The organism is Spirosoma aerolatum (assembly GCF_002056795.1).
GTDB lineage: Bacteria > Bacteroidota > Bacteroidia > Cytophagales > Spirosomataceae > Spirosoma > Spirosoma aerolatum.
Genome location: NZ_CP020104.1, coordinates 7,165,689 through 7,396,374, shown reverse-complemented (window position 1 = coordinate 7,396,374; position 230,686 = coordinate 7,165,689). Strand labels below are relative to the sequence as shown.

At 47.6% G+C, this 230,686-nt stretch carries 190 protein-coding genes, 1 tRNA gene, 1 pseudogene and 1 riboswitch (1 of these 193 running past the window's edge); of the genes and pseudogenes, 106 read left to right on the top strand and 86 right to left on the bottom strand.

The annotated features are described in order from the left end of the window. On the top strand, positions 1–994 hold the 3' portion of the coding sequence (locus B5M13_RS30865; protein ID WP_170061217.1) for a D-arabinono-1,4-lactone oxidase. 350 nt of this gene lie to the left of the window's left edge; only the last 994 of its 1,344 coding nucleotides appear in the window; its start codon lies beyond the left edge, outside the window; it ends in the stop codon at positions 992–994. Between the two features lie 84 nt (positions 995–1,078). Here B5M13_RS30865 and B5M13_RS30860 read toward each other — a convergent pair whose 3' ends face one another. Continuing rightward, positions 1,079–1,804: an MIP/aquaporin family protein gene (locus tag B5M13_RS30860; protein ID WP_080059308.1), complete on the bottom strand. Its 726-nt coding sequence runs from the start codon at positions 1,802–1,804 to the stop codon at positions 1,079–1,081. A 234-nt stretch (positions 1,805–2,038) separates the two neighbouring features. Between B5M13_RS30860 and B5M13_RS30855 the strand changes: the two genes are divergently transcribed. The 19 genes from B5M13_RS30855 (at position 2,039) to purB (ending at position 25,683) form a co-directional block, all read left to right on the top strand. Continuing rightward, complete coding sequence (locus tag B5M13_RS30855; RefSeq protein ID WP_080059307.1) at positions 2,039–3,010, top strand: zinc-dependent alcohol dehydrogenase family protein; 972 nt, start codon at positions 2,039–2,041, stop codon at positions 3,008–3,010. 225 nt (positions 3,011–3,235) lie between these two features. Further along, positions 3,236–3,946, top strand: a complete 711-nt coding sequence (locus B5M13_RS30850) for a MotA/TolQ/ExbB proton channel family protein (RefSeq protein WP_080059306.1) — start codon at positions 3,236–3,238, stop codon at positions 3,944–3,946. 65 nt (positions 3,947–4,011) lie between these two features. After that, complete coding sequence (locus B5M13_RS30845; protein ID WP_080059305.1) at positions 4,012–4,404, top strand: ExbD/TolR family protein; 393 nt, start codon at positions 4,012–4,014, stop codon at positions 4,402–4,404. 122 nt (positions 4,405–4,526) lie between these two features. Beyond that, positions 4,527–6,107, top strand: a complete 1,581-nt coding sequence (locus B5M13_RS30840) for an FAD-dependent oxidoreductase (RefSeq protein ID WP_080060152.1) — start codon at positions 4,527–4,529, stop codon at positions 6,105–6,107. Between the two features lie 56 nt (positions 6,108–6,163). After that, positions 6,164–6,985 (top strand): 3'-5' exonuclease, encoded by an 822-nt coding sequence (locus tag B5M13_RS30835; protein ID WP_080059304.1) that lies wholly within the window; start codon positions 6,164–6,166, stop codon positions 6,983–6,985. Positions 6,986–7,129: 144 nt separating this feature from the next. After that, entirely contained in the window at positions 7,130–7,474 is a 345-nt protein-coding gene (gene nuoK, locus B5M13_RS30830; RefSeq protein ID WP_020597411.1) for an NADH-quinone oxidoreductase subunit NuoK, read from the top strand. 109 nt (positions 7,475–7,583) lie between these two features. Further along, entirely contained in the window at positions 7,584–9,494 is a 1,911-nt protein-coding gene (gene nuoL, locus B5M13_RS30825) for an NADH-quinone oxidoreductase subunit L (RefSeq protein ID WP_080059303.1), read from the top strand. 53 nt (positions 9,495–9,547) lie between these two features. Next, positions 9,548–11,026 (top strand): complex I subunit 4 family protein, encoded by a 1,479-nt coding sequence (locus B5M13_RS30820; protein WP_080059302.1) that lies wholly within the window; start codon positions 9,548–9,550, stop codon positions 11,024–11,026. An 81-nt stretch (positions 11,027–11,107) separates the two neighbouring features. After that, on the top strand, positions 11,108–12,514 hold the full coding sequence (locus tag B5M13_RS30815; protein WP_080059301.1) for an NADH-quinone oxidoreductase subunit N: 1,407 nt from the start codon (positions 11,108–11,110) through the stop codon (positions 12,512–12,514). Between the two features lie 192 nt (positions 12,515–12,706). Next, positions 12,707–13,219, top strand: a complete 513-nt coding sequence (locus B5M13_RS30810; RefSeq protein ID WP_080059300.1) for a GtrA family protein — start codon at positions 12,707–12,709, stop codon at positions 13,217–13,219. Positions 13,220–13,363: 144 nt separating this feature from the next. Further along, positions 13,364–13,555, top strand: coding sequence for a hypothetical protein (locus B5M13_RS30805; protein ID WP_020597416.1), 192 nt, complete (start codon positions 13,364–13,366; stop codon positions 13,553–13,555). A gap of 62 nt (positions 13,556–13,617) precedes the next feature. Then, positions 13,618–14,241: a SprT family zinc-dependent metalloprotease gene (locus B5M13_RS30800; RefSeq protein ID WP_245859582.1), complete on the top strand. Its 624-nt coding sequence runs from the start codon at positions 13,618–13,620 to the stop codon at positions 14,239–14,241. 42 nt (positions 14,242–14,283) lie between these two features. Then, positions 14,284–17,706, top strand: a complete 3,423-nt coding sequence (gene porU / locus B5M13_RS30795) for a type IX secretion system sortase PorU (protein WP_245859581.1) — start codon at positions 14,284–14,286, stop codon at positions 17,704–17,706. A gap of 116 nt (positions 17,707–17,822) precedes the next feature. After that, the gene (porV, locus tag B5M13_RS30790) at positions 17,823–19,016 is read left to right on the top strand and encodes a type IX secretion system outer membrane channel protein PorV (protein WP_080059298.1); all 1,194 of its coding nucleotides are present in this window, start codon (positions 17,823–17,825) and stop codon (positions 19,014–19,016) included. 94 nt (positions 19,017–19,110) lie between these two features. Further along, positions 19,111–20,391, top strand: coding sequence for a M16 family metallopeptidase (locus tag B5M13_RS30785; RefSeq protein WP_080059297.1), 1,281 nt, complete (start codon positions 19,111–19,113; stop codon positions 20,389–20,391). Between the two features lie 162 nt (positions 20,392–20,553). Next, complete coding sequence (gene plsY, locus B5M13_RS30780) at positions 20,554–21,204, top strand: glycerol-3-phosphate 1-O-acyltransferase PlsY (protein WP_080059296.1); 651 nt, start codon at positions 20,554–20,556, stop codon at positions 21,202–21,204. A 152-nt stretch (positions 21,205–21,356) separates the two neighbouring features. After that, positions 21,357–22,718: a dipeptidase gene (locus B5M13_RS30775; RefSeq protein ID WP_080059295.1), complete on the top strand. Its 1,362-nt coding sequence runs from the start codon at positions 21,357–21,359 to the stop codon at positions 22,716–22,718. Between the two features lie 48 nt (positions 22,719–22,766). Next, positions 22,767–24,251 carry a DUF1207 domain-containing protein gene (locus B5M13_RS30770; protein ID WP_080059294.1) on the top strand — a complete coding sequence of 495 codons (1,485 nt, stop codon included), beginning with the start codon at positions 22,767–22,769 and terminating at the stop codon, positions 24,249–24,251. Positions 24,252–24,342: 91 nt separating this feature from the next. Then, positions 24,343–25,683, top strand: a complete 1,341-nt coding sequence (gene purB, locus B5M13_RS30765) for an adenylosuccinate lyase (protein WP_080059293.1) — start codon at positions 24,343–24,345, stop codon at positions 25,681–25,683. A gap of 73 nt (positions 25,684–25,756) precedes the next feature. Here purB and proC read toward each other — a convergent pair whose 3' ends face one another. The 3 genes from proC to gatB all read right to left on the bottom strand — a co-directional run bounded on the left by proC (position 25,757) and on the right by gatB (position 29,271). After that, positions 25,757–26,560, bottom strand: a complete 804-nt coding sequence (gene proC / locus B5M13_RS30760) for a pyrroline-5-carboxylate reductase (protein WP_080059292.1) — start codon at positions 26,558–26,560, stop codon at positions 25,757–25,759. A gap of 90 nt (positions 26,561–26,650) precedes the next feature. Continuing rightward, complete coding sequence (locus tag B5M13_RS30755; RefSeq protein WP_080059291.1) at positions 26,651–27,784, bottom strand: TlpA disulfide reductase family protein; 1,134 nt, start codon at positions 27,782–27,784, stop codon at positions 26,651–26,653. Beyond that, on the bottom strand, positions 27,781–29,271 hold the full coding sequence (gene gatB / locus B5M13_RS30750) for an Asp-tRNA(Asn)/Glu-tRNA(Gln) amidotransferase subunit GatB (protein WP_080059290.1): 1,491 nt from the start codon (positions 29,269–29,271) through the stop codon (positions 27,781–27,783). Before gatB ends, B5M13_RS30755 begins: the two co-directional genes overlap by 4 nt. Before the next feature lie 184 nt (positions 29,272–29,455). On the opposite strand from gatB, the gene B5M13_RS30745 reads away from it, so the two are divergent. Continuing rightward, entirely contained in the window at positions 29,456–30,343 is an 888-nt protein-coding gene (locus tag B5M13_RS30745; RefSeq protein ID WP_080059289.1) for a cupin-like domain-containing protein, read from the top strand. A gap of 29 nt (positions 30,344–30,372) precedes the next feature. On the opposite strand, the gene B5M13_RS30740 is transcribed toward B5M13_RS30745, so the two are convergent. From B5M13_RS30740 to B5M13_RS30725, 4 genes are all read right to left on the bottom strand, one after another. After that, positions 30,373–31,209, bottom strand: a complete 837-nt coding sequence (locus tag B5M13_RS30740; protein WP_080059288.1) for a phytoene/squalene synthase family protein — start codon at positions 31,207–31,209, stop codon at positions 30,373–30,375. Between the two features lie 126 nt (positions 31,210–31,335). Next, positions 31,336–32,808 carry a phytoene desaturase family protein gene (locus tag B5M13_RS30735; RefSeq protein ID WP_080059287.1) on the bottom strand — a complete coding sequence of 491 codons (1,473 nt, stop codon included), beginning with the start codon at positions 32,806–32,808 and terminating at the stop codon, positions 31,336–31,338. A 329-nt stretch (positions 32,809–33,137) separates the two neighbouring features. After that, positions 33,138–33,653: an RNA polymerase sigma factor gene (locus B5M13_RS30730; protein WP_080059286.1), complete on the bottom strand. Its 516-nt coding sequence runs from the start codon at positions 33,651–33,653 to the stop codon at positions 33,138–33,140. A gap of 274 nt (positions 33,654–33,927) precedes the next feature. Next, positions 33,928–34,896, bottom strand: coding sequence for a KpsF/GutQ family sugar-phosphate isomerase (locus B5M13_RS30725; RefSeq protein WP_080060150.1), 969 nt, complete (start codon positions 34,894–34,896; stop codon positions 33,928–33,930). 107 nt (positions 34,897–35,003) lie between these two features. On the opposite strand from B5M13_RS30725, the gene recQ reads away from it, so the two are divergent. The 3 genes from recQ (at position 35,004) to B5M13_RS30710 (ending at position 39,891) form a co-directional block, all read left to right on the top strand. After that, on the top strand, positions 35,004–37,214 hold the full coding sequence (recQ, locus tag B5M13_RS30720; protein WP_080059285.1) for a DNA helicase RecQ: 2,211 nt from the start codon (positions 35,004–35,006) through the stop codon (positions 37,212–37,214). 105 nt (positions 37,215–37,319) lie between these two features. Next, positions 37,320–38,606, top strand: a complete 1,287-nt coding sequence (purD, locus tag B5M13_RS30715) for a phosphoribosylamine--glycine ligase (RefSeq protein ID WP_080059284.1) — start codon at positions 37,320–37,322, stop codon at positions 38,604–38,606. Positions 38,607–38,700: 94 nt separating this feature from the next. Further along, a complete protein-coding gene (locus B5M13_RS30710) occupies positions 38,701–39,891 on the top strand; it encodes a PSP1 domain-containing protein (protein ID WP_245859579.1) in 1,191 nt (396 codons plus the stop codon). Between the two features lie 54 nt (positions 39,892–39,945). Here the strand turns inward: B5M13_RS30710 and B5M13_RS30705 are convergent, their stop codons facing one another. The 3 genes from B5M13_RS30705 to B5M13_RS30695 all read right to left on the bottom strand — a co-directional run bounded on the left by B5M13_RS30705 (position 39,946) and on the right by B5M13_RS30695 (position 43,218). Further along, on the bottom strand, positions 39,946–40,905 hold the full coding sequence (locus B5M13_RS30705) for a hypothetical protein (protein ID WP_080060148.1): 960 nt from the start codon (positions 40,903–40,905) through the stop codon (positions 39,946–39,948). A gap of 12 nt (positions 40,906–40,917) precedes the next feature. Continuing rightward, on the bottom strand, positions 40,918–42,762 hold the full coding sequence (locus B5M13_RS34330) for a M56 family metallopeptidase (protein ID WP_245859578.1): 1,845 nt from the start codon (positions 42,760–42,762) through the stop codon (positions 40,918–40,920). Positions 42,763–42,858: 96 nt separating this feature from the next. Then, positions 42,859–43,218: a BlaI/MecI/CopY family transcriptional regulator gene (locus B5M13_RS30695; protein ID WP_020597440.1), complete on the bottom strand. Its 360-nt coding sequence runs from the start codon at positions 43,216–43,218 to the stop codon at positions 42,859–42,861. A gap of 107 nt (positions 43,219–43,325) precedes the next feature. Here B5M13_RS30695 and B5M13_RS30690 point away from each other — a divergent pair, with 107 nt between their 5' ends. The 3 genes from B5M13_RS30690 to B5M13_RS30680 all read left to right on the top strand — a co-directional run bounded on the left by B5M13_RS30690 (position 43,326) and on the right by B5M13_RS30680 (position 46,524). After that, entirely contained in the window at positions 43,326–43,808 is a 483-nt protein-coding gene (locus B5M13_RS30690; protein ID WP_080059283.1) for a gliding motility lipoprotein GldH, read from the top strand. 69 nt (positions 43,809–43,877) lie between these two features. Continuing rightward, positions 43,878–44,516: a phosphatase PAP2 family protein gene (locus B5M13_RS30685; protein ID WP_080059282.1), complete on the top strand. Its 639-nt coding sequence runs from the start codon at positions 43,878–43,880 to the stop codon at positions 44,514–44,516. A gap of 115 nt (positions 44,517–44,631) precedes the next feature. Beyond that, the gene (locus tag B5M13_RS30680) at positions 44,632–46,524 is read left to right on the top strand and encodes an amidophosphoribosyltransferase (protein ID WP_080059281.1); all 1,893 of its coding nucleotides are present in this window, start codon (positions 44,632–44,634) and stop codon (positions 46,522–46,524) included. 76 nt (positions 46,525–46,600) lie between these two features. Here the strand turns inward: B5M13_RS30680 and B5M13_RS30675 are convergent, their stop codons facing one another. Beyond that, a complete protein-coding gene (locus tag B5M13_RS30675) occupies positions 46,601–48,022 on the bottom strand; it encodes a vanadium-dependent haloperoxidase (protein WP_245859576.1) in 1,422 nt (473 codons plus the stop codon). A gap of 179 nt (positions 48,023–48,201) precedes the next feature. Between B5M13_RS30675 and dnaG the strand changes: the two genes are divergently transcribed. Next, positions 48,202–50,283, top strand: a complete 2,082-nt coding sequence (gene dnaG / locus B5M13_RS30670; RefSeq protein ID WP_080059280.1) for a DNA primase — start codon at positions 48,202–48,204, stop codon at positions 50,281–50,283. Positions 50,284–50,359: 76 nt separating this feature from the next. Here the strand turns inward: dnaG and B5M13_RS30665 are convergent, their stop codons facing one another. Continuing rightward, a complete protein-coding gene (locus B5M13_RS30665; RefSeq protein WP_080059279.1) occupies positions 50,360–50,755 on the bottom strand; it encodes a hypothetical protein in 396 nt (131 codons plus the stop codon). A 316-nt stretch (positions 50,756–51,071) separates the two neighbouring features. Between B5M13_RS30665 and B5M13_RS30660 the strand changes: the two genes are divergently transcribed. Further along, on the top strand, positions 51,072–51,767 hold the full coding sequence (locus B5M13_RS30660; protein ID WP_080059278.1) for a helix-turn-helix transcriptional regulator: 696 nt from the start codon (positions 51,072–51,074) through the stop codon (positions 51,765–51,767). Positions 51,768–51,777: 10 nt separating this feature from the next. Here the strand turns inward: B5M13_RS30660 and B5M13_RS30655 are convergent, their stop codons facing one another. The 6 genes from B5M13_RS30655 to B5M13_RS30630 form a co-directional block, all read right to left on the bottom strand. Further along, positions 51,778–52,476 (bottom strand): LytTR family DNA-binding domain-containing protein, encoded by a 699-nt coding sequence (locus B5M13_RS30655; protein WP_245859575.1) that lies wholly within the window; start codon positions 52,474–52,476, stop codon positions 51,778–51,780. 515 nt (positions 52,477–52,991) lie between these two features. Continuing rightward, positions 52,992–53,579: a hypothetical protein gene (locus tag B5M13_RS30650; RefSeq protein ID WP_080059277.1), complete on the bottom strand. Its 588-nt coding sequence runs from the start codon at positions 53,577–53,579 to the stop codon at positions 52,992–52,994. A 295-nt stretch (positions 53,580–53,874) separates the two neighbouring features. Continuing rightward, entirely contained in the window at positions 53,875–54,372 is a 498-nt protein-coding gene (locus B5M13_RS30645; RefSeq protein ID WP_080059276.1) for a carboxypeptidase-like regulatory domain-containing protein, read from the bottom strand. A gap of 72 nt (positions 54,373–54,444) precedes the next feature. Then, positions 54,445–57,318, bottom strand: a complete 2,874-nt coding sequence (locus B5M13_RS30640; protein WP_155297359.1) for a hypothetical protein — start codon at positions 57,316–57,318, stop codon at positions 54,445–54,447. Positions 57,319–57,483: 165 nt separating this feature from the next. Further along, complete coding sequence (locus B5M13_RS30635; RefSeq protein WP_080059274.1) at positions 57,484–57,819, bottom strand: response regulator transcription factor; 336 nt, start codon at positions 57,817–57,819, stop codon at positions 57,484–57,486. A gap of 532 nt (positions 57,820–58,351) precedes the next feature. After that, positions 58,352–59,356 (bottom strand): LytTR family DNA-binding domain-containing protein, encoded by a 1,005-nt coding sequence (locus tag B5M13_RS30630; protein ID WP_080059273.1) that lies wholly within the window; start codon positions 59,354–59,356, stop codon positions 58,352–58,354. 352 nt (positions 59,357–59,708) lie between these two features. Here B5M13_RS30630 and B5M13_RS30625 point away from each other — a divergent pair, with 352 nt between their 5' ends. After that, positions 59,709–60,821 carry a lysophospholipid acyltransferase family protein gene (locus tag B5M13_RS30625; protein ID WP_080059272.1) on the top strand — a complete coding sequence of 371 codons (1,113 nt, stop codon included), beginning with the start codon at positions 59,709–59,711 and terminating at the stop codon, positions 60,819–60,821. Positions 60,822–60,921: 100 nt separating this feature from the next. Here the strand turns inward: B5M13_RS30625 and B5M13_RS30620 are convergent, their stop codons facing one another. The 3 genes from B5M13_RS30620 to B5M13_RS30610 all read right to left on the bottom strand — a co-directional run bounded on the left by B5M13_RS30620 (position 60,922) and on the right by B5M13_RS30610 (position 64,131). Continuing rightward, complete coding sequence (locus B5M13_RS30620; RefSeq protein ID WP_179950469.1) at positions 60,922–62,484, bottom strand: Rne/Rng family ribonuclease; 1,563 nt, start codon at positions 62,482–62,484, stop codon at positions 60,922–60,924. A 422-nt stretch (positions 62,485–62,906) separates the two neighbouring features. After that, positions 62,907–63,758 carry a tetratricopeptide repeat protein gene (locus B5M13_RS30615; RefSeq protein WP_080060145.1) on the bottom strand — a complete coding sequence of 284 codons (852 nt, stop codon included), beginning with the start codon at positions 63,756–63,758 and terminating at the stop codon, positions 62,907–62,909. Between the two features lie 70 nt (positions 63,759–63,828). Next, entirely contained in the window at positions 63,829–64,131 is a 303-nt protein-coding gene (locus B5M13_RS30610; protein WP_080059271.1) for an HU family DNA-binding protein, read from the bottom strand. Positions 64,132–64,271: 140 nt separating this feature from the next. On the opposite strand from B5M13_RS30610, the gene mutY reads away from it, so the two are divergent. From mutY to gldE, 3 genes are all read left to right on the top strand, one after another. Beyond that, complete coding sequence (gene mutY, locus B5M13_RS30605; RefSeq protein ID WP_080059270.1) at positions 64,272–65,390, top strand: A/G-specific adenine glycosylase; 1,119 nt, start codon at positions 64,272–64,274, stop codon at positions 65,388–65,390. A gap of 75 nt (positions 65,391–65,465) precedes the next feature. After that, a complete protein-coding gene (locus tag B5M13_RS30600) occupies positions 65,466–65,990 on the top strand; it encodes a single-stranded DNA-binding protein (RefSeq protein ID WP_080059269.1) in 525 nt (174 codons plus the stop codon). Positions 65,991–66,032: 42 nt separating this feature from the next. Continuing rightward, positions 66,033–67,373, top strand: coding sequence for a gliding motility-associated protein GldE (gene gldE / locus B5M13_RS30595; RefSeq protein ID WP_080059268.1), 1,341 nt, complete (start codon positions 66,033–66,035; stop codon positions 67,371–67,373). 51 nt (positions 67,374–67,424) lie between these two features. On the opposite strand, the gene B5M13_RS30590 is transcribed toward gldE, so the two are convergent. Continuing rightward, the gene (locus B5M13_RS30590; protein WP_080059267.1) at positions 67,425–68,522 is read right to left on the bottom strand and encodes an LBF_2804 family protein; all 1,098 of its coding nucleotides are present in this window, start codon (positions 68,520–68,522) and stop codon (positions 67,425–67,427) included. A 176-nt stretch (positions 68,523–68,698) separates the two neighbouring features. Here B5M13_RS30590 and B5M13_RS30585 point away from each other — a divergent pair, with 176 nt between their 5' ends. Further along, positions 68,699–69,817, top strand: coding sequence for a DUF3500 domain-containing protein (locus B5M13_RS30585; RefSeq protein WP_080059266.1), 1,119 nt, complete (start codon positions 68,699–68,701; stop codon positions 69,815–69,817). A gap of 155 nt (positions 69,818–69,972) precedes the next feature. Further along, positions 69,973–71,577 (top strand): S8 family peptidase, encoded by a 1,605-nt coding sequence (locus tag B5M13_RS30580; RefSeq protein ID WP_179950468.1) that lies wholly within the window; start codon positions 69,973–69,975, stop codon positions 71,575–71,577. Between the two features lie 101 nt (positions 71,578–71,678). Here the strand turns inward: B5M13_RS30580 and B5M13_RS30575 are convergent, their stop codons facing one another. Together B5M13_RS30575 and B5M13_RS30570 are read right to left on the bottom strand one after the other, a co-directional pair. Further along, complete coding sequence (locus B5M13_RS30575; protein WP_245859573.1) at positions 71,679–74,561, bottom strand: S8 family serine peptidase; 2,883 nt, start codon at positions 74,559–74,561, stop codon at positions 71,679–71,681. Next, on the bottom strand, positions 74,562–78,620 hold the full coding sequence (locus B5M13_RS30570; RefSeq protein ID WP_080059265.1) for a S8 family serine peptidase: 4,059 nt from the start codon (positions 78,618–78,620) through the stop codon (positions 74,562–74,564). It lies immediately after the preceding gene. A gap of 195 nt (positions 78,621–78,815) precedes the next feature. Here B5M13_RS30570 and B5M13_RS30565 point away from each other — a divergent pair, with 195 nt between their 5' ends. Together B5M13_RS30565 and B5M13_RS30560 are read left to right on the top strand one after the other, a co-directional pair. Next, positions 78,816–79,529, top strand: coding sequence for a hypothetical protein (locus B5M13_RS30565; RefSeq protein WP_080059264.1), 714 nt, complete (start codon positions 78,816–78,818; stop codon positions 79,527–79,529). Positions 79,530–79,595: 66 nt separating this feature from the next. Continuing rightward, positions 79,596–80,168, top strand: coding sequence for a hypothetical protein (locus B5M13_RS30560; protein WP_155297358.1), 573 nt, complete (start codon positions 79,596–79,598; stop codon positions 80,166–80,168). Between the two features lie 70 nt (positions 80,169–80,238). Here B5M13_RS30560 and B5M13_RS30555 read toward each other — a convergent pair whose 3' ends face one another. Continuing rightward, positions 80,239–80,715, bottom strand: a complete 477-nt coding sequence (locus tag B5M13_RS30555) for an RES family NAD+ phosphorylase (RefSeq protein WP_080059262.1) — start codon at positions 80,713–80,715, stop codon at positions 80,239–80,241. A gap of 18 nt (positions 80,716–80,733) precedes the next feature. Further along, complete coding sequence (locus B5M13_RS30550) at positions 80,734–81,300, bottom strand: hypothetical protein (protein ID WP_080059261.1); 567 nt, start codon at positions 81,298–81,300, stop codon at positions 80,734–80,736. Positions 81,301–81,475: 175 nt separating this feature from the next. On the opposite strand from B5M13_RS30550, the gene B5M13_RS30545 reads away from it, so the two are divergent. The 3 genes from B5M13_RS30545 to B5M13_RS30535 all read left to right on the top strand — a co-directional run bounded on the left by B5M13_RS30545 (position 81,476) and on the right by B5M13_RS30535 (position 85,328). Continuing rightward, on the top strand, positions 81,476–82,924 hold the full coding sequence (locus B5M13_RS30545) for a DUF1800 domain-containing protein (RefSeq protein WP_080059260.1): 1,449 nt from the start codon (positions 81,476–81,478) through the stop codon (positions 82,922–82,924). An 87-nt stretch (positions 82,925–83,011) separates the two neighbouring features. Continuing rightward, complete coding sequence (locus B5M13_RS30540) at positions 83,012–84,223, top strand: DUF1501 domain-containing protein (RefSeq protein ID WP_080059259.1); 1,212 nt, start codon at positions 83,012–83,014, stop codon at positions 84,221–84,223. Positions 84,224–84,383: 160 nt separating this feature from the next. Beyond that, complete coding sequence (locus B5M13_RS30535; RefSeq protein WP_080059258.1) at positions 84,384–85,328, top strand: sugar phosphate isomerase/epimerase family protein; 945 nt, start codon at positions 84,384–84,386, stop codon at positions 85,326–85,328. Here B5M13_RS30535 and B5M13_RS30530 read toward each other — a convergent pair whose 3' ends face one another. The 3 genes from B5M13_RS30530 to B5M13_RS30520 all read right to left on the bottom strand — a co-directional run bounded on the left by B5M13_RS30530 (position 85,329) and on the right by B5M13_RS30520 (position 87,106). Next, complete coding sequence (locus B5M13_RS30530; RefSeq protein WP_080059257.1) at positions 85,329–86,099, bottom strand: SDR family oxidoreductase; 771 nt, start codon at positions 86,097–86,099, stop codon at positions 85,329–85,331. It abuts the gene before it with no gap. Between the two features lie 99 nt (positions 86,100–86,198). Next, positions 86,199–86,735, bottom strand: coding sequence for a hypothetical protein (locus B5M13_RS30525; protein WP_080059256.1), 537 nt, complete (start codon positions 86,733–86,735; stop codon positions 86,199–86,201). A 17-nt stretch (positions 86,736–86,752) separates the two neighbouring features. Further along, positions 86,753–87,106 carry a PadR family transcriptional regulator gene (locus B5M13_RS30520; protein ID WP_080059255.1) on the bottom strand — a complete coding sequence of 118 codons (354 nt, stop codon included), beginning with the start codon at positions 87,104–87,106 and terminating at the stop codon, positions 86,753–86,755. A 192-nt stretch (positions 87,107–87,298) separates the two neighbouring features. On the opposite strand from B5M13_RS30520, the gene B5M13_RS30515 reads away from it, so the two are divergent. From B5M13_RS30515 to B5M13_RS30495, 5 genes are all read left to right on the top strand, one after another. Then, positions 87,299–88,642, top strand: coding sequence for a M16 family metallopeptidase (locus B5M13_RS30515; protein ID WP_080060142.1), 1,344 nt, complete (start codon positions 87,299–87,301; stop codon positions 88,640–88,642). 6 nt (positions 88,643–88,648) lie between these two features. Beyond that, a complete protein-coding gene (locus B5M13_RS30510) occupies positions 88,649–90,025 on the top strand; it encodes a M16 family metallopeptidase (RefSeq protein WP_080059254.1) in 1,377 nt (458 codons plus the stop codon). 105 nt (positions 90,026–90,130) lie between these two features. Then, positions 90,131–90,341, top strand: a riboswitch (cobalamin riboswitch). A gap of 60 nt (positions 90,342–90,401) precedes the next feature. Continuing rightward, entirely contained in the window at positions 90,402–92,354 is a 1,953-nt protein-coding gene (locus B5M13_RS30505) for a TonB-dependent receptor plug domain-containing protein (RefSeq protein WP_245859571.1), read from the top strand. After that, positions 92,351–93,409 carry a YncE family protein gene (locus tag B5M13_RS30500; protein ID WP_080059252.1) on the top strand — a complete coding sequence of 353 codons (1,059 nt, stop codon included), beginning with the start codon at positions 92,351–92,353 and terminating at the stop codon, positions 93,407–93,409. The genes B5M13_RS30505 and B5M13_RS30500 overlap by 4 nt, the downstream gene beginning before the upstream one ends. Next, positions 93,406–94,119, top strand: a complete 714-nt coding sequence (locus B5M13_RS30495) for a Dph6-related ATP pyrophosphatase (protein WP_080059251.1) — start codon at positions 93,406–93,408, stop codon at positions 94,117–94,119. Before B5M13_RS30500 ends, B5M13_RS30495 begins: the two co-directional genes overlap by 4 nt. A gap of 58 nt (positions 94,120–94,177) precedes the next feature. On the opposite strand, the gene B5M13_RS30490 is transcribed toward B5M13_RS30495, so the two are convergent. The 3 genes from B5M13_RS30490 to B5M13_RS33650 all read right to left on the bottom strand — a co-directional run bounded on the left by B5M13_RS30490 (position 94,178) and on the right by B5M13_RS33650 (position 95,904). Then, positions 94,178–94,729, bottom strand: a complete 552-nt coding sequence (locus B5M13_RS30490) for an RNA polymerase sigma factor (RefSeq protein WP_080059250.1) — start codon at positions 94,727–94,729, stop codon at positions 94,178–94,180. A gap of 155 nt (positions 94,730–94,884) precedes the next feature. Next, the gene (locus B5M13_RS30485; RefSeq protein WP_080059249.1) at positions 94,885–95,157 is read right to left on the bottom strand and encodes a hypothetical protein; all 273 of its coding nucleotides are present in this window, start codon (positions 95,155–95,157) and stop codon (positions 94,885–94,887) included. Between the two features lie 609 nt (positions 95,158–95,766). Beyond that, entirely contained in the window at positions 95,767–95,904 is a 138-nt protein-coding gene (locus tag B5M13_RS33650) for a hypothetical protein (RefSeq protein WP_155297357.1), read from the bottom strand. Positions 95,905–96,170: 266 nt separating this feature from the next. Between B5M13_RS33650 and B5M13_RS30480 the strand changes: the two genes are divergently transcribed. Continuing rightward, entirely contained in the window at positions 96,171–96,719 is a 549-nt protein-coding gene (locus B5M13_RS30480) for an RNA polymerase sigma factor (RefSeq protein ID WP_080059248.1), read from the top strand. Here the strand turns inward: B5M13_RS30480 and B5M13_RS30475 are convergent. From B5M13_RS30475 to B5M13_RS30465, 3 genes are all read right to left on the bottom strand, one after another. After that, positions 96,711–98,183 carry a nicotinate-nucleotide adenylyltransferase gene (locus B5M13_RS30475; RefSeq protein ID WP_080059247.1) on the bottom strand — a complete coding sequence of 491 codons (1,473 nt, stop codon included), beginning with the start codon at positions 98,181–98,183 and terminating at the stop codon, positions 96,711–96,713. The genes B5M13_RS30480 and B5M13_RS30475 overlap by 9 nt on opposite strands. A gap of 181 nt (positions 98,184–98,364) precedes the next feature. After that, complete coding sequence (locus tag B5M13_RS30470; protein ID WP_080059246.1) at positions 98,365–99,813, bottom strand: S41 family peptidase; 1,449 nt, start codon at positions 99,811–99,813, stop codon at positions 98,365–98,367. A gap of 186 nt (positions 99,814–99,999) precedes the next feature. After that, positions 100,000–100,353 (bottom strand): YraN family protein, encoded by a 354-nt coding sequence (locus B5M13_RS30465; protein ID WP_080060141.1) that lies wholly within the window; start codon positions 100,351–100,353, stop codon positions 100,000–100,002. 180 nt (positions 100,354–100,533) lie between these two features. Here B5M13_RS30465 and lipB point away from each other — a divergent pair, with 180 nt between their 5' ends. The 8 genes from lipB (at position 100,534) to B5M13_RS30425 (ending at position 108,097) form a co-directional block, all read left to right on the top strand. Further along, positions 100,534–101,316 carry a lipoyl(octanoyl) transferase LipB gene (gene lipB, locus B5M13_RS30460; protein ID WP_080059245.1) on the top strand — a complete coding sequence of 261 codons (783 nt, stop codon included), beginning with the start codon at positions 100,534–100,536 and terminating at the stop codon, positions 101,314–101,316. A 10-nt stretch (positions 101,317–101,326) separates the two neighbouring features. Further along, positions 101,327–101,731: a hypothetical protein gene (locus B5M13_RS30455; protein WP_080059244.1), complete on the top strand. Its 405-nt coding sequence runs from the start codon at positions 101,327–101,329 to the stop codon at positions 101,729–101,731. Between the two features lie 86 nt (positions 101,732–101,817). Then, complete coding sequence (locus tag B5M13_RS30450; protein ID WP_080059243.1) at positions 101,818–102,555, top strand: ribonuclease H-like domain-containing protein; 738 nt, start codon at positions 101,818–101,820, stop codon at positions 102,553–102,555. 150 nt (positions 102,556–102,705) lie between these two features. Then, positions 102,706–105,156, top strand: a complete 2,451-nt coding sequence (gene rnr, locus B5M13_RS30445; protein ID WP_080059242.1) for a ribonuclease R — start codon at positions 102,706–102,708, stop codon at positions 105,154–105,156. Between the two features lie 86 nt (positions 105,157–105,242). Beyond that, positions 105,243–105,314 (top strand) — tRNA-Arg (locus B5M13_RS30440). 183 nt (positions 105,315–105,497) lie between these two features. Beyond that, positions 105,498–106,802, top strand: a complete 1,305-nt coding sequence (locus B5M13_RS30435) for a site-specific integrase (RefSeq protein WP_080059241.1) — start codon at positions 105,498–105,500, stop codon at positions 106,800–106,802. A 332-nt stretch (positions 106,803–107,134) separates the two neighbouring features. Continuing rightward, on the top strand, positions 107,135–107,449 hold the full coding sequence (locus tag B5M13_RS30430; protein WP_080059240.1) for a helix-turn-helix domain-containing protein: 315 nt from the start codon (positions 107,135–107,137) through the stop codon (positions 107,447–107,449). 243 nt (positions 107,450–107,692) lie between these two features. Then, the gene (locus B5M13_RS30425) at positions 107,693–108,097 is read left to right on the top strand and encodes a helix-turn-helix domain-containing protein (RefSeq protein ID WP_080059239.1); all 405 of its coding nucleotides are present in this window, start codon (positions 107,693–107,695) and stop codon (positions 108,095–108,097) included. A 233-nt stretch (positions 108,098–108,330) separates the two neighbouring features. Here B5M13_RS30425 and B5M13_RS30420 read toward each other — a convergent pair whose 3' ends face one another. Then, positions 108,331–108,705 carry a winged helix-turn-helix transcriptional regulator gene (locus B5M13_RS30420; protein WP_080059238.1) on the bottom strand — a complete coding sequence of 125 codons (375 nt, stop codon included), beginning with the start codon at positions 108,703–108,705 and terminating at the stop codon, positions 108,331–108,333. A gap of 80 nt (positions 108,706–108,785) precedes the next feature. On the opposite strand from B5M13_RS30420, the gene B5M13_RS30415 reads away from it, so the two are divergent. Both B5M13_RS30415 and B5M13_RS34325 read left to right on the top strand, forming a co-directional pair. After that, positions 108,786–109,583: an SDR family oxidoreductase gene (locus B5M13_RS30415; protein ID WP_080059236.1), complete on the top strand. Its 798-nt coding sequence runs from the start codon at positions 108,786–108,788 to the stop codon at positions 109,581–109,583. 360 nt (positions 109,584–109,943) lie between these two features. Further along, the gene (locus B5M13_RS34325) at positions 109,944–110,525 is read left to right on the top strand and encodes a ligand-binding sensor domain-containing protein (protein WP_245859570.1); all 582 of its coding nucleotides are present in this window, start codon (positions 109,944–109,946) and stop codon (positions 110,523–110,525) included. Between the two features lie 937 nt (positions 110,526–111,462). On the opposite strand, the gene B5M13_RS30405 is transcribed toward B5M13_RS34325, so the two are convergent. Continuing rightward, positions 111,463–111,984, bottom strand: a complete 522-nt coding sequence (locus B5M13_RS30405; RefSeq protein WP_080059235.1) for a GreA/GreB family elongation factor — start codon at positions 111,982–111,984, stop codon at positions 111,463–111,465. A gap of 283 nt (positions 111,985–112,267) precedes the next feature. On the opposite strand from B5M13_RS30405, the gene B5M13_RS30400 reads away from it, so the two are divergent. After that, positions 112,268–113,305, top strand: a complete 1,038-nt coding sequence (locus B5M13_RS30400; protein ID WP_080059233.1) for a S66 family peptidase — start codon at positions 112,268–112,270, stop codon at positions 113,303–113,305. A 210-nt stretch (positions 113,306–113,515) separates the two neighbouring features. Here the strand turns inward: B5M13_RS30400 and B5M13_RS30395 are convergent, their stop codons facing one another. Together B5M13_RS30395 and B5M13_RS30390 are read right to left on the bottom strand one after the other, a co-directional pair. Further along, positions 113,516–115,405 (bottom strand): heparinase II/III domain-containing protein, encoded by a 1,890-nt coding sequence (locus tag B5M13_RS30395; RefSeq protein ID WP_080059232.1) that lies wholly within the window; start codon positions 115,403–115,405, stop codon positions 113,516–113,518. Between the two features lie 245 nt (positions 115,406–115,650). Then, entirely contained in the window at positions 115,651–116,082 is a 432-nt protein-coding gene (locus tag B5M13_RS30390) for a PH domain-containing protein (protein ID WP_080059231.1), read from the bottom strand. 260 nt (positions 116,083–116,342) lie between these two features. Between B5M13_RS30390 and B5M13_RS30385 the strand changes: the two genes are divergently transcribed. From B5M13_RS30385 to B5M13_RS30345, 9 genes are all read left to right on the top strand, one after another. Then, positions 116,343–118,298, top strand: a complete 1,956-nt coding sequence (locus tag B5M13_RS30385; protein ID WP_080059230.1) for a response regulator — start codon at positions 116,343–116,345, stop codon at positions 118,296–118,298. 153 nt (positions 118,299–118,451) lie between these two features. Then, positions 118,452–120,524: a 7TM diverse intracellular signaling domain-containing protein gene (locus tag B5M13_RS30380; protein ID WP_080059229.1), complete on the top strand. Its 2,073-nt coding sequence runs from the start codon at positions 118,452–118,454 to the stop codon at positions 120,522–120,524. 24 nt (positions 120,525–120,548) lie between these two features. Next, complete coding sequence (locus B5M13_RS30375) at positions 120,549–122,600, top strand: sensor histidine kinase (protein ID WP_080059228.1); 2,052 nt, start codon at positions 120,549–120,551, stop codon at positions 122,598–122,600. A gap of 25 nt (positions 122,601–122,625) precedes the next feature. Beyond that, positions 122,626–124,695 carry a 7TM diverse intracellular signaling domain-containing protein gene (locus B5M13_RS30370; RefSeq protein WP_080059227.1) on the top strand — a complete coding sequence of 690 codons (2,070 nt, stop codon included), beginning with the start codon at positions 122,626–122,628 and terminating at the stop codon, positions 124,693–124,695. Positions 124,696–124,724: 29 nt separating this feature from the next. After that, positions 124,725–126,779, top strand: a complete 2,055-nt coding sequence (locus B5M13_RS30365; protein WP_080059226.1) for a sensor histidine kinase — start codon at positions 124,725–124,727, stop codon at positions 126,777–126,779. 468 nt (positions 126,780–127,247) lie between these two features. Next, positions 127,248–127,937 carry a hypothetical protein gene (locus tag B5M13_RS30360; protein ID WP_080059225.1) on the top strand — a complete coding sequence of 230 codons (690 nt, stop codon included), beginning with the start codon at positions 127,248–127,250 and terminating at the stop codon, positions 127,935–127,937. Between the two features lie 47 nt (positions 127,938–127,984). Further along, complete coding sequence (locus tag B5M13_RS30355) at positions 127,985–129,166, top strand: acyltransferase family protein (protein ID WP_080059224.1); 1,182 nt, start codon at positions 127,985–127,987, stop codon at positions 129,164–129,166. A gap of 336 nt (positions 129,167–129,502) precedes the next feature. Further along, complete coding sequence (locus B5M13_RS30350; RefSeq protein WP_080059223.1) at positions 129,503–130,204, top strand: LolA-like protein; 702 nt, start codon at positions 129,503–129,505, stop codon at positions 130,202–130,204. Between the two features lie 305 nt (positions 130,205–130,509). Continuing rightward, positions 130,510–132,078 carry a GDSL-type esterase/lipase family protein gene (locus B5M13_RS30345; protein WP_218919468.1) on the top strand — a complete coding sequence of 523 codons (1,569 nt, stop codon included), beginning with the start codon at positions 130,510–130,512 and terminating at the stop codon, positions 132,076–132,078. 109 nt (positions 132,079–132,187) lie between these two features. Here B5M13_RS30345 and B5M13_RS30340 read toward each other — a convergent pair whose 3' ends face one another. The 3 genes from B5M13_RS30340 to B5M13_RS30330 all read right to left on the bottom strand — a co-directional run bounded on the left by B5M13_RS30340 (position 132,188) and on the right by B5M13_RS30330 (position 133,989). Continuing rightward, the gene (locus tag B5M13_RS30340; RefSeq protein ID WP_080059221.1) at positions 132,188–132,754 is read right to left on the bottom strand and encodes a recombinase family protein; all 567 of its coding nucleotides are present in this window, start codon (positions 132,752–132,754) and stop codon (positions 132,188–132,190) included. Positions 132,755–133,101: 347 nt separating this feature from the next. Continuing rightward, positions 133,102–133,566 (bottom strand): RES family NAD+ phosphorylase, encoded by a 465-nt coding sequence (locus B5M13_RS30335; RefSeq protein WP_080059220.1) that lies wholly within the window; start codon positions 133,564–133,566, stop codon positions 133,102–133,104. Positions 133,567–133,575: 9 nt separating this feature from the next. Continuing rightward, positions 133,576–133,989, bottom strand: a complete 414-nt coding sequence (locus B5M13_RS30330) for an antitoxin Xre/MbcA/ParS toxin-binding domain-containing protein (RefSeq protein WP_080059219.1) — start codon at positions 133,987–133,989, stop codon at positions 133,576–133,578. A gap of 361 nt (positions 133,990–134,350) precedes the next feature. Between B5M13_RS30330 and B5M13_RS30325 the strand changes: the two genes are divergently transcribed. Then, positions 134,351–135,205 (top strand): alpha/beta fold hydrolase, encoded by an 855-nt coding sequence (locus B5M13_RS30325; protein ID WP_080059218.1) that lies wholly within the window; start codon positions 134,351–134,353, stop codon positions 135,203–135,205. A gap of 106 nt (positions 135,206–135,311) precedes the next feature. Here B5M13_RS30325 and B5M13_RS30320 read toward each other — a convergent pair whose 3' ends face one another. The 8 genes from B5M13_RS30320 to B5M13_RS34320 all read right to left on the bottom strand — a co-directional run bounded on the left by B5M13_RS30320 (position 135,312) and on the right by B5M13_RS34320 (position 142,998). Next, positions 135,312–135,992 (bottom strand): VOC family protein, encoded by a 681-nt coding sequence (locus B5M13_RS30320; protein WP_080059217.1) that lies wholly within the window; start codon positions 135,990–135,992, stop codon positions 135,312–135,314. A 136-nt stretch (positions 135,993–136,128) separates the two neighbouring features. Continuing rightward, positions 136,129–137,769 (bottom strand): carboxylesterase/lipase family protein, encoded by a 1,641-nt coding sequence (locus tag B5M13_RS30315; RefSeq protein ID WP_080059216.1) that lies wholly within the window; start codon positions 137,767–137,769, stop codon positions 136,129–136,131. Between the two features lie 20 nt (positions 137,770–137,789). Beyond that, complete coding sequence (locus B5M13_RS30310) at positions 137,790–138,545, bottom strand: SDR family NAD(P)-dependent oxidoreductase (RefSeq protein WP_080059215.1); 756 nt, start codon at positions 138,543–138,545, stop codon at positions 137,790–137,792. A gap of 137 nt (positions 138,546–138,682) precedes the next feature. Beyond that, entirely contained in the window at positions 138,683–139,240 is a 558-nt protein-coding gene (locus tag B5M13_RS30305; protein WP_080059214.1) for a helix-turn-helix domain-containing protein, read from the bottom strand. 147 nt (positions 139,241–139,387) lie between these two features. Continuing rightward, positions 139,388–140,137 (bottom strand): IS21-like element helper ATPase IstB, encoded by a 750-nt coding sequence (gene istB, locus B5M13_RS30300; RefSeq protein ID WP_080055049.1) that lies wholly within the window; start codon positions 140,135–140,137, stop codon positions 139,388–139,390. A gap of 18 nt (positions 140,138–140,155) precedes the next feature. Next, complete coding sequence (istA, locus tag B5M13_RS30295; protein WP_080059213.1) at positions 140,156–141,709, bottom strand: IS21 family transposase; 1,554 nt, start codon at positions 141,707–141,709, stop codon at positions 140,156–140,158. 193 nt (positions 141,710–141,902) lie between these two features. Beyond that, on the bottom strand, positions 141,903–142,715 hold the full coding sequence (locus B5M13_RS30290; protein WP_245859568.1) for a transposase: 813 nt from the start codon (positions 142,713–142,715) through the stop codon (positions 141,903–141,905). Between the two features lie 28 nt (positions 142,716–142,743). Continuing rightward, positions 142,744–142,998, bottom strand: coding sequence for a transposase (locus tag B5M13_RS34320; RefSeq protein WP_245859566.1), 255 nt, complete (start codon positions 142,996–142,998; stop codon positions 142,744–142,746). A gap of 245 nt (positions 142,999–143,243) precedes the next feature. Here B5M13_RS34320 and B5M13_RS30285 point away from each other — a divergent pair, with 245 nt between their 5' ends. Next, positions 143,244–144,059, top strand: a complete 816-nt coding sequence (locus B5M13_RS30285) for an IS110 family transposase (RefSeq protein WP_245859565.1) — start codon at positions 143,244–143,246, stop codon at positions 144,057–144,059. A gap of 268 nt (positions 144,060–144,327) precedes the next feature. On the opposite strand, the gene B5M13_RS33645 is transcribed toward B5M13_RS30285, so the two are convergent. From B5M13_RS33645 to B5M13_RS30270, 5 genes are all read right to left on the bottom strand, one after another. Further along, positions 144,328–144,465 carry a hypothetical protein gene (locus B5M13_RS33645; protein ID WP_155297355.1) on the bottom strand — a complete coding sequence of 46 codons (138 nt, stop codon included), beginning with the start codon at positions 144,463–144,465 and terminating at the stop codon, positions 144,328–144,330. Positions 144,466–144,644: 179 nt separating this feature from the next. Beyond that, positions 144,645–146,681 (bottom strand): hypothetical protein, encoded by a 2,037-nt coding sequence (locus B5M13_RS30280; protein ID WP_080059212.1) that lies wholly within the window; start codon positions 146,679–146,681, stop codon positions 144,645–144,647. 191 nt (positions 146,682–146,872) lie between these two features. Next, a complete protein-coding gene (locus B5M13_RS34315) occupies positions 146,873–146,959 on the bottom strand; it encodes a hypothetical protein (protein ID WP_245860110.1) in 87 nt (28 codons plus the stop codon). A gap of 70 nt (positions 146,960–147,029) precedes the next feature. Beyond that, complete coding sequence (gene ccsA / locus B5M13_RS30275) at positions 147,030–147,752, bottom strand: cytochrome c biogenesis protein CcsA (RefSeq protein WP_080059211.1); 723 nt, start codon at positions 147,750–147,752, stop codon at positions 147,030–147,032. A gap of 903 nt (positions 147,753–148,655) precedes the next feature. Beyond that, entirely contained in the window at positions 148,656–149,039 is a 384-nt protein-coding gene (locus B5M13_RS30270) for a winged helix-turn-helix transcriptional regulator (protein ID WP_080059210.1), read from the bottom strand. A gap of 81 nt (positions 149,040–149,120) precedes the next feature. Between B5M13_RS30270 and B5M13_RS30265 the strand changes: the two genes are divergently transcribed. Then, on the top strand, positions 149,121–149,867 hold the full coding sequence (locus tag B5M13_RS30265; protein WP_080059209.1) for an SDR family oxidoreductase: 747 nt from the start codon (positions 149,121–149,123) through the stop codon (positions 149,865–149,867). Here B5M13_RS30265 and B5M13_RS30260 read toward each other — a convergent pair. From B5M13_RS30260 to B5M13_RS30240, 5 genes are all read right to left on the bottom strand, one after another. Next, a complete protein-coding gene (locus B5M13_RS30260; protein WP_317046962.1) occupies positions 149,832–150,311 on the bottom strand; it encodes a carboxypeptidase-like regulatory domain-containing protein in 480 nt (159 codons plus the stop codon). The genes B5M13_RS30265 and B5M13_RS30260 overlap by 36 nt on opposite strands. Before the next feature lie 62 nt (positions 150,312–150,373). Then, positions 150,374–151,195: a DUF4198 domain-containing protein gene (locus B5M13_RS30255; RefSeq protein ID WP_080059207.1), complete on the bottom strand. Its 822-nt coding sequence runs from the start codon at positions 151,193–151,195 to the stop codon at positions 150,374–150,376. Positions 151,196–151,486: 291 nt separating this feature from the next. Continuing rightward, positions 151,487–152,389 (bottom strand): hypothetical protein, encoded by a 903-nt coding sequence (locus B5M13_RS30250; protein WP_080059206.1) that lies wholly within the window; start codon positions 152,387–152,389, stop codon positions 151,487–151,489. 10 nt (positions 152,390–152,399) lie between these two features. Beyond that, on the bottom strand, positions 152,400–154,898 hold the full coding sequence (locus tag B5M13_RS30245; protein ID WP_080059205.1) for an Hsp70 family protein: 2,499 nt from the start codon (positions 154,896–154,898) through the stop codon (positions 152,400–152,402). Between the two features lie 11 nt (positions 154,899–154,909). Next, the gene (locus B5M13_RS30240) at positions 154,910–155,212 is read right to left on the bottom strand and encodes a hypothetical protein (RefSeq protein ID WP_080059204.1); all 303 of its coding nucleotides are present in this window, start codon (positions 155,210–155,212) and stop codon (positions 154,910–154,912) included. A gap of 194 nt (positions 155,213–155,406) precedes the next feature. Between B5M13_RS30240 and B5M13_RS30235 the strand changes: the two genes are divergently transcribed. Further along, positions 155,407–156,444, top strand: a complete 1,038-nt coding sequence (locus tag B5M13_RS30235; RefSeq protein WP_080059203.1) for a M48 family metalloprotease — start codon at positions 155,407–155,409, stop codon at positions 156,442–156,444. Positions 156,445–156,909: 465 nt separating this feature from the next. Then, on the top strand, positions 156,910–157,179 hold the full coding sequence (locus B5M13_RS30230) for a hypothetical protein (RefSeq protein ID WP_080059202.1): 270 nt from the start codon (positions 156,910–156,912) through the stop codon (positions 157,177–157,179). Between the two features lie 199 nt (positions 157,180–157,378). Here the strand turns inward: B5M13_RS30230 and B5M13_RS30225 are convergent, their stop codons facing one another. The 4 genes from B5M13_RS30225 to B5M13_RS34485 form a co-directional block, all read right to left on the bottom strand. Next, positions 157,379–158,302, bottom strand: a complete 924-nt coding sequence (locus B5M13_RS30225) for a YihY/virulence factor BrkB family protein (RefSeq protein WP_080059201.1) — start codon at positions 158,300–158,302, stop codon at positions 157,379–157,381. 261 nt (positions 158,303–158,563) lie between these two features. Next, positions 158,564–159,331 carry a LytR/AlgR family response regulator transcription factor gene (locus B5M13_RS30220; protein ID WP_080059200.1) on the bottom strand — a complete coding sequence of 256 codons (768 nt, stop codon included), beginning with the start codon at positions 159,329–159,331 and terminating at the stop codon, positions 158,564–158,566. Then, on the bottom strand, positions 159,328–160,392 hold the full coding sequence (locus B5M13_RS30215) for a sensor histidine kinase (protein WP_080059199.1): 1,065 nt from the start codon (positions 160,390–160,392) through the stop codon (positions 159,328–159,330). The genes B5M13_RS30220 and B5M13_RS30215 overlap by 4 nt, the downstream gene beginning before the upstream one ends. 102 nt (positions 160,393–160,494) lie before the next feature. Further along, complete coding sequence (locus tag B5M13_RS34485; protein ID WP_262508061.1) at positions 160,495–160,617, bottom strand: hypothetical protein; 123 nt, start codon at positions 160,615–160,617, stop codon at positions 160,495–160,497. A 108-nt stretch (positions 160,618–160,725) separates the two neighbouring features. Between B5M13_RS34485 and B5M13_RS30210 the strand changes: the two genes are divergently transcribed. Further along, positions 160,726–163,344, top strand: coding sequence for a TonB-dependent receptor domain-containing protein (locus tag B5M13_RS30210; RefSeq protein WP_080060139.1), 2,619 nt, complete (start codon positions 160,726–160,728; stop codon positions 163,342–163,344). Between the two features lie 179 nt (positions 163,345–163,523). Continuing rightward, the gene (locus B5M13_RS30205) at positions 163,524–164,117 is read left to right on the top strand and encodes a YceI family protein (RefSeq protein WP_179950467.1); all 594 of its coding nucleotides are present in this window, start codon (positions 163,524–163,526) and stop codon (positions 164,115–164,117) included. A gap of 96 nt (positions 164,118–164,213) precedes the next feature. Here B5M13_RS30205 and B5M13_RS30200 read toward each other — a convergent pair whose 3' ends face one another. Then, positions 164,214–164,450, bottom strand: coding sequence for a GlsB/YeaQ/YmgE family stress response membrane protein (locus B5M13_RS30200; RefSeq protein WP_080059198.1), 237 nt, complete (start codon positions 164,448–164,450; stop codon positions 164,214–164,216). A 172-nt stretch (positions 164,451–164,622) separates the two neighbouring features. On the opposite strand from B5M13_RS30200, the gene B5M13_RS30195 reads away from it, so the two are divergent. Both B5M13_RS30195 and B5M13_RS30190 read left to right on the top strand, forming a co-directional pair. Then, positions 164,623–167,730, top strand: a complete 3,108-nt coding sequence (locus B5M13_RS30195) for a PVC-type heme-binding CxxCH protein (RefSeq protein WP_080059197.1) — start codon at positions 164,623–164,625, stop codon at positions 167,728–167,730. Between the two features lie 132 nt (positions 167,731–167,862). After that, the gene (locus B5M13_RS30190) at positions 167,863–168,804 is read left to right on the top strand and encodes a hydroxypyruvate isomerase family protein (protein WP_080060137.1); all 942 of its coding nucleotides are present in this window, start codon (positions 167,863–167,865) and stop codon (positions 168,802–168,804) included. Between the two features lie 105 nt (positions 168,805–168,909). Here the strand turns inward: B5M13_RS30190 and B5M13_RS30185 are convergent, their stop codons facing one another. Next, positions 168,910–169,218 (bottom strand): isoamylase early set domain-containing protein, encoded by a 309-nt coding sequence (locus tag B5M13_RS30185; RefSeq protein ID WP_020597594.1) that lies wholly within the window; start codon positions 169,216–169,218, stop codon positions 168,910–168,912. A gap of 286 nt (positions 169,219–169,504) precedes the next feature. Between B5M13_RS30185 and B5M13_RS30180 the strand changes: the two genes are divergently transcribed. Next, positions 169,505–169,708: a hypothetical protein gene (locus tag B5M13_RS30180; RefSeq protein ID WP_080059196.1), complete on the top strand. Its 204-nt coding sequence runs from the start codon at positions 169,505–169,507 to the stop codon at positions 169,706–169,708. Between the two features lie 62 nt (positions 169,709–169,770). Here the strand turns inward: B5M13_RS30180 and B5M13_RS30175 are convergent, their stop codons facing one another. After that, the gene (locus B5M13_RS30175) at positions 169,771–170,745 is read right to left on the bottom strand and encodes an AAA family ATPase (protein WP_080059195.1); all 975 of its coding nucleotides are present in this window, start codon (positions 170,743–170,745) and stop codon (positions 169,771–169,773) included. 10 nt (positions 170,746–170,755) lie between these two features. Further along, entirely contained in the window at positions 170,756–171,424 is a 669-nt protein-coding gene (gene pnuC / locus B5M13_RS30170) for a nicotinamide riboside transporter PnuC (protein ID WP_080059194.1), read from the bottom strand. Positions 171,425–171,502: 78 nt separating this feature from the next. Here pnuC and B5M13_RS30165 point away from each other — a divergent pair, with 78 nt between their 5' ends. Both B5M13_RS30165 and B5M13_RS30160 read left to right on the top strand, forming a co-directional pair. Next, positions 171,503–172,696, top strand: coding sequence for a Gfo/Idh/MocA family protein (locus tag B5M13_RS30165; RefSeq protein ID WP_080059193.1), 1,194 nt, complete (start codon positions 171,503–171,505; stop codon positions 172,694–172,696). 877 nt (positions 172,697–173,573) lie between these two features. After that, on the top strand, positions 173,574–175,277 hold the full coding sequence (locus B5M13_RS30160) for an AMP-binding protein (protein ID WP_080059192.1): 1,704 nt from the start codon (positions 173,574–173,576) through the stop codon (positions 175,275–175,277). A gap of 48 nt (positions 175,278–175,325) precedes the next feature. Here the strand turns inward: B5M13_RS30160 and B5M13_RS30155 are convergent, their stop codons facing one another. Beyond that, positions 175,326–175,751: a LytR/AlgR family response regulator transcription factor gene (locus B5M13_RS30155; RefSeq protein ID WP_080059191.1), complete on the bottom strand. Its 426-nt coding sequence runs from the start codon at positions 175,749–175,751 to the stop codon at positions 175,326–175,328. Positions 175,752–175,987: 236 nt separating this feature from the next. Here B5M13_RS30155 and cysM point away from each other — a divergent pair, with 236 nt between their 5' ends. The 4 genes from cysM (at position 175,988) to B5M13_RS30135 (ending at position 181,479) form a co-directional block, all read left to right on the top strand. Further along, positions 175,988–176,860: a cysteine synthase CysM gene (cysM, locus tag B5M13_RS30150; RefSeq protein ID WP_080059190.1), complete on the top strand. Its 873-nt coding sequence runs from the start codon at positions 175,988–175,990 to the stop codon at positions 176,858–176,860. A 51-nt stretch (positions 176,861–176,911) separates the two neighbouring features. Further along, positions 176,912–177,961, top strand: a complete 1,050-nt coding sequence (locus B5M13_RS30145) for a quinone-dependent dihydroorotate dehydrogenase (RefSeq protein ID WP_080059189.1) — start codon at positions 176,912–176,914, stop codon at positions 177,959–177,961. Positions 177,962–178,142: 181 nt separating this feature from the next. Next, on the top strand, positions 178,143–180,731 hold the full coding sequence (locus tag B5M13_RS30140) for an FtsK/SpoIIIE family DNA translocase (RefSeq protein WP_080059188.1): 2,589 nt from the start codon (positions 178,143–178,145) through the stop codon (positions 180,729–180,731). 106 nt (positions 180,732–180,837) lie between these two features. Continuing rightward, entirely contained in the window at positions 180,838–181,479 is a 642-nt protein-coding gene (locus B5M13_RS30135; RefSeq protein WP_080059187.1) for a LolA family protein, read from the top strand. A gap of 67 nt (positions 181,480–181,546) precedes the next feature. Here B5M13_RS30135 and upp read toward each other — a convergent pair whose 3' ends face one another. After that, a complete protein-coding gene (upp, locus tag B5M13_RS30130; RefSeq protein WP_080059186.1) occupies positions 181,547–182,194 on the bottom strand; it encodes a uracil phosphoribosyltransferase in 648 nt (215 codons plus the stop codon). A 133-nt stretch (positions 182,195–182,327) separates the two neighbouring features. Here upp and B5M13_RS30125 point away from each other — a divergent pair, with 133 nt between their 5' ends. Then, complete coding sequence (locus tag B5M13_RS30125; protein ID WP_245859564.1) at positions 182,328–184,121, top strand: hypothetical protein; 1,794 nt, start codon at positions 182,328–182,330, stop codon at positions 184,119–184,121. A 148-nt stretch (positions 184,122–184,269) separates the two neighbouring features. Further along, positions 184,270–184,842, top strand: coding sequence for a D-sedoheptulose 7-phosphate isomerase (gene lpcA / locus B5M13_RS30120; RefSeq protein ID WP_080059184.1), 573 nt, complete (start codon positions 184,270–184,272; stop codon positions 184,840–184,842). A gap of 60 nt (positions 184,843–184,902) precedes the next feature. On the opposite strand, the gene B5M13_RS30115 is transcribed toward lpcA, so the two are convergent. The 3 genes from B5M13_RS30115 to B5M13_RS30105 all read right to left on the bottom strand — a co-directional run bounded on the left by B5M13_RS30115 (position 184,903) and on the right by B5M13_RS30105 (position 186,825). Further along, positions 184,903–185,730, bottom strand: coding sequence for a TPM domain-containing protein (locus B5M13_RS30115; RefSeq protein WP_155297427.1), 828 nt, complete (start codon positions 185,728–185,730; stop codon positions 184,903–184,905). Between the two features lie 7 nt (positions 185,731–185,737). Then, positions 185,738–186,172 carry a TPM domain-containing protein gene (locus tag B5M13_RS30110; RefSeq protein WP_080059182.1) on the bottom strand — a complete coding sequence of 145 codons (435 nt, stop codon included), beginning with the start codon at positions 186,170–186,172 and terminating at the stop codon, positions 185,738–185,740. A gap of 71 nt (positions 186,173–186,243) precedes the next feature. Then, positions 186,244–186,825 (bottom strand): LemA family protein, encoded by a 582-nt coding sequence (locus B5M13_RS30105; protein WP_080060136.1) that lies wholly within the window; start codon positions 186,823–186,825, stop codon positions 186,244–186,246. A 206-nt stretch (positions 186,826–187,031) separates the two neighbouring features. Between B5M13_RS30105 and B5M13_RS30100 the strand changes: the two genes are divergently transcribed. After that, on the top strand, positions 187,032–187,820 hold the full coding sequence (locus B5M13_RS30100; RefSeq protein WP_080059181.1) for an SDR family oxidoreductase: 789 nt from the start codon (positions 187,032–187,034) through the stop codon (positions 187,818–187,820). 83 nt (positions 187,821–187,903) lie between these two features. On the opposite strand, the gene B5M13_RS30095 is transcribed toward B5M13_RS30100, so the two are convergent. The 4 genes from B5M13_RS30095 to B5M13_RS30080 form a co-directional block, all read right to left on the bottom strand. Next, on the bottom strand, positions 187,904–188,563 hold the full coding sequence (locus B5M13_RS30095; protein ID WP_020597575.1) for a response regulator transcription factor: 660 nt from the start codon (positions 188,561–188,563) through the stop codon (positions 187,904–187,906). 63 nt (positions 188,564–188,626) lie between these two features. Beyond that, positions 188,627–189,439: a sensor histidine kinase gene (locus tag B5M13_RS30090; RefSeq protein ID WP_080059180.1), complete on the bottom strand. Its 813-nt coding sequence runs from the start codon at positions 189,437–189,439 to the stop codon at positions 188,627–188,629. Positions 189,440–189,589: 150 nt separating this feature from the next. Beyond that, on the bottom strand, positions 189,590–190,261 hold the full coding sequence (locus B5M13_RS30085; protein ID WP_080059179.1) for a hypothetical protein: 672 nt from the start codon (positions 190,259–190,261) through the stop codon (positions 189,590–189,592). Between the two features lie 12 nt (positions 190,262–190,273). After that, positions 190,274–190,681 carry a hypothetical protein gene (locus tag B5M13_RS30080; RefSeq protein WP_080059178.1) on the bottom strand — a complete coding sequence of 136 codons (408 nt, stop codon included), beginning with the start codon at positions 190,679–190,681 and terminating at the stop codon, positions 190,274–190,276. 427 nt (positions 190,682–191,108) lie between these two features. Between B5M13_RS30080 and B5M13_RS30070 the strand changes: the two genes are divergently transcribed. Next, positions 191,109–191,678 carry an acyl-CoA thioesterase gene (locus B5M13_RS30070; protein WP_080059176.1) on the top strand — a complete coding sequence of 190 codons (570 nt, stop codon included), beginning with the start codon at positions 191,109–191,111 and terminating at the stop codon, positions 191,676–191,678. Between the two features lie 10 nt (positions 191,679–191,688). On the opposite strand, the gene B5M13_RS30065 is transcribed toward B5M13_RS30070, so the two are convergent. The 5 genes from B5M13_RS30065 to denD form a co-directional block, all read right to left on the bottom strand. Beyond that, positions 191,689–192,717, bottom strand: coding sequence for a methionine synthase (locus B5M13_RS30065; RefSeq protein ID WP_080059175.1), 1,029 nt, complete (start codon positions 192,715–192,717; stop codon positions 191,689–191,691). A gap of 60 nt (positions 192,718–192,777) precedes the next feature. Next, the gene (locus tag B5M13_RS30060) at positions 192,778–194,196 is read right to left on the bottom strand and encodes a Gfo/Idh/MocA family protein (RefSeq protein ID WP_080059174.1); all 1,419 of its coding nucleotides are present in this window, start codon (positions 194,194–194,196) and stop codon (positions 192,778–192,780) included. A 66-nt stretch (positions 194,197–194,262) separates the two neighbouring features. After that, entirely contained in the window at positions 194,263–194,769 is a 507-nt protein-coding gene (locus B5M13_RS30055; RefSeq protein WP_080059173.1) for a GNAT family N-acetyltransferase, read from the bottom strand. Positions 194,770–194,781: 12 nt separating this feature from the next. Continuing rightward, positions 194,782–195,564, bottom strand: coding sequence for an SDR family NAD(P)-dependent oxidoreductase (locus tag B5M13_RS30050; protein WP_080059172.1), 783 nt, complete (start codon positions 195,562–195,564; stop codon positions 194,782–194,784). Between the two features lie 112 nt (positions 195,565–195,676). After that, positions 195,677–196,624, bottom strand: a complete 948-nt coding sequence (gene denD, locus B5M13_RS30045; protein ID WP_080059171.1) for a D-erythronate dehydrogenase — start codon at positions 196,622–196,624, stop codon at positions 195,677–195,679. A gap of 107 nt (positions 196,625–196,731) precedes the next feature. Between denD and B5M13_RS30040 the strand changes: the two genes are divergently transcribed. From B5M13_RS30040 to B5M13_RS34300, 6 genes and pseudogenes are all read left to right on the top strand, one after another. Continuing rightward, positions 196,732–198,147 carry a four-carbon acid sugar kinase family protein gene (locus B5M13_RS30040; RefSeq protein ID WP_080059170.1) on the top strand — a complete coding sequence of 472 codons (1,416 nt, stop codon included), beginning with the start codon at positions 196,732–196,734 and terminating at the stop codon, positions 198,145–198,147. A 163-nt stretch (positions 198,148–198,310) separates the two neighbouring features. Next, positions 198,311–198,568 (top strand): hypothetical protein, encoded by a 258-nt coding sequence (locus tag B5M13_RS30035; protein ID WP_155297354.1) that lies wholly within the window; start codon positions 198,311–198,313, stop codon positions 198,566–198,568. Positions 198,569–198,917: 349 nt separating this feature from the next. Next, positions 198,918–200,306 carry an FAD-binding oxidoreductase gene (locus B5M13_RS30030; RefSeq protein ID WP_080059168.1) on the top strand — a complete coding sequence of 463 codons (1,389 nt, stop codon included), beginning with the start codon at positions 198,918–198,920 and terminating at the stop codon, positions 200,304–200,306. Continuing rightward, positions 200,281–200,406, top strand: a pseudogene (locus B5M13_RS34555) (hypothetical protein); the annotation flags it as partial. The gene B5M13_RS30030 and the pseudogene B5M13_RS34555, both read left to right, overlap by 26 nt. An 87-nt stretch (positions 200,407–200,493) precedes the next feature. Further along, complete coding sequence (locus B5M13_RS34305; protein ID WP_245859563.1) at positions 200,494–200,910, top strand: family 20 glycosylhydrolase; 417 nt, start codon at positions 200,494–200,496, stop codon at positions 200,908–200,910. A gap of 12 nt (positions 200,911–200,922) precedes the next feature. After that, positions 200,923–201,288 (top strand): hypothetical protein, encoded by a 366-nt coding sequence (locus B5M13_RS34300; protein WP_245859562.1) that lies wholly within the window; start codon positions 200,923–200,925, stop codon positions 201,286–201,288. Between the two features lie 54 nt (positions 201,289–201,342). Here the strand turns inward: B5M13_RS34300 and B5M13_RS30020 are convergent, their stop codons facing one another. Continuing rightward, entirely contained in the window at positions 201,343–202,983 is a 1,641-nt protein-coding gene (locus B5M13_RS30020; RefSeq protein ID WP_080059167.1) for a glycoside hydrolase family 32 protein, read from the bottom strand. A 95-nt stretch (positions 202,984–203,078) separates the two neighbouring features. On the opposite strand from B5M13_RS30020, the gene B5M13_RS30015 reads away from it, so the two are divergent. The 8 genes from B5M13_RS30015 to B5M13_RS29975 all read left to right on the top strand — a co-directional run bounded on the left by B5M13_RS30015 (position 203,079) and on the right by B5M13_RS29975 (position 216,182). After that, positions 203,079–203,648 (top strand): DJ-1/PfpI family protein, encoded by a 570-nt coding sequence (locus B5M13_RS30015; protein WP_080059166.1) that lies wholly within the window; start codon positions 203,079–203,081, stop codon positions 203,646–203,648. 188 nt (positions 203,649–203,836) lie between these two features. Next, complete coding sequence (locus B5M13_RS30010; RefSeq protein WP_245859561.1) at positions 203,837–204,982, top strand: sensor histidine kinase; 1,146 nt, start codon at positions 203,837–203,839, stop codon at positions 204,980–204,982. Further along, a complete protein-coding gene (locus B5M13_RS30005; RefSeq protein WP_080059164.1) occupies positions 204,982–205,686 on the top strand; it encodes a LytR/AlgR family response regulator transcription factor in 705 nt (234 codons plus the stop codon). The genes B5M13_RS30010 and B5M13_RS30005 overlap by 1 nt, the downstream gene beginning before the upstream one ends. A 390-nt stretch (positions 205,687–206,076) precedes the next feature. Then, entirely contained in the window at positions 206,077–207,234 is a 1,158-nt protein-coding gene (locus B5M13_RS30000; RefSeq protein WP_080059163.1) for a DUF3500 domain-containing protein, read from the top strand. A 76-nt stretch (positions 207,235–207,310) separates the two neighbouring features. Beyond that, on the top strand, positions 207,311–208,663 hold the full coding sequence (locus B5M13_RS29995) for a HupE/UreJ family protein (protein WP_080059162.1): 1,353 nt from the start codon (positions 207,311–207,313) through the stop codon (positions 208,661–208,663). A 12-nt stretch (positions 208,664–208,675) separates the two neighbouring features. Continuing rightward, entirely contained in the window at positions 208,676–210,943 is a 2,268-nt protein-coding gene (locus tag B5M13_RS29990; protein WP_080060135.1) for a TonB-dependent receptor, read from the top strand. An 80-nt stretch (positions 210,944–211,023) separates the two neighbouring features. After that, positions 211,024–211,581, top strand: coding sequence for a hypothetical protein (locus B5M13_RS29985; protein ID WP_080059161.1), 558 nt, complete (start codon positions 211,024–211,026; stop codon positions 211,579–211,581). Between the two features lie 623 nt (positions 211,582–212,204). Beyond that, a complete protein-coding gene (locus B5M13_RS29975) occupies positions 212,205–216,182 on the top strand; it encodes a beta strand repeat-containing protein (RefSeq protein WP_080059160.1) in 3,978 nt (1,325 codons plus the stop codon). Positions 216,183–216,506: 324 nt separating this feature from the next. On the opposite strand, the gene B5M13_RS29970 is transcribed toward B5M13_RS29975, so the two are convergent. Both B5M13_RS29970 and B5M13_RS29965 read right to left on the bottom strand, forming a co-directional pair. Further along, positions 216,507–217,541 (bottom strand): WD40/YVTN/BNR-like repeat-containing protein, encoded by a 1,035-nt coding sequence (locus B5M13_RS29970; RefSeq protein ID WP_080059159.1) that lies wholly within the window; start codon positions 217,539–217,541, stop codon positions 216,507–216,509. Next, positions 217,531–218,340 carry a Rossmann-like and DUF2520 domain-containing protein gene (locus B5M13_RS29965; protein WP_080059158.1) on the bottom strand — a complete coding sequence of 270 codons (810 nt, stop codon included), beginning with the start codon at positions 218,338–218,340 and terminating at the stop codon, positions 217,531–217,533. Before B5M13_RS29965 ends, B5M13_RS29970 begins: the two co-directional genes overlap by 11 nt. A gap of 317 nt (positions 218,341–218,657) precedes the next feature. Here B5M13_RS29965 and sov point away from each other — a divergent pair, with 317 nt between their 5' ends. From sov to B5M13_RS29935, 6 genes are all read left to right on the top strand, one after another. Then, positions 218,658–226,292, top strand: coding sequence for a T9SS outer membrane translocon Sov/SprA (gene sov, locus B5M13_RS29960; protein ID WP_080060134.1), 7,635 nt, complete (start codon positions 218,658–218,660; stop codon positions 226,290–226,292). 261 nt (positions 226,293–226,553) lie between these two features. After that, positions 226,554–227,609 carry an aldo/keto reductase gene (locus tag B5M13_RS29955; RefSeq protein ID WP_080059157.1) on the top strand — a complete coding sequence of 352 codons (1,056 nt, stop codon included), beginning with the start codon at positions 226,554–226,556 and terminating at the stop codon, positions 227,607–227,609. A gap of 128 nt (positions 227,610–227,737) precedes the next feature. Next, positions 227,738–228,121, top strand: coding sequence for a glycine cleavage system protein GcvH (gene gcvH, locus B5M13_RS29950; protein ID WP_080059156.1), 384 nt, complete (start codon positions 227,738–227,740; stop codon positions 228,119–228,121). 100 nt (positions 228,122–228,221) lie between these two features. Further along, on the top strand, positions 228,222–229,556 hold the full coding sequence (locus tag B5M13_RS29945; RefSeq protein WP_080059155.1) for a dihydroorotase: 1,335 nt from the start codon (positions 228,222–228,224) through the stop codon (positions 229,554–229,556). Then, on the top strand, positions 229,553–230,104 hold the full coding sequence (locus tag B5M13_RS29940; protein ID WP_080059154.1) for a DUF4199 domain-containing protein: 552 nt from the start codon (positions 229,553–229,555) through the stop codon (positions 230,102–230,104). Before B5M13_RS29945 ends, B5M13_RS29940 begins: the two co-directional genes overlap by 4 nt. 26 nt (positions 230,105–230,130) lie before the next feature. After that, positions 230,131–230,649, top strand: a complete 519-nt coding sequence (locus B5M13_RS29935; protein WP_080059153.1) for a DUF4199 domain-containing protein — start codon at positions 230,131–230,133, stop codon at positions 230,647–230,649. Positions 230,650–230,686 lie beyond the last annotated feature (37 nt).

Sequence of the window (230,686 nt, the reverse complement as noted above, 5' to 3'; positions counted from 1 at the left end):
GGATAAAAAAGGCTTTGCGCTTCATAATCTGGCCTCATTGCCACATATATCCATAGCAGGTGCCTGTGCTACAGCTACGCATGGCTCCGGAGTGAAAAATGGCAATCTGTCTACGGCTGTTGCCGCTATGGAAATCGTTACGGCCAAGGGAGAAATTCGTACACTTTCACGATCCAAAGATGGCGACGCTTTCAAAGCCGCCGTGGTGCATCTGGGTGGATTAGGCGCTGTTACGAAAATTACCCTCGATGTTCAGCCAACGTTCCAGATGCGGCAGGATGTGTATGAAAACCTTCCGCTGACACAGCTTCAGGAACATTTTGAAGCCATCATGTCGAGTGGTTATAGTGTAAGTCTATTTACCGACTGGCAGAAAAAACGTGTCAACGAGGTTTGGATTAAACGCAAAATTGAAGCAGGAAAAACGCTGGATGCCAAACCGGAATTCTATGGTGCCAAGCGAGCCACGAAGAATCTGCACCCCATTGCCGAACTGTCGGCCGTTAACTGTACCGAGCAGATGGGCGTTCCAGGCCCCTGGTATGAGCGGCTACCACACTTCCGAATGGGCTTTACGCCGAGCAGTGGTAAAGAGTTACAATCCGAATATTTTATAGACAGGAAAAATGCCGTTGAGGCCATCCTGGCGGTTGAACGATTAAACAAGTTTGTCAGTCCTCATCTGATGATCACCGAGTTGCGAACCATCGATGCCGATAACCTCTGGTTGAGCCCCTGCTATAAACGTCCGAGTCTGGCCATTCACTTTACCTGGAAGCAGGACTGGCCTTCGGTCAGAAAGGTGCTGCCTATGATTGAAAAAGAGCTGGCACCATTTAACACACGACCACATTGGGGCAAACTATTTACCATTGCGCCTAAACAATTACAGTCTCGCTACGAGAAGATGCCGGAATTCAAGAAAATGCTGATCGACTACGACCCCCAAGGCAAATTCCGCAACGCCTTTCTGGATACGAATATCTTTGGATAATGAACAATGGCAAATGTAGAATGAATAATGGGAACTAGCTTGCCACTATTCATTCTACATTTGCCATTGTTCATTACGTTTACGTTACAAGGCGAATGCTCGAATCAACAAGCCACCCACAATAGCGCCAACAATTGGTCCCACAACAGGTATCCAGGCGTAGCCCCAGTCGGACGAACCTTTACCCGAAATCGGTAGGATGGCATGGGCCAGCCGTGGGCCTAAATCACGGGCGGGATTGATTGCATACCCCGTTGTACCACCAAGCGAAAGGCCAATGCTCCAGACCAGAATGCCTACCAAATAAGGTCCTACACCTATAGCCAGTTCGCCAAGATTTTTTGACGAAATACCCGCTAGACCCAGAATAAGAACGAGGGTACCTAAGGCTTCGCTTAGGAAATTAGCGCCCGTTGATCGAATGGCTGGCCCGGTCGAAAAGCAAGCCAGTTTAGCGCCAGGGTCGGGTGTGGCTGCCCAATGAGGAAGATAATGCAGCCAGACAAGCGTAGTGCCCAGAAAAGCGCCGATCATTTGGGCGATAATGTAGGGAACTAGATGACTGAAATCGTTTGTAGCGACAGCAAACGCTACCGTTACGGCCGGGTTCAGGTGAGCATCGATGCTACCAAACGCTTTGGCAACGAAAACGCCCATCGTAACGGCAAAGGCCCAGCCTGCTGTAATCACTATCCAACCAGCCGATTCGCCTTTGGTTTGTTTTAAGACCACATTGGCTACAACACCGTTGCCCAGCAACAGCAATACCGTTGTGCCAATTAATTCACCTAGAAATGGAGAGGTGTGCATTGGGGAGAGAATAGTCGTCAACCAACAGTTGTCAATGACCAGAAAGTACACGATACACGATTACCTACTGACTATCGATTGACAACCATTGGGTGATGACTTGATTTCGAGGTTTAGGAATAGTTTATGCAAATTAAATTATATTTTTGGCCGGAATCCAAATTCGAGGCAGAAAACTCCCCGGATTATCGGTTACTCAACAAAGTTTTTAAACTTTAACCCGCTCATTAGCGAATGAAACGTGTTGTCTTTGATCAGATTGGAAAACCTTTTGACATTCTTAAAACTGCTGATACACCTCTGCCGGAACCTAGCCCCAATGAGGTTCGGATAAAAGTTATTGCGGCACCAATCAATCCGTCAGACATCATGTTCGTACAGAACCTGTATGGAATTCGCCCAAAACTGCCATCAGGAGCCGGGTTTGAAGGAGTGGGTGTTGTCGATGCGCTGGGCGAGGGCGTTCAGATGCGCACCGGTATGCGGGTGAGTTTCACAAGTATAGGGACTTGGGCCGACTATGCGATTGCGCACCATCGAAGTTTAATTCCGGTGCCCGATGCCATGTCGGACGATGTAGCGGCTCAGTTATTTGTAAATCCGTTTACGGCCTACGCTATGGTTCAGGATTCGAAAGTACCGGAAGGGGGCTGGCTGATGCTTACGGCAGCCGGATCGGCATTTGGCAAAATGGTTATTCAGTTGTGCAAAATGCGGGGCATCAAAACCATTGGTACTGTTCGGCGCGACGATCTGAACCAGGAATTGAAAGCGCTTGGCCTTACAGAAGTGGTTAATGTCGAAACAGAGAGTCTGACAGACCGCGTAAAAGAGATTACCGAAGGCGCTGGCGTAACCTGTGTGCTCGATGCCGTTGGCGGACATACCGCAAGTGAAGCCCTGAAATGCCTTGGTAAAGGGGGAACTATGTTGATATACGGTGTATTAAGTCTCCAAGACCCTCAGATCAACGCGGGGTTAATGATATTCAGAGGATTAACCGTCAAAGGGTTCTGGCTAACAGACTGGATGCATCGGGTCGATAGCCAAACCCGGCAGGAGGTAGCCCAACAAGTGATTAGCCTGCTGGCATCCGGTCAGATCCAATTACCCGTGGAAGCCTCCTATTCTTTGGATCAAATCATCGAAGCCATTGATCATGCTGAACGACATGGACGATGGGGCAAAATTCTGGTAAAGCCCTGACGGTTTAGTCTATACGCTAATTGGCGATACATTTTGTCGTACACATTTGCCGCTGGACAACAAGTATTTGCTAAGTAAAATCTGCATTTGGGCTGTATTTGTTAACATCGGACAGGATGTCCGTGTTACTTCGTTATCTTTGAAACAATATCCGGTAAAACCTGCACGTTTGTTCCTGTAACGACTCTGTTGGTCTTACCTCATCCATTTACCCGACTCGTTCGTATGCTTTTGCTTCAGGTTCCGGCTGTCGACACTACAGCCGCTTCGCTGTCTGCCACAGCGGCTACCCAAACCCAATCGCTCCAGTTATTTGACCTGGTAGCCAAAGGGGGTTGGGTTATGATTCCCATCGCACTATTATTTTTTGCTGCGCTTTACCTGATTTTTGAGCGCTACTTCGTTATTCGATCCCAATCGAAAACCGACGCCAACTTTATCGACAACATCCGCGATATGGTGGCGCAGGGTAACATTCGGTCGGCCGAATCATTTGCCAAAAATCAGCGCACAGCTATGGGCCGGGTGTTCGAAAAGGCAATCGGTCGGATTGGTTCGCCTATCCGGGAAATCGAAAGCACCATCGAAACCGTTGGTCAGATCGAATTGTCGCGACTGGAGCGGAATATGGGCTATCTCGGAATTATTGCCGGTATTGCGCCGATGATGGGTTTTATCGGTACGATTTCGGGGATTATCCGCATTTTTTACGACATCTCGCTGTCCGATAATATTAGTGTCGGGATTATTGCGGGTGGTCTGTATGAGAAAATGATCACTTCAGGCGCCGGTCTGATTGTCGGGGTTATTGCCTACACAGGCTATCACCTGCTCAATATGATGATCGAACGGTTTACCCTCGCGCTCGAAATCAATGCGTTTGAATTTATCGAGGTGCTTCAGAAACCGACCAACGAACCTGCGCGTGTACGGTAACAAATGAATAGGGAGAAATGGCTAGCATAGTGTCCATTTTTCATTGTTCATTATCCATTGCAATTATGAAACTCCGTCGAAAAAATAAATTTGCTGCCGAAGTGGCGACATCGTCGCTGAACGACATCATGTTTTTCCTGCTGTTGTTCTTCCTCATCATTTCTACGGTGGCCAATCCCAACGTTATTAAACTTATGCTGCCCAAAGCGTCATCATCGCAGCAATTGAGCAAAAAGCAGGTGACGTTGTCGGTCGATGACAAGAAACAATACTTTATTGACAAGAAACCCGTCGATCCGGCAAATCTGGAAAATGAACTGAAAACGATTATGGCCGGTATTGCTGAACCAACCGTTGTCGTACGTTTTGACAAAAGTCTGACGGTTCAGGATTTGGTCGATGTACTACAAACGGGAGCCAAACTCAATATCAAAATGGTCATGGCGACCTCGAAATAGAGCCCTATTCAGGCTATTTTTGGCCTTACTCTCTTATGCTAAGCCGATGCCGTTGCCGCATCGGCTTTTTTTGTTCAATCAAATTGGCCTACTTTCCGGTTATTCCAGTAAACAAATCGATTATGATAGCCGACTACACCGAAGCTCCTGTTTGTCATGTAAATGACCTCATTGATGGCGAGTTAAAACAAGTTCGCGTGGGCGATACTGATGTGCTGCTGGCCCGTGCCGACGGACAGTTTTATGCCCTACATCCCCAGTGTACACACTATCATGGGCCACTGGTTGAGGGCGTTCTGAATGGGCATCGACTGATTTGTCCGTGGCATAATGCCTGCTTCGATGTGCGGGATGGCCATCGGCTCGAAGCCCCTGCCCTGAATGGCTTGCCTACCCATGAGGTTCGTATCGAGCAGGATCAGGTGTTTGTACGCGTAACAACGAATAAAGAAAGCCTGGAAAATCCGATGGCTACACCCGATGAAGCCAATACAGAAACTTGTGTGATCGTTGGGGGAGGAGGGGCGGCTGCCTTTGCAGCCGAAGCCATGCGGGAAGGTGGTTTTACCGGCAAAATCATCATGCTAACCGAAAGCGATCGGATTCCCTACGATCGCCCGAACTGCTCAAAAGAATACTTGCAGGATGCGGCTCCTGATGAGTGGATGCCTCTTCGGACCGAAGAGTTTTACCGCGATTATGGAATCGAAATTCGCACTAGCCAGCGCGTTACAGCGCTGGACCCGGTTGAAAAGCGGATTGAGTTGGCTTCTGGCGAAACCCTCATCTACGACAAGGTACTCGTTTGTCCGGGGGGGCAACCCAATGCATTACCCGGTTTGAATCCTGATCTTAAAGGCGTTTATACGCTACGCAGCCTGCACGACAGCCAGCATTTGCGCGATTTAGGTAAACAGGGCAAGCGGGTGGTCATTGTTGGCAGTTCGTTTATTGGGCTTGAAGGGGCCATGAGCTTGCGAAAACTAGGCAGTGAAGTTGATGTAGTAGGGCCAGAACCTGTTCCATTCAGCAAAATTCTGGGTGAAAAGATTGGCCGGGTTGTTCAGGGCTGGCACGAAGAAGCCGGAATACGATTTCATCTGGGTCGCAAGGTGGCCCATCTGGAAGGAGACGATACGGTTCAGGCCGTTGTACTTGACAACGGTGAACGCTTGCCTGCTGATGTGGTTTTACTCGGATTAGGGGTCAAACCTCGAACCGATTTTTTAGTCGGTGTGCCGCTCGAAACGGATGGGGGAATCAGTACGGATGGAAATTTGAATAGCTTGGAAGGTCTGTATGCTGCTGGCGACATTGTTCACTACCCGACTGCCGACGGTTCGCAACGGATTGAACACTGGCGGGTGGCCTGTCAGCAGGGGCATGTAGCCGGGTTGAATATGGCCGGTCAACAAACGCCTTACCTGTCAGCCCCTTTTTTCTGGACCGATCAGCAGGGCCATCAACTAGGGTACGTTGGTCATACAACCGCTATTGACGACATACTTTACAATGGCGACCCCGAAAAGGATGATTCCTTTTTGGCATTATATATTCAGAAAAATCAGATCAAAGCCGCCGTCGGACTTCAGCGCGATCGGGACATTATTGCCATTCGCGAGTTGATGGAGGCTGGCCGGATGCCATCAGTCGATGAGGTTCGGAAAGGGATTGACTGGGTTACAACATTGAAAAAAGCCTGATTCCGCCGAAACCTGTTTACCTTTGCAGCCTGACCGGGTGAAATTCTGGTTTGGTTATGACGCATCAACTTATACTCAAAAAGCCCCTCGCCTTTTTCGATCTCGAAACCACTGGCATAAACATTGCCAAGGATCGCATTATTGACATCTGTATCATGAAAGCGATGCCAGGTGGTGAGGTGGTCAGTAAAACCCAACGGGTTCATCCGGGCATGCCCATTCCGCTTGAGTCAAGTATGATTCACGGGATTTACGACGACGATGTGAAAGATGCTCCCCCTTTTAAAACCGTTGCCCGAACACTGGCTCAGTTTCTGGAAGGGTGTGATCTGGCTGGTTTCAATAGCAATCGCTTTGATGTGCCGTTGTTGGTCGAAGAATTTTTGCGGGCAAATGTCGACTTCGATGTAAAAAATCGTCGACTGGTTGATGCACAGCGTATTTTTCACTTGATGGAGCCGCGGAATCTATCGGCTGCGTACAAGTTCTATTGTGATAAAGAACTGGTTGGCGCACATGGAGCCGAAGCCGATACGCTGGCGAGTCTGGAAGTCTTAAATGCACAAGTGCAGCGCTATCATGGGATGGTTGCCCGGACCGATGGTGGACGGGACGTTGTGTTCGACAATGATATAGATATGCTCCACAGCCTGACAGCCAATACCAATGTTGATCTGGCCGGTCGGATGGTTCTCAATGAGAAAGGCGAGGAAGTTTTCAACTTTGGCAAGCACAAAGGATTGCCGGTTATAGAGGTTTTGAAAAAAGAACCCTCGTTCTACGATTGGATGCTGAAGGGGGAGTTTCCACTGGATACCAAACGTCGATTGACTGAAATTAGACTTCGAATGTTCAGCCATGTAAATGGCAAAAGGTGAAACCTAATGAACTACGTGTAGTAGTGGAGTCGGTAAAACGTAGGGCTTTGGTACCTGGCTTCACTGCGTTGACTTATTTAGGCTACTGCACTACATAAACGAATAATCTTTACATTTGCGGTACTTTCTATTAACCGGCAAGCCATGCAACCCACGCAGGACGTCCTCATTCCGGAAGTCATTCAGCAAATACCGCTTACGTATTATCTGATTCTCAGTACTGCCCTCTTCGTGATCGGCATCATTGGTGTACTGACCCGGCGTAACGCGATCATTATCTTTATGTCCATTGAGTTGATGCTCAATGCGGTCAATCTGCTCCTTATTGCCTTTTCGTCCTATCGATCCGATTCGGCCGGGCAGGTATTTGTCTTTTTCATTATGGCTGTTGCGGCTGCCGAAGTATCGGTAGGGCTGGCTATTATTGTCATGATTTACCGCAACACCCGCTCTATCGACGTGGGCTTGCTTAATAAATTGAAATGGTAAAAAAGAGTTGTCAGTTGGTAGGCCATTGCTGTTCATGTTATTTTAATCTATTGACTGATTGCTTTAGCAGACCGTAACTATTGACTGACGATTATCGACCTATCGACTAATGAAAATAGAATTACTCTGTGCGTTAATTCCGCTCTTTCCGCTTATTGGCTTTCTAATTAATGGACTTGGCTTTCGCCGAGTGCCAACGGGCCTGGTCGGAGTCATTGCTACTGCCGCTGTACTGGCTTCTTTTTTTATTTCCGTTTCGTTGTTTCTTGGCTTTCAGGCCGAAGCTGGTCCACAAATCGCTACGCTCTTCGATTGGATTAGTGTGGGAGATCTGCATATCAATTTCTCGTTCCAGATTGATCAGTTGTCGTTGTTGATGCTGTTGGTAGTAACGGGCGTGGGTACGTTGATTCACCTGTACAGCATTGGTTACATGCACCACGATGAAGGGTTTGGCAAGTTCATGGCGTTCCTGAACCTGTTCATTTTCTTTATGCTGCTGCTGGTGATGGGCTCCAACTACGTCATCATGTTTATCGGTTGGGAAGGTGTAGGGTTGTGCTCCTATTTGCTCATCGGTTTCTGGAACAAGAACACCAATTACAACAATGCCGCCCGCAAAGCCTTCGTCATGAACCGCATTGGCGATCTGGGTTTTCTGCTCGGCATATTCTTAATCATTAATACCTTCGGTACGGTCGAATACCTGGATATTTTCAAACAGGCAACCAGCCTCGGGATAGGTGACAAAACTATTCTGGCAATTACGCTGCTTCTGTTTGTTGGAGCTATGGGTAAGTCGGCACAGATTCCGCTCTACACCTGGCTACCCGACGCTATGGCGGGCCCTACGCCCGTATCCGCCCTGATTCACGCAGCGACGATGGTGACGGCTGGTATCTATATGGTTGTTCGGTCGAATGTGCTGTATACGTTGTCTCCATTAACACTCGAAATTATTGGTGGTATTGCTGTGGCAACGGCACTGCTGGCGGCATCGATTGGCCTGTTGCAGAACGATATTAAGAAAGTGTTGGCCTATTCAACGGTCTCGCAATTGGGCTATATGTTCCTAGGGCTGAGTGCAACGGCGTATACGGCGGGGATGTTCCATGTGATTACCCACGCTTTCTTTAAAGCCCTGTTGTTCCTCGGTGCGGGTAGCGTTATTCACGCTATGTCGGATGAACAGGACATTCGGAAAATGGGGGGGCTGCGGAAAGCATTACCCATTACGTTTATTACCTTTTTGCTGGGTACCTGGGCTATTTCGGGTATACCACCACTGGCGGGTTTCTTCTCGAAAGATGAAATTCTGGCCCATGTGTACGAGCATAGTAAACTACTGTGGGGATTAGGCGTTCTGGGCTCTGGTCTTACGTCGTTTTACATGTTCCGGCTACTGTTCCTGACATTCTTTGGTGAATTCCGGGGCACGGAAGAGCAAAAGCATCACCTGCACGAATCCCCATTTACCATGACCCTACCGCTGATGATTCTAGCTGTTTTGTCAGTTGTTGGTGGAGCGCTCAACTTACCTGGTGGCGGTTGGCTGAGTCATTTCATGGAGCCGCTGTTCGAAGGGTCTCGTCAGGTCAATCCCGAAGCGTTTGCCGAAGGAGCCATCGACCACGGCACCGAATATATGCTGATGGGCATTTCGTCGGCTGTCGCTATCCTGTCGCTCATTATCGCTTATGTCATGTACATTAGCCGAGGAGCGGTTCCGGCACCTGATTCGGCCGATCGTTCTCTGCCTGAGCAGGTTGTGTATAATAAATATTATGTCGACGAGCTATACGAAACAATCATCGTACGACCTATTCGTGGGCTTGGCGATGCTTTATATAGTTTTGGTGAAGGGTTGGTCGATGGCATCGTGAATGGCGTGGCCTGGCTGGTCCGGCAGGGGTCTGCTCAATTGCGGTTATTGCAGAATGGCTCCATCGGATTCTATGTGTTGGCTATGGTCGTCAGCATTGTGCTCATCTTCGCCTTTCGGTTTTTCATTCGGTTTTAACTAATACGGTGGAATAGTTCGCCAATCGAACATCGTACCTTGTAAATCAGTATATGCTTACATTATTCCTGATTTTTTACCCCGTTGTAGCGGCTACGCTGATTCTGATAATCGGGGGAGAGCGGATAAAACAGGTCGCCCTGGTCGCTGCATTGATTGAGTTAGCCATTGCCGGGACGGCTTTAGTTAGCTTCAAGCCCGATGCAACCTCGCAATTTGGTTTCGACTATGCCTGGATTGGCTCGTTGGGCATTCGTTTCAGTGGGGGGATCGACGGTATCAGTATCTTGCTGGTATTGCTGACCGGCTTACTTGTTCCATTCATTATCCTTTCTACCTTCAATCGATCCTATAAGCAACCTGCTACTTTTTATGCGCTGATGCTGTACATGCAGGCAGCGCTGATGGGGGTATTTACGGCCCGTGACGGATTTTTGTTCTACCTGTTCTTTGAAGCCGCACTGATTCCCATCTATTTCCTCGCAGCTATGTGGGGCGGAGAAAATCGGATTCCGGTTACCTTCAAGTTTTTTGTTTATACCATTTTCGGAAGCCTGTTCATGCTGGTCGCACTGGTTTATCTCTATTACCAGACGCCCGCTACTTTGACGGCTCCTCATTCGGCGGCTATCGCTGATTTTTACAAGCTAAAGCTGACTCCCGAGGCTCAAAACTGGCTGTTCTGGGCGTTTTTTATTGCCTTTGCCATTAAGATGCCGGTGTTCCCATTCCACACATGGCAACCCGACACATACGTAGAATCGCCCACACCCGCTACCATGCTGCTGGCTGGTATTATGCTAAAAATGGGCGTTTATGGCCTTATTCGGTTTATTCTACCGATTGTTCCATTGGGGGTTGAAGCGTGGGGCAAAACGGCTATCATTCTCTCGGTGATTGGTATCGTTTATGGGTCAATCATTGCCATTCGCCAGCGCGATATGAAGCGGTTGATTGCTTACTCGTCTTTTTCGCACGTTGGCCTGATGGCGGCTGGTGTATTCTCGCAAACCGAAACAGGTATGCAGGGGGCATTGGTACAAATGCTTTCTCACGGAATCAATGTAGTCGGTATGTTCTTCGTGGCCGATGTAATTTTCTCGCGTACCAATACCCGCCAGCTCGATCAGCTCGGTGGTATTACGCAGTCGACCCCTAAGCTGACTGTCTTTTTCATGATTATGCTGCTAGGCAGCGTAGCGCTTCCGCTGACCAACGGTTTTGTTGGCGAGTTCCTGCTGCTGCATGGCGTCTTTACGTATAACCATTATCTGGGTCTGGCGGCTGGCTTTACCATCATTTTTGGTGCGGTATACATGCTGCGCTTATTCCAGAAAAGTATGTTTGGCCCTACCACATCACGCACCGACACCTTTGCCGATCTGACCAGTTCCGAAAGTTGGGTATTTATTCCGCTGGTTGTTATGGTATTCTGGATTGGGGTTTATCCCAACACATTTTTGAAATTAACCGAACCTGCCGTTGCTAATCTGATGAAATACATTGGTACGACAGCGGTATCTATGAAATAAAGCGGTCTGTTGGTAGTAGTAGCCATAGAGTGGCTAGCCTTCTTGCCAACAACCATTGATTATCGACTAATTACTGAAGGTATGCTTCCCATCGTTTTGTTATCGGTTTTTGGTATTGGGTTGTTGTTTCTAGGCTTTATGAAGTCGAGAGCCATACTACTGCCCGCCACCTTATTGTTTCTGGTTGTTGCACTGGCCGTTAATTTCATAGACTGGAATAAGTCCTATCTGTATTTTAACGACATGCTGCGCACCAATAACCTGGCGATGGTTTTTACGGCCATCATACTTCTATCGGCCTTTATGGTCGTAGCGTTGTCGAGCAATTTTCTGAACGACGAATCGGCACAACCCGCTGAATATTATGCTATTATTTTATTTTCGTTGGTAGGTGCCATTATGATGGTAGGATTTGAGAACCTGATCATGCTTTTCGTTGGGGTCGAAATCCTGTCCATATCCATGTACGTTCTGACTGGGAGTGATAAACGGAACCTGCGTTCGAACGAAGCGGCCATGAAGTATTTTCTGATGGGGTCCTTTGCAACCGGTATTATGTTGTTCGGAATGGCATTGCTGTATGGTGCTACTGGTTCGTTTACCATCGCAGGCATTGCGTCGTATGCGGCTCATCCACAGGTAGGCCTTTCATTATTGCTATATGTTGGCCTGTTGATGCTCCTGATTGGGCTGTTATTCAAAGTATCGGCGGCACCCTTTCATTTCTGGACTCCCGATGTTTACGATGGTGCTCCTACCATTTTCACCGCTTTCATGTCGACGGTAGTAAAAACAGCGGGTTTTGCTGCCCTGTTTCGGCTATTATCATTTTCATTTGGCGGAGTTTATACCTTCTGGTGGACGATTCTAGCCATTATCACGGCCATTACGCTGGTTGCTGGCAACATCACCGCTGTTTATCAGAATAGCTTTAAACGGATGATGGCTTACTCCAGCATCTCACATGCGGGTTATCTACTGATAGGGCTGGCCTCATTAGGGACGAATACAAAACAGGCTATTGTCTTTTATTCGCTGGCTTATTCCGTTGCCACCATTGCTGCGTTTGGCGTATTGCTTCTGGTTGCCCAGCAAAGAAGTACACAGACGATTACCAGCGAAGGGGTGGCTACTGAAAATTTTGATTCGTTCAATGGGTTAGCACGCCAAAACCCGCTGTTAGGACTAGCCATGACCGTTTCAATGCTTTCGCTGGCCGGAATCCCATTGACTGCTGGCTTCTGGGGGAAATTCTATATGTTTTCAACAGCTGTAGAGCGAGGACAAATCTGGCTATTGGTTGTAGCTGTATTGATGTCGGCGGTTGGTATTTACTATTATTTCCGGGTAATCATTGCGATGTATTTCCGGGATGGAGGAAATGATCCTATCCAGGTCGCTCCTTTTTATCGATATGTACTGGTAGCCGCTACTATTTTGACATTAGGACTGGGTATTGCTCCGGGTTTGCTGGAAGGCCTATTTTAAGTACCTAGTTGAGGAAGCAATAACAACATTTTTGAAGGTATGGGATTTGTCACTGTCCCAGAACTAGTCATAATTTTTATATTTATTGAATGACCGTAGCCTAAGTAACCTATCGCCAGAACATACACGTTAGCATTTGAGTTAGTATTTTTGGGTTTGATAACGAATTAATTCTAGCTAATTCAGTATACTTTGTCCGGTCAACTTGTGAACGTGAGCAGCATCGAACAGCCAAAACCTAAAGAATATAAGGACTTTTTCTCGTTCTTTCTGACGGCTTTGCTGGGTGCGTCAATTAATTTCATCAGTCGGATTTTCTATCGGCAATTCTTTGATTTTGACGTAAGTGTTTTCTGCGGGTATCTGACGGCTACAGTATTGACCTTTATTCCGACGAAGAAATATGCATTTTCGGCAGGGAAAACAGGTAACACAGGACGGGAAGCAATCAAGTTTTTAGCCATTGCCTTATTGGCGCTTTTCGTACAAGTATATGTCTCTAAATATGTGTTGGATTGGATTGCTACCCCTCTATTGCCAGACCCGGGCCAAAAAATATGGCGTGAAACGGGGTCGCATGTAGTAGGTATGGGTATGAGCTTCCTGGCTAATTATTTTGGGCATAAGCTCCTGACGTTCCGCAGTACGGGTATGTACGACAAGATTCGGTCGCGATCATCGAAGGAAAAAGAAGAACAGCTTTAAGCGGTATCTCTGATAAATTCAATTCCGAATATAACTTTTTGGGTACAAAGTCCAGATTATCATAAATTTATTGAGAGGCATATTGGATTTACTGTAAAAAAACTATATTTGCCACCGGAAACCTAAAATAGCATTTTCAGTCAAATGAAAAAAGTATTCGCTCTATTGTTCGTTGGCAGCATGCTGACCTTCGCTGCTTGCCAAAGCAAACCTAAGACGGAAGAAACCACCACTGATTCGACCGCTACGATGTCGACCGACACCACCACGATGGCTACGGATTCGGCTTCTACGATGGCTACGGACTCAGCTGCTGCTGACACTACGAAGAAATAAGTTTCTTCTCCACAGCATGCGAAAAAGCCTTATTTTTATAAGGCTTTTTTGTTTTTTATACCTTGACGGACGTATTTTCCACCTATGTGCCATCGGGAGCTGTCGAGTACTGCCACCAACTCTGGCAATCGTACCAATTCGGTTTTCGAATAGTAAAACCTCGTCGAACGCGGCTAGGCGATTTTCGGGTTCTACCCCACAATCAAACGCAAATCACGGTCAATACGAATCTAAATCCGTATGCGTTTCTGATTACGTATGTGCATGAAGTAGCTCATGCCGATGTCCATCATCAATATTGTTTGCAGCGAAGAATCAGACGGGTAAAACCACACGGACGAGCTTGGCAAACGGCTTTTCAGCGATTGATGCATCCTTTACTTACAGAAACCATCTTCCCCCCAATTGTATTGGAGCCGCTGAAGCAATACATGTCGAATCCAGGCGCTACGACCTATACGAATCCGCATCTTATGCTGGCCTTGCGTCAATTCGATAAACCGATAAACGAGGCTTTGCCCGCTAACCGGGTGTTGCTTCGGGATGTATCAGAAGGAAACTCATTTCGATTGGCACAAAAGACCTATGTCCGAGGTACGTTACGACGTACTCGTGTCGTTTGTAAAGAGATCGCATCCGGTAAATCCTACGCCATTCTGGCCCATGCATGGGTTGAAGTGAATTGATGTAAAATGAATAATGAACAATGTATAATGAGTAATGAACCTATGCAGCGCCAGCTTCGATGGGTGTATTGGCTATCCATACTCATTATTCATTTTACATTATCCATTATTCATTATAAAGCCCAGTCGCAATCGGTATTACGGGAGGGTATTTGGGTAAAGATTGCAGTCACTGAGTCGGGCGTTTATCGACTAAGCCAGTCGCAACTAACGAAGATTAATCCTGCCTTTTCGACGGCCGACCCCCGAAAGTTGCGATTATATGGGAATGGAGGGGCTGTTCTACCGCAATCGAATGCTATAACCAGACCCACTGATCTTACTGAAAATGCAATTCAGGTAATCGGGGAGGCTGATGGACGGTTCGATGCGGAAGATGCAGTACTTTTTTTCGGGCAAAGTCCACATGTAGTTCGGTACGATTCAGTAAGCCAGCGATTTACACATCAAATCAATCCCTATTCCGACACTACCTTTTATTTTCTGACAATTGGTACTTCTGCTGGACTGCGAATTACTGAGCGACCGGCAGGGGCGGTAGGAGGGGCATCTACTGTAACTACGTTCAACGATTATCAATTTCACGAGCAGGATATGGCAAAGGTGCCTGCTGTTCGTTCAGGACGTGAGTGGTTGGGTGAATATCTCACTACCGATACAACAAAGGTCGTTTCGTTTGATGTGCCGGGCCTTATGGCCAACACATCTATCCGGCTGACAGCTTCAGTAGTGGCTGGAGCTACCGTGGCTACGCAATTTCGGGTGCAACTAAACGATCAACAGGTTGGAACAATGCCAATGGCTTCGATTTCAGGGTATGAGTATGATTATCAGGGAATCGCACGAACCGATACCTTTCTGACCAGACTTACCACAGGAGACAGTCCTATTCGATTGGCAGTAACCTTCCGAAAAAATGGCTTGTATTCGGCACAGGGCTATTTGAATTATCTGGGCGTACAAACCCAACGGGAATTACGGCAATTTGATCGGCCAACGTGGGTGCGTCGATCTCCCGCTGGGCAGTACAAAGTCAGGCAGGCCAGTAGTAGTCTGCGTATCTGGGATATTACTAATACGCTGTTTCCCGTATCGCAGGCATATGAGTTGTCGGCTAGTCAGGAAGCGGGTTGGGGAGCCACCAAACGAAGTGATTATTTTCTTTTTACGGATACTCAACTGCTTTCACCTGCTTTATTGACAGTGGTTGCCAATCAGGATCTACGTAGCCAGGATACCCCCGATTTGCTCATTGTGACGCCAGCATCCTGGAAAACGCAGGCTGATCGATTGGCCCAATTTCGACGTGATCATGATCAGTTGTCGGTGATTGTTGTAACGACACAGCAGGTGTATAACGAATTTGGGTCTGGTTTACCCGATCCTACGGCCATTCGGGATATGGCCCGCTACTTCTACCAGAAACAACCTACTAAACTCCGCTACTTACTACTTTTTGGTGATGCTACCTACGATTATCGGAACATAGCTGGCCAGGTTAGTGCGTCGCAGTTGGCCAATATGGTGCCAGTGTATGAAAGTCGTGAATCGCTTCATCCGGTATTAAGCTATTCATCCGACGATTATTTCGGCTTTATGGATGTCAATGAGGGTGAATGGCCCGAGAACGATCAGGGTGATTATCGGATGGATATTGGCGTAGGTCGTCTTCCTGTAAAATCTGTAGATGAAGCTCAAACAGTTGTTGATAAGCTCATTCGTTATGGCTCAGACCCGTCCATCACGGGCGATTGGCAAACAAAAGTAATGTTCGTAGCCGACGATGGCGACTATAATATTCATCAGCAGGATGCCGATCAAATGGCTAAAATCGTAGAGAGAACGTCCCCAGCCTACCGCCCCGAACGAATATTTTTAGATGATTTTGTGCAGGAAAATACATCCGGTGGACAGAAAGCTCCACTGGTAAATCAGGTTATCGATCAGGCCGTTACGGATGGACGATTGATTATCAACTATAGCGGGCATGGGGGAGTTGTAGGCTTGGCCGATGAGCAGATCGTAACGCTTCAGGATATTCTTGCATGGCGAAATAGTCGCTTGCCGTTATTTGTTACAGCTACCTGTCAGTTTGGGCGATACGATGATCCAAGTGTTACCTCGGGTGCCGAATTAACTCTATTAAGCCGGACGGGTGGCGGAATTGGGTTGCTGACAACAACGCGGCCTGTGTATGCCAATACGAATCTGCTGCTGAACGAAGCCTTCTACAATGCCGTTTTTACGCCCATCAATGGCCAGATGCCCCGGCTTGGCGATGTGATGGAGCTAACGAAGAATAATAGTTTGACGGGGCCGGTCAATCGGAATTTTGCATTGCTGGGCGATCCCTCCATGCGACTAGCCTATCCGCAGGCTCAGGCTGTACTCACGCAGGTAAATGGTAAGGCTATTTCGGCAAACCGAATTGATACACTTCATGCCTTACAAACGGTTGAGCTAACGGGGCAAATTCAGCAGGCGGGCCAGCGAATGACTACGTTTACAGGCTCCGTCCGCCTATCGTTGTACGATAAAGCGGCCACTCACACTACACTTGGATCTGAAGTTGGCGCTCCCAAAATGACGTACCAAGCCTTTAGCAATCCAATTTTTACAGGGCAAATCCCCGTTCAACAAGGCCAGTTTACTGCCCGCTTTACTATACCCAAAGATATTGACTATACGGTTGGGAAAGGAAAACTGTATATCTACGCCATTCGAACTGATAGCCTGCTTGATGCGGTCGGAAGTTATGATAGTCTGCGCATCGGTGGCAGTGTATTTGCTGATAGTATCGATACGCAACCACCCTCGATGACGCTTGCTGTGGTTGGTGGAACACCGGATGGTGAACGTGTACGTATTGCTGGCCCAGACGTAACCCTACGTATACTGCTTAAAGATAATCGGGGAATAAATATTGCCCGGTCGGGTTTGGGACATGAGCTAACGGCACAATTGGCATCGCAGCCAGCGGTTATTTTGAACGACAATTATGTGGCAAACAGTGCAGATGGTCGACAGGGTGAAGCACGCTATACATTCCGCAGTTTGTCGGCCGGTAAATATACAGTTCGGGTTAAAGCCTGGGATATTAACAATAATTCAAGTGAGGGCACGTTGACCATAATAGTTTCTGACCGTCCTGGATTAGCTTTGCGAGCGTTTCGGGTGAGTCCAAACCCGATGACTGAACTGGCAACATTAACGGCCGAGCTAAATAGGTCAGGTGAACCATTGGATTGGGTGCTGAGTATATACGACCTTTCCAGTCGGTTGCTGAGCCAGAAAACAGGGCAGTGTACAAACTGTGAGGCCGCTTTAAACGTGGGATCATGGAACGGTCGGACAGATGCCGGTCAGTTGATGCCAAATGGATTATATATCGTCAGGCTTGACATTCGCTCAGCGGTAGATGAAACAACGGCCATTGGTACCAGTCGAATTGTAATAACGAAATGAATTAACGCACTTAAAATCACGCATTTTTTCTAATCCAAGGATTCATTGTAATTTTGACCGCACAGCCCTATCGCATTTACCACAATCAGTGGCTGTCGTTGACCAACACTCTTTGTATGAAGCGCACTTTTTTCCGTGTTATACTCGGCGTCTGTATTTCTTCCCCTCTCGTCGTATCTGCTCAAAATAATCTTAACGGCCAGCCTCTCAATGTTCCAACCTCTTCTGTCCCGTTTCTGAACTTTACGCCTGACGCTCGTTCGGGAGCGTTGGGGGATGCCGGGGTTGCATTAGGTGATCCTGACGCTAACTCGGTGTTCTGGAATCCATCGAAACTGGTTTTTGCCAAGGAGAGTAAGGGATTAGCACTTTCATATACGCCCTGGTTACGGAACCTTATCGGTGATATGTATTACACCTATCTGAGCGGTTACTCAAAAGTGGGCAGAAATACGGCTATATCGGGGTCATTGCTTTACTTCGATCTCGGAACGGTCGATTTTACAACCGCCAATGGGGTAGCAGCCGGAACGTTCAACTCGCGGGAATATGCTATTACGGCCTCTGTTTCTCAACGACTATCCGAAACGTTTTCATTGGCGGCTAGTGTAAAATATTTGAATTCTAACCTGGCAGCAGGCAGCAGCAATCCTGGCCTGAAGCCAGGCTCTACAGCCGCTGCCGAAATCAGTGCTTATTATCATGACGAAGCGCGTGATAACGCAACCGGTAAAGGTGTAGGCTGGGCATTTGGTGGGATGATATCTAACCTGGGAGGCCGACTCAATTACGGTGGTACGCAGAGCTATTTTATTCCGACAAACCTTCGTTTAGGAACCTGCCTGACCCTGTTTGCCGACCAATACAATAAGTTTAACTTTGTACTGGATGCCAATAAGCTGATGGTCCCAACGCCAAACTATCAAACCATTAATGGTACATCGGTTAATGTAAATGCCAACAAAAATTATTTCGATTCCATCTTTGGGTCGTTTGCTGATGCACCGGGTGGATTTAGCGAAGAATTGAAAGAAATTACTTTGTCGACAGGGATTGAGTACTGGTACAATGATCAGTTTGCAGCACGGGTCGGCTATTTCAATGAATCGAATGAGAAAGGAGGGCGGAAATACGTAACAACAGGTATTGGCCTTCGGCTTCAACAGCGCTTTGGCGTCGATTTTTCGTACCTGATTCCGGTTAAACAAGGTAGCCCGCTGGCCGATACATTCCGCATTTCGCTGGTTTTCAACTTCGCTAAAGGAACTGGTATCGGTGGTGACGACGAAGCCTTAAACGACGAAAATTAAAGAGTGAAAGAGGGAACGAGTGAATGAGTGAGAAAAGCGAACGAAAGCTTATTTCACTCATTCACTCGTTCCCTCTTTCACTCTTTCCTTTTATATGACACTCGATAGAACACAATCTCCTGCCTTTCAGGCTATTCATGAAGTACATTTGCCTTCAGTTCAATCGCATCGCTTGGACAATGGTATTCCGCTGCATCTAATTTCAGTAGTTCAGCAACCCGTCCTTCGACTGGAGTGCGTTTTTGAGGCTGGAACCTGGTATGAGCATGTGCCAGGAAGTGCATTTTTTTCTGTAAAGATGCTTGCTGAAGGGACAGCAGCGCGCTCATCAGCTCAAATTAGTGAATACATTGATCGATATGGGGCCTTTCTGGAACTGAATAGTGGACCTGATCGAGCGAGTATTGTCATTTACTGTCTCACCAAGTTCCTTCCGAATGTTTTACCCTTATTACGGGAAATGCTCGATGAGCCAACCTTCCCGCAAAAAGAGCTGGAAGACTTACGAAATATCACGCTGCAAAATCTGCGGGTCAATTTTGAAAAGAACGCCTATCTGGCTGGTATTCTGCTTCGTGAAAAACTGTTTGGAGCCGATCACCCGTATGGGCGTAGCCAGCGCCCTGCTGCTATCGAACAGTTGAGTCGTGAACAGGTGGTAGCATTCTATGAACGAGTCATTCAAAATCGACCGTTCCAGATCATTCTGGCTGGACAGGCTACAGAAACCGAAGTACTACTTATCAACCAGGTATTAGGCCAGTCGCTTATCCGAACGGATAGTTTACCTCCTTTTGCCGATAAACCATCAGAGTCTGCCGAGCAGGTGGTGCTGGCAGAAAAGCCAGATAGTATACAATCGTCCATACGGATAGGGCGTCGGCTGTTTACACGTTCCCATCCCGATTTTTTCCGAATGCTCGTAACAAACGAAGTGCTGGGAGGCTACTTTGGCTCGCGACTAATGAAGAATATCCGGGAAGAGAAAGGCTTTACGTATGGTATTTCATCAAATATGCCGTCATTCCGGCACGATGGGTATTTTATGATCGGTACCGATGTTAATAAAGAAAATACACAGCAGACATTAGACGAGATTCAAAAAGAAATTCATACGTTGCAGACAGAGCTGGTTTCAGACGATGAACTTGACGTTGTAAAAAATTATATGGCTGGTGAATTTGTTGGTTCGCTCAACACACCATTTGAAATTGCCGACCGCTACAAAGTGATTTTACTGGATGGTATGCCTGCCGATTTCCTGACAACGTATATTTCACAAATTCGATCTGTTACCTCTTTGGATATTATGGAAACTTCTATGAAATATTTAGATATGAATAATCTAAAAGAGATAGTTGTTGGAGGTAAATAGGGGTTATTTGTAACTTATTCGCAGCATGCCCCTGGTTTGTAGCTGAAAAAAATTGGCCGTTTAGTAACAATCCCTTAATTTTGGGGTTACATTCCTTTACAGAACCTGCTGTTTTTGGCGGACAGTTTCTTTATCCAATAAGTACCTACTTTAGTTGAATTGATGAATGTTCTGTTAATTTGCCTTACCACCGTAGTAGCTTATTTGTTAGGCTCAATCCCAACCGCAGTCTGGTATGGTCAGGGATTTTTTGGAATTGATATTCGAAAATTCGGAAGCGGTAATGCGGGAGCTACCAATACGTTTCGGGTACTAGGAAAACGAGCCGGTACTATTGTGATGCTGGTGGATGTGCTAAAAGGATACACAGCCGCTATTCTGTCTACCCTGCTATGGTATGCCGATGTAATCACCGAAACTGAAATCCTTACCTTCAAGATTGTTTTTGGGCTGGTTGCCGTAATCGGGCACTTATATCCGGTTTTTGCCAATTTTAAAGGCGGTAAAGGCGTGGCTACCTTGCTCGGGATGGTGCTGGCAACGCACCCCGAAATGGCGCTGGTGTGCATCGGAATTTTCCTGCTTGTGGTGATTGCCTCGCAATACGTGTCGCTTGGCTCTATCATGGCTGCCTTAGCGTTCCCTGTATTGCTGCTCCTACAGATCTTTGGTCAGAAAGAAAATCCGCTGCTGATTGTATTCGGCTTTGTGATTTTTCTACTGGTCGTTTTTACCCATCAGAAAAACATTGGTCGCCTGCTTCGGGGCGAAGAAAACCGAACCGTTCTGATCCGTTTTCGCAAAAAGCAGTAAGCCTTTTTTCTATACACTCAGTTTTGCCCCGTGGTTGCGCGAAAAGTGCGTAACTTCGGGGCAAAATTTTTTGGATGTATGATATATGATATAGGAAGTTTGATGTATTAATGGCTGAGCTATATCATACATCATACATCATACATCCAGATATGACTACCTACCTTGAAGCCAACAAACAGCGGTTCCTGGACGAATTGTTTGATTTACTGCGCATTCCATCGGTTTCGGCCGACTCTGCATTTAAAGCAGATGTACGTCGGGCGGCTGAATTTGTGAGAGATAAGCTAACGGCTGCCGGCCTTGATAAGGCGACCTTGTATGAGACTCCAGGCCATCCAATCGTCTATGCCGAAAAAATAGTGGACCCTAATAAGCCAACGGTTTTGGTCTATGGTCATTACGATGTGCAGCCTGCCGATCCCTACGAACTTTGGGAGTCTCCTCCGTTTGAACCAACCATCCGTAACGAACGCGTGTATGCACGGGGAGCCTGCGACGATAAAGGGCAGTTTTACATGCATATCAAAGCGGTCGAAGCAATGGTAGCAACCGACGGCTTACCCTGTAATGTGAAAGTGATGATCGAAGGCGAAGAAGAAGTCGGCTCCGATCACCTGGGTATGTTTGTAACCCAAAACCGTGAGCTGCTAAAAGCCGATGTGATTCTGATTTCGGATACCAGCATTATATCAAACGAAACGCCTTCGCTGGAGATGGGCCTACGTGGTCTGTCCTATGTAGAAGTTCAGGTTACGGGGGCCAACCGCGACCTGCATTCGGGTGTATATGGAGGTGCCGTAGCAAATCCGATCAATGTACTGGCCCGAATGATTGCGTCGCTTCATGATGAAAACGGACGGATCACGATTCCCGGTTTCTACGATAAGGTTGAAGACCTGAGCGATGAAGAGCGGACTGAACTGGCGAAAGCACCGTTTGATCTGGAAGAGTATAAGCGTGATTTGGGGATCAAAGATGTAATGGGCGAAACAGGCTATTCGACCAACGAACGTACATCAATTCGGCCTACGCTGGATGTGAATGGTATCTGGGGGGGCTATATTGGCGAAGGAGCCAAAACAGTTCTGCCGTCCAAAGCATCGGCTAAAATCAGTATGCGTTTAGTACCTAATCAGACGCCTGATGAAATTACAGACTTGTTTACCCGGCATTTTCTGTCCATTGCTCCTCCGGGGGTTACGGTCACAGTAACCCCCCATCATGGAGGAATGCCTTATGTTACGCCTGTTGATTCCGTTGAATTTGAAGCAGCCAGTAAAGCGTTTGAGGATGCCTGGGGTAAAAAACCGATTCCAACCAGAGGGGGTGGTAGCATACCTATTACGGCGTTATTTGAGAAAGAGCTTGGTATCAAATCGATTCTGATGGGTTTTGGTCTGGATGCCGATGCACTGCACTCCCCCAATGAGAGTTATGGCCTGTTTAATTTCTACAAAGGCATCGAAACCATTCCTTATTTTTATAAGCATTACGCAGCCCTGAAGCAGTAATCAGTTGTGCATCGCAAACACTCCAAGCCTAATCCTGTCTTGTCTTACATGAAAAAAACGCTGTTGGCTCTTTCAATAAGTTTCATTGCCGCCAACTGGGCTTTGGCTCAGCAGGCTCCCACGTCGCAGCCGACTCGTGTCCTAACCCCCGCCGAGCAACGGCAGAAAGAAAAAATAGAGCGAGAAATTCAGCGGGAACGGCAAATTCGGGCTGAGTGGTTGCAGAAACAGCGTGAATACGAAGCTAAACAGGCTGAGAAAGAACGGCAGAAACAGGCCAAAAAAGCCGCGAAAGAAAACCCACCCCAGGAAACGGTCAAGCCAGTCCCGGCTGCGGTAACTCCACCCACTGTGCCATCAGTAGCTCCCCCTGTTGTTAGTCAACCTGCCGAAACACCACCGGTAGTGACTGAGCCATCGCGAAAAGAGCTGAGGGAAAAGCGCAAGCAGGAGGAGCAGGAGGCTAAGGCTGCAAAAGCCGCACAGGACAAAGCCGACCGGGAAGCGAAAGCGGCAAAAGCTGCGCAGGAAAAGGCTGAACGTGATGCCAAAAAAGCTGCTGAATCGAGTTCGGCGTCCCCTCGTTCGTTTGCGCCACCAGCACCAGTCGCTCCGGTTGCGACTGAACCCGTAGCTGCGCCACAAATCGAAAAGGCGCAGCGTCCAAGACGGGAACGTAAAGCCGCTCCGGTTAAACCTGACTCTGTAGCCGCTGCACCTGCTAGTTCGGTAGCGCCATCGGTTGTCCGGACCAATAAAGAATTTTTGCCGAAAGGTCATTTGTTCGAACCTATTTTGCTGGACCCCCTGGAAGCGCAAACATATGGTAGTGTTTTCCCTGCTTACTGGACTGAAGGTGAAAAATATAAAGGGAGTATAGTGCCTTTTGCGTTTGGTTTTGCCAAGCCCTTTTACCGACATACAAGTGCTCCCGATCGGGCCGAAGAATGGGTACTGGATTTAGCTTCATTTACCCAGTTTGAAGCCTACCATGACGCGGTAGCTAACAAAGCTCGTCGGCGGATAATGAACACGGATTACAAAATCAGTATCATCTATAATATCCGACGGGGCGAGAACAATTACCGAATCCGGGTTTACCATCTATCGTCGCATCTGGGCGATGATTATATTTTTCGGAACCAAATAACGGCCCCTTCGCCCAATGCTGTAAACTACGAATTATTGGATTTTACCTATAGCCGGACGGTAAACAACTGGCGGTTGTATGGTGGGGCGGGTGTTGTACTTCGTAAGACCGAAGAACGGAAGCCTCTAAGCGCCCAATTGGGTGCGTTTTATAAAAAACCATCCACTAGAGCAGCGCGATTGGTAGGTGGTGTCGATGTTAAATTCTGGCAGCAAACTAACTTTCGACCAGGTATTCACGGTGGTATCGGTTTCGAGCTGGGCCGGACTCAAAATAATTTAACGTTTCTTCTGGAGGGATATTCAGGGTTTAGGCCGTATAGCCAGTACGAAGATCAACAAACAGCCTGGATTGGCCTTGGACTATACCTGAACCCGTTTTGATATAGGATATAGGATGTATGCTATAGGATGTAAGGTAAAGCCATTTACATTCTAGCTCATACATCATATTGTATACATCATACATCATTTTATGAGTTTATCTGCATTAACAGCTATTTCACCAGTCGATGGACGGTATCGGTCTCAGGTTGAGACTCTGGCTCCTTATTTTTCCGAGCTTGGCCTGATTCATTACCGGGTACGCATCGAGATCGAATATTTTATAGCACTTTGTGAATGGCCAATTCCTCAATTGTCGGGTGTTGAGTCGGCACAGTTTCCTGCGTTGCGCGCGTTGTATGAGAATTTCTCGGAGGCCGATGCCCTACGGATCAAGGAAATTGAAAAGACAACCAATCATGACGTAAAGGCTGTTGAGTACTTTATTAAAGAAAAACTGAAAGGCTCGCCGGTAGAACCTTATCTCGAATTTGTCCACTTTGGGCTTACGTCACAGGATATCAACAATACAGCTATCCCGCTGTTGTTAAGTGATGCCTGCGAAACCGAAATAAAACCCTTATACCAGCAGGTTTTTGTCCGGCTCCAGGAATTGGCAGAGCAATGGAAAGACGTACCTATGCTGGCGCGTACGCACGGACAACCTGCGTCGCCAACCCGGCTGGGTAAGGAAATCCAGGTTTTCATTGAGCGCATAGAGAAGCAGTTGCACTTACTGTCGAATATCCCTGTGGCAGCTAAATTCGGTGGAGCAACGGGTAATTTCAACGCCCATTTTGTCGCCTATCCACACGAAGACTGGAAGAAATTTGGTGATACCTTTGTCGAGAGCCTAGGTATGGTACGTAGCCAGTTTACAACGCAGATTGAGCATTACGATATGCTGGCGGCTACGCTTGATGCCTACAAACGTCTGAATACAATTCTGGTCGATCTGGATCGCGACATCTGGACGTATGTGTCCATGAATTACTTCAAACAGAAATTGAAGGCAGGTGAAGTTGGCTCATCCGCTATGCCGCATAAGGTCAATCCGATTGATTTTGAAAACTCAGAAGGAAATCTGGGTATTGCTAATGCATTGTTTGAGCACCTGTCGGCCAAATTGCCTATTTCCCGGCTACAGCGCGACCTGACCGATTCGACCGTTTTGCGGAGTATCGGTGTCCCGTTCGCGCATTCGGTTATTGCGTTGAAATCGTTGCTGAAAGGGTTAAATAAACTGGAGTTGAATCAGGCCGCCATTCATGCCGATCTGGAAGATAATTGGGCTGTTGTTGCTGAAGGTATACAAACCGTACTCCGCCGTGAAGGATACCCACAGCCTTATGAGGCCTTGAAAGCCCTAACACGTACGAACGAGAAAATTACCGAGCAGGCGATTCTGCAATTTATTAATGAGCTGAATGTATCCGATGCTGTAAAAGATGAACTTCGAGCCATTACCCCATTTAGTTATACAGGTTTGTAGTGTGGACAGAAGTCCGCTTTTCTGATTTTACATGTGTAATATATTCAGAGAAAGCGAACTTCTGTACTTGTTGCTAGCCTTTCGAAAGTTCGGTGGCCCGGACCTGGGCTGCCTTAATACCAGCAACTAACGTATCGGCCAACGCACCATTCTCAAAGGTTCGTAGAGCGGCTTCGGTAGTGCCACCTTTAGAGGCTACGGCTTTAATGAGGTCATCGAGCGATTTGTCGGCGTTGTTGATCAGGTGATAAGCGCCAAGCATAGTCTGTTTAACCAGTAAGGCGGAAACGGCATCATCGAAACCCATCTGCTTGCCGGCATCGACCATTGCCTTTACCACATAGTAGAAATAGGCCGGGCCGCTACCACTCAGGGCCGTAACGGCATCGAGCATGGCTTCGTCTTCCAGAAAAATGGATCGGCCGGTAGCATTGATCAGATTTTCGACGCGACGAAGGTTCGCCAGATCGACTTCTTTAGCGGCTGTGAATCCTGTAATACCCATACCCAGCATAGCGGGTGTATTAGGCATCGCCCGTACCACCAGCGGATGCCCGAGTTTTTCCTGAATTTGCGCGATTGGAATCCCCGCCATAATCGATAGAATCATCTGATTTGGCTGAATAATGGTCCGGAGAGATTCATGCACACTGTTGAAATCCTGAGGTTTCACGGATAGAATAATCAAATCCGTTTCGCCAACATGTGGTCCGATGGTTTCTACCACAACCCCTGCCTTTTCGGCCTTCAGAGCTTCTGAACGATCCGCACTTTTTTCAATTAAGAGCAGGTTTTCTTTCTTTACCAGATCGTACTGTAAAAACGATTTGGCAAATGCCATACCCATGTTGCCGCAACCAACAATAGCGATTTTCATAATGGAGGGGAAATGACTAAAGGAAGAAAGGGACGAAGAGAGTGAGATTAGCTTTCTCCCCTTCGTCCCTTTCTTCCTTTCTCCTTTCGTTTATTTTACTTGTAACACTTCTTCTAATTTTTGTTCGAGCGCTTCTCCCCGCAGGTTTTTGGCAATGATCTTACCGTCTTTGTCGAGTAGGAAAGTAGCCGGTATGGCCTGCACGCCATACTGCTGGGCAGCTGCCGATTGCCAGAATTTCAGATCCGAAACGTGTGTCCAGGTCAGGTTGTCGTTGCGAATGGCTTTCACCCACTTGTCTTTTGTCTGATCAAGCGAGACGCTGTAAATGGCAAAACCGCGATCCTTAAACTTATTGTACATTCGGACCACGTTGGGATTTTCGGCGCGGCAGGGGCCACACCACGACGCCCAAAAGTCGATCAGTACGTATTTGCCGCGCAGAGACGAGAGGGGAACTGGATTTCCGGTAGTATCGCTCAGCGCAATTTCAGGGGCAGAGGCACCAATCGACACGCCTTTAATCCGGGCAACTCGGCCAATCAGTGATTTAGCATGCGGGCTATTCGGGTTCTCTTTCTCGAATTTCTGGGCCAGTTGGTCGTAAACAGCGAAATCGGTATCGATATTGATGAAATTCAGCGCAAATAGCGATACCAGCGAGGTACCCATTTCGGGCAACATGGCTTTTACTTTGTTCACTACATCCTGCTCGGCGGTCTGGTATTCCTGCTCAATCTGAGCAATCCGTTTATTATCTTTCTTTTCCGTAGCAGCCGCAACCTGTTTGTTCCACGTCTGTACTTTGGCTTCCATATCAGTACGGAGCGTATTCAGCTTCTCGTAATACTCCATGTTTTTGGAACCTGTAACGGTAGCCTTTCCCATCTGGCCGGTTTTCTGGTCCATTCGGAAGCCATCGGCTGTTACTCTCAGGGTTTCGCCCCCTTCAACCAACAGGGCCATTTTTTGTCCACCCCCTACATTAAGAATAAATACTTCTCCACCATCGGCTACTTTGCCATTAATGGTGAAGGTATTATCGGTTCCAACTTTTGTGGAGTCGATTTTACGCGTAGGTTGGGAATTCGCTTCCAGGTAGACGTAACTGCCCGGTGTTGCTTTGGCGATTTTTCCGGTTACGGTAAACGACTTTGTGGTTTGTGCGTTGGTTGTCAGGCTTAGGGCCATAAGGCTCGCCAGGCAGTATACTAAATGTTTCATTTTTTTTGTAGGGTCTTCGCTAACAACTCATTCACTAATTTGGGGTCGGCCGATCCTTTCGATTTTTTCATAACCTCACCGACAAATAAGCCCATTAAATTCTTTTTGCCTTTGTGAAACTGTTCTACTTTATCGGGCCAGGCAGCCAGTACTTCTTCTACCAACGTTTGTAATGCATCGGTATTGCGATTCTGAATCAGTCCGTTGGCCCGGGCCAATTCTTCTGGCGATGCATCGGGCTGGGCTAGTAACAGACCAAACACTTGTTGGGCCGCTGTCTGACTAATCGTTGCGTTGGCTACCAGCTCAATTAAAGCCGCTAATTGACTAGCCGAAACGGGAAACTGACGTTCGCGTAACGTTTTGTCTGTAAGTTGGCCTTTTACGGGCCCCATAATCCAGTTCGATGCGGCTTTATACTGGGTAGTATGCTGACAAACGGCTTCAAAATAGTCGGCCAGTTCTTTAGCATCAGTCAGTATAGCAGCATCGTACTCAGGCAACCCATACGTAGCAGTTAATTTCTGGAACAAAGCTGCTGGCAGCATAGGCATCCGGGCCTGAATGTCGGCCAGCCACTCGTCCGAAATGACCACGGGTGTGAGGTCGGGATCGGGGAAGTAGCGATAGTCATTCATCGTTTCTTTCTCCCGCATAGCGTAGCTGAGGCCCGTAGCTGCATCGAACGTGCGGGTTTCCTGCGTAATTTTTCCGCCCGTTTCTACCAGTTCGACCTGCCGCCGGAACTCACCATCAACAGCCCGCATAACGTTCCGTATGGAGTTCAGGTTTTTCACTTCAACCTTCGTGCCGAGTTTTGTTGAACCCTTCGGGCGAATCGAAACATTTACATCACAGCGGAGCGATCCTTCTTCCATATTGCCATCGCAGATGTCCAGATACCGAACCAGCCGCCGAACTTCGGTCAGGTATTGTCCAGCTTCATCGGCCGTGCGGATACAGGGTTCGGTCACCATCTCAATCAGTGGCGTACCTGCTCGGTTATAATCGAGCTGAGTGGCCCATTCGTCGCCATCGTGGATGCTTTTTCCCGCATCTTCTTCGAGGTGAATATGATGAAGCTGAATGGTTGTTTGGTAGGGTTCTCCCGTTACAGGATCTTTTACTTTTACCAAAATACCACCGCCTACACAGATGGGGCCTTTATCCTGCGATAATTGGTAGCCTTTAGGAAGGTCGGGATAAAAATAATTTTTACGGGCAAAGATGTTTCGGCGTGTGATGTCACTTCCGCAGGCTATACCGATCCGAACAGCGTACTCAATGGCTTTCCGGTTCAGTTTGGGTAACGTGCCTGGATGCGCCAGCGTAATGACACTAATATTCGTATTGGGTTCTGCGCCAAATGAGTTGGCATCGGCTGCAAAAATTTTGCTTTCTGTAAGCAACTGGCAGTGTACTTCCAGTCCGACAACCGCTTCGTATCGGGAAAGAATTTCTGGCGAGAGGGCTGCTTCGGCTACCATAGGTAGATAGTATGATTTTACGCAAAGATAGCTAGAAATCAAACAGAGGGGGTAATGATTGCCAGAGTATCAACTACTAAACGAAACCGCCGAACAATAAATACGCAGGAGGGGAGTTGTCCATGTTGGTAAACTTAAAGTCTAAAGTGTAAAATGACTTTTTGTCTACTGACCAACCCATAAGATGGATACCCAAACAGTTGAACTGGTTCGTGAAGGAGCCCTGGTTGTTGAGAAGAAATATAATTTAAGTTACGAAGAGTTTGCAGAAAAGCATCTTTTCAGCAACTATCCGGTTGTTATTGGCGATGCCTGCGCTGCATGGTCGGCCAAGAATAAGTTTACCCCTGATTTTTTTAAGAAACATTATAGCGATCGAAAGGTAGAGATTAGCGGGAAGAGCTATACCCTGGGCGAATATATCGACTGGATGCTGACCGGCAATGAAGAAAATCCGGCCCCTTACCCGTGTACGCTTCAGATTGAGCGGGATTATCCTGAGCTGTTGCCCGACGTTTTACCTCGCTTTAAATACGCACTGCCCGATCGAATCAACAGTAAGCTGCTACCCAAACGATTTCTGTCGGGGGCGAATACACTGGAAATATTTTTTGGCAGTCCGGGCGCTCAGTTTCCCTACGTGCATTACGATTATATGTGTCTGCATGCCTACATCACGCAACTATATGGAGAAAAAGAGTTTACGGTGATTCCTCCCGATCAGACGCCCTATGTGTATCCCCGGCCCGATAATCTCTGGGTATCGCAGGTAGATGATGTGTGGAATCCAGATCTGGAAAAGTATCCTCTGTTTGCAAAAACTACACCTATAAAATTTGTCGTTGGCCCTGGCGAAACACTGTTTATTCCCTGTGGCTGGTGGCACACGGCCCGTTCGTTAACGCCTACGATCTCGGTAGCGCTCGACTGCCTGAATGGTTCCAACTGGAAAAATTTTATGAATGAGGTCGATATGAATATGCAGCAACGTCGGCCTAAGCTGGCTGGAGCTATTCAGACCTACCTGTCTGTAGTCGGCTCAGTCTTGGGTACGATGGAAAAAATGGCATAAGGAAGCGCTGACAATCCAAAATAACGATATCAGATTACGTTGAGTCGATACTTCAGATACGTTTGGGCTAATAAGGCAATTTTTTGCGGATTAGGCACCCGGATTCGCTCGTTCTGAATCCGGGAAGCTGGGAGCTGTTTAATTTTATTGAATAAGGTCTGGTAATACATATACGCCAGATAAACACCCATTCGTGCACCTCGGGGCAGGTTCATAATCCCGATGTAGGCCTCGTCGAAGTCGCGTTGAATATCACATTCAATGCATTGTTTAACATCCAGATCGAAATTGCTGAAGTCAATACCCGGAAAGTATGTACGTCCCCGCTCCACATAGTCACTTTTCATATCCCGCAGAAAATTTACTTTCTGAAAGGCAGCGCCCAGTTTACAGGCTGGTTCGCGCAGTCGGTTGAATTCAGCCGGGTCTCCTTCGCAAAAAACACGAAGACACATTAAGCCAACGACTTCTGCCGAACCATAAATGTACTGCTGATACCCTTCCGACGTATAATTCTGATGATAGAGGTCCATTTCCATACTTTTCAGGAAGGACTCGATCAGTTCATGCTCGATTTTGTATTGCCTGACCACCAACTGAAACGATTGTAACACAGGGTTCAGACTGATGCCTTCTTCGATGGCTTGGTACGTATCGAATTTGAAACGATCAAGCAGCGTCTTTTTATCGTAGTCATGGAACGTATCCACAATTTCGTCGGCATATCGAACGAATCCATAGATAGCGTAGATCGGAAAATGAAATTTACGATCAAGGGTTTTGATGCCAAGCGTAAATGACGTACTGTAACGTTCCGTAATCAGCTTACTACATTCCAGTGCGGTTTTATTGAACAACGCCATCATAGAGTTTATAGTAGGAAGGGTTTATTGAGTAAATGCCCAAAAAGATACGAATCCTAAGTGTAAAGGGTATATATTCTTAGTAAATTCGATTTTATGTCATTTTGTTTAGTTATTCGGCCTATAAAGTTAAACAAATTCTTTGGCAACTTCATCAGCAACGACTAACCCTGAAATTAATGATGGCGGAACTCCCGGCCCTGGTACGGTAAGTTGACCCGTGTAAAACAGATTATTGATATGTTTATTCTTTAACGAAGGCTTTAAAATGGCCGTTTGCCGAAGTGTATTGGCCAGGCCATAGGCATTACCTCTAAAGGCATGGTAATCATTTTTGAAATCGCTATGGGCATAGCTCCGTTTAAACACGATATGACTACGAATGGCTTCGCCTACATAAGCTTCCAGACGATCCATGATCATGTTGAAATAATGCTCACGCGTTTCTGTATTATCGGTAAGATCAGGAGCTACAGGTATCAGCAGAAACAGGTTTTCAGAGCCTTCAGGCGCTACACTAGGATCGGTTTTTGATGGCGCTGAGGCATAAAACAGTGGTTTGCTCGGCCAGCGTGGCGTTTCATAGATTTCCTGTGCATGTAGTTTGAAATCCTCGTCAAAGAAGAGGTTATGGTGTTGTAAACGGGGAATTCGTTTGTTCACGCCAACATAGAACAACAGCGAAGACGGGGCCATTATACGTTTCTGCCAATAAGTGTCGTCATAATTCCGATATTGTTGTTCAAGAAGTTGCGTATCGACATGATGATAGTCGGCTCCGGCTATAACTACATCTGTTTCAAAAATCCCATTTTCAGTAATTACTCGCTTTGCATTTTTAGCAGCTATCTCAATTGACTTTACGGGCTGATTCAGCAGTAATTTGACCCCTTTTTCTTCGGCCAGGCTAACCATCGCTTTTACTATTTCATACATGCCGCCCATAGGGTACCAGGTACCCAAAGCCATTTCGGCATAGTTCATGAGGCTATACATGGCAGGTGTATTCTCCGGGGTAGCGCCAAGAAAAAGGATCGGAAACTCAATAATCTCGAGCAACCGTGGATGCCTGAAGAATTTGCGGGCGTGGGTAGCAAAGGATTGAAAAACATCCAGCCGCGTTACATCATACAGAAGTTTCAGGCTCAGAAACTCGGTGATAGATCGGCTGGGCTTCCAGACAAATTTATTCATGCCTACTTCATACTTGTAGGAAGCCTGCTTTAAAAACTGGTGAAGTTTCGCCCCACTGCCTGGCTCGATCTGATCAAAAAGCTTTTCCAGATTTGGAATACCGGCGGGTAAATTAATGACCTCAGCAGGGCTAAAAATAACTGAGTAGGAAGGGTCTAACCGAACAAGCTTATAATAATCAGAAGTTTTCTTGCCAAAACGCGAAAAATAGGTGTCAAAAACATCAGGCATCCAGTACCAGCTTGGACCCATGTCGAATGTAAAGCCTTTTGCCTGGAAAACCCGTGCCCGGCCACCTGGCATCTCATTTTTTTCAAGAACTGTAACATCATAGCCTTTATCAGCAAGGCTGGTTGCGGCAGCCAGACCTGCGAATCCGGCTCCAATAACAAGTACGCGTTGGGGCATTAGTCAGAAAATTGTTGATTGAGACAACACTTTGCAATTGAGGAAGCTTTTTTGGTGTGTGAACCTACTCGAAAAATGATGAAAAAGCAGCCAGAGTGATGAATAAATATCGGCTACTACAGAAACAGGAAGGAGGGAAGTATGTTTCCGTAAACCTTTTGGAAAGCATAGAGGAGCTGTACTAACTATTGCAAGTGTCTGATTGCCAGGGGGTAAAAACAAAAAAAGTTGGGCGGATGCCACCCAACTTTTTCGAACCTTCCTCTTTTTTAACCAAAAACTACTCAATCAATATCTCTTAGACGGAGGGTCAGCAAAAAAGTATCACATTACGAATTAAAATATGCGTAAACTTTTAGCTGATCTTTCAATTCTTTCCGGGCAATGTGAATCCGGTTTTTTACCGTACCAATAGGAATATTGAGTTTTGCTGCAATCTCGTGGTATTTAAATCCACGGAAATGCATCATAAATGGGGTTTTATATGTATCGTCAAGTCCATTTACTGCCCGGTTGATATCATCCTGTGCAAACGACGAGTATGCCAGGTTATCGGTGCTGCTCTCCATGGAATTGATATAATGCAGATTGTCAGTTGTATCAATAAACGTGTTCTTACGCACCATGCGCTGATAGTTTGTAATGAATGTGTTTTTCATGATCGTATACAACCAGGCTTTCAGATTGGTACCATCCGTGTATTTATCACGATTGGTAAACGCTTTCAGCAGGGTGTCTTGCAACAGATCGTTTGCATCTTCAACATCTTTTGTTAAACGCAGCGCAAATGGGCGTAAAGATTTAGACACTTTGCCAATATGGTTAGTAAATTCGAGAGCTGTCATGGCTGTTTAGTTTTTCTGTTGAATCACATCTGACCTGTTTAAGACAAAAAAACAACCAGTCTCGTTGGAAGTAGTGGAAAAGCGGCTAACTTCTATGGTAACTTACTGACTTACAAATGTTTAATTTTTGGCAAAATTATTTTTGTAAACAGCGCCAGCGATAATTTGTGGTAGAAAGTGTGGAATAATTCCCCCATTATGTGGAATGGAAGTGTGGATTTTGTTTAAACTTCGTGGAAAATGATTGAACAAGGTTGCTAAATAAGGCGAGCTGTTATACCAAACCCTCTTTTAACAGATCATGTAAATGAATGAACCCATATAACTGTCCAGATTCGGCAACAATAAGTTGTGTAATATCCCGCTCCTGCATCAGTTGTAAAGCGGCCACTGCATAGTCGTCAGGAGCTACGCAAACAGGTTGTTTAGTCATCACATCCTGTGCGCAAAGGTTCCAGAACGAACTATGATCATAAGCCATCCGGCGAATATCGCCATCCGTGACAATACCGATTAAGGAACCGGCCTCATCCACAACAGCAGTGGCCCCCAGACGATTGGCGGAAATCGTAAAGATTACTTCCCGAACTGGTGTGCCGGCTAAAACTTTGGGGCACTGATTGTGTGGAAAAATATCCGCTACTTTTAAATATAATTTTTTGCCTAATGAACCACCAGGATGGTAACGAGCAAAGTCATGCCTGGTAAAGCCGCGTAGTTCTAACAGGCTCACAGCCAGGGCATCGCCTAAAGCCAACGCAACGGTTGTACTCGTTGTTGGAGCCAGATTGAGTGGGTCTGCTTCGCATTCGGCATAAGCATGAAGAACATAATGGGCATGACGAGCCAGATACGATTCCCGGTCACTGACCATCGCAATCAGCCGAACATTAGTCCGTTTTAATAAAGGCAGCAAAACCTTAATTTCGGCTGTATTGCCACTCTTAGAGATAATTAGGACGGCATCATTATCCTGGATCATTCCCAAGTCGCCATGAATGGCATCGGCCGCATGCATAAATAGGGCAGGTGTACCCGTTGAATTCAACGTTGCTACTATTTTCTGGCCGATCAAAGCGCTTTTTCCCACGCCCGTTACAACCAGACGCCCAGTCGTGTTGAGTAACAGATCGACAGTAGCATCGAATTGATCGTCAAGTAAATCGACGATATTACGAATGGCTTCGGCTTCGGCTAGCAATACCGAACGAGCAATTGTGTTAGGATTTTTTATTACTTTCAATGTCAGATTTAGCAATCAGGAAATGTTTGCTGCGTATATTCGCTAACTTTATAAAACAAAGATACAGCAAGCAAAGAGAGTAAAGTAACTTTTGTACGATTTGTAGAATGATGCAGGTTGATGAGTCGATTCATACGACGCTAAAAGAACGACTAAAAGAAATATTCGGGTATAGTCAATTTCGGGGAGAACAAGAGGCCATTATTTATAGCATCCTGTCGGGACGTAATACCTTCGTTATTATGCCTACAGGTGCCGGTAAATCACTGTGTTATCAGCTTCCTGCAATTGTCAGCAATGGTACTGCGGTGGTCATTTCTCCACTTATTGCCCTGATGAAAAACCAGGTCGACCAGCTAAATGCCTTTGGTATCAACGCGCAATTTCTGAATTCGACGCTGTCAAAAGCGGAGATGAACAAGGTTAAAAAGGATACACTGAATGGCTCGCTGAAGTTACTGTACATCGCCCCTGAGTCGCTTACGAAAGAAGAGAATTTGGACTTTTTGAAGAAGGCCAATATTTCCTTCGTGGCTATCGACGAAGCCCACTGCATTTCGGAATGGGGGCACGATTTTCGGCCAGAGTACCGTAAAATTCGGGGTATAGTCGATAACATCGGTAATTTGCCCGTTATTGCGCTGACCGCTACCGCTACGCCTAAAGTACAGCAGGATATCCAGAAAAACCTCCAGATGGAGGATGCCAACCTCTATAAAACGTCGTTCAATCGGAAGAATCTCTACTACGAAATCCGCCCAAAAGTTGATGCTAAAAAGCAACTGATCAAATACATCAAGCAGAATAAAGGCAAGTCGGGTATTGTGTATTGCCTGAGCCGTAAAACGGTTGAAGAAATTGCTGAGCTGCTGAATGTCAATGATATAAAGGCGCTGCCCTATCATGCCGGGCTCGATCCGCAAACCCGGATGAACAACCAGGATGCCTTCCTGAACGAAGACGTGGATGTCGTCTGCGCTACAATTGCTTTCGGTATGGGAATCGACAAGCCCGATGTACGATTTGTCATTCACTACGATGCACCTAAATCGCTCGAAGGGTATTATCAGGAGACAGGCCGGGCGGGTCGCGATGGTCTGGAAGGCAACTGCCTTATGTTCTATAGCTACGACGATATCGTTAAACTGGAAAAGTTTAACAAAGATAAGCCGGTTACGGAACGGGATAATGCTAAGCATTTGCTCACCGAGATGGTATCGTATGCCAATCTAGGGGTGTGCCGACGTCGGCAATTGCTGGGCTATTTTGGTGAGTTTCTGGACAAGGACTGTGGCTTTTGCGATAACTGCATGAAGTCTACCGAGAAGTTTAAAGCGCAGCACGAAGTGGTGTTAGCGCTGCAAACGGTACTCCAGACCGATCAGCGGTTCGATGTGACGCACCTGGCCGATGTACTGACAGCAACCAGCAACCAGTACGTGACCAGTTATGAACACGACAAATTGGCGGTATATGGAAAAGGGCGTGATTTTAATGAAGACTGCAATTTCTGGTGCTCGCTCATCAAACAGATTACCATTTACGGTTATCTAGAAAAGGATGTCGATAACTACGGCGTGCTGAAGCTGACACAGAAAGGACTGAATTACATCGAAGATCCATACCCGGTAACGCTGGCTAAAGATCACGATTACGAGCAGTTGAATACTGAAACCAAAGACGATGACGACCGGGATTCGACACCTGCTGGTGGTGGGGCTGCCTATGATGAAGAATTATTAGGTCTGCTGAAAGCGCTTCGGAAAAAAATTGCCAAAGAAAAGAATTTGCCTCCCTATGTCATCTTCCAGGAAACATCGATGGAGGAAATGGCAACGACTTACCCCACCACGCGCGAAGAAATGGCGCAGATCAACGGGGTTGGAATGGGCAAAGTGCAGAAATTTGGCCGACCTTTTATCGATCTGATTGCCAAATACGTTGAAGAAAATGAAATAGAGACCGCCAAGGATGTAGTCGTTAAGTCAACGGTTAATAAATCAAAAGTCAAAATCTTTATTATTCAGCAGATTGACCGTAAAGTTGACCTGGATGAGATTGCCGAATCCAAATCAATAAGTATGGAAGATCTGATGGAAGAAATTGAGCATATCTGTTATTCAGGTACACGGCTCAATCTCGATTACTATATCAATCAAGTCATGGACGAAGACCGGCAGGACGAAATCTACGACTACTTTATGAACGCCGAAAGCGACAATATTGCGGTTGCTATGCGTGAATTTGGTGGCGATGATTTCACCGAACAAGACCTACGCCTGATGCGTATCAAATTCCTGTCGGAAGTAGCCAATTAAAAAGGAGTCAGGAGTAGGAGCGAGAAGTGAGAATACCTCCGGTAGCGTTTAGCTTGCGCCAGCATTCTCACTTCTCACTTCTCGCTGCTGACTGCTCAACTAAGAATGAATATACTTATACTAGGGTCGGGAGGACGCGAACATGCTTTTGCCTGGAAGTTAGCGCAAAGTCCCTTATGTGATAATTTGTTTGTAGCGCCCGGGAATGCCGGAACCACGCAGATCGCTACGAATATTCCCATTAGCTATAATGATTTTCTGGCCGTTGCCAATACGGTTCGGGATAAGAAAATCGACCTGTTGATTGTTGGGCCGGAAGAACCACTGGTAAAAGGAATTGTTGATTTTTTGCGCCAGCAACCTGATTTGGCTGATTTACGGATTGTGGGGCCTGATGCCGAAGGGGCGCAACTGGAAGGTAGTAAGGATTTCTCCAAGCAGTTTATGCTACGACATGGAATCCCAACGGCCGCATCAAAATCGTTTACTGCCGAAACATTACAGGAAGGGCTAGCCTATCTGGAAAGTCACAGCCTGCCGATTGTTTTAAAGGCGGATGGGTTGGCTGCAGGAAAAGGCGTGATTATTGCAGAATCAGTAGTTGAAGCGCAGACGACCCTGTCCGATATGCTCGATGGCCAGAAGTTTGGCGTTGCGGGTAGTAAGGTCGTGGTTGAGCAGTTTCTGCGAGGTATCGAACTATCGGTGTTTGTGCTGACCGATGGCGAGAACTACAAAATTCTGCCTGAGGCCAAAGATTACAAGCGTATCGGTGAAGCCGATACAGGCCCTAACACGGGTGGCATGGGAGCCGTTTCGCCCGTTGTGTTTGCGAACCAGACCTTCCTGAAAAAGGTTGAAGATAAGGTGGTTAAGCCTACACTATTAGGCCTGCAACAGGAAAATATTCGCTATCAGGGGTTTATTTTTGTTGGGCTGATGAAAGTGAACGGAGAGCCTTTTGTAATTGAGTACAATGCACGCATGGGTGATCCTGAAACCGAGGTGGTTTTACCACGGATTCAAAATGATTTTGTTCAGTTGATGACGGCAACGGCTGATGGTGAACTAGATAAGCTATCGGTGCAGGTATCACCACAAACGGCTGTTACTACGGTGCTAGTGTCAGGTGGTTATCCTGGCGATTACCAGACGGGTAAAACTATTACTGAGTTGGAGCGTTTGGAGGATGTAACGGCCTTTCATGCCGGAACACTGGCGAAAAACGGACAGGTAGTAACAAACGGTGGGCGCGTACTGGCTATTACGGCCCAGGCGAATTCGCTCGAAAATGCTGTCAGGAAATCGCAGGAAGCGGCCCGGATGGTGCAATTTGATGGAAAACAGTACCGGAAAGATATAGGATTAGACCTACTCCGGTACGCTGACTGAGTTTTCTGCTTGCAGTGAATGCGTCTACTGCCAGATAAAAATGGATAGCCTGACTGTAAAGGACTGGAAGCTGAAAACCGTAAACTGAAAATGTATGTCTTGTAAGTCCTGTGCAACCGGCGGGTGTGGAACCCAGCGTGGTGCATCCGACGGTGAGAAAACAGCCACCAAAGGATGCGGCAGCGGAGGGTGTGGCACTGCGGGCTGCAATAAACTGAATTCGTTCGACTGGCTGAGCGATGTAGCCATGCCTGGAAAAAGTCGATACGACGTTGTAGAAGTAAAGTTTAAAGGTGGGCGGAAAGAATATTATCGGAATGTTCATCAGCTTGACCTGACCACGGGCGATTATGTCGTGGCCGAAATGCAATCGGGATTCCATATCGGTGCGGTGTCGCTACAAGGCGAACTAGTACGATTGCAGGTGAAAAAACGGGCCATAAAAATTACCGACGATACCAAAGTTATTCATCGGATTGCCACGCCGAAGGATATGGAACGTCATGAGCAGGCTATTCTGCGAGATCTGCCCGCTCTGTATCGTTCCCGTGAAATTATTCGGGAGCTAAAACTGAATATGAAGTTATCGGACGTTGAGTTTCAGTCCGATAATACGAAGGCAACGTTCTATTACTCGTCGGAGGAGCGAGTTGATTTCCGGGAGTTGATTAAAATGCTCGCCAGTGAGTTCAAAGTACGCATCGAAATGCGGCAAATCAGCCTGCGTCAGGAAGCTGGTCGGCTTGGTGGTATCGGTTCCTGCGGACGTGAACTGTGCTGTTCAACCTGGCTAACGGATTTCAAAAATATTGCTACGTCGGCGGCCCGGTATCAAAACTTGTCGTTGAATCCCGCTAAGTTATCTGGTCAGTGTGGACGTTTGAAGTGCTGCCTGAACTATGAGCTGGATACCTACATGGATGCTCTGCGTGATATTCCAACGATAGAAAAGCCGCTGGAAACGCAAAAAGGGAGGGCTTTCTTGCAAAAAACCGATATTTTCCGTAAGCTGATGTGGTTTGGTTATAGTGCCGAAAGTACCTGGCATGCCCTTCCCATTGCCCGTGTGCTCGATATTGTTGAACTGAATAAAAACGGAATTATCCCCGAGTCATTTGAGGTGCTGACGCCTATCACGGAGAAAGAGCCCGTTACAGCAGCCGCTCTGAATAGCGATCTGCAAAAACTGGATGCCAAATACACGGCTCGATCTGGCAAAAAGAAAAAGAAAAAGACGAAAGGAACTGATAATCAAAAGCCAGCGCCAAACGGCAAAGCATCCTAAAATCAAGAAACCAGCCTATTGAGCTGGTTTCTTGATTTTAGAACAAAACAGCCTCTAGAAATCTCCGGTGTAAAACGGGCTAAAAACATAATAGGTACTATCGCGTTTGGCCCGTTTAGGCGATGTATGAATATTGAGCACAAACCGGGAAAGAGGATTGTCAGGGCGCAGCCACTCCAGGTACGGTCGTTCTTTCGCATACAGGCGAGCCACTTCGCGCACATGGATGGTTTTTACATCGGCTGGCGTAGCGGGTAGGTTGTTAATGAACACATCGACCGACTTGGCATATTCGTCGTAGATACTTAAGTGTTCATTTTTAGTACGCTCGACCAGCGCGTTTTTATTATGGAAGAAAGTGGCTTCCAGTAATTGATTCATGTTGAAAGAATGCGTCTCGCCCAATGGATTTTGGGAAATTACTGCCGCCCGCAACAAACTAAAAAACTGCTCACGTCGGTTGTTGAGTGGAACGCGTTGTGGGCTGGTTTGAATCATAATCTGATACGGTTTTGCTTCCTGATCAGCATCGGCAAAGTGCTCCCATTGGTGAATCACAAATACCTCACTCACAAAATCGGGCGATAGATTTTGAAGTGCTTCGATTGGAACCTCTTTACCATCGATGTAAATTGCCGACGAGTATTTGTAATCTTCGGGCAAGACAAACCGATTGCCTTTGAGCTGAAGAACGACGGGCTTACCTACTACGACTTCAGTACCAAATTTGTCATTAAACAAGGCCATATGGCGGTACCACGTCTGTTTGTCTTCCAGATCGACTACCCGCCCGCGAGTTGGGTTAATGGCAGGTAGCGTTGTTGGAACAAGTAATTGCTCAGATTGGCTTTGTTTGTGCCGACAGGCAAATGCCATAGCTCCCATCAATACTACCCAAATGCCATACCGCCACCAGACAGCAAAGCCCGAACGGTGGCTATTCATCATAAGCACGCGTTCACGAAGTGATGGCCCACTAAATCGATTCGTAAAGGAATATGGATGAACAGGCATAACAACAGGCATTTAAAGCTTGGTGTAGATCAGTATAATACGGTGAGGTTCTTTTTGGTCAGGCAGGTATTTGTCACTTCGAATAATGCTATAGAATTTATCTATTTTAATTGCCTGCAAATCGCTATAGGTAACAGGGCGATTGTTAAGCCAGAATTGGGTTAACTCATTTTTTATAACGCGTAAATACCCTGATTCACTAAAAAACAGACCTGTCTCGTCTTTTAATAAAGCGTTATTTTCTGTCAGACTATTAGCATCATAGCGTTTCGTTATCCAATGGTCTTTTGTTAAGGACAAGCCTTCGGCTATAAGATACTCTATGCGATTTTGTGCTAACAGATTTTGGGCTGCCTGCTCGTCAGCTGTGGCTATTGCTAATAATGATTTTGTAGGATAGTGCGCAGTAGGCATCAGCTCATTTATGCCTTGAATACCAGTCTTATTGATTGAAATCTGGCCGCCAAATGAGTTCATCGGTTTATTATCCTGGACATCATCGGTTGTTCGATGGCTGTGGGCATTACCAGAAGTTAAAGTTGCATCTAAACGGACTAAGTACTTATGCAGCATATCATACTTCATCTCATCAATATCGAGCTGATAGCCATATTTTGCCATTTCCGATTTTAGCTGTACAATGTTGTCGAAAGTTGTTAAGGGGGTTATTATCCAGAATAAGGTATTGTCATGTATTTCAATGTAGCGTGATGCGACTGGAGTACCAATGTTATCGATTGCGTCTGATTCTAAGGCTGTTACTGTCGTAGATTGATGTTCTATCGTTCTTTCTTCGGGCTTCTGTGTACTGGGTTCAATAGCAGAAGTTTCGTTAGTGATTGTCCCGACCGACCTTTCAGGTAAGCTGGCAACTGTTTCAATGGCTTCAGGAATAGGTTTAGGAATGTAGTTATTTAAAGTAGACATGGGTTGCGGATGAGCAAATACCGCAGCGACGGTCAGAGCAGCAATAAAGAAAATAGGGTATTTCAACCAGCTGGCTTTGGAGGATTGTTGCCGGTTGAGCATCAGTATGCGGGATTTGAGTTCCGATCGACTGAAGTGGTTAATGACCCCTGATTGCCCTGAAGCGAGACTAACTTTCAATAGATTATACTGATACGCTTTTGCATCGACTCCTTCTGCCAGTACGCTGCGATCGGCACTAAATTCAAGCGTTTGATGAACGAGGTGGCGAAAAAGGTAAGCTGCCGGATTGAACCAGAAAACGATGCAGGCTAGTTCGGCTCCGATCATGTCTAAGCTATGCCGCTCCCGAACATGCACCCGCTCATGTCGTAAAATTTGATCCAGCTCGTTGTCTGTATGTTGAGCAGGATTGAGAACTACCCAATTGAAAAAGGAAAAAGGTGAGGTTACTTGCTCATTCGTAACCAAAGTAAACTGGTCATATGGCTCATGAACGGATTGATGAATAAGCTTTCGGAGCGATACGACTTGTAGGCCAAATCGGAAGGTCAAAATCAGTACGCCCAGTATGTAAAGCAGCATCAGGGAGAACTGCCAGGACCATGTAAACGGCCTCGGAAGATTCTGAAAAGCCTGATACGTTTTTTGATTTGGAAAGGTAATCGTCACACTCGGATCTGCAGTTGATGCGTTCGGGAGTACTTTCGGGACAATAATCTGGGCTGTTTTATGCATCACCGTCCGTACGCGCTGCGGGCGCCAGTCTGGCAATTCGAGCAGGGGAAGAATCAGCGCACCTGCCAGTCCAACCCATAACGCCAGTCGATTGGCCACGAAAAACGTTTCGCGCCGGAGCAAAACGTAATAAGCAACGCTCACAACGGCCAAAAGACCATTGGCTAGCACGATGTAGCGAAGGGTTTCCATAGTTAAGGCGTCATTTGTTGGCATTGATGGTCATTAAATTGTCATTGACTACTAGCTTCATTGCGCAACGAATGACCACCAAATGACCATTTATGACTATTTTTTTTCGATCATTGCCAGAATTTCCCGCAGCTCATCAGCCGAAATCTTCTCATTTTTAGCAAAGTAGCTGACCAGATTTTTGTACGAATTATCAAAATATTCGTCAACTACTTTTTTCAGAACAAACCGATTCTGATAGGCTTCCTTACTAATAATCGGGTAATATTCATGCGTATTTCCGTAAGCCCGATGGCCTACATAGCCTTTTTCTTCCAGATTACGGACAATAGTTGATACCGTATTGTAGTGGAGAGGAGGGTCCGTAAACTGCGGAACCATGTCTTTTACATACGCTTGCTCCATTTTCCAGAGCACCTGCATCACTTCTTCTTCTTTGGCTGTTAGCTTTTCCATAGAGCAAAGCTAAAACTATTTTTATCGTTTGCAAACTATTTCAATAGTTTTTTGTCATTTGAAAAGCCAGCCAGCCCGTCGTAGTTTTGTGTAATATTTCTGGACGTATGAAGCAATTAAGTTTGGGGCTGCTTATGGTCTTGCTGACCATTGGCTGCAATACGAATGCCGTTTATAAAGAATATACCGACATCGATGAAGGGAAATGGTATATCAAGAACGCACCATCATTCACATTTGAAATTACCGATGCTACAATACCGTACAATATCTATTATAACCTGCGCAACAGCTTGTCGTACGGCTATTATAATTTATATCTGACTCGTTACCTGCGCGATGCCAGTGGCAAGGAAATTGAATCCAGGCTCGATGAATTAATTCTGATGGATCCCAAAACGGGCAAGCCTAACGGCGATGGGCTAGGCGACTTATTCGACCATAAATTTCTGATGAAACGCAACTACCGGTTTCCAAAGCCCGGAAAATATACCATGCAGATTCGTCAATATATGCGTCAGGACCCTCTGCTTAACATCTTGAGCGTAGGTATTACCGTCGAAAAAGCAACTCCCCCGTCATCTCACTAAGCGCTACGTTGGAGGAAGCGTCGATGGGACAGTCCATGCTTCTTACCTGAGCTGGCAAAACGTTAACGAATGCTACTTCATTTTATCCGTAAAAACTGGCTTTTCTTTCTGCCCTATGCGATTTTACTGGTTGTGGTGGGTTTGCTGCAATTGATGTATTCGCAGGAGCAGCTTATGCAATGGGTTAATATCCGCAATAGCTTGCTGGCTGATCGTGTATTCCCATACATTACCTACTTAGGCGATGGTGCTACCTTTGTTATCGTTTGTGTGCTACTGGCCATTTTTAACTGGCGTATTGGCGCAATGGCCTTCGGCAGTTTCCTTTTATCATCACTAACATCAGAGTTTTTAAAGAAAGTTGTATTTAATGGATCGCCCCGGCCGCTAAAATATTTTGAGCATTCAACCTTTCAGTATCACCTTATTGAAGGGCTCGATATTCATAGTTATAACAGTTTTCCGTCGGGTCACACTATCTCGGCTTTTGCGATGTTTAGCCTGTTTTCTTTTCTGTATACCCGCAAAGAGTTGGGCTGGTTTTTCCTGTTTTTAGCTGCTCTGACCGGTTTTTCGCGCATTTATCTATTCCAGCATTTTGTTGAAGATGTCTATGCCGGATCGGTAATCGGTACGGTTTCATCGGTAATTATTTATTTACTTATGCGCCAATGGGTAATGAAAGAACCAAAATTTAACAACAACTAGCGACGCTTTTATATACCTTTGTTTGGTGCTCTGCCGAACCATTGCAGGTGCGGAGCCGTTACTGCTGTAGTACTTCATTACTGACGAGAACCAACGTGCTTCGACACTCTCTCTCATGAGCGACGCCATCAAACATGAGTGCGGAATAGCCCTGATTCGGCTCCGCAAACCCTATCAATATTACATCGACAAGTACGGAACCCCTCTGTACGCAGCCAACAAACTTTATCTGCTGATGGAAAAGCAGGTAAACCGAGGCCAGGATGGAGCCGGTATTGCCAACATCAAACTTGATGTCCCAGCCGGTCACCGTTACATCAGCCGATACCGCTCTGTCGATCAGCGCCCCGTAACGGACATCTTCGAGAAGGTGAACAAAAAGTTCAGAAAGGCACTGAAAGGCAATAAGCACAAGGCCAAAGATGCCAAATGGCTTCAGGAAAACATTGCCTTCACGGGTGAGGTCTGGATGGGGCACCTGCGTTACGGAACCCACGGTGCCAATGAAATCGAGAACTGCCATCCTATGCTTCGTCAAAACAACTGGCGCAGCCGAAATCTGGTCGTAGCGGGGAATTTCAACATGACCAATGTAGACGAGCTGTTCGATAAACTCGTTTCTTTGGGCCAGCATCCGAAAGATAAGGTCGATACCGTTACGGTAATGGAAAAAATCGGACACTTTCTGGATGAAGAAAACCAGCGCGTGTTTGATCGGTTTAAGGGAATTTACGAAAACCCTGACCTTTCCGACATTATTGAAGACAATATGGATCTTCAGCGTGTGTTGCACCGGTCATGTCGTGATTTTGACGGGGGCTATGCCATGGTAGGCATGACGGGCTACGGGGCTGCTTTTGTGGCGCGTGACCCGGCGGGTATTCGCCCGGCCTATTATTACGCCGACGATGAAATTGTCGTTGTAGCGTCGGAAAAGCCAGCGATTAAAGCGGCTTTCAATGCCGAATACAATGCGATTAAGGAGGTCCAGCCTGGGCATGCACTTATCATTGACAAGTATGGTGAGTATGCAGAGCAGCAGTTTGTAGAGCCTATTGAAAAGAAATCATGCAGTTTCGAGCGGATTTATTTCTCGCGAGCTACTGATCCCGATATTTATAATGAGCGGAAGGCACTGGGTAAACTCATGATTCCGCAGATTCTGAAGGAAGTCGATTACGATCTAGAAAATACCGTCTTCTCTTACATTCCAAATACGGCCGAAACAGCGTTCTTTGGCATGGTAGAAGGGTTGGAAGAATACCTCTATAAGCAGCGTAAAAAAGCGATTATGGAAGGTATTCTGTTTGAAGAGGAATTAGACCGGGTCCTATCGTTCCGTCCACGGATTGAAAAGCTGGTTGCCAAAGATGTTAAGCTTCGGACGTTCATTACCGACGACTCGCAGCGCGACGATATGGTGGCGCATGTGTACGATACGACCTTTGAAGTTATCAAAAAGGGGAAAGATAACGTTGTTGTAGTCGATGACTCGATCGTTCGTGGCACTACGCTCGAAAAAAGTATCCTCCGAATGCTGGATCGGCTCGGGCCTAAAAAAATCATTATTGTTTCGTCGGCCCCCCAGATTCGTTTCCCCGACTGCTACGGCATCGATATGTCGAAGTTCAGGGAATTTATAGCGTTCCGGGCCGCGCTTGAACTCCTCCGGGATCGTGGGCAGGATTATTTACTCGATGAAGTATACGCTCAATGTGTTGCCGCTATTGAATCGGGTAATGCTACACAGCAAAACTATGTGAAGGCCATTTTTGATCCGTTTACCCATGAAGAGATCTCGAAGAAAGTGGCGCAGATCGTTACTCCCGACGATTTAAAGGCTGAAGTAGCAGTCGTTTATCAAACCGTTGAGAACCTGCACAAAGCTTGTCCCAATCATTCGGGCGACTGGTATTTTACGGGTAATTACCCAACTCCCGGTGGAAATAATGTCGTCAACAAAGCCTTCGTTAACTTTATGGAAGGCAAGTTGGTAAGAGCTTATTAGAACGAGAAAATTGAGTAAAAAAGGTGGTAACGGAAAGGGATACAATGCTAGACCTTTCCGTTACCACCTTTTTTTATTAGCTTTTGGACTTAGCCCAAGCCAGTGCATTCACATTGGCACCGATCTTTTTGCCTTCGGTCAGCCCGGTTTCGTTATCCTGATGCGTGTGAATGTTGCCATAGAAGCGCGAATCGGCCGATTCCTGAGCGGCCTGTACAAATGAAGTAAAGGATCGCGCTTTAAAATCAACATTTCGCTGAGCATCTTTCACTCTTCCTACGTGCGAATCATCCGTAAAGGCAAAGTTATCTCCATAAAGGGCAGTTAGTACAGTAGCCGAAGCCGATGATTGAGTTGCATGGCCTGAAGGATAACCCGGAAAAGGTGGTGCAGGCCAGAAAGGAATCCATTTAGGGTCAATTGTAAGGCGTACGTAGGTATAGGGACGTAAATTATTGTAGATGTATTTGCAGCGCCAGCACAAGATAAATGCATCGGCTACTGAAATTCCTGTTCGGGCAAAAGTTTCGGCTGCTTTCCCCAGGTCTGCTTTTGCTGTAGTTACGGCAATGCGGGCAATGCTGTACGAGTGTCCGGGAGGGGTGAAGGTTTCGGCCGGATTATCGGCCCACCAGACAGCTATTTCTTTTTCTGTCTGAGTTAAAGTCTGCGATTTCTTATAGACATCCATATACTGTCCGAATATAGCTGACTTAACGTCTGTCGAGTAAGCGAGTGGTTTGGGCATAGGTAAGGCGTTGTTGGCCTTCACAAACGTCCGAACCTGACCCCAATAGGGTTGCATTGGAATCTTCTGTCCGTTCTCGGTAGGTTGCCACAGACCTGGCCCGGTTGGCACCACATAGCTTGCCGGAAAATTGCGGGTGTATCCTTCGTGGCCACCATCCGTTTTCGACCAGTCAAAAATGGCATCGGCAATTTTCTTTCCAAACTCGATCGATCGTTGATTAACAGCCTCATCCGTATCCTTGTTCGCATTCAGGTTGACGGTTTCCAGGGAATCAATCAGGGCTTTATTGGCGGCACTGGTAGTAGGGTATAAGCTACGTAGGATGGCCGCTTCGGCGGCATTGGCACTTAAGGCCCAGTTATAGGTTTTTCCTGACTCAACCTGTGGTAGTGCTGTAAGCCCCTGGAGTTGGCCTACTAACGATTTTCGGGTAGCAATACCCGGTACAACCGCTTCATACATGGTAACGCCAGCATAACCGTATGCACGTGAAGCAACCGGGGGCGTAAAGCCAGCCGTCGTTTTGGTTAATTTCAACTGCAAAGCAGCCCAGGCTGTGGCTACATCATTCTTATATTCGGTTGCAGGTTTTCCCGCTCCTATCGTTGGTTGTACGTCGTCGGTAGGTTGTTTCCGGCAGGCCTGCAATAAAGCGATTAACAGTACTATTGTTAGAATATTCTGATAGCTACGTCTGATCGATCGGGTCGAAGATTTGTAACATTTCGAACGGAGACCTGTGTTCATGGGATTGACGGAGTAAAGGTGTCCTTACATCAACTAGTCATTTAATTATCAATCAGGATACTTACAAAAACATTGCCAAACTTGCCTGCCGATCAAGGGAGTAGTATTTGGAAATCGAAAGTGAACGAACTCCAGTTTCGTTGTACATTTGATATACTGATAAAAACCAAGCCTACTCAATGCGCATTCCCGAAGAAACAGTAGAACGAATTCGCCAGTCTGTCGATATTCTGGAAGTAATCAACGACTTTGTTTCCCTGAAGAAGCGCGGGAGCAATTATATCGCCTGCTGCCCTTTTCATAATGAGAAAACGCCGTCGTTTAACGTAAACCCTAGCCGACAGATCTACAAATGCTTTGGTTGCGGAAAGGCTGGCGATGCGGTTCGGTTTGTAATGGACATTGAAAATATTGGCTATGGTGAGGCCCTTCGTTATCTGGCTAAAAAGTATGGCATTGAAATCGAAGAGCAGGAGCAAACGCCCGAAGACTTACTGCGCCAGAATGAGCGTGAAAGTCTCCTGATCGTCCTCAACTTTGCCAAGACATTTTTTCAGGAAACACTTCTTAATTCCGACGAAGGGAAGAGCATAGGGCTCAGTTACTTTCGTGAGCGGGGCTTTTCTAACCCTACCATCGAAGCCTTTGAGTTAGGCTATACGCTCGACCAGTGGGATGTACTGTTGCAGGAGGGGCAGCGACGAGGGTATAGCCTAGATTTACTCGAAAAGGCTGGGCTCATTTTGAGTAAAGAAGGGACTGTTGGTAAAGATCGTAAGATATTTGATCGCTTTCGGGGAAGAGTCATGTTTCCGATTCATAACGTATCGGGGCGTGTCATTGCGTTTGGTGCCCGAATCCTGAAAACGGATAAGAATCAACCAAAGTACCTCAACTCGCCCGAAACAGCTGTTTATCATAAAAGTCAGGTATTGTATGGTATCTATCAGGCCAAACAAACTATTCGACAGGAAGATGTCTGTTATCTGACAGAGGGTTATACAGACGTAATCTCGCTGTATCAGGCCGGAATTAAAAATGTTGTTGCCTCCTCTGGTACGTCGCTCACTACGGAGCAAATCCGACTAATTGCCCGTTTTACGCCGAACGTAACGATTCTGTATGATGGCGATGCCGCCGGTATTAAAGCGGCTCTGCGCGGGCTTGATATGGTGCTGGAAGAAGGCCTCAACCTCAGACTGCTGCTATTACCCGATGGCGAAGACCCGGATAGCTATGTGCACAAAGTCGGTGCAGAAGCGTTCAAGGCATACATTCAAACTCACTCGCAGGATTTTATCGATTTTAAAGCGAGTCGCTGGTTAACGGAAGCGGGCGATAATCCACTGAAGCGAGCCGAAGGGATTTCAGATGTATGCGCAAGTATCACTAAAATTCCAGATCCGCTCAAACGGCAAACACTTTCGCAACGTGTGGCGCAGGTTTTCCATGTAAGCGAACAGTCGGTTATCTCCGAAATAAACCGATTACTGAGAAAGCAGCAGGAACAGCATAAGAAAGATCACGAACGACAACAGCAGCGTAGCTCATCGAATAAACCATCTGCTAATTCAAGTAATACTTTAACTGCAAGTGAGCCTTCGGTGGATGACATCAATGCGTTATTGGATGGATTTAGCGAAGAAGCTCCCGAAATGGCTGGTTTTGTTGAGACAGCTCCGCCTGAATCGGCTCCATCGGCTAATTTTTCAAAAGCCGTTAGAACACCCATATCGTATCAGGAGGAAGAATGTATTCGGTTGTTGATGAATTATGGGGCTCGGGAGTTGGAGCCTGGCATTTCACTTTGCCAGTATATGCTTGATGAACTTCATGAAATAGAGTTTCAGACAGCTCCTTATAATCTAATGCTGGCACTGTTTCGGGAAGCCTATAGTCGAGGGGAGATCTTAACCGCCAATGACTTCCTTAATCGCAAGATAACGGATGAGACTGATTTACAGAACCGCGCTATCCATCTAACGACCCCACGGTATGAAATTAGTGAGGGGTGGTTAAAACATGAGATTTTTGTGCCCTCGGAGGAGGAAATAGGCATTTTGGCTGACGCTGCCTATCGAAATATTCTTCGAATCAAGAAAATGATGGCTGAGAAACGAATGGGCGAGTTACAACAGTTAATGCGGGAGTCTCGTAATAAAACACCCGAGGAAGCAGATCAGATTCTACTGGAGTTTATGCACTACAAGCGCATTGATATGCAGATTTCAGGGCTACTGGGCACAGTAATTTCCGGTTAAGCGGTACTATCGCGTAAAAGCCCTGGCTATAAAGTTATAACCAGGGCTTACCTTTATCATTAGGAGAGGGTGAACGCTATGCCTGGGCGACCGTCATGGCGCCAATTACACCGATTAACTCGGCGTCGATTTTACGATTTAATTCACGCAAAAGATTTGCATGAGTATGCAGTTGGCCGGGCTTGGAAGGAAGCGCCGAGCGGCCTGACTTTGACATGGGAGCCATATCGAACAACAAGGTCATGAGTACATCGCTCATTTGTTCACGCAATTCGATCAACTTTCGCAAACGAGTTCGGCTCACCGTCGATTGGCGCGAGGACGAAGCCTGTAATGAATGAATAACCTGGTTCAGCTTAGCATACCGACGATGAAAAGCATCTGTTGCGCTTGCCCATTCCATAACCAGTTTTTGAATTTCCTCAGCCGACGCTTCGTAGCCGAAAAATTTTGTTGCTTCCTCCTGATTCATCACCCTTGCTTGAAAATTTCTGTTTGTGCGATTGACTGAATCAAAAGTATGTCTGTTCCCTTGCTGTAAGCAAATGGTCATGCGTGAAATCACCCATTTTGAGTATGAAATCACCCATAAAGTGCGAAATCACCCTGAATTTCGCGTGAAATGAGGCTAAAGGCGGCTGAAATCACGGTAGGTTATGCGTGAAATCACTGTTAACAATTAAGCTTTAGTGGACACTTTCGTCTGAAAATGGACTATTTAGTTTATATGGTGTTACCATTATTGAAGAATTGGTGTTACCTTCATGCACCCATATATGTAATCGATCATGAACCAATCAACTGGTGTCCAGGAGGGCACTAAAAACTTTGCTATTCGCAGGCGAGACTTCTCTATTCTCGTCGCCCAATCGGAGTTATTCAACTGCGAGGTCTTAAGTCAGCTTTTACGGGAACAAGGGTATAATGTCGTCGGCCGGGCGGTCGAGATGGAAGATACCCTACAGCAGATTCGCGTCAAACGCCCCAAGTGCGTTATTGTCGAATCAGAAATTTCAGGACAGGGTAGTCTGGATATCGTAGAGCAAACCCGAAGCGCCAATCAGCAAACCCGATTTATTTTATACACCCGTAAGCCCGATCTGCGTACCATCGCCTATGCTATGCAAAAGGGCTTTTTTGGCTTCCTTTATGCCTCCGACGGCCTGGATGAACTCTATCGCTGCTTCCAGACGGTTAGTAATGGCGGTTGCTACTATAGCAACGGTTTTATGGATTTGTTGCGGAATTTCGGCGTTAATGTCATTTCCGACGATACGCGCGAGGAGCTAAATCGGTTGACCGACCGCGAACGCGAAGTATTGCGTATGATTGCAAACGGGGATACCTGCGTTGATATTGCTGAACGATTAAATATTAGCTATCGGACAGCAGTAAACCACAAGGCGCATATCGCCCGGAAGCTAAACCTGAAAAGCTGTCGGGAGTTACCCCGCTATGGTATATCTGTAAAAAACTATCTGTGAGTTAGATAGGTTATCTTACTTCAAGTAATTCTTTATTTTCTTTCTGCAACCACTCACGAAGCTCCTGCATCCTCATGCGTGGAATCACTATATCCTGACTTGTTGGGGTATTGAGTCCGACAATGTATTTGCCATTTTCCCAATGAGCATAGCTTTGTATTGCCTGTCGATTGACAATGTAGTCCCGCTTGATCCGGAAAAACTGGCCAGGGTCTAGTTCGGCTTCGAGTTCATTCAGGGTTTTACTGATAAGGTAGCGACCTTTAGCTAGTTCGGCGTAATACAATCGCTCCTCGATGGTGAAGAAATAAACATCTTTGACTGGAAAGTCCAATTCACCTTGTGCATTTCGGCCTTTTAGGGAGGTTAAATAAGGAGATGATGCAGTGGAATAAGATTTGAAAGTTGCAAGGGGCCACGAAGCTTGTCCTCTTTGGAAAGCCTCTGTTGCTTTAAGTTTCGCTATTTGCTTCTGTTGATAAAGATAATCTTTCAGAAGCGAAATGTTAATAGCTATATAGCCAATTAATAAGAGAGGTACTAAATATTGAAAGTATATTTTCCAACTATAAGTATATATAATGTATCCCTCCCAATACGCTTGCCAAGAATAAATAGGCCCTGCTTCTAGAAAAATAACGTACGGTTTGGGTAATTGGATTAAAGACGAAGAATGATAGACAGATGACAGGTAAGAAACATAATTCATATCGTATTATAGATTTTAAAGTATTATTGACAGCATGTAGATTAAACAAATGATGGGATCGATTTATCAAATAGAAGAAAATCAAAACAGTACAAACCTCTGGGAGTAGCATGACTTTTAGGACTAAATATGTATAGGTTACCCACCCTCCAAGACGTTCAACCTGGATAATCTTGTGTTTATAGCCAAAATACCAAGAAATAATTTCAAAGAAAAGATAAATTACTGTTAGTAAAATTATACTGTTCAACGGCTTTTTCAGGAAAGCCCGTGTAATTCGAATTTCTTTCATGGCGCTAACTGGGTTTAGTTAAGTAGCCAATATAGGGTGATTTAGTGATTTGCTAATACGTACTACTGAAATTATTTCATTGTGATCAGAACTAGTAGATAACTATCCTTTCCGGGAAAGCGCATAGCTAAGGACCATTAGCCAAACGATCATTTCTAAACAGAAATGATCGTTTGGCTAATGGGGTAACTTGTAGAATTTATTTTTCGGATAAAGAATTGAACTACCCCAAAGGAGAGATTTTATAACTGCCATCTTTATTAAAACGGATAATAACTGCTCCTCCGCCCCCAGTCACCCATCTATGATTCCCTTCTTTTCGCTTTTCATTATCCGGCAGCACAGAACTTGTCCATCTTGTTTTTATGGTTGGACGAATGAATACTCGATCCCCAATAATTTGCTCTAAACATCGATTTAGAGATGCTTTATCTCCTGATGTTTTTAATACTCGTCCTGTTGAGTCAGCATCGTAAATCAAAATTATTTCCCCCTGAAAATCAGAAAAACGAGTAGGTGGGTTATCCTTATAACTGTCGTCGATCTGGGCAAACAAAAGCCAACACAGTTGATTCTGACTATTTTTATATTCATATAGATTAATAATTCCTTTATCATATGTTGTGTTAAAGGATTGATTATGAAGGCAGTCTTGTATATATTGAAATAGAATTTTCTTTTTGACTGGATCAGTAGCAAGCTTCACCTCCTTAATTTCATTACAAGGGGGTGGATAGCCTTCTTGAGCATATACCCAAAAAGAAAAAAAAGACATCAAAAAGGTAATTTTAAGGATTTGTTGGAGCTTCATTATCTTTCGTATTTTAAAGTATTGTTTATATATATTTATAAGATTATGGAGATTTAGTTTTATGAATGTTAGTATTCTATACTTAGAAGCTGTTTAAACTTTTCTTCTGTCAGAAAGACACGGTACTTATTTGACCCTTCTTTACCCCTAAATCCTCTCCAAGTGATCAGTCAAGTAGGTAGCCGTATAATTGATCTGGCTACTTAGCAGAAACTGCCCGTAAAGTTGTGCAGTGACTTTCAGGCTATTTTTGATCTCAATTTACCACTTTTGCGTAAGCCCTAAATTTATTAACTTATTCTAATGGAATTTTATCAATTAATAGCCAAAAGTTTATATTAATAGTTTCGCCTGCTTTAACTTTTATTGTTTTAGTTGTTAATCTATGATATGGATAGCACAATCCTGTCACTTTATAGTTGCCAGGTAAGACTTTAAAGGAAAAAAGCCCGTTAGTATCTGCATTTATTATTTTATGTTTAACTTCGACAGCAGCTATCTTCAGGGATTCGCCCGTTTCTTTGTCAAAAATTTGACCTTTTATAAAACAGAACGAGGTATTATTTTTTCTCTTTACCAGAGTATATCTCCCAATAGTTTTATCTTGAACATTCTTTAAAAGAGTAAACGTTAATTCTCTGTTTTCAAGTTTGCTATTAAGCAGTCTAGAATAGAAATTGCTATCACTTTTCTTATATCTATAAAAAAAGTATTGGTTAATTCTATAGATATATAAGCAACTCATGATTGCTACTAATAGTACTTTTGCAGAAAAAAAATGGGTTAATGTCATAATTGTAAAAATCTTATAACAACTATTGTTGATGGTATATAATTGTATATACCATCAACAATAGTTGTTATGTTAAGGGCAACCTGTTTTAGTCCCAACTTGAGTGAAAGGCGAACCGTCGGTTTTATTGCCAGTAAGCTCGATTCGAATCACATCTTTAGTTGCAGCTTGTGTAATACTTGATTGACTTTTAAAGGCGTTAGTATTTTCTAAACCTCCCCAAGCAAGCTTGAAATAGTAATCGTCACTTATCACATACCCTTTGCTTTCTCCATAAAATTTCAATTCGGATGCAATATCGCTAATAAACGATTGTACCATTTCATCATGGTGAATTTGATTTAAATCTGGCCTTTTCACTCCCATCCACGCAACGACCATATCTGGATAATCTGCGTTAGCCATTAGTGGGTCTGATGCAAAATAAGTAACTAAATAAGCATGTACTGATTCGTGAAGAATTGTTCTTGCAATAGATAAATCAGTAGCATCAGCAAATTTATTTGTATCGAAAGTCGTGGTGACAGAACGGTTTACTCTATCGTATGATTTAGTTTCTGCATTTGAATTTGCGCCTAATCTACCGTCCTTTAATATCCAATTATAATCCTTTTCTGTTCCAGAAAATTTCTTAATTATATCTGAAATTTGAGAGCCAGAAAGAAGAGAATATAAAACTATCTTCATACAAGGTTTTAATTGTGAGCTATTAATACTATCAGCTTTACTTGGCTCATTAGTTTGCTCTCCTGCTCCACTATTATTATTATCTGCATCGCTCACTGGGGTGCCGATATCCGAAATTTCCGGGAACGTTGGCGTATCCAAACTCCAATCATCACCACCCCAATGTTGTACGTCAATATCTTCCCAATGACTGGCTGTTACAGTTACTTCTGGTAAAGTATTATCATCTGAGGGAGTTGGACTACCCCCACCTCCGCCTACTCCTGCACAATTCTCGGTACCCGCAATAGTTAGGTCGCTAGGTACTATCGAACGAGCAAACCCATTTGAAGAGAGAGAGGGCTGAGGAGAAAAATGGCCTACTGCCACTGACTCAGAAAGTCTGTGAGAAGTACGTTCCAAGCTTACCTGATCAAACCAGACAGGGTTTTTACTGGCATTTTCTAGCCGTAAGGCTACGAACCCATCCTGAAGCGCATCTCCTTTCAGAATCAATAGCTCCCAATCCTGCCCGACAGCTTTGGAAATATGCACGGACTGGCGACGAACAAAGTTACCCCGCTTGTCATAGAAAGCCAATTCCATACCTGCTTTGGGCAATCGATCAGCGACTAAAAACTTGACCAAAGGGATCGCCAGAACAGTACTTAATCCAAGCATTGGGACGGTCTGTCTGGATTTAGAAAGAGGATGGTCTGTAGCCCCAGCAGGCTGATTAGCTAAGGTAATTCCGGCCACGATGCCACCGGCCACCGCTGTAGCTAGCTGGGGAGTCAAGTTCCGTTTCGTTACAGTTGGCGCGTAGGCAAAGGCAGTTACCGATAGTTCGTTACCCTGACGCACAGGAACCAACTTGCTGGTTATGGAACCTGGCTGACCTGAACGGCTAGCCCTCAGTTGAAGGGAGCTAATGCCTGAACGTCCCTTCGGCGTTGACTCAGTATCGACATAGCCAGTGCGGCCCGCTACCTGATTGCCACAGGAAGGGAATCCCCCTAATCCGCTATTGGGGCAGGTTTGAGTTGTTTTAGGGCTACCTGGAATGTGGGTACGAGTGCCTGCATAGCGAACACCGATGGTTAAGGGCACACCTGTTTTGTACTTGCCTGGAAATATATAATTAAAGACAAAGGCATTGAACCCTGATATGCCAAAGGCGTTGGCCACATCCTGCCGACTGACGACAGCCAGCACATTGGAAGCGGCTAGATGCCCATTGATATACACATCCACTTTGGTGGATTGATTCGGTGTATTCTTATTCAAAACCCAACCACTAATACTGTTACAATCAGCCCAATCCATATTTCCAGCCAGGTTACTAGGCGCTGGAGGCAGTGTTGAGGGAGTAGTTGGGTTAGTCGTAGTCGGTGGAGTTGTGGTAGAGTTATGAGGGTTATTCTCGGCAAAACAACTAGCAGTGCTGTTTGACATTAGACCCGTGGCTGTTAACCAATGTTGCGGTCTGAAATTACTACCATCCTGATAGGCAGCATATAATACCCCATTGTAGTAATGAGCATACATACGTTCCGTATTGAAGGTGAACAGGTACTGTCCTTCCGTATAAGTGCAGTTGCTATTTTGAGGTGGATTAGTCGTCGGTGGGGTTGTGGTAGAAGTATGGGGGTCGTTTTCAGCAAAACAACTGGCGGTGCTGGAGGTCATCATACCCGTAGCTGTCAACCAATGCTGGGGTTTAAAATTACTTCCATCTTTATATCCAGCATATAATGCCCCATTGTAATAGTGGGCATACACCGATTCGCCCCAACTGGTGGTGAATAGAAACTGCCCTTCGGTGTAGGCGCAACCGCTAGAAGGTGTAGAAGGCTGGCTGCCACCCGAACATCCATTGACCGTTTTGGGCGAAGCGCCCAACTCGCTGGCTACCCCGCAGATTCGCACCGAAACGGAGTGGTTCTGTCCGTTTTTCCAGGGGGCGTTTGCAGGAAAGCTGAAGGAAAATCCGTGGTAGCGAGCGGCCGTGGAGCCGAAGGCGGCTACCAAGTCCTGTCGGTCGCCGTTGGCCTGAATGCCGGAATAGGTTTTCACGCCGTCGATGTAGATGTCAACGGTGATGGTCTGGTTGAGGTTGGCCCTATCGAATGCCCAGCCTCCGACGCCATTGCAATTGGCATAATCGAGGGCGCCTTGTGGATTGCCCACTGAGCACTGTGCCCAGCTCGTTTGCATTGAGATCAGAAAGATCAGCATTGCGAATCCGTTATATACTAAAGGTTGGTAACGCTTTTTCATGCGGTTATTGATGGAGCTTTGCTCCAAAGAATACCACTTTGCCTACTCTTTTTCAGGCTTTTCGGCTTCTGCCTTTGTTGCGCGTCAACAAGACAAAGGTGAAAAGTGGGAGGCTGTAGCACATGATAAGCGTCTGCTATTTTGGATAGTAAGGTTCTACCTTTTTTATAGCTGTGTGAGTATATTATGATACCGTTGGGAAAATTGCAACAGGCTGAATGCGCCCTGCAAGCCTAGTTTTTGCGAAATCTGAGCACGCTGGTTATTGACCGTATGTGGGCTGGTAAAGAGGTGTTCAGCTATCTGGCGCGTAGTTAATCCATTGGCGATTAGGTGCAGTACCTCAAGTTCACGCTGAGTAAGCGTACTCAACGCCAGCAATACGGGGGTAGGTACATTGGCTATCTCTTTTATGTCAGACACTTCGAGGGCGGTCACTACCAGCGAAGCCAATGGCGATAAAGCTAATTTGGTTGTAAGGGTATTCGATTGGTTAGTCATAGCTCAATACGTGATGAATACGATAGATGGCGCAATTGAATGGCTGAAAGTAGGCGGAGATGGGCGATGAAATCAACCTGAATTGTATGAAATCACCATTTCACCGGATGAAATCACTAAAAAAACGACGTTAAGGTATAGACTAGCGTTGAATCAGACACAAGCCAGCGATTAAGGAGTTAAGGGTCTTTATAGCCTGGATAACTATTCAGGTTTTGATGCTTAAACTAAGGGCGGTCACTGGTAGGCTTGCCTACACTTATTATATAGTTGATTTCGCGCATGAAATGAGTGATTTCAGGCGATAGGTATTTTGTTTATTAAACGGACTACTAATCTTTGTTCAGGGGAGCCGAAGTAGTATATACAGTAATAGGTGGATGTGGCTAGTGTCAGGCTTGAGGAGCGAAGATTACTTTGTTTCGTCTTATCAGTTAAGACGCATTAATATGCTTCCTTCGTCGGCATGACAAAAGCGATATCCCAAAATTAAAGGCTGAGTTGTAGAGGTAATTGTGAAGAGAATACTGCCTTACAGGGCGTTTGCGTGTTCGGGTTTACCGGCTGGGTCGCGGCCTTGCAGCCACTCGCGGAACTCCTGCATGCGTACACGCGGTACGATGATTTCGTGGTGGCCTGGGTTATTCAACGTAACAATGTATTTGCCGTTTTCCCAATAGGAGTAGTGCAAAACGGCTTGTCGGTTCACAATATAATCGCGTTTGATGCGGAAAAACTGGGAAGGGTCCAATTCCGCTTCCAATTCATTGATGGTCTTATTGACCATATACCGTTCTTTGATCGTTTCGGCATAATAAGCACGTTCTTCCACCGTGAAGTAGTACGCTTCGTTGACAGGGAAATCGAATTCTCCCTGATTACCCTTGCCTTTGAGATAGCTTAGGTATTTCGAAGGTACTGTGGGTTTTGGTAAGAACGTTTCGGATAGCTCCAGGTACTTCTGAGCAGCTTCTGCCGCATCGGCTTCTGCCTTCTCTTGAGCCTCCTTTCGCTGGTTAAGATAATCCCTAAGTAGAGAAATATTAATAGCTATGTAGCCTATAATAATAACTGGAGCTAAGTATTTAAAATAAGTTGACCAAGTGTAAGTATAAAGAATATAATCATTCCAATATTTTGCTAGTGTATAGTTGGGATATTGTTCAAAAAAGTAACGAATAGTTTGGGTAAACGGATTAAAAACCCAAAATGCTACTAGCAATATAGGTAAACAGCGTAATTCATAGCGGCTGATAGATGGCCAGGAGTTTTCTATGGAAGTTATGTGTCTAATTCTGTGGTAAATATTTGTAAGAGCTATTACAATCAATAATGTGCAAAGCTCAGGTATGAATAGAGAACTAACAAGGACGCCGATATAATGAAATGCTCCCCCTGCTTTATCAACTAACTTATGTTTTGAATTAGAGGCAATAGACCAACCCACAGCTTCAATTAATGCTACAATGCTTAGTAGTATTATGACGCTGTTAAACGGCTTCTTTAAAAAAGCTCGGGTAATTTGAATCTCCTTCATGCGGGCCTCTTACACAAAAGTCGGACTAATATACTGGTAAATTTTAACTAATTGCAATCAATAATCATGACTTTTTTGTCATTGAAGGGCCTTTAAGGGTCCAGTAGCTTTGTATCATCAAATCAAGCAACAGCTTAATCAATAATACAAGCTACAAATAGTCATGAAAAAACAATTCGTTATCAAGCCAGCTCAAGCAGTTAAAAATGTAGTTAAGCCAATCTCTAAGTCTGAGTCAGGCAATCTTTTAAAGTTTTTAGCTGAAGGTTCTCCCTGCTGCTCGGGATGGGAGGTTACGTTTAATGGATTAGTTAGCTCCAAACCCGTTTTCTCGCTTTAATTTCTTACCAAAATGCGTACCACACGTCAACTTTACAAGCAGGAGTTGGAGCGTTGTCGCGCCCACTTCGAGCAGATCGACCTGGAGAAAGAACGGGGGTATTTGATGAAATACACTACTTTTTCGGCCAATGTCGAGAACCTGCTGCCTGCCATTCCCCGTCAGGAACATGATACGTTGTTCCGCGAGCTATTGTTGCAGCAGATGTTCACATCCTTCGATCAGCAGTGCCTTACGGCTGGTGATCTGGTAAAGTTGCGTGGAGCAGATCATCTGCTCGAAAAAGAGTATAGTCCCCGGATTTACTGCACCTATCATCTCGGTTCGTACCGGATGCTGACCAGTGTGCTGTTTCGTAAGGGAGTCGATTGTGTGCTGCTGGTTGGTAGTAACATGAATCGCAGTCAGGGGGACGGAATGGCCGAGCATATTGAGGGGTTACGACAAAAACATGGCCTTACTAATGTGTTTCGGGTGGTTGAAGCCGGAAGTCCTACGGCTGGGCTTACGGTGCTACGGGAATTAAAAGCAGGTCGGTCGCTGATTGTGTACGTCGATGGGAGCCCCGAAACGGGTCCTAAACCCGGCGAAGAATCCCAATTTCTTTCTGTACGCTTTGGACATCGTCGGATGCTCACCCGGAAAGGAGTTGGTTACCTGTCGCACGCTGCGGGCGTACCAATCGTACCTGTCGTTAGCTATCGTCGGTCCGATATGGCCAATGTGCTACACTGCCTGAAGTCGATCAAGCCGATTCCACAGAGTGATCGGGAGTTATACTGCCAGGAAGCTATGCAACAATTGTACGATGCGTTCTGGCCGTTTCTGAAGCAGTATCCAGGCCAGTGGGAAGGCTGGAACTATGTGCACCTGTTTTTAGAGCCGGAAAAAACAAAGAAGACGTATATGGGTTACCGGAAGCAGGTTGCTTTCAATGAAAACCGCTATACGCTATGCGATCTGGAAGAGGCACCTATTCTGTACGACCGCCGATTATATCAGACCTATGAGATTACGGAAGATTTACGGGACTTGCTCCTAAATCTTTCAGAGGTAGAGTCGGTTGAGGACCTCTTAGGTCAGGAAATGTTCAGTGAATTAATGGAGATGGAAGTGCTGCACTAGGCCACGTCTACTATCAACTATAAACGCCGAGGGATTACCAGATAGTCTGGTAATCCCTCGGCGTTATTCTGGTAAAATGTAGTAAAATTTTACTACATTTTTAGGCATTATTACTGAGTTCGATTTCTTCTCCCTGCTTGTTAAAGAACTTAAAGTTAACAATTCCTAACGAACTGTCCTTAATTACTTTAACCCATGTTTTATATTTCATATACCATTGCACTTGTTTGGAGTAAATACCCTTAGTGTAATAGGCATATAAAAGCGGATTCAAAGAAATCGAAATGCCCCGTTCATTTTGCTTGGTCAGGATATAATCGAGGTTGTTTTCAATTACATCCGTCACTAATACGCTGGCCTGAATGGTTCCTGTACCGCCACAGGTTGGGCAAACTTCCCGCGTCACAATATTCATTTCGGGCCGAACACGCTGACGGGTAATCTGCATCAGCCCGAATTTGGTAAGTGGCAGAATCGTGAACTTCGAGCGCTCGGGTTTCATTTCGTCGCGCATGATATCCTGCAGAAGCTTTTTGTTTTCTGCTTTCTTCATGTCGATGAAGTCGATGACAATAATGCCACCCATATCGCGCAGCCGAAGCTGGCGGGCAATTTCCTTAGCTGCCTCCCGATTCACACTAATAGCGGTGGCCTCCTGGTCTTCTTCGGAGTTCGATTTATTGCCGCTGTTAACGTCAATTACGTGGAGCGCTTCGGTGTGCTCAATAATTAGGTATCCACCACCTGGCAAGCTTACCGATCGGCCAAACAGCGATTTAAGCTGTTTTTCTAGTCCTAATGCCTCAAAAATTTTCGTTTTGCCTGTATAAAGCTTAACGATTTTTTCTTTCTCGGGGGCTATGGTGTGAATATAATCCCTGATCTCGTCGTACGATTCACGCGTATCGACGGTAATACTTTCGAACGATTCGTTGAGCATATCCCGCAGAATCGACGAAGCCCGGTTCATTTCGCCTAGTACCCGATCGCGTGGTTTGGCGTCACTCAATGACCTGATGGCCTGGTCCCACTTGGCTAATGAGTTTTGTAGATCGCGGTCGAGTTCCTCTACGTCTTTGTCCTGAGCTACTGTTCGAACAATAACGCCGAAATTTTGCGGTTTTAATGACGACATGAGCCGCATCAGCCGCGACCGTTCGGCACGGTCGGTAATTTTTTTGGAAAGGTTTACGCCATCTGAGAATGGCACCAGCACTAAATAGCGGCCGGCAATTGAGATATCGCAGGAAAGGCGTGGACCTTTGGTTGAGATAGGTTCTTTAACTACCTGAACCAGGATGGGAGCGTTTTTCGTCAGTACCTTATCGATTTTCCCAATTTTCTCGATAGGTGGCTCAAGCTTCATACCACTGAGCCGCCCGGTTGTGACGCGCTTGGCGATTACATCTTTGACCAGTTTGTTGAGCGAATTGACATTCGGCCCCAGATCCTGATAGTGCAGGAAACCATCTTTTTCATGGCCAACATCGACAAAGGCCGCGTTGAGGCCGGAGGATAATTTCTTGACTGTTCCTAAGTAAAGATCGCCAACGGTGAAGCTGCTGTCTAACTCTTCTTCGTGATACTCCAGCAGTCTCTTGTTTTGCAAGAGCGCAATCCGATCACCTTTCTGAGTAGAACTGATAACTAATTCATTACTCACAAGATGAATAAACGGTTAGAAAATGGCTGAGTAAAAAAATAGAAGCCACGTTCGGGCTTTACAGACCGGCCGAGGCTTCTATAAAATGAGCATTACGTTTACGGTTTACGGTTTATGGTTGGCTATGTGGCTATAAGTTATAGCGTCAACCAACCGTAAACCGTAAACCGTAAACCGTAACCTATTTTTTCTTATGCCGATTCTTTCTAAGCCGTTTCTTCCGTTTGTGAGTAGCAATCTTGTGCCGTTTCCGTTTCTTACCGCAAGGCATAATCGATAAAAGTTTTTAATGGTTGAAAATTCGTGTCGGCCAGACCACTCGGTTTAGCCCTTAAAATCAATGTATAATGAAAAATGAATAATATAGAATGAGCTGATCGGGGTTATCCTCGATCCATTGTACAGTATTCATTGTACATTCTTTATTTTAGCCGTTCCTCATATTCCTGAACAGCTGCCAGAATCTGCGGGTCTTTCTCCTGCTTCTTCACTTGAGCCAGTACTTGTCTGGCTTCGGCCTTCTGACCCGCTTCGGCTAAACTTACGCCCAAATAAAACTGCGCTTTCCGGCTGGCAGGGTTTGTAACCAGAATTTGCCGGAACCGTTCAATGGCCCGCTCATACTGATTTGACCGCATGGCCAGTAAACCTAAATTAAACAGAGCCAGTTCATTCGTTGGATCCTGTTTGATAACTTCCCGCAGCAGCATAATTCCCTGCATGGGCGTGTCGGTATTGACATAAGTCATAGCCATATTGGCTTTTGCCGACAGTAAATTTGGGTTCTTGGCGAGTGCCTGCCCGTAGTAATCACGGGTTTTCTGCCCCAGAAGTGCCGTTTTCTTTTCGTCAACAGCAAAGCTGTAGGCTTCAAAAAAAGCATCACCAGCTCGTAGCAGATTGCGCTCACTGGGAACCGATTTAACTAGTTCTTCAGCATAATAGGCCGCACTATCGTAGCGGGTAATTTCGTGCAAAAGAGTAATCAATTTTTCGCCAATGGCTTCTTTCTGCCCAGAGTTTGCTTTAGTAAACTCTGTTTCCAGTGCAGTCAGCTGTTTTTGCTGCTCGGTCGATAATGGTTTTTCATGTACAGATGCACCATTGCCGGATGCTGTGGGTGATTCAGTCTTCGATGGATTGGTAGCAGGTGCTTGCATGGCACGACCACCAAGCTGCTTGTTATCATTTCGTACGACTACTTTCGGTAAGGAGTATAATCCTACCGTGAGGGCCGAAGCCAATACGATAACAAGCAGCACGGATTTATTCATCATGGATGGTCGTCACGGGCAAATGCCTGGACTGGATTTTCCAGCCCTTCTGCCGTCGAAGCTACGTTGATCACTCAGCGGTTACTTTTGCTTTTTCGCTGGTTTTTACTTGTTCAACAAAAACCTTGGCGGGTTTGAAGCTCGGAATGAAGTGCTCATCAATTACCATAGCGGTATTTTTCGAGATATTCCGGGCTACCTTCTTAGCGCGCTTCTTATTGATAAAGCTGCCGAACCCTCTCACATAAATGTTCTCTCCCTCGGCCAATGAGTCCTTAACTACTGAAAAGAAGGTTTCCAATGTGTTTGTTACTTCTGCCTTATCAATGCCAGTCTTATCGGCGATCTCGGCAATTACATCTGCTTTCGTCACGACTTCTTAAACTTTAACGTTTTCTGTGTTGTTGAAAATTCGGGTCTCAAAAATGGGAGCACAAAGGTAGGGCTTTCCTATAAATTTAAAAAGTCTGGCCTTCCATTTTTCCTCCTAACGTTCTATTTTTCTGTTTTATTTTGGATTGGCAATCAGACATTAACAAAACCGAAGTCACCTTCGCGCCTGTATTGGAGAGGTGGTATGAGGTTCATAAACGCGACCTGCCATGGCGGCACACGCGAGATCCGTATCGTATCTGGCTATCGGAAATAATCCTTCAGCAAACCCGTGTAGCGCAGGGAAAACCCTACTACGAACGCTTTGTGAAAGCCTATCCGACGATAGCTGATATGGCTCGGGCCGACGAGCGTGAACTGCTTCGGTTATGGCAGGGACTGGGGTATTATTCCCGTGCCCGCAACTTGCATCAGACTGCTCGTTATGTAACTCTTCAATTGGAGGGAAAGTTTCCTTCTACTTACCATGAACTACTGAAAATGAAGGGTATAGGAGCCTATACAGCGGCTGCTGTGGCTTCATTTGCCTTTGGCGAGCGGGTGCCGGTTGTAGATGGGAATGTGTACCGGGTACTGGCTCGTGTATTTGGCATAACAGATGAGATTACAACAACGACAGCAAAAAAAACATTTGCCGCTCTAGCTAGTCGGCTGATCCAGTCGGCTACTGATCCAGCTACTTATAATCAGGCCATTATGGAGTTTGGGGCTATTCACTGCACACCCGTAGCCCCCGATTGCCTACTTTGTCCACTCCAGCAAGTCTGTGTGGCCTACCAGACAGGTCGTCAGCATCTACTGCCCGTAAAAGCAAAGAAAGCGCCTGTGCGGGAACGCTTCTTTTCGTATCTGGTTTTCCGTCACCAAGGAAAGTTTGCCATGCGGGAGCGGACAACCCGTGATATTTGGCAGAATCTCTACGATTTCTACCTATTGGAAACCAGCGAATTGGTTTCTCAACGTATTTTAGGGGATAATCAGGAATCTTTCTGGCCGCAATTATCGTTACCTGAACCAATCCTTGACGCAGTAATGAAAGAGATTTTGGTTACTCCGCCGGTCGAGGCTATGCAATTGTTATCTCATCAGCGAATACGTGCCCAATTTTACCTGATTGAGTTACCAGATGACGCTATTTCCCTTTTGCCCAATGATTTACATTGGTTTAGTGAAGAAGCTATAAGTCAACTACCAAAGCCGGTATTGGTTACAAACTATTTGAAAGATCTGTTTGGATAAGTCGGTATAATTTGGTATCTTTATTCTTCTTAAACGCCACATAAGTTAATTCGTAACACCAACAATACAAACAGCATGGCAAGTCTTAATAAGATGATAATAATCGGTAACCTGGGTGCCGATCCTGAAGTGCGATACCTGGATGGCGGAGCCGTGGTAGCTACCTTCAATGTCGCCACTACCGAGAAATTTACCAACCGAAATGGAGAAAAAGTAGAGCAGACAGAGTGGTTTCGGATTGAATTATGGAATGAACAGGCCAAAGTGGCTGAAAAATACTTAAAGAAAGGAAATTCGGTTTATGTAGAAGGGCGGCTGCGGACAGAAACCTGGACGGATAAAGAAGGAAAAGAGCGGACATCGCTGCGTGTTCGGGCCAATACCATGCAGTTGCTGGGTAGCCCCAACAGTGATCGTTCGGACGAGGTGCCTTATGAAGCGCCCCGCCAACAGGTTGCACCTGCTCAGCCCGCGAGTGCCCCTCGTCCGCAGGCTGCGCCAGCGCCCCGTCAGCAACCCGCCGGAACACCTGAACGCCGACGAGAGCCGGAGCCTGTGCCTTTTGAGAGCAACAGTGGTGATGATGACCTTCCTTTCTAACCACCATATAGCCGCTCTATTGTTGAACGAGAACTGATATACATGGATCCTGGTGACCCACTTCCTCGACAGGTGCTCCCAGCCGTAGATGGCTGGAGCACCTATTTTGATTTATACGCCCCTTACACGGCTTTAATTTTACTGCTGCTCACGCTGGCCGGTCTGGTATCAGCGTCCGAAGCCGCCTTCTTCTCGCTATCGCCCGATGACCGTGCTCAGTGCCGGGAGAGCGCTAAAGGGCCAGATCAACGAATTGCCCAGCTTTTGGAACGTCCTAAGCGTTTGCTGGCTTCGCTGGTCATTTTTAATAACCTACTCAATATTGCCATTGTCGTTATTGTTACCTACCTGACATGGGAGTTTTTACAGGGGGTAGCTAATGCCGATTGGATATTGATTGGAGTAGCCCTGACTACAACTGTTGCTATTGTCTTATTTGGGGAGATCGTTCCAAAAGTGTATGCCAGTCAAAACAACTTAAGTGTGGCTCGCCAGACGGCTGCTTTAGCGCAGATTGGCCTGATGGTTTTTCGGCCATTGGCTATGATGCTGGTCAATCTGAGCAATCAGGTCGACAAACGGATTCAGCGACGCGGGTACAAACTATCTGTCGAAGAACTGAGCCAGGCGGTTGAACTGACCGGGGTCAATGCAACCGTCGAAGAAAAAGAAATCCTTAAAGGGATTGTCAACTTCAGCAATCTGACAGCCCGGCAGGTGATGCGAACCCGGCTCGATATTTCGGCTGTAAAGGACCAATTGCTATTCAGTGAACTGATGGCGCAAATCAACGCATCTGGTTACTCCAGAGTGCCCGTTTATGGTGAGTCGCTGGATGAAATAGAAGGAATTCTCTATATCAAGGATTTGCTACCGCACATTCATGAATCGGACGACTTCCGATGGCAATCCTTATTACGTCCGGCCTATTTCATTCCCGAAAATAAAAAAGTAGATGATTTACTCCAGGACTTCCAGAAGCGTCGGGTTCATATTGCCATTGTCGTCGATGAGTACGGCGGCACTCGTGGCTTAGTTACCCTCGAAGATATTATCGAAGAAATCTTTGGCGACATTAATGACGAGTTCGATGAGGAAACGCCCGTAGGCTACCGGCGCGAAGATCCGCAGACAGTTGTATTCGAAGGAAAAATGCCTTTGACCGATGTATGCCGAATCCTGAATGTGGATGCCACTACGTTTGAAGACGTACAAGGGGATAGTGAATCGCTGGGAGGGTTATTACTCGAACTGTTTCATCGATTACCAAAAGCAGGTGATGAGACCAGATACGATGGATTTGTATTCCAGGTGCTTTCGGCTGATGATAAACGGATTAATGAGGTTCGTGTACGAAAAAATAATGTGGTTGCTCAGGAATAATGGCCATAGGTTTATGAATAGGAGGAATGGCCTTTGTCAATCGTAAAGTAACTAAACCCACAAACCACGGCCCTGATTATAATCCACACTCATTTGCCGGACTTCTTTGACAGAATAGGTCATAAAGCCAAGTTGTCGAAGCTGATGAAGACGCCCTTTTTCAAGTCGTGATAGCCTTCCATCAATTAACGCTCCAAACACCATGAGCCGCTCCAGACTACGGCGTACTGCGATGGGCGTTTTAGGAGCCTGTTCAGTAAATGTACCGGCAATGGCTGTCCCAGCCTGAAGCTCAAATCGGTCTTTCAATGTTTCAGTGAGCAGAAAATGGGCATAGTTGTAAGGGCGGTCTAGAATGGAAAGGTATTGAAGCGCATCCATAATCAGTGGACGAAACTGATCATTTTTACCCCACTCTTCATACAGCTCGTGTACGAATTCGCGGATGGTAATAGGGGCCATCACACGTACCTGAGCTTCGTGTAATACCTGTCGGGATGACCAGACATTCCATAGGGCGTAAACTGGCACCCCAATCAGATCCGAAGCCGGTTGTCCAATAAAAGGCTGGGCAATAAACCGTACGATCAGAGCTGTTAGAGACGCTTTGATTATATTTAGTAAGAAGAAAAGGGTTAATCCCCAACGGGGCATGGTCAGATAAGGGTCAATACCGAAGCGTAGAAAACCCGGTTGCGATTTGTTGACAGCGGCTGTGGCCAGTGCCTGCAAATGACGTTCGTATTGCGCATCATGCGCACGGGGAAACTGACAGACTTCCATGATGGTCTTGGTTCCCCAGCCATTTATTGCCAGCAATAGATTAATTTCCAGATATACCAGTAGCAGCGTGTATAGTGTCGTAATCAGCGGTAATTCATAGGCATTCCCAAACAGCCCAATCGGTGTATTGCTGAATAGATCAGGCCAAGTGTATTGGGGCAAATGCAACAATAAGCCACCAAACAACCCTAGCAGCGCTGCCATGGTTAAGGTTGTGAGTTTTGCACGTCGAATAATCCGATATTCGAGCGGATTGAACACAAAAGGCTCGTCGCTTGGATGCGGTATATCAAGTGCCTGCCGCAAATAGCGTAAAGACAGGTGGTCGAATGGACCCGTACTGTTGTTCGGAGGCCGGGTGGACATGATCGTATTTTGTAACAGTGAGTTATGCGTTTAACAAGCAAAATACCCAGGTTGTTGGAAAACAATGGGATATAATTAAACGACTTTAACAGAACAGTTAAACTTCCGGCAACAGCCAATAGGTAAATGCGATCTTAAACCCCCTTTACAATCTATTCGATAAATGCCCTTCTCCTATGAAACATGTATTTTTTCTCGTTGGCTGCCTATTGGTCGGGCATCTGCGCGTATCGGGCCAGGTTGCTCCCTCGCCCAGCACACTGCCTGTGCAACAACGAACAAAAGACGAGATGACAAATGCTGCCAGAACGTTTCTGGCAACGCTCACGCCCGAGCAGAAGCAAAAAGCTACCTTTACTTTTGGTGATGAAGAGCGATTTAACTGGCATTTTGTGCCCAGAACCCGAAAGGGATTGCCGCTGAAAGAAATGACGGCCGAACAGCGAAAGGCGGCTATGGATTTGCTCAAAACAGGGTTGAGTGTGCAGGGCTATGAGAAAGTGACGTCCATTATAGACATGGAAAATGTTCTCCGCGTTATCGATAATCGACCGCCCAATGATACCTATCGCGATCCGGAAAATTACTCGTTTACTGTGTTCGGCGATCCTTCCAGCAAAGACCCCTGGGGTTGGCGTATCGAAGGGCATCACCTGTCGTTGAATTTTTCGAGTGCTGATGGGAAGGCTTTAGCCTACACGCCAACCTTTTTTGGTAGTAACCCTGGTGTTTTGCGATACGATCCCCAAATGGCCGATAAACGCATGTCGGACCCACGGGTGAAGGAGCTGCCTCAGAAAGGCAGAGAGATTCTGAAGCAGGAAACTGAACGGGCATTTGCTTTGCTGAAAACACTTTCCGATGACCAGCGGAAACAGGCAGTCCTCGACCCAGTGGCTTACCCGGAAATTGTGACTAGCAACAAGCGGAAAGCATCATTGGAAAAAATGGAGGGGCTGACGTATGCCGACATGAATGCCCAGCAGAAAAAACTGTTTAAAGATTTATTGCAGGCCTATCTGGCGGCTTATCGGATTACGCTGGCCAAGCAGCAGATGGATAAGCTGGAGAAAGCTGGATTGGATAATCTACGGTTTGCCTGGGCCGGTGATCTGACACCCGAGCTGGGGGCTGGTAAAGGTTGGTACTATCGCATTCATGGCCCAACCATTCTGATCGAATACGACAATACACAAACGAACGCTAATCACATCCATACGGTGGTTCGGGACCTGACCAACGATTGGGGCGAAGACCTACTGGGTGAGCATTATCAGAATACCAGTCATAAGTAGTCTGTTGAATAAATAGTATAAATAATGGCCTTTGGAATACATTGTTTTTCCGAAGGCCATTATTTATACTGTCGACCTAATAATCATTTAACAACTTTTAAGCCTTTTTATAGGGTACTTCTTCGTAATTTGTGAAGATTATTTGTTATCAATTCATGAAGAAACTCCTTATTAGCGCGTCGGCTTGTCTGTTTACAGTGGCAGCCCTGGCGCAGCAAACGCAGTGGTATCTGCAAGATAAAACCGATAATACGGCCGGAATTAGCGTGGAGCGTACCTATCGCGAACTTCTGAAGGATCGTAAACCTACGCCTGTCGTTGTGGCTGTTATCGATGGTGGGATCGATACAACGCATGAAGACCTTCGCCGGATACTATGGGTGAATCCAAAAGAGATTGCCGGTAATGGAAAGGACGATGACAAAAATGGCTATGTAGATGACCTACACGGCTGGAACTTCATTGGTGGTAAAGACGGGCGCAATGTCAGCTATGAGACGGCTGAAGTGACCCGATTATATGTCCAGTTAAAGCCCAAATATGAAGGCAAAGACCGGAAAAGCCTGAAACCTGATGAGCAGAAAGAGTATGATCAGTACGTGAAGGCGAAGGAGGAAGTTGAAAAGAACCAAACGAAGTATAAAGCGGAGTATCAGGGTATCAGCCAATTCTATAGCCAGTACTCGTCGGCGGTCGATAACCTCAAAAAAATGCTGCATGTAACGAAGCTCGACACAATGACCCTTCGGAAGGCTGCCGATACGCTAAGCGATGCGGCCATGAAACGCCCTGTGTTGGGTGTACTTCGGTTGTTGCGTCAGCAGGGGGCTCCTGATGCCGATGTTGTACTGGAAGAGCTTGAAAAATACAATGAGCAGTTAAAGTCGCGGGCCGAATACAACTATAATCCAGATTTCGATGCACGCTCAATTGTTGGCGATAACCCGAATGACCTGAATCAGCGCGATTACGGAAACAATGATATTGCTGGTCCCCGTCCTGACCACGGTACGCACGTTGCGGGTATCATCGCAGGCGATCGTACAAACAATCTGGGGATTATGGGCGTCGCCGATGCGGTACGAATCATGGGGGTTCGGGCCGTACCTGATGGCGATGAGCGCGATAAAGATGTGGCCAATGCCATTCGGTATGCTGTTGATAATGGTGCCCAGATTATCAACATGAGTTTTGGCAAAGATTATTCGCCCCAGCGCAAAGCGGTTGAGGATGCTGAACGGTATGCGCTTTCGAAAGGAGTGCTTCTGGTTCATGCAGCTGGAAACGATGGAAAAGACATCGATACGGCGGCCAATTACCCTGCTCCCCGCTTTATGGATGGAACCGCTATTCCGAACGTGATTACGGTAGGTGCCAGTGCTCAGCCAAATAACGCTGAGCTGATTGCCAGCTTCTCGAACTACGGAAAGCAGAATGTCGATGTCTTTGCACCGGGGAAAGATATTTACTCGACCGTACCGGGTAGCAAATACGAGAACAATAGCGGAACCAGTATGGCATCGCCCGTAGTGGCGGGTGTGGCGGCTGTGTTGAAAGCCTATTTTCCCAAGCTAACCTACGCCGATATTAAACGCATTATTCTGCAATCGGCAACTCCGTACACCACCAAAGTAACCCGGCCTGAATCTAGTGATCTGGTTGCCTTCAACACGCTGTCGAAAACCGGTGGTATTGTGAACCTGTATGAGGCTGTAAAACTGGCGCTTGCTCAGGAAGCCGCATCGGGCAAAGGCAAATAATCGAGAAACTTCTTGAATAAAAATGGGCAATGGTCAGTATATCAGGCCATTGCTCATTTCATTTTAGGGAGTTTATACAGGTAGTTAACGTCGTAAAAAGCTTATTTCTTAATAAATCGACTGGTTTGAGAGGTAAGGCCATCCGTTAATTGAAGGATGTATAATCCGGGGGGTAAATCGCCAACCGAAATGGCCCCTTCAAACTGACCGTTATGGGCGGTTAGGGATACTTGGTGGTGCTGGAAAACACCATGCAGGTCAAATATGCCAATTTGGACCTGTTTTGACGCTGGGTTCACGTAACGAATCGACAAAGTCGTTTCGGCGGGGTTTGGGTAAATCATAAATAGGTTAGTTGGGTCGGGGTTAGTAGCAGTAAGGAGAGCGGTTGTTCGAACCGAGCGAACGGTTGACCAGCCTACACAGGAGCGTTGTGTCACCTGCACTTTATATACACCCGCCTGAGCAACGGCAAGACGATACTCACGGGCATTGGCAATGGCCTGATCGTTTCGATACCATTGGTACTGATATGAGGTATCGATAGGGGCTTTTAGCGTGACTGTAGCCCCTTGGGGCAGGTATAAGTCAGTTTCTTCAGGTAATAAGGTAAGGCTATTGACCGACGATGACAGAAGGACTGTTGCGTTGGAAACAGCCTGACAACCATTTTGCGTGACCCGTACCTGGTAGCGCCCAGGCTGGTCTGCACTAAGCGTGCTGGAATGAGCGCTGTTAATGGTTGAACCATCCCGTAGCCAGTCGAAAGTGGCTCCTGTGAGCGTTCCTCCTTTGATAGGGACAACGGTCAATTGGACCTGATTGTTGGTACTGCAAAGTAGCTGATTTCCCGATGGGGTAAGATTGATTTCTGCGTTCCGAAGGGTAATCGTTACGGGTTGTGAGGTAGCTGAACAGCCGTTTTCAGCTGTAATACGGAGTTTATACGAACCCGCCTGCGTGGCCTGATAGGTAGATTTAGTGGCGCCAGTCAGGAGCGTGTCGTTCCGAAACCACTTGTACTGCGTAGTGGTAGAAGCCGTATCCGACTGTAAAAGCAGTGTAGTACCGGGGCAGATGGTGGTATCCTGCGTTGGCACAATGCGAGCTGTTAACTGACAGTTTATTCGGTAGAGACCACTGACAATAATCGAGTAAGGCTGGCTGGAGTAAGTCATCTTACCTTTATGCGAAACCGTGATGGTATACGTTTTGCCAGGTACCGGATTGGCAATGTATACTTGCTCTATATTGTCGCGGATATTATCGCCCCGAGTGGCAGCCAGAGCAGGTTGGGCCGGATTTAGGACAAAGGGCAGCATCGTTTGCTGGCCGTCGCTGATTCGCAGATCAAGGTCATTGACCAACTTGGGCGTTCGACTGTTCACTGAAGCAGACGTAATACTGGTTGCAGTACTTTCCGGGTCAGTCCAGGATAAGGTAACGATGAGCGGCTCATTGCCCTGAGCTACAATCGATTTCGTGAAGGTACTGCCCGGTGTCAGGCTTTGTTCCAGGAAAAGATGTGCCCGATTTTCATTCAGGACCAGTCGTGCAGCCGCTTCGGTATTGAGTAGGCCCCAACCCTGGCGGTAATCGGGACCGGCCTCCGGGTTTGGTCGGTCGGCTGTATGAAGAACCAGCCCCTTCAGCGTAGCAGCCCGCATAAATTGCCCACCCGATAGGGCACCAGCGGCACGCTGACGTGCATATAATTCCTGTAGTAGGAACAAGGAACCCGATACATTGGCCGAGGCCATTGATGTGCCGCTATAGGTGCCATACGCGTTTACACTGCTGCCTACTGACGAGAATACGCTCGTGCCAATGCCAAGTAAGTCGGGTTTAATTCGGCCATCGTCGGTAGGTCCCCAGCCACTGTACGAAGCAGACCCAGCCAGCACGGGCACATTCTGGCTAGTGTAGGTCACATTGGCTGCTCCAACCGTCAGAACATTTTTAGCGGTTGCATCGGCTGGAATCACATCGTACGTATCGTTTCGACTCCGGGCAACTGTACTCTGAACATCCGTATTTTTCAGGTAATAGGTTGTACCATCGGGAGGGCCTGTTTCCGCCCGTTTGTTATCGGCCGAACGAACCATCAGGAAAAAGGGATTATTATAAGCCAGTTTATCCAGGTCCTGAGTCTTCATCGAATAGAATCCGAACAGGTAATCTTCTGTCGCGTTGATGGATGGAGTGCCCCACCATTCCCACTTAAGGTCCGGATTTGTTCCTGGTCTTGAGTCGTTATATACCCAGCCTGCTACGGGGCCATAAGCATGGTTGGAGATGAGCAGATTGGGGGCTGCAGTAGTCAGTTCGCTGATGTCATCGGTATAATCCCATACGGATAATTGAGAACCGAAAGCCATCCCCTTTGCACTGGCATTGATGCCCTGAGCTACCAATGTACCTGCCAGATGGGTGGTGTGATCGTTGACCGATGCACCATTGTCTTTCTGGATAATCTTGGCGTTTCCATAGGGCGTCCCCGTAAATTCCTGATGTGTGTTGAGCACCCGACCGCCATCCCATAGACCCAGCCGGCCTTCCATTAGCGTCGAATTTCCCGACAAGGCAATCGGTAACGAACCACCCCCCTGTAGAGCCTGCGTCCGGGTGCCCTGAGCCGCTTCGACATTATGAAGCGAATAATAAACAGGTTGCCCCAACGGGTCAATTTCCTGAAGGGTAAGAACTCGTTGATTGGAATAATTTTTGCGGATAGGCCAGTGATACCGACGGGCAAATTGACGTGTTTTTTGGCGGTTCTTTTCGTATCGTTTAAGTAAATCGGTTTGCCAGTTCGTTATACTGTTTTGTTGAGAATGTTGTGCCCAGGCGGGGCTGGTGGTAGCCCCTGATAACAACGCCAGACATAGGTACAGCAACAGGACAAAAACCCTGAAATTGATATGCTGTGCCTTATAAGATGTAACTGACGTGTGCCTGTAGAGCCGTTCCAGATGTCGTTGCAATTAGTGTTTGCGAATCCGTTTTACCTGAACGCTTTGCGTTCGGTCGTCTTCAACAACCACAAAAAACGTACCGTCTGGCAGGTCACTCACATCGACTACCGCTGAATAACTTTTTCCATCTTTTTGTAGAGTAGCCCTCCGAACAATTCGTCCCTGCAAATCGGTGAGTTGAAAGGTAGGAAGTTGAGGGAGCGAAGCAACCGTCCAGGAGATGGTCAGCTCCTTATTGGCTGGGTTTGGGTATACACTCAACCTTTCTTCGGTGCTGGCTGGCTCTGTAGCCAGAATGGTAATCACTACTTCGCTGGATGTAGCTACACCACAACCATTCACATTTCCCTGAACTGCATACCGCCCCGACTTAATCGCCGTGTAATTGGGGGACGTAGCACCACTGATCGGAACGCCATCCAGCAGCCATTGAATAGTGGAAACCGCATTGGAGGTAAGCGTAATCCCATTAGCCGTTACGGCCGGAGTTTGTGGTGTATTGACCGCAACAGTTGTAGCCGATGAACTGACTGGCAGGCAGGTGTTGGCTACCCGTACGCTATAATTGCCAGCCGTATTGGCCTGAAAAGTACTGCTCGTGGCGCCAGAAATGAGTTGGCCATTTCGATACCACTGATAGGTCAGTCCGGTTGCGTTCGTTGTCTGCAAGGTTAGGCTGGTTCCCTGACAAATGCTGGTTGAACCCGATGGACTGATGGAAGCGGTTGGATACGTGCCCGTCGAAATACCAACGGGTGTCCGTTGTGGGTTCGGACAGTCCAGCGACCTGACTTTCAGGTTGTAGAAATAATACCAGGACGTTGTCAGTGTATCGGTTGAAGTACCGCTATTGAACAAGGCACCTTTTAGGGTAACGATAGGCTGGCCATTCTGCACTTTGAGCTGATAAGGAACGCCAGACACTCCGCTATTGCTCCGAAAGATAGACGCCCCTCCTGAATAAGAAATCGTGATCTTGTAGTCGCCGGCTGCGGGGATGCGCAGATTTAATGGATAGACAGCGCCCGGATCGTTGGGGTCGTCCAATAAATTCCCATTGCTGGTGGTTGCCGTTAAACTTTGGTCGCGGGTAGGGGTAACGTCCAGTGTAACGCTGGAAACGGTGGTGTTGTCGTACTTAGTGACCGTAAATGTAAGCTGGCCCGCATCGCCGATATAGAGCCGGGCACTTTCGATAAGCAACGGAACCGTGGTGGAAATAAGTGGAGACGGGGTATAGGCACCGTAGTAGGTTCCACCACCAAATACAGATTTAGTAGCCGGGCCAATCGTCCCCGAAAAATCGTTGAGAGCCGCGTAGAACTGCCCTGCCGATGGCACTCGTTGTGCAAACGTCTGATTCCCCGCAGCCAGTAGGTTGCCACCTGTGGGCGTATCGTACCAGAAAGCCGTACCCTCGCCTGTATTTCGGAGTGAAATCAACGTATCAGAACCGCAGCGGGTGGCTGTGAAGATTCCATTTGTTGGCGTATTGCCTGTCGTTCGGGTTTCGACGATGCTGTTATTGGCTGTATTTTGGTCGGAGTTTAGACCCGTGCTGATTGTAAATCGATACGTCTGTCCAGCTAGCAGCGATGTACTGGCTGGTTTATTCAGGGTTAAAATACCATCCCGAAAAGCCGAAAGTTTGGGTAGTGTTCCGGTCAGTGTCGTTACGTCGGTATTATTGGCATCCGTAATTTTTACCGTGACGGGCACGTTGGTCTGGTCGACAGAACCGTAATTGTGCAAGCGGACCGTTATGGCCAGATCGGACGTGGTCAGACCACAGAAATTGGCATCGGGCGAAATCAGGGCCGTAGCGCCAACGTCGTTTAATGTCTGGATGATGGTTAGGGTATAATCCTGGGTTTCGCCATTGCCGTAGGTGCTGCAAGCCACCACATTGGCAGGGTTATCGGTTTCGGTTGCCACAATTCGTAAGCGAATCGTCTGGCTGTTCTGAACGCTTCCTGGAATGGTTACGGTGGTTGAAAACTGATCGGAATTCGGCAAAACACCCGACGTCGCGATAGTTTCGCCTGCATCGTCGAAACTGCCGTTCTGGTTCCAGTCGGCAAACGCTTTTACTACCACGTTTTTGACGCTTCCGCACGTACCCAGCGACACAATTAGTGGGATCGGCTGGTTGGCTTGAGCGCTTGTGCTCACCTGCGAAAAATCGGTGTAAGACGTACAGCCATCGGCTCCGGCCTGATTGATGCTCCCGAACTGGACCCGGCTGATTTTGGTATCGGCCGTTGAGGCTGGTTTCGATTCGCAATATACTTTCCCGCCGATGCCGCTCACCAGCAGGGCGTAATCCTGTTTGCTTCCACTCAGCATGCCTTTTTGCGAAATAATTAGCGTGTAAGTCTTTCCCGGAATGGTATTGGTTAGTAATACCTGCTCGATGTTGTCGCGGATGTTATCGCCATGAGTAGCGGCATTGGCTGGATTTTCGGGGTCTAATATCCAGGGTTGCCAGGTTGTGGTGCCATCACTGATACGAATATCGAGGTCGTTGACCAGTTTGGGAGTTCGATTGTTCAGCGAGGCAGAGACAGCAGCAGCCGGGTCGTTCCAGCAGATGGTCGCAACGAGTTGTCCCCGACCCGATGCAACCACCTGAATGGTGTCGCGTTGCCCCTGATTGAGTGTTCGTTCACTAAGCAGGTGGGTCTGGTCGGTGTTGCCAATAACCTGGGCCGCTTTCTCCATATTCAGAAGCCCCCAGCCGTACCGATAATCAGGGCCGGGCGATGGACCGGCTTCGCTGGCCGTATGCAGCACTAGCCCCCGGAGGGTAGACGACCACATGAATTTACCCGCATTGAGCTGGTTGTAATATTCCTGAAGGAGCAATAGTGAACCTGAGACGTTTGGCGTTGCCATCGACGTACCACTCAGGCTCACGTACGCACTATCGCTACTGGAATTGGCTGATAACAGGTTTACTCCGATGCCTACAATATCGGGCTTGATCCGACCGTCATCGGTAGGCCCCCAGCTACTAAAATCAGCGAGTTTAACGTCTGATGCCTGATTGTATCCATAAGCCAGATCGTTCACGGCTCCCACTGTCAGGATATTTTTCGCTACGCCGTTTGTTGAAATCTGGTCATAGCCCGTTTGACGGTCGCGGGTTACGGTGCTGAGTTTATTACCGTGATTGACCAGGTAGTATGACTGTCCTCCACCCGGATACCCATCGGCTCCATGATCGTTCCCAGCCGATTTTACGATCAGGTAATACGGGGCTGCATTAGCAATCTGATCCCAATTGCGGGCGCGTGAGTCATAAAGACCGAATTTATAATCGAAAACCTGACTGACACTCGTATCGCCATACCATTGCCATTGGGTCGAACCCGTCAGATCAGGATTATACTGGTAGCCTGCCAACGAGCCATAGGAGTGATTGGAAATCAATAGGTTTGGTGACGCGGCAGTCATTTCCGATATATCGCTCGAATAATCCCAGGCTTGTAGTTTGGCCCCAAATGCCATACCTCGCGCCAGGGGATTTACCCCCGCACCGATCATTGTGGTGGCTACGTGGGTAGGGTGTTCTTCATCATCGATAGTGGTGCTGGCTTTGTCGTTTTGGGTAACACGGCCTTTCAGTTCGACGTGACTGCTCAGAACAGCACCACCATCCCAGATACCCAGCTTGTTTTGTACCGACGCACTGCTTCCCGACAGGTTCAACCCCAGACTCCCTCCCGAATACAGCGACGATGTTTTAGTGCTATTGGCCGCCTGTGCATTGCCTACAAGGGTAGTACCCTGGTAGAGTAAATTTCCAAAGTCATCGATGCCGACCAGCTCAACAATACGCCCATTGGAACGTACCTCCCGCAATGGTCTTCCCAGTTGTTTGGCCAATGAAACCGCTCGATTGTAACTGGCATCGTGAGCTTGCTGAATCAGTTGCCGAAGCTGCGTGATCTGCTGTCGTTGCGCCGACGAATAGGGTATAGACTGAGCCGAAACAACGGATTGAATCCCTGCCAGTAAAAGAGCCGAAAGTAGCCTGTATGGGTGAGACCGTAGAATGTGAAGCATATGGAAAATGGGTCGCCTACAGATCAAGAACGAAAGCGTATGTATAGATACGAGAAAAGAGTGACTAATGTTGCGGCTGGCTTCGAGTAATGAAATTAATTTACATTAACCCGTTAAGCTGATTAATCGTTGTTAGGACTTCCCCTGTGACGGAATACTTGGAGAACGGTCTAACTGGGCTATAAGTAAAGCCGTATGAACTTTTCAAAAATATTATTAGGCTGTTTAGTCCTCCTAAATGGCGGCATAAAAATCAAACAAATCTCTCACTTGCCGCCCCTTTGTATTACCGGTGAGTTTCGATTTGGGGATTTGAACCTACCGTATCCGGCGACAGTGGGACAAATTGCCAATGCATATCACATGCGTTTTGAAAGCGGGACATTTGTAAAAGATACCATGCTTTTTCAGAAACATATCGGACGACCTATTCACTTATATTTAAATCATGCAGGTATGCAGCATAAGTTCGATAGTAATCCCAATGAAACCCCCCAGTCTAACTATGAGCAATCCATTTTAGAATACCGTTTTTTTATATGGGAAAAAGTTTGCTCATTCGATAGCCTTCGTTCAATGATTGAAAAAGAGGCTGGAAAAACATTTCGTGCATTCCCTGCCGCTTCCTATTCGAGTCCTTATTCGCCCTGGCAGCCACTTTTGAAAGGGAGAACGGTATTTGTTTATACGTTGCGCATAAGCGAATGTATGGTCGTTAATCTAACTAATATCCATCAGGCTATTCCAGAGGGTATACCTAACGCCAAAACAGACCCATTTACCTCTGTCGAGTTTATTCTTTACAAAACGGATAAAGAGATTGAGCAAATGTATGAACCGTTTGAGGTTCGGAATAAGGATTTGATAAGGCGCAGAGATTCATTAATCAATTCGTTCAGGAAGAACTAATGTTTGATATTAGTCTGAATAACAGATAAAAAGCCTGGCCTCCGTATCTATAAATAACAAAACTTTATGAAAGGTCTTCTCCTCTCTTGCCTCATATTTATTACGTTGACTGCGTTCGCTCAGCAGAATGGGCCATTTTCCTTTTCGTCTACCGTTGAGTCTACGATAGGAACAACATCCCCCATGGAGTTTATTGGCGAGCAGTTCTATAAGCGGGCTACCGGGTTGGATACATGCTGTGTTTTTGCAATTGGCTCGGCTAAATTTACAGTGCACGATAAGAAAATAGATAATATTTCCATATCCGTCGGTATTCCCAACTACTTAAGCCCTATACTGCAAGAATCCATACAAGCGTCCGCATCGTTTTGGGAACTAAAAAAACCTTATAAAGTGGTTACCATCATACTGCCAATTTTAATTTACCCCGCTAAAATCTGTTCTGCCGAAAACTATCAGGATAGTATTCTATCTTCTTCAGCTAATATGTTAATCTATCACGATGAGCATAAAATTAATGACGTAAAGCGCTATAATTATCGGCATTTGGCCAAAGGAGCTGAAACCGGAACCATTCTTCCGCCTTTACTGATCAAAGGACAAACTATAGATGTTTATCCTGCAAGGCGTCGTAATTAGTCTAGGGTATAGCTAATGTAAAACCAGCCACATCGGTAAGGTGTGGCTGGTTTGTTTTTGCCTGACGTGATTACGAATCCGAACTCGTCCATAGGCGCTTGTCCAGTGCAATATCCATCTCGCCGGTTATTGTGATTGTTTGGTAAAGTGGATGTTGAGGGTGCAGCAAGACGTTGTACGACAAATCCATCACGGCCGAAGGGACACCTAAACCGAAGTCGACAGGATGTTGGAGCCACTCCCTGAGAACTTGCTGGGTGATAGGTAACGCTGTTGGGTGCGCCCAATCGGCGGGTAAAAAATCGGGTTGAATCCAGCGGACTTCACCATCGGGTATGTCGAGCGTAAAGAGCCGTAGGCGGGGCAGTTGGTCATAGCTTACTCGTGGAAAATGAACCATTGTTTCCAGCAAAGCCAGCGCGGGCGATGTAGACGTGTACAGAATGCCAACGCCGGGTGGATTCCAGCGTCCACCTGCTATTTCTGCGCCGATAACCGATAAGGGGTCATGCCAATAGGGCTCTTTTAAAATACGATAAACCTTCACGCAGCCTGATGAGTACTGTTAGCTAAACACACCCGCTTCGATACGAGTAAACACATTATCGACCAGCTTACAACCTGTAACAGTATCCAGCAGTGATAATGGGGTTGGATAAGGACGGGCTGCCGACGCTTCGGGCTGAGAGCGGGGTAAAGACTGAGTATGTCTTTGGGCCGACAAGTCAGGTGGCCCCTGTTTCGTACCCATCTCGGCAATCGGTTTGGGTGTATATGGGCTTTGGGGCGGTGCAAATCCAACTTCGGGTGTAGCGAGTTCGGCCAGAGGAGTTCGTAGCCAGGTAGTAAATACCGCTTGTTGATGATCAAAGACGTCAAGCCCATGAGTAAACAGCTTTTCTAACAACAACAGTCGTTCGGAAAGCTGGACCGACAAATCGCCCTGATGCTGATTGTACAGATTCCGTTCGGTAATGCCTAAAACACCCGCGATCTCTTTCTTGGTTAAGCCACCCATAGCTGCTATTTGATCAATTCGAGTACGCGGTAGCCGTAGGCGAGCCTGTAGAATAAGATCACTGGTAGAGAAGCCCCAGCCCGATGAGGAATGATGAGCAATGTTTATAGCCATCCTATGAGGAATTTTTTCACTAATATAACTGAATTTTTTCAAGTTTGATTCTATAGACTCTGCTTGGGTAATGTAGTATTCTCCATGCGTTGCCACATTAACACAATTTTAACAACTTGATGTTAAACCTTTGGTTTTCTGTGTAATCATACAGGCTCAACTGTTTTGCGTACGGATGGAACTATTCACAAAAAGCAGCCAGGATATGGCCCGGCTACGATACCTCTACAGTCGGGCCGGGTTTGGCGCTACGCCAGCCGAGTTGGCGGAAGCGTCGCATAAATCGTTGCGTAAGGCGGTTCGACAATTGTTTAAGGACAGCGAGGCCATAACCGATTTACAGGTGGTGACACCGGATCAGAACGAGACAAAAAAGCAACTCAAGGGCATGTTTCAGAATGGGCAGCTCGACCGGAATATGCTCAAGGAACGGATTCGGGAAAATGCCGAAAAAGTGCGTGACCTGAATCTGCAATGGCTCGACCATATGGCCACGGGTAAAGCCGCCCTGCGTGAGAAAATGGCGCTGTTCTGGCATGGTCACTTCGCCTGTCGTACACAAGGGCGCAATCCGCTGTTTATGCAGCAGTATGCCAACGTAGTCCGCCAGAATGCGCTCGGTCGGTTTGGCGATTTGCTGATGGCCGTTTCGAAATCTCCGGCGATGCTTCAGTTTCTGAATAACCAGCAAAACCGCAAGAATGCCCCCAACGAAAACTTTGCCCGTGAGGTGATGGAGTTGTTTACGCTGGGGCGGGGTAATTACTCGGAACACGATATCAAAGAAGCCGCCAGAGCGTTAACGGGCTGGCAATTTACGCCCGAGGGCCAGTTTATTTTCCGCCAGCAGGTGCACGATGATGGAGAGAAAACCATCTTCGGCAAAACGGGTAACTTCAACGGCGACGATGTGATTGCGATGTTGCTGGAAAACAGGCAGACGGCCCGATTCATTACGGCTAAACTGTACCGATTCTTTGTCAACGAGACGGAAGACGCCAGACGGATCGATGAGCTAGCCGACCAATTCTACAAAAGTGGGTACGACATTGCCGGACTGATGGAGACGATCTTCAATGCCGACTGGTTCTACGACGTTAAAAACATGGGGGCGCATATCAAATCGCCGGTCGAGTTGTTGGCTGGTATTCGTCACACATTAGGTGTACAGTTTGAGCAACCGCAATCGCAGGTGTTTGTACAGCGAACGCTGGGCCAGATTCTGTTTTATCCGCCCAACGTAGCAGGCTGGCCCGGTGGTAAAAACTGGATCGATTCGTCGAGCCTGTTGTTCCGAATGCAATTGCCTGGTTTCATACTAAAATCGGCCGAAGTTACTGTTCAGCCCAAAGATGAGGGCGATATAAATGCGCAGCAGTTGGCGCGTAAGGGAGGAAACCGTTTTCAAACGAAGGTCGACTGGGCCAGCTTTGAATCGGCCTTTGCCAAAACCCCCGACGCCGACCTGACCGATGCCATTGCGAGCACCTTGCTGCCCTTTCCGCTTCGTCCCGAACAACGCAGCGTAGTCGAACACCCGATCAAACCCAGTCAGTCGCGTTCTGAACGCATTCATACCCTCACCGCAGCGCTCATGAGCCTGCCGGAGTATCAGCTAACCTAATGGCGCAATAGTGAATGAGTGAAAGAGCGAAAAATAGCTTGAGTAAGTTTTCGCTCTTTCACTCATTCACTATTGCGCTCTTTAACTATGAACCGTCGAAACTTTCTTAAACAATCGGCTTTTACGACAGCGGGAACGATGTTGATTCCGCATTTTCTGAAGGCCTATGAAGCCCAGATGTTGGGTCAGCGACTCGCATCGAACGGTAAAATTCTGGTAGTGGTACAGCTTTCGGGCGGAAACGATGGCCTGAACACGGTAGTACCTTACCGCAATGATATTTACTACCGTGAACGGCCAACCATTGCCATTCGCCCCGAAAAAGTGCTGACGCTGAACGATGAAATCGGTCTGCACCCATCCATGACGCCGTTGAAGGCGCTCTACGATGAGGGGCTGGTGACGGTGATCAACAATGTAGGTTACCCCAACCCGGATCGATCCCATTTTCGGTCGATGGACATTTGGCAGACGGCCAGCGATTCCGACAAGTATTTGCGAACTGGCTGGGTAGGGCGGTATCTGGATGCAGCCTGTGCCGGGAAAGCGCAGCAGCCGTTCCGCACGATTGAGGTGGATGATACGCTAAGTCTGGCGATGAAAGGGGCCGAATTGAATGGATTGGCCGTTTTAGATCCCAAAAAGCTCTACAGTCAGACGCGAAGTGGGTTAGTGACCGGGCTCAATAAAGAGCATAAGGCCAACACTCAGGAACCCGAATCGGTCGCGTATCTGTATAAAACCCTGGCCGAAACGGTATCATCGGCCGAATATGTTTATGATAAAGCTAAAGTTTATACCACTACGGCATCCTACCCAACAACTGAACTGGGCAATCGACTTAAGGTTGTATCGCAATTGATTCAGTCGGATGTGGCAACGAGTGTATATTATGTGTCGATCAGTGGTTTCGATACGCATATCAACCAGCCGGGGCAGCAGGAGCGACTATTGGGCCAGTATGCCGAAGCTGTGGCGGCCTTCATGAATGACTTGAAAGCTACTAATAGGCAGAACGATGTGCTGTTGATGACGTTTTCGGAGTTCGGACGTCGGGTAAAGCAAAATGCCAGTAACGGTACCGACCACGGTACGGCCAACAATGTATTCCTGATCGGGGGCGGATTGCCCTCCAAACGTGTCCTGAACGAAGCGCCTAATCTGAACAAACTGGATGAGGGCGACCTACGCTATTCCATCGATTTTCGCCAAATCTACGCCACTCTTCTCCGCGACTATCTGGGTGCCGACGATGTGGCTATTCTCGGCCGCAAGTTCGATGGTGTCAAGATTGTCTGAAGCTACGTAGAGTAAAGAGCGAAAGAGTGAAAGAGTGAATTATTGGCGCTGGCTCTTTTTCGCTCATTCACTCTTTCGCTCTTTACTTTGCGTAGCAGTAGGTTTGGGCCGTTTTCGCATTTAGTAGGCAGTGCTAAACCGCCTGAATGCTCTATTGTTCATGACCCAATCTGTTTCCCGTCGCCAAACCTTAGCCGCTCTGACCGCTACCGTTGGGGCCACCCTTGCGCCAAAATCATCCGACGTACTGGCTGCGCCGACCGCCCAATCGCCATTTACGCTATGCCTGAACATGAGTACCATCCGAGGGCACAAGCTCGGGTTTGTGAAAGAGCTGGAAGTTGCTTCCAAAGCGGGCTTTCGTTCGGTCGAAATATGGATTGAAACCTTACAGTCCTATTTGAAAGGTGGTGCCAGTGCGGCCGATGCCCGCAAAGTGCTGAGCGATACAGGAATAAAGGTCGAGAATGCGATTGGCTTTGCGCCCTGGATCGTCGATAACGATGCTGACCGCGCCAAAGGGCTTGACCAGATGAAGCGCGAAATGGAAATGCTGGCCGAAGTCGGTTGTATGCGCGTAGCGACGCCACCCATCGGCGCGCAAACGCCCAACAGTCCTAAAATCGACCTGTATAAAGCTGCCGAGCGCTATCGGGCTATTCTCGAATTGAGCGATAAAACGAAGGTCATTCCGCAACTTGAACTGTGGGGCTTTTCGCCAAACCTGAGTCACCTGGGCGAAGTGATGTTCGTCGCCATCGAAAGTGGGCACCCGTCGGCTCGTGTACTGCTTGATATTTACCACCTCTACAAAGGCGGTTCAGGGAATACTATGCTGCCCCTGGTTGGGAAGTCAGCCATCGAGGTATTTCACGTCAATGATTACACCGCCGACTTTACCCGCGAAAAAATCACCGATGCCGACCGCGTATTCCCCGGCGACGGCATAGCGCCCATCAAAGAAACGCTCCGGTTAATCAAGCGCCCGGATAAGCCTATCGTGCTATCACTGGAAGTGTTCAACAAAGCCTACTACGCCCAGGAAGCACAAACCGTAGCCAATACAGCCATGGCGAAAATGAAAGCGATGGTGGCAGGGGTGTAATTAATACGCCCATGCCATCAAGCCACCATCGACTGATATAGTTTGGCCCGTTACGTAACCCGATGCGGGCATACTCAGAAACGAAACTACCGATGCCACTTCTTCTGGTTCACCAATTCGGCTCATCGGTGTTCGTTTCAGTATACCGTTCAGTTTCTCGGGATTCGTCAATACGGGCGTGGCTAACGGTGTTTTGATATACCAGGGCGCTACCGCATTGACCCGAATGCCATCCGGTGCCCATTCGACCGCCAGATTACGAGTTAGTTGCAAAAGGGCCGCTTTGCTCATTCCATACAGGGAACCACTACTAGTATGCGCCAGACCCGATACCGACGAGATAAAAACAACTTTCCCATTGCCCGACGCTTTCAGCAGCGGATAAGCTGCCTGCGTAAGTTCATAGGCTGAGCGAAGGTTTGTATTCAGGATATGGTCGTACTCGGCTGGACTGTATTCGGCGGTGGGTTTGCGAATATTGGTTCCGGCATTGTTGACCAGAATATCCAGGCCTCCCCAGCTAGCGTGAACTTTTTCGATAACCTGTGAAGCCGTATCGGGCTGGCTGACATCGATTGCCAGGCCATCTACTGTATAGCCTTGTTGCCGATACCCGATTAGTTGTTGCTGGAGTAAGTCAGGATTACGGGCCACGATGAAAACCGAAGCGCCCAAGTCGAGAAACTGCCGGACGATTGCTTCGCCAATCCCTTTAGTGCCACCTGTTACGAGCGCACGCTGGCCTTTGAGCGACCAAATAGGTTGAGTCATATACGTTTGAATTTGAAGACTGTAGGTTGATGTTAGCCGACGTGCATGCTGTGGTATTGGCCAACTTCAGACCTCAAACTACAGACTTCAAACCGTAAATTACAACTCGTCTTCGCCATCGGGTACGGTTTGCCAGCGTTCCTGTTTCAGAAAATACAGAACGACAGCTACAGAAACAGCACCTACTCCAACCAGCCAGACCATCCCCCACGGACTCCAGTACGACCAGGTTTTCTGACTGATCAGATGCAGAAACGCAATCATCATCAGCCCAAGCCCTAAAGCACCAAACAATGCATAGACCAGCGTTCGGTTATAGGATTGCCGCATGGCATAAGCGCCGTACGATTTATTTCGGAACTGAAACAGGATATCATCCAGGGTGGCTTCGGCGAGTTGGGCGTCGGCCAGTGTTAGTTCACGCTGGTAGAGCTTGCGGAGTTTTTGAACCGATTCGGCGTTGGCCTCCATCAGTGTTTTGTGCATGGCTGCTTCAAAGGGAAGGCCAATCCACATATAGTGCTCAACTTCACAAATTAGATGATCCAGTAACTCAGTAAACAGTTCGCCGGTAAGGCCACTTTGAAGTAGATAGGTATAAAGGCGGTCAATTTGCTGGGGTGTTAGCTTTTCCATAAACGTAACAGGCTAAATCAATGGCCATAGGCTATTGATGGAGGGGTTTGAAATAGTTGCTGCATATAGTCGACGAAACGTTCAAACTCAGATATTTTCTGAAGGGCTACCTCATTGCCACTGTCGGTCAGCGAATAATACTTCCGCAGCCGCCCTTCCACTTCTATGGATTCAGTTATCAACAGCCCTTCCTGCTCCAGTTTGTGCAATACGGGGTACAGCGCACCAAATGTTAGGGTAAGTTCCCCTTTGGTACGCTCTTTTACGGCCTGTGTGATCTGATAGCCGTACATCTTATCCTTTTCGGAAAGGAGTTTTAGTACAATAGTCTTTAATGTTCCTCGTAGAAATTCACTACTGACGGGTTCCATATACCTGCTGCAAATAGCCTTGATTAGTGTTACGAATATATATAAGAAAATTAAATATACAAGTAAAAGGTATTATTTTTTGACAGTATTAATATGATTTGAATTTTTTAAAATCATGTCAATCCTGTCAGAAGACCTTTGGTGCTCCCCGGTTTCGCTGTTATTTTTAGCCTTTTCCAAGCTAATTTTCTCATGAACAAACGAACCGGGCTGTTGGCTGGCCTGATACTGTCGACTAGTGTCGTGCTGGCCCAGAATAAGCCCAAACCGGAGGACGTTCAGACGTTCACGCTTAAAAACGGCATGAAATTCATGGTCCTGGAAGACCATTCGATTCCCAATGCCAACTTCTACACCTTCTGGCGAGTGGGTTCCCGTAATGAAGTGCATGGTATCACGGGCCTGTCGCATTTCTTTGAACACATGATGTTCAACGGGGCAAAAAAATACGGTCCTAAGCAGTTCGACCGGGTTATGGAAGCCAATGGCGGCTCCAACAATGCCTATACCACCGAAAATACGACCGTGTATACCGACTGGTTTCAGAGTGGTGCCCTCGAAACGATTTTTGATCTGGAATCGGATCGGATTCGGGATTTAGCCATCGACCCGAAGATGGTGGAGAGCGAGCGAGGAGTTGTACTGTCGGAGCGGAGTACGGGGTTAGAGAATAGTAACTATCGGGTTATCAGTGAGCTGGTGCAGTCGGTAGCGTTTGTGGAGCATCCGTATATGTTTCCTGTCATTGGCTTCGAGTCGGATATAAAAAAATGGACGCAGGCTGATCTGGAAAAGTATTTTAAAACATACTATTCGCCCAACAATGCAGTGGCCGTGGTGGTGGGCGATGTGACAGCAGCTCAGGTGAAAAAGCTGGCCGAGCAATACATTGAGCCGATTCCGGCCCAAAAGTTGCCGGATAGCCTTCGGACAGTGGAGCCACCTCAGAACGGAGAACGTCGGGCTACAACCTACAAAGACATTGCTACCCCCAATATTCTGCTAGCCTACCATACGCCGGCTACCCGTCATCCTGATTATTACGCGCTCGATCTGCTCAGCGGGGTACTCAGTTCAGGAAATTCGTCCCGGCTGGTGAAGTCGCTTGTCCTCGATTCAACCATTGCGTCGCGGGTGTTTTCCAATATGGATCAATCGTTCGACCCAAGTCTGTTTTCGATCTATGCAATTGCTGCCAGCGGTATTTCGGCCGAACAACTGGAGCGGTCGGTATTGCATCAGATCGATAAGGTCGTCAATGAAGGGATTACGGATGTAGAATTGCAAAAGCTCAAGAACCAGAAGCTGATGGAGTTTTATCATACGATGGAAAGCATTAACGGAAAGGCCAATTCGCTGGGAACCTACGAGTTGTATTTCGGGGATTACAAGAAATTATACGAAGCCCCCTCACTGTACGAGAAAGTAACGAAAGAAGATGTCCAGCGTGTTGCCAAAACCTATCTCACCGCCCGGAATCGAACGGTAGGCTATTTACTACCTGAGCCCAAAACGAATCCGTCGAAAAACAATTAAGCCACAATGAGAAATTTATCGTTTGTATTTCTTGCCATACTGGTAGCAGGTACGTCGTGGGCACAGACGTTCAAGGTGCCGCCTTACCAGAAATTCAAGCTCAAAAATGGGCTGACTGTGTACCTGATGGAGCAGCATGAAGTTCCGTTGATCAATGTATCGGCGGTGTTCGATGCGGGCGCCGTGCAGGACGGTAATCGATATGGGTTATCGAATATGACGGCCGAAGCGCTCCTGTTCGGTAGTTCCAAATACACCAAAGCTCAACTGGAAGAAAAAGCCGAGTATGTAGGGGCCAATATTGATACCTATGCCGGGAAAGAGGTGGCTAAGTTGTCGGCATCGTTCGCCGTAAAAGATCAGGATTTGCTGTTCGATATCCTTCAGGATGTGATTACCAAACCAACCTTCGATCAGGCGGAGTTCGACAAGTACAAACAGCGTCAACTGCTTCAACTGACGCAACAGAAAGAAAGTCCACGCGGGGTTATCAATTCCTATTTCAACCGATTTGTGTACGAAGGGCATCCGTATGCGAACCCGATTACCGGAACGCCAACGGCAGTTTCGGTAATCTCAGCAACCGATGCCCGGCAGTTTTATCTGAAAAACTACACCACCGACCGAGCGGCTATTGCTGTGGTGGGCGATTTCGACACGCCTGCTATGAAAAAGCGTATCACCGATTTGTTCGGTAGCTGGAAAACGGCTGCGGCTACATCACCCAGGCTAACTGAACCGACGGTTGCTTTTGATAAAAGCCGGGTGTTGCTGGTCAATAAGGACGATGCCCGCGAAACTACATTTTTGATTGGCGGCAAAGGAGTTACCCAAAATAACCCCGATTTTATTCCGGTTACGGTGGTGAATACCATTCTGGGTGGGCGGTTTACCTCCTGGCTCAACGATGCCCTTCGGGTTAATTCGGGGCTTACCTATGGAGCTGGCAGTCGATTTGCGACCTTTCGGAACAGTGGCACCTTTGCCATTTCGACCTTTACCAAGGTAAGTACCACTACACAGGCTATCGATATGGCTCTGATGGTGCTGGATAGCCTACACAAGACGGGGATTGACGAAAAAACGCTTTCGTCCGCTAAAAACTACGTCAAAGCTGACTTTCCTCCCCGGTACGAATCGGCATCTGAGCTGGCCAATCTGCTGACGGATATGTTCAGTCTGGGCTTCGACGAATCGTTTATTAACAACTTCCAGAAGAATGTGGATGGACTGACCGTGGCCAAAACCCGTCAGATTATCGATCAATATTTTCCAAAAACTAACCTTCAGTTTGTGTTGGTTGGCAAAGCCGACATCATCCGCGATAAGGTGAAAAAGTACGGAGCCGTTACCGAAAAAGAAATCAAAGCCGACGGTTTTTAAGGTAACGGGGGTGGTAACCCGCGCAGTACAGATACATCGGGTATTTCTATCTTACTCTGTGCTGCGCGGGTTACCACCCCCGTTACATTTTACAAAATTCTCTTACCTTTGCCCTGAGTTTTCGGTGCCTGATGTCGTTTCGTGGCGACTTTCAAGGCTTAAAAGGGAAGTTTGGTGAAATGCCAGCGCTGTCCCCGCAACTGTAAGTCTCTCAAAAAGTCGATTCATACTCCGTGGCCACTGTGCTGATTATCAGCGCGGGAAGGTTCGAATCGATGAGACGAGCCAGGAGACCTGCCGACGACCATCCGCTGTTCTGGCGTTCGGAGGAAACGCCCTGGCCGCGTGCTGATATTGCACACTTGATGTAGTTATTTTGAAAACGCAAGCCCTTCGCTGCTGGGTATTGGGGTGGTTTGTCGGCTTTGTAGCCGGGCAACCAGCCGCTGCACAATCCGATTCGGTCACAACGAGTCGATTATCGAATGCGGTATCGCTGTCGGCGGTGACCGTACGGGCTATTGCGCCTGAGCGGTTCCTGGCTGGGCAGAAGCTCCAGCGTATCGATTCCACGACCTTGCTTCAATTCCGGTTTGCATCGCTTACGGATGCGTTGGCGTTTAATACACCATTGGCGTTCAAAAATTATGGACCGGGTCAATTGGCAACGGTATCGTTTCGGGGTACATCGGCTAATCATACGGCGGTACTCTGGAATGGCATCAATATCAATCAGCCCAATCTGGGGCAAACGGATTTTTCGACACTGCCCGTTGCAGGATTTGACCGATTAGCTGTACAATATGGCTCGTCGTCCAGCGCCGTTGGGTCCGACGCGGTGGGTGGGAGTATTTTGCTGGGGAATACGCCCAGTTGGCAGCCGGGTATTCGTCTGACAGTCGGCCAGCAACTCGCCAGCTTTCGGAACAGCCAGACGCAACTTGGCGCACAGTATGCATTGCCTTTGGGGGCAAGCTGGAAACTATCGGGTAAGTCGCTGGTTTATCGGTCTCAACTTAATAACGAGTATCCATATACTGAACGCCAGCACTACTTTCTGGAACCATCCACAACGGGGCAGCGGGGCCTTATTCAAGACCTGGCTTTTCTGCATAGAAGTGGTCGGCAGTTATCCATTAATGCGTGGTTCACTGATAATGATTTGATCCAGTCGCCACAGGATACCCTGGCCCGTGAACGCACCCGCACACAATCGGCCCGACTGCTGGCAACGTACGAAGCCAACCGAACAACCATTCGAGTTGGCTGGATTCGCGATATACTGGATTATGCAAAAGGCAACCTAAACGAGCCCAGCCATACGCAGACCGACCGATTCATTACCCGGATTGAACGAGAATTTGCCCTAAAATCGACGATACGCTATCAATTAACCCTTCGAACCGGGGCCGAATGGTCGCATTACGGGACCCGGACAGATGGTTATGGCGGCCAGTTGATTGAGGAAGATCGGGCCGATCTATATGCTCTGTTTCGTTTTCAGACCACCCGCTGGCTGCTATCGGCCAATGTTCGGCAGGCGTTTGTAACACGCTTCAATCCGCCCATTACACCATCAGTGGGGGCCGAATACCAGCTTGTACAGCAGAAACGCTTTACACTGACGGCCAAAGGAGCTGTAAGCAGGAGCTATCGTGTGCCAACGCTAAATGAACGGTACTGGGTGGACTTAGGCAATCCAAACCTCTTGCCCGAAAACGGCTTGAATCTGGAAACCGGACTGACAACCGCAGGGGCTTTATCGGATCACCTCAACCTGACTGCCGAGTTGAGCGCTTATCGAAACCGGGTCGATAACTGGACTTACTGGAATCCTGCGACGAACTATCATGTCGAAAATCTACAACTGGTCGTTGCACGCGGCCTTGAATTGACTACGGGCCTGACCTATACACAGGCAAGCTGGAAAGCGGGAATACGGCTGGGGTACGCGTTTACGCGCTCATCGCAGGAGCGGGCATATGATGCCTATTCGCAGGATGTGATTGGCAAGCAATTGGTGTATGTACCCCTGCATTCGGGTACTCTGAATGCGCATCTGCAACAGGGACGGAGCCGCCTTAGTCTGCAAATGCAGGCTAATTCGCGTCGGTATACCACGTTCGATAATAGCCAGTTTTTTAAAGGGACGATGCTGGTTAACGTAATTTTGGAACATTCCATCAACTGGCAGTTTATGCCGGTTCGGATACAGGGCCAGGTGAATAATGTATTCGATACGCTTGTGCTGGGCGTAAAACGGAATGCCATGCCAGGCCGAAATTGGGCAATCAATCTGATTATTAATTTTCCTTCTAATACACAATGAAAAAGCAATGGATCAAGTCAATGGTAGTTGGGCTGGTGGCCCTGAGTGTCTGGAACTGTAAGACCTCAGATCCTGAACCAACTCCCTATGAATCAGGTGTGTTTATTCTCAACGCGGGTAATTTTTCCAGCAACAATGGGAGTGTTTCGTTTTTATCACGCACTAGTCAGACCGTTGCCACCAATATTTTTCAGACCGCCAACCCATCACTGGTGTTGAGTGGCGGAGTACAAGGCTATACCGAAGTAAATGGGAAAGGATTGATTCTGGTCGATAACAATACAGCCGGGCAGGATAAAGTTGAGATTGTCGACTATGCTACATTTAAATCACTGGCTACCCTAAAAACACCAGACATTGAAAATCCCCGGCAGGTTATTCAGGTTGGGCCTAATAAAGCCTATATAAGTTGCTGGGACGTTTCCGGTGATTTTAGCGCAGGTACCTTTTATAAAGATCCGGGGTATATCGCCGTAGTCGATCTGAACACCCGTACCGTTACCAAGAAAATAGCGGCTATAAAAGGGGTAGAAAATATGGTGGTTGTCGGAACGGAAGTCTTTGTGGGCAGTAATGCATACAGTGGGAATAAAACTCTTATGGTGATTGATCTGACTACTGATTCAGTAAAAGAGCGGATTGATTTTGGATCAGCGCCCGAGCCTATAGCCGTTGACGCGAATAATAAACTATGGCTTCGGGCGGGTAATGCGCTGGTTCGGGTGAATCCGTCAACGCGGGGTACGGAACAGCGACTAACGTTTTCCGAAGCTCCCGGCTCTGTAGTGATCAGCACGGATAAACAGGCTTTTTACTATACGTTGGGTGGCAAAACCTACCAGATTTCGATTAATGCTACCAGTGCTACAGGTACGGTGGTCATTCCCCGTTCGTTCAGCACATTAGGCGTTGATCCCCAAACCAAACGCATTTATGGTACGCAGAATCCGCTTCTTTATACACAGGCTGGGTATGTGATTCGATACGAATCGTCCGGTGCATTGGTTGATTCGGTAAAAGCGGAAATTGCTCCTTCTGGATTTTATTTCCGATGAAACGACAGCGGGCGATTATGAATTGGAGCGGAGGCAAAGATTCGGCATTGGCGCTGTTTCATAGTCTCCGTTCTGGAGCATGGACTATTGAAGGATTGCTCACCTCCGTGAATGAGCAGTATGGCCGGGTAAGTATGCATGGGGTTCGGATCGGACTCCTTGCCTTACAGGCCGAGCGCCTGGGGCTACCCCTCCATAGGCTACAATTGCCTGGAGATGTTTCGATGGAAGAATACAATACCCGGATGTATAACGTGCTGCAGCCGTTGCAACGGCTGGGCACTACGCATGCCATTTTTGGGGATATTTTTCTGGAAGACTTACGCAGCTACCGAGAAGCCCAACTGGCAAAGGTTAATCTAAAAGGCGCATTTCCGCTCTGGAAACGTAACTCAACCGATTTGGTCCGTGAGTTTGTCGATCTGGGATTCAAGGCTGTATTAGTTTGCATCAATGAAGCCTATCTGCCAGTCGAGTTTCTGGGACGGGAACTGAATATGGACTTGCTGAACGACCTGCCCAACTACGTTGATCCTTGTGGAGAGAATGGGGAATATCATTCGTTTGTGTATGATGGGCCCATTTTCTCAGAACCTGTTGCGTTTCGAAAAGGCGATGTTGTCCGACGAACGTATTTGCCTTCAGCTGGTACCGATCAAACCTGGGATAGCGGCTTTTGGTATCAGGATCTTTTATTGGAGGACCTGTGATATGTATATCAGCGTTGGCAACGGGTCAGGGCGCCACATTCCAAACCTCGATACCCGCTTAGCCTATAAATGGTTGCTGGCAGTAACGGTAAATTCGCTCCCGGCTACGTTTTAGCCGCATCTTAACCGCACTGGGCTTTATTTTGTAGACTTGGGCAATTTCATCAATTGTTCGGCCGTCTTCGTACTTCATGCGAAGAATCGTCTGTTCATCCGTCGTAAGGGTTGCCAGGGCCTGCTTTACTAATTGGAGTGTCTCTTCCTGTACGTGGTTGTCTTTCGAGTCGGCCATAGATTGTTCATGGCCTTCGGTAATGGATGTAACATTCATCCGCTTTGACAGGCGCATCTGGTCGGCACAGTAGTTGAAGGCAATGGAATAGAGCCAGGTAGAGAAGCTGGATCGTTCCTGAAATGCGTTGAGTTTGGTAAAGGCTTTCAGGAAGATATCGTGAGTAAAATCTTCGGCTTGCTCAGAGTGTTTGGTCATTTGAAGGCATTGCTGATAGACTTTGCCAACATAACGGTTATATAAGGTTTCAAAACAATGGTCGGATTTAGTAAGGAGGTGGGCCCGAATCATTTCTTCATCAGATAAAGAGCTTTTCATAGGATAAGAGACAAGTTGCAGTTACATTTTAGGTAATAAATTTAAGAATAATATCAATTTTTGTTTCTGATTACGCTGGAATCGTATATAAGGTTGACAGTAATTTATTAAACGGTTTTGTTTGCTGGCTAATAAGTTAATACAGTGGTCTGTGACTAACTCACAGCATTTTGTCCCATTTGTCGAGCTATGAATTGGAGGCTACGGGCTTGCCGATCGGGCGTACGGGCATCAAAGGCCAGTTTTTCAACGCTCGACAAAGGAAGTATCCAGCTTTGCATATCGGCGTTCCATTCGCTGGAGCAGCGCATAATCTCCTCAAAGTCAGATTCACTCCATTTTTCAAGCGAGTACAGTTCAGCCAGTCGTTTTCGTTGATAGTGAATAATTTGAGTTACCTCTTTAGGGATTGACTGATTCGTTTTCATAGCACATTAATGGCCTTGTCCTGGAAAAGCGCAAGCAAATCCAACGCCAAACCAATAGAGATCTGATGGGGAGTTGCTTATTCTCTGCCCTAAGACGGCTCTATCAGGCATAAGCCAACGCAGATTTAATGAACAAGTAAGACTCATGAAGCCAGAAAAGTAACATATAGGAGAAGTGAATAATTGGAAGGTATATTGTTTAAAGGCCATTCTATCCTCCTTTAAAATTAAAACCGCCTGTTGTTGTGTATTGCCATAGTAGGCGGTTGAGAAGGAATTTTGTTGAGGGCAAATGAATTGATTTAAGCTATTGGGTTATGTACGATAATCGATATAGGCCACCTGTTATTGTGCGAATACCACTCATTATGTATTCTATGTGGTGTTTTAAAGGATAGGGGCTCAACTTGGAGGGATCAACCACAAGAATTCAGTAAAAAGGTGTCTGGAAAAATAAACCGACTAATAATCTCACTGTTTGTTCTGGCTGGTTTTTTAACTGGTTTTATACTCTATTGTGGCGTTTTAATTCATTGGGCACAAGCCATTTTAGGTATCAGTAGATACTGGCCTTCTATACAGTTTGTGGCAGAAACACTCTTTCTGGTGTTATATACCGCTCTGGGTATCCGATTCTGCCTGGGTAGGATCGATCGATTTTAGCCCAATAAATTCCTCCGTTCCGGTACGTATCGCTTCGTCAGCATGATCATTGACCATGCAATGGTTCTCATTCAGAATAGTCACCCTATTCAGGATAAATACAGAGCCTTCCGAATGGATGTAGTGGAAAGTAGAAAGGCTGTTTCTTGCTCTGGAAGATTGATGCTTTGAATATGAGACGTTTGATGGGAGATGGTTGTGATATAAGTAACCAACAGTGTCAGGCTAGGTGTACCACTTAATATATTTTTTGTACCCAACTGCGTCTCTTGTCGTCATAGACTCATTATTTATAAAACCCATAAATTCTATGAAAGGTCTTTCACATTTATCGCATAGGTCATTTTTTGATGAATACCTTATTGACAGACGAGGAGATGATTCGGCAATACTTGAGCAGCCAACCGCAGAAGTGTTTCGAAACGCTTTATAGCCGTTACGTAAATAAAGTCTATCGACGTTGCTTGTCTATGACCAAAAGTAGCGAGCAAGCCGAAGATTTTACCCATGATATCTTCCTGAAAGCCTTTACCAAACTCAACGCATTTCAGGAACGATCCAGCTTCTCTACCTGGCTCTATTCCATTGCCTTCAACTACTGTGCCGACCAGATGCGTGCTGGCAAACGATTTATTGCTTCATCTGTTGAAGAGAGTTTAAGGCATGACATGGCTGACGAACAGGAATCGTCGTTTCATGAAGAAGCCATTTTGTTTGTCAAACAGGCAATGGCTACTCTGTCAACGACTGAACAAGCCCTGCTGCAACTGAAATATGAACAGGATATGAGCATTGATGAAATTGCCCAAATCTATCAGTTGACGCCCAGTGCGGTTAAGATGCGATTGAAACGTAGCCGCGACAAAATTTATCAATTGTATAATGGGCAATCAGCTTGAGGCTGCCTGCTCTTCAACCTGCTGTTGACGAACCTGCTGACCGATAGGTACGTATTCAATTTCGCAGGGATATCCGAATAGGCAGTTGGCTTTAATTTGTTCGGCTACGCGCTCAGGTACCATAGCTTCCCAGCCGTCTTCACCTTGCTGAATCATTTCGAGTACATGGTCGGTGGAGATGTGCAGATGCTGTTCTTTGTAGTCGGTAATATCTTCGATTTTGTCATTGCGAACCAAATACTGGAATAGCGGCTCCAGCGTAGGGGGGAGCTTAAACTCATTACAGGTATAAATGGCGCCTTCTTTCAGGGTTGGGTAAACGAATAGCTTTACTTTCCGACTGAAGAGCGTGGCAAATGATTCCAGAATACCACCAGGTAAAAATTCATAGTGGCTTTCCTCGAAAATATATTCCAGATTGGGAATACCAATTACCAGGCCAATTTTTAACCGGGTCAGTCGGGCCAGGTACGCTACCAGTTTGTAATATTCCAGGTAATTGGAAATCATAACCGCCTGACCCATTGAGCATAGGATGTCGACCCGATCCAGAAAGTCTTTCTCATCAATTCCCTGTTCGTTGGCTTTTAGGTTATGCAATGTTAACTCGGCCAGGGATACAACGCGATTTCCGTCTACATCGGGCTCATCCTTAAACTGCTTCAACCCGTTTTCAATCATATCTAACTGCACATTCGTCAGAGGGCGTAACCGGCCCCGCATCACGAGGATGTGTTTTTTGTAGAGTGCTTCGGAGGGCTGCATTACCTGACCATCCGGACCGAACAAAGCTGCATCGGTAAAGCCGTTTTTGACCAGATGAAGGCTCATCAGACGGTTGTCGACTTCCACAAAGTCGGGGCCGCTAAATCGGATCATATCAATCTGAATCCGCTCGGGAGCCAAATCATCCATCAGCGACAGAACAAGTGTTTCAGGCGATTTAGCGTAGTAATAGCACCCATAAATGAGGTTTACACCAATAACCCCCAACGCCTGCTGTTGCAGAATATTTTCGTTATCGAGCATTCGAACGTGAATGATTACGTCGTTATACCCAGCTTGGGGGTTTAGCTGGAATCGGCAGCCAATCCAGCCGTGTGCATCGTTGGTCTTCTGATAATTGAGGGCAACAACAGTATTGGCAAAGGCGAAGAATGTCGTATCAAGCCCTCGTTTTTCAGCCAGCCGTTTCTCCAGCAGACTGTACTCTTTGTTGAGCATTTTAACGAGTCGTGACTCCACGACATACCGCCCACTTTCTTCTACGCCATAGATTGAGTCACTAAACGTCATGTCGTAGGCCGACATGGTTTTAGCAATGGTTCCCGATGAGCCACCGGCCTTAAAAAACATAGCTGCCGTTTCCTGACCTGCGCCAATCTCGGCAAACGATCCATAAATACGACGATCAAGATTGATGCGTAATGCTTTCTGTTTGGTACCTATATTCTTCTCGTACATGGTGTTGTAGCGAATTGCCTGATGATAAAGTTACAGTATTAAACAGCAAAAGCAGCCCCGAAAGCCGCTTTTGCTATAAAATAATCCAATTTTAACCGTTTTTCACCAGAAGCTCTTTTCATAAGAAATTATGTCGATAATAGCCTATCTGATAATAGCCAAAAAACATCCTGCAATTGTACTATTGGTTAGGTACGATGTCTGTAATAAACATATTCCCTCCACCAGCTTTACTGTCGATTGATGAGCCAATGGGTACAACATCACTGTCGGTTGAGGCAGCCCGGCGGGCCATACGCATACCCGTTATCTGGAAAATGGCTTCACCCAGCAAAGGTTCTGTCAGATCGCCTAGTGTTTTCCAGCTGTTTTTGCGAGGATCAGGCTCCGTTACTCGTACGGTTGGTGTAAATCCTCCGGCATAATCCGTAAAACCCTGTGCATTTGCCGATTTAAAGGTGATGGGTTGAATGCCCCATTTGATTCGCTTGTTGGCGTCAGAAATGGTAATTGAGCCCACATTTTTCCCAACCGTTGTGGTGCCAATCGTGTTGACCGTCATGAAAGGTTTTAGCCCATTGATCACTAACTCGCTGGCCGAAGCCGTACTGCCGGTGGTCAGAATAAATACACGGCTAAGGTTAGCCCCAATGGCGGTGGACTTGGTTAGAAAGGTTTGGTTGTTCCAACCCTTGCCGTATTTTTTATCTCTCTCATCGGTTTCAATACTGTTCCATTTCTGGGTGTAGTATACTTTCGATGCATCGATATTTTTACCGATCAGGCTCGCCAGATTAATGGATGAACTGACATAACCGCCCCGATTGTACCGCAGATCAAGAACCAGTTCGTTAACGCCCTTTTGCTTGAATTTGTCAAAGATCGACTCCATTTTCAGATCATACGCATTGTCGGAACTGCCATCGGCTTTGTTGACGCCCCTAATAAATTGATTGTAAACAATATAGCCAACCGTCTTATTGCCAATGGTATAGGTAGTATCGAGCAGAAAAGGGTCTGACTGAAACACCACAGCATTGACCTGTTTAGTCTGGTCACTGTCGGTTAGTGTGCCGTTCACCAGCGTAGCAAAACCAAACACATACGAATCGGCATTACTGGAAAGCAGGGTTTGGTAATTGTTCTTTGATAGTAATTCACCGTTCACTTTTGAGATCACATCCCCCCGTTTGATGCCCGCTTTGGCGGCAGGTGAACCCGGTTGCACATAAAGTACCACCGCAATAACCCCCGTATTCGATGCATCCCGATAATACAGACTGTATTCCATCCCGGTCGTTTTCGACTGTCCATTCAGCGACGCTTTTAACTCATCGGCACTTTGCTGAATCCAGGAGAACCGATCCCGGTCGATGTTTGCCGTATTCGTATAATCGTATAAAAGGGTATAGAAGTATTTGTCGGGCGTTAGCGAGGTATCGGTCGTTGCGGGGATTTTGTCGTTCCAGAAATAAGAATGTTGCATGTTGGCCAGTATCCAACTGTTTACCTCGCCATTACTAGTAGAGCCCGAAGGCGTAATGTCTGACTCTTTCTTACAGGAGGTCATCAAAAACACGCCAGCAGTTAGCCAAAGCAGTGCCGTCCGCCCGATAGGAAATATATTCATAAAGATGTGTTGATGCATTGTTTAGGTTCTTACTATCTAACGAAAATTATGCCTAAATGATTTACGGAAAGGTTGTTAGGGGGTAATTTTCATCTGGCAAAATCAAACCGCGAGGACGCAATAGGTGCCAGGATACATGAACCGCTTCCGGGTAACTATTGCGTCCTTGTGGTTTAATAAAAAAATTCAACTGAACGCGTCTTCTATATGCTTTATCTGTAGTTGACTGCCGGAAAGCGTAACCGCAATAATGTCAAATCGGACATCGAATGGCCAGTTGGTGTTGAAAATGTAGTGTTCGGCGGCTTTCATAACCAATCTAGCCTTGGTATACGAAACAAATTCTTCGGGATTGCCGAAGCTGACATTGGTTCGGGTTTTTACCTCCACAAAAACCAGCAGTTTCCCTTTCTGCGCAATCAGATCGATTTCTGCATGCTGGTAGCGGTAATTCCAGGCCAAAATTTCGTAGCCTTTTTCGCGTAAATACCGGGCGGCTTCTACTTCGCCCTGTTTGCCGGTTTCATTGTGTTGGGCCATTGATGCCGTGTTGTGCATTGAAAACCGTTAGACGAAGTATGGACTCTTTAGACACCAATACCCGTAGAAAAGAGCAATACCCATATCCATGTCTGGACAGTACCAAATTGCGGCACATCGAACGAAACAGAGGGAGACGGTTGTTAACCAATTGATGGATAGTTTTTCGTCCTGAACGTGATGAATAGTCGAATTAATAAACAAGTTGAGGTTCGTGACCTGGGATTGATTGAGTACAAGACAGCCTGGGATGAGCAGGAGCGGTTGTTTGCTACTATTGTTGACCAGAAGCTGGCTAACCGAGCCTGCCCCGTCGATGCGCAGCAACTAACACCCAATTACCTGCTGTTTTGTGAACACCCGCCCGTATACACCATGGGAACCAGTAGTCATGCCGAGCACCTGCTGATGGACGAAGCGCAACTGGCTTCGGAGCTGGGGGCAACGCTGTTTAAAATTCGGCGGGGGGGCGATGTTACCTTTCACGGGCCAGGGCAGCTTGTTGGGTATCCAATCCTGGACCTGGACAATTTTTTTACTGATATTCATCACTACATGCGGTTGCTGGAAGAAAGCATCATTCGAACAGTAGCCGAGTATGGACTGAAAGCAGGCCGGATCAATGGGCTGACGGGCGTTTGGCTGGGGCAGGAGGCCACTGGGGACGAAAATGATGGACCTGCCCGCAAAATCTGTGCAATGGGGGTAAAAGCCAGCCGTTGGGTAACTATGCATGGGTTTGCCTTTAATGTGAATACAGATTTGCGTTTTTTTAGCCATATTGTTCCCTGTGGCATTGCCGATAAGGCCGTCACCTCGCTGGCGCTCGAACTGGGTCATGAAGTGCCGTTAGCCGAAGTTGCTACGTACGTTCAGGATCACATGGCCACCTTGTTTGAGATGGAATTGATTGGAATACAGCGTGGAGCCAACCGCCAAAGCGACTCCGTTGCGCTGTGTTGAGTAGATAAGTATGAAAAAAGACATTAATTTTTTACCCGTTGAGGGGGTACAGGTTGTGATCGCCCGAAAGGAGGCTCTGACTGGCGGTTACGACTGGCAGGTGTTTTTAATCAACCAGAACGATGTGCCCATCAAGACGGTGTTCGTAACATCAAGGGGATATGGTAAGAAAGATGAGGAGGAGCAAAAGACCTCAACCCTGCGTCATTTCTTTGTTGAAATCATGCCGGGTGCTCATGAAGTTGTTGAAACGATCATGCCCGATGTGTTTCACCTCAACAATGAGTATTGGGTGAGCTACTTTATTGGTGATCAGATTTTCGATAAGAAGTTTATCTTCGTGCCCGACAGTATCGTGGAAGAAAACCTCATCACCATTCCTGCCTTGGGTCTGGAAGGGATTTTGCACGATTAAGTAGCGCGGGTAGGCTGGCGAATCAGTATCTTGTCCGCCATATCGTCCTAGCGTTAACATTGCGGACAGAATGTCCGCCTTACTATATGCCTCAGCCCGTCTCCTGGAAACGTCGTTTAAAAAATCTTCTGTTTATTGATCTCAAAACAGTAGCGGGTGAGCCGTCGCTGCTGGCCGTTGATCCGAGACTACAGCGGCAGTGGGAAGAAAAAAGCCGATTCTTTAAAAACGACGACGAATTGTCGGCGGCTGGCTGGTATGATCGACGGGCTTCGTTTTTTGCTGAGTTCGGTAAGATCATCTGCATCAGCGTCGGTGGGTTGTTTTTCGATGACGACGATAAGCCCCATCTGAAAATCAAGCTCATCAGCAACGACGACGAGTTACCCATTCTTCAGGAGTTTCTGACCATTGTCAATCGCTATCCGCCCGGCGAACTTACCCTGTGTGCACACAACGGCAAGGAGTTTGACTTCCCATTTCTGTGTCGTCGGCTGATGGTCAATGGCCTGCCCCTGCCGCCAGCCTTGCAGATTGCCGGCAAGAAACCCTGGGAAATACCACATCGCGATACGATGGAACAGTGGCAGTTTGGCGATAAACGGCATTTTGTGCCCCTCGATTTACTGGCGGCTGTGTTAAATATTCCTACGCGCCCACTGGAGTGGACCGGCGACCGCACCAGCGAAGTGTATTACCGTGAACACGACTGGGCCCGCATCGAGCAGTATGCCCGCGATTCGATGGTGATGCTCGTTCAGGTCTATTTAAAAATGCTGGGAGCACCGCTCGTAGCGGAAGAGCACATTGTGCTGAGCGACTAAAATGGGGTTTGAGCAGGTCAGACCGCCAAACCAGAGCCACTGAGAGCAGACAGAATGTCGATACGTATTCTAATAGCTCTGTGTACTCAATGCGCTGAGTTTACATCACTATAAACATTTAAGCCTGCTTTTCGAGTTAGGCAAAGAAGTATGAGAAACGGAAAACCAAAACAAAATAAATATGCCAGGCCCAGCTCGGGCTCGTCGTATACGGCGCGCCCTCGTGAAAAGGGCCTGGAAAAATCGAAGACGAGGCCCATTCATCAGGCCGACTCTTTTCTGGATGAATTGAAGAACGACCTGATGGCGTTTTTTCAGATTAACGACGACCGGGCGTTTACGCAGGATGAGTTATTGGACCACTTCGGTGTGCATGATCGGCGAATGAAACTGATTATGCATGGACTGGTTGGTGAATTGGCCGAAGAAGGGTCTATTGTACGTCAGCCTAACGGGAGTTATCGGGCCGATGCCGATGCTAATCTGATTGAAGGTGTAGTCGACCATGTAAATTCCCGCTTTGCCTTTGTGCTCCCCGCTACAGCGGATGGCAGCCGGGGCGACCGTGACGATGATATCTGGGTATCAACCGACGATCTGGCTGGTGCTGTCGATGGCGACCGGGTGCGGGTTATTCGCTTTACGGATTCACGTAATCGCGGCCGACGCATTGAAGGAAAAGTAGTCAGTATTATTGAACGGGGCCGCACTGAACTGGTTGGTCGCATTGAAGTCTGGCCGACCTATGGATTTGTTTCGCCGGATAGCAAAAAGATTTATGAAGACATCTTTATTCCGAATGATAAACTAGGTGGTGCCAAGAATGGGGAGAAAGTGATTGTTCGCTTAATGAAATACCCGGATGCCGAAAGCCACAAACAGCAGTTTGAAGGCGAAGTGATTACGGTGCTGGGTGTGGCTGGGCAGAATAATACCGAAATGCACGCCATTCTGGCCGAATTTGGCTTGCCAATCGTTTTCCCTGCCGAGGTAGAACAGGAAGCCGAAGCCATTCCTACGCAGATTCAGGAGGATGAAATTGCCAAACGGCGGGATATGCGTGAGGTGACAACCTTTACCATCGACCCCGTTGATGCCAAAGACTTCGATGATGCCCTTTCGGTAAAGGTGCTCGACAATGGTAACTACGAAATAGGCGTTCACATTGCCGACGTTACACACTACGTTCGGCCCGGTTCGAAACTGGAGGCCGAAGCCTACAAACGGGCAACATCGGTGTATCTGGTTGATCGGGTCGTGCCGATGCTTCCCGAAAAGCTTTCGAATGGGCTATGCTCCCTTCGTCCCAACGAGGATAAGCTCACGTTTTCGGCCGTTTTCGAATTGACTCCCGATGCCAAAATCAAAAACGAATGGTTTGGCCGGACAGTCACGCATTCGGACCGTCGGTTTGCCTATGAAGAAGCCCAGGAAATTCTGAACAATGACCGGGGCGATTTTCTGGAAGAACTGCGGCTCTTGAATGAGTTGGCCTATAAACTCCGCGACGAACGGTTCAAAAATGGCGCCATCAACTTCGAAACGGTTGAAGTTCGGTTCCGGCTGGATGAAAATGGCGTTCCTCTAGCCGTTTACCCCAAAATTCGGCAGGATACTAACAAACTCATCGAAGAGTTCATGCTTCTGGCCAACAAACGGGTAGCTGAATACGTGCATTCGTTGTCGAAACGAAATAAGAATGGCGAAGAAAACACGATGGTCTATCGGATTCATGAAGGACCGGACGAAGAAAAGCTGAAGGTGTTTTCCGATTTCGCCCGCCGATTAGGGTATAAACTGGCTGTGGATGAAGATCATTTATCCGCTTCCATGAATCGCTTTATGGAGAGTATCGAAGGACGGCCCGAAGCTGGAATGTTGCAGCAACTAGCCGTTCGAACCATGTCGAAGGCCCGCTACAGCACCGAGGATATTGGCCACTTCGGACTAGCCTTCCGTCGGTATTCGCATTTTACATCACCTATCCGTCGGTATCCCGATATGATGGCCCATCGGCTCTTGCAGCATTATCTGGATAAAGGCAAACCAGCCGATCGGGAAGAATACGAAGAAAAGTGTCGTCATTCATCGGAGCGTGAACGAATGGCGGCCGAAGCCGAACGAGCCAGCATCAAATACAAGCAGGTCGAGTTCATGAGCCGTATGGACCCCAATCAGGTTTTCGAGGGCGTTATTTCAGGCGTTACCGAGTTTGGTATTTTTGTCGAGATCATCGAAAATAGTTGTGAAGGGCTGGTTCGGATGCAGGACCTGAACGATGACTATTACGAGTTCGACAAGGATAACTACCGGATTGTAGGCGTTCGGCACAAGAAGATCTACACCTTTGGCGATCCGGTGGTGATACGGGTAAAAGAAACGAACCTGGCCCGCCGAAGCATGGATTTTGCCCTGGTAAATGATAAGTCGGATCGCGGAACAGAAGGGGAAGGCCGTTTTGACGTCCGGGAGCGTGAAAGTAGCCGATCGTCTGGTTCGGGTCGGTCGCGTAGTACGGCGAAACCGGCTATCAAAGCCAAGCGGAAAGAAGGTACGGCAGCCAAAGGTCAAAACCGCCGGGGTGGTCGTGGGCGTCGATAACGCCAAAACGCCTAAAGACTTCCAGAGGTGAACTTGTTTTTTAGCGATGGAATGTACTATCTTTGCAGTCCGAAACTGGAATGTCTGCTCCCGTAGTTCAATGGATAGAATTATGGTTTCCGGTACCATCGATAGGGGTTCGAATCCCTTCGGGAGCACACAAAGTAAATAAAGGCTAATTCGCATTAGTAAGCTTTTGCTTATAATCAGCGAGTTAGCCTTTATCCTTTATCGAGCTTTATTGAAAATAATAAGGTTTGGTAAAGCTCATCCGTCCCCTGTTCCGTCCCCTGTATTTATTTTATTCGTAACTTGGTCTTGACCAAACCAGGTAAGACTAAATGAAAACTGTTTCCGATCAGGATATAAAATTCCTGCTCAAAGAGACCCGCTCGGAGCGTCCAACCCTTATTAACCTCGTCTTTCGCTACAATAACGGCCGGTTTAAGACTTCCACGGGTTTAACGATCGAGCCGTTTCAATGGGATGCGGAGCGGCAACGGGCGTTTACCAATCAAAAATCTAGGGTAGCCCGTGAACCCTTCGAAACGATCAATGCCCAGCTCGAACGCTACCGATCGGCTTTAAAGACTGTGCTGAGCCGCTTACAACTGGCTAAGATTCCCTTTACTAATGAGCTGATCAAACAGCAACTCGATTCCGAGCTTGGCCGCCAAAAGAAAACCAGGGCTGAACCGAAGCTTACAGAAAAAGAAACGTTCACAGAATACATTTTGCGGTTTGTAGGCCTGGCTCAATCAGGCCTTCGACTCAATGCTCGTAGCACTCGTTATTCGGAGTTTACGCTAAAAGGCTATATCAAACTCAAACGATTACTAGAGCAGTACAGGGCTGAAACAGGAGCCTCTGTCGACTACGATGCCTTCAGCCTGGATTTTTATCATGCGTTTAAACTGTGGCTAACATCAAGAGGGCTCACGCTTAATTACGTGGGTTCGCTGATGAAGGACTTAAAAGTCCTCTTGAAACAGGCTCATGCCGATGGGCTGCACCATAACCTGATCTACCAGCACAAGGATTTTAAAAAGTTTTCAGAGGAGGTCGACAGCGTGTATCTGAACGATGAGGAGCTAACGCGTATATATCAACTTGACTTGTCTTCAACGCCAGGTTTGGATCGGGCCCGGGATCTGTTTCTGATTGGTTGCTATACCGGCCTTCGGTTTTCGGATTTCAGTCAGCTACGACCGGAGAATATTACCAATAATGGTCGCATTTTGACGCGAAAGACACTGAAAACCTCCGAGCGGGTTTCTATACCCCTTAACTCTAAAGTAGTCGCTATCCTGGCTAAATACGGCGGCATTTCCCCGAAGCCGATTACCAACCAGCGGCTGAATGATCATCTTAAAGAACTATGCAAACGGGCGGGACTAACCGATAGGGTAGAGGTAAGTAAGACGCGGGGAGGTACTAGCGAAACCCGGTATCCCGAGAAATGGGATTTGGTCGGGACCCATACGGCTCGCAGATCATTTGCTACGAATGCGTATCTGGCTAAAGTACCTCCTGTTTCGATTATGAAGATTACGGGGCATCGATCGGAGAAAATGTTGCTGAAGTACATCAAAATCTCATCGGAGCAGAATGCGCTACTGATGCTGGAGCATAGCCATTTTCAATAAGGACTAGCACTCTTCGGTAGTTAACAAGCAATCAATTTCTCCGTAACTTCATTTAAAATTGATAAGCTCGACTGATAGCTCAAAAAAATATTTTCTACCGAATACAAGAATTCATTGTATTTATTCAAGTTTTTTAATGGGAATGATTAAGCTTCATTAAGCTTGATTTTTCGGAGAGATCGATTGACTTCAACTCAAGTAAACTAAAATAAATCTAAAGACTTTGACGAAGGTAGATTGTCAGTTCGATGGAAGATTTTAGTGGAGTTTGAGTACGTGGAATTCACCTTTTTTTATATATTTATTTGTGCTGCATTTAATCAAACAGGATTATGTACGGCACACAAATTCTTATTCACCTCACCCCCGAGCAATTAGGCGATCTGGTCGAACAACGGATAGCCAAAGCGCTGGCCAGCTATACGCCACCACTCCCCGAAGGTTCCGATCTCCCCGAACTGCTGACCCGCAAGCAGACGGCTCAAAAATTACAAGTTTCGTTAACCACGCTGCATTTCTGGGCTAAAGATACCGATGAGAGACCCGCTATTCTAGTTCCGGTTAAAGCGAATAAACAGGTTCGCTACCGCCGGGCGGATGTACTGGCTGTACTCAAGGAGTCACGTCGCTTCAAATCCAGTAAATAATCTTTCAAACGTATAGTTCGCACCGGTATAAATACCTGTGATTGCCTATAACCACACCCTTTGAAAGAACTAACCCAGTACAGGAATGAGAGAGGCACCAAATCATAGTGAAAACAGTTCCGTACAATTTGCAGTATTCCCACGTATGAGCTGACGCAAGAATATATAAATGCAGAAGCCTTATTTGGAGTAGAGTTGCGATCGCTAAACAATCAAATTGCAAATGCTCGTTCGTATACTGATATGATAGAATGCACGGAACGTTATTTACTCAGAAAGCTAGGTTCCATCCGCCGTAATGTACAACCCGTTGATCGGATTGCCCGGCTGCTGCTCCACCAACCCACCCCATTTTCGTTGGATTGGTTAGCCAATCAGGCGAATCTAAGTTCTCGCCAGTTTGAACGAAAATTCAAGGAGCGTATGGGGATTGGCCCCAAATTGTTTAGCCGAATTGGTCGATTTTATCAGGCATTTACCGACAAAAACCTACATCCTGAGCATGACTGGCTGACAGTGGCTATTCAGTATGGTTATTCTGATTACTACCATCTGGCGAAGGATTTCCGACAGTTTAGTAACGTTACGCCCAATCTCATCCTTCAGCAGTATGCCCAACGCCCAGAACTCATTGTAGATCTGTTATAGTTCTTTTGGAGGTGTAGGATACGGACAATACTTGACCGTTATTAAAAAAGCTGTCCCGACAAACGCCCGAATAAAGATGCATATTGATGAGGACTAGGGGTTCGTCGCAGTTGAATGCGATTTCGCAAGAAATTAAATGTCCCCCAAGAGTAGTTAAGGACCAAATTTCTGGCCGAATAGAACAGATTTCTAATCCATAATCCCAGCCGCGCTAATGGCTGGTATAAGAAAGTTCAGTTTGTTCTTACCGACTCGCTCATACCTATAATTTGCCGGCGATGTTTCAAGCCAAAGTCAATCAGGGCCTCCAGAACGGGGCGTATCTCAATGGCATGCATAGTCAGTGCGTAGGAGACCGTAACCGGTTTGGTCGGATTGACCGTACGAGTAACCAATAGGTTTTCTTCCAATTCCTGTAATTCCTTAGAAAGTACTTTAGGCGTTATGCCCAGAGAAGTTTCCTGCAAGTCTTTGAACCGCATGGGGCCGCCATGATATAAATTCAGCAGGATGCAAAATTTCCATTTCCCACTGAGCAGCTCAATAGCATCCTTTAGCGCCAGAACCCGCTCAGTCTTATCTTCAGAATCACATTCAATGGTTGTCATAAATAGTCGCTATCCAAAAGGTAATTGATAGTAATTGTATAGTGAATATACAATAGGTTTGCCCCAAATTAAAATTACTTATGGAAAAGACAATCTTTATAACAGGTGCATCAGCAGGCATTGGCAAAGCAACCGCCAAACTCTTCGCTTCAAAGGGCTGGTATGTAATCGCTACTATGCGTAAGCCAGAAAAAGAGACTGAGCTTAATCAGATCGCAGGAATTACTCTACTGGCTTTGGATGTGACTGACTTAGAGCAGATCAATGAAACCACGCAAAAAGCGCTGGCGATGAGCCCAGTCGACGTCGTGTTTAACAACGCCGGATACAGTGTACTTGGTGCCCTGGAGGCCACCACTGATCAACAATTGGTGGCCCAGATGGAGACCAATTTTTTGGGTACAGTCCGCGTTACAAAAGCCTTTATTCCGAGTTTTAGAGAACGCGGAACGGGCTTGTTTATTAATACAACTTCATCGGCGGGACTGATGGCTTTTCCTATGAGTTCGATGTACGACGCCAGCAAGTGGGCATTGGAGGGGTGGGCCGAGAGTCTGTCGTATGAGTTGGGCCAGTTTGGCATTGGCATCAAAAATATTGAACCGGGGATGGTGGCTACTGATATGGGGGAGCGAACCATTTTACCGTCTCACCCGGCCTATGATGACTTGGCCAGAAAGTTTTTTGCGGCCATTAGTAATTCCCATTATTCCACGGCTGAGCAAATTGCCGAAGTGGTGTATGAAGCGGCCACCGACGGGACGGATCGGTTGCGCTATGTTTGTGGTGACGATGCCAACACCATGTACACGCAGCGTCTGGCAGGTGGCGATGAAGCATTTCGAAAAGGGATCAGGCAACTGATGATGGCCGATTAGGTCAACCGATAGATCACCTGTTTTTGATTGAGACATCAGGCAGTTCTTGAGGTCCAAGGCAGCCATGAGAACGTGAAAGGCATTCTTGTCACGTTCTCATGGCTAATTCATGGTATCGTATAACGTCCCAATAACAAAGCAGGTATTTGAATCTTCCTTCGTCTCAGGCGGGAGCGTTAATATAAGACAGTTGTATAGGCCACACTGCACACAGACAAAAATACTCAAAGTAAGTAAAGGCTGCCTTTATCTTTCTTTAACACTCATTAACAAGCCATTAACTAAAGGGCAATACAAAACCAACTAGGTTTGCGGCCCACCGCTGCGGTTAAATCCATTGGGCCATTAAACGAAATACGGATGAAGTACGTACTCCTATATGCATTAGTCTTGCTGGTTGCTGGTTACTCGTCCAGTAAAGCACTCACCAAAAATGACCTGCCAAAAGACACAATCAAGGCCAAATCCAAACAGCTAAGTACAGCCTATGGATCTAGCCATATCACGCGTACCATCAAGCAAGATCGAAAGGGCAATATTTGGCTAGCAACCTTTGGTGGGGTGTATCGATATGATGGAAAATCGTTTACCAATGTGACCAGCCAAGTGAGTTCGGCCCATTTTTTTTCGGTTTTAGAAGATCGAAAAGGGAATTTCTGGTTTAGTACTGTTGGCGAAGGGGTTTATTATTACGATGGCAAGTCCTTTCAACATTTTACCACTAAGGAGGGGCTTGCCAGTAATGGGGTTTTTGATATTTACGAAGATAAAGCGGGGACTATTTGGTTCGGTACGGGAGAAGGAGCCAGCCGGTACGATGGCAAATCCTTTCGAACTTATAAGATGCATGAAGGTCTACCTTTAACATCGGACGAAAGACGCTTCCTGAAGGATGATAATGATGTTAATTCGATTATTGAAGATAAAACCGGGAAATTTTAGTTTACCACCAGGGGCAATGTCTATAGTTATGACGGAAAAACATTTACCGTTCTCACTCATGACGGCGCTCCGTTTATCAATGTTCGTAGGATCATCGAAGATAAAAAAGGGGCTATCTGGCTGGGGAGCCCGTATGGGCTTTGGCGCTATGACGGCAGTAGCTTTACCAATTTCACCGAACGTGGAGTTGCGTATGTCTATGAAGATAGAAAAGGAGCCATCTGGACGAGTTCACTAACCAACTGGGGTTGGTCACTTTTTCGGTATGATGGAGAAACCTTATCAACCAAAAATCCCACGGTAACCGAAGTAGAATTAGACTTTGATGATACTAAAACCATGCTTTTTGGGATTTTAGAGGCTACTGATGGCAGAATTTGGTTCGGCTCAGGTGGGGCGTATCGGTATGATGGAAAGAGCATTACCGACTTTAAGAAGAAAGAGATTAACTAAAAGATGTATCGCTGTCTCTTTAAACTCCCGTTTCTACAAGTCAGCCTGTTTAAGTCTAAAATGATACCTGTGGAAGTTGACTGCTGTCGTAAACTGCCATTCGCACTGGCTACCTGGTTACTAATCAACGTCTCAATCGTACTGCTGTAGTTAAGTTAATGATGCATTGCAGACTTGCCAAATGACAGCGACGGTGAACCGTGGATTTTCCGGACCCGCAACAGCGTCGCGGTGGCCCATCACCCGTGCCTGTGCCGTACCAAACGGCAAAGCGGTCCGGTGATCTTCAGCGACCTAATGGGCAGCACGAAACTGACTCATAACACTGGCTTTAAGGAAAGCCTCATCTGGTGAATCCAACGGCTGCGGGTCTGGCTGATTGAGCAGCAGATTCGGGTACTGAACATTGCGGGGGAGACGGGCCAGTCGATTGATGTCAGCGCGACTAGAGCAGTATAGGCAACTACTAGTCAATGCCTTATAGTCAGGCCATTTCGTAGGTGATACCTACAATTTCTAGTAGTTGCTGACCAGCTCCAGCCGGCCATACCACCGTGTCACCAAGTCGTTTTCCCTGTATGGCGCGTGCCAGAGGAGCCGTGAAGGCAATTAGTCCCTGGCTAGCATTGGCTTGATCAACGCCTACAATGGTCAAGCGCCGTTCCATCCCCGCTAATTTTCCCATTTGGGTTCTTAGAACAACTGTAGCCCCAAAGCGAATGCTGTCCTGCTGCTGAGAGTCGACTACTTTAGCACTAGAAATACGCTGATTTAGATTGGCGATACGCCCATTGAGTAAGGCCAGTTGGCGGCTACGCTCTTTTTCATCATCGCCGATAGCCGCTTGCCAATGGGCGCGCTCGGTTTCCAACTCAATCAGTTCAGTGCGCAGTAGCTCAAGACCTTTGGGCGTAACATAATTGGGCGTACCGGGAGGTAAAGGGGCGCGTGCCGGAATAACAACAGGCGCATCCGCCGTTTCATTTTTCAAAAAAGCACTGCTCATAAGCGACGTACTAGAGAAGCATTTAGCTCTCTAATAAAAACAACCTTGTTGGTTGAATTGTTCTCAGGCAAATCAACTCGCTACTTCCCCGGTAATAGTTTTTGTTACCGTTCTTTTGCGTTCAGTGGAAAGGTACCAGCGGCCCGGATTATGCGTCTCAGGTGGGAGCGTTTAACGAGACGTTGTTCCATACCATTTAGCTTGATCCTTCGTACTTTGGCGATCAGTTAACAGGGTCGACAACACCGTTTTATTTAACTAAGCCGGTAGGCTGTGAAAATTCATGAGCTTCGTTAAACCAAAGGCCTTGAAACCCGGCGATAAAGTCGCCACCATTTCCCTTTCCTGGGGAGGAGCAGGCGAGCTACCCGAGCGCTATCAACAAGGAAAGCGACAGTTACAAGCTACATTTGGGGTAGAGGTTGTTGAAACTACACATGCCTTAAAATCGGCTCAGTGGATCTACCAAAACCCGCAAGCACGAGCCCAGGATTTAATGGAAGCCTTTGCCGATCCATCCATAAAAGCCATTATTTCTATGATTGGTGGAGACGACAGTTGTCGTATCTTACCCTATGTTGATGTCGAGATTATTCGACAAAATCCGAAAATATTTCTGGGCTTTTCCGATAGCACCATCACGCATTTTCTTTGTTTAAAAGCGGGGCTATCCTCCTTTTATGGTACGTCCTTACTGGTTGGTTTTGCCGAAAACGGGGGTATGCATCCCTATCAGATTGCCGATATTAACCGAACGCTGTTTTCAGGGGAGGTGATTGGCCAGGTAACACCCAATGAGATGGGGTGGACATCGGAACTGCTGGACTGGTCAGATTTGTCCTTACAAAACAGAAAACGCAAGTTAGAAGCTAATCCTGGGTGGAATTTTCTGCAAGGTCAGACAAGCGTGCAGGGCCGGTTGATGGGAGGCTGTATGGAGGTATTAGAAATGCTAAAAGGCACACCATTCTGGCCCGACCAAGAACGGTGGACCAACTCGATTTTATTTTTTGAAACCTCCGAGGCTAGGCCAGCCCCTGACTCTTTTCGGTGGTGGCTACGGAATTATGCTCAGCAAGGTATCTTGACCAGGGCGAATGGCATTATTTTGGGTAGGCCTGATAACAACGCTTACGTAAAGGAATATAATGATGAACTACTCAAGGTGCTCCACGAAGAGGATTTACCGACTATGCCTGTTATCACGGAAATGGACTTTGGCCATACCTGCCCAGTTTTTAGCCTCCCTTACGGGGCCATGGCTCAAATTGACTGTAGCTCGAAAACGTTTAGTATCCTAGAAAGCGGTGTTGAAGAGTAAACACCCCATTTAGGAGCAAATGCACAAAGTTTTCATCGTCTCAAAGTGGAGCGTATTTTGAGAATAAATATCTCGTGGCTACAACGTTGAGAGACCTCCAACTTTCAGAAGATTTAGGCTGATATACTAAACCTTCTCTACACAATCGGCGGAAATACCACTATTACAAATAGTGAGTTGCCATTAAACCAGCTTGTTTTCTTTGATGACTTAGTTATGGGGCCAATCAGATAGAGGGATAATACTTGAGGGAGCTCCTAACCCATTAGTACCAGGAAGTAGCCTGACCCGCCAGGATTGTTTGGTGTGAGGAGGAACTTTCACCTCAAAACCAATCAGCAAGGTGCCGGCATTGGTTGAATCATATTCATAGCGAGGCCCCGTTGACCAGGTTTGCATCTTCACCTTAACGGAAGAATCAACGACTAAACCTAACTGTTTGCCCGATTGCTGTAACACTATCTGCTGATCATCAATCACCTGTATCTGAGCCGCCGTTACCATGGCCCAACGTAATATCGTTTCCTTTTCGCCCGTTTCCACCTCATCCTGAACCAGCAAATACTGATTATCGATAATGGCTACTCCTCGCTTCGCACTTACTAACAAGTCGGGATACAGTTCTTTCAAATCAGTAACGGCATTCAGGAATGACGGTTGATCCGAAGAACTGATAATCGACGCATAGCCACTAGTCGATTGAGGGAGATAATTAGCCGTCAGGGTGCTATGGGCCATATTCGAATTACGAAAGACCAGCCAACGAGCGGCATTAGGTCCCGTATCATGCATGTTGGTTCCAGCTAGTACCAGCGAATCTGTATTTTGATAGCCTAAATCGATCCCCCAACGCTCGCCTTGAGCCTCGATGATAAAAGAGCCCACATCCATATGAGCGCCCCGAAGTGAAGGGCTTCCTGCTTTCAAGCCGATAAACAGGGGCTGTGGGTCACTCCAGGAGCTACGAAGGGAGGCTACGGGCATCGCACCGTTATCAAACCAGACCTTAGTAGGTGGCTGCAGGGGTTTGGTCCAAGTCTGATCATAGCTCCAAAGTAGAATAGCCGGTAGTAATGCTTCATGCTGCCAGCTGGCCACTGGCTGATTGGAGAACCAATTACGTTCCCAAGCGCCAAACTCATGCGTGTTTGGAAGCCGAGCTAGCCAAAACAAACTGGGTTGAACGGGAGCCGCCAGGGAGGATTCTCCATAATTGAAACAACGACCCGAGGGAGCTCGCATCTGTAAACCATACGCACTGGTGTTGACAAAGCCGGTCGGTTTCAATAAACCGAAGTCCGTTTTAAACTCCTTCTGCAAGGCACTAATCAATAGAGCTGTAAAGTTGGTTGCATCACTCCAGGCGGAGTAGCCATACGGATAAGCTCCATGGGGTGCGTAGAGAGCCAATAATTGATCAGTAGAGCGAATGGCTTGATTTAAACAAGCGTGAGCCAATAATAGCTTTGACTCGTAAATGGCTAACGCTCCGTAGGCAAGAGCGGTATTGGCCATCTGCTTTTGGGTATCGGTGGGTGGTGTCCAACTGCTATCACTGGGAGCCATGATAGCTTGTAGCCCTTTTTCGGCAATGGTTTTTTGCACGAAGATTCGCTCCTTAGGGGTTAAGTTGGGGTATAGCCAATCAAAGGCCAGCGAAGTAGCCACTGTAATTTGGGCCACAACATCCAGCCGTTCTCGATTCCACTGAGCGAGAATTAGCGTATGCCAGAGTTCACTTTTTGCCCGCTGGAAGTAAGTCTCTTTACCGGTTAATCGCCAGCCATACGACAAGACAAACAACCGTCGTAAAGCCTCCCGGACATCCCGATCTTGGAAGCGTTCCACTCGTAAGGCGCTTAAGGCCGTCCGTCGGATTGGCACTAAACTATCACATTGGGCGATGAGGCCCTGATGAATACGAGCCAGCGTTGAATCGGACTGAATAGCCTTCAAAAGAAGTTGTTCTTCTGCTTTAGGCAGTAATAATCGGGGATGGTCTGATAAAGTGACCCCCAAACTAATCGAATCGGGTTGAGCCAGCAGCAACAAGGGACACAGGAGAATCCAAATCAACAATACAGGGACGGAGGCTTTCATGATCGAATAGTTTACTGGCTAACCACCTGTAGGGACAAACTAATACTCAGAAGATAACTAGCTATCAGGTCCTTGAACGAAAATACATAATTACAATATTTTCCCGATTGGCAATGTCGATTGCGCTAGTCATGACTTCGCCTGACAGTATATCCGTCTCCTAAATGGCCCCAATTTCGGATACTCAAATCACTCTTCGTCTCATTGATGAGCGTTTTTGCGATACTCCTACTGTTGAAGTTAACCTAAGCTCTTCCTTCAGCGCGTGTTCTTTTTAGCTGAACCTCAATGTCCGGCTTTTGATGGAGAAGTTCAGCGATGAAGCTCATCTTGTCAGTAGGAGAGATGAGCACACTATCGAAGCGATTATAAACTACTTCAAGTCGATCCAGCGAAAGAGCGGGGGAACTAAGGGGGCTTCGGGTTTCGATGATTTTTTTGATGGAAGCAACGGGCACCTGTTTATGAAAGAAAAAGTCGGATTGAATGTTGAGGGTGTTTTTGTCCAGTTTATAGCGTGTCGTCATAAACAAGTGCAGGATCAGCAGTGACACCACCAAAATAATACCTACTCCTGCCCAAAGCCCTTTGTAGGCCATCAAGCTACCCAAACCAACAAATAAGCCAGCTAAAGGAATAGCTAGTTCAAGTCCTACTTTTGATGGATACGTTTTCATCGTTTTCTCATTGTCATCCTTCCGCAGGAGTAAGATAGGAAGAAAGCGGCAACATTTGTATGGCTATGAATAAAATATGATTAATTATTCGTCCCAAGATGGAGGGTTTTCTGAGAATAAACCTTTTAGGGCACGAGTCAGATAGTTCACTAAATGCCCAACCCAATCATAGGGCATACACCTGTTGTTTACTATTGCTTTAGTTACGTAGCTGAGTAGTTTTGCTGAGTTAAGACTTTGTAACGTAAATTTAGTTATTGATGAAAACCAAAATTCTATTGGTCGATGACGAAGATGATCTGGAAATCCTATTTAAGCAGCTTTTCCGGCGACAAATTCAAACCAAGCAGTATGAATTTTTTTATGTTCGTGATGGACAGGAAGCATTGTCTGTTATCGAGCAATACCCCGACATTGATGTTGTCTTAAGTGATATTCATATGCCGGGAATGGATGGACTGACGCTCCTGACAAAGCTCTCCAATAGCCATCCAATGATCCGGACCGTGATGGTAACGGCGTTTGGCGATATGAATAACATTCGAACGGCGATGAACCTAGGGGCTTTTGACTTTATTACCAAGCCAGTCAACTATAAAGACCTGCTAGCAACCCTGGAAAAGACGATTCGGCATGTTAATCAGTTGCGGGAAACGGCCGAGTTGAAAGCCGTTGACGAAATGAAGACCCGTTTTTTTGCCAACATCACCCATGAACTTCGGGCGCCCCTTACGCTCATTGTCTCACCAGTAGACCAGCTACTAGAATCATCAGACCTACCGGCTCCTTATCAGAAGCAGTTGTCATCAGTTCGGCGAAATGCCTTACAGTTACTCAGGCTCATTAACCAGTTATTAGACATTAATAAACTGGAAGCCCAGCAAATGGATCTAGTGAATGAAGTAGGAGACTTACCCAGTTTTGTCGGTCAAATTGTGGAGTTGTTTCGTCCATCGACCGATATTAAACAATTGGCACTGACCTACCAGACAGACATGCCACCGGGTAATTATCTGTTCGATGCCGGTAAATGGGAAAAAATCCTCTTCAATTTGCTATCGAACGCCATTAAGTTTACAGAAACGGGGGAGATTAGTATTAGCCTCAACCAGACCTCCCAGTCGGCTCAATTAACCATCAGCGATACAGGCATTGGTATTCCGGCCGATAAACTACCCTATATCTTTAACCGCTTCTACCAGGCCGATAGCTCGCGAACCAAGTCCTACGAGGGAACTGGTATTGGGTTAGCCCTGGTCAATAATCTGATCGCGCGGATGGGTGGTACAATCAACGTTCGAAGTTGTGTAGAAGGGGGCGAAGGACTCTCAGGAACCGAGTTCAGGATAGAGCTACCGGTTCAGCAAACCAGTGGTTATCAGGAGGCCCTACAACTAGTAGCACCCACAGCAAAAATTGACCTACTCCATGCCGTAAATCAGGATGTTACCTCTCTGCATGGAGAGCGCTCACCGTTAATTCTGGTCGTTGAGGATAATACAGAGCTGCGCGAGTTTATGGTGGCCGAACTGGCCACTACCTATCGAATTCGTTCGGCGGCCAATGGCTATGAAGGGTGGCTACTGGCGCAAGAAGAGCTACCCGATGTAATAATAGCCGATTTGCTGATGCCTCGAATGGATGGCTACTCGCTCATCGAACAGGTACGAAATGATCCGGCAACCGATCATATCGCTATCATCCTGCTAACAGCCAGTGTTGAATCCGATAGCCGACGGAAAGGCTTTGAATATGGTGCTGATGAGTACGTAACCAAGCCATTCAATGTTGGCGAGCTACGGCTACGCCTACGTAATTTACTGAACCGTCAACAAAAACTGCGGGATCAATATCGGCAGCAGTTTGCTCAGGCTAACCCAGTAGCTCCCTTGGCAACGGTGCAGGATCAATTTCTTCGCCGGTTATACCAACTCATTGAGGATCGCCTAGATGATTCTTCGCTGACTGTTGAATGGTTAGCCACTCAACTAGCCGTTAGTCAAAAGACGCTTTACCTGAAAGTACAGTCGCTCATACAACTTTCTCCCAATGAAGTCATTCGACAGTATCGACTTCGCAAAGCGATTGATTTACTCAAAGCAGGTCACAACGCATCCGAAACCGCCTATCTGGTGGGCTTTGAGTCACCCTCTTATTTCGCAAGGGTTTTTAAGGATTTTTATCAGCAAACCCCAACAAGTTATCTGAGAAATTGATTGCTGGACACAGCGATGTTAACGCCTAATGCAAGGGTTTATGAAGAATCTTAATGAACTCATTTTTAATTAGAAACAGTATATTTATAAAAAGAGAAGCATCTGGGGTAGGTAAGTACAACTACTTATATTTGCCATTACCAACCACCGTACATGAAACCTTTACTATTCACTCTCTTCCTCTTGTTATTGGTGGATCCTGTTCAGGCGCAATCCGTGACTCTGAACGACCCGAATCAAACTTACTTCATTTTTGAGCACTGTACCGTGCTAGAGGTAAAGCCTGGCACAGTCACCATCGACTCGCTGCTGCGCCATCCCGAACATTATCAGTTTGTGTCGGTGAAGAAAAAGCCGCTTAAGCCGGAGGCTGAGAAAGACTATGAAGGAAAGAAAGATGTCTGGTTGCGGGTCGAGCTGACCAATCGAACCCATGCCAACGTGCTGTTGCAATTTCTCATGCTTATTGAGAATCATGTGGTGGTTTACGAAGTGGCCAATCGGCATTTGCTGCATCAGCAGATGTTCAGCGGGATGGGAGCAACTATAAATCCCAACGAAACCTTTCAGCAAAAACGCCTTATCTTCCCTCTACGTATCCCCAACGGGCAAAGCCATACGCTGTATGTGTACGTAGCTCGGTTTACATGGCCCACCCTGCACATTACGGCTCAATCCGTTTGGACATTACAGCAAACACTTTATAGCGAAGACCTGATGGTAGGCCTTTTTATGGGCTTCATTCTGATGATCTTAATCTACAGTTTGCTGCTATTTGTACGGCTGGGTGAGTGGGTTAATGTGATTTATGTAGTATGGATTCTGTTGGTTGCCTGGACCATGTTGGAAACCACAAACCAAGTGCCCAACCTATCGCCAGCCTTACACAATATTCACGCTATCATTAACAATCATAAGGTCTTTTGGATTGAACTGGTGCATACCCTGTTCGCCCTGTCTTTTTTGCAGATACGCCAGCGATCCCGAGGCTTATATCGGGTAAGCTGGTTGGTGATCGCTTTCTACGGTGTTTCTATTGTTCTGAAATTAATCAATCAAGGGTTTATCATGCTACCTTTCTTAGCTATGGTGCTTGATGGATTGTACAGTATTGTGGCCGGTATGGTCATTTATCGTCGAGGGGTCAAACCGGCCCTTTACTTTGTAATCGGAAATATCGTTTTCTATATAGGCCAGTACGTTTACATAATGACCTCGTATGGACTCTACCCGATAACGTTCTGGACCTATAACAGCTATTATTTCTCCGCCTTTGGCGAAATTCTGCTCTTCACGCTGGGGCTTTCCTACAAAGTAAATCTTCTCAAAAAGCATCAGGACGAAGCCATACAAGAGCAACTGCGGCTCACCCAAGAGAACCAAATCCTCATCGAAACCCAGAACCGGGTACTGGAAGAAAAAGTCGAGCAGCGCACCGCTGAACTCCGTGCCTCCCAGGCACAACTCATCCAAAAAGAGAAACTCGCCAGCCTGGGTGAGCTAACCGCCGGTATTGCCCACGAGATTCAAAACCCGCTCAACTTCGTCAATAACTTCTCCGAAGTGAGTAACGAACTAGTGGAGGAACTGGAGCAAGAAGTCGATGCTGGACATGCCGAGGAGGTGAAAGCCATTACAAGCGATCTGCGCCAGAACCTACAAAAAGTCTCTCATCATGGCCGACGAGCCAGTGCCATCGTCCAGGGCATGCTCGAACACTCCCGTACCAGTACCGGTGAGCCAACCCCCACCAACCTCAATCAACTCGCTGGTGAATACCTGCGGCTGGCTTATCAGGGGCAACAGGCCAAGAACAATGCCTTTACGGTTTCGATCCAAACGAATTTTGATACGAATCTGATCTCCGTAAATGTGGTAGCTCAGGATATAGGTCGGGTGCTGTTGAATCTCTACAACAATGCCTTCTATGCGGTTGGGCAGCGAGCCAAGCAGGACAAAGACGGTTACCAACCAACGGTTTGGGTCAGTACCCGACAAGAGCCGGGAAAGGTGATGATCTGTGTAAAAGACAATGGTACGGGCATTTCCAAAGCCATCGAGGACAAGATTTTCCAGCCCTTCTTCACCACTAAGCCTACCGGAGAAGGCACAGGTCTGGGCCTCAGCCTGAGTTATGACATTGTAACCAAGGGGCACAGTGGAACGATGACGGTGGAGAGTGTGGAAGGTGAGGGCCCCCAGTTTGTCATTACGTTGCCTTGTTAGTACAAAATCATAACCCCACCAATCATGAAGCGACTTTTACCGCTACAACTGCTACTCATCAGCTACCTGACCCACGCCCAGCCGCTGGTGTTAAACGACCCCAATCAGTCGTATCCTCTCTTTGAGCAGTTTTCGGCGCTCGAAGTTAGGCCCGGTACAGTGTCTATCGACTCTCTGTTGCAACAACCCGATAGATACCGCTTCACGCCCATCAAACAGCAAGGCCTAACGGTTGGCCATTCTTACTGGTTGCGGCTGGAACTAACCAACACGACTCACCAGCTTTTCGCGCTGCGTATTTTCCTGTTGAGCTTTAACCGGATGATTCTCTACGAAACTGATAACAAGCGAGTAATTAACCAGCGGGATTTAGCCTTGCTGGTTACCGACACGACGGATTACTTCCAACATAGCAAACGCCTGTGGACCCTGCATCTGGGTCAAGGGCGAACTCACACAGTCTATGTCTACATCGATCAAATCTGGGCAACAACCTTACCTATTTATGCTCAGGCCAACCTGTTGCTGCTCAGAGAAAGCCATCGCGAAGATTTACTCTACGGGTTCTTCTATGGCTTTGTGCTGATTGTGATGTTATATAGCCTAATTCTGTTTATGCGTCTGGGTGACCGGGATAATTTACTGTATGCGATCTGGGTATTCCTGACTGGTTTTGGGATCAGTCTTAGTTCTGGCCAGGAAGTTGAATTATCGTCCCAGACGCACAATCTGTATTTTACGTTTAACCCTGTTATCATTCCACTTGTTGGGCTAATCCATTTATTATTTCTAATATTCTTTTTGCCACTTCGCCGTGTAGCAAGGGGCTGGTACAAATTCGGGTTGGTATTAGGAGGCTTTTATATTTTTACTGCTGTCGCTCAACTGGCTTTAATTATTCTAAACAATCAGTATCCAAACCCTGGACCTCTACTTACACTTATAGACGGCTTATTCAGCCTTTTCATCGGATTAGTAGCTTATAGGAAGGGGTTCAGACCTGCGCTGTATATCGTCATCGGTACAGTTGTATTATACGGTTTCGGATGGAATTATGTTCTGCTACTCTTTAATAAGGTTCCCTTCAATTTCTGGACGTTCAACAGTATGGCAATCGGGTCCGGTCTTGAGATTCTGATTTTTACACTCGCTATGGGAAGCAAAGTCAACCTCCTCAAACAACATCAGGATGAAGCCATTCAGGAACAACTCCGCTTAACCCAGGAGAACCAAACGCTGATCGAAACTCAAAACCGGGTGCTGGAAGAAAAAGTCGAAGAACGCACCGCACAGCTAAAAGCCTCTCAGGCCCAACTCATTCAGAAAGAAAAACTCGCCAGCCTGGGCGAACTCACCGCTGGTATTGCTCATGAGATTCAGAACCCCTTGAACTTCGTCAATAACTTCGCCGAGGTTAGTTCCGAGTTGGTTGAAGAGCAGAAACAAGCCCTGATCGATGGTGACCTGGATGAAGCTGGCTTTATTGCCGATGATCTGCGCCAGAACCTCACCAAAATCGCCCATCATGGCCGACGAGCCAGTGCCATTGTCAAAGGCATGCTGGAGCATTCGAATGGAGACTCTGGCGAAAAACAGGAAACCGACCTGATCCGACTTACCGAAGAGTGCTATAAAATTGCCTTTCAGGGCTACCGTTCCAAACATCAGGACTTTAGCTGTGAACTGCAGACCAGCTTCCAGCCTGACTCCTTACCTATTCAGGTAATCACTCAGGACATGGGTCGAGTCTTGATTAACCTGTTGAACAACGCTTTCTACTCAGTTCATAAACGAAGCCAGCAGCAAAAAGTGGGCTACACCCCTCAAATTGAGTTGTGTATTGAAGCACATAATGGGCATATTGAACTACGTATAAAGGATAACGGCACGGGGATTCCCGACGCCATCAAACCGAAAATCTTCCAGCCTTTTTTCACCACCAAGCCTACGGGCGAGGGCACGGGTTTGGGCCTGAGTCTGAGTTATGACATTGTGACCAAAGGCCATGGAGGCACGATGACGGTGGAGAGCCAGGAAGGGGAAGGAACTCAGTTTATCATTACGCTGCCCTGTTGATCTATACACATTCAATCCACCACTCATGAAACGACTACTTCTAACACTTGTACTGTGTTTATTCGGGCTGGCTACCCACGCTCAGATGTTGGTGCTGAACGATTCGCTGAAAACTTACTATCTGCAAGACTTTGCCGAGGCCGTGGAGCTTGCGCCAGGTCAAGCCACCATCGACTCGCTCTTGAAGCACCCGCAGAAGTATGCGTTTGTGCCAGTGAAACAACAGATGCCTACCTGGGAGAAAGGAAAGGTTTGTTGGCTACGGTTAAGGGTGACCAATGAGCTAAACGCAGATCTGTTCCTGCACTTTCCGATCTTCAATAACCCGCAGGTATTAGTTTATACCGTTTCTAATAACCGTGTGGTGGGAAGCCAAACTTTTAGGGGGATCATAGCCCGGCCTTCGGACAGCTACTATAACATCCGGCGCGTTTGTCTGCTTCGAATTCCAATGGCCCAAACCCATACTGTTTACATTAGTTTGGGAGAATCCGGTTATTCTGCGTTTCATGCCACTCTACAGTCGAGTCTGGCACTTACCAAAGAGTTGCAGTGGCAAGACCTGATAGCGGGACTATTCTGCGGCTTCGTGCTGATGGTTATTATATACAGCTTATTGCTGTATCTGAGGCTGGGCGATAAGGCCAATTTAATCTACATGCTTTGGGTATTGTTAGTTGCCTGGAATGGTCTGAGTTTTTACAACCACATGGCTACTTATTGGCCCTGGCTCCACAATACAGGTGGTCATTATGCCCTTGTTTGGGCTTATGCGAATACCCTGGTGCATCAGTTGTTTGCCATTTCGTTTTTATCCTTGCAGCAGCGTTCGCCTGCCTTGTATCGGCTCAGTTTACTGGTAATAGCGTTTGATATAGTGGCAATGGGGCTTTTTCTGACTGACAACGCACCTGATATTTTTTTAAATTTATTTTTGGTAACTGATTCTTTGTATTGTTTGGTCGTCGGTATCATCAGTTACCGGAAGGGCTTTAAGCCGGCATTATACTTTGTGTTAGGTAATCTGGCGTTTTACGTTTTTATGCTTTTCACTGTCCTGATGGTGGTGGCCATTTACCCCATGAATTTCTGGACCTATAGCAGTAGTTATTTTGGACTGATTGTTGAAATTCTCTTCTTTACATTCGGCCTTAGCTACAAAGTCAACCTGCTCAAAAAGCATCAGGACGAGGCCATACAAGAGCAACTTCGGCTAACCCAAGAAAACCAGCAATTAGTCGAAACCCAAAACCGGGTGCTGGAAGAGAAAGTCGAGCAACGCACCGCCGAGCTACAGGAGTCACTTACAACCCTAAAAGCAACCCAAGCTCAACTCATCCAGAAAGAGAAACTCGCCAGCCTGGGTGAGCTGACAGCCAGTATCGCCCACGAGATTCAGAACCCCCTCAACTTCGTCAATAACTTCTCTGAGGTCTCTGCTGAGTTAGTGGACGAGTTGGAAGAAGAAGCTGATGCGGGTCATACCGAAGAGGTAAAAGCCATTGCTGGAGACCTGCGCCAGAATCTCCAAAAGGTCGCCCACCACGGCCGACGAGCCAGCGCCATCGTCAAAGGCATGCTCGAACACTCCCGCGCCAGCACCGGCGAGAAACAACCCACTGACCTCAACGTCCTGGCCGATGAGTACCTACGCTTGGCTTATCAGGGATTACGAGCCAAAGACCAGCGCTTTAGCTGTGAACTCAAAACAGACTTGGCTGCTGATCTACCCACTGTGTCGGTGGTTCCTCAGGACATCGGCCGGGTCTTGCTCAATCTCTACAACAACGCCTTCTACGCCGTTCGTCAAAAGCAACAAACCGCCCCATCGGATTATCAGCCCACTGTGTGGGTCAGTACGCGCCAGGAGCCAGGGCGAGTGGTGATTTGTGTGCGGGACAACGGCACAGGCATCCCCGATGCAGTGAAAGAGAAAATCTTCCAGCCCTTTTTCACCACCAAGCCTACGGGCGAGGGAACCGGACTGGGGCTGAGTCTGAGTTATGACATTGTGACCAAAGGCCATGGAGGCACGATGACGGTGGAGAGCCAGGAAGGGGAAGGAACTCAGTTTATCATTACGCTGCCTGTTTGATGCTTACCTATCCTAATCGACCATTCTGCATGAAACGACTACTCTTTACCCTTTTACTAAGTCTGCTGAGCATGGCTTCTGCTGCGCAGTCCGTTATTGTAAACGACCCAGACCAGACATACTCTCTCTTTGATCATTTTGTCGCACTGGAAACCCAGCCGGGACAACTTACCATCGATTCGCTATTGCAACACCCCGAGCGTTACCGCTTCGATCCCATAGGTAGCCATATAAACCCTGAGAAATCCTATTGGTTGCGTATCAATCTGACCAACAATACCCCAAATGATTTCTTCTTGCGTGTGCATTCCTTCGGGAACGATATACTGGTTTGCGAAGCGACTGGTAGAACCCTTTTTCAGCAAATCCACCAAAAGCGGTCAGCTACACCTGCGGAATTGGCTTTCCGGCATAGCCGAAACATTTTCCCCTTACAAGCCCGTGGAGGACAAACGCATCAGCTTTACATCTACATCAACCAAGAGTTCACGATGCCTAACTTCCAAATTTGCGGTGCGCTTCCGATGGCCCATCAACTGCATATAGAAGACTGGACCTACGGAATTTATTATGGATTTGCCTTGCTGATGGCCTTATACAGTCTTTTGCTATTTGTCCAGTTAAGAGATCGTGATAACCTCATGTATAGCATTTGGGTGTTGAGTCATGGCTTTAATATAGCCTTGTCAGCAGGGCTAACCATTGAATGGCTGGGGACCTGGCAGACTGTAATGCAGCGGTTTGGATGGGTAACGACAACTATTAGTATACTCCTCATTATTCTCTTTACGATGTCATTTTTGTCAGTTAGGCAATACGCTCCTTGGCTTTACCGCACCGGACAGGTTATGGTTGGGGTACTCTGTGTTAGCTTAGTTGTCCTCACCCTGGTGGCTATAGGTATTGTTGATTTTCCTTTAAATTACTTTTTCACCATCAATTACACTTCCTCATTTATTTATGTCTTACTTACTGCGATAGTGGTTTTACGACGAGGAAACAAGGCTGGCTGGTTTTTACTTTTGGGTCATCTTGCTTTATTCGCAAGCGTTTATGCCCGTATCATAGAAATTTTTCCTTTTGGCTTTTGGCAGACTTTCAGTGTTATCATAGGGTCTGCCGTTGAAATGCTTTTCTTTACCTTGGGTCTTAGTTACAAAGTTAACCTGCTCAAAAAGTATCAGGACGAAGCCATCCAAGAGCAACTACGTTTAACCAAAGAGAACCAAGTACTCATCGAAACCCAGAACCGGGTGCTGGAAGAAAAAGTTGAGCAGCGCACCGCCGAACTCAAAGCCTCTCAGGCTCAACTCATCCTGAAAGAGAAACTGGCCAGCTTAGGTGAATTGACGGCGGGCATAGCCCATGAGATCCAGAACCCACTCAACTTTGTCAACAACTTTGCCGAAGTCAGTTCCGAATTAGTTGACGAACTACAGGAAGGTCCATTACAGGCAATCGCCATTGCCGAAAAGGCGTATGCAGAAGACGTGATTAAGGATCTTCGACAAAATCTGCAAAAAATCACCCATCATGGCCGTCGAGCAGAAGCCATCGTAAGAGGAATGCTTGACCACTCGCAGGCAAGTAGTAGCGAAAGACAGCTCACCGATCTTAATAAATTAGCCAATGACTATCTACGATTGGCATATCAAGGGTTCCGCACCAAAGACAGCTCCTTCAACTGCCAGTTAGTAACGTCATTTGACTCAAGCATTCCCGCTATCTATCTGAATAATCAGGATATTGGTCGTGTATTGCTAAATCTGTACAACAATGCTTTTTACGCCGTTCGGCAACGAGAAAAGCAAAAAGCCATTAGCTACCAGCCGATGCTGGAGGTGAGTAGTTACGCTCAAACTGGCTATGTGGTCCTACAAGTCAGGGATAATGGCTTGGGTATACATGATTCGATTAAAGATAAACTGTTCCAGCCCTTTTTTACGACTAAGCCCCCAGGCGAAGGTACAGGCTTAGGCCTCAGTCTCAGTTATGACATTGTTACCAAAGGGCATTCCGGAGCTTTACTAGTGGAAAGTGACGAAGGTGACGGAGCCGCATTCACGGTTCAATTGCCGATTTAATCCATCAGGAAACTGTACGGTACAAACGATAAAGAAAATCTTCCTATTACCGAAAAGTAGCAGCTTTTGACCTAAAAGTGAAAGCTTTACGATGACCTCTGGACGACCTTTGTTCTGTCCAAAGCGGGTAGGCATGTGCCTTCTCAGTTGAAAACGTAACGTCAGGATAAGCCTTGGCGTTACGCCAGCAATCTCGATTTTACGTCCCCGCTATTGGTTAATTGTTTATCCAAAACGAACTCATATTAACCAACCAAACCCCAGTAGTAATGCAGGCCAATCAATCTAAATTACCGTATTGGATTATCCGTATACTGACTATCGTTAGCTTTTATGCACTCGCTTACTGGGTAAGTCATTCGCTTCTGAAGAATTGAAGAAGTTACCCCAAAGCCCTTTGTTCTGTTCGAAACGGGTAAGCCCATCCCTGATTTTTTCAAACCCCATCATCTAACTTTTAAAGCAAACATGAAAACACTCGTCAATTTCCTACTCTTAATTACCATTTTCTGTATGACCACGACAGCCAACGCCCAAAATCTAACCACTGCCGATCAGGTGCTGGCTGCTTACTTCAAAGCGTTGGGCGGAAAAAAAGTATTGGCTACTCTCAAAGATCTCTCAGGCGAAGCCGTTATGGGAACCAATGTTTTTGTGACGATGAAGTATAAGGCTCCTCTAAAAGCGTTAATCATTTCCGATAATGACAAAGGGCAGACGTTATACAAAGGAGTTGCCGATGGTCAGAACGTTTCAATTGAGATGGGGACTAACAAGGTGCCACTCAGCCTGGCCCTGATTGAGCGCGGGCTGTTTACCTACCAGATCATGCCTGAGTTGTACTTCGACAGGAAAGGAGTGAAATCGATCTTCGCCGGTAAGGAAACCGTCGATGGCAAAGAAACCTACAAACTGATCCATACTATTCCCGACGGCCTAAGCTGGTATACCAACTACGACACCCAAACGGGACTGAAAGTGCAGGTGGTCGTTCCCAACCCAACGGACAAGGGCGAGGAAATCACCCGCTACGGCGATTACAGGGTGGTCAGTGGCATCAAACTACCGTTTATGATGTACCCAGGAACGGGAACCATGACCATCAAAGCATACCGGGTCAATACGGGCCTCAGCGACGCCGAGTTCGTGGTGAAATAAGAGAGCCGATCTGTTCATAATACCATCCTATTTTACATTCTATCCTAATGGAAACCACTAACCTGCAAACGAGCGAACGCATTTATGGGCTCGATGCCTTACGGAGTATCATGATGCTATTGGGTATTGTCATACATGGTTCCCTGGCGTATCTCGCAACCAACTATAATCTATGGCCCCTGCGGGACTCTGTCAATAGTATATTATTTGACCTGACTTCTGGCTTTATTCATAGCTTTCGGATGCCCATATTTTTTGTTGTCTCCGGCTTTTTCTGCGCCCTGCTACTTTATAAAAAAGGGCCCAATACGATGCTAGTCAACCGCTTCAAGCGGATTGTTCTGCCTTTATTAGCTTTCACACTACTTATTGATCCGCTGGAGGCTTTCGTTTTTGCCTACTCAGGTGCGAAACTTATACATACGCCCTCCCCCGTTCGAGTTGGCTGGGAAGCGGTTATGGCTGGCAAATTTCTACCCTTTTACCTAGGCCACTTATGGTTTTTATATTTTTTAGCCCTTTATGCGGTTATTGCCTGGTTGCTAATACAGGCAGCTCAAAAAGCAGAAACGTATACCATTACCGTTAGAAAACTTTCCTCAACTGTGCTTCAACGTTTCTGGTTACGTACGCTATGCCTGGGCGCACTCTATTTTCTATGTCTTTACTGGCAGCAAAGCCCCTATCTGCTAACCAGTTTTGGGTGGATCGTTACGCCATCGGTATTTATCACCTATCTCCTCTTTTTCGGGCTAGGCTGGATCATTTATACCACTAATAGCCTGTCTAAGCTGGCTTACTATCCGATTTTTCAGGTAAGTGCTGCCACTTTTCTTTTTCTAGCGCAGTGCATTATCCAATGGCCCTTAACACCTACAGCGCTGGCTCTTAAAATAGCTCTTTCCGCTCTGTACACACCTTTATTTGTATTTGGCTTCCTGGCCTTTTTCCTGACGTATTTCAATCAGTATTCAGCTCGCTTAAGTTATTTGATGGATGCTTCGTATTGGGTATATATCATTCATCTGCCGGTTATTGCGTTCATCGTCGGGCTACTTTTCGATTATCCATTATCTGCCTTCTTAAAGTTTACCATTACTTTTTCAGCTACCAGCATCATTTGCCTGGTGAGCTATCACTACCTGGTAAGAGGCACCTTCATTGGCCTGTTCCTGAATGGAAAAGTACATAAACAAAAAAAAATTACTCCCGAAAAAGTGGTGGCTTAACTGGATTGGAGTAGTGCCTTTACTGATATGCAAAGAGCCCTAACCTATCCCTGTTTAAACGTATGCTACGAATACTTATTGACAGTTATTAAAATAAACCATCTATTAAAACGCCGGAATCACGGATACCCAAATCTCACGTCGGAGCCTTTCCTGAGGCGGTCCTGTCTAACTCCATCAGTAGCATGCAAGGAACCCAACACATTCATAACTAGAAGTTAACTTAAATCATTAGGTTAGCCCAGGGTTACAAACTATTCTATTCATTTTTTGCATTATGAAAGCATAAAAATATATTTGATCTTGTATTTTAACCATTTACATATCACCAAATCCATGAAACCGTTACTTCTTGTAGTAGCCTTATCCACAGCCTATTCGCTTACCGCTACCGCCCAGCAAAATCCCTCCGCTGATGAGGTGATTAACAACTACATTAAAGCCCTCGGAGGGAAAGAGGCCCTAGAAAAGATCAAAGACATTAGTGCTCAAGCCACTATCTCTACTAACAGTGCAAGTAACCAGCAAATTTGGAAGTACAAGATACCCGACAAAAGGCTGGTTGTCATCAACGACGAAACCGGGAAAATCATCTACCGGCAGGTTATCGATGGCAAACAAATGACGGCTAAATTAGGGGATAACCCCCTGCCAACTAAACCGGCAGATCGACAACTTGAGCTGCTAACCGGTCTGTGGATACCAGAGTTGTACCTCAAGAAGTATAACCTCAAGTACACGCTGACAGGTACAGAAGCCATCAAGGGCAAACAAGCCTACAAGATTGCTTACACCCTGGCGGATGGAACACCGCTTTGGACTTCTTACTATGACACCCAAGGCGACCTGTTGGTAAGAATAGTCTATGCGTATCAGGATGGTCCTCTGACGATGGACATAAGCGACTATCGAGCTGTAAATGGGATTCAGCTCCCGTATCAGTCGATCGATACGAACTCAACTGGGCAATACGTAAACCAAGTGAGCAAATATGAATTTAATACTGGCCTGAGCGACGAGGAGTTTGTCGTTAAGTGAACCCCGTTCTACTTTCAGTATCCAGCAATCATCTGCGCTACCCAACGTGTAACACGGTCCGCCCTGCGTCTGTTACAAATCAACAGGCGGATAGGCCATCAACTCTTTTGGCGATGGGGACGGTTTATTACCGTGCCTTCGGCTTCAGTCCAGTTTGTCGTCAACCTAGTTCAAGGCTCGGAGGTTAAGACAAGATGTCCGACTCTATGTTATGTTTTATCAAACCCAGTAAATACCCGGTTGGACAGGTAAGTCCAGATGATTTGTCTTATAAAATTTTTTACCGCAAAAAACCCTTTCCACTCATGCAATTTCGTCTCGTTTGGTTACTTCTTCTGATGACTACCTGTTCGTTCGGACAGACTAAAGTAATCCGCCTATACGACAACAAGGCCCCGGGTTCAGAAACCTGGAATTGGGCTGAACAATCCGATGATAGCCAAATCGCCAACACTAAAATTGTTTACAATGTGGTTGAGCCCACACTCACAGTGTTTCCAGCCCAGGGCATTAATACCGGTACTGCCGTTATCATTGCACCGGGTGGGGCGCTGGCTTTTTTATCAATTAACTCGGAAGGCAATGAAGTAGCTCAATGGCTGAGTAAAAAAGGCGTGACTGCTTTTGTGTTGACGTATCGGGTGGCCCATACAATCGACCCCATAAAGGTTTTAAAAGCGGTAGCGTCTTCCCCCGCAAAATTCGACTCTCTTGTTTCGCCGATTATACCTTTGGCGATGAACGATGGCTTGTCAGCCGTTGCCCATGTCCGAAAAAACGCGGCTATGTATGCGATAAATCCGAATCGGATCGGCTTAATGGGGTTTTCGGCAGGTGGAGGCGTTACGATGTCGGTTGCCTACAATGCCAATGCCGAAAGTCGACCTGATTTCATTGCACCCATCTATGCCTGGGATAAGAATATTGTAGGCAATCGGGTGCCCAGCCATAAAATGCTTGCTTTTATAGCTGTCGCTTCTGACGACGAGCTGAAGCTAACATCCACCAGTATTGATATTTATACCAAGTGGATTACGGCCAAGCAGTCGGCTTCGCTTCACATTTACCAGTCGGGAGGTCATGGATTTGGCATGAAAAAGCAGGATAAAGCGTCGGATGGCTGGATCGATCAGTTTGGCGATTGGCTAGGAGCAAATGGATTACTGTGGCCCGAGCAACCTACCGGCCTCTTGAAAGGGGTTACCTACGGGATGTACAAAAAATACCTGCAGGCCCAGGAGGAAGCACAGCGGATGGATTGGGCTAACCGAAACCGGTACGCTGGCGATAATGCGCTGGTAGCTCCCCTGAAGGCGGGTGAACAGCGAATCGTTTTTATGGGTAATTCCATTACGGAGTTCTGGTTAAGAACCGATAGTAGTTTTTTTACCGGAAAACCCTATATCAACCGGGGTATTAGCGGTCAGACCACCTCGCAAATGCTGGTCCGCTTCCGGGACGATGTCATTGCCTTAAAGCCCAAAGTAGTGGTCATCTTGGCCGGTATCAATGACATTGCCGAAAACACCGGACCCATTTCCCTGGAAAGTGTATTGGGCAATATCGTTTCGATGGCCGAACTGGCTAAGACGAACGGGATTCGTGTGGTGTTGTCTTCCGTGCTTCCGGCTTATGATTTTCCCTGGCGTCCTGGACTACAACCGGCGGAAAAAGTCGTGAAGCTTAACCGTCTGTTAAAGGCTTACGCCGATACGAATAAGCTAGTGTATGTCGACTATTATACGCCCATGGTGGACGCCCGGAAAGGCTTGCAAGCGGCCTATACGCAGGACGGCGTTCATCCGACTTTACCAGGTTATAAAGTAATGGAGCCGCTGGTGGAAAAGGCCATCGCCGATGCCTTAGCACGATGACCAAGAGCACATTAATTAGTAGAAAGGGAGTAAGCCTATTGAAGTTGTCACCCAATAAAAAAACCAGGGAATTGGTATGGTTTCAAACGCCCATTTTATGAAGCAACCGTTATTTTATTTCTTTCCAGGCTAAGTAACGGTAAACTGTCGCTCGGCTTAGATGAAATAATTGGCTAATCTCTAAAATTGTATGGGTTTTAAGAGCGTACATTGTCTTTACGGCTCGGGCCTTTACTTGGGCTTCGGCAGAAAGTCCTTTCGGACGGCCGCCTATTCGTCCCCTAGCCCGTGCTGCGGCCAAACCGGCTATGGTACGCTCGCGGATTAAATCCCGTTCAAATTCGGCTAGTGAAGCAAATAGATTAAACACTAAACGACCCTGTGCCGTAGTAGTATCAATAGCGTCATTTAGGCTGCGGAAACCAATTTCTCTAGCTTGAAAGTCATTGATCAACGTGAAGAGTTCTTTGAGCGATCGGCCCAAACGGTCGAGCTTCCAAACAATGATCGTGTCACCTTCCCGAACAATCTCTAGTAGCTTCTGAAGCTGTGGGCGTGCTTTAACCGATGACACTTTTTCCTGAAAGATTTTGTGACAACCTGCTTTTTTGAGGTCATCTAATTGAAGAGCTAAGTTTTGATCTTGTGTGGAAACGTGGGCATAGCCAACTAACATAATATTATCTCAACAAAGGGCGAGTGCTTCAGAATTAATGGCAGCTATCCATAGGCTGCAATAGAGAACTAGTATAGACAGGCCTGACTAATAAGTTACGGGCTTGTCCTTGTTTTGGGAAGATGCAGTTAAGAGTCCGTCAGTTGCGTTGACTCAAAAAATGTCTTTTTTTACCCTTTTCAGAAGTGAATGGAAACAATCACTCTGCCCTGAGCAGAAGCCGCTTAGACACAAAATCGGTAATGGTTAAAGCCTATACGCTTATATTGAACAGGACGGGGCTGTTTTAGATACGCATGAATTGATTTCAATTTGTTTATCCATTTATAAATGGACTTTTGGGTTGACTAGGCCCGCCAAAGCCGATGATCCACAGGCTGAATCTCTTGGCTGATTACTCTAATTTGATCGAATAACGGATGGGCCGGATGTAACAACACATTGTAGGACAGGGGGACCAGCACCGATGGAATGGCTACTCCAAGTCGATCTGGGTCTGCTAACCAGTCTATGAGCCATTCCTGAGTGCGTTCATAAGTTTGTTCCTGCCAGTATTCCGGCAGTTCATCTCGACGAATGTATCGAATATCATCTGGAACCTCCACCGAAAACACCCAGTAAGTGGGTAGGTCTTCATAACGGACTGAGGGCGCATGAGCTAAGGTTTCGACCAGACCCAGTTCAGGGGTTGATGTGACATAGAGTACACCGACCCCTTTGGGGTTCCAGCGCCCCCCAAATAAGCGGCTTCCTTCCGTAGAAAGCGGTGTATGCCGATACTTATCCCGAATGATACGGTAGAGAAGACTCATCAGCAAAAGCTAGGCGGGTAAGCCATAATCTAACCGTCCTAATACATCATCCGCCAGCCCAAAGCCGGTTACCGTATCCAGTAATTGAAGCGGGGATTGATTGGCTAGTTCCCGAATGGGGGTTCGTAACCAATGTAAAACGGTGGTTTTTCGTCCTTCAAAGGTATCTAGCGCATGTACCAACAGGTTCTTGAGGAGCAGAAGCCGTTCCGAAGCATCCACACGTACACGTTGCTCAGCTTTCAGCCGATGCAGATTACGTGGAGTCATATTGAGGGCATAGGCCATTTCCCGATCGGTTAGTCCGACCAGAGCCGCGACTTCATCGACTTGCGCACGTAGCATACCCTGTCGTGATGAGTCAATCACACCAAACGGTGAGGATCGAGTCAGGCTTGCGGCTTGGTAAGTTGAAGTAGCCATATACTAAGAGAACTATGTCACAAACATAAGTGAAACATGTCACCTTCGCAAGTCGTTCAGCTTGCCACTTATATTTTCCCGATAAGGGGAATGGGTTCCGTCCAGGCTATTTTGTTATATAGCTTTAAGCTAACAATACGCTTCTACTTTATCGAACAATGTCCCGTCTCAGTTAGGAGCATTTTTTGCGACATCTCAACACCAAAGAAAGCACCCTATGAGAAGACCTCACTAAGTCAGCACAGCTTTCTTAGTGAGATGAATTTTGTTGGTGAACCACTAAGTGGTCTTTCAATAAGGTCATGTTTATGGATTTTTGTAGGCCTATGCATCTCCATGAGAAAAGTATTTTTATCCGATTATGATGAAGTGGTTATGTGTATGGCTTCTCTTGATTAGTGCACCCCTGTGTTACGGACAGGATGGGTTTATTGCCGGTTCCACAAAACTTGCCTTTTGGCGAGTTGGCCAAAAGGCAACCACTGTCATTGTCTTACATGGTGGGCCTGGAGCTACCCATCAGTACCTACGGCCTGAATTTGATGCCTTAAGCCAGACTGCCCAGGTCATCTACTACGATCAACGAGGCTGCGGCAAAAGCGCCCCGGCTTCCTCCTATACCTGGCAAGATCACCTGGCCGATCTGAAACGACTGAAAAATACCTTGGCCAAAAATCAGCAGGTATTCCTGGCAGGTTCTTCCTGGGGCAGTTTTTTAGCGATTCTTTATGCCTATACCTATCCCCAAGATGTTAAGGGGGTAATTCTGAGCGGAACGGTTACCTGGACAGGGCAAGAGGAAGAATATCATCGGGACACTCTGCTGACCAAGCGGGTCGTCAAATCCCAAAAAGGCTCAATCGGTGAGACAGGGCTGGTGAGTCGGCAAACCCCAGGCGGTGTCAGTCAACAAGACACGGTTAGCATATCTAAAGAGATTGAGCTTACTTCGGGCTTACCACAATACGAACCCGTAATGAGTATGGTATCTGCCCCGAAGGCTGCACGCTTAAAGCAGATCAACGTGCCGATTTTATTGTTTAACGGCTCCAAAAGTGTCCATTTTGATGGAGCTAGAGAATATCTGGAGTTGTTTCCCCATGTCCGGGTGCAAACGGTAGGTGATGCGGGTCATGACCCTTGGTTAAGAGATCCGAAAGTGTTTTTTTCGATTTGTAACGAGTTTATTAGGGACAATACAGAAAGGTCTAAGTAGCTTGCTAATAGGTTCGTTAATACATTAAGGATGAAGCCTAATCGTCTCATCTATGAGCGTTTGGTGCGAAACCTACATCTGTACTCTCTGACCCCACAGGTGCTGGTTACCAGCTAATAATGAGGGGAATCAAGTCCGTAAAGTCTTGGCGCTCGCCTTGGTTACCACCGTCAAATTCTAAGGCAACTACATACGACTCCCCCAGGCGCGTATCCACCTTGCTTTGCCCAACAACCTTTTGCATTGCGGGCGATAATTCATTGCCTGGAACGGGTAAGGTCAAGGTCACTTTCGTCAGTTTCTGATACCCTTTTGCGTGGAGCAATGGCTGCTGCTTTTCTACCGGATAATCCTGAGGAGCCAGACCAAAAAAGGGCATTTCAAACAACATTGGCTCGAAAGCAAAAGCCTCATTGGAAGCTATATGGGCATACTGGCCTTCAGGCAGATAGTCCGAGTAGTAGCGCCAACCAGCCTCAAAGGCTAAGCTGAGCGAAGGACCAGCTGGCTGTGGTGTGCGAAAACAAAGGCCAAAGGGGCAATACCTAGTGAGCTTATACTGGGATCGTTCCCACAGGTTGGTTCTTTCTAAAAGTGGACTTTTCACTTCCTCTTCATCGACTATCCACACTAACTCTAGATACGCATTTTGGAAAAAGAAGCGTCGGCAGGCGGTTCCCTGCCCCGGATGGACATTGGCGGATCCTTCGCTGAGGCCAAACGTGGTTAGCCTGGTAGCGACCTGGTGTGCCTGGTGCGTAAAGATAAAAATATGGTCGAGTTCCATAGTAGATGGGCTTTTACCAAGAAATTGATGATAACCCCCTAATCGACAAAATGCCTACTTAATTAACGATCAATAGCCTCCATCTAACTCTGGAGGTAGTGTTCCGAATTATTGGTGATTCCATACCGGGAGTGCATCAGGGTCGAATTTCACCCTCTTGGCGGGCTAGCCGATCCAGGGCATTGTAATACCGATCCCGTAAACCTTGGCGAGCCCGGATGGGAATACCCAGGTCCTGATAGGCATTCGTCGTTGCCTTGTAGAGCGGCCAATAGGGCCATTTGCCTTTCCCCTTAGGTTCATTTGGACTACCCCACTTAGCAAACGTGATCCAGTAATCACTCAATGCATCGGCAAGCCTGGCGTCATCCGGGGTTCGTCCTTCATTGACAAAGGCTGTCCACTGGGTCGGTTCAATACCAAACACAAACGGCAATTCGGAGGTATGAACAGCGGGAATCCGATGACCCGAGGCATCCGTTGAAACCCGGGTAAACTGGTAGAGATATGCTTGGCCACCTGTACTTGTTACCAACCGAGCCAGGGCACGAGCCGGTGCCCCAAATCCCAGATCACCCACGAGCTGCTGTGATTGGGCTACGATCTGAGCCGTATCCTTAACCGGATATAAGCTGGCCAACGTCCCGGTGGTATCGCCTAAGTCGCCCGGACCCAGTAGGTTATAGTAGTCAGAAAGGCTTTTGGCCGGTGCGTGTGGCTGGAAAAGAATGCCTTCGTCGGCCGTTGTCCCCACCAAAATGGGAACCTGGTTCCAGCGGCCCTGGTGGATGGCTTTATCGAGGGGTAAAGGGAGTACCCACCCATCCACGACCGGACCAAACCAGACCTGATAGCCTCGCAATGGCCTCTGGTGGGGACGGGGGTAGGCAGCCACCAGTCGCTCGGCAGTCATCGAACGCAGTGCCGAGGCCGCCGACGCATCCTGACCGGCCACGCCGAGCGTTTTAGCACCCACCAGGGCCAGCGCTTCCGCTTTTTGACGAGTAATAATTCCATTGTGTAGCCCGGTTCCACTCTGTAGAATGGCCCGGTGAAAAAGCCCTTTAGCCAGGGGGCAAGCCAGGAGCGCTCCCACCGCAAACCCACCGGCCGATTCTCCAAAGATGGTCACCTGGGCTGGGTTACCTCCAAACTGAACAATATTTCGGTGCACCCACTGTAGGGCTGCGATCTGATCCAAAAGACCATAATTGCCGCTACGCTGATGCGGTGATTCAGCTGCCAGGGCCGGATGGGCCAAATACCCCAACGCACCCAACCGGTAGTTTAGGGTGACCACCACGACGCCTTTACGGGCCAAAACACGGCCATCGTAGCCCCGGGCACTTCCTCCCAGATACCCTCCGCCATGAATCCAAACCATCACGGGACGAGTAGGGTGCTTTGTGGTGCTCGTAAATACATTGAGGGTCAGGCAATCTTCGCTGGTAGGTCCCCAATCTGACGATTGTTGGGGACAAGCGGGGCCGTACTCGGTGGCTAACCGCACCCCTTTCCAGGAAGGTGCCCGAAAGGGAGGCTGCCAGCGGCGGTTGCCGATGGGAGCCGTCGCATAGGGAATCCCCCGATAAATGGTAACGCCACTGGTATCCAGAACGCCTTTTACGGATCCGGTTTCAATCCTTACCAGGGAATCGGTTTCAGCAGCGGCAGGCCAAGTCCTGAATGGGTCAACCCACGATCCGTTCTCCCCTCGATCGGTGAGCAGAAGCCCCGGAAAAACAAACCACCAGCAAAGGGTTAGTAGTGTTCGCATCGGAAGAAGAGGATAGCCGGTTAATGATGGGTAAATCCCCCATCGACATTGATGGTTTGGCCCGTCACAAAATCACTTTCATCCGACGCCAGAAACACGATGACGCCGGCTACATCGTCAGGCTTCTGCCGACGTTTGATGATTTGTCCATCCAGCACCAGCTGCTGAATGGAGCTCACTGTTTCGGGGTCGGCCATTTGCTGCACGCCCTCCGTTACTGTTAGGCCTGGTGTAACGCAGTTCACATGAATGCCGCTACCCGATAACTCACGAGCCAGGGCCCGGGTAAAGGCCAGAATAGCCCCTTTCGAGGTGACATACGGCAGCAGCATCGGGGTGCCGGCCCAGACTGTATCGGAGGAAATGTTGATGATCTTCCCATTCCCCTGCTGGCGCATAGAGGGGATCACCGCTTTACTACACAGCCACATGCCTTTCACATTGGTCGCCATGCCCCGATCCCAGCTCGCTTCCGAAACCTGATCAAAGGGCGTCAATGGAGGGATTAGGGCCGCATTATTGATCAGGATGTCAATTCGACCATAACGCTGCAAGACTTGGGCAACCATCGCTTCTACCTGTTGCGGCAGGGTTACGTCGGTCACTATTTCCAGGGCTTGCCCCCCAGCTTGCTGTACTTTGGTCAGCGTATCGGCACAGGATAGGATGTCGATGGCTACTAGTTGGGCGCCCTCACCAGCGAGTGCCAGGCAGTACTGCTGGCCGATACCACGGGCTGCTCCCGTCACAATAGCCACTTGGTTTTTGAGTCGCATGTTCGTCTTCATGTTAAGCGTACTAGGCTCTGACGGCTACCCAATGGCCGATCCACTCGTAGCCACGAGCCAGAATGCATACCCAAAAATAGAAGGCGGCTAGGCAGCGGAATTGGTAAAAAAAGGACTTTCTCAGCTTAACTCCGTAAGTCAACCCGCTGCTGATAAAGTAGATCCGTTAAACCCAGTTGTTTCTCGGGCGACTGTGCCTCCAGCTGGTGAAAGTCAATCGGGGTTAAGCCCGTAAAGTCTTTGTAGTCTTTAGCTAAATGCTGATAATCACAATAGCCACACTGGAGCGCAATGCTTAACCAATCCGCCTGAGGGAACCGGTTCTTGCGGTTAAAGGCCTGGTTAAAGCGAATGATGCGGGCGTAGGTCTTGGGATTGACCCCGGTGCTTTCGTAAAATTTTCGTTTAAATTGTTTGGTCGACAAACAGGCCTGATCCGCCCAGCTATCCAGCTTGCCCATCCCGCCGGTTCGCATCATCTGTCGGCTGACCCCACTGAGGACCCATCGATCCTGTCGCATCTGGCCAAGTAGCTGAAAGGCATAGGCTTCAATAATGGCGATCAACTCTGCATGATCCCGTGCCTGCTGAAGTCGTTCGAGAATTTCTCTCGTTTTGGCCGAGAAAATAACGGAAGCGTCCAGGTGCTGATTCGTCAGTTGATAAGCGGGTATGCCCGTCAATTGAAATAGTGCTGTTGGTTGAAAAACGTGTGTATTTCGGAGATAGTGACCAGGCGATTCCGTAGCAAATTGACCACCTAGTTGACTCGCAAACGACCCGCGAAAAGAGGCTGTAGAAGCGGTGGTAAAACTACGGTTATTTTCCCTTTATTGATAACTGATTTCTACTTGCGGTTTCCGTTTCCGGCGCATGGATTCGCCGGTCAACTCCAGCCGATGTGCATCATGTACCAGCCGATCCAGGATAGCATCGGCAATGGTTTTTTCCCCAATCACTTCATGCCATTTGCTGACCGGTAGTTGAGAGGTGATAATGGTCGAACTCTTGCCATGCCGATCTTCGATGATTTCCATTAACGCAGCCCGACTCTGGGCATCAAACGGCTGAAGCCCGAAGTCGTCCAGTATCAGTAGTTGTTGACGCTCGATTCGAGTTAACTCTTTCAAATACGATCCATCGGCTTTGGCCATTTTTAGCCGAGCAAATAGTTTAGGCGTACTGGCATACAGGACCCGATAACCCAGAATGCAGGCTTGATGACCTAACGCCGATGCGATATAGCTTTTGCCAATGCCGGTACTACCCGTAACCAGCAACGTTTCATTGCGTTTGATGAAGTTGCAGTCGGCTAACCGTAACAATTGATTGCGGTCCAGATTCCGTTCCGTTTGGTAAGAGAGTTCCTCAATAGAGGCTTTATAGCGGAAACGGGCATTGACAATCTGGCGTTCGATCCGCCGATTCTGTCGATCATCCCATTCAGCTTCAATCAGATAGGCGATCATCTCATCAATCGTATACCCGATGGGCTGGCCACTTTCCAGACTAGTTTTGAAGGCCTGGAACATGCCAAACATCTTCATTTTACGCATTTTCTCTAAGCTATTGTTGTTCATTGGTGCATTGATTTAGGGTTATTGATAGTAGTTCTCTCCGCGGATGTTCTCGTGAGTAGGCATGGTGGGTTGTTCAGCTAGAAGTTCGTCTTCATCATAGTTATCCATCCCCTTTTCCAAGATGGCCTGGATGGTTTTGTAGTTGTAGAGGCCGAAGCCTAACGCCCGCCGACAGGCGTTGGTGAGCCGCTCTTTGCCTACCTTACTGGCCAGACTCAGGATGCCCATACAGGAGCGATAGGCCTGTTCAGGATGCTGACGACGTTCCATCACTTTGAGGATGTAGAGCCGCACATCCTCGTGGATATCAGCCGCCCAGTCGACAAAACGCTCGGGCGACCAATCCGTTACGAAGCGATGAGTAGCGGCCAGATGTTCTTTGTCGGTGGTGTAACTGTAGGGACGATATTGCCGTCGATGTAGGGCCACGCGTTGATAGCGGACAAAAATCTCCACCGTAGAGCTGGAATAAAGCAGTTTGACCTTTCGGCCAACGTAGCGATAGGGTACACTATAATAGTGCTTATCAGCCCCTAAACACACATGCCCATTTTTCATCACTGTGGCATGGGATTGCTTTTTGAACTCGTAGCGTAGCAGGGGTAAAGGTGCGAGTACTTCGCGTTCAACTTCGTCAAATTGAAGTCGACGACTATAGTTGCGCCCTTTCATGGGTCGGCTATTATGTTGCTCTAAGAGAGCTAGTATAGCCTCATTGAGCTCGGTTAATGAGTGAAAGCGCTGTTTTCGTAGCGGTGCATAGATCCGATTATAGACAATCTTGACCGCCCCTTCGACCAGGGCTTTATCCCGTGGTCGATAAGCTCGGGTGGGTAAAATAGTAGTGCCGTAGTGGTCGGCAAAGTCGGCAAACGTCTCATTCAGAGTCGGTTCAAAGCGACTGCTTTTGGTGACGGCCGTTTTGAGATTGTCGGGAACGATGGCGGCTGGTACACCCCCACAATAGTGCAGCGCGTTTTCGCAAGCCGCAATGAAGTCTTCTTTTTGCTGACTCATTACCGCCTGCACATAGGTCAGTTGACTAGCGCCTAGAATGGCGATGAAGACTTCAACGGGCTTTTCTTCCCCCGTTGTTAAATCGACTAGACTCAACTTAACACCCGCGAAATCGACAAATAGTTTGTCGCCTGCTTTATGATCCAGATGCATCACGGGTTGTACCCGAGCCTTCCATTGGTTATAGTAAAAACAGAACTGGGTGTAGTGAAAGCCATCAGAATGGTCATTGCGGTAAGCTTCCCACAACATCAGTCGAGTGACTCCCTTTCGTTTGAGTTCTTTATCGACCTGAGGCAGGTAAGCTTGCAGAATAGTCAAGCGTGGATCGAGCTTGGGCTCAGGGGTCTTGCCAAATAAGTCTTCCAGATCCTTGTCGGTCAGGGTACGGATATCTTCATAGGTAAGTCCACTAGCGGCCAGGGCGGTCAAATAACGCTTGACAGTGTTCCGGGAAACACCAATTTGGGTGGCGATGGAGAGTTTGCTACGTCCCTGGCTAAATAGCCGAAAGATGTGTCGAATCTTGCTCATGCTGATTGTCGAGTTAGCCATACGGGTTTGGAAGTTGGTAGTTCATCTTCCAAAAGTATGGGTACTTCTACAGCCAGCTTTTCATCAAGACGAGGTGGTCAGTTTAGGCCGAAATCACCTGGTCAATTAGTCGCGGAATCGGGTGGTCAGCTTGTACCGAAATCAGATGGTCTCTATCTCCGAAATCTCCACCAAGGCTCGACGATAGAAGGGATCATAGGCCGTCCGAATAATTTGGCGGCATTGCCGCGGTGGCGGACCACCTCTTGGGAACGCAGCTGGATTTGAGGGGGCACTGTTGACAGTCTTGATAAGCTGCTCGATACACCTTCAGCCAGCCCCCATCCTCGTTCTTGTCAAACGTCTTAAACACTAAATGCTTGCCCACCGAGCAGGTAAAGTGATCTGCTTGAGGATGATAGGAAAAGCCTTCGATTTGGGATTTATAGTGACCGAAGACAGGTATCCATCCGGTGATGTTCCACCCTTCCAGTAAAGCATAATTAGCACTATTGGAGTAGCCAGTATCAGCCAGTATTTCTTCAAGGCGTAGCTCATTATGAGCCAACCGTTGTTGAAGCTTCAAGGTAATGTCAGGTAGGTTCTGGCTATCTCGACCATCGGCAAAATCGGCCTGCACATGACTGATGACGCCTTCGGCGGTATCAACCGCCAAGCTACAATGGTAATTGAGTTTACGAGCTTTGCCCGACGGTCCGCCGCTGCGGCTTGATGGAAATACGGGCATCGGGATCGGCAGGACTGTAATGGGTTTTACGGTCCGCCGTTGCGGTTGCTGAGTAACTTGGCCTTTTCGTTGCCAGCCCCTAGAGTTTTTGGTGCGCTCTTCAAGTTTTGCTGGCGCTTTTTTAACTGTCTTAACTGGTTGATCGGCAGCACTAATTACAGATGCAGCTTGACGGGGGCTGAGTGTGGCTATAGAAGTTACTGACTCATGCTGATTTTCAACCGACTGAACCAGCCTAGGACCAGGTAAATTGGGTTGTTTTTCGAGCAGTCGTTCCATCGACGCATTGGCTTTAACCGGGGCTGAGTCAATGGCAACCCGCCGACCTGCCACCGCAGCGGCGGACCGTCATATTGTTGGCCACGCATAGAGTGAATACTTTGTCAAATAGTAACTCAAAGAGTGCTTCCGGGTAGAGTTGGCGGGTACGGCTCAATGTGGAGTGCCAGGGTAATGGCTCATCCAGGTTATAGCCCAGGAAATACAGCATATCCAACCGCAGAGAGCAATGCTCGACTAACTTTCTGTCAGAGGTAATATTCTCCAGGCAACCGATCAGCATGAACTTAAACCGGGCCGCCCTTTAGGTTTGAGGGCTGGTAATCTTCCAAGAATTGGTAAGTTGCCAGCAGTCAACCAGAGTGGGGCTAACCTAACGGGTCGCCGAGGAAAGACCTATGCTCCGATTCAGGTTCCCACTCTGATGAACTTGCATCGACTCAGATAGAAAGACGGGTTCGCGGCCCATTACAAGGGTTTGAGTGAAGGCAGGTTCGATTGACTGATGGATCAAAACTAAATTGTTTTATGGACTTTCTCCACTACATCGGTATCGACATTGCCAAGGCTACATTAGATTGGGCCGTTTACAACCGACAAGGTTCCTTACTCCATTTGCACACGCCAAACACGGTGGCTGGTATCAAACTAGCCCTTCGCCAACTGAAATCAGTACCGGGTTGGGATATAACTCAAGTCGTATTTTGCATGGAGCACACGGGAATATATAATGCGCATCTGTTGGAATTTCTTCATAAACTACGACTGCCGATTTGGCTGGAAAGTAGTCTGCAAATCAAGCAAGCGGGTGGTATGCAGCGGGGTAAAAATGACACTGTTGATGCTTACCGCATTGCCGAATATGCTTATCGTTTTCGTGATCAAATTCGCCTGTGGCAGCCTCCTCGCCCTGTTATTCAGCAGTTAGCGTTTCTAAGTGCTGCTCGCCAGCGTCTTATTCAAGCATATAATCTGTTGGCTGGTCCCCTAGCTGAACAAGATTCATTTATCAATCCCCTTTTACAAAAGCAACTCCAGCGCAGCTCCCGTAAGTCATTAATCGCCCTCAAGGACGAACAGAAGGCCATCGAACAGCAGATCAACAAACTTATTCAAAACGATGGCCGACTTAAAGAACTCTTTGAGTGGATTGTTTCTGTACCTGGTATTGGCTCGACAACCGCTACAGAAATCATTGTTGTGACGAACGAGATGACTACGATTACTGATCCTAAACAAATGGCTTGTCACGCAGGAGTAGCCCCCTTCGAGTACCGCTCAGGAACAAGTATCCGGGGCAAGACTAGAGTTAGTCATCAAGCCAGGAAACGCTTGAAAGCGTAGTTCCATCTAGGGGCTATGTCATGCATACGAACGGAAGGGGAACTGCGTACCTATTACCAGCGTAAAGTGGCCGAAGGCAAGAACAAAATGTTAGTATTAAATGCCATTCGAAACAAGCTCATTCACCGAGTGTACGCAGTGGTTCGACGAAAGGAGAAATATGACAAAACTTATGTCTCAACGCTTGCATAGATCATAGAAATCGGAGCGGAATACGACTGGGTCAATCGACGGGTTGCCAGTATGGCCCTAGAGCTGTTTAGTGGCCTCATAGATGAAGCCGGGCTGCCGGAGCAGTCAGATCGAGCGTCTCTTTTAACCGGCGGTAGAGGTTGTGCTCAGGGATGCGGCTGGACAGCTGAAAATTGGTAATGCATTTATCGGTATAGTCTTTTCGGCCTTGCATCCCTGAAGATACAGAAAAGGCCATTTATATTCCTAAGCAGGGTTGTGCAACAGCCACGAGGGTATTTTGATACGGCGTAACTTCCGTCTATTTTGTTCGCTTAAACTTAAAATACGCTCCTACACCAACCCCGAGAGGATCTTCCCATGGGTGTGGTGCAGGAGCGTATAACGCCTTGCTTAATGGATCTTGATGACTTTCACCGTTTGAGATTGATGCGCAGTCTGTACCTTCACCAGCTGCACACCCATTCCCGCACCTAAAGGAACACTGACTCGCACCCTATCCGGGGACCAGTCCAACCGTTGCTGATGAGCAGAGCGACCTTGAGCATCCAGCACCGATACCTCCACCCAACGCCCGACCACGCCCTGAATCGCCAACTCCACCTGCTGACCTTGCACCGGATTGCCCAACACCGTCACCTGTAAGGATGGAGAAGGCTCCTCGCCCGCCCGACGCGCACTGCTACCACAAGCCGAAAGCCAGTTGTAATTGTAGACGGAGGTGGCCCCATCCTGCTGAGCAATCAGGGTCAACAGCGGTTGGTCAGTCGATAAGGTCTGGGTGTAAGGACCAGCCTGGGTGGTGATGTAGCCATTAGTCATCGCCAGCACGATCGGATCGCCCGTCAGTCCCGTATACTCCGGAGTAAACGTTACCTGCCGTTGAGTACCCCCTAGATTCTGACAGCCACTCGTGGTCACGCTAACCAACGCAAAGGACTGAGTGGGTGGAGTGATCCCATTCACACTGAGTTGGAAAGTAGTCGAGATAAATAATCCTCCTGGATCAACCGCCGTTACACTGATGGGAAAACTGCCTGTGCCGGAGGGCGTACCACTAATAATAGTCCCAGTTAGGGTTAGGGGCGAGGGCAGGCCGGATACGGTAAATGTTAAGGGATTTCCATCTGGATCGACAAAGTAGTTAGCCAAGCTAAGTTGATAGGCTTGCCCTGGCTGGGCCATTTGGGGGGGAATACCGGTCGTAGTCGGTTGCTGATTGGACGGCCCTACCGTACAGGCATCCAGCCAGCGGTAGTTATAAATGGCCGTGTTGCTTCCTTGTTGGGCGATAAAGGTGAGAATGGTCTGATTAGTAGATACCTGAAGGGTATAGGGGCCAGGCTGATCGGTGATGAAGTTATCGTAAGCAATAGCCAGGGTAATCTTCTCGCCCGTCAGGCCCGTATATACCGGGTTCAACTTGATCAGTCGATGGGCGTTATCAATCGGCTGACAACTGATCAGGTTGATGGTGGAAATGGCGAAGCTAGTGGGTGATGGATGAACCGTGAGAGTAATGGGCACCCAGGCCGATTCTGGCTGACCATTCGACGCGTTAATAGTCAGGTTCATCACTCCACTGGCTAGAGGAGTACCGACGATGGATGGGGGATAAGTCAAATAGGATGTACTCAATCCATTAGCTGGTAGCTGGGGCGAGGTGTAGAACGTGCCGTTAGAAGACAATAGGACAGGTATTTGGTAGGTAAATGGCACCCCCGCCGTGGCGGTTAGACTGATGGGCGTGGGGTCCGTAACGGTGATGCTGATGGGTACCCAGGCTGCATGCGACTGTCCATTCGACATGTTCGACGAGTTGATGGTTAAGTTCATCACTCCTGTGGCGTTGGGCGTGCCACTAATGGAAGGCGGATAGGTATCATAAGACAACCCCAATCCATTAGCTGGTAGCTGGGGCGAGGTGTAGCCCGCATTATTTTCGTGTATTAAAACCGGTATCTCATAGGTAAACGGCACGCCAGCCGTAGCCGTCAGACTGATGGGGGTAGGTGGATTAACTGTGATGGTAATAGCCACAGAGGCCGATTCTGGCTGACTGTTTACGGTAAGATTGGCATTGATGGTCAGGTTCATCACGTCTGTGGCGTTTGGTGTACCAACGATGGATGGAGGTAATGTTTCGTAAGATATGCTCAATCCATTACCCGGTAATTGTGGTGAGGTGTAAATCGTGCTAATGTAGGGCAGTAAGGCCGGTAACTGGTATTGAAACGGCACCCCAGCGGTAGCCGTCAGGCTGATGAGGGCGGGGACGATAGCCGTATTGGGTTCATGAAAATACGTTGTCGACTGACTTGTATGCGTCTTAGTTAAGGGAAGCCTATCCTCGGCCTGCAAATTCCAGCAGACCAGTAGCAACAAGGCGATCAACCAACCGAGCCTCTGAGTAGAAGTATGGGTAGACATAACATGAGTGTTTAAGACGATTATGATAGCCACTAATACTACTAAACTATTGGCATTAAGCTTCTTACATATGAGTAAATGGTACTTATTTTATTGACTAGCCCATGTCCGTACTACCATTTTATAAAACGCCCGAAATACGGATACGTCAATCTTTCCTCGTCTCACTTTGGAGCCTTTTATGAGAAACATTAACTATGAGTTCGTTTCTTAATTTTACTGACTCGATGACCAATCCCAACCAGATACACTAACCAGCCGAATAGGACAATACTCATCACCGCTATAACTACCCATATCTTACCATCCTGGCGTAATAATTCCGTTAACTGATCCATAAAAAGCTATTTATAAGTTTGGCGTATTTTGTACATCGGATGACTGCTTTGTGGAGGCCTTGTTCAGGTCGTCTTGCTCATCGAGCAGCGTTTCCAACCGGCGTAATCTGACCCGAAGCTGAGTAATCCAAAAACCCAGTAAAGTGAAGCCCACAAAAGCGGGTCTGATGATGCGCTTGATGGAATTATCGGCATCGTATTGGTTAAACCCTGGATTCCCTCCGTTACCAGGATGCAATGAATCTGTCAATCGGGGTAAGATGAGAATGAGCGGAATGAAAACAGCAAAGGCAAAAATGTTATAAACGGCTGATATCCTGGCCCGACGCATCTCATCATCCACTGGCCCCCGTAACACAAAATAGGCCAGGTACAACAGCATGCCCACGGCTACTCCATTGGTTTTAGGATCGTTAGGCCACAAATCGCCCCAAGCGAAATAGGCCCACACGGAGCCAGTAATACAGCCTAACACCCCAAATAAGAGAGCCGTGTTGGCCAGCTCAACCGAAATAAGATCGTCATCCAGCTTTCCTTTTCTTAGATAGCGGATCGCCATGATGGCCGATGCGAACAGCAAGATCATCATGGCGATCCAAAGAGGGGGATGGAAGAATGTATTGCGGATGGCTTCGTGTAAAATGGGCAATTTGGGCACCGGGCTCATCAACCCCGCGATGAAGACATAGGCCAGAATCAGAATGGTTAAGGCTTTCCACCAATGCTTAAGCATAACACAAAAAGTATTTTTATAACAGAGTGTTACACTTGTGTTTCCTACTGTGGGAGGTGGCTTATTGCCCTATTCTTGACTTGCACCTGACACTTTACCCGTTAAATTGTGGCAAGTTTACTATTTACTGACACGCCGAATTAACGAGTAGATACATGAAAACGCTCCTTCGTCTCAAGATGGAGCGTTTAATGAGACGGAACGTTTTATAAACTATCAACGCCAGTTGGTAACATACGTGGTTCGTTTTCTAAAACTATGGGATGCTCAGTTTGAAAAGCAATCCTTCATAATTTTAGAAATGTAAAAAGATCACTCTACTCTCAAACAATTTCATTTAGCCCTAGTTTAGTTTGTGTATTTCGCTCGAAGTAGCCTATACTCACTTGAACGCGGGTCTAGAACTATACACAGAGCGAAACCCAAAGCCAGGTGACTTTTTCGTCGTCTGGCTTTCTTTTGGCCTCCTGAAATAATCCTACATCTTCATTTTAGACGATAAAAGCCAAAACTATATTGCGTTATTTATTAGAATAAGTCAATTCTAACTTCTCGCCACTTATCGTTCGTTTTAAGTGGTTTATCCCCATAAATCGACGCTTGACCAGTTTTTCTTTGCGGACTTGGTTACTTCCCCTCATCTTTGTAGCACATTCACAAACAACAAAGACAATGAACACTAAATTAATGCACATCAACCGCCCGGCTCGGCCCCGTATTATTGAAGTAGGTGGCCCCTTAGTGGGTCTCCGTGGCCGGACGATTTATCGGATGCGAACTCGCTAACTGAGCTCCCCCGAAGCGGCAAGCTCCCCTAAGTGGGAGCTTTTTTTATGCCTAAGGAAGCCTTTTTTGAGAATGACCTTGTTGGGACTCGAAGGCTCTCCACAACAAATTAAGTTATTACCTATCCTGATTTTTTAGCCGTTCCCGATGCTGCTTACCCCATTTGATCATCTCTAGAATAATGTCACCAAACGAATGGCAGTACTCGGTTGAGTTGTATTCGACACCCACCGGTATGGAAGGGGTTACCGTTCGCTTAATCAACCCATTAGCTTCCATCTCTTTTAACTCCCGAGATAACATACGGGTGGTAATGCCAGGAATACTTCGTTCAATCTCCCGGAAGCGTTTGTTTCCATTGCAAATCGAATTGATGATGGGCAATCGCCATTTACCACCAACAACATAAATCGTATCCTGTAAGGCCTGTACTTCTTGGCGCTGATTTCGAGGATTGGCCAAAATATCCGTGGCTAGTTCAAGTCGCTTGCCGTCATGCATAGTTGGTATACTTGGTTATACTGGTAACAAAGTTATACCAAATCAGTCATACTTTTGCCTCACTCAAAAAAGTTTATAACAATGGATGCACTAACAGGAAAAATAGCGCTGGTGACAGGTGGTAACAGTGGTATTGGCTATGCTACAGCGAAAGAATTAAAGCACCAAGGGGCTCAGGTGATTATAACCGGCAGGCGAAAGGAAGCTGTTGATCAGGCGGCTGCTGAATTAGGGGTTATTGGTATAGTAGCTGATCAAGGGCAGCTAGCTGATATCGACGAACTGGCCAGTATTATAAAAGATAAGTATCAGGCAATTCATATTCTGTTTATTAATGCGGGTATATTGGATGGAGCTAGTATCGAGCAAGCAACTGAAGAAGCCTTCGATCGGGTCATGAGCGTCAATTTTAAGGGGGCTTATTTTACCCTGAGCCGGTTTATCCCCTTACTCAACGACGGAGGATCGGTCGTATTTCTGTCCTCGAATACAGCCAGCATGGATGGGGCCAATTCGTCTATTTATTCATCTAGTAAAGCGGCCTTAAACGCAGTGATGCGAATTGCAGCGGTCGAACTGGCTCCACGCCAGATTCGGGTAAACAGCGTTAGCCCTGGCCCTACTCAAACTCAGATTCTAACCAAGGCCGGATACAGTGATGAGCAATTGGTAAAACTTAATAAGTGGATGCTTGAGCGCATCCCGCTTAACCAAATCGGTAAAGCAGAGGATGTGGGAAAAATGGTGGCTTATTTTAGTAGTGATGCTGCTAGCTTCATTACAGGCGCAGAACTAGTCATGGATGGGGGTATGAGCCTTAAACAGTAAATGGCAGAGCTCATGTGTCGCCCCTGCATGTTGGCCAATAAACAAACCCGGAAACATCCGACAGATTTCCGGGGAATTGCTAATGGGCCGGAGTTCAATATCCAGGCTGCTAATGATCTGTTGGTCGTTAGGGCGTTGAGAGGAAACAACTACCTCGCTTAACTCGACGGATGCCGCTACGAGTTGGGTCTTTACATTAGTAGTTTGATCGTCGGTCACCGTGAATTCGATCACCTGACTTTTATAGCCAACATGAGACAGTCCCACTTGGTAGGGGGCTGCCACCAAGCCATCAAATCGGTATTGGCCTAGCTCATTGGGCAAGGTTGCCTTGCCCAGGCCGGTTAGTTGAACGGTGGCATCACGAATCGGTAAATTCGTGGATTGATCACAAACCGTTCCAAATAGACTTCCAAGGTGAGCGTAAGCAGGTAGGCCAATCAAGAGAAACCAAAGGGGATAAATGCTTTACTTCACGAATAAATGGTTGAAAAATGAGTGATTGTTTAACGGCAACCGAAAGTTAAACTACCCCAATAGCTTTGCCAATCCGCTTGGCTGGTGTCGGTATAGGGCACCATCTGAACCAGGCTAATCATGTTATTCCCGGCTTTGAGCTGAAAACGAACCTGCCCATTGACATCACTGCGTTGCTCTTGTTGGGTAAAATCAGCGGGTGCCGAATTCTTAATTGGTGCTCGATTCCAATAGCGTACCAAAGCCCCAGCTAAAGGCTTATTCTCAAACAGGATGGTAAAACGAAGCGTTGCCCCTGGCTTTAGATTGTAGGGATTTTGAGCCGGTAAAATTTCCAATGGCATGCCTGTATTCAGACTGAACGTCTGATCCTTAGTAGTCAAAGGACCCACCTGGATTAAGGTTTTCACACATCGTCGGTAAAACTCCCGGCTCCGTTTCTGAGTTTGATTATGCTTCTCACGCCATTGGATGACCTGATCTAAGCCATCTTCCTGCAAGTAAAGTAGAAAACTATCAGCCCGCATTTCCAGATATTTATTCGTGTTAGCCAAGGTAATTAAGTGGGTGCCAGATGCGGTTAAGATTAAGGGCACTGATCCATAATGGCCTTTCATAAGCTTTGGTGTGATTTCTTCTTTGGTGGAACCGTTCCAATGCGTATAGTGAATAATTCGATTTTTTTTACCTTCTGAGCGTTCTCCTTGAAAGTGTTCGCCCACGAGCACCTTAATTGGAACAACGTGGTTGGGCTCGGCAAAAAAGGTAGCCGGTTGGAGCCAAAATTCATGGGCTTGGGCCCAAAAAGCGATTCCAAGTATACAGGCTACAAAGAAGTAAATTCGTTTCATGGCTCAAAATTACTGGCTGTCTACCAAAATTAAGCAACTCGTGATTGGTAATGGGTACGCACCGGAACAATTGAATGTTTTTATAAACAAGTGCTTTGTGGCTAATCACCCAAAAGTTGAGGTAATGTAAATCAATAAACTACGATGATAAAATTCACAAATAATGCTCTAATCTTGTGACAGCTTTCGCAATAGCGTTTGTACGATTTCCACTGAATCGGAAAAACAAACTCAAGTCCCGAATTCAACGGCTCACTGGATTAGTTGGTTTTTAGATTTACCCAAACTTTATTAGCGATGACAGTAAAGCGCGGCCTTGGCGAGCATAAATAGCACCCAAAAAATTAGCCAATAATTTCTTGTGCCCTTTTCAGAGTCCGTACTCATCCGAGGTGCTCCGGGACTGAGGTGATAATTATCCCGGTAGATGGCATAGTTGTTTCTAATGGTTTTCTTGAGGTCTTCGTCGCACTTGATACGAACAAGCTGATGAGTGATTTCGTACACAAAATGCCGCTGGGTGTGCTGAACCGCAACCGTATAATTGACCGCATTCACACAAACCTCATTCACAATTCCCCAAAAGGTGTATTCTGGTAAACTGTTCAGGAAGTCGGCCCAATCATCGTATACGATAAAACCAAACGCGGCCGAATCCCGTGCAGAGCTAGGCCGTTCAATAGCGACTTCCAAAGCTACGACAACCTCGTGAATCTGCCCGTAAATCATTCCCAGGATACCATCCTGATGGTGGCTCGGCAAAGCAAACGCAACTGCTAGTGGTTCTCTAGCCTGACTAAACAGATGGTTTTTAAGTAGCCAGGAACAATGTGCCTGCAAGGCACTGGACAGAGTTTGTTGCCAGAATTCGGTTTGATTGCCCCCCCACCGTTTCTCGCTGATGGCTTTAGCCGGAAAAACTTCTTCCGTTGGTCGTTCAAGCCAGGCCAGTAAGGGCTTATCCTGAAAAATAAGGACATGCTCGCTCAGGTTCGATACATCTTTCAACCGATCGATCGCCTTTAGGGCCTCATCTTTGGTATACTGCCTGTCGCCTACCGTAATGCTATAATCGGGAGTCAGGTTGAATTCGGCCAGTATTTTTTTTCGCAACTGGCCTAGCGACGATAGAGTTAGCTCGCTGGGCACTAACTGCAATCCATCTAACAAGTGTAAAGGCGATTGGTAAGCCATAGTCGTAAAATCAGCCCAGGCCGGTACCTTTAATTCTGGTTTCGATCACTTCCGCATTTTTAGTCAGTCCCAGTAAATTCAGAAAAACCCCTCTAAGCTCATCGTAGTTCTGTCGATCCAGCGCTTTTTCGCCCCGTTTGATTTCGGCCTGCGCCCGCTGATAATCTGTGAATTCCTGCGGAGACAAACCGGCATAGATATGAAAGAAATAAACCAGCAAGGTTGGTGTGTAGAGGACTGTGTTGTGGTATACCCGACGGCAATGGGCATACTGCCCTTCGACGCGAAAGTAATTATTTCCGCGCATAGCCTCTGGCTCATTGGCTTTCAATTGCTGAATCTCCTCTCGCTGCTTTGGGGGTATCTCCTGCAACGTATGAAACCAGTTTTGCAACGACTCCATCAGGTCGTAATACCGTTCTTTGGTCCGGATAACCCGGTTGCTTACCGGGCCAGTGGTATATAACTGCCGGGCCAGTTTGCGCTTGGCCTCATCGAGTTGGTATTTCTCGTCGGTCAGCGTATCCGGTTGTGCCTGCCTGGCCTGCTCATGCAATTTGCGGGCCCGGTCCACTAGTTCCTGAAGTTGAGCGGCTGTTTCATATTCCTCATTTTGCAGAGCTTTCTGCAAGTCAACGTCAAGCTGGCCACGTAGCTCCTGTATCTCGTCGCGCAATTTGGTAAGACTCACATAGCGCTGGGTTGGACTGAATACTTCATCAATCTGCTGATCGGTCATGCTCAAATGTAAGCTTACCGACACATCCCGCGACTCACTCATATCGATTTTAAGTTCCACATCCGAACCTTTTACCAGGTCGGCTGGCAGATCGGTGGCCCGCACTTCAATGACGCCAATATTCTTGTTGGTACTGGGGTGTTGAGTGGCATCTCCTTCGAGCAGGTTGATAATGAGGCTTTCGTCCGACCCTTTCCGAATGGTCCGGCTCATTTCCCGATAAATGGTTTTGGTAAGCGGCAACACACTGTTTCGGCTAAAAATCAATTCACAGCGGGTTGCATTGTTCATCAGGTCATCGACTTCAATGCAGATATCTTCCGGTAGCGGCTGGCCATACAGGCTGAACAGCCCATGCGTAATCGAGATGGGTTCAGCCAGAACAGAAACAGGATTGTTATAACCATCATATACGCTGATCGTGAATGTATTGACCCGGTTTGGCAATAGCCCGACAAACTCACCAAAGCGGGCCGTAAGCGGGCGAAGCGTCGTATCGAAACCACCATCAGTCCGAATGATGCGATAAAACAGTCCGTCAATTACCCCATCTGCACTGGCCGAAATGTATTCTTCCAGGTCTCTGGTGGTTTTGTTATAGCCAGTTTGTATCTGAATAGCCGGTACTGAATCGGTCTGCTCAGGCTTCGGTTGAGCTGGTTGCCGGACCGGGGTGCTACCTGCAAAATAAGCGGCTCCAACAGCCACGGCCGTTGTTGGGTCAGCATCGGTATTGACTGGCAGGCCAGTCCGTTGGGCCAGTGTAGTCCGAACGTAGGGTATATAGGTACTCCCCCCAATCAGGATGATTTCGGAAATAGCGTCGGTACTCAGGTTATTCCGCGACATGATTGTTTCCAGCATGCCAACCGTATCGTCGATCCGCTCACGGATAACTGCATTAAACTGCTCACGATCAACAGGGATCAGCAAATCAAGTTCGTCGCCCTCATCGGTTTCAAACGTTACTTCAACCTCGGTTGAGAACCGGGTGGTGAGTTCTTTTTTAGCTTCCTCGGCTTTCAACAGAAGCACATAGTACAGTTTCTCGTAGCGAGCCTTGTGCGTGAGCAACTGACTGGCGATATCCATCTGGCCTGTCTGACGGATTAGTTCGGGCACCAGCACCTCCATAACCAGCGAATGATCGAAATCGACCCCGCCCAGGTAGTTATTCCCCTGGTGGTCCAGCACCCTCATTTCGTTATCTTCAATGCCAATCAGGGCGACATCGAACGTGCCACCGCCGAGGTCATACACTAGCCATTTTCCGGACTCTTTCTCCAGCGTATGCTTGTTAAAGTAGGCCAGCGAAGCCGCAATCGGCTCCTGTAGCAATACCACTTCCCGAAAGCCTGCATCCAAACCTGCCTGTTTAGTTGCGTTGCTCTGAACGGTATCGAAACTGGCTGGTATAGTAATGACAACACTTTCGGGAACTTCGCCCGTATGAATAAAATTTTTGAGCTCTTTCAGCACCAGCGCCGATAGATCAATAGGCGAGATCGTTTCCTGTCGCGATGGGATTGAAAACGTTTCACTCGTTCCCATTTTCCGTTTAAAGCTGGAGAACACGTTGAGGGGGTCTTTCAGGAGCCACTCCCGCGCTTTATCACCCACCCATATACGCTCTTTACGAAAAGCTACGCAACTGGGCAATGTCTCTTTCAAGCCGACAGGGTTCTTGAACACTTCCGCCTGAGATCCCGTAAACCGGGCAATCAGCGAATTGGTTGTCCCCAGATCGATACCAAAATTGATGGTTTGCATGGATAGTGGATTTATACACGCTCAACAATAACGATACCAGCCTGCACAATCTGGCCATGCTGACTAACAATCGGCTTAATTACCTGCGTAATCGTCAGATTATCCATCGATTCGCCAGTAACACTCGCTTCCACATCGGTTCGGGTTTCCGTGTAGCGTTCGCCTTCGGGACTGTGAAATGTGGTACCTAATTCGGCCAGCGACTGCCGGATACGCTGTATATGGCGCAGGTATCCACTCCCCGAATGACCTTCTTTTTGCACCTTCTTTTCGAGCGCGTGTACCTGGTTGGCAATATCAATAAGGGGTTGCATGAAGTACTAATTACATTTTGAAACCGCAAGTTAAAAATAATTGACCTGCAGTCTGCATGTATCCTAAGCAATCAATAAGGTTTATTAATAATGCGGGTATATTTTTTCTGGCCCGTAAACTTGGAATTTCTATAAACTACAGCGAACCGTTTTTTCGTTATTCTGCCGTGTTGAACGATTAACCTAATCTGGTTATGCTTGTGAGAGTGGCTTTCTCCCTACCCATGTTTGTTTTAAGTACGGCTCTGTCGGGGCCATTACTTGCCCAAATTCCTTCTTCTGGTTCTTTTATTTGTAGTTATACAGGTGGCAACGTTAATCCCGAAGTCGTTTGTTCGCCAACTACGAATTCGAATGTACACGCCGAGCGTGTGGTCGACCGGATTTTAAAACCGATTGGCCTGATGCGAAATTTCAAGGTCATCGAATGCTCCAATACCTCCAACTGTTTTGCGACTGTTCTGAAAGGTCAGCGGTTCATCGTGTACGATGGTGCATTCATGCAGGAAATTGAAGATGAAACTGAAACCGACTGGTCGGCTATTAGTATTATGGCGCACGAGATTGGTCACCATTTACAGGGGCATACCATCGACGGGCGTGGTGGGCAGCCTCAAAAAGAGATTGAGGCCGATAAATTTTCGGGCTTTGTGCTGCATCAGTTAGGCGCATCGCTCGATGAATCGCTGGTGGCGGTACGAAAGCTGGGCAACGAACGGGCTACGCCAACCCACCCGGCCAAACCTGAACGGATTGACGCCATTCGTAAAGGCTGGCTGGAGGCCGAAGCAATGTATCCTAAAAGCCGGACACTTGTGAAAACCCCGGCCGCTATGGCCCCCAAACCGATTGTTACTAACGCACCCACTCCCACTTCACGCCCGATTTTGGCCCCCAAAGCGGCTTCACGAGCAACTGTCGGTTGCGTTTCGGGCGACTGTGAAGACGGAACGGGCGTCTTCGTTTATCCTACGGGCGAACGTTATGCCGGTGAATTCGAAGATGGTGATAAACACGGCGAAGGCACTGAATACTACGCTGATGGTAAGGTTAAATACAAAGGTGGTTTTCGCGATAATCTGCGTTGCGATTATGGCGTCTACTTCTACCGAAACGGCGATAAATACGTCGGCTGGTTTCAGAAGAATATGCCCAATGGAAAAGGGACTTACCGTTTTGCGGATGGGGATCAAATTACAGGGAATTTCCAAAACGGCCAGCCAGTACAATAACCCCATCTACGCCTAGAACTGTATGGATCGAGGCTTCCTGCTATTGGCACTTGTCAATGAAGGGAAGCCTCTTCTGCATTACAGGGTTTCGATTTTCCCTCAATCGGTCAACCGCACTATACAAGAAACTTTACAAAACAGATTTGGGTCAGCGATCATCGGCCACTTTTTCAAGGCATAAGGTCATATAATAAATTTACGAAACCTTATTACGCTTTTACCGTCTTTAAGTAGAAATAACAACTAGCTATAAACTCCTTGCGGAAAAGTAACAGACGAAAATTTTGTCGTGATGTTTTCGTTAATTCTATCAGACATAAACTTTTTTAATGTAAAACCCCTTCATATGAGCTGTATAAGTAGAATTTGGCATAATTATAGATTATATTTTCATTAATTAGACAATTTTATCATTAAATAGTTAAATATTTGTTCTTTTTACGAAAATCACCAATAAAATAAGCTATGGGTGCTGTAGTAAAACTATCCATAAAGAATGTAATTGATCTTTGGTTTGCAGAAGAGACCCCCATCCGTCAGTACAGAGCCCGGATGAATCCAAGATTGTGGGAAATGTGTCAGCAAGTCAGTAAAGATTTCGTTGCTCCTTCGGGTCGGCAGTTGCCCGGTCAGTATCGCAAATCAGACAAAGTAGCATTTGCGAAACTCGTCCTGGACCGATTAGAAGACCGCGAAGCGCCTGTCGAAGACGATATGCTTGAGCTGACCTACTAAGGTCGATTTATATCGAAATACTATAGGCTAATCCAGAAAATGTATGATTAGCCCGGTTGCGTAAGAGATTCATTACCTTACTGCGTTGATATCTATTTGTAAATAAATTAGCAGATTTTGATAGTATAAATACACTATATCTGGCCCTAAATCGTAGTCATTACCAACCAATTAAGCCCCCTTTTTACTCATTTTCGCTTCAGTTTCGCTTCAGTTTCGCTGGCTCAACTTCTTTCAACGTATAGGCTACCGCCTGCGACCTCGGTTCACTAATCAGGTGCATCCAATCGCTATATTGACGAGTGAATGAAGCGCCATAGTAGAATATCAGCGACGCATAAAAAATAAACAGAAGCACCAGTATAATAGCTCCCGAATGCCCATACAAGGAACTAAGCTGACTATGAATCAATAGTCGACTGAGTATACTCTCCCCGATTTTGAACAGAACGCTGGTAAAAGCCGCTCCTAACCAAACGGCCTGCCAGGCCATACGGACATCGGGCAAAAACTTGAATAGAATAGCAAACCAGACCATACGAATCAGGACCGACGCAACTACATGACCCAAGTCAGTCATGATCTGGTAATAACTCAAGGCCGAAAGCATCCAATCGGTACTAATCCGGCCTAAAAACTGTTCCAGCGTAACCGATAGCGTAAAGAGAATACCAGAACCAATAATTATGGTTAGAGCCACCAGCTTATTCCGCAGAAAATAGACGAATGGATGCTTCGATCGGCTTTTGACGTTCCAAAGCTGATCCAGAGAATTTTTGACAATCGCAAATAAGGTAGTCGAAGCCAGCAACACTAAAAAAACGCTGAGTACAGTTAGTGAACTGCTCGGTTTAGGTTGCTGTAAACGATGGGAAATTACTTCCAGCTGACGAGCTCCTCTGGGTCCAAACAGATCAGCCAGTTCGTCAAATAGCTGCCCACTTACTCCCTGCGACTGTTCACCGAGAAAAGGGCTTAATAAGGTACTAAGAATGATGACGATGGGAGGGAGTGCGAAAAAAGAAAAGAAAGCCGTGGCTCCAGCCATTCGGATCGGATCGTTGGCCTGCAAGTGCGTGAGAGCACTTTTCAGAAGTTGAAAAATAGGTAAGACTTTTTTCAAGCGACAAGCAGATGATGATCTCGTCTGGAATAACCTTAACTGCCCGAATAAGGTTTTAGAATACAGATTCCATAAGCTACTCTAAAGCAATAGATTATAACGTTCTATTAGCTCGTGAACAGCAAAAAGCCCGGTAACAACGGTGAACCGGGCTTTGCCTAAACGATTTATGGGTTAGTCTGGAGAAATAATCATTCAGACGATAACCCATGGCACAAGTAACAACTTGCGAAGTCGTATGTAGGCTCCCCTAACCGGACACTACAACCAGCGGCTGATAAATTCCCCAAACGTATCTTTGTATTGATCGCTCACTGGAATGGTTGTCGAACCAATCTGCACCGAATTTCGGGTGACGGCATGGATTCGATCAAGAGCTACAATAAATGACCGATGTATCCGCATAAACTGCCGGGGAGGTAGCTTTTCTTCCAGGGCCTTCAGACTTGTTAACGATAGCATAGGCTTATCAGGCTCACTTTGCCGATACACTTTCACATAGTCCTTTAAGCCTTCGATATACAGGATATCGTTGTACGAAACGCGTACCAACTGATACTCAACCTTTAGAAACAAGTAATCATCACTTGGTTCAGACGAGGTTGGTAAGCCGGGCGATACAATAATGGGCTTGTTCTCGGGCCGTTGCACGAGTTCGAAATAGTTGCGGGCTTTACTCGCAGCACGCAGAAATTCTTCGTAGTTAAACGGTTTGAGCAGGTAATCCAGCGCATCGACCCGAAACCCATCGAGGGCAAATTGATCGAAAGCCGTAGTAAAAATTATTCGGGTCGTTTGTGGTCCCCGATTGCTCCGCTCCAGTACCCGCGCCAGTTCCAGCCCAGTCAGGTCGGGCATCTGAATATCCAGAAAAATAACATCGACCGGGTGTTGCAAAATGTATTGCAAGGCCTGAACAGCACTACTAAAACGACCTGACAATGCCAGAAATGGCGTTTTTTCGATGAAAGCGCAGACCAGTCCCAGCGCCAGCGGCTCATCATCGACAGCGATACAGGAAAGCGTCATGCCAGATTCAGCGTTAGTTGTACGTGATATTCGCCAGCCATCGTATGCTCGTTGATATAGAGCGTGTACTGGCCAGGGTAGAGCAGGTCGAGCCGACGACGTGTATTGACCAGCCCAATTCCATTACCCGCTTCGAGCGAAGTTGATTTCTGGGTAAATAACGTATTTCGTACATCCATCTGCAACTGATGATCCTGTTGCTGTACACTAATTCGAATCCAGCTTGGCTCCAGCGTACTTACCCCATGTTTAAACGCGTTTTCCACAAAAGGCAGAAACAGCATTGGGGCAATCGACTGGTCGCGTAGGGGCGAAGGCGTATCGAGTGTAACGGTCACTTTGTCCGTGAGCCGAAGCTCCATTAACTGAATGTAATCACTCAAAAAATCAAGCTCTTTGCTAAGCAGCGTTGTTCCCGACTGTGTTTCATATAGTACGTAACGCATCATGCGCGAGAGTCGGTGCAGGGCTTCACGAGCCGTTTCAACATCAATCAGCGTCAGCGCATAAATGTTGTTGAGGGTATTGAAAAAGAAGTGCGGGTTAATCTGTGCTTTTAAGAACGAAAGCTCCGAAGTAGTTTTAGCCTGCTCCAGCGCCAGCCGAAGGTTGGCATCCATCTGCCACTTCTGCAAGAGCGTCATGCTGGTACTGATCCCTACTATCAGCAGAATGGTAAACAGGTTGGGCTGAATCCAGCCGTAGTATTTTATCTTGCCGCTTCCATCAGGATGAAAAGCCCGGTGAACTAAGATGGGCAAATTAAAGCTCCACTCTATAAAAGCCAGGATGAGCATCAATACGACGATAATTCCGAAGAGCGTAAGCAAATAACGACTTGTATGACCGGGCAGCAGGTACCGGGGCACAAATACATTGGCGTTCAGGTAGAACACCCCAACCATCAGCACGAAAAAAATACTCTGCCGAACCCAGAACACATCGGGAAAATGGATCTCAGAGGTGAACGACTGAAAGAATAGCAGATAGCCCATCAGCCCCCAGCCCAGCACGTGACTCAGCAAAGGAACATATCGACGAGAAAACAGCGCTGCACCCATAATTTGTAGTTTCTGTAGATCCTGCGATTTCTGTATGCCTATCTATACGCTTAGACAGCACTAAAAACAACAGGGGCGATCCGGCCATAGACAGGTACAAGTTTAGAAGAAAAGCCGAATAAAACACCCGCCAATCGTCACATTTACAGACTTCCCCGATAGTTCGGCCATTTTAACCGATGAATGGCTTTCTTTCCGGCTCAGGCCAGCCAGGGAGTCATTCATCGGCAGAAATGGGCTTTCTGCCGACGTTTGCAGAGTATCGGTCTATTGTATTTTTCGAATTAAAACCGTCGCTATTGCTTTGCTTCGTCAATGTTGACTTATACAACGATGAGAAAGCAATTCTTACTGGTCTTATTTATGCTTGGGCTTTGGACTGGTTTAACCCAAACAACCTATGCCCAGTTTGGCCCTCCGGGTGGGGGTCCCGGTGGATTTAATCAGGATAACCGCCGTCAGAAAGCTGAGTTTACAGGCGTAACCGAAGAGACACCCAAAGGCAACGGAAAAATTAACGGCCTCCTGGTCGATTCTACGTCAGGCAAACCCGTCGAATTCGCAACCGTTGCCCTGATTAGTGTAAAAACCAACAAGCCCGTCGATGGAACCACGTCGGATGCCAAAGGGGCTTTCTCGATGACTAAACTGGCTCCAGGCGACTACCGGCTCCAATACTCGTTCATCGGCTATAAAAATCTGGATTCCAAGCCCTTCACCATTGCCAAAGGCACCGAGATCAATATGGGATCGGTGCGGCTCACGGCCGATATTCGTACGTTGAGTGAGGTAGTGGTAACAGGTCAGGCGGCTTTGATTGAGGAAAAAGTTGACCGTCTGGTATTCAACGCCGATAAAGATATTGCCACGAAAGGCGGTGATGCGTCGGATGTACTGAAACGTGTTCCCATGCTCTCGGTCGACCTGGATGGCAATGTAAGTCTGCGGGGTAGTCAGAATATTCGCGTGTTGATCAACAACAAACCCTCCACCATTGTTGCGGCCAGTGTAGCCGACGCTCTAAAGCAACTACCCGCCGACATGATCAAATCAGTGGAAGTGATCACCAGTCCATCGGCCAAATACGATGCTGAAGGAGCCGCCGGAATTATCAACATCGTTACCAAAAAGAACACCTTACACGGCCTAACGCTGAATGTTGATGCCGGAGCCGGGTTACGAGCTTCAAACCTGGGCCTGAACGGTTCATACCGTCAGGGCAAATTAGGCATTACGCTGGGTGGTTTTGGGCGGGCTATGTATAACCGGGCTTCATCGACTCTCGATCAAACGACATTAGTAGGTACGCAATACCAGAAAACCCATCAGGAAGGGACTGCTTTCGACAAACCGCTTTTCGGTCAGTATAACCTTGGCTTCGACTACGACCTGGCCAAGAATCAATCCTTATCAGCCAATGTCCGGTTTGGCACCCGTAACTTTATCCAGCAGCAAACGCAGTTGACTAACTCTTCAATCGGCGATTCGTTGTTGAGCTTTACCAATCGGGATGTCGACCGGAAGGATTTATCGAATTCAGTCGATATGAACCTCGACTATATCCGCACCTTTAAGCCACAGCAGGAATGGAGTATTTCGACCCAGTACAGCCGCACGGGCCTGACCAATAATTTCTACGCCGATATTATGAACGACGCCAACGTTCTGACGCGTCGCCAGCAAAACATCAACAATAACACCAACCAGGAATTAACTCTTCAGACGGATTATCAGACGCCCATCAAAAAGAATCAGTTGCTGGAATTTGGTGCCAAAGCCATTATGCGTACGGTTGATAGTCGATTCAAGTACCTGATTGGCGGCAGCACGGGCGAACTGGCTATCGACCCATCCAACCAATCGGGTTCACTGGCTTATAATCAGAACATCGGAGCGGGCTATATCTCGTATACGTACGTAACGCCCAGTAAGTACACCTTCAAGATCGGTACGCGGTACGAATACACGGGTATTTCGGCCAAGGCGAATGAAAGCACAACCTTAGCTATTCCCAACTATAGCAATCTGGTGCCCAGTATCAATGTATCGAAAAGCTTGAAGGGGGGCACCACCGTAAAGGCAGCGTATAACCGCCGGATTCAACGACCTGGTCTGCAACAGTTGAACCCCAACCCGAACGCGGCTAACCCACAGATGATTCAGGTTGGTAACCCAACTCTAAGCCCCGAACTGACCGACAATGTGGAGCTGAGCCTGAGTTCAACCATCAAGAAGGTGTATCTGAACGCGGCTGTTTTTGGCCGGTTAACCAACAACGCCATTACGCAGATACGCATCCCATCCGATTCGTTGGCCGGTGGTATCGTCACCACATTCCAGAATATAGGTATTCAGCGCACGATGGGAACCAATGTGTTCTTCAATGCCAACCTGACCTCGAAATGGAGTGTTAATGGTGGTCTGGACGGTTATTATATGTACATGCAGGGGCTAACGCCAGGAGCCGATGGGAAGTCGATCACCATTAATAATTCCGGCATAAGCATCGGTGGTCGCCTGATGAGCCAGTTACAACTCGACAAAGGCTGGAGCGCTCAGGTGTTCAGTTTCTTCCGGGGGCCGAGTCCGCAGTTGCAGGGAACAATGGGTAGTTTTTACATGTACTCGCTGGGCGTTCGGAAAGATCTGGCCAACAAGCGGGGTAGTATTGGCCTGGCGGCTGAGAACTTCGTTGGCGGTGGCGTAACCATGCGCACTACGTTGAACTCGCCCTTGCTTTCGCAATCGAATGTGACGCACTTATACAATTCCAATCTGAAAATAACGTTTACGTATCGGATTGGTAAAATGACCTTCGAGCAGCCCCGTCGGAAAGCGCGCTCGGTCAACAACGATGATGTGAAGGGTGGTGAAGGAGGCAACGAAGGTGGTGGACAGCAACAACAGGCAGCCCCGGCCGGAGGTCAATCGGGTGGAGGGCGTCCTCGGTAAATTACCTGTTAAATCTACTTATACGCTGTGCAAATGATAATCAGATTCTGTAGATTACCGATCGTTACGATTCTCTCTAAGCAACCTTTGCCTCCGTGGAGCCGTATGGTCAATTAAGTCAATACCTGTTTTGCTTTAACTTGTAGTTCCTGTTCACCTTAAATCTAGCTTTACAATCAATGAAAAACCAACTGAAATCTTTAGTACTGACAGCCGTTGCCCTGTTTGCTTTCTCAACCACCTATGCGCAAACCTGGGCGCTGGATAAAGCACATGCTAAAGTTGGCTTTACCGTTACCCACCTGATGTTGTCGGAAGTAGATGGCTATTTCAAGACCTTCGACGCTAAAATTACCGCAGCCAAGCCCGACCTGTCGGATGCCGTTTTCGAATTCTCAACCGATATTAACAGCATCGACACGGGCAACGAACGGCGTGATGGCGACCTGAAAGGTGATCGCTGGTTCGATGCCGCCAAATATCCGACCATGTCGTTCAAGAGTACATCGTTTAAGAAAGTAGCCGACAATAAGTATAAAGTAGCTGGCGACCTAACTATACACGGAGTTACCAAGCCGGTTACTCTCGACGCGACGATGGTAGGTCCTAAGCAAATGCCCGGCCGTGACGGTAAGCCCGGCCCTGAAAAAGTAGGTTTCAAAATGACAGGCCAAATAAAGCGTACCGATTTTGGCGTAGGCGGAGCGGGGGCTATGCCAGTGAGCGAAGAAGTTGAATTACGCGCTACGGGTGAATTCACCAAGCAGTCGTAACAAACTTAACCCAACGAAGAAGCCACTTTCCAGCGCACTTTCTTTAAAGAAGGGCGTCGGAAAGTGGCTTCTTCGTTTTCTACTACAATTTAACTGTCAAAGCAAACGCCCCAGAAAAATGAGCACCACTGCACCTCCTACGGCAATCAGTAGGTTCATTAACAGGCCGTCATTGTCAGGGTCGTTACCAAGCTTTCGGGCAATAAAGCCTCCAACAAATCCCCCTACGATACCCAGAATTACATTGATGTACCAGGCATTATGGCTGTCCATGATACGGCTGGCGATATAGCCCGCTATACCGCCAATCAGAATAGAATACAGAAAACCCATACGTTAACGAATTTAGGTGAGATGCCATTCGGCACACAAGTGTACACAAAAGCCATCATAATGACAGTATAGACAAATTAAATGCAATTTAGTCACAGCATCCATGGGTATAAATACCGTGAACGCGACTCTTTGAATTAGCTAAAAGACAATCTCTTCCAGGTATAGACACATGAATCGGTCTTCTTCGGGAAATTCTCTCCTGTTTTCTCAACGAGCCCTACGTATCGCTGCCGCCAGCCTTATTGTCAGCGGTACATTTATAGGTGCTTTTCAAAATCGAAATCTCAACAGAGCATCAGGCTCTTACCTGAACACCCTATTTGCTCAATTGAGTGATGATGACAAACACGACCCCAAATATGCGGTGGGTAGCCTGAACGTAGCCAATGGGCTTGAAGCAACACTCTTTGCTGCCGAACCCATGCTTACTAATCCTACCAACATCGACGTAGATGCTCGTGGACGTGTTTGGGTATGCGAAGCCTATAACTATCGACCTGCTATTAACGGCAATCCTACCCGCAAGGAAGGGGATCGTATCGTCATTCTGGAAGATACCAACGGCGATGGCAAGGCTGACCTTACCAAAGTTTTTTACCAGGACCCCAGTATTGAATCCCCGCTCGGTATTTGGGTACAGGGCAATAAGGTCATCGTCTCCGACAGCCCGAACGTATGGGTACTCACCGACGAAAATGGAGACGATAAAGCCGACAAAAAAGAATTACTGTTTACTGGCATCGGTGGCGAACAGCACGACCACGGCATGCACACCTTCGTGTTCGGCCCCGATGGTAAATGGTATTTCAATTTCGGCAATGAAGGTGGCCAGCTTCTTGATAAAGACAAAAATGCAGTGGTGGATATTGCTACGGGCAAAACCATCAATAAGCAAAATTTCAAACAGGGGATGGTGTTCCGCTGCGATCCCGACGGGAAAAACGTAGAGGTGCTGGGCCAGAATTTCCGTAATAACTATGAAATAGCCGTCGATTCGTACGGCACGCTCTGGCAGTCGGACAACGACGACGATGGGAACAAGGGCGTTCGTATCAATTATGTCATGGAGTACGGTAATTACGGCTATACCGACGAAATGACGGGCGCAGGCTGGCAAGCCAATCGTGATAACATCGAACCCGAAATTCCGCGTCGCCACTGGCACCTGAACGACCCAGGCGTAGTCCCCAACCTACTTCAGACCGGGGCTGGTTCGCCTACGGGGATTATTGTGTATGAAGGCAACCTGCTTCCTGAAATCTTTCGGAATCAGGTTATTCACTGCGATGCGGGCCCAAATGTGGTGCGGTCATATCCTGTACAAAAAGAGGGGGCTGGCTACAAAGCCCAGCTTGTCAACGTACTGGAAGGTGCCCGCGATCAGTGGTTTCGTCCGGCTGATGTCTGCGTAGCACCTGATGGCTCGCTGATTATTGCCGACTGGTACGACCCAGGTGTAGGAGGCCACCAGGCAGGTGATCAGAACCGGGGGCGCGTATACCGGGTAGCTCCTCCCAACTCGCCTTACACGATGCCGAAAGTCGATGTATCGACAACCGATGGCGCTATAGATGCCCTGCAAAGTCCGAATATGGCTGTCCGGTATGCAGGCTGGCAAAAACTCCATAGCCTGGGACCGAAAGCCGAAAAAGCGCTGGCAAAACTGTACAAATCATCGGACAACGCTCGCATGCAGGCACGGGCTTTGTGGTTGCTAAGCCAGTTGAACAACGGCAAAAAATACATTGAAACGGCCGTGAAAAGCCCCAATCCCGATTTACGTATAACAGGACTGCGAGCGGCTCGTGAACGGAAAATGGACATCATTCCTTACGTGAAGCAGTTGGTCAATGATCCAGATGCTCAGGTACGTCGGGAGTGCATTCTAGCTCTCCGTCGGAATACATCGTCTGATGCCCCCGCTCTGTGGGCTCAGCTAGCTAGTAAACATGATGGCAATGACCGCTGGTATCTGGAAGCACTGGGCATCGGAGCCGATGGCAACTGGGATAGCTATTACACGGCCTGGCTGAAGCAGGTTACTGGTGATCCAATCGCCAACGCAACCGGGCGCGATATTGTCTGGCGGGCGCGTACTAAAGAATCTGTACCATTACTAGCCAAACTGGCTGGTGACCCGTCAGTGCTTGTTAATCAGCGGCTCCGTTATTTCCGGGCCTTCGACTTCAACCCTGGTGCGGTCGAAAAATCAACGGCGTTGCTGGGTATTTTACAGGCCAATAGCGGCTCTACGGAAGTAACCAAACTAGCCCTGCGTCATCTGGACCCAGCTTTTGTCCGCGATTCGCCCGTAGCGACCAATGCCCTTGCCAAATTAATTAATGATGTATATGGCACCCCTGAGTACCTCGAACTGGTAACCCGTTTCGAGCCTGTTTCCGAAAACAACCGCCTGAAACAACTGGCATTGACCAAATCCATGGATGGAATGGGTCGGGATGCGGCTCGGCAATTGCTTAAACAGGGAGGAGCACCACTGGTCTGGGAAGTTCTGAACGGGTCTGATGCCGAAGCCTCAACGAATATGCTAACGGCTTTGCGTCGGATCGGCAATAAAGAATCCATCAACATCCTGAAGACGGTAGCGCTGGATACCAAACGTTCAGCGTCGATTCGTAAAGAAGCAACTCGTTCGCTGGGCGGAAGCATGGAAGGAGCCGATCTGGTGTTAAACTTACTCAAGTCGGGCGACATTACAGGCGATTATAAAAAAGCGGCTGCACAGGGCGTAAGTAACGATTGGCGTAAAAACATCCGTCAGCAGGCTGCCAGCTACCTCGATGGTGGCCAGAGTGCTGAAGGTAAAAAACTACCTGGCATCACCGAATTACTGGCTATGAAGGGTGATGCCGCCAAAGGTGTTAGCGTCTTTAAAAATAATTGTTCTATTTGCCATCAGGTCAACGGCGAAGGCATGGATTTCGGTCCAAAATTATCCGAAATAGGCTCTAAGTTGCCGCGAGAAGGGCAGTATCTGGCTATTTTACACCCCGATGCCGGTATTAGTTTTGGCTTTGAAGGCTGGGAAGTGAAGTTCAAAGACGGTAGCTCCATGACTGGAATCGTGTCCAGCAAAACTGAGACCGACCTGCAAATGAAGTTTCCCGGCGGTGTGGTCCAGAACTATAAAATGGCTGATGTGGTCTCGATGAAGCAAATTGATTCGTCCATGATGCCATCGGGCCTCCAGGAAGCCATGAGTACCCAGGAATTAGTCGATTTAGTAGAATATTTAACCAGTTTGAAAAAGAAATAAAACCGGGAGTTAACGTATTTATGGATTTTCAGGATTTTGCTTTTCGCTTCTTTGATGCGCCTGATTACAAAATCTGTTCTAATCCATAAATTTGCTCAGTCCCGCCGGGCCGCCGGAGCGGTTCAGATCATTATGCAACGACGCAATTTTGTAAAATCAACGTTGGGAGCAGCGGGCCTGGGGCTGACTGCTGCCGCCGAATCAGTAGCCGATAACTGGCACTCACAGCCTGCTTTTCTGGCTAAGAACAATTTCAAACTCAAATATGCCCCTCACTTTGGCATGTTCGAAAACAACGCGGGTAAAGACCTGATCGACCAGCTCAAATTTATGGCCGACATGGGCTTTACGGCACTGGAAGATAACGGCATGATGGGTCGGGACGCGGCTACGCAGGAAAAGATTGCCAAAGAGATGACGCGTCTGGGTATGACCATGGGTGTGTTCGTACTCGATAAAGGTGGCAATGGTCAAAACACACTAGCGGCCGGGAAACCCGAATACATTGAGATTTTCCTGAATGGTTGCCGAAAAGCCGTTGAAACCGCCAAGCGGGTCAATGCTAAATTTACGACCGTCGTCCCCGGTGATTTTGAACGCAATCTGCCTATTGGCATTCAAACGGGCCATGTTATCGATGCACTCCGTCGAGGTGCCGACATTCTGGCACCGGCGGGCCTTACAATGGTACTGGAACCCCTCAGCGACACCCCGAACCTATTCCTGCGCACCTCCGATCAGACCTACGAAATCTGCCGGGCCGTAAACAGCCCGGCCTGTAAGATTCTGTTCGACATTTATCACATGCAGAAAAACGAAGGGCATATTATTCCACACATCAACTGGTGCTGGAGCGAAATTGGCTATTTTCAAATGGGCGATAATCCAGGGAGGAAGGAACCCACCACGGGCGAAATCAATTATAAAAACATATTCAAGCACATTTACCAGAAGCAGAAAGCCGAAAATAAAGAATTTATCTTTGGCATGGAGCACGGCAATTCGCAGCCAGGTAAAGAGGGTGAAATGGCAGTTATCAAAGCCTACGTCGAATCGGATAGCTTTACGGTATAGACTTTTTCTGTCATGCCGAGGAAAAACAGAAAAAGTGTAAAAGCAAACGGGTAATCAAATCTCTTATAGATTTGATTACCCGTTTTTCGTACGTAAATGTCTTTTTTAGAGAACAACGACCGAGTTCTCTTCACCTGCTACACCACTGGCTACGTATTTATCTGCAGCCCAATCGTTCGTCCATGTCGTGCCATCCAAAACGTAGCGGAATTGGTACTCGCTACCTACGGGCAGTTCAACGGTTGTTTTATAGGAACCGTCTTTTTGCTTTTTCAAGGCCTGGGCGCTGATGTCCCATCCGTTAAATTCACCGGCCAGGGCGACCGATTTCGCACCATTGACGGCCTCAGCCGACAATTCAAACGTTACTTTCGCAATAGGTTTGCTTTTTAGAAATTGTTTGGCAACTGCCATAGAGGTACACTATTTGGTTTCAATGCAAAATTATAGTACAAAATGAGTAATATCATAATTATCAGGGTCTTATAAGTGAAAATTCTTAAAATAATCTAATTATATGTAAACTGCTTTATAGTTTTTATTCTAAGAAACGTACAATTTTATTGGCGCTCATACAAAGTCGATCCAATCCAAATTAGGCGCATCAAATTAAACTGAAATTAAATTTTATCGCAAATAGGTTACCTTATTTCTGAACTTGTATTAATGGCTAATCAACCATTCGAAATGTATATATACCATGAAAAATTTCTTTAAATCGGTCTTGTTTGTAGCAGCTATGTTCTCGGTCGCGATTGCCTGTCAATCGAAAAAAACGGAATCTGAACAGCCAGCATCTGATACGGCAACGGTTGTGGAAAGCGAAACAATCGTAAAAGGAGACAGTGCAGAAGTGATTACCGACTCAGCGAAAATTGTCATTCCAGATTCGACAAAAAAATAGACGGCTCTAGCCCATCAAAAAAGCTCCTGCACACAGGAGCTTTTTTTACTAGTCCTGTGTCCCTACATCGGACTTGCAAGCAACAATTCACTGCTTTTTTTACAGGCGGCCAACCGCTCACCGTATCCACCCCCAATAAGTTCGTAACCTATTTTGCGACGCTCCAATGCCTCCCGAAAACGGGATAGCATTTCAGGGCGTCGGTGCCCCTGATCGCGCAGCATATCCGCTACCCAGGGTACGTTAATATCCAGCAGCATATAGTGGTCGTAGTGTACCTGTTGCTCCAGGTCGTATAAAATAGGAGGCACATGCTGGAAGTAGATTTCTGAGTAAATCTGGGTAGTAATCAAATCTGTATCGCAAAATAAAATTCGGTTAGCCACTCGCTCTGCTGTCTGAACCGCTTTGGTTTGAGCATAACCGATCCGAATGATATCATCTACCGTAAACTGGTTGGATGAAAGAAACTGACGAGCCATCTCCGGCACGAATATCGTCTGATAAGCCGTTGCCAATTGCTGGGCCAACGTTGTTTTGCCTACGCTTTCCGGCCCGAACAAACAGACTTTCTTAACAAAATATGGTCGGACAACCTCCGGAATATACGACCAATACTGAGCCGGTTGCTGCCGGATCAACGTTGCCGAAACGGGCACTTGCTGCCGGGGAGGGTCGAAAGCTACATGGGTTAGTCCAGAATGATGCGCCAGTGGAATAGCGTAGGATTCCGACGAAAAAAATATGCTCACAGCCGGAAACCGACGTTTGATAAATGCAGCCCATAATTTAGTAGCTTCCCAAAGCGGCAGGGTAGGGTCATGGAAATCATCCGGTTCGGCTACAACCTCGATGGATGGATAAGGAGCCAGTAACTCGGTCAGCCAGCGAAGCCGCAAATCGGGCGAAATCACGTCATCAGGTGTAACGGTCATCGACACAATAAGCTGGTCGCATTGCCGTCGGGCAAACTCGATCAGAGCCAGATGCCCCTGATGTACCGGCATGAATTTGCCAAACACCAAACCTGTTTTCATGCAAAAAAATCTATCGAACTAGTACGCCATAACTTCGGTATTCACGCGTCCAGGTCCAGGCACCCATAGCCGCTACAAAACAGAAGACAAAATACTCGGCTCCAACGAATTTCACCCCTTTCACAAAGTACATATACGTCAGAATACAATCGACCGCCAACCAGACATACCAGCATTCTACGCGTTTTTCAATCATCAGAAACGTAGCTACAATGCTCATGACCGTAGTAAACGAATCGAGATAGGGGAACGCGCTGGGTTTGCTGAAGAGCACCGGAAACCACTCGTGTAAGTTACTGGCAAACGTCCCCAGTACCACGGTGGCCACCATCCCAACAACGGTCCAGACAATAAGCTGGCGTGTCGGTATGCGGCTAATGCGGAGTTCTTGGTGCTGGTTGGCTTCATCCTGTTTAGGATGGGTCCATCGCCACCAGCCCTGAATGTTGGTCACGAAGAAAAACACCTGCAAAAACATATCGGGATAGAGCTGAATCTGGTAAAACAGGAAGAAAAACAGCAACACGCTCACGGCGCCAATGGGCCAGCTCCAGACATGAGCCCGTGCCGAAAGCCATACAGCTACTGCCCCACTGGTAGCACCAAAGAATTCCAGATAACTCATGGGGTAGTCCCACACAGTAAAGAAAATAGATTCAATGTCAAAAAAATTGGGCATGTATCCAGTAATCAAGTGGAGCTTCTCATCTTTATCGCTGCGAAAGTACGCATTAACCTTTTACCCAAACTCTTACCTATGCAACGTATTGCCATGCTAGGGGGCGGCTTCATCGGCCGCTTCTACGCCGATTCCATTCATGGGCAGCGGAGCCGCGACAAAGTGGTTGCGATCTATGCTCGTCGTCAGGAAACCGCCGATAAATTCAAAGCCGATTATGGCTGTAGCTTTGCGTCGACCGATATGGAAGAGGTCATTGCCCATCCCGATGTGGACATGGTCTGTATCGCCCTACCGAACAACATCCACGAAACAGCCGTCAATCTTTGCGCCAAACATAAAAAATCGGTTGTCTGTACTAAACCCCTAGGCCGCACCGGCGAAGAAGCGCTACGAATGATGAAAACGGTAGAAGAAGCGGGGATTTTCGCCGGTTATCTGGAAGACCTCTGCTACACACCCAAATTTCTGAAGGCGCTGGATAGTGTTAAAAATGGCGCCCTGGGGCGTATTCTCTGGGCAAAATCACGCGAAACGCATCCCGGCCCCCACTCCGACTGGTTCTGGGACAAAGAGCAGGCGGGGGGAGGCTGTATGCTCGACCTGGGCTGTCACTGCGTCGAAATCTCCCGGAATTTTATTGGCAAAGATGTCAAGCCTGTTGAGGTAATGTGCTGGGCAGCTACACAGGTAAAACCCATTGAAGCCGAGGATCACGCCATTGCTCTGGTGAAGTACGAAAACGGCGCTATTGGTCAGTTTGAAGTAAGCTGGACATTCCGGGGCGGTATGGACCTACGCGACGAAGTGATGGGCACTGAAGGCACTATCTGGATTAATAATTTCCTGCGAACAGGTTTTGAGATGTTCTCGACCGGCAAAGGAGCTGATTACGTGGCCGAAAAAGCTGAATCGAACACGGGGTGGCTGTTCCCGGTTGGCGATGAAGTAAACGACCTGGGTTACAACCACATGTTTACGGATATGTTCTCCGCGCAGGAAGAAGGCCGTGCCCCCGCCGAAACGTTTTACGATGGCTACGTTGTCAATGCCGTTCTGGATGCAGCCTATCGATCAGCCGAGACCAAACAGTGGGAACAAGTAATTCTTCCAGTATGGCGCGGCCAGGAAGGTCTGAAACCGGAATCGACCCTGGTGGAGTACGATGCCGACCATTATCTGATTAAACAGGAAATGACCCACGATGGACGCAACAAGCTGATATTAAAAGAAAAAGCCAGCGGTAAAATCATCGAACGCGATGTAGTATAGTGCTATATAGGAAAACCAGTGCCCGCTTACATTTAGTAAACGGGCACTGGCTAAGGCAAGCATGGTTCAACAGGTCCCCATTTACCCTTCCCGATCTACACTTCTCCAGCTCTCCTTCTGAAATCATCACGACAGTACCATGTCGAATACCTTTCGGCAGGTTTAGCCGATTCGAAACACTGGTCCAGGATTGCACATCGCTTGACATAACGGCTCCGTATTTGTGATCGCGGTATTTATCGAAGTACACCAGCCGCTAAATTACCAGTGATAACGGCACAAAGCTACAGTCTATTTATCCTGCTCCATCAGTAAACTGGGCTCAATTCTACGATAAAGAATATACCATGGCTTTTGTGACTAAATGGTGACAAAAATTATTGGATATCATACTTTTTTTAAAATTATTATTTATCTTGCCAGTGATGCACAAAATAAAAACGCCGGACTCATGTGCGTTCCGGCGTTTCGGCATTCTTTTCTTAACTTAAACGCTTATGGGGCGTCAATTGAATGACGCATTTTCCTGACTAATGTTGCATTTTAACCCTACTGTTGTACAAATGGTCAAATAAATGTACAAGCGGTCAAACAAAAAACGCCGGGCCTCAGGGCTCCGGCGTTTTTTGTTTGAATAATCCGTACAAACACCAGTCTAATAGAACAATTTCTTTAAATTTGTGTACAGAGCTGAGACAATTAAACGAAAGTTTGCCGTTCATTAGTTACACTGTAAGCACTCTGTAGAGATGACGCTTGTAGTGAGACTTACCAGCTTAAACCAACGGATTGTATTCATAAAGCAGCTAATTACGAATTACCACTCTATCTAAACAAACGGAGCAAATACCTTTGCTTTTAAACCTGTCATTTCTACATGAATACGCAATCAGCTATAGACCGATACCCCTGGAGACGTTTTTATCCGAAAGAAGTCCCCTATGAAATTAACCCTGATGCCTATACGTCGTTAGTAGCTTTGTTTGAAGAAGGCTACCAGCGGTTCGCCACTCGTCCGGCGTATGCCTGCATGGGCAAGCAAATTACCTTTGGTGAACTCAACGAATTAGCCACTCAATTTGCTTCCTTTTTACAAAATGGCCTCCACCTGCAAAAAGGCGATCGTCTGGCTATTCAGATGCCCAATACCCTGCAGTATCCGGTTGCGATATTCGGGGCACTAAAGGCAGGGCTGGTCGTGGTCAATACAAACCCGTTGTATACGCCCCGCGAGATGCAACATCAGTTTAAAGATTCTGGGGCCAAAGCGATTGTGATTCTGGCCAACTTTGCCAGCAATCTGGAAAAAATTATTGATCGTACCGACATTCAGCATGTGATCGTTACGCAGCTTGGCGATTTACTGGGCTTTCCCAAAAAGCAGATCGTTAATGCTGTGGTTAAGTATGTGAAGAAGCTTGTACCCGCCTACAAACTTCCCGATGCCATCTCGTTTAACGATGCGATGAGTCAGGGCAGTAAACAACCCCTGAAACCCGTGGTTGTTCAAAATTCGGATCTGGCATTTGTGCAATATACCGGAGGAACAACCGGAGTTTCGAAAGGAGCTATGCTTACGCATCGGAACATTATCGCGAATGTAGAATGCCAGCATTACTGGATGAAACCCGGTCATATTCCCGATGGCGAGGGCATTATTGTGGCTGCTCTACCCCTTTATCACGTATACGCTTTGACAACCAATGCATTAGCAGCGTTAAAGAGCGGAGCGATGAATTTGCTGATCACCAACCCCCGTGATCTGAATGCATTTATCGACGACCTAAAGAAATACCAGATTACAGCCTTCACGGGTGTCAATACCCTGTATAACGGGCTTCTGAATCATCCTCGCATCAGTGAAGTCGATTTCAGCCATTTGAAGGTTACCTCAGCAGGTGGCATGGCCCTTCAGACAGCCGTAGCCGAACGCTGGGCCAAGCTGACCGGCAATACGCCCTGCGAAGGCTACGGCCTCACCGAAACTTCGCCTGTACTTAGCTCTAATCCGGTTGATGGTACTGTGCGAGTAGGTACAATTGGTATTCCCTGGCCTAGTACCGAAATGAAAGTGATCCGGGAAGATGGGACCGATGCTCCTATTGGCGAACCCGGCGAAATAGTTGCCCGAGGGCCACAGGTATTCATGGGCTACTACAATCGGCCCGACGAAACTGCCAAATCGATGATGGGTGACTGGTTTAAAACAGGCGACGTGGCCGTGATGAATGAAGATGGTTTCTTCAAAATCGTTGACCGCAAAAAAGATATGATTCTCGTATCAGGGTTCAACGTCTACCCGAACGAAATTGAGGATGTGGTAGCCCAATGTCCTGGTGTACTGGAAGTAGCCTGTATCGGCATTCCCGATGAAAAGTCAACGGAGGTGGTTAAAATTTTCGTTGTAAAAAAAGACCCCAATCTTACTGCCGAATCCATCAAAGAATTCTGTCGCGAAAACTTAACGCCTTACAAAGTTCCGCGCGTGATTGAATTCCGAACCGAATTGCCCAAATCAAACGTAGGTAAAATTTTGCGTCGTCCTTTACGCGATGAAGAATTGGCCAAACTGAAAAAGTAAATCTTGTTTCAGGTTTCAGGTTAATTACCTGAAACCTGAAACAACAAGTTAAGCCTCCATTGTCATAATTTCCTGCTGGAACCCTTTGACCTGTTTGATAAATCGGCTGGCTTTCCGACGAGATACTTCAATACGATCACCATTGACCAGGCTGACACTAAGCTGCTGACGGTCGGGATGTACGGCTTCCAGATACAATAAGTTGATAATATTTTTTTTGTGCGGTCGAACAAATACTCTGGGCGATAAGCGTGTTTCCATCTTTTTCAGCGTCAGTGAAACCATCAACTGGCTCCCATCCGCAAAATGGAATAAAGTATAATTCCCCTCCCCCTCCAGTCGTACAATACGATGCATGGGCATTTTCTTCCGACACCCCCAAAACGGTAGGGTTAAATCAGGCATAGCAAACTGACCAGCAATTTGCTCAACGTGTACATCTGATAAAGGTTTAGCCAATAATGTCTTTTTCATTTGTTGAACAATGTAAAGGGTGTGAATGAACAAAAATCTATTTTTTTGAGGAAGCAATTTTAAACAAAATTCATTATCAAGCAATTAGCTAACCAACAATTATTTAAATCTGATTAGCGTGGTTGATCATACCCAGCCCTTCAGCGCTAACGAGCATAAATTAGCCTATAATTCCGCGAACTAATTGAGCGGGTTTAACCTTCTTCAACCTAAGAACAAGTTTCATCCGAATCAGCATGGCAACCCTGCTCGATTTAGTCGGTAATACACCTTTAGTTGAACTGAACCGACTCAATCCAAATCCAAACGTTACGATATACGGCAAACTCGAAGGCAATAATCCGGGCGGTAGTGTTAAAGACCGGGCTGCGGCCAGTATGATACAGGGCGCACTCAACCGGGGCGATCTTAAGCCAGGTATGAAGCTCATCGAAGCGACCAGTGGTAATACGGGTATTGCGCTGGCGATGATTGCCCGTCTCTACGATATCGAGATTGAACTGGTGATGCCCGAAACCTCGACCCGCGAGCGAGTCCTGACCATGGAAGCGTTTGGGGCAAAGGTCATTCTGACCGAAACCATGGAAAGTGCCCGCGATTATGCGGAAGAGCAGGTACAAAAGGGCGACTACCTGCTACTCAACCAGTTTGCCAACCCCGACAATTACCTGGCCCATTACCGGACTACCGGCCCCGAAATCTGGCGCGATACAGCTGGGCAAATTACCCATTTTGTGTCATCGATGGGTACTACCGGCACCATCATGGGTACGTCGCGGTATCTGAAAGAGCAAAACCCTGCGGTTCAGATTGTCGGCTGCCAGCCTACGGATGGTTCGTCAATTCCGGGCATTCGGAAATGGCCGGTTGAATACCTCCCTAAAATTTTTGATCCGAAACGAGTCGACCGCGTCATTGAAATCTCGGCCGAAGATGCCACTTTAATGACCCGTAAACTAGCCAGTATGGAAGGTGTTTTTGCGGGCATGAGTAGTGGAGGTGCCGTGCATGCTGCCGTTCAACTAGCCAAGGAGCTGGATAGTGGTGTTGTTGTCTGCATCATCTGCGACCGGGGAGACCGATATCTATCCTCCGACTTATTTGGATAAACCCAGCAGGTTTTCAGAGACCTTTTAGGTTTATGAGCGTATTTTTGCAGCATGTATAAACGTATTATTTTACCGTTGCTGTTTCGGTTTGATGCCGAAACGATCCATCATACTGTTACTACGCTACTTAAATTTGCTCTATCGATTCCTGGAGCCTCATTCCTCTGCCGAAAGCTTTATGTACTCGACGACAACCGTTTAGCCCGTACCGTTTTCGGCCTGACGTTTCCTAACCCAGTCGGTATGGCGGCCGGGTTCGACAAAAATGCTGAACTGGTCAGCGAGTTAAGTGATCTTGGGTTCGGGTTTGTTGAAATTGGAACCGTTACCCCCCGCCCGCAGCCTGGAAATCCTCGTCCCCGGCTGTTCCGGTTGAAAGCCGATGGCGGCCTTATCAACCGGATGGGATTCAACAACAAAGGAGTTGCCCCAGCGGCCGAACGGCTCCGGCAGTTTGCCCGTAACCGCAATGGCAATCCGGTGATCGTGGGTGGCAACGTTGGCAAGAATAAGGATACACCTAACGAAAACGCGCTTGACGATTACCTGATTAACTTTCGGGAATTATTTGATGCGGTCGATTATTTCGTTGTGAACGTCAGTTCGCCTAACACCCCCGGTCTGCGCGATCTTCAGGAACGAGAGCCGCTGACGAAGTTGCTGACTGCCTTACAACAGGAAAATCATCAGCATCCTACCCCTAAACCCATTTTACTGAAAATTGCACCTGATCTCACCAATGGGCAGCTAGATGACATTATCGCTATTGTGAGCGAGACCAAAATTGCCGGGGTCATTGCCACTAATACGACTATCAGTCGTGCGGGTTTACGCACCGAGCCAACCATTGTTGAGCAAATTGGGGCGGGTGGCGTCAGTGGTCGACCTCTCCGAAATCGATCAACGGAAGTGATCCGGTACCTACATCAACAATCGGGCGGGGCTTTCCCCATTATCGGGGTTGGCGGAATCACAACCGCCGAAGATGCGCAGGAAAAGCTCAAAGCAGGGGCTAGCCTGGTACAAGTGTACACAAGCTTTATTTACGAAGGACCTGGCCTGGCCAAACGCATCAACCAGCAACTGTTGCAAAGGCTGTAAACTGGCTCTTTTGCGTGTATTGTGTTGTACGGGTTGTGCAACGATTCCCAACCACCAGAATCAGCCGCTAGCCGGACTTTTTGCCCCCGGTTAGTAAGATGTTGTAATATTTTGTAGTACTAAACTGTTTTTCGGTAAAAAGTGGGAAATTTACCTACTGCTATCGCCTAACCCCAAGTTTATGGCACAACCAACTACGTCTCCACGCCAGAATACGCTCCGACGTCAAGACGAACGGAACGAGCCACGTCCCCGCTTACCAAACAACAAATCTAGTAACCGCTCCCAGCGTTCTACCTTCAATTGGGGAGCTGCGCTCGATCGCTGGTTTACCGATCAGCGATCAGTACTCACGCTGGGGGTTTTGCTGATGGTACTGGCTGTCGGGTTGCTGGTCGCTTTTATTTCCTATTTATTCAATGGTCCGGCCGATCAGAGTGTTGTTGGTGCTGCTTTTTCTGGACCTTTGTCAGAAACAGCCAACGAAACGCGTAACTGGGTAGGGCTAGTAGGAGCTTACATTGCCCATGCATTTGTTTTCCGCTGGTTTGGTGTAGGTGCCTTGGCAATACCCATCATTGTATTTCTGGCCGGTTATAAACTGACGTTCGGCACCGAGCTACTTCCCCTAAGCCGCACTACGGTAGCCTTATTGTTTGTAACGGTATGGAGTAGCTTACTGCTGGGTTATATTGTTTTGGTAACGAATTCGGCCACTACATCCAGTGTCTGGTGCGGAGGAGTAGGTTATGAGCTGAACGTACTGCTGTATGGCCTGTTTGGCTGGGGGAATCTGGCATTTATTGGCTTTTTCCTCTTCTTTTTTGTGGTATATTTCTTCGATGTACGGCACATCAAACTACCTGATTTATCCCGTCCGGTACGCACAAAGCCACGCAATCGCCCAGGCAATCCGTTGCAGACCTACGAGGAAAGTGAGTTTGAAGCCGAAGAAGAGGATGATGAGCTTAACGTCGGAGAGTTTGAGGAAGAAGCGAAACCTGTTCCAATTTCTCCGCTCGCCAATACATTTATTAAAAACGACCATACCGAAACCTACACGGAAAAAATACCTGAAGAGGAGGCTCCACCAGCCGACGTAATCACTAAAACAACTGGGGTTACGCTCACGATCAAAAATCGGGATGCGGTGGCCGAAGAGCCAATAGATACCAATGAATCCAGCACCACACCAGCGTCGGTGCTTGAACCTGATCCATTCGAAGATGATGATCTGGTATCCATTCATGGCTTATACGACTCTACTCTCGACCTGCCCCAGTATCAGTACCCGACCAACGATCTGCTAACGGATTACCAGAATAATCGAAAAGCGCAGGTTTCGGACGATGAACTGACAGCCAACAAAGAGAAGATCGAAACCACGCTCCGTAACTTCGGTATTGAAATCGACTCCATCCAGGCCTCTATCGGTCCAACCGTTACGCTGTATGAAATCGTACCGGCTAAGGGAGTTCGTATTTCCAAAATAAAAAGCCTTGAAGACGACATTGCGTTAAGCCTGTCGGCATTGGGTATCCGTATCATTGCCCCTATGCCGGGTATGGGTACCATTGGTATCGAAGTGCCGAATAAAAACCGTGAAATGGTTTCGATGCGGTCGATGATTACCAGCGAGGCTTTTTCGAATTCGAAGTTCGATCTGCCGGTGGTGCTGGGCAAAACCATATCGAACGACATTTACGTTGCCGATCTGGCCAAAATGCCCCACTTACTAATGGCCGGGGCAACGGGTCAGGGAAAATCGGTCGGACTTAACGTACTGCTTACCTCGCTCATTTACAAAAAGCACCCATCGCAGTTAAAGCTGGTTCTTGTTGATCCGAAAAAAGTAGAACTGACGCTCTTCAACAAACTGGAACGGCATTTCCTGGCTAAACTGCCCGATTCCGACGAGCCTATCATTACTGATACCAAGAAGGTAGTTAATACCCTCAATTCGCTTTGTATCGAGATGGATGCCCGCTATAACCTGCTGAAAGATGCGGGTTGCCGGAACCTGAAAGAATATAACGCCAAATTTGTAAAACGACGGCTGAATCCCGAAAAAGGCCACCGTTTCCTACCCTATATCGTCCTGATTATCGACGAGTTGGCCGATCTGATGATGACGGCCGGTAAAGAAGTTGAGCAGCCGATTGCCCGACTGGCCCAGTTGGCGCGTGCCATTGGTATTCACCTGGTTGTAGCGACACAGCGGCCATCGGTAAACGTGATTACGGGTTTGATCAAGGCCAACTTCCCGGCCCGGCTATCGTTCAAGGTGACCTCAAAAATTGATTCGCGGACGATTCTGGACACAGGTGGGGCGGAACAGCTTGTTGGTATGGGCGATATGCTGCTATCATCAAATTCAGAGATCATCCGTCTGCAATGTCCGTTTGTCGACACCAATGAAATTGAAGAACTCTGCGAATTCGTTGGCAACCAGCGTGGCTATGACGACGCCTACGCGCTTCCTGAGTTTGTTGGTGATGATGGTGGTCAGAACGACGAAAAAGATGTTGATCTGGGCAATCGTGACCCTATGTTCGACGAAGCAGCCCGCTTAATCGTTATTCACCAGCAGGGGAGTACTTCCCTGATTCAGCGTAAGCTTAAGCTGGGTTATAACCGGGCAGGCCGATTGATAGACCAGTTAGAAGCAGCTAAAATTGTAGGTCCTTTTGAAGGCAGCAAAGCCCGCGATGTACTTGTTCAGGATTTACAGATGCTGGAAGATTTGCTCAAACGGCTGAAAAATGATTAGCCTGATTCCCTTATTCTTCTGACTAACTATTAAACTTTTCCATTCTCTTTCCCGTCTAAGACGTATAAGCGGGTTAAACCTGTATTACTGAGTAACACCTATAAAAATGAAGAAAATAGCATTGTTGCTAAGCGTGGTCATCCTTACGGTATCATTGGCCTTCGCTCAGAAAGATAAACGGGCTCAAGACATTCTGGATGCGATGAGCAAACGATATAAATCCCTGAAATCGTACCAGGCTGCTTTTACCTACACAAGTGCCGGAGGTGGTTCGAAGGAGTCGTATAAAGGTGATCTGACCGTAAAAAATGAGAAGTTTCACTTGATTCTGGGTGGACAGGAAGTATTTACCGATGGTAAAACGATGTCGACCTACATTAAGGAAACGAACGAAGTAAACGTTCAGGATTACGATGCCAGCGGTAGTGGGGAACTGAACCCAACCCAGATCTATACAATTTACAAGCGCGGTTTCGATTATCGGTTTTTGAAGGAGCAAAAAGTGGGTGGCCGAACACTCGAAGTCATTGAACTAACACCTAACCGCCCCAAAAGCCCTATTGCCACCATACAGATTTCGGTTGACAAGACCGATAAATCAGTCCGAAACTGGCTCATTACCAACAAAGATGGCAAACGGACTACGTATAACATCACCAAGTTTATCCCGAATGTAAACGTGCCTGATTCATACTTCGTTTTTGATAAAACCAAATACCCTGGCGTCGAAGTGGTCGACCTACGTTAAGCAGTATCTAGGCAGGATGTATGGTGTATGATATAGTCAACAAAACCTCATACATCCTACATCCTGCCTAGACTTTCTCCCCAAATGCCAGATCGCCAGAATCACCAATGCCGGGCACAATATAAAAATGCTCGTTCAAGTGGTCGTCAATAGCCCCAAGCCACAGATGGCACTGCGGAAGTTGCCGCTGTACATGCCGAATTCCTTCAGGGCTGGCAATAACGGCAGCAATATGTGTTTGAGATGGAATACCGTATCGAAGTAAAGCATGATACACTTTTTCGAGCGAACGGCCCGTAGCCAGCATCGGGTCACAGAGGATCAAGGGTTTTCCGCTCAGGTCAGGACTAACGATGTAGTCCATAGCGATTTCAAAGGCATCATCATCGGCTGATGAGTACCCCCGATAAGCCCCGGCGAATGCATTCTCTGCCCGGTCGAAATAATTGGCAAACCCCTGATGGAAAGGCAGACCAGCCCGGAGGATAGTTGCCAGAACTGGCTGTTGTCGAAGGACTTGTGTGTTCGATACACCTAAGGGTGTTTGAACATTGACCGATTGATAGGGCAATTTTTTTGAAATCTCATATGCCATCAATTCACCAAGTCGTTCAAGGTTACGACGGAATCGCAGCCGATCCTGCTGAATGGAAACATCTCGAAGTTCGGCGATAAATTGGTTCGCTAAGGAAGGTTGCTGGGCAAAAACAAACATGGTTTGTAGGCTTCTTTGCCTGTAAATTAGCCCCAAGGTTGGCGTATATCCAAACCAATTGCCTAATTTAAGCGGCTCATACGGTTCAACTTAGTTCTCAAGAAGCCCGATAGGGCCAATGTTAGTACAGTACATGCGCCACAACGGTTACGTTATCTGTTTCCTTTTCTTTTCGTTATGTGTACGGGCACAAAGTCCATTTGTACCGCTCAACGCTGATTATTATCACCTCATCGATCGACTTGAAATTCGCCAGGGCCAGTGGGCAGATGGCTTTCACAGCACTGTCAAGCCCTACAACCGTCAGAGTGTTATTCAATTGGCCGATAGCGTTGCCGCTCACCCCAGACGTAGCTTATCCGACACTGATTACTTTACTATTGACTACCTCCGCAACGACAGTTGGGAATGGGCAACCCCTTACGATACACTGGGTAAAGACCCGTTTACCCGCCATTTGAGATCGCCAAAGACAGTTGGCGATAGCCGCAAACCCTTATTAACGCATTTTTATAAGAAGAAGGCAGACTTTTACAACTTACAGACTCCCGACGTCGATCTGCACGTTAATCCGGTTTTCTATATTGGTCCCGGTCTGGACCGGACTTCGTATAGCACTGGCATTCCGCCGACCGATCAGCAACCACTTTTTATAAACACGCGTGGGCTGGAAGTGCGTGGAACCATAGGCCGTAAACTCGGCTTTTACACCTATTTTTCGGATAATCAGGCTATTTATCCGGAATATATCCGACAGTATGGCCTAACGTATGGGCAGGCTTACAACTCAACAGGCGATATTCAGCCAACAGCACCCGGCGAAAGCTTCATCAAAAATTTTGGTACCCGAGGAGCCGATTTCCTTTCCGCGCGAGGGTATATTACCTTCAATACGCTTAAAGTTATCAATGTTCAATTTGGGCACGACCGAAATTTCTTTGGGAACGGCTTCCGGTCGTTATTCCTGTCCGACAATAGCCCGGCTTACCTGTTTCTAAAATTATCGACCCGGCTCGGAAAGAAAATCCAGTACACCAACCTCTTTACATCGCTGCAAAACAATCAGGCCCCACTACCTCAGGGCGAAAAACTGATTCCCCCAAAATTTGCGGCTATTCATCATCTGAGCATCAATGTGACTGATTTCCTCAACGTAGGAGTCTTTGAAGCCGAAGTTTTTAGCCGTGATCGGCTAGACCTAAGTTATCTAAATCCTGTCATTCTGTACCGCTACGTAGAGTCAAGCCTGGGCAGTAAAGACAATGCTTTTATTGGTATCGATCTTAAGGCTAATTTTCTGTCGCATTTTCTGGTGTATTCGCAGATTTTGCTGGATGAGTTTCGCTTAAAGCCACTGCTGGCCGGCCAGGGCGACTGGACCAATAAATTTGCCATTCAGCTAGGGGGTAAATACATCGATGCCTTTGCCGTACCGAATCTTGATCTTCAGCTAGAAATGAACCTGGCGAGGCCCTATACTTACTCGCATGAATCGTCTCCAACGGTCAGTGCCGGACAAACTAACTACGCCCATTATAGCCAGCCCCTGGCGCATCCACTAGGTGCCAACTTTGTAGAAGGATTGGGGATTATTCGGTATCAGCAGAAAAAATGGTCATTCAATGGAATCGGGGGCGTTATGATGTATGGAGCCGATACAGCCCCTGACATCAACTACGGCAGTAATATCCTGAAAGATTATACCTACCGATACCGGGACGAAGGTAATTACATTGGTCAGGGCCGCAAAACCATCATTACGTATGCCGATGTACGAGCTTCGTATATGATCCGGCACAATATATTTCTGGAAGGTCGTTTCTTGTATCGCTATCAGGATAGTCAGTACAAGCCGAATAGCTATGGCGAGCAGGTGGCCAGCTTTGCCCTCCGTTGGAACCTCCCATATCGTAATTGGGTATTTTAGAGGAATCGCCTGTTAACAAGCGAGCCCATTGATAACGAACTAGTTAATGCGCCACAGAATCAATAGATAGTATAAATTCCGTAGCCTGAGTTGGGTCTTAGTCGCCAACTTCAGAACTTTACAGGCGATAAACTTTACAACTGAATCAATGATTGATCTTATTCGTCAGGAATTAACCGAAGCCCAGTCGGTTTTGGATACGTTTCTGGCAAACCCCGCCCACCTGGAAGCTATTGAGCAGGCTGCGATTGTCATGGCCGATGCATTAAAATCGGGCCACAAGATCATTTCCTGCGGAAATGGCGGCTCTCATTGCGATGCCATGCACTTTGCCGAAGAACTATCGGGCCGCTATCGGGATAACCGTCGTTCGCTGGCTGCCCTTGCCATTTCGGATGTTAGTCACTTATCGTGCGTCAGCAACGATTTCGGTTATGAGTTCGTGTTCTCGCGGTTTATTGAAGGATTGGGCAACAAAGGCGATGTATTACTTGGCTTAAGTACCAGTGGCAATTCGGGCAATATTCTAAAAGCCGTAGAGGCTGCCCGCGAAAAGGGAATGAAAGTGATTTTGCTGACGGGAAAAGATGGTGGCAAACTGGCTGGTAAGGCCGATGTCGAAATTCGGGTCCCCCATTTTGGATACGCCGACCGCATTCAGGAAATCCATATCAAGGTAATTCACCTGTTTATTCTGCTGATTGAGAAACAGGTCATTTAAAATGGATTAGAGGAGTGATGAAGCCCATTTCTGCTGTCATCACTCTTTTGACCAATCCTATTAGTAGTCTCCGCCAGCACCACCACCACCGAAGCTGCCACCGCCAAAGCCACCGAAGCCGCCACCACTACTTCCACCACCGCTCCAGCCACCGCCTGAGCTACCCCAACCCGATCCCCAGCCTGGAGTCGGCAGGAAAACGGGGCCACCCCAGCCACCGCCACGGTTTCGATTGTTGCCTCCTCCGCGATTCTTACGGGCAATGATGAAAATGATGATCAGAAAGACGATCAGCACAATAAAAAAGGTGCCAGCCCCTTCATCATCAGAGTTGGATTTGGGCTCGCCTTTATATTCTCCCTGAAGTCGCTGGATAATTTCGGTCGTAGCAGCATCCAGTCCCTGATACCATTGCTCCTGTTTGAACGCCGGAACGATGGTATTGCTGATGATTCGTTTGGCAATGGCATCCGGTATTGCCCCTTCTACCCCATAGCCCGTAGCAATGTAAATCTTACGGGTTTGAGTAGCCCACGCTAAAACCAGTCCATTGTTCTTCCCTTGCTGGCCCACGCCCCATTTGCGGCCAACCTGAAAAGCGAAATCGCCAATTGGGTATGGTTCGGTGGTTCTGACAATAACAATCGTAATCTGTGTAGATGTTGAGTCGTTATAGGCGCGGAGTTTCTGCTCCAGTTGTGTCCGCTCACTACTACTCAAAATACCAACAAAATCATTGACCAGCCGGGGCGGATTAGGCTTATCAGGAATAACCGTATCCGTTGCGGTATCCTGCGCCCAAACACTGGCCGAAAATAGCAGTAGGAATATGACGAATCCGAAGCGACGTACCCGGAAAAGATAATTTACAATGAGGTGTACATTCACGGCAGTATTAGTCAAACGAAATATCGTCGGAGAGTTCGTTGATATCGTCGCTGGTGTAGGGGAAATAGTGTTTCAACTGCTGACCAGCCCGCTCAATGCCTAGGCTCAACCCTTGAGCATAAGCGCCCTGTTTGAAATGACTACGCAGTAAGTCTTTTGTACTTTCCCAGAAATCGACCGGAACCTTGGCATCAATTCCTTTATCGCCAATGATGGCAAACTTCCGATCGGCATGAGCTAGGTAAAACAGAACCCCATTCTGGTCTTTGGTCTGGTGCATACCTAACTGAGCGAATACCTCAATTGCCCGTTGTACTGGGTCTGTTTTGGGGCAATGGGCCTCCACATGAACGCGAATTTCGCCCGATGTGGCTTTTTCGGCCTGCCGGATAGCCTCAACAATGCGTTGCTGCTCGTCGGGAGAGAAAGGATTTGTTTGCATGGAGCAGGAGCAGGGAGCAGAGAGCAGGGAGTAAGGTTACTTTCTTTTTCCTTATTCCCTGCTCTCTGCTATTAAAACTGAACCGTTGGTGCACTTTGAGCCGCCTGCGAAGCCTCGAAAAAGCCTTTTACAGGGAAGCCGAAAATACCCGCAAAAATATTGTTTGGGAACGATCTTACCGACTGATTATATACGCGAACGGCCCCGTTGAAATCATTACGGGCCACCGAAATCCGGTTTTCAGTGCCTTCCAACTGCGCCTGTAACTCCGAAAAGTTTTGTGTGGCTTTCAGTTGCGGATAACTTTCGGCAACGGCCAGCAATCGCGAGAGCGACCCACTCAACTGATCCTGCGCAGCCTGGAACTTCTGAATATTCTCAGGCGTCAACTGGTCGGCCTCTAGTTTTATACTGGTGGCATTGGCCCGCGCCTGAATTACGGCGGTCAACGTACTTTTCTCAAAATTAGCAGCCCCCTGTACCGTCCGTACCAGGTTAGGAATCAGATCCGAACGGCGTTGGTATTGGGTTTGGACCTGGGCCCATTTTTCCTGAACATTGATATCATTCTGAACCAGGCCGTTGTAGGAACTACAACCGTACATCCCCAGAATAAGAGCAACTACTATGACAATAATTAACGATTTTGACATGGTTTTCTGAAATGCAAAGGTTATTACTGGATTCAAAGTTGCCCAAAGCTACTAATTTGTTTAAGCAAAACTACGCCAGCGGTGTTTTTCTCATCTTTGCCTACTATTTGTATGGATGATTGGTACCAATGCGTCTGTTTTCCAGTTTTACCTATGATTTTTAGGCCATTGGCCCGATCTTTAGCGTTGTCAACAAGTGAAACTACATGAATCTTGATTTACGCGGGAAAACCGCTTTGGTCGGTGGCAGTACACAGGGAATTGGTCGTGCCAGTGCTATGGAGTTAGCGCTACTGGGGGCTACTGTTGTTCTGATCGCTCGTGATGAACAGAAATTAAAATCGGTACTGGCCGAACTGGATACCACAAAAGGACAAACGCATCAGTACATCGTCGCCGATTTTAGCCAGCCAGATGCTGTACAGACGGCTATTAAAGCCTATATGGAGCGCTTTCCGGAGGTGCATATTCTAGTCAACAACACCGGTGGTCCTCCGGGTGGGGCTTTGGTTGATGCCCAACCCAACGAATTCGTTCAGACGTTCCATAATCATTTGTTAAACAATCATGCTTTAGTGCAGGCAGTTGTTCCTTCGATGAAACGCCTGGGCTACGGTCGAATCGTCAATATTATTTCTACCTCGGTCAAACAGCCCATTGTGGGGCTGGGCGTTTCCAATACGATCCGGGGGGCGGTGGCCCAATGGGCAAAGACCTTATCAATCGAAATTGGCTGCTTTGGCATTACGGTCAATAATGTATTGCCGGGTTATACAAAAACAGCCCGGCTAGAATCCACACTGGCCATGCGGGCGAAAACTTCCGGCAAAACGGAAGAGGCAATCGCCACTCAGTTGGCCCAGGAAATTCCCATTGGACGGTTCGCCACGCCCGAAGAGGTAGCTGCAGCAGTAGCATTTTTATGCACCCCTGCAGCTGCATCGATCAACGGCATCAACTTACCTGTAGATGGCGGTAAGACGGGTAGTTTATAAACCAGCGTAACCTACTAGTACTGTGCTCGTCCGCGATATAATCGCAGATATGCATGGCAACACACGCTGATAGTTTTATCAGGTCAAACGAGATTATTCTTAAACGCATAGGCCACCATACCGGCCGTATTTTTGGTGCCGGTTTTTTCGAGGATGCGTAGCCGATGCCCTTCTACCGTACGGGGACTCAGGAAGATTTTCTCACTGATTTCATTGGTCGATAATCCCTCACAGATCAGCATCAGCACTTCTTTCTCGCGCTCTGAAAGCAGAATTTTGCTGTTGTAAAAGGCATTCACAGGCTTATTGACCGTCGGCTTGTTGGTCATCTTGCGAAGCATTGCTTTCGACACAAATTCGTTCAGATAGACACCTTCGTCCATCACTTTTCGAACGGCTTTCTCTACCTCCCCAGCTTCAGCATCTTTGAGCAGGTAGCCACTAACCCCTTTCTCCAGTAGATGCAGCACCATCCGATCTTCGTCGTGCATGGTCAGAACAACAATTTTAATAAGGGGGTGGTTTTCGCGCAGGTAATCGGCAGTTGCTGTACCATCCATAACCGGCATCTGTAAATCCAGAAGTACGACGTCCGGTGTTTTTCGGGCGATTTTTTCAATCAGTTCCTGTCCATTTCCTGCTTCCAGAATCAACTCAAAATCGTGAATCTGACCAAGAATAGTTGCCATCCCGACTCGAAAGAGCGTATGATCGTCGCAGAGGGCCAATTTAATTTTTCGCATAGAGGAGGGTAGAGTTAAAGGATATACCGATTAAGTCCTGCTAACGACTATTCGGTAAACAAATTAACTCAATAAATCAACAGGCTGTGCATCATGTAGATGAACCTGCACATGAATCCGTGAACCACGACCAGGGGCAACGTCGAACGTAACGTGTCCGTTCACAACATTCAGACGGCTTTCAATATTGCGAAGGCCTAGCCCAGCTTTCCGATTTTCCATCACCGCATCAAAGTCAAAGCCGACTCCATCATCGATGACCGACAGGCGAACTTCATTTTCAAAGCGAATCAGGTGAATGGTAATATGTTTGGCGCGGGCGTGCCGGATGGCGTTGTTAAGTAATTCCTGGGCAATTCGATAGAGCATCAATTCGAGTGCGGGCAGAAATCCAAGCTCTGGTTCAGGATAAACGAGTTCAACCTCAATGTCATTATCAGTGGCCCGATCGGCCAGTTCTTCCAAAGCAGCCAGCAAACCAAACCGTTCGAGGGTCGTTGGGACAAGATTTCGGCTTATTCGCCGAACATTGGTCATGGTTTCGTCAATCATAGACCGCGTTTTTTGAAACTGAAAGCCAACCTGCACCTCCCCTCCTAATTGCTTCTCCAGTTGGTTCAGGCTCATTTTCGTGATCGAAAGCATGGTTCCAATACCATCGTGCATATCTTCGGCAAGGCGTCGGCGTTCTTCTTCCTGCCCTCTAAAGGTAGCTTCCATCAACTCCCGGCGGTGCTGCGCCTGTAATTCTTTAAATGCCAATTGCTGTTTGGCCTGTTTTTGCTGATAATAGGCCACGAAAATGATGATGAACACTGCCATCATCAAGAGTACGGCCGTACCCACAGCAATTACAAAACCAGCATCCATCGACATAATTCTATTCTACCGCGGTCTAAACATCGTAAAATTGGACAATCCACTACTGAATGTCAATGAATTAACACTCCGATTGAGTGAGCGGCAACAATTTTATGGCTATTAAGTAACCTTGTGTTTACTTTCTACATTTACAGAGTAGTGGCGTCAAAGATAATTTTCGTTATCGTACTTACTAACCCATACACCGATTGAGGCTGCCAGACAAAAGATAATACTTACAATCTGGGTAATTCCCCAATATATATCAAATAACTCGTCCGACGCTTTGGGGGTAAATATATATTCACTGAATAAATACATAAATAAAGTTCCTGCGGCATATAGCAAAACCCCAACACTCACCCAAAACATTCCGTATAGTATTACATTTCGTATCTTTAATTGTTCTAATAGCCAAACAAAAAAGTTTAGAGCAATATAAATCATATATACCCGAACAACTGTATTACCAATATTTGATATTTCAGCCTTCTTGAATGTAATAATATTGACTATCAATACTAAAATAAGTCCGATATATATACTTTTCCGCTTTGATTTACTGAGAATCACTTTGTCATACATCACTGCCAATACTATAGCCTGTAAACAGGAAAATATATTTTCGAGGCCAAGGCTATTTATTCGATTGAGTACAAAGTAAAGAGCAATTGTCTCTTTACTAAAATAGAGCAGGAAAAAGACAGTAATAATTTTCAGCTCCTGACTCAGAAATTTCCATCGCAGCAGACCTATACAAACGGGCAGTATTAATAAAATATGCTGTATAAGGCTTAATGGGTATTTCTGAGCCAGAAGAATGAATTTTTCAACCATTTACTAAGGTAATTATGATGCACACTGCTTGGGACATACCCAGCCATCGCCCACGACCATATCTCCATCGTCACCGCCGTCGTCTTTCAGGCCGCTCTGACTGGCAGGAAGAGGTAAATCGCGCCCTCGTTCATCGACGCCTGTCAGCAGAACGCGAGGTTTCAACTGGCCTTTTCCTACTTCAGTAGGCTTGCCATCTTCATCTTCCCAGCGCTTGGCATAATGAACCCGAATACCAACACAACCTTTCTGTTTCAGCAACTGATTGATTTTGGCAGCGCCGAAAAACTCGGAACGGGTATACTCATCTTCTTTCAGGCCACAGGCCAATTTAGCACTGCGGTACGTATCTTTCATTGGGACACTTTCTTTCGAATTCAGAAAACGTCCAACCTGTTCATTAAACACAGAATCTGTCATGCTAGATGTAAGGAGTAAAATAGGTGGTGTCAGGTCGTATTAGGTGGATGGAACCGGAAAGCCAGTCGAAAATACGACAAGCAGACCTGTATAACAAGTTTATCCAATGTTTACTTAAAGGTATTATATGGCTATAATTCAGCCACTTAGAAGTAAATCGTCGAGTCGCTAATACGTAGTTCTACGCATCAAACTGCGGATTTCTGCCTGATCTAATTAGGAGGTTCAAAATCAGTGATTCTGCTCTGAAATAACTGCCTACTGGCAGGTTACCTTTGTCATGTAGCTGATGGATCATCAGTAACGACACTTTCTCATAGGTTAGGTAAATGAAAAATGCCAACGCAACTTGCGCTGGCATTTTTTATGTTTGACTTTCAAACACGTATCTGGCAATATCGCCCACTAACGTCAACTCAACCAGCTTATGACAGCCAAGCCTGTTAGCTATTCACGCACCACGCTCACCGAATTAATGATTCCGTCGTATGCCAACTTTGGTGGGCGTGTTCACGGCGGTATTCTCCTATCGCTAATGGATAAAGTAGCCTATGCCTGTGCTGCCAAACACGCTGGTCAGTATTGTGTGACGGTATCGGTAGATGGCGTCAATTTTCGGCAGTCGGTCGAAGTAGGCGAGTTGGTCTCATTGCTGGCTTCGGTCAATTACGTTGGGCGTACATCACTGGTTGTGGGTATAAAAGTGGTAGCCGAAAATGTCCGTTTGGGAACTGTGAAGCATACAAACACCAGCTACTTTACGATGGTCGCCAAAAACGAAGCCGAGCAACCTACCGAAGTACCCCCGCTTTTGCTTGAAACACCCGAAGATGTGCGTCGTTTTCTGGAAGCTATGAAACGGAAGGAATTACGTGCGTCGTTTAGCGAGCATTTTGACAACGCCCGAACCCGTATGCTTCTGAATGAGAATCTTGATAAGCTTCAACACGAACGCTGTCAGCTTACCAATAGTCTGAACCAGGATTTGATGGATTAAGCGTTTGGGTTCAGAGTTCGGCCCGTACTAGTTTTGCACCGGTCACCATGTTTGCCAGTTTTTGTTTAGCAGCCCAGCGAGCGGTTTGACTAAGGCCACAATCGGGTGCTACGGCCAGTTTCTCCGCTGGAACATAAGGCAAGCACTTGCGGATTCGCTCAGCAACATCGTCGGGCGTTTCGATATAATAGCTTTTAACGTCGATGACCCCTACAGCAACATCAAACTTTTCGGCAAACCGTTCGAGCAGGTTTACCTCCGCAAAATTTAGCACCGTCATCTCGGTATGCAACTCATCAACATGCATATCCAGGAAGTCGGGCAGCATGGGCGCTATCGTTTTTTTACCTACTGAACGGCCTTTATAATTCCCGAAACATAGGTGCATCGATAGGCGGGTCTTTTTAACACCTGGCGCCACCGTCCGGTTGAAAATATCGACGAACCGTTTTGTATCCTCCCGATACGCATAGCATGACATGGATGGTTCATCGACGCAAATTTCGGGTACGCCCAGTTCGACCAAACGGGTAATCTCTGCACTAACCAGGGGGAGTAGGGCTTCGGTCACTTCCCAGCGATCTTTGTAAAGCGTTCCGGGCAGCAACCGGCCACTCAATGTATAAGGGCCGGGAATCGACACCTTGATACCTTGCCCTTCGGGAGCCAGTCGCTTTAGCCGCAAATACTCTTCTACAACACCCAAGCCTTTCGGTGCTGTTAGCGGTTCAATAATATTATGCTTCCCCCGCTGGTCATGAGCGGGTGGTCCAAACCGACGTAGTTCGGTTTCGTTATTCTGAATCCCGTTGATATAGCCGTAAAAGGAGAGGTTGAAATCGAATCGAGTTTGTTCTCCATCGGTTATCACATCCAGTCCAGCCGCAACCTGATCTTGAACCGAGGCAATTACGGCATCCTCAATGAGTTCGTTGATGTCGGCAGGTCCGAACTGCGTTAGGTGCTGGCTGGAAAATTCGAGCCAGCCCGGAAAAGGCATCGAACCAACAACGGTCGTTTTAATAGGAACAGGCTGCACAGGTTTTGTTGCGTTTTAAGGTTTGATAAGATCGTTCGTTGCAATAATGTGAACGGGCTGCTAGGTAGCTTTAGAAATTCTCATCGCAACGGGGTCCCAATGGATAATTTTTCGCTGGGCTGCACTGAGGTTAGCAGCCAACGACGGAGCGGCTGCCCGCAGGCCAAATTCAGCATCTTCCCGAACCAGCGATGGATTATTTTCCCGGATCGCATTGAAGAAAACGATCATGTGATCGAGCCGATCGTCGTAGCCATCGGGGGCTGTATAGGTAATGACCGGTTCGTTCTGTACGGTTCGGGTAAACTGACCTGTCGGGTATTTCTGCTCATACTGCCGGATAAACTCCTCCTGCATAGCCTGCGGATAGGTGAATAAGGCGTCATAACCCCGGCTGTACATAGGGGCATTGGGCCGTTTTAGCCGATTCATGACGAACGAATTCCAGCCAATATCGATAACGCCTTCCGTTCCAACCAGGCGGGTATGAATATCGCCACCAGCGCCCGTAGCCAGGTTTACACGGGTCGTAAATTGAAACGATGGGTGCTTATCCGTTTTGGGATAGTCCATCATAGCCGTGACCAGGTCATAAGCATCCCGTCCATCTTTCCAGAAATTCAGATCACCGAGCGCGAAAATCCGGGTTGGTCCGAGTGAGCCAGTAATGGTATGAACGCCCGTAATCAAATGGACAAATAGGTCGCCCGCTACGCCTGTGCCATAGTCTTTGTAATTCCGCCACCGAAAAAATCGCTCTGCCTGAAAAGGATGTTTGGGTGCATCGCCCAGGTATCGGTCCCAATCCAGGTCTTTAGGGTCCAGATTCGGTGGCATCGTATACTGCCAGGCCCCTAACGCATCCGTCCGATCCAGAAACGTTTCGACGGACGTCAGTTCGCCAATGTGTCCGGCTTCATAACGCCGTTTTGCCTCAAGTACAGCCGATGCACTTGCGCGCTGGCTACCTACCTGAAATACCTTACCTGATTTCTTGTGCGCGGCAATAACGGCCTGTCCTTCTTCGATGTGGTGTACCATCGGTTTTTCGCAGTACACATGTTTCCCGGCTTTTAGTGCAGCAATCGAAATATGGTCGTGCCAGTGATCGGGTACACAAATCAGGACCGCATCGACATCTTTTCGGGCCAGTATTTCCCGATAATCGCGGGTGGTAAACAGGTCCTGTCCCCAAACCTCCTTTGCCCTGACCAGTCGGGGATCGTATAGGTCTGCCACAGCGACTACCTTCGTACCTGGTACTTTCAGCGCACAATCAAGATCATAATGGCCGATGATTCCAGCGCCAATCAGACCAATATTGATCGTATCGGCTACAGAGCGAGGGGGGATAATCTCTATCAGATGTTCGCGATAAATTGAAGGGACAAGGGTTTCGGCGCCAACCAGGGTAGTTCCTCCGGCCAGTAAAGCCGATGTACCACCGAGCCGACGGAGGAATTTACGACGTGAATGCATAGGTAGGGTTCATTTGCAGGAAGCCGAAATTACAATTTTACCAATAAAAAGTACCAACGTTACTCGCTACCGAATTGGATACTCCCACCAAAGCATATCTTCAATCTGATCGAACAACCGAAACCCACTCTTCTCCAGCACTTTCTGAGATGCTACGTTTCCTGCCTCGGTGTCGGCTACTACCCGCTGAACGTCAGGTTGTTCGCCAGCCCACTTTAGAAGTCCACCCACCATTTCGGTCATATATCCCTGCCGATGCACAGCGGAGTACGTACCATAGCCAATTTCGATGGTGCCGGTTTCGTCGGGCTCCCCTTTAAACTTAGCTTCGGCTACAAATTGCTGTTTTTCACGGTCGATGGCCATCCAGAGCGTATGGTAGAGTGGGTCGTTGGTGGGATCTTTCAACCGTGGAATCGTAAAGTGAATGATAATACTCAGCACCGGTTCAACCAGTTCCCGGCAACCCGTTTTGAGCCCCATAGCTTCTTCTAGCTGATGGGTATCAACAATGTACAGATACAATTGCTTAAGCGTAAGCGGAACAATAGTCAGGCGCTGGGTTTCAATCATCGACAGTAACCATCATAATTGCCCTTCACTAACACTCCAGCCACCATCGACAGTCAGTACCTGTCCAGTGGTAAATGCCGAATAATCGGACATGAAATACACGGCGGCTCCGTCCAGATCGTCTGGCTGGCCGATACGTCCTCCATCCAGAGGTTGCTTTGTTCTGGTGAAGGCTAGTATCGTATCGTCCTGAACGGCACGTTGCGCCATGGGGGTTTCGACCAGTGCCGGGGCTAATACATTGACTCGTATGTTGTCGTTGGCATAATAGGCAGCCACCGATTTCGTAAAACCAATTACAGCCGATTTCATGGCAGCATACGCGTGGGTAGCAAAGTAGGTCGGAGAAGGGCTCGACCCTAATACCGATCCCATGTTCAGGATAGTGCCGCCGACACCTTGGGCCCGAAACGCACGCACAGCCGCCTGATTAGACAGCATGAGCGAGGTTAGATTCAGGTTCACTGTATAATTCCAGCCATCGAGGGTCAGATCATGCAGTGGCCCATCGCCGAAACGCCGTCCACTCCCCCCGGCAACGTGATACAACCCATCGAAACCACCGAAAATCTGCTGACAAAGTGCAATGGCTTTGGGTGCCGTTTGCGGATCAGATGCATCGCCCGACATCGCCAGGCCATTGCCATCCAATTGTCTTTCAGCAGCGGTGCAACTTTCTGGATTACGCCCAACTACCACAACCTGTGCGCCTTCGCGAATAAAAGCCAATGACGCTGATAGCCCCATACCTGTGGTGCCACCAATGACCACAATCTTTTTAGAATCTAACCACATTCGGATATACTGATGAATTAGGTATGCAAGAAACAAAATTGACTGACTATCGCCAATAAGTCGTCAAGATTGTTACTTACCTGTCCGTTATCCCCTGGATACCCACCTGGAGTTATGCGCGATCATAGCCCATAAACTGCCTGATAAAGTCATCGAAATGCTGATCGACCTGAAACCCCAGCCCCAACGCTCTTGTATTATCGGCTAGACCCGGCCAGCTACTGACAATGGCATTAATAGCAGGATCAGGCCTGAACTGAACCCGGTCAAGAGCCTCTTTACCCGCAATTCGTTCGAGAGAATCCAGCATGTGTTGCACGGTTACGCTGATTCCCGGCAAATTGACGGTACGCCATTCGCCAAATGTTTTGCCATCCAGAATGGCCCCTGTCAGTATATTTTGAATTACTGTATTCGGGCTCGATAACCACAAGGGCAGTTCTGGAGCTACCGGGCAAATAGCCTCCTCGCCCTGGATAGGCTCCCGAATGATACTACTGACAAACGAAGAAGCAGCCTGATTAGGCCGACCAGGGCGCACACAGATAGTAGGTAACCGCAATACACGACCATCGACAAAGCCTTTTCGGGTATAATCGTTCACCAGTAATTCACCGATGGCTTTTTGAGCTCCGTATGATGATTGCGGTTTTACAGCTACTGATTCATCGACAATAGCCGGAAGCTGACCACCATACACCGCCAGCGAACTGGAAAAAATCAACCGGATGGCCGGATTTTGACGCCGACAGGCCTCCAGCAGATGTCGGGTAATATCCAGATTGACTTTCAAACCCAGATCGAAGTCTTTCTCGGCATGACTGCTTACGATAGCCGCTAGATGAAACACGATTCCGGTTCTGATCGATATGATTTTTTCGGCCGCACCTTCTTCGGCCAGGTCTAGCTGCTGACAACTGATTCGCGCATCGTCAATCGGTTTTGGAGGTAGCACTACATCGATCAGACTGAGTTCGTCGAATGGAATTGAACTACTCACAAGAGCTTTTGCCAGACGCTGTCCCAGAAATCCCGCTCCCCCTGTTATAATTAGTTGCATACGGCTATATTCTTTTACCCTATGAAAGCCGAAACCAAGTTGAAACTCCTGACCAATAGGTAAACTGTCGGCTTTAAACAGGCTTTTGAGAACCAGACCATTGCCCCATGTATCAATCTGTTAGTCAGAAGATAACTCAATTACCACGCGAATATTCAGTCGATCTGTTACCGGCCATTCGCGATGTATTCGAAAAACGTCGGCAAACGATTGTTGTGCTTGACGACGATCCTACTGGCACACAGACCTGCTATGACGTCATGGTACTGACTACCTGGCGGGTGGAACTTATTGCCGAAGAATTACGAAAAAATCCTTCCATTCTGTATATCCTCACCAATTCGCGTAGTTTACCCGAAAACGAAGCCGTTGAACTCGCTCAGGAAATTGGCCGGAACTTACAGCAGGCCGTTAGCGAAAGTGGGCGCGACATTGTCGTTGTTAGCCGAAGTGATTCAACCTTACGGGGTCATTTTCCGGCTGAAGTAGATGCCGTTGCGCAGTCGCTGGGTATAACAAAGGCTATCACTGTGCTGATTCCCGCGTTTATTGAAGGTGGCCGCTACACGATTGACGATGTTCATTATCTGGTTGAAAATCACCAGCTAGTTCCCGTTTCAGACACACCGTTTGCCCAGGATGTGGTATTTGGCTATACCCATTCGAATTTAAAACAGTGGGTAGAGGAAAAAACAAACGGGAGAATACAGGCATCAGCCGTACACTCTATCAGTCTCAACGAAATCCGAACAGGTGGTCCAGAGGCTGTTAGTGAAGCATTCACACGCTGTACCGATGGCAGCGTCTGCGTCGTTAATGCGGTCAGCTACCGCGATTTGGAAGTAGTCGTGATGGGCCTCCTACTGGCCGAAGCATCGGGCAAGCAGTTCTTATACCGAACATCGGCTACGTTTGTTCCGATTCGGGCCGGACTGGCATCGGGCAAGCCATTTATCCCCACCAAAACAGTACCTCCATCAGCCAATGGTTATCTGGTTATTGTCGGGTCGCACGTTCCCAAAACGACCCAGCAGCTAAGCCGGTTACTGAAACGAGGAATGTATAAGACCATTGAAATCGACGTTGCCGAACTCCTGATCAGCCGTGATTCGGCAGCGCATGCCGTTGGCATAAGCCAGCAAACGGACAACTGGCTCGAAGCCGGAGAAAACGTTGTCCTATATACCAGTCGCCAGCAAAAGGTAGGTATTGATGCCGTTGAAAGTCTGACCATAAATTCGGTAGTTTCTAATTTCCTGGTCAAGGTACTTCATGAACTCGTAATTCGCCCGAAGTTCATTGTGGCGAAAGGAGGGATTACATCCAGCGATCTGGCAGCGAACGGGTTATCGGCCGAAAAAGCATTGGTACTGGGGCCTATTATTCCCGGCGTACCCGTCTGGCAAATGACCGAAAGCAGTAAATTTCCGGGTATTCGTTATGTAGTTTTCCCAGGCAATGTTGGCGATGAAGCTGCTCTGGAAACTGTTTGTCAGTTGATCGATATGTCTTATTCTAGCTAATTTATATACTTATCTCTCCTCTTTTGGCGGGCTGTTTTCCGTAATTATTTCCGAAAATCAGAAGGGCCGAAGATTTAAACAAAATGAAAGTGACAATTGCGAAAAAACGTAGTCAAATACAGTACAGAAGTTAAGGTTCTTTATGGCAACAAGTTTTATTGATATGAATTCTCAGGAAACTTTTCTGGCGGTTTTTCAACTCCAGGAAATGCCCGGTGTTGTTGCATTCGACTCAACAGACGATGCTATAGAGTTTCTGGAAACGAGTGTAGCCCTGGGCGACCTATCACCGTTGGGTGTCGTCGAATGGGATGATAGCAAGCACAGCGCTAAAGAAGTGTACTGGCAATATAACTCCTCCATTTCACCAGGCATGATCATGGCAACCGCTTTTCAGGGTTACGTGGGCTGCCGAAATTAACCTACCTAACAGATTACCAACCTACAGAAAGCCTTGCAACTTGGTTGTAAGGCTTTTCTGTTTGATTAGCAGTAGCCTAGCTCTCCGCTCCCTGGCTTTCCCATGATTCGACCCGTTATCATTGCTTCCCTGCTGGTCACAGTGGACCAGGCAAACCTAAGAGTGACGGTAAGAAAATAATCGCCAATAGCCTTCAAAGCATCCCTATCAGTAACTATTTCTATAGTCAATTATCTTGATGATTCACTGTTTTGGCACTCTTTACCCATCATCTATTCGACACGGTAGTAACGAAGCTGCTGATTCACCTTTAAGTAATTGACTGTTTTCTGATTTTTCTCCCTCCACCATGTCCGATATTGTCGAGCTACTGGTTAACACGTTTGGCAACAACACTGTGCTCAGCCGTGAAGAAGCCAGTTCACGTGTAGCCAGCCACTGGAAGCAAACCGGAAGCCTCGATTGTCGGGCGCTGCTTTTGCCTACCACTACCCAGGAGGTGTCCCGAATGCTTCAAATTTGTCACGAGTTTCATCAACCCGTTGTCCCCCAGGGCGGATTGACCAATGTGGTTGGCGGTACCGATACAAGCGCCCATGAAATAGCGTTGAGCCTTGAGCGGATGAATCGGGTTGAACAAATCGATGTAGCCAACAAAACCGCAACGGTACAGGCGGGAGTTGTACTGCAACAGCTACGCGATCAGGTAGCCGCACATGGGCAGCTTTTTCCACTCGATCTGGGCGCTAAAGGCAGCTGTATGATTGGGGGCAATATCGCGTCGAATGCGGGGGGCTTACAGGCCTTACGCTATGGTGTTATGCGTAATCTGGTGCTGGGCCTGGAAGTGGTTCTGGCCGATGGAACCATCGTTTCGTCGATGAACAAAATGATGAAGAATAATGCCGGATATGACCTGAAACAGCTTTTCATTGGCTCCGAAGGAACGTTAGGTATTATCACTAGAGCGGTGCTGAAACTGGACGATCTGCCCAAAACCCGCAATACGGCTTTTATAGCCGTAGATAGCTTCGAAAAGGCCAATAGCCTCTTGCTGGCCGCCAAAACCCACCTAAAAAACGATCTTACCAGTTTCGAACTGTTATGGCAGGACTATTATCAGTTGATGACCTCGAAGCCTGCCCTGTTCGCACCGCCCCTGGCTCAGCATTATCCTTTTTACGTATTACTGGAATCCCTCGGGCAGGATGCCGACAAAGACAAACACCAGTTTGACGCCTTTTTAGAGCACGCCCTGACGACTGACCTGATTGTTGACGCGGTGATAGCCCAATCGCAAAAAGAGCTGGACTGGTTTTGGGGCATCCGCGAAAATGTAGAGTTTATTTTCTCGGTTCATCGACCCGTTTTTCTATTCGACATCAGCCTCGCCATTTCCGAGATGGATACCTACATCAAAACCATACGGTTAGCCCTTCAACAAACCTGGCCCGATGTGTACCTCTACACATTTGGGCACATGGGCGATGGCAACCTTCACCTGTTTATTAGTTGTGGCAATGAGGACCACTTTACCAAACACGCCATAGAAGAGACGCTATACGCCCGACTCCAACCAATCGGCGGTTCCATAACTGGCGAACATGGCATTGGTCTGGAGAAAAAAAACTGGCTTTACTTAAGCCGTACACCCGAAGAAATCACTCTGATGCGAACCCTTAAAAAAGCGCTGGACCCGCGTGGTATCCTGAATCCCGGAAAGCTATTACCCGATTAATAAGGCGTTTATAGCTTATCAAGCACCACTCACCGTTTCGGCTTCAACTATTCACCTGAGTGCCGCTACAGAACAAGGATTATTCTGGGGATATCGAACGCTCCAGCAACTGGCTCAGTCTAAAACACAGCCATTCCTGGCGGGTTGCCAAATCGTCGATTTTCCAGCCTTTCCAATCCGTGGCTTCATGCATGATGTAGGACGCAGTTTTATTCCAATCGACCGCCTGAAAGCGCATATTGTCATCCTGTCCCGCTACAAAAGAAATACATTTCACGGGCATCTGACGGATTCGACGGTGACCAAACGCTTTCCCGGCCTTTACTATACCAAACAGCTAGCCTGTGAACTGGTCACTTTTTGGAAAGCGCAGCGCGTGCTACTCATCCCGGAAATCGACATGCCGGGGCATAGTGGAGCTTTTCGGCGGGCAACGGGGTATGACATGCAAAGTGATTTCGGTAAAGTGCTGGTAAAGAAACTCCTCCCGGAAGTCTGTGCGTTGTTCGACGTACCATACATCCACATCGGCACCGATGAGGTTGCGTTTAACGATGCGCAGTTCGTGCCCGAAATGGCAGCAGTGAGTCCGGGATTGTGGTAAGGAAGTCCTAGGTTGGAAAAAGACGCATCGCCCCCGGCTGGCCAGTGGGATTATAAAGGTAGCCGCATCTGGATCAATGGAAAGGTTATTAATCCGCCGGTCTGGTCTACACCCGGTCAGCATTCTGCCGATCTGGAAACACCGTACACCAATGAACCCTACGAAAACCGGCCTCCTCTCGTTGTTGCCTTACGCAAAGGATGGAATAAAGTACTGCTGAAACTTCCTGCCGGTGCTTTCCAGACCGCCGATATCGTCTGGTCAAATGGATGTTTACCTGCGTCTTTGTCCGTCCGGCAGGTACGAACTACGACGTCACAAGTGAGTTGGTATTCTCACCCGATCAACACCTTTCACCTCACAGCGAGTAAAGTTTAGTAAATGTAATCAGTGGTACTATTTTGCTACAAGCACTGATCTACCCTGAAATGCTTATTTCCAGATCGATTTTGCAGTATATAGCTTAAAACTCTTCACATCGATACGGTTACCCCAAAACTGAATAGCCTCTTTGGCGGTCGAAATCGGCTTTCTCGCAAGTGAATACGAATAGGCTCCTCCATCGATAAACACCTCTATACTAGTCCGATCAACGTAAATATCAGCGGTCACCTCCATACTGGTCATGTTTTCTGGGGAATAAAAGACGCCATTGACCAGGTTCGAATTCAGGTCATAATCGAGTATCCGCTGACCGAAAAGCGAAACACCCGCACTGGTTGCATGCGATAGTTTAAGCGTTGTCGTCAATCGAAATCGGTCCAGCTCTTTAAACGCTTTCACTTGTTCATTGGCTTCGGCTGCGCTCAGATCGCCCCCCTGTTGAACCAGATCGAACAACTGCTCGGTTTCTTTGACGGGTACGCTAACCAGACGGGGGCCATTTTTAGTTGTTCGCAATTGTAGCTCAGTGGGCATAAGCATCTGGTTGTTGAAGGGCATCCCCGGTTGCGAAATGCGGCCCCAGCCAATCTGAATGCGCCGGGGGTCGGTATCGGGCATATTGGCAAAGGTTTGGGCGGCATAGAGGCTACCTGTCGTATAATAATGCTTACCGGACTCCGGCGTAAAAACTTTTCCATCAAACGCCCCAATCATATACGTGGCCGACGCGCCATACATGACCCATTTTGTCTGGCTCTTATCCCCATCTATGGGCAATTCAAACAAGTCCGGGCATTCCCAGAAGCCCGTCACATGACTCTGATACGTCCACTCCTTCAGGTTTTTTGAAGTATAAATCGAATGGCCATCCCGTTCGTTGAGTACCATTACCCAGTGATTGCCCGGCTTATACCAAAACACTCGTGGATCGCGCGTATCCTTACTATTCCACTTCGCTTTGGAGTCGATGAGTGGGTTCTTGGTATACTTTGTCCAGGTGCGGCCTTTATCCAGGCTATAGGCCATACACTGAACCTGTTTATCCGGATTGTCGACGGTAAACAGCGCAATCATCGCTGGTGTATTGCCCCGGTTGAAACCTGCCGTATTCGCATAATCAATCACGGTTGATCCCGAAAACATCGTCCCCAGGCTATCGGGCGAGAGGGCTGTCGGTAGCTCCTCCCAATGAATCATGTCGCTGCTGACGGCATGGCCCCACGACATATTTTCCCAGTCGCGTTCGTAGGGGTTATGCTGGTAAAACAGATGGTACTCTCCCTCATAGAAAATCATTCCGTTCGGGTCGTTGATCCAGCCTCGGCGGGTAGAAAAATGGTATTGGGGCCGATTAGTTTCTTTGTATAGCGAATCCTGTCCGGCGATTTTATCATCCTGATAAATCGGGGCTAATCCCTCCAAATTGCCGTCGTAGCTGATCGTAATGGCTTTGCCTTTCAGAGCAGCCATGTCGCAAAACACCCAGTAGTCGGGCTTTCCGGTCGCCAGCCGTATTTTGAACGAGCGCTCTGGTTTACCCTGAATCGTAAACTGCATGGTTCCCCGGCTCTGCGACTGCGACACGGGCAGGTTCAGGTAGCGTTTGGTAATTGTTAAGGAGAGGCTCTGCGACTGGAGTGAGCCACTGATCCATACGAGCAGACAGATGAGCTTACCAACGGATTTCATTCATAGTAGGGGTTTATCCGAGTGAAGTATAAACGGCAGGGATTATACTTTAAGGAGCAGAGATCTAACAAACCATGTTCTAAATCCTTATCTACATGAATCGCAGAATTTTGGTCGTTACGGGCGATGGAGGTGAAAGTTATGAAACCCTATATGCTGTTCACCGCTTTCAGGAAGAAGGCGATACCGCTGTGATTGCGGCTCCCAGCAAACGCCGACTTAACCTGGTGATGCACGATTTTGAACCGGGTTGGGATACGTATATGGAGCGCCCCGGTTATTGCCTGGCTTCCGATCTGACCATTGCCGATGTGGTGGTTGATGATTATGACGCTATTCTGCTACTGGGAGGCCGCGCTCCCGAATACCTGCGCAACCATGCCCCCTTGCTGGATGTCGTGCGCGAGTTCGACCGGCAGGGAAAATGGGTTTTTGCCATCTGCCACGGTATTCAGATTCTGGTCACGGCAGGTTTAGCCCAAAACCGAACCCTCACGGCCTACGAGCATGTGCGTGCCGAAATTGAAATGGGCGGAGGAACCTATGCGACCGAACAGGCCATCCGCGACCGGAACATGGTTACAGCCCAAACCTGGCAGTCGCACCCAGAGTTCTACCGCGAGGTGTTTGCCTGCCTCAGGGAATCAGAACTGGTAGGGCAATAAGGGGATAGGGCTTATCGAAGCCCTATCCCTAGATTTTATCAGCTACCTGCGCGCTCCTTTACCCCTGCTTTTTGCTTATTAGCCACAATTATTCCCAGCCGCCAGTGGGTTTGTGTACGTTTGTATTTTTCGGTACGTAGTCAATGGCCGCCTGGTTTAGAATCCACAGAACCCATGTATTGATCGGAATGGCTCTGGCCATTCTACCAATCGTTTATTACGGGTTTAGCGGAGCAAGCGTTTCGCCTTTACGCCCCCATGAACATCTTGTTCAGAACAGTCTGGCTTATTGTTTCCTGATCACCTTCTCATACATTAACCATACGGTATTTGTACCGCGCCTGTTTCTGAATAAGCGGTACCGACGTTATGTCCTTATAGCCATTAGCTGCATACTGGCCGCTGTTTATCTGCCCTATCGGATTGAACAGTGGATTTTCTTTAAAGCCCCATCAGAGAACACCCCACAAGCCTGGTTCCGGCAAATCTTTGTGGAAGAAATGATGCTACGCCCCCACGATTTGCCACCCTTTGCAGCACAGGCACGCGACCATAAGCCTCACGTTGACCTGCCTGACCATTCACATCGATCGGACGATCATCCCCATTACGGCGTCGGACCTGATGGCCGACACGGCACCTCGTTTACGCTATTGCTCCCGGTCAAGCTAGCCATCTTTTTCTTATTGGGCAGTGTTAGTACGCTCATCTCGATTTCGGTTCAGACAGCGAGTCGGCTTCATCAGGTTGAAAATGACCAGCTACAGGCTGAGCTTCGCCAACTCAAAGCGCAAATCCAGCCGCATTTTCTGTTCAATACCCTCAATAGTATTTATGCCCTGGCCATTCGCCAGGATGAGCAAACTGCCGATACAATTGTAAAACTCTCGGAGTTCATGCGGTATATTATTCGAGACGCCCATCGGGATAAAGTGGCTCTGTCGCGGGAGATCAACTACATTGTCAACTACATCGACCTCCAGAAAGCACGCTTACGGGATGCTGTTCGGATCAACTGCCAACTGGAAGGGAATGAGAACCATCTGGAAATTGCTCCCTTACTGCTCTTCTCCTTCATTGAAAATGCCTTTAAATACGGCGTAAGCCCAGATGAAGACTCACACATAGACATTCATGTACGAATTGAAGAAAATCGGCTGAGCCTGTACGTAGCCAATAAAAAAGTGCGGATCAGCCTGTTGGAAAACTCAACGGGAATAGGCCTGCAAAACACCCGTGAACGGCTTCGGCTTTTGTATCCAGACGCCCATGAACTAACCATCGATAATGGACCTACCGATTTCCGTGTTCATCTACAGCTAACGTTATCCTGATGAAAGCCATCGCCCTCGACGACGAACGTCCTGCTCTTGATGTGATTGAAGCCTTCTGTAGCCGAATCGAGGCCGTAGAGCTGGCCAAAACGTTCATTCGTACCGGAGAGGCTCGTCTGTATCTGGAAACCAATCCGGTTGATCTCATCTTTTTAGATATCAATATGCCCAAAGAGTCGGGGCTCGACTTTTTCAAATCCATCACACAGCAAACCCTCGTTATTTTTACAACAGCCTACAGCGAATACGCCCTGGAAAGCTACGAAGTCGAAGCCGTCGATTACCTTCTCAAACCCTATACATTCGACCGATTTACCAAAGCCGTCCAACGAGCGCAAACCCGATGGCGAGCGCTCAAACAACTCTCCGGTGAAAACACAGGCAACACCGAGCGTACGCACCTTTTCTTTCGGGCCGATTACGGGTTGGTGAAAGTGACCATCGCCGATATTTTCTTCATAGAGGGTCTGGATAATTACCTCAAAATCCATCTGCAGCATGGAAAGACCATCGTTTTACGTCTTACCCTAAAAGCCATACTGGACGAATTACCAGCCGGAAAATTCACTCGTGTTCACCGGTCGTTTATTGTAGCTCTTGGTAAAATTGAGGCCATCCGCAGCAAAATGATCCTGATCGACGATGAAGAAATTCCCATTGGCAGCAGCTACGAAAAGGAGTTTTTCAGCCTTTTCATGAAATAGACAGACTATAAACGCGAGGGCGCGATGTGCGTAAAGAATGGAATTTAATCCCTATTCTTTGTGCCCATCGCGCCCTTGTGCTGTAGCTGAAAACCAGCGATTTAACCCCGGAAAATTCCTTATTCATCACAAAGTCAGCGCAATTACCCCCAAACCAATAGAGCTAACCACTCTTTTTCCGCTACCCGGCTTTTGCACATGACTTTTGTCCCATAATTCATTCATCTGGTTGGCAATCACTACAGACGGATGAATCACAAAAGAGGCTGTTCGCCACAACTTTCCAGCTCTTTACCCCAACACGGCATGGGTTGTGCAACAGCGATTCATGGTTATAAGTACTCGGTAGTAAACACGTAGGCACTGAGCAAACGCTGCTCAACTTTCAGTATGAAACGCAAAAACATATCGATTCTCCTGCTCTTGCTGCTTGGCTTCGGCAACCTCTTCGAAGGCTGTAAATCATCCGATGTTGACGCCACCAACTCAACCAGTACATCCACGGGCACATCGACCGGTACTACTACAGGTTCCACAACGAGTAATTCCAGCTCCATCACGACGGCCCTGTCGGTCACCGGCACCACGACAACCTGCAATTCGACGGGCGTGGCCCAGATCGTCTGTCTGGCTGAGGCCTTCAAAGCGACGCTAAGCAGTACTCAACTGGCCGCTACCCAACTGACGTATTCCAAAACCAATGCTCAGAAATGGTCAAACCTGCCCGCAGGCATGTCGGCCCGGATTGGCATTAACCTGGGTTCGCTTAGCGACACGCAACTGGCCGCTTTCCGTAACCTGATGGTCGCTGTACTGACGTTGGGCACTACCGACGAAGGATATGATGAGATGATTGGCAATCTAGTTGCCGATGATTACCTTAATTCCATCGGTGGAGGTTCTACTTATGGAGCCGGCAATTACTACATCTCGTTTCTGGGCACACCAAGCACCAGTAGTTTATGGGCTATTCTGTTTACGGGTCACCACTATACCCAGCCGATCACCTTCAATGCTGGGGCCGTTACTGGGGTTACCCCTGCCTTCCGGGGTACTGAGCCACAGGCTGCCGTTACCGCAGCCAGCCGTACCTACCAGGCCTTTGAGCAGGAGCGTGTCGCTTTCGCAGCCATGCTGACCGGGCTGAGCACCACCGAGCAGACAACAGCCAAACTGTCGGGTTCTTACAACGACCTGGTACTAGGACCGGGGCAGGATGGTAAGTTTCCAGCAACCAAGTCGGGGTTGCAGGTGGGCACCCTGAGTAGCGACAAGCAGGCCCTGGTACTCAAAGCCATCAAGCTCTACGTCAATGACCTGGACGCCACGACATCAGCGGCTATATTGACCAAATACACTTCAGAGCTGGCCAATACGTACATTTCGTATTCAGGCACAACGGCCATGAGTTCGCAGGGGGACTATGTTCGGGTTGATGGGCCGAGTGTCTGGATCGAGTTTTCGTATCAGGGCGGAGTCATCATCAAAAATACACCCCACTCTCACTCCGTGTGGCGCGATCACTCCGGTGATTACGGTGGCAACTAGGATTGATGGGAAGATAATTGTTCCAAATACAGCCGTTTATTTCACTGATGACCAAACGAACGGCAACTACAATACAATGTCTATAAAGCTTTTGCCAACAAATAAATCAGGCCGTCTCAGCAGTCGTCTATCCAACTGGCTGTTGGGCATCAGCCTACTTGTAGTAACCCTGGGGCAGCCCCGCTTAGCCACTGCTCACCCTATGCCGAACTCGGTAGTACTACTCAATGTCCATGTAAACCGCATCGATGCTGAACTACAGATACCCCTAGTCGAACTACAATCCGCCTGGGGCCATGCAGTCAACGATTCGTCGGTAGGGCTAGTGGAGCGGCTGGGGCCTCAACTGCGGGATTATCTCAAATCGCACATTCGCCCGCAAAGCCCCGATGGGCGCTTCTGGTCAGTATCGGTCGGGGAGCTAACCGCTCACGAAAGCCAGAATCCAATTACCGGCGTATACCGCGAGCTGACGGCGCAGGTGCAGCTAGTTCCTCCGGCGGGAAGTGATGTCCGGCAGTTTACGTTTCAGTACGATGCAGTGTTACATCAGGTGATGACCCACAAAATTCTGGTGTCGGTACGTCAGGACTGGGAATGTGGGCAACTGGCCGAAACCGAACCGGTTCAGGTGGGCGAAATCAGTCTGGACATTGTGAACAACCGCATTCTGCCACTCCCGGTCAACCTGGCATCGGGTAGTTTCTGGACGGGCTTTATGGCCATGATCAAACTAGGCACCCAGCACATTGCCGAAGGCACCGATCATTTATTATTTTTACTTGTTCTGCTACTGCCTGCGCCACTTGTGGTAGTCGGGCAACGTTGGGGGCAATTTGGCGGAGTTCGCTACAGCCTGAAACGGTTGCTGCTGATTGTAACGGCATTTACCATCGGGCATTCCATCACCTTACTGGCAGGCTCAATTGGCTGGGTTCGGTTAGCATCGCAACCCGTTGAAATCCTGATTGTCGTATCGATTCTGGTATCGGCTATTCACGCTGTCCGACCTGTTTTTTTCGGTCGTGAAGCCTGGGTCGCGGCTGGGTTTGGACTGGTTCATGGACTGGCGTTTGCCAGTACCCTGGCAAACCTACAACTCGATGCAGGTCCGATGGCGCTGAGTATTCTGGGCTTCAATCTGGGCATTGAACTGATGCAGTTGACCATCATCCTGGTAGTGATTCCCTGGCTGATGCTTCTGAGTCGTACACCCGTCTACACCGTCGTCCGGCGGTCAGGCGCTTTTCTGTCAGGTATTGCCGCCCTCGGCTGGCTTGCTGAGCGCATATCAGGTCAGCCTAATCTGCTGACAGAAGCGATTGAAGTTATTGCCAGTTATGCTCCGTATGGCCTTATCATATTAGCTTTGCTGTCGCTTTACCTAACCTGGCGGGCAAGGCCCGCAAAACCGTTACCAACAGCGTAGAGGCTTATGAAAATGATGGCGAAAAATATACTCACGACACTTATTATCGGATTGTTGACATTACAGGTTGCTTATGCTCACCTGGGTACGCTTACGGGTATCGTGTTTGATGGCAACACGCATTTACCCCTACGGGATGTTACCGTCCAATTGGTAGGTCTGGGCAAAGCCACACTGACCGATGAGCTGGGCCGTTATCGTTTCGATGGTCTGGTCGCATCGCCTTACAAAGTTGAGTTCTCGCACATTGGGTATGGAACGGTTACCCAGGAAATTGCCATTACGGACGACCAGACGACGCACGTTCAGACGGCATTGACGGTAGCCCCGGTAAATCTGAGTTCAGTAACGGTGTCGGCCCTGAAAGCCAATACACAGCAACTTATCAGTAGTCTGGACATTCGTTTGCGGCCCATTACAAACTCTCAGGAGATTCTACGGCTGGTACCGGGCCTGTTTATCGGGCAGCACGCGGGTGGAGGCAAGGCGGAGCAAATTTTTCTGCGGGGTTTTGACCTGGATCACGGTACTGATATTCGCCTGACGGTCGATGGGATGCCGGTTAATATGGTGTCGCATGCGCATGGGCAAGGCTACGCCGATCTACACTTTGTGATTCCTGAACTGGTTGAAAGCGTCGATTTTAAAAAAGGCCCTTACACGAGTGATAAAGGCAATCTGGCAACGGCAGGCTGGGCCGATTTCCGAACCCGCACCACGCTGGATCGCTCGTTTGCCAAGCTGGAAATGGGGCAATATGATACCTATCGGGCCGTGGCAGGGATTGATTTGCTGGGCCAGAAAGGCAAATCGAATGATCAGTCGGCTTTCCTGGCGTCCGAATACTCTTATTCCAACTCCTACTTCGACAATCCGCAGCATTTCAAGCGGGTGAATGTAGTGGGCAAATACCACAGCCACATTGCGCCCAACACCAACCTGACCCTGACGGCCTCTACCTTCTGGAGTAAATGGAATCACTCTGGCCAGATACCCGACCGGGCCGTTGAATCGGGCTTGATCGGCTGGTTCGGCTCCATCGATCCGACCGAAGGTGGCGAGACCAGCCGTTCGAATCTGAATGCCCAACTGGTCACCGTAACGCCCAAAAATCATACGATCAAAAACCAGTTCTACTACAGCAATTATAACTTCGAGCTGTATTCCAACTTCACGTTCTTCCTCAACGACAGCCTTAACGGCGATCAGATTCGTCAGAAAGAACACCGGAACCTGTTCGGCTACAACGGCAGCTACGCTACGCAGACCTTCATTGGCCAAACCCACTGGACCACCACCTTCGGCGCTCAATATCGGCAGGATATTACCCATGGCACCGAATTGTCGCATACTAAAAACCGGGTAGAAACCCTGAATCAGATTCAATATGGCAACGTCAACGAAATCAACGCGGCACTGTATGCTGATGAAGTTGTTCAGGTGTCGAGCCGCTTCAGTATCAACGCGGGCGTTCGGATCGATTATTTCCGGTCTCAATATGCAGATCTGCTAATCAATCCCGCATCGACCCGGCGCGTATCGCAGGCGATTGTATCGCCCAAACTGAACTTCTATTATACTGTTAATCCGCATTTTCAGCTTTATCTAAATACGGGCAAAGGCTTTCACTCCAACGATGCCCGCGTCGTTACGGCTCAAAATGGGCGCGAGATTTTACCCGGTGCCTACGGGGCCGACCTCGGAATTATCATCAAACCGATTCCTCAATTGCTCATTAATGCTGCTGCCTGGTATTTATACATGAAGCAGGAGTTTGTGTATGTAGGCGATGAGGGGGTAGTAGAACCCAGCGGCCGCTCGCGTCGTCAGGGTATCGATCTGTCGGCCCGGTATCAGCTTACCAAAAGTCTGTTTGCCGATATTGATCTGAACACAGCCACCCCCCGCTCACTGGATGCCGAAACAGGGCAAAACTATCTTCCGCTGGCTCCGGTATTTACCTCTACGGGGGGCTTATCCTTACAAACGGTATATGGACTCAGTGGCTCACTACGCTACCGCTACATGGCCGACCGACCAGCCAACGAGGACAATAGCCTTGTAGCCAAAGGCTATTTTGTGACCGACATGCAACTGAATTATGTCCGTCGTCAATATACCCTTGGCCTGTCGGTGCAGAATCTGTTCAACACGCGCTGGAAAGAAACCCAGTTTGCTACAGAAAGTCGGCTGAAAGGCGAAGCCGCTCCGGTCGAAGAAATACACTTTACGCCCGGTACACCCTTTTTTGCCCGGCTAAGCCTAACGTACTTTTGGTAAGGCTCTGGATTACACACATACAACTTGTAACTATCTAATTTTACGGATAACGCTCTGCCTGCTACTACTGGTGATTTAGTATGCGTAGAGACCATCAACGCGAGCGGCTGTCTTTCCTCGACAACTGTTTCTCTTCTTCGCTTTTTCTGTTTAAGGACTGTGTTATTGGCCAGATGAGCTATATTTATTTCGTTATCCAGGGCATTATGAAACTCTTCTCGTTCGTACTCATTTTTACGGTGTATACGTCCAGCGGCTTAAAGGCCCAATCCATGCTGGAAAAGACACAAATCGAATCAACGAATAAAGCCTATGCACTAGCTATCCATGCGCTAGCATACGACACTAAACGGATAGCAATCAACAATGTTTCTGACTCCGTCTGGACCGACACAACCAGGCTAACCCGTGCCTATTGTGATCGTCAAAAAAGCTATATCAGAGAAAACGAAACGAAAAGTATACAGGCAAATGCTCACGACAGAGCCCGGCGCAATGCCGGAATGGCCAATCTGGAGCGGGTTTTACATGCGCTTTTTGACTACTGTCTCACAGAAGTAGCCGCCGGAAAAACAATCACTCAATACTGTGACGCCAACGACTTCCCCTGCCCGCCACTCGGTCTTTATAAAAAATAAGGTTATGGCACTAGTTAATACATTTCTTATGCTGCCTGTAGAGTAGGCGATATTTGCCCAAACAAGCCAATAAACCGTACTGACTCGGCAAACTTCCACACAGATTCATCCCGTAGTTCGGTGCGCTACCGAATGGCCAGTTGATCAGATTTCGGCCCATTCGTATGCCGTTCTATAGCCCCTTTAATCCGTTCAATTAGGTCGAGCAGTCAGACTACCATTGTAGCCTGCCCTTCGGCATTTTGGGGAGTCTATGGACTTTATGCTACCTAAGAGACTTGATCTTCATTCGCCTTTTATAACAGGTAATGTCAAAATGTTGCTTAAAGATTTGCCCAGTGAATTGCGTCCAGCGTTTTGTTGCAAGTCCAGTTCGATTTGTTGTTTTAACATGTTATCGTCGAATTATGGTCGGGTTGAAGGACCCATATCTAATTCGTAAATGCTATAAAACGGTAATTTATTGATGCTTACAAGTCCGGATTGCCGAGATTTTTTTATGTGTATGCGACGAGATTGGTATTGATGCGACGTAGGGAGTAGTTGAATCAAAGGTATACGCAGTACTTGCCGGGGCCATTTCTGGCCTTACTAAATGACTGCTCATTACTAACGTTACACGTATGAAAAACTACTCCCTAACTCATCTTTTTATTGGGTTATACACGCTCCTACTAGGCTCGCAGACGTTGGCTCAGATTCCTACGATTACGGCCTTAAGCCCTACACGAAACCAACGCGATGCGCCGGTTAGTACCAATGTCGCCGTGACTTTTGACCAGTCGATAAACAACGGCGCGGCCAGTAAAGGCGCCCTGCGGGTGTTCAGCCAGCAACGGGGTGGCGCCATGGGGGATGGGCTTGGTGGGGTTACAACCGTAGCAAATGGAAACACACTTCGATTTAACCCGACTAATAACTTTAAACCAGGTGAAACCGTCTTTGTTACATCAACAACAGCCGTTAAAAGTGACGCGGGCGGTAATCTGGCTCATGGCCATGTATATCAATTTACGACAGCTACGAGCGGCATGGGTACTGGCGATTACAGGTTAGTAGGTGGTACAGGGGCTGGTACAACTACAACCCGCATAACACTAGGTGATGTAGATGGCGATGGCGACCTGGACGCCGTAGCGACTAACAATGACGACTTTGTAGTGACTGTACATCGTAATGCTGGTGATGGCTTTCTTAACTTCGGAGAGGATGTATCCGTCGCAGCCTATTGTTCGGCGGCTGTTCTGGGTGATATCGATAGCGACGGTGATCTGGATATTGTTGCTGTCAGCCCTAATACCGGCCAGATAAGTATACGGCTGAATGGGGGCGATGCGTCGGGGTCGAATACGGGAACATTTAGTGGAGGAACGAACAGAGCAGCAGGCAGTCCTGTTAATCTGGCATTGGGCGATGTAGACGCAGACGGTGATCTGGATATTGTAACGATAAATGGGACGTACGCTAGTGTTTTTCTTAATACTGGCGCTGGCGTTTTTGACAATGGTTCTACTATCAACCTGGGAGGAACTGCTCGTGATGTGGCCCTGGGCGATCTAAATCAGGATGGTTATCTGGACGTTGTAGCTGTTGGTGCTAATTTGCTTGCTGTGGGTTTGAATGATGGCAACGGAACGTTTCCCAGCGTCACTAATACGGCAACGCAAAATTATCCTTACAGTGTTGAATTAGGCGATCTGGACGCCGATGGCGACTTGGATATGGCTGTACTGCTGCGTAGCATCGGACAGGTTCTCATACGCTTTAACAACGGTAGTGGTAGTTTTACGAATGGCAACGCCTACCCGGTAGCCAGTGGTGCTTCGGGGCTCGACCTGGGCGATCTGGATCATGATGGCGATCTCGATTTCATCACGGCCAATGATAACGGCGGTAATGCCGGTACGGCTACTAATAATCCGGGTACGGCCAGTGTGCGTTTTAACAATGGAGCAGGTACATTCAGTGGTGGCAACGACTTTGGTTCTGGAAACAATACATCTGATGTGGCCCTTGGTGATTTGGACGGCGATGGTGATCTGGATTTTGTGACAGCTAACGCTACGGTTAATGGCGGAGTTGTTACGCAATGGAATATTACGGGCCCGCTCCCCACTATCACCAGTTTCACCCCAACCAGCGGCCCCATTGGTACCCTTGTGACGGTTACCGGAACAGACCTGTCGGCCGCGCGAAGTGTAAATTTATTCCTCTCTACACAGCGTTCACCGGGTACGATTGTAAGTAACACTGCTACTTCTCTCACGTTCGTGGTAGGCGCCGGTACCCGAACCGGTGCTATTCAGATTGCAACGGCCGGCGGCATTGCAACCAGTAGTGAATACTTCACAATAACGAGCAGTGTAGCAGTCAATACCATAACGCCTGTCAGTGGGCCGGTAGGCAGTAGTCTGGCTATAACGGGCAGTGGTATGTCGAATGTCACGAATGTGCAGTTTGGGGATGTGCCAGCCTCGTTCACTATCAATTCATCCTCAACCATAGCCGTTATAGTACCTAGGGTAGCTTCTTCACAGCCAATCCGCCTGACGTCGCCAACCGGACAGACGTTGTCGAGTGCCTTTACCGTAATTCGACCCAATACCAGCCTGTTGTATGCTTTACAGAGCGCCAACTTTGGGGGTATTAATGCAACTGCAAACTCGGCACCTGCAATAGTGGATATGGACAGTGATGGTCGACTCGACCTGCTTATTGGTAAAGCAGACGGCACTATAGATCACTATGAGCAGAATACCATTAACGGAAGTGACTTCACGCGAATAGGTAGTTTAACGGATGGCTCAGCGGCTATTACAGTGGGAACAAATGCTGTACCAGCCGTAACAGACATTGATGGCGATGGTTTGCTGGATTTGCTGTTGGGCAGTGGTTCCGGATTGGTGTATCACTATGAGCAGAGTACCATAGGTGTCAATGTGTTCACGCTCCTAGACGCCAACTTTGGGGGTATTAATACAACTGCAAACTCGGTACCAACATTGACGGATTTGAATAGAGATGGTCGGCTCGATGTATTAGTTGGGAAGGCAGATGGAACGATTAGTCATTTTCGGCAGTCAGATCTGAACAGTAATAATTTCTTTCGGATTACGTCGAGCTTCAACAGTATCAATGTAGGGGCTAATTCAACGCCATTGGTAATTGATCTTGATGGGGATGGTTTGCTCGACTTGCTTGTAGGAAACAATCAGGGGAATGTTTATCATTATAAACAGAATACGTCCAGCTCACTGAGTTTCAGTCAGGTGACGACCAATTTCAATAGCTTAGCCATGGGAGGGAATGCGCGGCCCGTTGTTACAGATCTTGACGGAGATGGCAATTTGGATTTATTGGTAGGTCGTGCTGATGGTACCATTAGCCAATATGAACAGCAGGTTTCAGGCCCAATCATTACCGGGTTTTCGGCCAACATTGGTGAGGTCTGTGCGGGTGGTCTCGTTACCTTTACCGCCACAGTGGGAAATTATTCGGAAAGTTATACTTGGCGTCTGTTAACGAAGGATATTGTATTGCAAGAAACAAACAGTGATGGTAATTTCAGTTTTTCGGTCAATCCAACCAGTTCAGGTGTCCAGACGTGTACACTGGTGGTGATCAGCGGTGATCAATCCGTGAGTGCTACGACCAATCTAATCGTTAATCCCAGGCCCGTGGCTACGTTAGTCAGCAGTGGCACCTTGACCTGCGCTATAACAAGCGTCACCCTGACAGCCGCCAGCGGAGCCAGTTCATATACCTTCACGAATTCGGACGGTCAGCAACTGGCTGGTTCTGGTAATACGCGTACCGTTACTACACCTGGGAATTATATGGTGACTCTGCTAGGGAGCAACGGCTGTACTAACATAGCAACAACATCAGTTAGTAGTAACACGGTGTTGAACCTGACTGCCGGAGCTTCACTGCCCCAGGCCAATGTAGGGGTAGTGGTGAGTTTGACAGCTTCAGGCGCTACTGCCTACCAGTGGAGTGCTCCGCCTACGGCACCGCTTACCCCTCCAGCTACTGGCTCCGCTGTATCGGCCAGCCTAACGGCCTCAGGTGTACAGACCTTTACGCTGACAGGCACCAGCGGAGTCTGTAGCCAGAGTGCTCTGGTCAGTGTGACAGCGCTGGCAGGCCCCGATCTGTCAGCGATTATAAACCTGCCCGATGCCAACTTCTCGGCTGGGGCTAAAAAAGGCCTGGTGGTCGGGATCCAGGAAGTCAATGGGGCATCGTCCAGCGGGTCCATTGTCGTCACCATCACGGTACCGGTTGGCTACAGTGTCAGTTTCGACAATACCCTCACCAGTTTCAGCGTCTCAGGAGGCTCTGCCAATCCGGTGGCTGTGCAGAACAGTCTGTGGCATCAAAGCAACGGGGTAGCGGGTCAGCAGATTAGTATTGCGATTAATACGGGTCAATCGGTGGGTGCCAACAGCGTGATGAATCTGGGTTTTAGCATCAGTCGCACGACGGCCAATGCCGGGAGTGCCTCCAACATCACGGTCAACATCGCCGATGACAGCAGTGGGAGTTATGATGTGAACCGGCTCAATAACGTTTATGCCCGCATTATCAATGGTTTGTGAGTAAACTGGCGATCGCTAGCCATAAAACGGAGGGTTTCCAGGGAATAAGTAGCGATAAGCTACCTGTCTCAAGAAAGCCTCCGTTTCGATTGAACCGGTAGCGATTGCGACTTACTTAGTGTCCATCCCAGCTTTCCCTTTCATCATGCCCAAGCTGATGGCACTTAATTTGTTGAACTTAGCCAATCCCAATCGCAATTTTAGCACGACTCAATAAAGCGGAGCAATGAACGATCTAGTGTTTCACATGGGGGGAGACGGTTATTTTGCCAATTAACCAATTGACCGAGCCGCCGGGACAGTCCTTTTTTAGTTTACCCCAGTTTATTTGAAGACCTGTTTGCTTACCTTCCCTTTTGCACCAACGGCATAGCAGGTGCCTTTTACACAGGCCATGGAATGAAAGCCCTCGGTGTCGAGCTTTTGCCAGGTTTGACCCTGATCGGCTGATAGGCTGGTGCCCGATGGGCCAATCGTCAGTAGCCGATCGCCGGGGAGTAGGGCGACGGCTTCTTTCAATCCTGCCGGATCGGTCTGTGCAGCAGTCTGCCAGGTTTGTCCACCATCGCGGCTAATAGCCACGTTCGGGCCGGGCTGACTTTCCTGTTTGTAGTTACCACCAACGACCACGCCCACTTTATCGCTGAAAAACCGCATGCCAAACAGACCAGTTGCTTCACCACCTGGCAACGACGTATTGCTGACAGTCCAGGTTTTACCCCGGTCGCGTGAATGGAAAACACGACCGGCCAAGCCACCGCCCGACGCAATCCAAACATTTCGTTTGCCCTCAACAACCAGACTGGTACCGCTGGCGGCAAATGCGGCTTCATTCGGCTGCATGAGTGGTAATGCCGATGGCGGAATGGGTTGCCAAGTTTTACCCCCATCGTCGGTCGTTAGGATGGCCCATCGCCCGTCAATGGGATCGCTGAATACGATGCCGTGCTGGCTATCCCAGAAGTCGATGCCATCGAAGAAGATACCTTTCTGTTCCGTTTTATAGAGTAACGTCCAGGTTTGCCCGGCATTGGTGGTTTTGTAGATACGGGCCTGACCATTTTCGGCGGGTCCGGCACTCATGAAGTAAGCCGTTTGCGCGTCCACCGCGTGTACATCCCGAAAATCACAGGTTTGGGCGTCGGGAACCGTACCCGTTTGCCAGGTTCGGCCACCATCGGCCGTTCGAACAAAGGTGCCTTTAGTGCCACCAATCCAGACGACCTCGGCATTGGCCGCACTAACCGCCCGGAAACTGGCATCGGTACCCACCGATTGAGGTTGCCATTGAGCGATGCCGTATAAAGGAGTCAGTAATGTGACGAATAAGAGGTTTATGATGAGTTCTTTACGAGTCATGGGCTGTGTAATACTGTTGTATGCTTTCGGTGAGAACCTGATAAATTTCCGAAAGCCGGGGTTGTGATTGCAGGTATGTCAAATGCGTATCGAGAGTACTCAGGTCGGCCCGACGAGCGGGGCCGGTTTGTACGTCGGCTGGATTACCAACGGCCAGGCCTTTCCGAAATGTTTCGGAAATGAGGGGTTTGAGCAGATCAAACTCAAGCCCTTTCTGCACGGTTAAATCATGGGCTAATGCCATGAGGTGATTGGTAAAGTTACAGGCAAACACAGCCGAAACGTGCAGAGTTAGCCGCTCTTCAGACGAAACGATGTACACAATATCGCTAATATCCTGCCCTAGCTGAACCAGCGATTCTTCGGTGATAGCGTCGGAGGCTTCGATGCATAACGGAATCCCTTCAAAAGCCATGAACGACTGCCCCCGGCTAAATGTTTGAAGGGCGTAAAAAACACCTGTTCGAACCGGAACGTCGCTATAAATCGTCATCCAGCGTTCCAGATCCTTAAGCGATTGCCCGCCAGAGGTATGAACCAGTATGGCATTCTCGGGAAGAACGAGCTGCGAGCAAACCGTTTCGAGTGCCTGATCCGAAACGGCCAGAACGAACAGTTGCGACGGACTGTCGGCAAAATTCAGGTCGGAGTGGGTACGGGCATCATACAGATTACTCACCAGTTGCCGGGCATGCTGGAGCTGCCGACTATAGACTTCATTGATGTGATGCCCCGCATTTTCGAAGGCTGGAGCAAGGTGCCAGGCCAGGTTACCGGCGCCGATAAACGAAATTTCCATGCTCAAGTATAGGCATTTTGCCTGAATCACAGCTTCTGTTGGCCATTTCTCTTTTGACCAATAGCCGATCAATCATCTAGACAGAATATGGCCCGGTAATTGTAAGGCATTTTAATGTTCTGGGTTAATTAATCGGTAATCACAGCAAACTATTCGTATGACATCACCTTAATGCTTAATTTTGGGGCTTATCTTTAGCGATTCAAAGTATAGCCTGTTAAAAAATCTATTAATCTGTTAGACGAATGGGCCGTTTTTGGCCGTTTGATAGAAGTACATTCCATACGCTACTAATTCTGAACCCGAAAGTACCCTCAATGGTGAACCCTTACTTTGTTCACATTCCTGTTATCCATCACGTTTTTTCCGTCGTTAGTCGATTCTCATTTGCGTCAAATGGGTGGCTGACGCTGGGATGCTGGGTATTGCTTGGACTGGGGGTAACAGTCGGTCAGAACCAACCTGCACCAGCCCGACGTGGCGCGGCTGCCCGACGGCAACAGGCGGCCAACGACTCAGCACGAGCCGAAGCGCGTCGGAAGGCAATCATGCGGGCCGATTCGGTTAAGCAGGCTATTCAGGATCGAAATGATAGTGTCCGGGCGGCACGCAGTGCCAATCGTCGACCAACTGTCAACTGGCCCGACCGTCGAGCAACGCGTTTTTCGGAACGTCCATCCCGATCTCCGTTTATTTTACGAGACCCTAAAGGGGTTTCGACCGATTTCCGGCTTAGCCCTAATGGGGGCATTGGCATAACGGAACGCGTGCGTTCGGGCGTATCGCTGTCGGGAGCTCCTCCGGCTAATAATACGCCTGGGCGTAATGAACCTACCACCCCAGCTACCTCTACAACAGCAGCCCCTGGGCAATCGATTCCTGGCCTGTCATTACCACCATCACAGTTTGGGTTGCCCTATCGGCCAGCGGAAACGATTCCTTACTCGACTTATAATCAGATTCAGAACCAGACGCTTGAACAGAATCTCTGGCGAGAATATGGAGCTAAGCGGGATGGACAAAGCGCCATCAGCGGCCGAGGCCTAGTGCCTAAGCTGGAGCTTCCTCCCGTCATCGATCGGCTTTTTGGGGGAAGTCAGGTTGATTTTAAGCCGAACGGTTTTGTCACCCTCGACTTTGGGTACCTGTATCAGTTCAACGATAACCCTGCCTATCCGGTTCGTCAGCGTCGGACGGGGAATTTCCTGTTCAATGAACAGATCAGTATCAACTTCAATGGTAAAATCGGGGAAAAGCTAGGCGTACTGGCTAATTTCGATACAAAGGCCAGCTTCAATTTTGAGAACGCGCTTAAACTGAATTACCGTCCGGGAGGAGGTTTGCCGGCTTTCGGCACGGGGCAGGGTATGCCGAGTTTGCCTGGTTTACCGAATGCGCCCAACCTGCCGAATGTGCCTGGCGTAAACGGTTCAATGCCGGGTATGCCCAACTTTACCCCTCAGAACGAGAGTATTATTCAGGGCCTGGAGGTCGGTAATATTAGTTGGGCCGTTAATAGTCAGCTTATTCCGGGGGTACAAAACCTGTTTGGGATCAAAACACAGTTACGATTTGGTAAGTTGAATGCTACGCTCGTCGCTTCGCAACAACGGTCTCGGAAGAATGAGATCGTACTACGTGGAGGCACCTCAAACCGCCCTTTCGAAATTCGGGCTGATAATTACGACGAAAACCAGCACTTTTTTCTGTCCCAATTTTTCCGGGCTCTTTACGAATCATCGCTGAAAACACTGCCGCAGGTTACCTCGGGGGTGAACGTAACACGGGTAGAAATCTACGTAACTAACCGGACCAATACCACCGAAACCCTTCGTAATATTGTCGGCTTTCAGGATCTGGGCGAAGGCAATCCCTACAATCAGACCAATGGTAATCTGGCCCCTTTTTCGCGAAACAACCGTACCCCTACAGACAACTCGTCCAATGGTTTATTTACCAAGTTAACCGCCCAGCCAAACCAGCCCTTTCGGCAAATCGATCAGACAAACGATCAGTTAGTCAACTCGTTCCAGCTCGCTAAAGGAACAGACTACGATCTGCTTCGGGGTGCTAAACGGCTGACGGATAAAGAGTTCAGATTGCAACCCGATCTGGGCTATATTTCCTTAGTCACGCCACTTCGGAACGACGAAATTCTGGCCGTGGCCTACGAATATACCTACCAGGGGCGTCGGTATAAAGTGGGGGAACTGACCGAAGATTACCAATCGCGACGAGCCGATGAAGTGCTGGTGCTGAAGCTGTTGAAATCGTCGACGCTGCGCAATAACCTTCAGTTGCCGATGTGGAACCTGATGATGAAAAACATCTATCCACTCAGCACATCCCAAATCACGCGTCAGGGTTTTCAATTGCGGGTTATTTACAAAGACGACCTGACGGGTATCGATAACCCGAACTTACAGGAAGGCCGTCGGACGCAGAATCGGCCCCTGGTCCAGCTTTTCGGTATGGACCGATTGAATCAGCAGTTGGATGCCCAGCCCGACGGTAATTTCGACTACGTTGAAAACTATACGATCGATAGTCGCTATGGCAAAATTATCTTCCCGGTATTGGAGCCGTTTGGGTCCTATCTGGAGAAGCAGTTTGATGCGGATGAAGATGCGTTGAAGGCGAAATATGTATTCAAGCAACTCTATACAACCACAAAAGCCGATGCGGCTCAGCTTGCCGACCGAAATAAATTTTTCCTGAAAGGGTCATTCCAGTCGGGAAATGGGGCTGACGTGCAACTGCCGTATGGGGTTAATGAGCAGTCGGTTCAAGTAACAGCCGGAGGAGTTCCCTTGACGCCGGGCCAGGATTATGTGCTGGATGGGCAGTCGGGCCGATTGCGAATCATCAACGAGAGCGTAACCAATTCCGGGCGCGAAATCAGGATTAGCTACGAGCAACCTGATTTGTTCCAGAACCAGATTCGGACACTGATCGGAACCCGGCTGGACTATGCCATCAATCGTGATATCAGCATTGGCTTAACGGCTATGCACATGAAAGAAACGCCTGCCGGGTTTCTGACCCGGGTGGCTCTTGGAAATGAGCCTGTAAATAACACAATAGTTGGGCTGAATGCGAATATTCGGAAAGATGCGCCTGGACTGACCCGCCTGCTCGACGCTTTACCTGGCGTACAGACCAAGGAATTGTCGACCGTTCAGTTTACGGGTGAAGTTGCCCAATTGTTTCCTGGTACAAACCCAAGGGCGCGTAACGAGAGCTATCTGGACGATTTTGAAGCGGCCCGTACCATTTATGATCTAACTCGTCAGCCGACCCGCTGGCGGTTGGGTGCTACACCACAGCAGTTTCCACAAGGCTCCTTTGCCGATCCACTGCCGTATGCCTACAACCGGGCACTGGTCTCGGTCTATACAGTGGACCCTAGTATTTTCGGTTCGACGGGTGTATTGGGGGTATCGTCCAATATTGATGTGGATGACGCCAATTCACACGTGTACGAACGCCCATTTCTGCCGCAGGAATTATTTCCGGGTCGGTCGGCCCGGCCTGTTCAGTTACCTGAGAATATTCTGGACGTAGCCTACTTCCCCAGCGAGCGGGGTATGTATAATTTCAACCCCAATCTCGACCAGAACGGGCACCTGCCTAACCCAAGGGGCAATTTCGGCTCGGTTACCCGAGCCATTGCCTCAGACATCGACTTCGATAACGCCAACATTGAAAACATCACGTTCTGGCTTATGGACCCGTTCGTTCCTGGAGAATCCGGTAAGATTCGGGGTGGACCAGATGCGAGCCAGTTCTTTGATAATACGGGACGTGTACGCGGTGGGAAGCTGGTCTTCAACCTGGGCGATATTTCGGAAGACGTTATTAAAGACAGCCGCTACGAATTTGAAAATGGATTCCCGCTCGATTCGGCCATTAGCGCCCGAAATCCAGGTACAGAGACTACCGCCTGGGGCCGGGCACCAACTCGCCAATTTGTAACAAATGCTTTTCAGAGTGGCTCTCGGGAACAGCAGGATATTGGACTGGACGGGCTGAGCAGCCAGCCTACCATTCCGGCTGGTGTAGTGGCTGAAAAAGATTTCTACAGAAATTATCTAAATGCGATCCGCACGAAAGTTACCGATCCTAATGCGTTGGCACAGATCGAGGATGACCCGTCGGGCGATGATTTTAAATTTTATCTGGGCGATCAGGCCGATGAGCAGAAGTACATTATTGCCCGATATAAGCGGTATATGGGTATGGAGAACAACTCCCCCGAAAATACCAGCGCGAATCAATACCTGACCCCAGCTTCATCGACCCTGCCCGATATTGAAGATCTGAACATCGACAACACCATTAATGATAACGAGGCCTATTACGAATACGAACTGGATCTGCAACCCGGAAAAATCGAAGTAGGGCAGAATAAATATATTGTCGATAAGGTATCTGTGCCTACAAAAGGCGCTCCGGGTGGTATCGTAAACTGGTATCAGTTCCGAATTCCAGTGCGGGAATACCTGCGGAAGGTGGGGAGTATCAACGGCTTTAAATCCATCCGGTTTATGCGGATGTATCTGACGGATTTTGATAATCCGGTAGTACTTCGCTTTGCTGAGTTGCAGATGGAGGCCAACCAGTACCGTAAGTATACAGGAGATCTGAATCAGCACGGTTTGCAGGAGGTGCCTGAACCGTACGACGCAAACTTTACAGTATCGACGGTCAATATTGAAGAGAATAGTAGCACGCAGGTTACGTCGCAGGGCGGTGATAAATACGTCTACTCGGTTCCCCCCGGCTACGTTCGTGACCGTGACTATACGCAGCCAAACGTCGTTGAACTGAACGAACAGTCGATGCGTCTGAGTGTAACGAACTTACGTGATGGTGACTCACGGGGGGCATTCAAAAACACGAATTTTAATCTGTTGTTCCGCGAGCGGCTCAAAATGTTTGTGCACATGCATAACCCCGACAATGAAAGCGGACAGGTATCGGCGTTTGTACGGATTGGAACGGATTATACCGACAACTACTACGAAATCGAAATTCCCCGTCTGATTGCTACGCTCCCAAGCGTAACCGATGCGGACGCTATCTGGCCAGCAGCTAACCAACTGGACATTGCGCTGGAGGAACTGATCAACCTGAAAGCAAACCGCAACCGTGAATTTGGCCGCCGTACTTCATTGCCCTATACACAGACGTCTTCAAATGGCATCTATCAGATAACGGTAGTCGGTAACCCCGATTTGAGTTCGGTACAGTCGATTATGATTGGGGTGCGTAATCCTAAAATTGTGGGCGATGGTGAACGACCGAAAACGTTTACAGTCTGGGTGGATGAACTACGAGCCAATGGGTACGATCAACATGCTGGAACGGCGGCCGTAGCGGCTTTGAGCATGAAGCTAGCCGATTTGGGAACGTTGACCGCTTCGGGCCGAATTACGACCTTTGGCTTTGGTGGTGTACAAAGTCGGATTGGTGATCGGGCTCTTGAAACAACTACAGAGTTTGGTTTGTCGTCGGCCCTGGCAATCGACAAATTCCTGCCAGCCACCTGGGGGTTGAAGATTCCGTTCTATGTCAACTACGACCATCGGAATGTTGATCCGCATTTCGATCCGCTTGATCCCGATATGCCGTTGGAAATGTCGCTTTCGACAAAAGCGAGCGACGCCGAGCGAAATAGTTATCGGCAGCTAGTACAGGATAATACGACTCGACGTGGCTATAATTTCTCCAATGTCAGGAAGGTAAAGACGAACCCGAATGCCAAATCGCACTTCTGGGATATTGAAAACTTCGCTTTTACCTATGCCTTCAATGACATGAAGCGTACGAACATTCTGACGCAGGAGTACCTGCAACGGCAGAATAAAGGCGGCATTTCGTATACCTATAGCGCTCAGCCACGGGCGTTTGAACCATTCAAAAATGTTCAGTCGTTCGAGGCTCCTTACCTGCGCTGGCTGAAGGATTTTAACCTGACCCTGGTGCCATCGCTGGTGTCGATCCGAACCGATATGGACCGGAGTTACATCAAAACGCAGCTTCGTTCGTCGGACCTGACGACTAACGGTATTCTGCCGCAGTTTGAAAAATACTTCCTGTTTAACCGATATTATGATCTGACCTGGAACCTGACGCGCAGCCTGGTATTGACGTACCACGCCCAGGCCAATGCGATTATCGACGAACCAGCAGGCGATATCAATACCCAGGCTAAGCGTGACTCGATCTGGAACAGTATCAAACACTTAGGCCGGATTAAAAACTTTGTGCAGGACATTCGGGCGACGTATCGCTTACCGCTCGACAAAATTCCACTGCTCGACTGGATTGCGGCCGATGCTACTTATGGGGTAGGGTATCAGTTCCAGGCCAACTCGTTTGGTATTGCCGATTCGCTGGGTGTGCCGTTTGGCAATATTATTCGCAACAACCGCGAACGGGGTTTAACCGGACGAGTGGATTTGATTCGGTTGTATAACAAGATTCGGTATCTGCGGTTTGCCAATACACCAGCGCCGGTTCGGAAAAACTTTGCCCGGAACCCAGGCGATATTGAAGAGATTGAGCGTGGGGATAGTAAAGTGCTGAAAAACTTTACACGGGCTTTGCTAACCGTTCGCGGGATTAACTTCTCGTATAATCTACAGGAGTCAACTATTTTGCCGGGGTTCTTACCGTCGCCCAAATTATTCGGATTAAGCGCCGAAAATGCACCGGGGCTGGCTTTCGTATTGGGTGGGCAGGATCGAAATATTGCTTACAAAGCGGCTCAGAAAGGATGGCTGACGCCCAGTACGGTATTGAATACGCCCTTCCAGCAAAACATCACCAAGAAGTTTACGGCCAGCACCACACTCGAACCGTTCAAAGATTTCCGAATGCAGATAAACTGGCGTCTTGACCGGACGGATGCGTATCAGGAATACTTCCGACCGGGCTCGCAGGGTGGACCGTTCGAGACGCAGTCGCCAGTGCGGAGCGGTCAATTCAGTATGTCGTTCTGGTCGTTCCGTACGGCCTTCAAAGGACTTCGGAGCGATAATACATCGGTACTCTTCGATAGCCTGGAGAGTTATCGGACGTACTTTGCAGGTAAGCTTAATCAGCAGGCCCGAGAAGGTGGCCGTGCCGGAACCTACGATCTGAATGCGCAGGATGTATTGATTCCATCGTTTTTTGCAGCGTACAGTGGGCAGCAGAAAGAAAAAGCCAAGTTCTCGCCCTTCTATAATTTTCCGCTGCCCAACTGGCAGGTCACGTACAATGGCTTATCAGGTTTAGGGTTTATCAAAAAGGCATTTAATGCGTTTACCATCAACCATAGTTATACATCAACCTATAGTGTAGGGAATTACATCTCTAACCTGGATTATGGGGCTGCGTATGTCAATCTGGCTGTGCAGGACTTTGGGGTTGGTACATTGACGAACCAGCTAGGCCAGTTTATGCCCATTGTGGCCATGAGCACCATCACCATGTCGGAGAAGTTTGCGCCGATGATTGGGGTTCAGGTGCAGACGAAGAATCGGATTAGTGGACAGTTGGCGTATAACCAGAGTCGGGATGTGGCCCTGAGTTTATCAAATGCTCAGGTGGCTGAGTTGAGCAATAAGGATTTGACTGCGTCGCTGGGCTTTACCCGGCAGAACGTCAGGATACCGTTCCGTATTAACGGGGCCTACAAAAAACTGAAAAACGACCTGACGTTCTCCTGCGCGTTGACCTTCCGGGATACACGCACGATTCAGCGAAAACTGGATGCCGAACAGACCGTTACGGCTGGTAACGTGAACTTCCAGTTACGGCCGCAGATCAGTTATATTGTCAGTCGCCGATTGAATTTCAACCTCTATTTCGACCGTACCTTCAATGATCCGCTTGTTTCAAACTCGTTCAAGCGAGCTACCACGTCGGGTGGGGTACAGCTGAAGTTCAATCTGGCTGAGTAATTAAGAGCTGACTACCTTCTTCAATTCGAAAGCTTTCTTTAACGATTACTTATTACTTCGAGAACTATTACTGGTTCTCGAAGTAAGCAATTGGTGTTCGTATGGCTAAGTATAAACAGCCCTGAGATAGACTTTATTCGATTGCGTCTGTTAGGAGATGGACAGAATTAAACATATCAATCACACACTAATCGGCCTGGAATCACTGTCTAACAATTTCGGCGTTTTCAGGTTGGACAATCAAACCCAATTAACGAACAGATGAAATACAACCAGCTTGGAAATACCGGCGTGTTAGTTTCTGAACTATGCCTGGGAACAATGACCTTTGGTGGAAATGGCTACTGGAAAGCCATGGGTGAATTGCAGCAGAATGCCGTCAATGATATTGTGAAAACGGCAGTCGATAACGGCATTAATTTTATTGATACGGCCAATGTGTATTCATTCGGAGAATCCGAACGGTTGCTGGGGCAGGCCATTAAGTCGCTCGGCTTATCGCGCGATGAACTCGTCATTGCAACGAAAGTACGCGGCCGCATGGGCGAAGGCAAAAATCAGGTTGGCTTAGGCCGGTTCCAGATCATGCAGCAAATCGAAGGGAGTCTGAAACGTCTTCAGATGGACCACGTTGATCTCTATCAGATTCATGGCTTCGACCCCATTACCCCACTGGAAGAAACCATGCGCGGGCTGGAAGATGTGGTGCGAAGTGGTAAAGTACGCTATATTGGTTGCTCCAACCTAGCGGCCTGGCAGGTGATGAAAGCCAACGGCATTGCCGAAAAATATGGCTGGACAAAATTTATCTCCACCCAGAATTATTACTCCATTGCGGGTCGCGATATTGAAAACGAAATTGTACCGATGGTGCAGGACCAGCATATGGCCATTCTACCCTGGAGTCCGCTGGCAGGTGGATTTCTCTCAGGAAAATATACCCGTGATAACAAGCCCGAAGGCGACTCGCGACGGCTGGAGTTTAATTTTCCACCCGTCAATCAGGAGCGGGCATATGATATAATCGACGTTATGCAGACTATTGGCGAAGCGCATGGTGTGTCGGTCGCCCGTGTTGCGCTGGCTTGGGTGCTGGCTCAACCGGCTGTTACAAGCGTAATCATCGGCGCTAAAAATACCGATCAACTGCTGGACAATATTAAAGCGGTAGAAGTGAGCCTGACGAACGAACAGCTCGAACAACTCGACCAGGTAAGTGGCAATCCCAAACCCTATCCACAATGGATGATTCAACGGCAAAGCAGCGATCGGCTGGGAGCGTATAATTTTACACCGCCCTCTATTGTCGTGAAGTAACGCGGCTGGAAAGCTACGCATGATTCTTGTTAGCAATGGTTAGTTTCTGATTGGGTAAGTTCAGCACGGTTTGCAAATTCGGTACGGGCTACCGTATTTTGTAGGTGTCATAGATAATCACCCCTACAATGAATTTTCCTGCAGAACTGAGTTATACGGAGGATCACGAGTGGATTCGGATAGAAGAAGACGGTACGGCCGTAGTTGGTATTACGGATTTCGCGCAGCATGAACTGGGCGATATTATTTTCGTCGACATCAACACCGTTGGCCAAACGCTGGCAAAAGGTGAGGTTTTCGGGGCTGTAGAAGCCGTTAAAACGGTATCAGACCTGTTCTTGCCAATTGAAGGTGAAATTCTGGAGTTGAATCCAGCGGTTGAGAAAAAGCCCGAACTACTCAATACCGATCCATATGGCGAAGGCTGGATTGTCCGCCTGAAACCGGCCGATGGTACTCAGAAAGATGAGTTGCTGACAGCTGATGCGTACCAGAAACTGGTAGGTGCGTGATCGATAAAATACAGTTGTAAAAGGCTCCGAAGGGGCCTTTTTTTTAGCTAATTAAGTCACATTTACAGTCCCTCTTTGCAAAAAGCAGCGGAAGTTTTTTATGCAATTTCTCATCCGTTCTGCCCGTATAGTCGATACTGCTTCGTCGTTCGACGGGCAGGTAGTTGATATTCTGGTTGACAACGGGCTGATTCGTCAAATTGGCGAAAATCTGTCTGCTGATACAGATACTCCGGTTATAGAATCGGATAATCTCCATGTCTCGTCGGGCTGGGTCGATATGCGCGTACTGACACAGGACCCAGGCTATGAGCATAAAGAAGACCTGACCAGCGTTTGTCGGGCCGCTGCTGCCGGTGGCTTTACGGATATAGCCGTACTGCCTAATACGCAGCCGGTAGTCGATGATAAAGGGACATTGGGCTATGTCCGTCGCATCGCCGAAGGACAACCCGTTACGGTACATGCCATTGCGGCCGTTACGAAAAAGGCTGCCGGTGAGGACTTTACGGAGATGCTCGATCTGCATCGGGCAGGCGCTGTGGCATTTTCGGACGGAACGCACCCCCTTCAAAATCCGGATTTACTCCTTAAAACCCTGCAGTACCTTCAGCCTATCAACGGCTTGCTAATGAATCGGCCGGAGGAGCAATTACTGACTCGCTTTGGACAGATGCACGAAGGTATCCAAAGTACTCTATTAGGCTTGAAAGGTTTGCCCGCTCTGGCCGAAGAACTGATCATTGAACGCGACCTTCGGTTGCTCGACTATGTGCTTGGAGAAGAGGGGAGAGGCCAAAAGAGTGAAGGGTTGACTAGTAATACCGCTACTACCTCAGATTCTACGTCCGCTATCCTTCATTTTTCCACTATTTCCTCCGCTCGTTCGGTCGAATTGATTCGACAGGCAAAAGCGGCTGGTGCTCCTGTGAGTTGTGATGTGGCCGTACACCAACTGGTTTTTGATGACTCGGCCCTTGCTAACTTTGACACCAACCTGAAGGTAAATCCACCGTTTCGGTCGGCTGCTGACGTAGAGGCACTTTGGGCTGGTTTGGCCGATGGTACTATTGACGCGATTGTATCAGACCATTCGCCACAGGATGCCGAAAGCAAAAATCTGGAATTCGATCAGGCTGAGTTTGGCATTACCGGATTGGAGACGGTTTTTTCGGTACTCATAACCCATAATCGGCAGTTGCCCCTGGCTCAATTGATCGAGAAACTTACCGTTCGCCCACGCGAAATTCTTCGGTTACCAGCGCAATCGATCGCTGAAGGGCAGTTTGCCCGTCTGACGCTTTTTGATCCTACGCAAACGTGGGTTTACGATCGTACGTTCTCTAAATCGAAAAACTCGCCGTTTCTTGGCCGTACATTTACAGGACGCGTTATCGGTACTGTGCATCAGGGCCAATTGATCCGTACATCATGAAAAGTATTCTCAATTATTTTAGTCATCCGTTGTTGAAGATCCCGCTTCTGGCGGGCCTAGTAACGGGTGTTTTGTGCTTTGTTTATTTCCTGGGTCTATATGCGCTGGACATTCCACCACTGGGTAATATCCGGGTATTGGATTATGGTATTCATATTATCGTGATGGTCGGTTCAGTCTGGTATTACCGAAAATACATTGGTCATGGGCGGCTGCATTTGTGGGAAGGGCTAACAATTGGTTATGTTATCAATACGGTGGCTGCGCTGATAACGGGCTGGCTTATTTATTTCTTTGTGACTCAGGTTGATCCGGGTGTGTTTGCTGAGTACGTTGCCAATTCGAAGAAACTTCTGCTGGATGGTAAAAAACAAATAACGGATCAATTCGGGCCCGAGACATTTGCCGAACAGTGGAAAAAAGCGAGTACGATGGAGCCTGCCGTACTGCTGCCCGATGAGCTTACTAAAAAAACAGCGCTGGCGGTGATACCCGTACTGATTATTTCGCTAATATTCCGTAAGCAGGATTACAGTGTTATGCAATAATTGGTTTCACCTAAACTCTTTGTAGTATGGAAGAAAAGACCTCGACAACGCGTGTTGCCTTGAAGTGGGCACTAATATTGGCCGTAGTTTCCATTATTTACTCCATAATTCTGTTTGTTACGGATAGCATTGGTAATCGTGCGCTGGGTTTTGTTGCGTATGGATTGACCATTGCTGCGATTATCATGGCCATGCGTGAGTTCAGGACGCTCAATGGTGGCTTTATGACGTATGGAGAAGGTGTAGGCTTAGGGACTTTGACGGCCGCTATTTCTGGCTTTATCTCCAGCTTGTTTTCGGTATTCTACATGACCGTTATCGATACGGGTATTATGACACGTGCGGCTGATAAAGCCCGTGAGCAGATGGAGAACCAGGGAATGCCGGACGAACAGATCGATAGTGCCATGAGCATCATGGAAAAATTTCAGAGTCCCGGAATTTTGTTTGCATTTGGAGTTATTGGGTCGATCTTCTTAGGGCTGATTTTTTCATTGATTATTGCCGCGTTTATACGTCGAAACAAAAACAATCCGTTTGAATAAGGTAGTTGGTGGAATGATTAATTCGCTGCGTAAAGCC

What these genes read in the sequence shown, in the direction of transcription:
- B5M13_RS29945 (WP_080059155.1), top strand. Translation starts at nt 228,222, where the DNA reads ATGCAATTTCTCATCCGTTCTGCCCGTATAGTCGATACTGCTTCGTCG.
- B5M13_RS30005 (WP_080059164.1), top strand. Translation starts at nt 204,982, where the DNA reads ATGAAAGCCATCGCCCTCGACGACGAACGTCCTGCTCTTGATGTGATT.
- dnaG (WP_080059280.1), top strand. Translation starts at nt 48,202, where the DNA reads ATGCGCATTCCCGAAGAAACAGTAGAACGAATTCGCCAGTCTGTCGAT.
- denD (WP_080059171.1), bottom strand. Translation starts at nt 196,624, where the DNA reads ATGCAACTAATTATAACAGGGGGAGCGGGATTTCTGGGACAGCGTCTG.
- B5M13_RS30540 (WP_080059259.1), top strand. Translation starts at nt 83,012, where the DNA reads ATGAACCGTCGAAACTTTCTTAAACAATCGGCTTTTACGACAGCGGGA.
- B5M13_RS30430 (WP_080059240.1), top strand. Translation starts at nt 107,135, where the DNA reads ATGTACGGCACACAAATTCTTATTCACCTCACCCCCGAGCAATTAGGC.
- B5M13_RS34305 (WP_245859563.1), top strand. Translation starts at nt 200,494, where the DNA reads ATGCATGATGTAGGACGCAGTTTTATTCCAATCGACCGCCTGAAAGCG.
- B5M13_RS30515 (WP_080060142.1), top strand. Translation starts at nt 87,299, where the DNA reads ATGAACAAACGAACCGGGCTGTTGGCTGGCCTGATACTGTCGACTAGT.
- B5M13_RS30245 (WP_080059205.1), bottom strand. Translation starts at nt 154,898, where the DNA reads ATGCAAACCATCAATTTTGGTATCGATCTGGGGACAACCAATTCGCTG.
- B5M13_RS29940 (WP_080059154.1), top strand. Translation starts at nt 229,553, where the DNA reads ATGAAAAGTATTCTCAATTATTTTAGTCATCCGTTGTTGAAGATCCCG.
- B5M13_RS30530 (WP_080059257.1), bottom strand. Translation starts at nt 86,099, where the DNA reads ATGACTCAACCTATTTGGTCGCTCAAAGGCCAGCGTGCGCTCGTAACA.
- B5M13_RS34325 (WP_245859570.1), top strand. Translation starts at nt 109,944, where the DNA reads ATGAAGTACGTACTCCTATATGCATTAGTCTTGCTGGTTGCTGGTTAC.
- B5M13_RS30250 (WP_080059206.1), bottom strand. Translation starts at nt 152,389, where the DNA reads ATGGCTTACCAATCGCCTTTACACTTGTTAGATGGATTGCAGTTAGTG.
- B5M13_RS30860 (WP_080059308.1), bottom strand. Translation starts at nt 1,804, where the DNA reads ATGCACACCTCTCCATTTCTAGGTGAATTAATTGGCACAACGGTATTG.
- B5M13_RS30855 (WP_080059307.1), top strand. Translation starts at nt 2,039, where the DNA reads ATGAAACGTGTTGTCTTTGATCAGATTGGAAAACCTTTTGACATTCTT.
- B5M13_RS30095 (WP_020597575.1), bottom strand. Translation starts at nt 188,563, where the DNA reads ATGCGAAAAATTAAATTGGCCCTCTGCGACGATCATACGCTCTTTCGA.
- B5M13_RS30080 (WP_080059178.1), bottom strand. Translation starts at nt 190,681, where the DNA reads ATGACAGATTCTGTGTTTAATGAACAGGTTGGACGTTTTCTGAATTCG.
- B5M13_RS29935 (WP_080059153.1), top strand. Translation starts at nt 230,131, where the DNA reads ATGGAAGAAAAGACCTCGACAACGCGTGTTGCCTTGAAGTGGGCACTA.
- B5M13_RS30455 (WP_080059244.1), top strand. Translation starts at nt 101,327, where the DNA reads ATGAAAAAAGACATTAATTTTTTACCCGTTGAGGGGGTACAGGTTGTG.
- B5M13_RS30675 (WP_245859576.1), bottom strand. Translation starts at nt 48,022, where the DNA reads ATGAACACAGGTCTCCGTTCGAAATGTTACAAATCTTCGACCCGATCG.
- B5M13_RS30205 (WP_179950467.1), top strand. Translation starts at nt 163,524, where the DNA reads ATGAAAAACCAACTGAAATCTTTAGTACTGACAGCCGTTGCCCTGTTT.
- B5M13_RS30770 (WP_080059294.1), top strand. Translation starts at nt 22,767, where the DNA reads ATGAAAAAAACGCTGTTGGCTCTTTCAATAAGTTTCATTGCCGCCAAC.
- B5M13_RS30235 (WP_080059203.1), top strand. Translation starts at nt 155,407, where the DNA reads ATGCTTGTGAGAGTGGCTTTCTCCCTACCCATGTTTGTTTTAAGTACG.
- B5M13_RS29995 (WP_080059162.1), top strand. Translation starts at nt 207,311, where the DNA reads ATGTCTATAAAGCTTTTGCCAACAAATAAATCAGGCCGTCTCAGCAGT.
- B5M13_RS30100 (WP_080059181.1), top strand. Translation starts at nt 187,032, where the DNA reads ATGAATCTTGATTTACGCGGGAAAACCGCTTTGGTCGGTGGCAGTACA.
- B5M13_RS30535 (WP_080059258.1), top strand. Translation starts at nt 84,384, where the DNA reads ATGACCCAATCTGTTTCCCGTCGCCAAACCTTAGCCGCTCTGACCGCT.
- gldE (WP_080059268.1), top strand. Translation starts at nt 66,033, where the DNA reads ATGGATCCTGGTGACCCACTTCCTCGACAGGTGCTCCCAGCCGTAGAT.
- pnuC (WP_080059194.1), bottom strand. Translation starts at nt 171,424, where the DNA reads ATGCCCAATTTTTTTGACATTGAATCTATTTTCTTTACTGTGTGGGAC.
- B5M13_RS30400 (WP_080059233.1), top strand. Translation starts at nt 112,268, where the DNA reads ATGAGCTTCGTTAAACCAAAGGCCTTGAAACCCGGCGATAAAGTCGCC.
- B5M13_RS30390 (WP_080059231.1), bottom strand. Translation starts at nt 116,082, where the DNA reads ATGAAAACGTATCCATCAAAAGTAGGACTTGAACTAGCTATTCCTTTA.
- B5M13_RS30690 (WP_080059283.1), top strand. Translation starts at nt 43,326, where the DNA reads ATGAAGCAATTAAGTTTGGGGCTGCTTATGGTCTTGCTGACCATTGGC.
- B5M13_RS30035 (WP_155297354.1), top strand. Translation starts at nt 198,311, where the DNA reads ATGAATTCTCAGGAAACTTTTCTGGCGGTTTTTCAACTCCAGGAAATG.
- B5M13_RS30735 (WP_080059287.1), bottom strand. Translation starts at nt 32,808, where the DNA reads ATGCCCCAACGCGTACTTGTTATTGGAGCCGGATTCGCAGGTCTGGCT.
- B5M13_RS30645 (WP_080059276.1), bottom strand. Translation starts at nt 54,372, where the DNA reads ATGACATTAACCCATTTTTTTTCTGCAAAAGTACTATTAGTAGCAATC.
- B5M13_RS30160 (WP_080059192.1), top strand. Translation starts at nt 173,574, where the DNA reads ATGAATACGCAATCAGCTATAGACCGATACCCCTGGAGACGTTTTTAT.
- B5M13_RS30355 (WP_080059224.1), top strand. Translation starts at nt 127,985, where the DNA reads ATGGAAACCACTAACCTGCAAACGAGCGAACGCATTTATGGGCTCGAT.
- nuoL (WP_080059303.1), top strand. Translation starts at nt 7,584, where the DNA reads ATGAAAATAGAATTACTCTGTGCGTTAATTCCGCTCTTTCCGCTTATT.
- B5M13_RS30705 (WP_080060148.1), bottom strand. Translation starts at nt 40,905, where the DNA reads ATGCCTGTTCATCCATATTCCTTTACGAATCGATTTAGTGGGCCATCA.
- B5M13_RS30040 (WP_080059170.1), top strand. Translation starts at nt 196,732, where the DNA reads ATGTATCAATCTGTTAGTCAGAAGATAACTCAATTACCACGCGAATAT.
- B5M13_RS30325 (WP_080059218.1), top strand. Translation starts at nt 134,351, where the DNA reads ATGATGAAGTGGTTATGTGTATGGCTTCTCTTGATTAGTGCACCCCTG.
- B5M13_RS30745 (WP_080059289.1), top strand. Translation starts at nt 29,456, where the DNA reads ATGGATACCCAAACAGTTGAACTGGTTCGTGAAGGAGCCCTGGTTGTT.
- B5M13_RS30755 (WP_080059291.1), bottom strand. Translation starts at nt 27,784, where the DNA reads ATGAAACATTTAGTATACTGCCTGGCGAGCCTTATGGCCCTAAGCCTG.
- proC (WP_080059292.1), bottom strand. Translation starts at nt 26,560, where the DNA reads ATGAAAATCGCTATTGTTGGTTGCGGCAACATGGGTATGGCATTTGCC.
- B5M13_RS30340 (WP_080059221.1), bottom strand. Translation starts at nt 132,754, where the DNA reads ATGTTAGTTGGCTATGCCCACGTTTCCACACAAGATCAAAACTTAGCT.
- B5M13_RS30000 (WP_080059163.1), top strand. Translation starts at nt 206,077, where the DNA reads ATGAAACGCAAAAACATATCGATTCTCCTGCTCTTGCTGCTTGGCTTC.
- B5M13_RS30090 (WP_080059180.1), bottom strand. Translation starts at nt 189,439, where the DNA reads ATGTCGATGGATGCTGGTTTTGTAATTGCTGTGGGTACGGCCGTACTC.
- B5M13_RS30380 (WP_080059229.1), top strand. Translation starts at nt 118,452, where the DNA reads ATGAAACCTTTACTATTCACTCTCTTCCTCTTGTTATTGGTGGATCCT.
- B5M13_RS30155 (WP_080059191.1), bottom strand. Translation starts at nt 175,751, where the DNA reads ATGAAAAAGACATTATTGGCTAAACCTTTATCAGATGTACACGTTGAG.
- B5M13_RS30285 (WP_245859565.1), top strand. Translation starts at nt 143,244, where the DNA reads ATGGACTTTCTCCACTACATCGGTATCGACATTGCCAAGGCTACATTA.
- B5M13_RS29970 (WP_080059159.1), bottom strand. Translation starts at nt 217,541, where the DNA reads ATGACTCGTAAAGAACTCATCATAAACCTCTTATTCGTCACATTACTG.
- purB (WP_080059293.1), top strand. Translation starts at nt 24,343, where the DNA reads ATGAGTTTATCTGCATTAACAGCTATTTCACCAGTCGATGGACGGTAT.
- B5M13_RS30145 (WP_080059189.1), top strand. Translation starts at nt 176,912, where the DNA reads ATGTATAAACGTATTATTTTACCGTTGCTGTTTCGGTTTGATGCCGAA.
- B5M13_RS30280 (WP_080059212.1), bottom strand. Translation starts at nt 146,681, where the DNA reads ATGTCTACCCATACTTCTACTCAGAGGCTCGGTTGGTTGATCGCCTTG.
- B5M13_RS30010 (WP_245859561.1), top strand. Translation starts at nt 203,837, where the DNA reads ATGGCTCTGGCCATTCTACCAATCGTTTATTACGGGTTTAGCGGAGCA.
- purD (WP_080059284.1), top strand. Translation starts at nt 37,320, where the DNA reads ATGAATATACTTATACTAGGGTCGGGAGGACGCGAACATGCTTTTGCC.
- B5M13_RS30210 (WP_080060139.1), top strand. Translation starts at nt 160,726, where the DNA reads ATGAGAAAGCAATTCTTACTGGTCTTATTTATGCTTGGGCTTTGGACT.
- B5M13_RS30290 (WP_245859568.1), bottom strand. Translation starts at nt 142,715, where the DNA reads ATGGAACGACTGCTCGAAAAACAACCCAATTTACCTGGTCCTAGGCTG.
- B5M13_RS29965 (WP_080059158.1), bottom strand. Translation starts at nt 218,340, where the DNA reads ATGGAAATTTCGTTTATCGGCGCCGGTAACCTGGCCTGGCACCTTGCT.
- B5M13_RS29990 (WP_080060135.1), top strand. Translation starts at nt 208,676, where the DNA reads ATGATGGCGAAAAATATACTCACGACACTTATTATCGGATTGTTGACA.
- B5M13_RS30730 (WP_080059286.1), bottom strand. Translation starts at nt 33,653, where the DNA reads ATGACAGCTCTCGAATTTACTAACCATATTGGCAAAGTGTCTAAATCT.
- B5M13_RS34485 (WP_262508061.1), bottom strand. Translation starts at nt 160,617, where the DNA reads ATGAATGACTCCCTGGCTGGCCTGAGCCGGAAAGAAAGCCATTCATCG.
- B5M13_RS30510 (WP_080059254.1), top strand. Translation starts at nt 88,649, where the DNA reads ATGAGAAATTTATCGTTTGTATTTCTTGCCATACTGGTAGCAGGTACG.
- gcvH (WP_080059156.1), top strand. Translation starts at nt 227,738, where the DNA reads ATGAATTTTCCTGCAGAACTGAGTTATACGGAGGATCACGAGTGGATT.
- B5M13_RS30590 (WP_080059267.1), bottom strand. Translation starts at nt 68,522, where the DNA reads ATGTCCACCCGGCCTCCGAACAACAGTACGGGTCCATTCGACCACCTG.
- B5M13_RS30370 (WP_080059227.1), top strand. Translation starts at nt 122,626, where the DNA reads ATGAAACGACTACTTCTAACACTTGTACTGTGTTTATTCGGGCTGGCT.
- cysM (WP_080059190.1), top strand. Translation starts at nt 175,988, where the DNA reads ATGGCAACCCTGCTCGATTTAGTCGGTAATACACCTTTAGTTGAACTG.
- B5M13_RS30525 (WP_080059256.1), bottom strand. Translation starts at nt 86,735, where the DNA reads ATGGAAAAGCTAACACCCCAGCAAATTGACCGCCTTTATACCTATCTA.
- B5M13_RS30085 (WP_080059179.1), bottom strand. Translation starts at nt 190,261, where the DNA reads ATGGTTGAAAAATTCATTCTTCTGGCTCAGAAATACCCATTAAGCCTT.
- B5M13_RS30565 (WP_080059264.1), top strand. Translation starts at nt 78,816, where the DNA reads ATGAACTTTTCAAAAATATTATTAGGCTGTTTAGTCCTCCTAAATGGC.
- B5M13_RS29985 (WP_080059161.1), top strand. Translation starts at nt 211,024, where the DNA reads ATGCGTAGAGACCATCAACGCGAGCGGCTGTCTTTCCTCGACAACTGT.
- B5M13_RS30335 (WP_080059220.1), bottom strand. Translation starts at nt 133,566, where the DNA reads ATGAGTCTTCTCTACCGTATCATTCGGGATAAGTATCGGCATACACCG.
- B5M13_RS30240 (WP_080059204.1), bottom strand. Translation starts at nt 155,212, where the DNA reads ATGCAACCCCTTATTGATATTGCCAACCAGGTACACGCGCTCGAAAAG.
- B5M13_RS30320 (WP_080059217.1), bottom strand. Translation starts at nt 135,992, where the DNA reads ATGGAACTCGACCATATTTTTATCTTTACGCACCAGGCACACCAGGTC.
- B5M13_RS30850 (WP_080059306.1), top strand. Translation starts at nt 3,236, where the DNA reads ATGCTTTTGCTTCAGGTTCCGGCTGTCGACACTACAGCCGCTTCGCTG.
- B5M13_RS30350 (WP_080059223.1), top strand. Translation starts at nt 129,503, where the DNA reads ATGAAACCGTTACTTCTTGTAGTAGCCTTATCCACAGCCTATTCGCTT.
- nuoK (WP_020597411.1), top strand. Translation starts at nt 7,130, where the DNA reads ATGCAACCCACGCAGGACGTCCTCATTCCGGAAGTCATTCAGCAAATA.
- B5M13_RS30635 (WP_080059274.1), bottom strand. Translation starts at nt 57,819, where the DNA reads ATGACTAACCAATCGAATACCCTTACAACCAAATTAGCTTTATCGCCA.
- B5M13_RS30660 (WP_080059278.1), top strand. Translation starts at nt 51,072, where the DNA reads ATGAACCAATCAACTGGTGTCCAGGAGGGCACTAAAAACTTTGCTATT.
- B5M13_RS30740 (WP_080059288.1), bottom strand. Translation starts at nt 31,209, where the DNA reads ATGATGGCGTTGTTCAATAAAACCGCACTGGAATGTAGTAAGCTGATT.
- B5M13_RS30330 (WP_080059219.1), bottom strand. Translation starts at nt 133,989, where the DNA reads ATGGCTACTTCAACTTACCAAGCCGCAAGCCTGACTCGATCCTCACCG.
- B5M13_RS30545 (WP_080059260.1), top strand. Translation starts at nt 81,476, where the DNA reads ATGGAACTATTCACAAAAAGCAGCCAGGATATGGCCCGGCTACGATAC.
- B5M13_RS30415 (WP_080059236.1), top strand. Translation starts at nt 108,786, where the DNA reads ATGGAAAAGACAATCTTTATAACAGGTGCATCAGCAGGCATTGGCAAA.
- B5M13_RS30165 (WP_080059193.1), top strand. Translation starts at nt 171,503, where the DNA reads ATGCAACGTATTGCCATGCTAGGGGGCGGCTTCATCGGCCGCTTCTAC.
- B5M13_RS30840 (WP_080060152.1), top strand. Translation starts at nt 4,527, where the DNA reads ATGATAGCCGACTACACCGAAGCTCCTGTTTGTCATGTAAATGACCTC.
- B5M13_RS30785 (WP_080059297.1), top strand. Translation starts at nt 19,111, where the DNA reads ATGACACTCGATAGAACACAATCTCCTGCCTTTCAGGCTATTCATGAA.
- B5M13_RS30315 (WP_080059216.1), bottom strand. Translation starts at nt 137,769, where the DNA reads ATGCGAACACTACTAACCCTTTGCTGGTGGTTTGTTTTTCCGGGGCTT.
- B5M13_RS30550 (WP_080059261.1), bottom strand. Translation starts at nt 81,300, where the DNA reads ATGGCTATAAACATTGCTCATCATTCCTCATCGGGCTGGGGCTTCTCT.
- B5M13_RS30195 (WP_080059197.1), top strand. Translation starts at nt 164,623, where the DNA reads ATGAATCGGTCTTCTTCGGGAAATTCTCTCCTGTTTTCTCAACGAGCC.
- B5M13_RS30560 (WP_155297358.1), top strand. Translation starts at nt 79,596, where the DNA reads ATGAAAGGTCTTCTCCTCTCTTGCCTCATATTTATTACGTTGACTGCG.
- B5M13_RS30255 (WP_080059207.1), bottom strand. Translation starts at nt 151,195, where the DNA reads ATGAAACGAATTTACTTCTTTGTAGCCTGTATACTTGGAATCGCTTTT.
- B5M13_RS30585 (WP_080059266.1), top strand. Translation starts at nt 68,699, where the DNA reads ATGAAACATGTATTTTTTCTCGTTGGCTGCCTATTGGTCGGGCATCTG.
- istA (WP_080059213.1), bottom strand. Translation starts at nt 141,709, where the DNA reads ATGGCTAACTCGACAATCAGCATGAGCAAGATTCGACACATCTTTCGG.
- B5M13_RS30490 (WP_080059250.1), bottom strand. Translation starts at nt 94,729, where the DNA reads ATGAAAAGCTCTTTATCTGATGAAGAAATGATTCGGGCCCACCTCCTT.
- B5M13_RS30685 (WP_080059282.1), top strand. Translation starts at nt 43,878, where the DNA reads ATGCTACTTCATTTTATCCGTAAAAACTGGCTTTTCTTTCTGCCCTAT.
- B5M13_RS30015 (WP_080059166.1), top strand. Translation starts at nt 203,079, where the DNA reads ATGAATCGCAGAATTTTGGTCGTTACGGGCGATGGAGGTGAAAGTTAT.
- B5M13_RS30185 (WP_020597594.1), bottom strand. Translation starts at nt 169,218, where the DNA reads ATGGCAGTTGCCAAACAATTTCTAAAAAGCAAACCTATTGCGAAAGTA.
- B5M13_RS30520 (WP_080059255.1), bottom strand. Translation starts at nt 87,106, where the DNA reads ATGGAACCCGTCAGTAGTGAATTTCTACGAGGAACATTAAAGACTATT.
- B5M13_RS30265 (WP_080059209.1), top strand. Translation starts at nt 149,121, where the DNA reads ATGGATGCACTAACAGGAAAAATAGCGCTGGTGACAGGTGGTAACAGT.
- B5M13_RS30470 (WP_080059246.1), bottom strand. Translation starts at nt 99,813, where the DNA reads ATGAATATATTTCCTATCGGGCGGACGGCACTGCTTTGGCTAACTGCT.
- B5M13_RS30820 (WP_080059302.1), top strand. Translation starts at nt 9,548, where the DNA reads ATGCTTACATTATTCCTGATTTTTTACCCCGTTGTAGCGGCTACGCTG.
- B5M13_RS30630 (WP_080059273.1), bottom strand. Translation starts at nt 59,356, where the DNA reads ATGAAGGAGATTCAAATTACCCGAGCTTTTTTAAAGAAGCCGTTTAAC.
- B5M13_RS30230 (WP_080059202.1), top strand. Translation starts at nt 156,910, where the DNA reads ATGGGTGCTGTAGTAAAACTATCCATAAAGAATGTAATTGATCTTTGG.
- B5M13_RS30485 (WP_080059249.1), bottom strand. Translation starts at nt 95,157, where the DNA reads ATGAAAACGAATCAGTCAATCCCTAAAGAGGTAACTCAAATTATTCAC.
- porV (WP_080059298.1), top strand. Translation starts at nt 17,823, where the DNA reads ATGAAGCGCACTTTTTTCCGTGTTATACTCGGCGTCTGTATTTCTTCC.
- B5M13_RS29955 (WP_080059157.1), top strand. Translation starts at nt 226,554, where the DNA reads ATGAAATACAACCAGCTTGGAAATACCGGCGTGTTAGTTTCTGAACTA.
- B5M13_RS30110 (WP_080059182.1), bottom strand. Translation starts at nt 186,172, where the DNA reads ATGCAAACAAATCCTTTCTCTCCCGACGAGCAGCAACGCATTGTTGAG.
- B5M13_RS30480 (WP_080059248.1), top strand. Translation starts at nt 96,171, where the DNA reads ATGAATACCTTATTGACAGACGAGGAGATGATTCGGCAATACTTGAGC.
- B5M13_RS30385 (WP_080059230.1), top strand. Translation starts at nt 116,343, where the DNA reads ATGAAAACCAAAATTCTATTGGTCGATGACGAAGATGATCTGGAAATC.
- B5M13_RS30650 (WP_080059277.1), bottom strand. Translation starts at nt 53,579, where the DNA reads ATGAAGCTCCAACAAATCCTTAAAATTACCTTTTTGATGTCTTTTTTT.
- B5M13_RS30030 (WP_080059168.1), top strand. Translation starts at nt 198,918, where the DNA reads ATGTCCGATATTGTCGAGCTACTGGTTAACACGTTTGGCAACAACACT.
- B5M13_RS30805 (WP_020597416.1), top strand. Translation starts at nt 13,364, where the DNA reads ATGAAAAAAGTATTCGCTCTATTGTTCGTTGGCAGCATGCTGACCTTC.
- B5M13_RS30465 (WP_080060141.1), bottom strand. Translation starts at nt 100,353, where the DNA reads ATGGCCCAACACAATGAAACCGGCAAACAGGGCGAAGTAGAAGCCGCC.
- B5M13_RS30105 (WP_080060136.1), bottom strand. Translation starts at nt 186,825, where the DNA reads ATGTCAAAATCGTTAATTATTGTCATAGTAGTTGCTCTTATTCTGGGG.
- B5M13_RS30845 (WP_080059305.1), top strand. Translation starts at nt 4,012, where the DNA reads ATGAAACTCCGTCGAAAAAATAAATTTGCTGCCGAAGTGGCGACATCG.
- B5M13_RS29975 (WP_080059160.1), top strand. Translation starts at nt 212,205, where the DNA reads ATGAAAAACTACTCCCTAACTCATCTTTTTATTGGGTTATACACGCTC.
- plsY (WP_080059296.1), top strand. Translation starts at nt 20,554, where the DNA reads ATGAATGTTCTGTTAATTTGCCTTACCACCGTAGTAGCTTATTTGTTA.
- B5M13_RS30050 (WP_080059172.1), bottom strand. Translation starts at nt 195,564, where the DNA reads ATGTGGTTAGATTCTAAAAAGATTGTGGTCATTGGTGGCACCACAGGT.
- B5M13_RS30395 (WP_080059232.1), bottom strand. Translation starts at nt 115,405, where the DNA reads ATGAAAGCCTCCGTCCCTGTATTGTTGATTTGGATTCTCCTGTGTCCC.
- B5M13_RS30495 (WP_080059251.1), top strand. Translation starts at nt 93,406, where the DNA reads ATGAAACGACAGCGGGCGATTATGAATTGGAGCGGAGGCAAAGATTCG.
- B5M13_RS30625 (WP_080059272.1), top strand. Translation starts at nt 59,709, where the DNA reads ATGCGTACCACACGTCAACTTTACAAGCAGGAGTTGGAGCGTTGTCGC.
- porU (WP_245859581.1), top strand. Translation starts at nt 14,284, where the DNA reads ATGCAGCGCCAGCTTCGATGGGTGTATTGGCTATCCATACTCATTATT.
- B5M13_RS30425 (WP_080059239.1), top strand. Translation starts at nt 107,693, where the DNA reads ATGATAGAATGCACGGAACGTTATTTACTCAGAAAGCTAGGTTCCATC.
- B5M13_RS30405 (WP_080059235.1), bottom strand. Translation starts at nt 111,984, where the DNA reads ATGAGCAGTGCTTTTTTGAAAAATGAAACGGCGGATGCGCCTGTTGTT.
- B5M13_RS30615 (WP_080060145.1), bottom strand. Translation starts at nt 63,758, where the DNA reads ATGAATAAATCCGTGCTGCTTGTTATCGTATTGGCTTCGGCCCTCACG.
- B5M13_RS30375 (WP_080059228.1), top strand. Translation starts at nt 120,549, where the DNA reads ATGAAGCGACTTTTACCGCTACAACTGCTACTCATCAGCTACCTGACC.
- B5M13_RS30835 (WP_080059304.1), top strand. Translation starts at nt 6,164, where the DNA reads ATGACGCATCAACTTATACTCAAAAAGCCCCTCGCCTTTTTCGATCTC.
- B5M13_RS30180 (WP_080059196.1), top strand. Translation starts at nt 169,505, where the DNA reads ATGAAAAATTTCTTTAAATCGGTCTTGTTTGTAGCAGCTATGTTCTCG.
- B5M13_RS30220 (WP_080059200.1), bottom strand. Translation starts at nt 159,331, where the DNA reads ATGACGCTTTCCTGTATCGCTGTCGATGATGAGCCGCTGGCGCTGGGA.
- B5M13_RS30215 (WP_080059199.1), bottom strand. Translation starts at nt 160,392, where the DNA reads ATGGGTGCAGCGCTGTTTTCTCGTCGATATGTTCCTTTGCTGAGTCAC.
- lipB (WP_080059245.1), top strand. Translation starts at nt 100,534, where the DNA reads ATGAATAGTCGAATTAATAAACAAGTTGAGGTTCGTGACCTGGGATTG.
- B5M13_RS30570 (WP_080059265.1), bottom strand. Translation starts at nt 78,620, where the DNA reads ATGCTTCACATTCTACGGTCTCACCCATACAGGCTACTTTCGGCTCTT.
- gatB (WP_080059290.1), bottom strand. Translation starts at nt 29,271, where the DNA reads ATGGTAGCCGAAGCAGCCCTCTCGCCAGAAATTCTTTCCCGATACGAA.
- B5M13_RS30665 (WP_080059279.1), bottom strand. Translation starts at nt 50,755, where the DNA reads ATGAATCAGGAGGAAGCAACAAAATTTTTCGGCTACGAAGCGTCGGCT.
- B5M13_RS30345 (WP_218919468.1), top strand. Translation starts at nt 130,510, where the DNA reads ATGCAATTTCGTCTCGTTTGGTTACTTCTTCTGATGACTACCTGTTCG.
- B5M13_RS30060 (WP_080059174.1), bottom strand. Translation starts at nt 194,196, where the DNA reads ATGCATTCACGTCGTAAATTCCTCCGTCGGCTCGGTGGTACATCGGCT.
- B5M13_RS30190 (WP_080060137.1), top strand. Translation starts at nt 167,863, where the DNA reads ATGCAACGACGCAATTTTGTAAAATCAACGTTGGGAGCAGCGGGCCTG.
- B5M13_RS33645 (WP_155297355.1), bottom strand. Translation starts at nt 144,465, where the DNA reads ATGCAAGGCCGAAAAGACTATACCGATAAATGCATTACCAATTTTCAG.
- B5M13_RS30055 (WP_080059173.1), bottom strand. Translation starts at nt 194,769, where the DNA reads ATGATTGAAACCCAGCGCCTGACTATTGTTCCGCTTACGCTTAAGCAA.
- B5M13_RS30450 (WP_080059243.1), top strand. Translation starts at nt 101,818, where the DNA reads ATGCCTCAGCCCGTCTCCTGGAAACGTCGTTTAAAAAATCTTCTGTTT.
- B5M13_RS30360 (WP_080059225.1), top strand. Translation starts at nt 127,248, where the DNA reads ATGAAAACACTCGTCAATTTCCTACTCTTAATTACCATTTTCTGTATG.
- lpcA (WP_080059184.1), top strand. Translation starts at nt 184,270, where the DNA reads ATGATTGATCTTATTCGTCAGGAATTAACCGAAGCCCAGTCGGTTTTG.
- B5M13_RS30365 (WP_080059226.1), top strand. Translation starts at nt 124,725, where the DNA reads ATGAAACGACTACTCTTTACCCTTTTACTAAGTCTGCTGAGCATGGCT.
- rnr (WP_080059242.1), top strand. Translation starts at nt 102,706, where the DNA reads ATGAGAAACGGAAAACCAAAACAAAATAAATATGCCAGGCCCAGCTCG.
- B5M13_RS30710 (WP_245859579.1), top strand. Translation starts at nt 38,701, where the DNA reads ATGTCTTGTAAGTCCTGTGCAACCGGCGGGTGTGGAACCCAGCGTGGT.
- B5M13_RS30175 (WP_080059195.1), bottom strand. Translation starts at nt 170,745, where the DNA reads ATGAAAACAGGTTTGGTGTTTGGCAAATTCATGCCGGTACATCAGGGG.
- B5M13_RS30475 (WP_080059247.1), bottom strand. Translation starts at nt 98,183, where the DNA reads ATGTACGAGAAGAATATAGGTACCAAACAGAAAGCATTACGCATCAAT.
- B5M13_RS34320 (WP_245859566.1), bottom strand. Translation starts at nt 142,998, where the DNA reads ATGCTGATCGGTTGCCTGGAGAATATTACCTCTGACAGAAAGTTAGTC.
- ccsA (WP_080059211.1), bottom strand. Translation starts at nt 147,752, where the DNA reads ATGCTTAAGCATTGGTGGAAAGCCTTAACCATTCTGATTCTGGCCTAT.
- B5M13_RS30070 (WP_080059176.1), top strand. Translation starts at nt 191,109, where the DNA reads ATGACAGCCAAGCCTGTTAGCTATTCACGCACCACGCTCACCGAATTA.
- B5M13_RS30580 (WP_179950468.1), top strand. Translation starts at nt 69,973, where the DNA reads ATGAAGAAACTCCTTATTAGCGCGTCGGCTTGTCTGTTTACAGTGGCA.
- B5M13_RS30270 (WP_080059210.1), bottom strand. Translation starts at nt 149,039, where the DNA reads ATGCATGACGGCAAGCGACTTGAACTAGCCACGGATATTTTGGCCAAT.
- B5M13_RS30020 (WP_080059167.1), bottom strand. Translation starts at nt 202,983, where the DNA reads ATGAAATCCGTTGGTAAGCTCATCTGTCTGCTCGTATGGATCAGTGGC.
- B5M13_RS30775 (WP_080059295.1), top strand. Translation starts at nt 21,357, where the DNA reads ATGACTACCTACCTTGAAGCCAACAAACAGCGGTTCCTGGACGAATTG.
- B5M13_RS30435 (WP_080059241.1), top strand. Translation starts at nt 105,498, where the DNA reads ATGAAAACTGTTTCCGATCAGGATATAAAATTCCTGCTCAAAGAGACC.
- B5M13_RS30135 (WP_080059187.1), top strand. Translation starts at nt 180,838, where the DNA reads ATGAAGAAAATAGCATTGTTGCTAAGCGTGGTCATCCTTACGGTATCA.
- recQ (WP_080059285.1), top strand. Translation starts at nt 35,004, where the DNA reads ATGATGCAGGTTGATGAGTCGATTCATACGACGCTAAAAGAACGACTA.
- B5M13_RS30140 (WP_080059188.1), top strand. Translation starts at nt 178,143, where the DNA reads ATGGCACAACCAACTACGTCTCCACGCCAGAATACGCTCCGACGTCAA.
- B5M13_RS30200 (WP_080059198.1), bottom strand. Translation starts at nt 164,450, where the DNA reads ATGGGTTTTCTGTATTCTATTCTGATTGGCGGTATAGCGGGCTATATC.
- B5M13_RS30655 (WP_245859575.1), bottom strand. Translation starts at nt 52,476, where the DNA reads ATGAATTATGTTTCTTACCTGTCATCTGTCTATCATTCTTCGTCTTTA.
- sov (WP_080060134.1), top strand. Translation starts at nt 218,658, where the DNA reads ATGGTGAACCCTTACTTTGTTCACATTCCTGTTATCCATCACGTTTTT.
- B5M13_RS30640 (WP_155297359.1), bottom strand. Translation starts at nt 57,318, where the DNA reads ATGAAAAAGCGTTACCAACCTTTAGTATATAACGGATTCGCAATGCTG.
- B5M13_RS30815 (WP_080059301.1), top strand. Translation starts at nt 11,108, where the DNA reads ATGCTTCCCATCGTTTTGTTATCGGTTTTTGGTATTGGGTTGTTGTTT.
- istB (WP_080055049.1), bottom strand. Translation starts at nt 140,137, where the DNA reads ATGAACAACAATAGCTTAGAGAAAATGCGTAAAATGAAGATGTTTGGC.
- B5M13_RS30500 (WP_080059252.1), top strand. Translation starts at nt 92,351, where the DNA reads ATGAAAAAGCAATGGATCAAGTCAATGGTAGTTGGGCTGGTGGCCCTG.
- B5M13_RS34315 (WP_245860110.1), bottom strand. Translation starts at nt 146,959, where the DNA reads ATGAGTATTGTCCTATTCGGCTGGTTAGTGTATCTGGTTGGGATTGGT.
- B5M13_RS30310 (WP_080059215.1), bottom strand. Translation starts at nt 138,545, where the DNA reads ATGCGACTCAAAAACCAAGTGGCTATTGTGACGGGAGCAGCCCGTGGT.
- upp (WP_080059186.1), bottom strand. Translation starts at nt 182,194, where the DNA reads ATGTTTGTTTTTGCCCAGCAACCTTCCTTAGCGAACCAATTTATCGCC.
- B5M13_RS30420 (WP_080059238.1), bottom strand. Translation starts at nt 108,705, where the DNA reads ATGACAACCATTGAATGTGATTCTGAAGATAAGACTGAGCGGGTTCTG.
- B5M13_RS30125 (WP_245859564.1), top strand. Translation starts at nt 182,328, where the DNA reads ATGCGCCACAACGGTTACGTTATCTGTTTCCTTTTCTTTTCGTTATGT.
- B5M13_RS30680 (WP_080059281.1), top strand. Translation starts at nt 44,632, where the DNA reads ATGAGCGACGCCATCAAACATGAGTGCGGAATAGCCCTGATTCGGCTC.
- B5M13_RS34330 (WP_245859578.1), bottom strand. Translation starts at nt 42,762, where the DNA reads ATGGAAACCCTTCGCTACATCGTGCTAGCCAATGGTCTTTTGGCCGTT.
- B5M13_RS30695 (WP_020597440.1), bottom strand. Translation starts at nt 43,218, where the DNA reads ATGGAAAAGCTAACAGCCAAAGAAGAAGAAGTGATGCAGGTGCTCTGG.
- B5M13_RS30600 (WP_080059269.1), top strand. Translation starts at nt 65,466, where the DNA reads ATGGCAAGTCTTAATAAGATGATAATAATCGGTAACCTGGGTGCCGAT.